General features: G+C 69.4%; 204 protein-coding genes and 1 pseudogene (1 of these 205 cut by a window edge). 93 read left to right on the top strand and 112 right to left on the bottom strand.

The genetic code is table 11. The features are described 5' to 3' along the window. On the bottom strand, nt 1-2,142 hold the 5' portion of the coding sequence (locus ASC98_RS17800) for a 2-oxoglutarate dehydrogenase E1 component (protein WP_235581307.1). 414 nt of this gene lie to the left of the window's left edge; 2,142 of the gene's 2,556 nt are visible here — the first part of the coding sequence; it begins with the start codon at nt 2,140-2,142; its stop codon lies off the left edge, out of view. A gap of 162 nt (nt 2,143-2,304) precedes the next feature. Next, on the bottom strand, nt 2,305-3,846 hold the full coding sequence (locus ASC98_RS32135) for a methyl-accepting chemotaxis protein (RefSeq protein ID WP_056811038.1): 1,542 nt from the start codon (nt 3,844-3,846) through the stop codon (nt 2,305-2,307). 244 nt (nt 3,847-4,090) lie between these two features. Between ASC98_RS32135 and ASC98_RS17790 the strand changes: the two genes are divergently transcribed. Next, a complete protein-coding gene (locus ASC98_RS17790; protein WP_056811040.1) occupies nt 4,091-4,552 on the top strand; it encodes a hypothetical protein in 462 nt (153 codons plus the stop codon). Here ASC98_RS17790 and ASC98_RS17785 read toward each other — a convergent pair. From ASC98_RS17785 to ASC98_RS17735, 11 genes are all read right to left on the bottom strand, one after another. Next, nucleotides 4,530-5,816 carry a pitrilysin family protein gene (locus ASC98_RS17785; protein ID WP_056811043.1) on the bottom strand — a complete coding sequence of 429 codons (1,287 nt, stop codon included), beginning with the start codon at nt 5,814-5,816 and terminating at the stop codon, nt 4,530-4,532. The two genes, ASC98_RS17790 and ASC98_RS17785, sit on opposite strands and share 23 nt — an antisense overlap. Nucleotides 5,817-6,230: 414 nt before the next feature. Then, nucleotides 6,231-6,728 carry an SRPBCC domain-containing protein gene (locus ASC98_RS17780; RefSeq protein WP_056811046.1) on the bottom strand — a complete coding sequence of 166 codons (498 nt, stop codon included), beginning with the start codon at nt 6,726-6,728 and terminating at the stop codon, nt 6,231-6,233. Next, nucleotides 6,712-7,092, bottom strand: a complete 381-nt coding sequence (locus tag ASC98_RS17775; RefSeq protein ID WP_056811049.1) for a helix-turn-helix transcriptional regulator — start codon at nt 7,090-7,092, stop codon at nt 6,712-6,714. The genes ASC98_RS17780 and ASC98_RS17775 overlap by 17 nt, the downstream gene beginning before the upstream one ends. An 82-nt stretch (nt 7,093-7,174) precedes the next feature. Further along, nucleotides 7,175-8,008 carry a M55 family metallopeptidase gene (locus ASC98_RS17770; RefSeq protein ID WP_056811053.1) on the bottom strand — a complete coding sequence of 278 codons (834 nt, stop codon included), beginning with the start codon at nt 8,006-8,008 and terminating at the stop codon, nt 7,175-7,177. Continuing rightward, on the bottom strand, nt 8,005-9,084 hold the full coding sequence (locus ASC98_RS17765) for a P1 family peptidase (protein ID WP_056811056.1): 1,080 nt from the start codon (nt 9,082-9,084) through the stop codon (nt 8,005-8,007). The genes ASC98_RS17770 and ASC98_RS17765 overlap by 4 nt, the downstream gene beginning before the upstream one ends. Continuing rightward, nucleotides 9,084-9,992 carry a glutathione ABC transporter permease GsiD gene (gene gsiD / locus ASC98_RS17760; protein ID WP_056811059.1) on the bottom strand — a complete coding sequence of 303 codons (909 nt, stop codon included), beginning with the start codon at nt 9,990-9,992 and terminating at the stop codon, nt 9,084-9,086. The genes ASC98_RS17765 and gsiD overlap by 1 nt, the downstream gene beginning before the upstream one ends. After that, nucleotides 9,989-10,909, bottom strand: coding sequence for a glutathione ABC transporter permease GsiC (gene gsiC / locus ASC98_RS17755; protein WP_056811062.1), 921 nt, complete (start codon nt 10,907-10,909; stop codon nt 9,989-9,991). Before gsiC ends, gsiD begins: the two co-directional genes overlap by 4 nt. A 10-nt stretch (nt 10,910-10,919) precedes the next feature. Further along, nucleotides 10,920-12,464, bottom strand: a complete 1,545-nt coding sequence (gene gsiB, locus ASC98_RS17750; RefSeq protein WP_056811065.1) for a glutathione ABC transporter substrate-binding protein GsiB — start codon at nt 12,462-12,464, stop codon at nt 10,920-10,922. A gap of 43 nt (nt 12,465-12,507) precedes the next feature. Then, nucleotides 12,508-14,361 (bottom strand): dipeptide ABC transporter ATP-binding protein, encoded by a 1,854-nt coding sequence (locus tag ASC98_RS17745; RefSeq protein ID WP_056811070.1) that lies wholly within the window; start codon nt 14,359-14,361, stop codon nt 12,508-12,510. Continuing rightward, nucleotides 14,358-15,356 (bottom strand): isoaspartyl peptidase/L-asparaginase family protein, encoded by a 999-nt coding sequence (locus ASC98_RS17740; protein WP_056811073.1) that lies wholly within the window; start codon nt 15,354-15,356, stop codon nt 14,358-14,360. The genes ASC98_RS17745 and ASC98_RS17740 overlap by 4 nt, the downstream gene beginning before the upstream one ends. Further along, complete coding sequence (locus ASC98_RS17735; RefSeq protein ID WP_082541652.1) at nt 15,353-16,279, bottom strand: MurR/RpiR family transcriptional regulator; 927 nt, start codon at nt 16,277-16,279, stop codon at nt 15,353-15,355. Before ASC98_RS17735 ends, ASC98_RS17740 begins: the two co-directional genes overlap by 4 nt. A gap of 177 nt (nt 16,280-16,456) precedes the next feature. On the opposite strand from ASC98_RS17735, the gene ASC98_RS17730 reads away from it, so the two are divergent. Beyond that, nucleotides 16,457-16,708, top strand: a complete 252-nt coding sequence (locus ASC98_RS17730; protein WP_056820278.1) for a hypothetical protein — start codon at nt 16,457-16,459, stop codon at nt 16,706-16,708. A gap of 7 nt (nt 16,709-16,715) precedes the next feature. Here the strand turns inward: ASC98_RS17730 and ASC98_RS17725 are convergent, their stop codons facing one another. Beyond that, a complete protein-coding gene (locus ASC98_RS17725) occupies nt 16,716-19,037 on the bottom strand; it encodes an ATP-dependent DNA helicase (RefSeq protein ID WP_056811077.1) in 2,322 nt (773 codons plus the stop codon). A 4-nt stretch (nt 19,038-19,041) separates the two neighbouring features. Next, nucleotides 19,042-19,572, bottom strand: coding sequence for a BON domain-containing protein (locus tag ASC98_RS17720; protein WP_056811080.1), 531 nt, complete (start codon nt 19,570-19,572; stop codon nt 19,042-19,044). A gap of 63 nt (nt 19,573-19,635) precedes the next feature. On the opposite strand from ASC98_RS17720, the gene ASC98_RS17715 reads away from it, so the two are divergent. Both ASC98_RS17715 and ASC98_RS17710 read left to right on the top strand, forming a co-directional pair. Then, on the top strand, nt 19,636-20,505 hold the full coding sequence (locus tag ASC98_RS17715) for a helix-turn-helix domain-containing protein (protein WP_056811083.1): 870 nt from the start codon (nt 19,636-19,638) through the stop codon (nt 20,503-20,505). 41 nt (nt 20,506-20,546) lie between these two features. Continuing rightward, nucleotides 20,547-21,458 (top strand): SDR family oxidoreductase, encoded by a 912-nt coding sequence (locus ASC98_RS17710; protein WP_056812065.1) that lies wholly within the window; start codon nt 20,547-20,549, stop codon nt 21,456-21,458. Here ASC98_RS17710 and ASC98_RS17705 read toward each other — a convergent pair. Together ASC98_RS17705 and ASC98_RS17700 are read right to left on the bottom strand one after the other, a co-directional pair. Continuing rightward, nucleotides 21,452-22,885: a peptide MFS transporter gene (locus ASC98_RS17705; RefSeq protein ID WP_056811086.1), complete on the bottom strand. Its 1,434-nt coding sequence runs from the start codon at nt 22,883-22,885 to the stop codon at nt 21,452-21,454. The two genes, ASC98_RS17710 and ASC98_RS17705, sit on opposite strands and share 7 nt — an antisense overlap. Before the next feature lie 75 nt (nt 22,886-22,960). Beyond that, a complete protein-coding gene (locus ASC98_RS17700; RefSeq protein WP_056811089.1) occupies nt 22,961-23,350 on the bottom strand; it encodes a VOC family protein in 390 nt (129 codons plus the stop codon). 73 nt (nt 23,351-23,423) lie between these two features. Between ASC98_RS17700 and ASC98_RS17695 the strand changes: the two genes are divergently transcribed. The 5 genes from ASC98_RS17695 (at nt 23,424) to ahpF (ending at nt 28,032) form a co-directional block, all read left to right on the top strand. Further along, entirely contained in the window at nt 23,424-24,257 is an 834-nt protein-coding gene (locus ASC98_RS17695) for a hypothetical protein (protein WP_056811092.1), read from the top strand. Nucleotides 24,258-24,317: 60 nt separating this feature from the next. Then, a complete protein-coding gene (locus tag ASC98_RS30555) occupies nt 24,318-24,506 on the top strand; it encodes a hypothetical protein (RefSeq protein ID WP_056811096.1) in 189 nt (62 codons plus the stop codon). A 10-nt stretch (nt 24,507-24,516) separates the two neighbouring features. Beyond that, nucleotides 24,517-25,641, top strand: a complete 1,125-nt coding sequence (dnaN, locus tag ASC98_RS17685; RefSeq protein WP_056811099.1) for a DNA polymerase III subunit beta — start codon at nt 24,517-24,519, stop codon at nt 25,639-25,641. A 140-nt stretch (nt 25,642-25,781) separates the two neighbouring features. After that, complete coding sequence (ahpC, locus tag ASC98_RS17680; RefSeq protein ID WP_047511617.1) at nt 25,782-26,345, top strand: alkyl hydroperoxide reductase subunit C; 564 nt, start codon at nt 25,782-25,784, stop codon at nt 26,343-26,345. A 109-nt stretch (nt 26,346-26,454) separates the two neighbouring features. After that, entirely contained in the window at nt 26,455-28,032 is a 1,578-nt protein-coding gene (gene ahpF, locus ASC98_RS17675; protein ID WP_056811102.1) for an alkyl hydroperoxide reductase subunit F, read from the top strand. A 184-nt stretch (nt 28,033-28,216) separates the two neighbouring features. Here the strand turns inward: ahpF and ASC98_RS17670 are convergent, their stop codons facing one another. Further along, complete coding sequence (locus ASC98_RS17670; RefSeq protein ID WP_157597724.1) at nt 28,217-28,504, bottom strand: hypothetical protein; 288 nt, start codon at nt 28,502-28,504, stop codon at nt 28,217-28,219. A gap of 150 nt (nt 28,505-28,654) precedes the next feature. Here ASC98_RS17670 and ASC98_RS17665 point away from each other — a divergent pair, with 150 nt between their 5' ends. Next, complete coding sequence (locus ASC98_RS17665; RefSeq protein ID WP_056811107.1) at nt 28,655-29,482, top strand: YihY family inner membrane protein; 828 nt, start codon at nt 28,655-28,657, stop codon at nt 29,480-29,482. 25 nt (nt 29,483-29,507) lie between these two features. Here the strand turns inward: ASC98_RS17665 and ASC98_RS17660 are convergent, their stop codons facing one another. Genes ASC98_RS17660 through ASC98_RS17650 form a run of 3 tightly spaced genes read right to left on the bottom strand, consistent with a single transcriptional unit; the run spans nt 29,508 to nt 31,648 of the window. Then, on the bottom strand, nt 29,508-30,305 hold the full coding sequence (locus tag ASC98_RS17660) for a phosphotransferase (protein WP_056811109.1): 798 nt from the start codon (nt 30,303-30,305) through the stop codon (nt 29,508-29,510). Next, nucleotides 30,305-31,261, bottom strand: coding sequence for a prolyl aminopeptidase (pip, locus tag ASC98_RS17655; protein ID WP_056811112.1), 957 nt, complete (start codon nt 31,259-31,261; stop codon nt 30,305-30,307). The genes ASC98_RS17660 and pip overlap by 1 nt, the downstream gene beginning before the upstream one ends. Nucleotides 31,262-31,285: 24 nt before the next feature. Further along, entirely contained in the window at nt 31,286-31,648 is a 363-nt protein-coding gene (locus tag ASC98_RS17650; protein ID WP_056811115.1) for a hypothetical protein, read from the bottom strand. A gap of 126 nt (nt 31,649-31,774) precedes the next feature. On the opposite strand from ASC98_RS17650, the gene ASC98_RS17645 reads away from it, so the two are divergent. Both ASC98_RS17645 and ASC98_RS17640 read left to right on the top strand, forming a co-directional pair. After that, nucleotides 31,775-32,059: a helix-turn-helix transcriptional regulator gene (locus ASC98_RS17645; protein WP_235581306.1), complete on the top strand. Its 285-nt coding sequence runs from the start codon at nt 31,775-31,777 to the stop codon at nt 32,057-32,059. 70 nt (nt 32,060-32,129) lie between these two features. Beyond that, on the top strand, nt 32,130-32,921 hold the full coding sequence (locus tag ASC98_RS17640; RefSeq protein WP_056811121.1) for an alpha/beta fold hydrolase: 792 nt from the start codon (nt 32,130-32,132) through the stop codon (nt 32,919-32,921). A 143-nt stretch (nt 32,922-33,064) separates the two neighbouring features. Here ASC98_RS17640 and ASC98_RS17635 read toward each other — a convergent pair whose 3' ends face one another. From ASC98_RS17635 to ASC98_RS17625, 3 genes are all read right to left on the bottom strand, one after another. Next, entirely contained in the window at nt 33,065-34,186 is a 1,122-nt protein-coding gene (locus ASC98_RS17635; protein WP_056811123.1) for a ComEC/Rec2 family competence protein, read from the bottom strand. Nucleotides 34,187-34,197: 11 nt separating this feature from the next. Continuing rightward, nucleotides 34,198-37,110, bottom strand: a complete 2,913-nt coding sequence (locus tag ASC98_RS17630; RefSeq protein WP_157597723.1) for a hypothetical protein — start codon at nt 37,108-37,110, stop codon at nt 34,198-34,200. 181 nt (nt 37,111-37,291) lie between these two features. Beyond that, nucleotides 37,292-37,627 carry a KTSC domain-containing protein gene (locus ASC98_RS17625; protein WP_235581305.1) on the bottom strand — a complete coding sequence of 112 codons (336 nt, stop codon included), beginning with the start codon at nt 37,625-37,627 and terminating at the stop codon, nt 37,292-37,294. A 199-nt stretch (nt 37,628-37,826) separates the two neighbouring features. Between ASC98_RS17625 and ASC98_RS17620 the strand changes: the two genes are divergently transcribed. From ASC98_RS17620 to ASC98_RS17605, 4 genes are all read left to right on the top strand, one after another. Beyond that, nucleotides 37,827-38,099, top strand: a complete 273-nt coding sequence (locus ASC98_RS17620; protein ID WP_056811130.1) for a DUF1203 domain-containing protein — start codon at nt 37,827-37,829, stop codon at nt 38,097-38,099. Between the two features lies 1 nt (nt 38,100). Next, nucleotides 38,101-38,490, top strand: a complete 390-nt coding sequence (locus ASC98_RS17615) for a DUF4826 family protein (protein ID WP_056811133.1) — start codon at nt 38,101-38,103, stop codon at nt 38,488-38,490. Nucleotides 38,491-38,621: 131 nt separating this feature from the next. After that, nucleotides 38,622-39,170, top strand: a complete 549-nt coding sequence (locus ASC98_RS17610; RefSeq protein ID WP_056811135.1) for a GyrI-like domain-containing protein — start codon at nt 38,622-38,624, stop codon at nt 39,168-39,170. An 89-nt stretch (nt 39,171-39,259) separates the two neighbouring features. Further along, entirely contained in the window at nt 39,260-39,478 is a 219-nt protein-coding gene (locus ASC98_RS17605; protein ID WP_056811138.1) for a Type 1 glutamine amidotransferase-like domain-containing protein, read from the top strand. A 354-nt stretch (nt 39,479-39,832) separates the two neighbouring features. Here ASC98_RS17605 and ASC98_RS17600 read toward each other — a convergent pair whose 3' ends face one another. Further along, nucleotides 39,833-41,104 (bottom strand): PEP-CTERM sorting domain-containing protein, encoded by a 1,272-nt coding sequence (locus ASC98_RS17600; protein ID WP_157597722.1) that lies wholly within the window; start codon nt 41,102-41,104, stop codon nt 39,833-39,835. A 466-nt stretch (nt 41,105-41,570) separates the two neighbouring features. Here ASC98_RS17600 and ASC98_RS17595 point away from each other — a divergent pair, with 466 nt between their 5' ends. From ASC98_RS17595 to ASC98_RS17585, 3 genes are all read left to right on the top strand, one after another. Then, nucleotides 41,571-41,840 (top strand): helix-turn-helix domain-containing protein, encoded by a 270-nt coding sequence (locus ASC98_RS17595; RefSeq protein WP_056811144.1) that lies wholly within the window; start codon nt 41,571-41,573, stop codon nt 41,838-41,840. Continuing rightward, nucleotides 41,830-43,062 carry a type II toxin-antitoxin system HipA family toxin gene (locus tag ASC98_RS17590; protein WP_056811147.1) on the top strand — a complete coding sequence of 411 codons (1,233 nt, stop codon included), beginning with the start codon at nt 41,830-41,832 and terminating at the stop codon, nt 43,060-43,062. Before ASC98_RS17595 ends, ASC98_RS17590 begins: the two co-directional genes overlap by 11 nt. A 69-nt stretch (nt 43,063-43,131) precedes the next feature. Further along, nucleotides 43,132-43,677, top strand: a complete 546-nt coding sequence (locus tag ASC98_RS17585; RefSeq protein ID WP_056811149.1) for a DUF4256 domain-containing protein — start codon at nt 43,132-43,134, stop codon at nt 43,675-43,677. Here the strand turns inward: ASC98_RS17585 and ASC98_RS17580 are convergent. After that, a complete protein-coding gene (locus ASC98_RS17580) occupies nt 43,667-44,584 on the bottom strand; it encodes a LysR family transcriptional regulator (RefSeq protein ID WP_056811152.1) in 918 nt (305 codons plus the stop codon). The two genes, ASC98_RS17585 and ASC98_RS17580, sit on opposite strands and share 11 nt — an antisense overlap. Before the next feature lie 104 nt (nt 44,585-44,688). Here ASC98_RS17580 and ASC98_RS17575 point away from each other — a divergent pair, with 104 nt between their 5' ends. Beyond that, nucleotides 44,689-45,675, top strand: coding sequence for an NmrA/HSCARG family protein (locus tag ASC98_RS17575; protein ID WP_056811155.1), 987 nt, complete (start codon nt 44,689-44,691; stop codon nt 45,673-45,675). Nucleotides 45,676-45,691: 16 nt separating this feature from the next. Here ASC98_RS17575 and ASC98_RS17570 read toward each other — a convergent pair whose 3' ends face one another. From ASC98_RS17570 to ASC98_RS17550, 5 genes are read right to left on the bottom strand one after another with little or no spacing between them, the layout of a single operon-like run. Beyond that, entirely contained in the window at nt 45,692-46,564 is an 873-nt protein-coding gene (locus ASC98_RS17570; RefSeq protein WP_056811159.1) for an alpha/beta fold hydrolase, read from the bottom strand. Then, nucleotides 46,548-47,207, bottom strand: coding sequence for a TetR/AcrR family transcriptional regulator (locus tag ASC98_RS17565; protein WP_082541650.1), 660 nt, complete (start codon nt 47,205-47,207; stop codon nt 46,548-46,550). The genes ASC98_RS17570 and ASC98_RS17565 overlap by 17 nt, the downstream gene beginning before the upstream one ends. Continuing rightward, entirely contained in the window at nt 47,200-50,322 is a 3,123-nt protein-coding gene (locus tag ASC98_RS17560; protein ID WP_056811166.1) for an efflux RND transporter permease subunit, read from the bottom strand. Before ASC98_RS17560 ends, ASC98_RS17565 begins: the two co-directional genes overlap by 8 nt. Beyond that, nucleotides 50,319-51,455, bottom strand: a complete 1,137-nt coding sequence (locus ASC98_RS17555; protein ID WP_056811168.1) for an efflux RND transporter periplasmic adaptor subunit — start codon at nt 51,453-51,455, stop codon at nt 50,319-50,321. The genes ASC98_RS17560 and ASC98_RS17555 overlap by 4 nt, the downstream gene beginning before the upstream one ends. Next, entirely contained in the window at nt 51,452-52,948 is a 1,497-nt protein-coding gene (locus tag ASC98_RS17550; RefSeq protein WP_082541649.1) for an efflux transporter outer membrane subunit, read from the bottom strand. The genes ASC98_RS17555 and ASC98_RS17550 overlap by 4 nt, the downstream gene beginning before the upstream one ends. A gap of 77 nt (nt 52,949-53,025) precedes the next feature. On the opposite strand from ASC98_RS17550, the gene ASC98_RS17545 reads away from it, so the two are divergent. The 3 genes from ASC98_RS17545 (at nt 53,026) to ASC98_RS17540 (ending at nt 58,515) form a co-directional block, all read left to right on the top strand. Further along, nucleotides 53,026-53,676, top strand: coding sequence for a TetR/AcrR family transcriptional regulator (locus tag ASC98_RS17545; protein WP_056811174.1), 651 nt, complete (start codon nt 53,026-53,028; stop codon nt 53,674-53,676). Nucleotides 53,677-53,784: 108 nt separating this feature from the next. Continuing rightward, nucleotides 53,785-54,570 (top strand): DUF4011 domain-containing protein, encoded by a 786-nt coding sequence (locus ASC98_RS31335; protein WP_200952963.1) that lies wholly within the window; start codon nt 53,785-53,787, stop codon nt 54,568-54,570. A 66-nt stretch (nt 54,571-54,636) separates the two neighbouring features. Continuing rightward, nucleotides 54,637-58,515 (top strand): DUF3320 domain-containing protein, encoded by a 3,879-nt coding sequence (locus tag ASC98_RS17540; protein ID WP_200952962.1) that lies wholly within the window; start codon nt 54,637-54,639, stop codon nt 58,513-58,515. Nucleotides 58,516-58,533: 18 nt separating this feature from the next. On the opposite strand, the gene ASC98_RS17535 is transcribed toward ASC98_RS17540, so the two are convergent. After that, complete coding sequence (locus tag ASC98_RS17535; RefSeq protein ID WP_056811176.1) at nt 58,534-59,436, bottom strand: cation diffusion facilitator family transporter; 903 nt, start codon at nt 59,434-59,436, stop codon at nt 58,534-58,536. A 149-nt stretch (nt 59,437-59,585) separates the two neighbouring features. Between ASC98_RS17535 and ASC98_RS17530 the strand changes: the two genes are divergently transcribed. Continuing rightward, a complete protein-coding gene (locus tag ASC98_RS17530; protein WP_056811180.1) occupies nt 59,586-60,071 on the top strand; it encodes a DUF1203 domain-containing protein in 486 nt (161 codons plus the stop codon). Here the strand turns inward: ASC98_RS17530 and ASC98_RS17525 are convergent. From ASC98_RS17525 to ASC98_RS30550, 4 genes are all read right to left on the bottom strand, one after another. Next, nucleotides 60,066-60,959, bottom strand: a complete 894-nt coding sequence (locus ASC98_RS17525; protein ID WP_056811183.1) for an SGNH/GDSL hydrolase family protein — start codon at nt 60,957-60,959, stop codon at nt 60,066-60,068. The two genes, ASC98_RS17530 and ASC98_RS17525, sit on opposite strands and share 6 nt — an antisense overlap. A 74-nt stretch (nt 60,960-61,033) precedes the next feature. Next, nucleotides 61,034-61,921: a LysR family transcriptional regulator gene (locus ASC98_RS17520; RefSeq protein ID WP_082541648.1), complete on the bottom strand. Its 888-nt coding sequence runs from the start codon at nt 61,919-61,921 to the stop codon at nt 61,034-61,036. A 40-nt stretch (nt 61,922-61,961) separates the two neighbouring features. After that, nucleotides 61,962-62,552 (bottom strand): nuclear transport factor 2 family protein, encoded by a 591-nt coding sequence (locus ASC98_RS17515; protein ID WP_157597720.1) that lies wholly within the window; start codon nt 62,550-62,552, stop codon nt 61,962-61,964. Further along, nucleotides 62,549-62,713: a hypothetical protein gene (locus tag ASC98_RS30550; RefSeq protein ID WP_157597719.1), complete on the bottom strand. Its 165-nt coding sequence runs from the start codon at nt 62,711-62,713 to the stop codon at nt 62,549-62,551. The genes ASC98_RS17515 and ASC98_RS30550 overlap by 4 nt, the downstream gene beginning before the upstream one ends. A 132-nt stretch (nt 62,714-62,845) precedes the next feature. Between ASC98_RS30550 and ASC98_RS17510 the strand changes: the two genes are divergently transcribed. Both ASC98_RS17510 and ASC98_RS17505 read left to right on the top strand, forming a co-directional pair. Continuing rightward, complete coding sequence (locus ASC98_RS17510) at nt 62,846-63,466, top strand: hypothetical protein (RefSeq protein WP_056811193.1); 621 nt, start codon at nt 62,846-62,848, stop codon at nt 63,464-63,466. Beyond that, nucleotides 63,463-64,416 carry a hypothetical protein gene (locus ASC98_RS17505; RefSeq protein ID WP_056811195.1) on the top strand — a complete coding sequence of 318 codons (954 nt, stop codon included), beginning with the start codon at nt 63,463-63,465 and terminating at the stop codon, nt 64,414-64,416. The genes ASC98_RS17510 and ASC98_RS17505 overlap by 4 nt, the downstream gene beginning before the upstream one ends. Before the next feature lie 45 nt (nt 64,417-64,461). On the opposite strand, the gene ASC98_RS17500 is transcribed toward ASC98_RS17505, so the two are convergent. After that, on the bottom strand, nt 64,462-65,304 hold the full coding sequence (locus ASC98_RS17500) for an alpha/beta fold hydrolase (protein ID WP_056811201.1): 843 nt from the start codon (nt 65,302-65,304) through the stop codon (nt 64,462-64,464). A gap of 220 nt (nt 65,305-65,524) precedes the next feature. On the opposite strand from ASC98_RS17500, the gene ASC98_RS17495 reads away from it, so the two are divergent. Continuing rightward, nucleotides 65,525-65,947, top strand: a complete 423-nt coding sequence (locus tag ASC98_RS17495) for a hypothetical protein (RefSeq protein WP_056811205.1) — start codon at nt 65,525-65,527, stop codon at nt 65,945-65,947. Here ASC98_RS17495 and ASC98_RS17490 read toward each other — a convergent pair. Further along, nucleotides 65,916-67,310 (bottom strand): sigma-54 dependent transcriptional regulator, encoded by a 1,395-nt coding sequence (locus tag ASC98_RS17490; protein ID WP_056811208.1) that lies wholly within the window; start codon nt 67,308-67,310, stop codon nt 65,916-65,918. The two genes, ASC98_RS17495 and ASC98_RS17490, sit on opposite strands and share 32 nt — an antisense overlap. Continuing rightward, nucleotides 67,307-69,121: a sensor histidine kinase KdpD gene (locus ASC98_RS17485; protein WP_056811210.1), complete on the bottom strand. Its 1,815-nt coding sequence runs from the start codon at nt 69,119-69,121 to the stop codon at nt 67,307-67,309. The genes ASC98_RS17490 and ASC98_RS17485 overlap by 4 nt, the downstream gene beginning before the upstream one ends. A gap of 163 nt (nt 69,122-69,284) precedes the next feature. On the opposite strand from ASC98_RS17485, the gene ASC98_RS17480 reads away from it, so the two are divergent. Further along, complete coding sequence (locus ASC98_RS17480) at nt 69,285-69,965, top strand: DUF4166 domain-containing protein (RefSeq protein ID WP_157597718.1); 681 nt, start codon at nt 69,285-69,287, stop codon at nt 69,963-69,965. 11 nt (nt 69,966-69,976) lie between these two features. Continuing rightward, nucleotides 69,977-71,587 carry a TIGR01777 family oxidoreductase gene (locus ASC98_RS17475; RefSeq protein ID WP_157597717.1) on the top strand — a complete coding sequence of 537 codons (1,611 nt, stop codon included), beginning with the start codon at nt 69,977-69,979 and terminating at the stop codon, nt 71,585-71,587. A gap of 462 nt (nt 71,588-72,049) precedes the next feature. Here ASC98_RS17475 and ASC98_RS17465 read toward each other — a convergent pair whose 3' ends face one another. After that, the gene (locus tag ASC98_RS17465; RefSeq protein WP_056811213.1) at nt 72,050-72,607 is read right to left on the bottom strand and encodes a helix-turn-helix domain-containing protein; all 558 of its coding nucleotides are present in this window, start codon (nt 72,605-72,607) and stop codon (nt 72,050-72,052) included. Further along, the gene (locus ASC98_RS17460) at nt 72,604-75,087 is read right to left on the bottom strand and encodes a DEAD/DEAH box helicase (RefSeq protein ID WP_056811216.1); all 2,484 of its coding nucleotides are present in this window, start codon (nt 75,085-75,087) and stop codon (nt 72,604-72,606) included. The genes ASC98_RS17465 and ASC98_RS17460 overlap by 4 nt, the downstream gene beginning before the upstream one ends. A gap of 221 nt (nt 75,088-75,308) precedes the next feature. On the opposite strand from ASC98_RS17460, the gene ASC98_RS17455 reads away from it, so the two are divergent. Then, nucleotides 75,309-76,661, top strand: coding sequence for a hypothetical protein (locus tag ASC98_RS17455; RefSeq protein ID WP_157597716.1), 1,353 nt, complete (start codon nt 75,309-75,311; stop codon nt 76,659-76,661). A 31-nt stretch (nt 76,662-76,692) separates the two neighbouring features. On the opposite strand, the gene ASC98_RS17450 is transcribed toward ASC98_RS17455, so the two are convergent. Next, on the bottom strand, nt 76,693-77,280 hold the full coding sequence (locus ASC98_RS17450) for a GNAT family N-acetyltransferase (RefSeq protein ID WP_056811221.1): 588 nt from the start codon (nt 77,278-77,280) through the stop codon (nt 76,693-76,695). A gap of 113 nt (nt 77,281-77,393) precedes the next feature. On the opposite strand from ASC98_RS17450, the gene ASC98_RS17445 reads away from it, so the two are divergent. After that, nucleotides 77,394-78,878, top strand: a complete 1,485-nt coding sequence (locus ASC98_RS17445) for a PLP-dependent aminotransferase family protein (protein WP_056811223.1) — start codon at nt 77,394-77,396, stop codon at nt 78,876-78,878. A 50-nt stretch (nt 78,879-78,928) separates the two neighbouring features. On the opposite strand, the gene ASC98_RS17440 is transcribed toward ASC98_RS17445, so the two are convergent. The 4 genes from ASC98_RS17440 to ASC98_RS17425 form a co-directional block, all read right to left on the bottom strand. Continuing rightward, complete coding sequence (locus ASC98_RS17440; protein WP_056811226.1) at nt 78,929-80,935, bottom strand: patatin-like phospholipase family protein; 2,007 nt, start codon at nt 80,933-80,935, stop codon at nt 78,929-78,931. Further along, the gene (locus ASC98_RS17435) at nt 80,932-82,305 is read right to left on the bottom strand and encodes a hypothetical protein (protein ID WP_162249232.1); all 1,374 of its coding nucleotides are present in this window, start codon (nt 82,303-82,305) and stop codon (nt 80,932-80,934) included. Before ASC98_RS17435 ends, ASC98_RS17440 begins: the two co-directional genes overlap by 4 nt. A 107-nt stretch (nt 82,306-82,412) precedes the next feature. Further along, nucleotides 82,413-84,338: a hypothetical protein gene (locus ASC98_RS17430; RefSeq protein WP_056811232.1), complete on the bottom strand. Its 1,926-nt coding sequence runs from the start codon at nt 84,336-84,338 to the stop codon at nt 82,413-82,415. Nucleotides 84,339-84,368: 30 nt separating this feature from the next. Next, the gene (locus tag ASC98_RS17425; RefSeq protein ID WP_056811236.1) at nt 84,369-88,409 is read right to left on the bottom strand and encodes an AAA family ATPase; all 4,041 of its coding nucleotides are present in this window, start codon (nt 88,407-88,409) and stop codon (nt 84,369-84,371) included. Between the two features lie 212 nt (nt 88,410-88,621). Between ASC98_RS17425 and ASC98_RS17420 the strand changes: the two genes are divergently transcribed. Next, nucleotides 88,622-90,052, top strand: a complete 1,431-nt coding sequence (locus ASC98_RS17420; RefSeq protein ID WP_056811239.1) for a CHASE3 domain-containing protein — start codon at nt 88,622-88,624, stop codon at nt 90,050-90,052. Nucleotides 90,053-90,082: 30 nt separating this feature from the next. Here ASC98_RS17420 and ASC98_RS17415 read toward each other — a convergent pair whose 3' ends face one another. Next, nucleotides 90,083-91,777 (bottom strand): hypothetical protein, encoded by a 1,695-nt coding sequence (locus ASC98_RS17415; protein WP_056811242.1) that lies wholly within the window; start codon nt 91,775-91,777, stop codon nt 90,083-90,085. A gap of 313 nt (nt 91,778-92,090) precedes the next feature. Between ASC98_RS17415 and ASC98_RS17410 the strand changes: the two genes are divergently transcribed. Further along, a complete protein-coding gene (locus ASC98_RS17410; protein WP_056811246.1) occupies nt 92,091-92,438 on the top strand; it encodes a hypothetical protein in 348 nt (115 codons plus the stop codon). Between the two features lie 64 nt (nt 92,439-92,502). Here the strand turns inward: ASC98_RS17410 and ASC98_RS17405 are convergent, their stop codons facing one another. Next, entirely contained in the window at nt 92,503-93,255 is a 753-nt protein-coding gene (locus ASC98_RS17405; protein WP_235581304.1) for a hypothetical protein, read from the bottom strand. A 175-nt stretch (nt 93,256-93,430) separates the two neighbouring features. Here ASC98_RS17405 and ASC98_RS17400 point away from each other — a divergent pair, with 175 nt between their 5' ends. Next, nucleotides 93,431-94,066 carry a hypothetical protein gene (locus tag ASC98_RS17400; RefSeq protein ID WP_082541644.1) on the top strand — a complete coding sequence of 212 codons (636 nt, stop codon included), beginning with the start codon at nt 93,431-93,433 and terminating at the stop codon, nt 94,064-94,066. Here the strand turns inward: ASC98_RS17400 and ASC98_RS17395 are convergent. The 5 genes and pseudogenes from ASC98_RS17395 to ASC98_RS17375 form a co-directional block, all read right to left on the bottom strand. Continuing rightward, nucleotides 94,063-94,860 (bottom strand): anti-sigma factor, encoded by a 798-nt coding sequence (locus ASC98_RS17395; RefSeq protein WP_056811249.1) that lies wholly within the window; start codon nt 94,858-94,860, stop codon nt 94,063-94,065. The genes ASC98_RS17400 and ASC98_RS17395 overlap by 4 nt on opposite strands. Then, nucleotides 94,857-95,408: an RNA polymerase sigma factor gene (locus ASC98_RS17390; protein WP_056811252.1), complete on the bottom strand. Its 552-nt coding sequence runs from the start codon at nt 95,406-95,408 to the stop codon at nt 94,857-94,859. The genes ASC98_RS17395 and ASC98_RS17390 overlap by 4 nt, the downstream gene beginning before the upstream one ends. A gap of 21 nt (nt 95,409-95,429) precedes the next feature. Then, the gene (locus ASC98_RS17385; RefSeq protein ID WP_056811254.1) at nt 95,430-96,911 is read right to left on the bottom strand and encodes a YncE family protein; all 1,482 of its coding nucleotides are present in this window, start codon (nt 96,909-96,911) and stop codon (nt 95,430-95,432) included. Further along, nucleotides 96,911-97,339, bottom strand: a pseudogene (locus tag ASC98_RS32370) (DUF305 domain-containing protein); the annotation flags it as partial. The gene ASC98_RS17385 and the pseudogene ASC98_RS32370, both read right to left, overlap by 1 nt. A 58-nt stretch (nt 97,340-97,397) precedes the next feature. Then, nucleotides 97,398-98,312, bottom strand: a complete 915-nt coding sequence (locus ASC98_RS17375) for a DMT family transporter (protein WP_056811257.1) — start codon at nt 98,310-98,312, stop codon at nt 97,398-97,400. Nucleotides 98,313-98,405: 93 nt separating this feature from the next. On the opposite strand from ASC98_RS17375, the gene ASC98_RS17370 reads away from it, so the two are divergent. Together ASC98_RS17370 and ASC98_RS17365 are read left to right on the top strand one after the other, a co-directional pair. After that, on the top strand, nt 98,406-99,272 hold the full coding sequence (locus ASC98_RS17370; protein ID WP_056811259.1) for a LysR family transcriptional regulator: 867 nt from the start codon (nt 98,406-98,408) through the stop codon (nt 99,270-99,272). Nucleotides 99,273-99,339: 67 nt separating this feature from the next. Further along, nucleotides 99,340-99,975 (top strand): hypothetical protein, encoded by a 636-nt coding sequence (locus tag ASC98_RS17365; RefSeq protein ID WP_157597714.1) that lies wholly within the window; start codon nt 99,340-99,342, stop codon nt 99,973-99,975. A gap of 25 nt (nt 99,976-100,000) precedes the next feature. Here ASC98_RS17365 and ASC98_RS17360 read toward each other — a convergent pair whose 3' ends face one another. The 10 genes from ASC98_RS17360 to ASC98_RS17315 form a co-directional block, all read right to left on the bottom strand. Further along, nucleotides 100,001-100,951, bottom strand: a complete 951-nt coding sequence (locus ASC98_RS17360) for a recombination-associated protein RdgC (protein ID WP_056811263.1) — start codon at nt 100,949-100,951, stop codon at nt 100,001-100,003. Between the two features lie 43 nt (nt 100,952-100,994). Continuing rightward, complete coding sequence (locus ASC98_RS17355) at nt 100,995-104,135, bottom strand: hypothetical protein (protein WP_157597713.1); 3,141 nt, start codon at nt 104,133-104,135, stop codon at nt 100,995-100,997. Between the two features lie 138 nt (nt 104,136-104,273). Then, nucleotides 104,274-105,152 carry a transglutaminase family protein gene (locus ASC98_RS17350; protein WP_056811269.1) on the bottom strand — a complete coding sequence of 293 codons (879 nt, stop codon included), beginning with the start codon at nt 105,150-105,152 and terminating at the stop codon, nt 104,274-104,276. Further along, nucleotides 105,152-107,638, bottom strand: a complete 2,487-nt coding sequence (locus ASC98_RS17345; RefSeq protein WP_056811271.1) for a circularly permuted type 2 ATP-grasp protein — start codon at nt 107,636-107,638, stop codon at nt 105,152-105,154. Before ASC98_RS17345 ends, ASC98_RS17350 begins: the two co-directional genes overlap by 1 nt. A gap of 794 nt (nt 107,639-108,432) precedes the next feature. After that, the gene (locus ASC98_RS17340; protein ID WP_056811275.1) at nt 108,433-111,867 is read right to left on the bottom strand and encodes a DUF2126 domain-containing protein; all 3,435 of its coding nucleotides are present in this window, start codon (nt 111,865-111,867) and stop codon (nt 108,433-108,435) included. Then, a complete protein-coding gene (locus ASC98_RS17335) occupies nt 111,868-112,716 on the bottom strand; it encodes a transglutaminase family protein (protein WP_082541642.1) in 849 nt (282 codons plus the stop codon). Nucleotides 112,717-112,738: 22 nt separating this feature from the next. After that, nucleotides 112,739-113,716, bottom strand: coding sequence for an alpha-E domain-containing protein (locus tag ASC98_RS17330; protein WP_056811278.1), 978 nt, complete (start codon nt 113,714-113,716; stop codon nt 112,739-112,741). Between the two features lie 30 nt (nt 113,717-113,746). Next, on the bottom strand, nt 113,747-115,183 hold the full coding sequence (locus tag ASC98_RS17325) for a circularly permuted type 2 ATP-grasp protein (protein ID WP_056811282.1): 1,437 nt from the start codon (nt 115,181-115,183) through the stop codon (nt 113,747-113,749). A gap of 55 nt (nt 115,184-115,238) precedes the next feature. After that, nucleotides 115,239-117,641, bottom strand: coding sequence for a DNA internalization-related competence protein ComEC/Rec2 (locus ASC98_RS17320; RefSeq protein WP_056811285.1), 2,403 nt, complete (start codon nt 117,639-117,641; stop codon nt 115,239-115,241). A gap of 30 nt (nt 117,642-117,671) precedes the next feature. Further along, on the bottom strand, nt 117,672-119,759 hold the full coding sequence (locus ASC98_RS17315; protein ID WP_082541641.1) for a PQQ-dependent sugar dehydrogenase: 2,088 nt from the start codon (nt 119,757-119,759) through the stop codon (nt 117,672-117,674). A 227-nt stretch (nt 119,760-119,986) separates the two neighbouring features. Here ASC98_RS17315 and ASC98_RS17310 point away from each other — a divergent pair, with 227 nt between their 5' ends. The 3 genes from ASC98_RS17310 (at nt 119,987) to ASC98_RS17300 (ending at nt 121,365) form a co-directional block, all read left to right on the top strand. Further along, the gene (locus tag ASC98_RS17310) at nt 119,987-120,448 is read left to right on the top strand and encodes a RidA family protein (protein ID WP_056811288.1); all 462 of its coding nucleotides are present in this window, start codon (nt 119,987-119,989) and stop codon (nt 120,446-120,448) included. 3 nt (nt 120,449-120,451) lie between these two features. Beyond that, nucleotides 120,452-120,931, top strand: coding sequence for a disulfide bond formation protein B (locus ASC98_RS17305; protein ID WP_056811292.1), 480 nt, complete (start codon nt 120,452-120,454; stop codon nt 120,929-120,931). A gap of 86 nt (nt 120,932-121,017) precedes the next feature. After that, entirely contained in the window at nt 121,018-121,365 is a 348-nt protein-coding gene (locus tag ASC98_RS17300; RefSeq protein WP_056811293.1) for a hypothetical protein, read from the top strand. Between the two features lie 36 nt (nt 121,366-121,401). On the opposite strand, the gene parC is transcribed toward ASC98_RS17300, so the two are convergent. Genes parC through ASC98_RS17280 form a run of 4 tightly spaced genes read right to left on the bottom strand, consistent with a single transcriptional unit; the run spans nt 121,402 to nt 126,973 of the window. Continuing rightward, the gene (gene parC / locus ASC98_RS17295; RefSeq protein ID WP_056811296.1) at nt 121,402-123,708 is read right to left on the bottom strand and encodes a DNA topoisomerase IV subunit A; all 2,307 of its coding nucleotides are present in this window, start codon (nt 123,706-123,708) and stop codon (nt 121,402-121,404) included. A 42-nt stretch (nt 123,709-123,750) separates the two neighbouring features. Next, a complete protein-coding gene (locus ASC98_RS17290; protein WP_235581303.1) occupies nt 123,751-124,479 on the bottom strand; it encodes a lytic transglycosylase domain-containing protein in 729 nt (242 codons plus the stop codon). Beyond that, a complete protein-coding gene (locus ASC98_RS17285) occupies nt 124,476-124,970 on the bottom strand; it encodes a GNAT family N-acetyltransferase (protein WP_255358625.1) in 495 nt (164 codons plus the stop codon). Before ASC98_RS17285 ends, ASC98_RS17290 begins: the two co-directional genes overlap by 4 nt. Nucleotides 124,971-124,987: 17 nt before the next feature. Beyond that, on the bottom strand, nt 124,988-126,973 hold the full coding sequence (locus tag ASC98_RS17280) for a DNA topoisomerase IV subunit B (protein ID WP_056811298.1): 1,986 nt from the start codon (nt 126,971-126,973) through the stop codon (nt 124,988-124,990). A gap of 136 nt (nt 126,974-127,109) precedes the next feature. Here ASC98_RS17280 and ASC98_RS17275 point away from each other — a divergent pair, with 136 nt between their 5' ends. From ASC98_RS17275 to ASC98_RS17245, 8 genes are all read left to right on the top strand, one after another. Then, on the top strand, nt 127,110-127,835 hold the full coding sequence (locus ASC98_RS17275) for a hypothetical protein (protein WP_056811301.1): 726 nt from the start codon (nt 127,110-127,112) through the stop codon (nt 127,833-127,835). Nucleotides 127,836-127,906: 71 nt separating this feature from the next. Next, complete coding sequence (locus ASC98_RS17270; protein WP_369820415.1) at nt 127,907-129,088, top strand: MFS transporter; 1,182 nt, start codon at nt 127,907-127,909, stop codon at nt 129,086-129,088. Beyond that, nucleotides 129,085-129,213 (top strand): hypothetical protein, encoded by a 129-nt coding sequence (locus ASC98_RS32060; RefSeq protein WP_255358620.1) that lies wholly within the window; start codon nt 129,085-129,087, stop codon nt 129,211-129,213. Before ASC98_RS17270 ends, ASC98_RS32060 begins: the two co-directional genes overlap by 4 nt. After that, nucleotides 129,213-130,019 (top strand): SDR family oxidoreductase, encoded by an 807-nt coding sequence (locus ASC98_RS17265; protein ID WP_056811307.1) that lies wholly within the window; start codon nt 129,213-129,215, stop codon nt 130,017-130,019. Before ASC98_RS32060 ends, ASC98_RS17265 begins: the two co-directional genes overlap by 1 nt. Further along, the gene (locus ASC98_RS17260) at nt 130,016-130,609 is read left to right on the top strand and encodes a bifunctional 2-polyprenyl-6-hydroxyphenol methylase/3-demethylubiquinol 3-O-methyltransferase UbiG (protein ID WP_056811310.1); all 594 of its coding nucleotides are present in this window, start codon (nt 130,016-130,018) and stop codon (nt 130,607-130,609) included. Before ASC98_RS17265 ends, ASC98_RS17260 begins: the two co-directional genes overlap by 4 nt. A 25-nt stretch (nt 130,610-130,634) precedes the next feature. Then, complete coding sequence (dapA, locus tag ASC98_RS17255) at nt 130,635-131,516, top strand: 4-hydroxy-tetrahydrodipicolinate synthase (protein ID WP_056811312.1); 882 nt, start codon at nt 130,635-130,637, stop codon at nt 131,514-131,516. A 118-nt stretch (nt 131,517-131,634) separates the two neighbouring features. After that, nucleotides 131,635-132,798, top strand: a complete 1,164-nt coding sequence (gene bamC, locus ASC98_RS17250; protein WP_235581302.1) for an outer membrane protein assembly factor BamC — start codon at nt 131,635-131,637, stop codon at nt 132,796-132,798. Nucleotides 132,799-132,832: 34 nt separating this feature from the next. Continuing rightward, nucleotides 132,833-133,609: an MBL fold metallo-hydrolase gene (locus ASC98_RS17245; RefSeq protein ID WP_200952974.1), complete on the top strand. Its 777-nt coding sequence runs from the start codon at nt 132,833-132,835 to the stop codon at nt 133,607-133,609. A 458-nt stretch (nt 133,610-134,067) separates the two neighbouring features. Here ASC98_RS17245 and ASC98_RS17240 read toward each other — a convergent pair whose 3' ends face one another. After that, entirely contained in the window at nt 134,068-134,568 is a 501-nt protein-coding gene (locus tag ASC98_RS17240; protein WP_157597712.1) for a hypothetical protein, read from the bottom strand. 20 nt (nt 134,569-134,588) lie between these two features. Further along, entirely contained in the window at nt 134,589-135,761 is a 1,173-nt protein-coding gene (locus ASC98_RS17235) for a JmjC domain-containing protein (protein ID WP_082541639.1), read from the bottom strand. Nucleotides 135,762-135,797: 36 nt separating this feature from the next. Between ASC98_RS17235 and ASC98_RS17230 the strand changes: the two genes are divergently transcribed. Continuing rightward, nucleotides 135,798-136,319, top strand: a complete 522-nt coding sequence (locus ASC98_RS17230) for a peptidylprolyl isomerase (RefSeq protein WP_056811323.1) — start codon at nt 135,798-135,800, stop codon at nt 136,317-136,319. 3 nt (nt 136,320-136,322) lie between these two features. On the opposite strand, the gene ASC98_RS17225 is transcribed toward ASC98_RS17230, so the two are convergent. From ASC98_RS17225 to lepB, 7 genes are all read right to left on the bottom strand, one after another. Then, nucleotides 136,323-139,409, bottom strand: a complete 3,087-nt coding sequence (locus ASC98_RS17225; RefSeq protein WP_056811326.1) for an efflux RND transporter permease subunit — start codon at nt 139,407-139,409, stop codon at nt 136,323-136,325. Then, complete coding sequence (locus tag ASC98_RS17220) at nt 139,406-140,617, bottom strand: efflux RND transporter periplasmic adaptor subunit (protein ID WP_056820265.1); 1,212 nt, start codon at nt 140,615-140,617, stop codon at nt 139,406-139,408. The genes ASC98_RS17225 and ASC98_RS17220 overlap by 4 nt, the downstream gene beginning before the upstream one ends. 39 nt (nt 140,618-140,656) lie before the next feature. Then, nucleotides 140,657-142,144 (bottom strand): MFS transporter, encoded by a 1,488-nt coding sequence (locus ASC98_RS17215; RefSeq protein WP_056811329.1) that lies wholly within the window; start codon nt 142,142-142,144, stop codon nt 140,657-140,659. After that, a complete protein-coding gene (locus ASC98_RS17210) occupies nt 142,137-142,619 on the bottom strand; it encodes a MarR family winged helix-turn-helix transcriptional regulator (protein ID WP_056811332.1) in 483 nt (160 codons plus the stop codon). Before ASC98_RS17210 ends, ASC98_RS17215 begins: the two co-directional genes overlap by 8 nt. Before the next feature lie 132 nt (nt 142,620-142,751). Then, nucleotides 142,752-143,201 (bottom strand): dUTP diphosphatase, encoded by a 450-nt coding sequence (gene dut / locus ASC98_RS17205; protein ID WP_056811335.1) that lies wholly within the window; start codon nt 143,199-143,201, stop codon nt 142,752-142,754. Next, a complete protein-coding gene (gene coaBC, locus ASC98_RS17200) occupies nt 143,198-144,451 on the bottom strand; it encodes a bifunctional phosphopantothenoylcysteine decarboxylase/phosphopantothenate--cysteine ligase CoaBC (protein ID WP_235581301.1) in 1,254 nt (417 codons plus the stop codon). The genes dut and coaBC overlap by 4 nt, the downstream gene beginning before the upstream one ends. Then, nucleotides 144,448-145,257 carry a signal peptidase I gene (gene lepB / locus ASC98_RS17195; protein WP_056811337.1) on the bottom strand — a complete coding sequence of 270 codons (810 nt, stop codon included), beginning with the start codon at nt 145,255-145,257 and terminating at the stop codon, nt 144,448-144,450. The genes coaBC and lepB overlap by 4 nt, the downstream gene beginning before the upstream one ends. A 176-nt stretch (nt 145,258-145,433) precedes the next feature. Between lepB and egtD the strand changes: the two genes are divergently transcribed. Next, entirely contained in the window at nt 145,434-146,483 is a 1,050-nt protein-coding gene (egtD, locus tag ASC98_RS17190) for an L-histidine N(alpha)-methyltransferase (RefSeq protein WP_082541638.1), read from the top strand. A gap of 90 nt (nt 146,484-146,573) precedes the next feature. Here the strand turns inward: egtD and ASC98_RS30545 are convergent, their stop codons facing one another. The 3 genes from ASC98_RS30545 to ASC98_RS17175 are packed head-to-tail and all read right to left on the bottom strand — an operon-like array spanning nt 146,574 to nt 148,377. After that, nucleotides 146,574-146,975, bottom strand: a complete 402-nt coding sequence (locus ASC98_RS30545; RefSeq protein ID WP_056811340.1) for a cytochrome c — start codon at nt 146,973-146,975, stop codon at nt 146,574-146,576. Next, entirely contained in the window at nt 146,972-147,322 is a 351-nt protein-coding gene (locus ASC98_RS17180; protein WP_082541637.1) for a plastocyanin/azurin family copper-binding protein, read from the bottom strand. Before ASC98_RS17180 ends, ASC98_RS30545 begins: the two co-directional genes overlap by 4 nt. A gap of 14 nt (nt 147,323-147,336) precedes the next feature. After that, nucleotides 147,337-148,377, bottom strand: a complete 1,041-nt coding sequence (locus ASC98_RS17175; RefSeq protein WP_056811343.1) for a cytochrome-c peroxidase — start codon at nt 148,375-148,377, stop codon at nt 147,337-147,339. A 250-nt stretch (nt 148,378-148,627) separates the two neighbouring features. Between ASC98_RS17175 and ASC98_RS17170 the strand changes: the two genes are divergently transcribed. From ASC98_RS17170 to ASC98_RS17145, 6 genes are all read left to right on the top strand, one after another. After that, nucleotides 148,628-150,703, top strand: a complete 2,076-nt coding sequence (locus ASC98_RS17170; RefSeq protein WP_056811346.1) for a methyl-accepting chemotaxis protein — start codon at nt 148,628-148,630, stop codon at nt 150,701-150,703. Nucleotides 150,704-150,708: 5 nt separating this feature from the next. Then, on the top strand, nt 150,709-151,920 hold the full coding sequence (locus ASC98_RS17165; protein ID WP_082541635.1) for an ATP-binding protein: 1,212 nt from the start codon (nt 150,709-150,711) through the stop codon (nt 151,918-151,920). Nucleotides 151,921-151,971: 51 nt separating this feature from the next. Beyond that, nucleotides 151,972-152,574 carry a YfiR family protein gene (locus tag ASC98_RS17160; RefSeq protein ID WP_056811349.1) on the top strand — a complete coding sequence of 201 codons (603 nt, stop codon included), beginning with the start codon at nt 151,972-151,974 and terminating at the stop codon, nt 152,572-152,574. Beyond that, nucleotides 152,571-154,763, top strand: coding sequence for an ATP-binding protein (locus ASC98_RS17155; protein WP_056811352.1), 2,193 nt, complete (start codon nt 152,571-152,573; stop codon nt 154,761-154,763). Before ASC98_RS17160 ends, ASC98_RS17155 begins: the two co-directional genes overlap by 4 nt. 289 nt (nt 154,764-155,052) lie before the next feature. Further along, entirely contained in the window at nt 155,053-155,520 is a 468-nt protein-coding gene (locus ASC98_RS17150) for a hypothetical protein (protein ID WP_056811355.1), read from the top strand. 82 nt (nt 155,521-155,602) lie between these two features. Further along, entirely contained in the window at nt 155,603-156,274 is a 672-nt protein-coding gene (locus ASC98_RS17145; protein ID WP_082541633.1) for a response regulator transcription factor, read from the top strand. Nucleotides 156,275-156,289: 15 nt separating this feature from the next. Here the strand turns inward: ASC98_RS17145 and ASC98_RS17140 are convergent, their stop codons facing one another. From ASC98_RS17140 to ASC98_RS17125, 4 genes are all read right to left on the bottom strand, one after another. Next, complete coding sequence (locus ASC98_RS17140; RefSeq protein ID WP_056811394.1) at nt 156,290-157,882, bottom strand: response regulator; 1,593 nt, start codon at nt 157,880-157,882, stop codon at nt 156,290-156,292. Continuing rightward, a complete protein-coding gene (locus tag ASC98_RS17135) occupies nt 157,879-158,298 on the bottom strand; it encodes a response regulator (protein WP_235581300.1) in 420 nt (139 codons plus the stop codon). The genes ASC98_RS17140 and ASC98_RS17135 overlap by 4 nt, the downstream gene beginning before the upstream one ends. A gap of 142 nt (nt 158,299-158,440) precedes the next feature. Beyond that, a complete protein-coding gene (locus tag ASC98_RS17130) occupies nt 158,441-159,742 on the bottom strand; it encodes a DUF4397 domain-containing protein (RefSeq protein ID WP_082541632.1) in 1,302 nt (433 codons plus the stop codon). Nucleotides 159,743-159,772: 30 nt separating this feature from the next. Then, a complete protein-coding gene (locus ASC98_RS17125) occupies nt 159,773-160,762 on the bottom strand; it encodes a tRNA-dihydrouridine synthase (protein WP_056811402.1) in 990 nt (329 codons plus the stop codon). Between ASC98_RS17125 and ASC98_RS17120 the strand changes: the two genes are divergently transcribed. Continuing rightward, the gene (locus ASC98_RS17120) at nt 160,755-162,791 is read left to right on the top strand and encodes a response regulator (protein ID WP_162249231.1); all 2,037 of its coding nucleotides are present in this window, start codon (nt 160,755-160,757) and stop codon (nt 162,789-162,791) included. The two genes, ASC98_RS17125 and ASC98_RS17120, sit on opposite strands and share 8 nt — an antisense overlap. On the opposite strand, the gene ASC98_RS17115 is transcribed toward ASC98_RS17120, so the two are convergent. Beyond that, nucleotides 162,703-163,374: a hypothetical protein gene (locus ASC98_RS17115; RefSeq protein ID WP_056820261.1), complete on the bottom strand. Its 672-nt coding sequence runs from the start codon at nt 163,372-163,374 to the stop codon at nt 162,703-162,705. The genes ASC98_RS17120 and ASC98_RS17115 overlap by 89 nt on opposite strands. Nucleotides 163,375-163,554: 180 nt before the next feature. On the opposite strand from ASC98_RS17115, the gene ASC98_RS17110 reads away from it, so the two are divergent. After that, nucleotides 163,555-164,025, top strand: a complete 471-nt coding sequence (locus tag ASC98_RS17110) for an FKBP-type peptidyl-prolyl cis-trans isomerase (protein WP_235581299.1) — start codon at nt 163,555-163,557, stop codon at nt 164,023-164,025. Nucleotides 164,026-164,069: 44 nt separating this feature from the next. Here ASC98_RS17110 and ASC98_RS17105 read toward each other — a convergent pair whose 3' ends face one another. From ASC98_RS17105 to ASC98_RS17085, 5 genes are all read right to left on the bottom strand, one after another. Next, nucleotides 164,070-164,279 (bottom strand): hypothetical protein, encoded by a 210-nt coding sequence (locus ASC98_RS17105; protein WP_056811413.1) that lies wholly within the window; start codon nt 164,277-164,279, stop codon nt 164,070-164,072. Nucleotides 164,280-164,589: 310 nt separating this feature from the next. Then, on the bottom strand, nt 164,590-164,916 hold the full coding sequence (locus ASC98_RS31330) for a hypothetical protein (protein WP_200952960.1): 327 nt from the start codon (nt 164,914-164,916) through the stop codon (nt 164,590-164,592). Between the two features lies 1 nt (nt 164,917). Beyond that, complete coding sequence (locus ASC98_RS17095) at nt 164,918-165,217, bottom strand: flagellar basal body protein (protein WP_056811419.1); 300 nt, start codon at nt 165,215-165,217, stop codon at nt 164,918-164,920. Nucleotides 165,218-165,271: 54 nt separating this feature from the next. Next, entirely contained in the window at nt 165,272-165,631 is a 360-nt protein-coding gene (locus ASC98_RS17090) for a GFA family protein (protein ID WP_200952959.1), read from the bottom strand. After that, nucleotides 165,628-166,602 carry a threo-3-hydroxy-L-aspartate ammonia-lyase gene (locus ASC98_RS17085; RefSeq protein WP_056811423.1) on the bottom strand — a complete coding sequence of 325 codons (975 nt, stop codon included), beginning with the start codon at nt 166,600-166,602 and terminating at the stop codon, nt 165,628-165,630. The genes ASC98_RS17090 and ASC98_RS17085 overlap by 4 nt, the downstream gene beginning before the upstream one ends. Nucleotides 166,603-166,763: 161 nt before the next feature. Between ASC98_RS17085 and ASC98_RS17080 the strand changes: the two genes are divergently transcribed. The 7 genes from ASC98_RS17080 to ASC98_RS30540 all read left to right on the top strand — a co-directional run bounded on the left by ASC98_RS17080 (nt 166,764) and on the right by ASC98_RS30540 (nt 171,671). Continuing rightward, complete coding sequence (locus ASC98_RS17080) at nt 166,764-167,351, top strand: LysE family translocator (protein WP_056811426.1); 588 nt, start codon at nt 166,764-166,766, stop codon at nt 167,349-167,351. Nucleotides 167,352-167,379: 28 nt separating this feature from the next. Continuing rightward, nucleotides 167,380-168,816: a PLP-dependent aminotransferase family protein gene (locus tag ASC98_RS17075; protein WP_056811428.1), complete on the top strand. Its 1,437-nt coding sequence runs from the start codon at nt 167,380-167,382 to the stop codon at nt 168,814-168,816. Between the two features lie 34 nt (nt 168,817-168,850). After that, entirely contained in the window at nt 168,851-170,269 is a 1,419-nt protein-coding gene (dbpA, locus tag ASC98_RS17070; protein ID WP_056811430.1) for an ATP-dependent RNA helicase DbpA, read from the top strand. Beyond that, complete coding sequence (locus ASC98_RS17065; RefSeq protein WP_056811433.1) at nt 170,266-170,595, top strand: 2Fe-2S iron-sulfur cluster-binding protein; 330 nt, start codon at nt 170,266-170,268, stop codon at nt 170,593-170,595. Before dbpA ends, ASC98_RS17065 begins: the two co-directional genes overlap by 4 nt. Next, nucleotides 170,592-171,077 (top strand): DUF2127 domain-containing protein, encoded by a 486-nt coding sequence (locus tag ASC98_RS17060; protein WP_056811436.1) that lies wholly within the window; start codon nt 170,592-170,594, stop codon nt 171,075-171,077. Before ASC98_RS17065 ends, ASC98_RS17060 begins: the two co-directional genes overlap by 4 nt. 132 nt (nt 171,078-171,209) lie before the next feature. Continuing rightward, nucleotides 171,210-171,416 (top strand): hypothetical protein, encoded by a 207-nt coding sequence (locus tag ASC98_RS17055; RefSeq protein WP_056811439.1) that lies wholly within the window; start codon nt 171,210-171,212, stop codon nt 171,414-171,416. 84 nt (nt 171,417-171,500) lie between these two features. Then, a complete protein-coding gene (locus tag ASC98_RS30540) occupies nt 171,501-171,671 on the top strand; it encodes a hypothetical protein (RefSeq protein ID WP_157597710.1) in 171 nt (56 codons plus the stop codon). Nucleotides 171,672-171,678: 7 nt separating this feature from the next. Here the strand turns inward: ASC98_RS30540 and ASC98_RS17050 are convergent, their stop codons facing one another. Beyond that, nucleotides 171,679-173,562 carry an ABC transporter ATP-binding protein gene (locus ASC98_RS17050; protein WP_056811443.1) on the bottom strand — a complete coding sequence of 628 codons (1,884 nt, stop codon included), beginning with the start codon at nt 173,560-173,562 and terminating at the stop codon, nt 171,679-171,681. A gap of 889 nt (nt 173,563-174,451) precedes the next feature. Between ASC98_RS17050 and ASC98_RS30535 the strand changes: the two genes are divergently transcribed. Continuing rightward, a complete protein-coding gene (locus tag ASC98_RS30535; protein ID WP_157597709.1) occupies nt 174,452-174,835 on the top strand; it encodes a hypothetical protein in 384 nt (127 codons plus the stop codon). A gap of 70 nt (nt 174,836-174,905) precedes the next feature. On the opposite strand, the gene ASC98_RS17040 is transcribed toward ASC98_RS30535, so the two are convergent. Next, a complete protein-coding gene (locus tag ASC98_RS17040) occupies nt 174,906-175,376 on the bottom strand; it encodes a BON domain-containing protein (protein ID WP_056811448.1) in 471 nt (156 codons plus the stop codon). A gap of 241 nt (nt 175,377-175,617) precedes the next feature. On the opposite strand from ASC98_RS17040, the gene ASC98_RS17035 reads away from it, so the two are divergent. From ASC98_RS17035 to ASC98_RS17025, 3 genes are all read left to right on the top strand, one after another. After that, nucleotides 175,618-176,958, top strand: a complete 1,341-nt coding sequence (locus ASC98_RS17035) for a sorbosone dehydrogenase family protein (protein ID WP_056811451.1) — start codon at nt 175,618-175,620, stop codon at nt 176,956-176,958. A gap of 78 nt (nt 176,959-177,036) precedes the next feature. Beyond that, the gene (locus tag ASC98_RS17030; RefSeq protein ID WP_056811454.1) at nt 177,037-177,654 is read left to right on the top strand and encodes a DUF3828 domain-containing protein; all 618 of its coding nucleotides are present in this window, start codon (nt 177,037-177,039) and stop codon (nt 177,652-177,654) included. A gap of 92 nt (nt 177,655-177,746) precedes the next feature. Beyond that, nucleotides 177,747-177,986 (top strand): DUF1161 domain-containing protein, encoded by a 240-nt coding sequence (locus ASC98_RS17025; protein ID WP_056812107.1) that lies wholly within the window; start codon nt 177,747-177,749, stop codon nt 177,984-177,986. A 2-nt stretch (nt 177,987-177,988) separates the two neighbouring features. Here ASC98_RS17025 and ASC98_RS17020 read toward each other — a convergent pair whose 3' ends face one another. Beyond that, nucleotides 177,989-178,603 (bottom strand): nucleoside/nucleotide kinase family protein, encoded by a 615-nt coding sequence (locus ASC98_RS17020; RefSeq protein WP_056811457.1) that lies wholly within the window; start codon nt 178,601-178,603, stop codon nt 177,989-177,991. 19 nt (nt 178,604-178,622) lie between these two features. Here ASC98_RS17020 and ASC98_RS17015 point away from each other — a divergent pair, with 19 nt between their 5' ends. The 7 genes from ASC98_RS17015 (at nt 178,623) to ASC98_RS16985 (ending at nt 186,877) form a co-directional block, all read left to right on the top strand. Further along, nucleotides 178,623-179,252: a pseudouridine synthase gene (locus tag ASC98_RS17015; RefSeq protein WP_056811460.1), complete on the top strand. Its 630-nt coding sequence runs from the start codon at nt 178,623-178,625 to the stop codon at nt 179,250-179,252. 4 nt (nt 179,253-179,256) lie between these two features. After that, nucleotides 179,257-179,838, top strand: a complete 582-nt coding sequence (locus ASC98_RS17010) for a flavin reductase family protein (RefSeq protein ID WP_056811463.1) — start codon at nt 179,257-179,259, stop codon at nt 179,836-179,838. Between the two features lie 27 nt (nt 179,839-179,865). Next, nucleotides 179,866-180,333 (top strand): DUF4440 domain-containing protein, encoded by a 468-nt coding sequence (locus ASC98_RS17005; protein ID WP_056811465.1) that lies wholly within the window; start codon nt 179,866-179,868, stop codon nt 180,331-180,333. 108 nt (nt 180,334-180,441) lie between these two features. After that, a complete protein-coding gene (locus ASC98_RS17000; protein WP_056811467.1) occupies nt 180,442-181,617 on the top strand; it encodes an MFS transporter in 1,176 nt (391 codons plus the stop codon). A gap of 45 nt (nt 181,618-181,662) precedes the next feature. Continuing rightward, the gene (locus ASC98_RS16995; protein WP_162249229.1) at nt 181,663-181,881 is read left to right on the top strand and encodes a hypothetical protein; all 219 of its coding nucleotides are present in this window, start codon (nt 181,663-181,665) and stop codon (nt 181,879-181,881) included. Between the two features lie 82 nt (nt 181,882-181,963). Then, on the top strand, nt 181,964-185,140 hold the full coding sequence (locus tag ASC98_RS16990; protein ID WP_056811472.1) for an NAD(P)-binding protein: 3,177 nt from the start codon (nt 181,964-181,966) through the stop codon (nt 185,138-185,140). 48 nt (nt 185,141-185,188) lie between these two features. Next, the gene (locus tag ASC98_RS16985) at nt 185,189-186,877 is read left to right on the top strand and encodes a diguanylate cyclase (RefSeq protein ID WP_056811476.1); all 1,689 of its coding nucleotides are present in this window, start codon (nt 185,189-185,191) and stop codon (nt 186,875-186,877) included. Here the strand turns inward: ASC98_RS16985 and rsgA are convergent. Next, nucleotides 186,858-187,940 (bottom strand): ribosome small subunit-dependent GTPase A, encoded by a 1,083-nt coding sequence (gene rsgA, locus ASC98_RS16980; protein ID WP_056811478.1) that lies wholly within the window; start codon nt 187,938-187,940, stop codon nt 186,858-186,860. The genes ASC98_RS16985 and rsgA overlap by 20 nt on opposite strands. A 363-nt stretch (nt 187,941-188,303) precedes the next feature. Here rsgA and ASC98_RS16975 point away from each other — a divergent pair, with 363 nt between their 5' ends. After that, on the top strand, nt 188,304-189,062 hold the full coding sequence (locus ASC98_RS16975; RefSeq protein WP_056811482.1) for an SDR family NAD(P)-dependent oxidoreductase: 759 nt from the start codon (nt 188,304-188,306) through the stop codon (nt 189,060-189,062). A gap of 7 nt (nt 189,063-189,069) precedes the next feature. On the opposite strand, the gene ASC98_RS16970 is transcribed toward ASC98_RS16975, so the two are convergent. The 3 genes from ASC98_RS16970 to ASC98_RS16960 all read right to left on the bottom strand — a co-directional run bounded on the left by ASC98_RS16970 (nt 189,070) and on the right by ASC98_RS16960 (nt 190,586). Continuing rightward, a complete protein-coding gene (locus tag ASC98_RS16970) occupies nt 189,070-189,360 on the bottom strand; it encodes a hypothetical protein (RefSeq protein WP_157597708.1) in 291 nt (96 codons plus the stop codon). Between the two features lie 72 nt (nt 189,361-189,432). Beyond that, on the bottom strand, nt 189,433-189,687 hold the full coding sequence (locus ASC98_RS16965; RefSeq protein WP_056811487.1) for a hypothetical protein: 255 nt from the start codon (nt 189,685-189,687) through the stop codon (nt 189,433-189,435). Between the two features lie 152 nt (nt 189,688-189,839). Beyond that, the gene (locus ASC98_RS16960) at nt 189,840-190,586 is read right to left on the bottom strand and encodes a 2OG-Fe dioxygenase family protein (RefSeq protein WP_082541630.1); all 747 of its coding nucleotides are present in this window, start codon (nt 190,584-190,586) and stop codon (nt 189,840-189,842) included. Between the two features lie 89 nt (nt 190,587-190,675). Here ASC98_RS16960 and ASC98_RS16955 point away from each other — a divergent pair, with 89 nt between their 5' ends. The 4 genes from ASC98_RS16955 to ASC98_RS16940 all read left to right on the top strand — a co-directional run bounded on the left by ASC98_RS16955 (nt 190,676) and on the right by ASC98_RS16940 (nt 192,781). After that, nucleotides 190,676-191,290 carry a hemolysin III family protein gene (locus ASC98_RS16955; protein WP_056811489.1) on the top strand — a complete coding sequence of 205 codons (615 nt, stop codon included), beginning with the start codon at nt 190,676-190,678 and terminating at the stop codon, nt 191,288-191,290. Next, nucleotides 191,287-191,787: a cupin domain-containing protein gene (locus ASC98_RS16950; RefSeq protein WP_056811492.1), complete on the top strand. Its 501-nt coding sequence runs from the start codon at nt 191,287-191,289 to the stop codon at nt 191,785-191,787. The genes ASC98_RS16955 and ASC98_RS16950 overlap by 4 nt, the downstream gene beginning before the upstream one ends. Continuing rightward, nucleotides 191,784-192,041 (top strand): VF530 family DNA-binding protein, encoded by a 258-nt coding sequence (locus tag ASC98_RS16945; protein WP_056811496.1) that lies wholly within the window; start codon nt 191,784-191,786, stop codon nt 192,039-192,041. The genes ASC98_RS16950 and ASC98_RS16945 overlap by 4 nt, the downstream gene beginning before the upstream one ends. A gap of 188 nt (nt 192,042-192,229) precedes the next feature. Next, the gene (locus tag ASC98_RS16940) at nt 192,230-192,781 is read left to right on the top strand and encodes a porin family protein (protein ID WP_056811499.1); all 552 of its coding nucleotides are present in this window, start codon (nt 192,230-192,232) and stop codon (nt 192,779-192,781) included. Nucleotides 192,782-192,876: 95 nt separating this feature from the next. Here the strand turns inward: ASC98_RS16940 and ASC98_RS16935 are convergent, their stop codons facing one another. The 4 genes from ASC98_RS16935 to ASC98_RS16920 are packed head-to-tail and all read right to left on the bottom strand — an operon-like array spanning nt 192,877 to nt 196,046. Then, a complete protein-coding gene (locus tag ASC98_RS16935; protein WP_056811501.1) occupies nt 192,877-193,107 on the bottom strand; it encodes an RNA-binding S4 domain-containing protein in 231 nt (76 codons plus the stop codon). Further along, nucleotides 193,104-194,087, bottom strand: coding sequence for an LLM class flavin-dependent oxidoreductase (locus ASC98_RS16930; RefSeq protein ID WP_056812113.1), 984 nt, complete (start codon nt 194,085-194,087; stop codon nt 193,104-193,106). Before ASC98_RS16930 ends, ASC98_RS16935 begins: the two co-directional genes overlap by 4 nt. Before the next feature lie 5 nt (nt 194,088-194,092). Further along, on the bottom strand, nt 194,093-194,944 hold the full coding sequence (gene fghA, locus ASC98_RS16925; RefSeq protein ID WP_056820253.1) for an S-formylglutathione hydrolase: 852 nt from the start codon (nt 194,942-194,944) through the stop codon (nt 194,093-194,095). Beyond that, on the bottom strand, nt 194,937-196,046 hold the full coding sequence (locus tag ASC98_RS16920; protein ID WP_056811507.1) for an S-(hydroxymethyl)glutathione dehydrogenase/class III alcohol dehydrogenase: 1,110 nt from the start codon (nt 196,044-196,046) through the stop codon (nt 194,937-194,939). Before ASC98_RS16920 ends, fghA begins: the two co-directional genes overlap by 8 nt. Before the next feature lie 291 nt (nt 196,047-196,337). On the opposite strand from ASC98_RS16920, the gene ASC98_RS16915 reads away from it, so the two are divergent. Continuing rightward, a complete protein-coding gene (locus ASC98_RS16915; protein WP_047511365.1) occupies nt 196,338-196,547 on the top strand; it encodes a cold-shock protein in 210 nt (69 codons plus the stop codon). Nucleotides 196,548-196,620: 73 nt separating this feature from the next. On the opposite strand, the gene ASC98_RS16910 is transcribed toward ASC98_RS16915, so the two are convergent. Next, on the bottom strand, nt 196,621-197,085 hold the full coding sequence (locus ASC98_RS16910; RefSeq protein WP_056811510.1) for a BON domain-containing protein: 465 nt from the start codon (nt 197,083-197,085) through the stop codon (nt 196,621-196,623). Nucleotides 197,086-197,111: 26 nt separating this feature from the next. Beyond that, nucleotides 197,112-197,711: a lipocalin family protein gene (locus ASC98_RS16905; RefSeq protein ID WP_056811513.1), complete on the bottom strand. Its 600-nt coding sequence runs from the start codon at nt 197,709-197,711 to the stop codon at nt 197,112-197,114. A gap of 182 nt (nt 197,712-197,893) precedes the next feature. On the opposite strand from ASC98_RS16905, the gene ASC98_RS16900 reads away from it, so the two are divergent. Together ASC98_RS16900 and ASC98_RS16895 are read left to right on the top strand one after the other, a co-directional pair. Continuing rightward, on the top strand, nt 197,894-198,922 hold the full coding sequence (locus ASC98_RS16900; protein ID WP_056811516.1) for an NADP-dependent oxidoreductase: 1,029 nt from the start codon (nt 197,894-197,896) through the stop codon (nt 198,920-198,922). 89 nt (nt 198,923-199,011) lie between these two features. Continuing rightward, nucleotides 199,012-202,038, top strand: a complete 3,027-nt coding sequence (locus tag ASC98_RS16895; RefSeq protein WP_056811519.1) for a PAS domain-containing protein — start codon at nt 199,012-199,014, stop codon at nt 202,036-202,038. 405 nt (nt 202,039-202,443) lie between these two features. On the opposite strand, the gene ASC98_RS16890 is transcribed toward ASC98_RS16895, so the two are convergent. Further along, nucleotides 202,444-204,546, bottom strand: a complete 2,103-nt coding sequence (locus ASC98_RS16890) for a M3 family metallopeptidase (protein ID WP_056811521.1) — start codon at nt 204,544-204,546, stop codon at nt 202,444-202,446. An 81-nt stretch (nt 204,547-204,627) separates the two neighbouring features. Further along, on the bottom strand, nt 204,628-205,125 hold the full coding sequence (locus ASC98_RS16885) for a hypothetical protein (RefSeq protein ID WP_157597707.1): 498 nt from the start codon (nt 205,123-205,125) through the stop codon (nt 204,628-204,630). A 110-nt stretch (nt 205,126-205,235) separates the two neighbouring features. On the opposite strand from ASC98_RS16885, the gene ASC98_RS16880 reads away from it, so the two are divergent. Continuing rightward, nucleotides 205,236-206,339, top strand: coding sequence for an oxidoreductase (locus ASC98_RS16880; RefSeq protein WP_056811526.1), 1,104 nt, complete (start codon nt 205,236-205,238; stop codon nt 206,337-206,339). 28 nt (nt 206,340-206,367) lie between these two features. Next, nucleotides 206,368-207,192, top strand: a complete 825-nt coding sequence (locus tag ASC98_RS16875) for an acyl-CoA thioesterase II (protein ID WP_056811529.1) — start codon at nt 206,368-206,370, stop codon at nt 207,190-207,192. Nucleotides 207,193-207,286: 94 nt separating this feature from the next. On the opposite strand, the gene ASC98_RS16870 is transcribed toward ASC98_RS16875, so the two are convergent. Continuing rightward, nucleotides 207,287-207,679 (bottom strand): hypothetical protein, encoded by a 393-nt coding sequence (locus ASC98_RS16870; protein WP_082541689.1) that lies wholly within the window; start codon nt 207,677-207,679, stop codon nt 207,287-207,289. 71 nt (nt 207,680-207,750) lie between these two features. Continuing rightward, nucleotides 207,751-208,029: a hypothetical protein gene (locus ASC98_RS16865; RefSeq protein WP_056811535.1), complete on the bottom strand. Its 279-nt coding sequence runs from the start codon at nt 208,027-208,029 to the stop codon at nt 207,751-207,753. Between the two features lie 178 nt (nt 208,030-208,207). Here ASC98_RS16865 and ASC98_RS16860 point away from each other — a divergent pair, with 178 nt between their 5' ends. The 5 genes from ASC98_RS16860 (at nt 208,208) to ASC98_RS16840 (ending at nt 213,156) form a co-directional block, all read left to right on the top strand. Continuing rightward, on the top strand, nt 208,208-209,359 hold the full coding sequence (locus ASC98_RS16860) for a branched-chain amino acid ABC transporter substrate-binding protein (RefSeq protein WP_056811538.1): 1,152 nt from the start codon (nt 208,208-208,210) through the stop codon (nt 209,357-209,359). Nucleotides 209,360-209,447: 88 nt separating this feature from the next. Then, nucleotides 209,448-210,005 (top strand): YaeQ family protein, encoded by a 558-nt coding sequence (locus ASC98_RS16855; RefSeq protein WP_056811541.1) that lies wholly within the window; start codon nt 209,448-209,450, stop codon nt 210,003-210,005. 100 nt (nt 210,006-210,105) lie between these two features. Beyond that, nucleotides 210,106-210,387 (top strand): GNAT family N-acetyltransferase, encoded by a 282-nt coding sequence (locus tag ASC98_RS16850; RefSeq protein WP_056811545.1) that lies wholly within the window; start codon nt 210,106-210,108, stop codon nt 210,385-210,387. A 98-nt stretch (nt 210,388-210,485) separates the two neighbouring features. Then, nucleotides 210,486-212,573, top strand: a complete 2,088-nt coding sequence (locus ASC98_RS16845) for a prolyl oligopeptidase family protein (RefSeq protein WP_056812116.1) — start codon at nt 210,486-210,488, stop codon at nt 212,571-212,573. 10 nt (nt 212,574-212,583) lie between these two features. Next, nucleotides 212,584-213,156 carry a DUF924 family protein gene (locus ASC98_RS16840; protein ID WP_056811547.1) on the top strand — a complete coding sequence of 191 codons (573 nt, stop codon included), beginning with the start codon at nt 212,584-212,586 and terminating at the stop codon, nt 213,154-213,156. A 13-nt stretch (nt 213,157-213,169) separates the two neighbouring features. Here the strand turns inward: ASC98_RS16840 and ASC98_RS29545 are convergent, their stop codons facing one another. Next, nucleotides 213,170-213,328 (bottom strand): DUF3309 family protein, encoded by a 159-nt coding sequence (locus ASC98_RS29545; RefSeq protein WP_082541628.1) that lies wholly within the window; start codon nt 213,326-213,328, stop codon nt 213,170-213,172. Between the two features lie 255 nt (nt 213,329-213,583). On the opposite strand from ASC98_RS29545, the gene ASC98_RS16835 reads away from it, so the two are divergent. Beyond that, a complete protein-coding gene (locus ASC98_RS16835) occupies nt 213,584-215,125 on the top strand; it encodes a methyl-accepting chemotaxis protein (RefSeq protein ID WP_056811551.1) in 1,542 nt (513 codons plus the stop codon). A 23-nt stretch (nt 215,126-215,148) separates the two neighbouring features. Here the strand turns inward: ASC98_RS16835 and ASC98_RS16830 are convergent, their stop codons facing one another. The 5 genes from ASC98_RS16830 to ASC98_RS16810 all read right to left on the bottom strand — a co-directional run bounded on the left by ASC98_RS16830 (nt 215,149) and on the right by ASC98_RS16810 (nt 221,724). Continuing rightward, nucleotides 215,149-216,369, bottom strand: a complete 1,221-nt coding sequence (locus ASC98_RS16830) for a hypothetical protein (protein ID WP_157597706.1) — start codon at nt 216,367-216,369, stop codon at nt 215,149-215,151. Between the two features lie 75 nt (nt 216,370-216,444). Next, on the bottom strand, nt 216,445-217,632 hold the full coding sequence (locus ASC98_RS16825; RefSeq protein ID WP_157597705.1) for a hypothetical protein: 1,188 nt from the start codon (nt 217,630-217,632) through the stop codon (nt 216,445-216,447). Between the two features lie 100 nt (nt 217,633-217,732). Beyond that, nucleotides 217,733-218,413, bottom strand: a complete 681-nt coding sequence (locus tag ASC98_RS16820; RefSeq protein WP_056811565.1) for an OmpW family protein — start codon at nt 218,411-218,413, stop codon at nt 217,733-217,735. A gap of 26 nt (nt 218,414-218,439) precedes the next feature. Further along, a complete protein-coding gene (locus ASC98_RS16815; RefSeq protein WP_056811568.1) occupies nt 218,440-219,588 on the bottom strand; it encodes an SGNH/GDSL hydrolase family protein in 1,149 nt (382 codons plus the stop codon). Nucleotides 219,589-220,011: 423 nt separating this feature from the next. Further along, nucleotides 220,012-221,724, bottom strand: a complete 1,713-nt coding sequence (locus ASC98_RS16810; protein WP_369820414.1) for a long-chain fatty acid--CoA ligase — start codon at nt 221,722-221,724, stop codon at nt 220,012-220,014. Nucleotides 221,725-221,891: 167 nt separating this feature from the next. Between ASC98_RS16810 and ASC98_RS16805 the strand changes: the two genes are divergently transcribed. After that, on the top strand, nt 221,892-223,385 hold the full coding sequence (locus ASC98_RS16805) for a PQQ-dependent sugar dehydrogenase (protein WP_056811570.1): 1,494 nt from the start codon (nt 221,892-221,894) through the stop codon (nt 223,383-223,385). Nucleotides 223,386-223,494: 109 nt separating this feature from the next. Further along, on the top strand, nt 223,495-225,810 hold the full coding sequence (locus ASC98_RS16800; protein WP_157597704.1) for a PQQ-dependent sugar dehydrogenase: 2,316 nt from the start codon (nt 223,495-223,497) through the stop codon (nt 225,808-225,810). Nucleotides 225,811-226,462: the final 652 nt, after the last annotated feature.

Here is a 226,462-nt window from a genome sequence, read left to right as displayed (position 1 = left end):
CAGCAGCTCGCCGACCGTCGAATGCGACGCCGATTCGCCGTACAGCACCGCCTTCGGCGTCATCACGACCAGCGGCTTGGCCTGTTCGTCGAGTGCCTGGCGGCGCAGCAGGTGGAACCATTGCGCCGAGGTCGACGGGAAGGCCACCCGCAGGTTGTCGTCGCCGCACAGCTGCAGGAAGCGGCCGAGGAAGGCATTCGAATGCTCCGGTCCGACGCCTTCGTAGCCGTGCGGCAGCAGCAGCGCGAGTGCCGAACGGCAGCCCCACTTCGCTTCGCCGGCGCTGATGTACTGGTCGACATACACCTGCGCGCCGTTGACGAAATCGCCGAACTGCGCCTCCCAGATCGTCAGGCCGCGGCCCGCATCCTGGACGCTGTAGCCGTATTCGAAGCCGAGCACGGCCTCTTCCGACAGCACCGAGTTGACGACATCGAAGCGCGCTCCACCGGCATCGATCTGCTGCAGCGGCGTGAAGGTGCCGGGGCCGGTCGCCGCCTGGTTGTGCCAGACGGCCTGGCGGTGCATGAAGGTGCCGCGGCGCACGTCCAGGCCCGACACGCGCACGTCGGTGCCCGCGTCCAGCAGCGAGGCATAGGCCATGTTCTCGGCGAAGCACCAGTCGACGCGGGCCGCGTCGTCGAGCGCCGCATGCGACCACTTCTGCACCAGCGTGTGGATCACCGGGTGCGGCTGGAAGCCGGCCGGCAGCGTCGTCATCGCGGTCACGGCGGCCTGCAGGCGCTCGCGCGACCAGGCTGCACGCGACGGTGCTGCGGCAGCCCGCACGGCCGGGTCCGCGGGCGTCCTGCCTGAAGGCGCCTTGCCGGAGAACGCCTCGATCGCCGCGGCACGCCCGCCGGCGATGTGCGACGCCAGTTCGGCCTCGCTCGCGATCCCGGCCGCCACCAGCGCGGCAGCGTGCACCTCGACGACCGAGGGCTTCAGCTCGGCAAGCGGGTACACGCCCGGGCTGGTCAGCGCCGGCACGTCGTGCTCGGAATGGCCGAGCCGGCGGTAGCCGATCAGGTCGATCACGATGTCGGCGCCGAACTGCGCGCGGTACGCGAGTGCGATCTGCGCCGCCCGCAGCAGCTGCTCCGGCGCCTCGGCATTCACGCGCAGCACCGGCGCGTCGACCATGCGCGTCACATCGGTGCAGTAGCGCGCGGCCTGCGCGTCCATCGCGTTCGGTTCGGTGAAGCCGAGCTGGTTGTTGATGATCACGTGCACCAGGCCGCCGGTCGAATAGCCGTGCTTCTGCGTCAGCGCCAGTGTCTCCATCACGACGCCCTGCCCCGCGAACGCGGCATCGCCGTGCAGCACGACCGCCATCGCGTGGCGGTCGCCATGGCGCGCCTGGCTTGCGCGCGCCATGCCGGCCACCACCGGGTACACGCTCTGCAGGTGCGACGGGTTGTGCGCGAGCGTCAGCCCGATCTCGCCGTGCCGCGTCGCGATGCGGCGGTGGCCGCCCAGGTGGTAGACGAGGTCGAGGTGCTGCTCCGGATCGCGCGCCTGCGGATCGAGGTAGCCCATCGCCTCGGCCGCCGGCAAGCCCAGCAGGTTGACCAGCACGTTGACGCGGCCGCGGTGCGGCATGCCCATGAACACCTCGCCTACGCCGTGCGACGCGGCGCGTTCGAGCAGCGCGTCGAGCAGCGGCAGCAGCGCCTCGCAGCCTTCGAGCGAGAAGCGCTTGGCATGCGGAAAGCGCCGCGCCAGGTGGTGTTCCCAGGCCTGCACCCGGATCAGCCGGTCGAGCAGCCCGGTGCCCGGCGGAGCAGCTACCGGCACGGCCTCCATCTGCGCCTGCAGCCACGCGCGGCGCGCGTCGTCGCGCACCGCCGAAGCGTCGAGCGCGAGCGGCCCGCAGTACGCGGCCTTCAGGCGCCGGTCGAGCTCGCGCGCATCGCGCGCGCCCAGCCACGGCGTGCCGTCGGGCGTCAACGCGTCGGCGGGTGACAGCCCGAAGCGGTGCAGCGACAAGCCCTGCGCATCGAGCGGCCGCGACACGCCGAGCGGGTCGAGCGCCGCATGGCGGTGCCCGTGCGCGCGGTGCGCCTCGACGAAGCGGTGGATGTCCGGCGTGAGCCGGACGGGACGCAGGCGTGCGTCCTCGTGAAGCGAAGTGGTCAACATTCCGTCCTCCCTGACAGAAACTGCGGTGAAGTGATCCATGGAGCGAACTGCGCGAACGCGGACCGGTCGGCGCTCTGGTGGCGCCTGCCGTCCGATCGACTGTCTCCTCTCACCCCCGTGCCGCGTGCGGCACGGTCTCGCACATCCCGGAACGTCGGAACGTCACAGGGCGAACGAGCGGACCACGTCCGTCAATTGCTTCGCCTGGTCCTGCAGCGCGCGGGCCGATGCGGTGCCCTGCTCGACCATCGCGGCATTGCGCTGCGTGGAATCGTCCATCTGCAGGATCGCGCTGTTGACCTGCTCGATGCCCATGCTCTGCTCGCGGGCCGACGCACTGATCTCGGCCACGATCTCGCTGACGCGCTTGATGCTGCTGACGACCTGCTTCATCGTGACGCCGGCCTGCTCGACCATCTTGCTGCCTTCGTCGACCTGGTTCACCGACGCGTCGATCAGCGACTTGATCTCCTTGGCGGCCGTCGCGCTGCGCTGCGCGAGGCTGCGCACCTCGCTGGCCACCACCGCGAAGCCGCGGCCCTGCTCGCCGGCCCGCGCCGCCTCGACGGCGGCGTTCAGCGCGAGGATGTTGGTCTGGAACGCGATGCCGTCGATCACGCCGATGATGTCGGCGATCTTCTTCGACGAGGTCGAGATCGTGCTCATCGTGTCGATGACCTGGCCGACCACCTGGCCGCCCTGCGTCGCGACGCTCGACGCCGACACCGCCGACTGGTTGGCCTGGCTCGCGTTGTCGGCGCTCAGCTTCACGGCGGACGTCAGCTGCTCCATCGCCGACGCCGTCTGCTCCAGCGCGCTCGCCTGCTGCTCGGTGCGGGCCGACAGGTCGGTGTTGCCCTGCGACACCTCGTGCGCCGCGGTCGAGATGGTGTCGGCCCCGGTCCGCACCTCGGAGACGATGCGGTGCAGGCTGTCGACCATGTGTTGCAGCGCGGTGATCAGCCGGCCCACCTCATCCTTGCTCTGGACCCCGACCTGGTAGGTCAGGTTGCCCGCGGCGACCGATTCGGCGAGGTCGATCGCCCTCTGGATAGGGTGGGTGATGGAGCGGGTGATGGTCCAGGCGGTGCCGAGGCCGAGTAGCACGGCCAGGATCGAGGCGCCGATCATCTGCAGCTTCGCGGTGCGCGAGCTGCCCTTGGCGGTCGCCACGTCGTCGAGCATGCTCTGCGACTGGCGGGCCACCATCTTGTCGATCAGCGCGTAATAGCGCGCCTGCGGGGCGGCCATCTCGTCCTGGTAGACGGCCATCGCGTCGTCGCGCTTGCCGGCGGCCATCAGGTCGAAGACCTTGCGCACGACCACGCCGTACTCCTTGCGCGCCTTCGATTGCTCCTCGAATTGCGACTTGTCCTCGTCGGTGTGCAGCATCTTCTCGAAGTCGGCGAGGTTCTGCGTGTTCGCGGCACGGATCGAGGCGTACTCGTCCATGTACTTCTTCAGCTGGTCGGGGTTGCTGGACAGCAGGATGCGGCCGATCGTCACGGCGCCGTGGTCGCCCACCGTCTTGATCTTGTTGGCGAGGGCGATCTGCGCGTAGCGGTCGTCGACCACGCTGTCCATCACCGAACTCAGCCCGTTGAGGACCGAGGTGGCGACCGCGAGGATGACCAGCAGCAGCGCGATGACGACCGAGAAAGCCAGCGCGAGACGCGAACCGATGCGGAGGTTCGACAGATTCATTTTTTCTCCCTGAACATTGAGTTCAATGTCTCAATGGTGTTGAAACGTTTGCTTTTCGGCAGGTGCGACGGGTGCGTCGTCCTGCATGAATGGGCTTCAGAATTGGCTTTGCGACGCAATTCGTGTGAATTGCGTCCCGGTTATCGGCACTGCATTGGCAGGCCTGAGGCCGTTTCAGCGTGTTTCAGGACAATTCAGCCGCAAATTCAGCGCGGCCCTCGGCGAATCGACCACAGTGCTCGACATGTCCCGCGACACGCACCCGCCCGCGCCCGTGCCGTCCACCGCGACGGTGTTCCGGCTGTCGCTGTGGCGCGACGGCGCGCACGTCGGATGGCTGGGCGAAAGTGCCTCCGAATGGGCCATGCTGGTGCCCGACATCCGGCGCGCCTTGCTGCTGCAGACCTGCCCCTACAACGGCGCCGTCTATTACCTGGCGACGAGCTGGTGCGGGGCGCCCCAGCCCGCGAGCGACTTCCCGCGCTTCATGGCGGTCAGTGCCGATGCCTGCATCGGCTTCTACAGCTGGGCGAACGCGAGCGGCTTCACGCGCGAGGGCCGGCACCTGGTGGCCGACGACACCGGGCAGAAGCTCGCGTTGCAGTCCGCCCGCAGCGGGGACCTGTGCGCGTGGAACGGCTGCAGCGTGCTGGAGGTGGGCTTCGAGCCGGTCGCGACCGTCGTCAGTGCGCGGTTTCGCCGTTGAACAGCGCGCTGGCGCGCTCGCGCGCGCGCACCGGCACGCTGCCGGCGAGTGCGATGGCGGCGGTGCCGCGCAGCAGGCGGGCGAACACCTCGCGCACGTCGTGCGCCGACGCGGCCTGCAGCCGGGCGAGCCACTCGCCGCTGTCGCGCAGCCGACCGAACGTGAAGACGTCCTGCACCGCCGATTCGATGCGGCGGGTCGGCTGGTCGAGGGCGCGCAGCGTGCGCACCGCGATCTGGTTGCGGGCGCGCTCCAGGCCGACCGCATCGGTGCCGTCGGCCTGGCGGCGCAGCAGGTCGGCGACGGCCTCGAGGAACTCGTCGGCCTGCGCCGGCGCGGTCGCGGCCTCGATGACGAACTGGCCGGACGACGGCAGGATGTCGGCCGAGCAGGACGCGAAGTACGCCAGGCTGCGCCGCTCGCGGATCTCGTCGAGCAGCGGCGAGCTCATGCCCTCGCCGAGCAGCGCGGCGGCCAGCACGCTGTCGACGTGGCGGTCGTCGGCGAGCGCCGGGGCCTCGAAGCCGAGCACCGTGTGGCATTGGGCGCTGCCCGACATGCGGCGCAGCTTCAGGCCGCCGTGCCAGTCGGGATGCGGCACCGCGTTCGGCTCGCCGGCGGGCATCGCGGCGAACGCGGAATCGACCGCGCGCACGAAGGCGTCGACATCGACCGGCCCGGCCGCCGCGACGATCACGTTGGCCGCGGTGTACTGGCGCTGGACATAGGACAGCAGGTCGTCGCGGCTGAAGCGCTTCAGGTTGGCGCGGTTGCCGATCACCGGCTGGCCGGCCGGGTGCATGCCGTAGCAGGCGCGGTCGAACAGCTGGAAGGCCATCGCGGCCGGGTCTTCCTCGAACTCGGTGAACTCGTGCTCGATGACCTGGCGTTCGCGCTCCAGCTCCTCGGCCGGGAAGGTGCTGTGCAGCACGATGTCGGCGAGCAGGCCGACGAAGGCCGGCACGTCGCGCGCGAGGCCCTCGATGTGGAAGGCGGTGTGGTCCTTGTCGGTGTGGGCATTGACCTCGGCCCCGAGGCGTTCGGCATCGAGGTTGATGCGCTGGCAGTCGCGCGACTGCGTGCCCTTGAAGGCCATGTGCTCGACGACGTGGCTGATGCCGTTGAGCTGCCGCGATTCATGCAGGCTGCCGGTGCGGATGAAGACGCTGAGGCTGACCGTCTGCCGCCACGGCATCGGGATCGCGATGGCGCGCAGGCCGTTGGGCAGGGTGGCGAGCTGGGGGGTGGGGGCGGTGGGGTTCATGCTGGGTTGGCATGATGCCGCATCGGGGCGTCCGGGCCTCGGGCCTCGGGCCTCGGGCCTCGGGCCTCGGGCCTCGGGCCTCGGGCCTCGGGCATCGGGCATCGGGCATCGGCGCGAGCAAAGGCGCGGGTGGGCGGGCTGTGGCACGCCGGACGGGGCGGTCATCGGCCCACGGGGGCCGACGACTTCCCTCCGCTGGCTGGTTGGATGGCCCGTCGCCGAAACTCCCGCCACTCACTTCGTTCGTTGTGGTCAAACAGTCGGCGACAGTCAGTTCACGAACGCGCTGCGCGCGGGGCCATCCAACCAGCCAGCTCCGGCGCCCCGTCCCTATTGGCGCGCCACAGCCCGCCCACCCGCGCCTTTGCCGAACCGGCGGCTTGGTGCGTTTCCAGTCCTCCCCACGCTCTTCGTTCAGCTCAGGTGCGCCGCCAGCTGGTCGAACGTGCCGCCATAGCCCTGCGCCATCGAGGGCTGCAAGTTGTCGAAGAACTGGCGCTCCGCCGCCTCTTCGCCGAACGGCCTCGCCTGCAGCCGCACCGTCGTGATGCCGCCCTGTTCCGAGAACGTCACCGCGTTCTCGATCTCCATCGGGCAGTCCGCGCTGAACGGTGCGCGCGCAATGCCGCCGTGCGCATTCGCGAACGAGTTGAGCCACACCAGCCGCTCGCCGGCGACGATCTCGCGGTAGTTGAAGCGGCCCCACATCGTCGGCGCGCCGTCGAAATGCATCGCGTAGTGGAAGAAGCCGCCCGGCTGGAACTCGAAGCGGCGCACCTCGATCGTGCAGCCCTTCGGGCCCCACCAGCGCTGCAACTGCGCCCGCTCGCTCCAGGCTTTCCAGACGACGGCGCGCGGCTGCCGGAATTCGCGGGTGATGACGAAGCTCGTCGTGTCAGGGCTTGCGGACATGGCGTTTTCCTTTCGGTGTCGGCGTGGTTGTGGGGGTGGTGGAGGCCTGCGTGGACTGCAGGAAGGCATCGAGCCGGTCGAAGCTGTCTTCCCACAGCGCGCGGTACGGGGCGACCCACTGCGCGACGTCCTGCAGCCGCGCCGCCTCGAGCCGGCACGGCCGCGTCTGCGCGGCCCGGCTGCGCGAGATCAACCCGGCGCGCTCCAGCACCTTCAGGTGCTTCGAGATCGCCGGCTGCGACAGCGCGAACGGCTCGGCCAGTTCATTGACCGTCGCCTCGCCCGACGCGAGCCGCGCCAGCATCGCCCGGCGCGTCGGATCGGCCAGCGCAGCGAAGGTCAGGTCGAGCACATCGGAACCCATCGCATGGCCTCGTCTTTATATAACCAAGTGGAAATATAAAGAGCGATCCCGCGGCTGTCAACCCGGCCCGCGCCGCGGAGGATCAGCGCAAGGCGTTCGCCATCACCGACAGCGCGTTCAGGCTGCGCACGGCCTCGTGCACCGTGCCGCAGGCGACCGAGATCGTCTCGGCGTCCTCGCGCTGCACCGTGGGCCACAGCGCAAACGCATCGGCCAGCGCGGGCGTCTGGCATTGCACCCGCAGCATCGGCGACGTGGGCAGCCGCCACGGCGCGCGCGGCGCGGCGGCCACGCCCTGCACGGCGTCGCGCGAAGCCGCCTCGATCGCCGCGCGCGACTGCGCCGGCGACAACGAGCGCCCGCTGCGCGCGCCCTCCGACCACTTGACGACGGTGCAGGCCACGCCCGGCAGCAGTGCAGCGACCTCGGCCGCCATCACGTCGCAGCCGCTGGCCATCAGCACCGGCACGCCGAACTCGCCGGCCAGTGCCGCATACAGCCCGATCTCGCCGAGCTCCAGCCCGCCGAGCCAGACCCGCGCGAACGCGAAGCTGCTCGTGGTGTGCGCCAGCACGCCACGGCTCTTCGCGCGCGAATGCCAACCGATCATCAGCACGCCGTCGACGTTCTGATCAACGCCGGCCATCATCCCGAGCTGCCGCGGCTTGCCCTGGATCAGCTGTGCGCGCGGATCGATCTCGTCGGCCAGCAGGTTGCCGAAATGGCCGTGCGAATCGTTGACCAGCACCGTGCCGGCCCCGCCCGCGAAGGCGCCGCGCACCGCCGCATCGGCCTCCTGCGTCATCCAGCGCCGGGCCCGTTCGTAGTCGCCGTTGCCGGCCTGCGTCTGCTCGGGGCGCCACACGCCGGCCACGCCTTCGATGTCCACGGCCACCAGGATCGTCGGGGTCTTCATCTCTGCTCCATCAGCGCCCGCCAGTCGGGCGCGAGTTCGGTCAATGCATGGCGCGTGCGGCCGTCGCGGCCGCTCACCGTGGTGGCCGCGAACAGCGCATGCACGATGGCCTGCTCGGTGGCTTCGGCGGCGGCCTGGAACACGCCGTCGAGCGCCGCTTCGTGCAGCATCGCGAGGGCCGGCATCGGCTCGTCGGCCCGCTGCGGCACGCGCCACGCGGTGCTGAACGCGAGCGCGATGTCGCCGCTGCCATGCCCGTAGTCGGAACCGGTGCGCGCAAGGCCGGCCGCGGCTCGGCGCGCGACGCGGCCGAGTTGCCGCGCATCCAGCGGTGCATCGGTAGCCAGCAGCACGATGATCGAGCCGCGCTCCGGTCCGCCTTCAGCATCCACCCGCGCCTGCAACGCCGCGCCGATGCGGCGGCCAGCGATCGTCAGCGCCTCGGGCCGCCCGTGGTTCGCGAGCACCAGAGCGCCCACCGTCAGCGGGCGCCCCTGCCACGCCACCTGGCGCGACGCGCTGCCGATGCCGCCCTTCAGACCGTGGCACGACATGCCGCGGCCCGCACCGACGCTGCCTTGCGCAAACCCGCCCTGCCCGGCCCGCTGCGCATCGCGCGCCGCCGCCAGCGCCTGCGCCACATGCGACTCCTGCAGCGCCAGCGTGCGTGCATCGTTCAGCCAGCCGTCGTTGCATTCGAACACCAGCGGGTTCAGCGTCGGCAGGCTGCGCGTCAGTTCGGGGTTGTGCGCCATCGCATCGCGCACCAGCGCCGTCGCCGCGGTGCCGACCGCCAGCGTGCTGACCAGCGCGATCGGCGATTCGAGCGTGCCGAGCTCCTGCACCTGCATCAGCCCGACGCTCTTGCCGAAACCGTTGATCACCGCCAGCCCCGCCGGCAGCTTGTGCAGGAACAGGTTGCCCGGCTGCGGCAGCAGCACGGTGGCGCCGGTCTGCGTCGCGCCGTCATCGAGCGTGCAGTGGCCGAGCGCGACGCCGGGCACGTCGGTGATCGCATCGAGCGCCCCGGCGGGCAAGGTGCCCACGCGCGGCGCTCCGAGCGCCGTCAGCTCCATCAGAACTTGTCCAGCTTCGGGTCGAGCGCGTCGCGCAGGCCGTCGCCCAGCAGGTTGAAGGCCAGCACGGTGACGAAGATCGCGAGGCTCGGGAACAGCGCGACGTGCGGCGCATTCAGCATGTCGGCGCGCGCTTCGTTCAGCATCGCGCCCCACTCCGGCGTCGGCGGCTGCGCACCGAGGCCGAGGAACGACAGGCTGGCCGCGGTGATGATCGAGGTGCCGATGCGCATCGTCAGGTAGACCACCACCGACGCCACCGTGCCAGGCAGCAGGTGGCGCAGCATGATCACGGTGTCCGAGGCCCCGATCGAGCGCACCGCCTCGATGTAGGTCTGGTGCTTCAGCGACAGCACGTTGCCGCGCACCAGCCGCGCGAAGGCCGGCACGCTGAACACCGCCACCGCGAGGATCACGTTGACCATGCCGTTGCCGAGGATCGCGACGATGCCGATCGCCAGCAGGATGCCGGGGAACGCGAACAGCACGTCGGCCATGCGCATCACGATGCGGTCCCACCAGCCCTGGTAGTAGCCAGCCAGCAGCCCGAGCAGCGTGCCGATCACCGCGCCGGCGGCCACCGAGATGAAGCCGGCCGCCAGCGAGATGCGCGCGCCCATCAGGATGCGGCTGAAGATGTCGCGCCCGAGCGAGTCGACGCCGAACCAGTGCTTCGCCGACGGCGGCGTGTTCAGCGCGTCGTAGTCGAAGAAGTTCTCGGCATCGAAAGGCACGATCCACGGCGCGAGCGCCGCGACCAGCACCAGCAGCAGCACGAACACGCCGGCCACCAGCGCGACCTTCTGGCGCTTGAACTTGCGCCAGAACTCGGAGGCCGGCGTGCGCACCGCACCGGGTGAAACGGGTGGCGCCGCCGGAGGCGTCGTGGTGGGAGGGGTGGTGTTCACTGGAAGCGGATGGTCGGGTTGATCACGGCATACAGCACGTCGACCAGCAGGTTGATCAGGATGAACTCGAGCGAGAACAGCAGCACCAGCGCCTGGATCAGCGGGTAGTCGCGCATCTCGACCGCGTCGACCAGCAGCCGGCCCATGCCGGGCCAGTTGAAGACGACCTCGACGACGATCGAGCCGCCCAGCAGGAAGCCGAACTGCAGGCCCATCATCGTGACGACCGGGATCAGCGCGTTGCGCAGCCCGTGCTTGAACACCACCGGCAGCTCGCCCAGGCCCTTGGCGCGCGCCGTGCGCACGTAGTCTTCCTTCAGGATGTCGATGAACGAGCTCCGCGTGAAGCGCGCCATCACCGCGGCCACGCCGGCGCCGAGCGTCAGCGACGGCAGGATGTAGTGCTTCCAGCTGTCGGCGCCGACGGTGGGCAGCCAGCCGAGCTGCACCGAGAACAGCTGCATCAGCACCATGCCGAGCGCGAACGACGGGAACGAGATGCCCGAGATCGCGAGCGTCATGCCCAGCCGGTCGGGCCAGCGGTTGCGCCAGACGGCCGACGCCACGCCCAGCACCAGGCCGAGCAGCACCGACCAGCCCATCGCCGCGATCGTCAGGAAGAAGGTCGGGCCGAAGCGCTCGGCGATCTCGGTCGACACCGGCCGCTTGCTGCGGATCGACAGCCCGAAGTCGCCCTGCAGCGCATGGCTGAAGAAGCGCACGAACTGCTGCGGCAGCGGCAGGTCGAGCCCGAGGTCGCGCCGCACCAGCTCGACCGTCTCGGGCCCGGCATCGACGCCCGCCGCCAGCCGCGCCGGATCGCCGGGCAGCAGGTGGACGAACGCGAACACCAGCACCGCGACGATCAGCAGCGTCGGCAGCAGCCCCAGCAGGCGCTTGATCAGGTAGACGACCATGCTCGGTCGATCACTTCAACTCGACATCGTCGAAGTTGAAGCTGCCATCGGGAATGACGTAGAAGCCCGACAGGTTCTTCGCCCGCACCGACACCAGCCGCTCGGTCACCAGGAAGGCCCAGGGCGCGTCCTTCCAGATCTCCTTCTGCGCTTCGGTGTAGAGCTTCGCCTTCTCGGCCTTGTCGGTCGTCACCAGCGACTTCGCGATCGCGTTGTCGACCACCGCGTTCTTGTAGTACGCGGTGTTGAACAGCTTCGGCGGGAACGACTCCGATGCCAGCAGCGGGCGCAGCGCCCAGTCGGCCTCGCCGGTCGACGACGACCAGCCGACGTAATACATGCGCACCGGCGCGGTCGCCGGGTCCTGCGCACTCTCGACACGCTCGACGCGCTGGCCGGCTTCGAGCGCCTGCACCTGCAGCTTGATGCCCACCTGCGCCAGCTGCTGCTGCACGAACTGGATCACCTTCTGCGCCGTCGTGTGGTTGTAGGCCGACCACAGCGTCGTCTCGAAGCCGTTCGGGTAGCCGGCTTCCTTCAGCAGCGCGCGCGCCTTGGCCGGGTCGTAGGGCCACGGGCCGAGCTTGGCGGCGTATTCCACGCCGTGCGGCAGCACGCCCTCCGCGGGAATCGCGTAGCCGGAGAACGCCACCTTGATCAGCGCGTCCTTGTTGATCGCGTAGTTGATCGCCTCGCGCACCTTCGGGTTGTCGAACGGCTTCTGCTGCGTGTTCATCGACACGTAGCGCTGGATGATCGACGGCGATGCGGTGATCTCCAGGCTCGGCTTCTTCGACAGCGTCTCGACCGCTTCCGGCGGCACCGGGAACGCGAAGTGCGCCTCGTTGGTCTGCATCACCGCGGCGCGCGTGTTGTTGTCGACCACCGGCCGCCAGGTGATGCTGTCGACCTTCGGCCAGCCCTTCTTCCAGTAGCCGTCGAACTTCTCCACCTTCAGGTAGTCGGTGGCCTTCCACTCGACGAACTTGAACGGGCCGGTGCCCACCGGGTGCTGCGCGATGCCCTTGCTGCCGTACTGCGTCAGCGCCGCCGGCGAGATGATCACGCCCGACGGATGCGCCAGCGTGTTGATGAACGGCGAGAACGGCTCCTTCAGCGTGAAGCGCACCGTGGTGGCATCGAGCGCCTCGGTCTTCGCGATGTTCTTGTAGAGGTTGTAGCGCTTGAGCTTGTTGTCGGGGTTGGTCACGCGGTCGAAGGTGACCTTCACCGCTTCGGCGTTGAACGGCGTGCCGTCGTGGAACTTGATGCCGGTCTTCAGCTTGACGGTGTAGACCAGGCCGTCCTTGCTGGCGGTGTGGCTCTCGGCCAGCACCGGCACCATCTTCATGTCCTTGTCGAAGCCGTACAGGCCCTGGTAGAACGACTTCGCGACCGCCTGCGACAGCGTGTCGTTGGCGTCGTACGGGTCGGTCGTCGTGAAGGTCGACGCGACGGCGACGGTGATGTCCTTCGCGGCGTGTGCGGCCAGCGCGGTGCCGCCGACGGCAAGCGCCACGGCGAATCGAGAGAGAGCGGAATGTCGGGATGTCATCGATGTTCTCCTGGCTGGTACGACTTGGGAATTCAAGGGCAGATCAAAAGGCACCGCCGACTGCATGGCGGGCGACGAAGTGGCCGGGGCCGACCTGGTGCAGCGGCGCGACCTGCGGCGCGTCGCCGAGCGCGCGCACCGGGCTCGCGATCTCGTCGGACAGCAGCTCGCGCCGGTGCCGCCGTGTCGGGTCGGCCACCGGCACCGCGGCCATCAGCCGGCGGGTGTACGCATGCTGCGGATTCTCGAACACCTCGCGGCGCGGGCCGATCTCGACGATCTGCCCGAGGTACATCACTGCGACGCGGTGGCTGATGCGCTCCACCACCGCCATGTCGTGCGAGATGAACAGGTAGGCCATGCCGAACTCCTGCTGCAGGTCGAGCAGCAGGTTGACGATCTGCGCGCGGATCGAGACGTCGAGCGCCGACACCGCCTCGTCGGCGATCACCACCTTCGGGTTCAGCGCCAGCGCGCGGGCGATCGCGATGCGCTGCCGCTGGCCGCCGGAGAATTCGTGCGGGTAGCGGTTCGCCGCCTCGGCCGGCAGGCCCACCTTCTCGAGCAGCCAGCGCACGCGCGCCTCGGCGTCGGCCCGCGGCATCAGCTTGTGCAGCAGCAGCGGCTCCATCACGCTGTAGCCGACCGTCAGCCGCGGGTCGAGCGACGCGTACGGGTCCTGGAACACGAACTGGATGTCGCGGCGCAGCGCCTGCAGCGCCGCGCCTTCGAGCGGCGCGATGTCGCGCCCGGCCACCTCGACGCGGCCGGCCAGCGGCGCGACGAGCCGCGCCAGCGAGCGGCCGGTGGTCGACTTGCCGCAGCCCGATTCGCCGACCAGCGCCAGCGTCTCGCCGGCCTTCAGCTCGAAGCTGATCTGCTCGACCGCATGCACCTGGCGCTTCACGCTGCCGAGGATGCCGCTGCGCAGCGGGAAGCGGGTCACGAGGCCCTGCACCGACAGTACCGGCGGCAGGTCCGCGCGCACGCTGTCGGGCATCGTGACCTGGTGTGTTGCGGCGACCACCTCGTCGCCGGGCAATGCGAAGCGCGCCGGCAGGTCCTGCCCCTGCATCGCGCCGAGCTGCGGCACGGCGGCCAGCAGCGCCTTCGTGTACGGCTGCTGCGGCTGCGCGAACAGCGCGCGGCAGTCGCCGGATTCGATCCTGTCGCCGCGCCGCATCACCAGCACGCGGTCGGCGATCTCGGCGACCACGCCCATGTCGTGGGTGATGAAGATCACGCCCATCGACAGCTCGCGCTGCAGCTGCTGGATCAGCGCGAGGATCTGCGCCTGGATCGTCACGTCGAGCGCGGTGGTCGGCTCGTCGGCGATCAGCAGCGTCGGCCGGCAGGCCAGCGCCATCGCGATCATCACGCGCTGGCGCATGCCACCCGACAGCTGGTGCGGGTGCCGGCCCAGCACCTCGCGCGCCTCGGGGATGCGCACCAGGTCGAACAGGCGCAGCGCCTCGGCCATCGCCTCGCGTTGCGAGCGGCCCTGGTGCAGGCGGATCGATTCGGCCACCTGCTGGCCGACGGTGAACACCGGGTTCAGCGAGGTCATCGGCTCCTGGAAGACCATCGCGAGGTCGGCGCCGCGCAGGCTGCGCATGCGGCGCGCATCGGCCTGGGCCAGGTCGACGCGCTCGCCGTCGCGGCGCGTCAGCCACATCTCGCCGCTGTCGATGCGGCCGCCGCCGTGCTCGACCAGCCGCATCAGCGCGAGCGACGACACCGACTTGCCCGAACCCGATTCGCCGACGATCGCCAGCGTCTCGCCGGCATCGACATGGAAATCGAGCGCGCGCACCGCCTGCAGCCGCCCGCCTTCGATCGCGAAGCTGACGCCGAGATTGCGCACGTCGAGCACGCGGCGCATTGGGGTGCTGGTCATTGTTCGGGGCCCGCTTCGTCGGCGTAGATGGCAGACACCGGCGCTTCGCCGACCCGGGCCCAGCCGCGGTACATGCCTTCGGTGTTGAACGGCAGCGCGACGTTGCCGCGCGCATCGACGGCGATCAGCCCGCCGCGGCCGCCGAGCGGCGGCAGCTTGTCCATCACGACGCGGCGCGCGGCGAAGCGCAGCGGCAGCCCGACGTACTCGACCAGCGCCGACACGTCGTAGGCCGCCAGGCCGCGCATGAAGGCCTCGCCGACGCCGGTGCACGACACCGCGACGGTGCGGTCGTTGGCATAGCAGCCGGCGCCGACCAGCGGCGAATCGCCGACGCGGCCGGGGCGCTTGTTGGTCATGCCGCCGGTCGAGGTGGCGGCGGCCAGGTGGCCGTGCGCATCGAGCGCGACCGCGCCGACGGTGCCGAACTTGTCGCGCTCGTCGAGCGGCGCGGGCACGGTGGGTGCGTCATGACTTGCCGCGTCGTGGTCCAGCGCGATGCGGTCGCTGGCCTGCATCGCGTGCAGCTGCGCCAGCCGGTGCGGCGTGTCGAACCACTCGGGCGCGACGGTCTCGCAGCCGCACTCGGCGGCGAACTGCTCGGCGCCGGGGCCGATCAGCAGCACCGGGCCGCCGGCCTCCATCACCGCGCGCGCCGCGAGGATCGGGTTGCGCAGCGTGCGCACGCCGGCCACCGCGCCGGCGGCCAGGTCGCTGCCGCGCATCACGCAGGCGTCGAGCTCGTGGCGGCCGTCGGCGGTGTAGACCGCGCCGCGGCCGGCATTGAACAGCGGGCATTCCTCGAGCTGGCGCACCGCTTCGGTGACGACGTCGATCGCCGGCGCACCACCGGCGAGCATCGCCTGTGCGCTGCGCAGGATCTCGTCGAGCGCGGCGCGGTAGGCCGCCTGCTGCTCGGCCGAGATCGACGCGCGCGACAGGGTGCCGGCGCCGCCATGGATCGCGATCACGGGCGTTGTCGTTGAAAAACTCATCGCACGCGCCCCGGGTCGACCTGCAGCCACGGCAGCACGCCGCGGGCCATTTCTTCGGCGCGCTGCACCGCGCCTTCGGTGCGGTGCGCGAGTGCCGCCACCAGCGCTTCGAGCAGTGCCAGCACCGTCGCATTGGACGTCGGCGCGACCTGCCGGTCGACATGCGCATACAGCGTCACGTCGGCCAGCGGCACCAGCGGCGAACTCGGCTCGTCGGTCAGCGCCAGCACCTTGACGCCGCGCTCGCGCGCCAGCCGCGTCAACGCGATGGTGTCTTCGACGTAGCGCGGGAAGGCCAGCGCGATCAGCAGGTCGCGCGGCCCGCGCTTGACCAGCTGGCGCGCCGCATGCGAAGGCCCGCCGGCCTGCGCGAGGCTGCCGACACGCGAGCACAGCGGCTCGAGCTCGTGCTGCAGCACGCCCGCCAGGTACGCGCTGCTGCCCCAGCCGAGCGTCAGCACCTGGTCGGCCCCGGCGATCAGCGACACCGCCTGCTCGCAGGGCTGGTGCTGCAAGGCCTGCAGCGTGTGTTCGAGGTTCGCCAGCGTCTCGCGCAGCGACGCCACCATCGCCTGCTGCGTGCCGGTGGCCTGCCGCAGGTTGCTGCGCAGGCTCTCGACCGGGGCGAGGATGGCCTCGAAACCGCGTGCCAGCTCGGCGCGGAACTGCGGGTAGCCGGCGAAATTCAGCGCCCGGGCGAAGCGGTTGGCGGTCGCGATCGACACCGCGACCTCGCTGGCGAATTCATCGATGTTGAGCGTGGCCGCCCTGAACGGGTGCGCGAGCACGGCCTGGCCCATGCGCTGCATCGCGGCCGGCATCGCCGGCATGCCGGCGGCGACCTGCTGCAGCACCGGCAGGCTGGCGAATCGGCCCGCCCAGGCAGGGGCATCGGAACGGGCGGCGGGAGGCGTCACGGTCATGAAAACTGGGTTTCAGAAAACTTCGCGGACTGTAAAGCAACTTACAGGCCCGAGTTTCAGGGAGTACCAGAACACGGGGTCGGAACGCCTCCTGGTCCTACACGGAGCGGCGAACGCGTCCGACACGGCCAGTGACTGCGGGCGCCGATGATAAGCACCCCATCCAGGAGGACCTTCATGAAAAAGCTCATATCCATCTTCGCGTTGCTGTTCGCTGCCGGCACCGCGTTCGCGCAGGCCGGCACCGCCGTCAAGGAAGGCGCCAAGGCGACCGCCGAGACCGCGAAGCAAGGCACCGAGAACGTCAAGGGTGCCGTGACCGATGAGCCGTCGAGCACGGTGCACAAGACCAAGGCGAAGGTGCACAAGGCCAAGGCGAAGAGCCACGGCAAGAAGGCCAAGGCCGCGGCGAAGGAAACGGTTCAGTAAGAGCGGTTCAGCAGAGCTCGGCCTCGTCGCGCCGCGGCGGGGCGACCGCATCGATGCCGACGTGCCACCACGCCGGCAACAGGCCCCGCACCTGCGGCTTCGCGAAGCGGTCGTCGATCAGGATCACCACGCCTTCGTCGCTGGTGGTCCGGATCACCCGCCCGGCCGCCTGCACGACCTTCTGCAACCCCGGGTACAGGTACGCGTAGTCGTAGCCGGCCCCGAAACGCTGCTCCATCCGCTCGCGCAGGCATTCGTTCACCGGGTTCACCTGCGGCAATCCGAGCGTCGCGACGAACGCCCCGATCAGGCGCCGCCCCGGCAGGTCGATGCCTTCGGCGAACGCACCGCCCAGCACCGCGAAGCCGATGCCCTGCCCGTGTTCGGTGAAGCGCGCGAGAAACTGCTGACGCGACGCCTCGTCCATCGCGCGCGACTGCGACCACTGCGGCACGCCGGGGTGCGTCGCCTGCAGCAGCTCGGCCACCTGCTGCAGGTAGTCGAAGCTGCTGAAGAACGCCATGTAGTTGCCCGGCGCCTGCGCGTACTGCCGCGCGATCAGCGCGACGATGGGGGCGAGCGACTGCGCCCGCTGCTGCCACCGGGTCGAGATATGGCGCGCGATGCGCACCGACAACTGCCGTGCCTCGAACGGCGATTCGACATCGATCCATGCGGTGCGCTCCGGCAGCCCCAGCGTGTCTTCATGGAAGCCGGGCGGCGTCAGCGTGGCCGAGAACAGCGTCGTGGTGTGCGCCGCCGCGAAGCGCCCGCGCAGGTGCGGCGCCGGGATCAGGTTGCGCACGCACAGCGTCGAGCGGGTGCGGGTGGCGCGGCGTTCGGTGACCGTCAGGTCGACCTGCGAGTTCTCGTCCAGCAGCTCCAGCACGCGCATCACGTGCAGCGCGTCGAAGTAGAAGCGCAGCAGCGGCGTGTCATTCGGCGACTGGCCGTCGGCGAAGTGCTCGCCCAGCGCCGCGATCGCGTTCTGCAGCGCGTCGCGCCAGGCCGCGGGCGGTTTCTCGTGCACCGCGAAATCGTCCGCCTGCGCCTTGTTGAGCGCACTCCACGCGCGGTGCAGGCGGTCGAGCGCCGGCTTCACCGCGGGCGGCGCCTTGCTGCGCAGCGCGGCCACGTCGGCCTGCTGCAGCTCGGCCGAATACATCTTGCGGCCGCGTTCCAGCAGGTTGTGCGCCTCGTCGACCAGCACGCCGACGCGCCATTCGTTCGCGAGCGTCAGGCCGTGCAGCATGGCGCCGAGGTCGAACCAGTAGTTGTAGTCGCCGACCACCACGTCGGCCCAGCGCACCAGCTCCTGGCTCAGGTAGTAGGGGCAGACCTGGTGGGCCAGCGCGACCTCGCGCACGCGGGCCTGGTCGAGCGGGCCCGCTGCCGTGTCGAGCGCCGCGCTGCGCGCCGCCGGCAACCGGTCGTAGAAGCCGCGCGCGAGCGGGCACGAGTCGCCATGGCAGGCCTTGTCGGGGTGCTCGCAGGCCTTGTCGCGTGCGACCAGTTCGACCACCCGCAGCGGCGGTGCGTCGGCGGGGCCGGTGATGCGCCGCAGCGCCTCCAGCGCCAGGCCGCGGCCGGGCGTCTTGGCGGCGAGGAAGAACAGCTTGTCGAGCCGCTGCGCCGGGCTGGCCTTCAGCAACGGGAACACCGTGCCGATGGTCTTGCCGATGCCGGTGGGCGCCTGCGCGAGCAGGCAGCGGCCGCCGCTCGCCGCGCGGTACACCGCTTCGGCCAGCGGGCGCTGGCCGGCGCGGAAATCGGCATGCGGAAAGCGCAGGGTCTGCAACGCCGCATCGCGCGCGCCGCGGTGCGCCAGCTCCTGCGCGGCCCAGGCCAGGAAGCGCTCGCACTGCTGCTCGAAGAACTGCCGCAGCTCGGCCGCGCTGCAGGCTTCGCTGAACACCGTTTCCTGCTGCGTGCCGACGTCGTAGTAGACGAGCGCGACGCGCAGCTTCGACAGTTCGAAGCGCTGGCACAGCAAGGCGCCGTAGATCTTCGCCTGCGCCCAGTGCAGGTGGCGGTGGTTGGCCGGCTGGCGCGCGAGGTCGCCGCGGTGCGTCTTGATCTCTTCGACCAGGCCTTTGTCGGGGTCGTAGCCGTCGGCGCGGCCGCGCACCCGCAGCGCACCGTGCGTGCCGCTCAGGCTGACCTCCGCCTGGTAGCGTCCGCCGCGGCGCGACGCCACCATCGCATGCCCGGCGATGCCTTCCTGCGCCGACGGGCCGGGCGTGAAACGCAGGTCGAGGTCGCCCTGCTTGGCGGTGAACTCGCACAGCTCGCGCACGGCGATGGTGTAGGTGGGGGCGTCGGCGCTCATGGTGTCAACGCGGGAGTGTCGCAGGCCGGGTCTTGTACGGCGGCCGGGCCGCCGGATCGGTGCGCAGGATCGCGGTCGCCTGCTGCACGTGCGGCAGCGCCCGCACGAAGGTCTCGAGTCGGGCGGCCTCGGCATCGTCGCGCGCACAGCCTTCGAGGTAGACGACGCGCCCCTGCACGGTGACCCACAGCGTCGTGTCGGGGAACGGCGTGCGCTCGCCGGCCGGCGGCTGGAACGCCGCGCGGATCGCCGCGGCGATGTCGGCGTCGTACGCGTAGGCGTTCGGCCGGTCGCATTCCTTCGCGAGCCAGCAGGTCGTTCCCTTCTCGAGCCGGCGGTGCGCCTGCACGCGGCGGTCGGCCTCGTCGGTGAACGGACCGGCCGGCAACGGGCAGTCGGGCAGCGCGGCGCTGACCTGGAAGAACGGGTCGTCGAACCAGTTCTGCAGCGCGTCGGCCGCCCGGGCCGGGCTGCCGAGCGCGAGCAGCAGCGCGACGGCGAGTGCCTGCAGGCGGGACGGGGGGATGCGGTCCATGCGGCGAATCGTAGGCCCTGTTGCCCCTATGCTGCAGGTCGTGCACCCCGATGGAGGCGACCGTTGGCCCAGCGCCTGTTCCTTCGACTCGACGAAGACCCCGTCCAAGGCCCGGAATCCGGCACGCCCGCCGCCAGCCTGCAGGTGCTGCCGCTGCCCGCCGCGCTGCGGCCCTTCGTCGCCCAGATGCTGCTGTACCGCGAGCGCTTCGCGCCGGGCACCGAGGTCGTCGAACGCGTGATTCCCGACGGCGCGGTGCGCCTCGTCGTGCAGTGGGGCGATGCACCGGCGGCCGGCCCCGATGCGCGCCGGACCCTGCTCGCGATCGGCCCGTCGACGACACCGGCGGTGCTGCGCCTGTCGGGCCGCATGGCCGGGCTCGCGATCACGCTGCGCCACGGGGCGGCGGCCACGTTGCTCGGGCTACCGGTCGGCGAGATCGCCGGGCTGGCGCTGCCGCTTCAATCGCTGTGGCCGCGTGCCGGTGGCGAGGCCTTGTCCGCCCTCGGCGACCTGGAAGACGACGCGAGCCGCGTGCGGGTCGTGCAGCAGGCGCTGCTGCAGCGGCTGCGCCACGTGTCCATCACCGAGCACCGGCCGGCCGTGCAGGCGCTGCGCCTGCTGATGCAGGCCGGCGGCCGGCTGCCGGTGCCGGCGCTCGCCGCCGCGGTCGGGCTCGGCGAGCGCCGGCTGCAGCAGCTCTTCGACGCGCAGTTCGGGCTCTCGCCGCGCCGCTGGAGCCGGCTCGCGCGCCTGCACCGCTGCCTGCGCGAGCTGCGTGCGCAGCCGCAGCGCAGCTGGGCCGAGGTGGCGCTCGACGGTGGATTCTTCGACCAGTCGCACCTGGCCAACGAGTTCCGTGCGCTGTGCGGCTGCACGCCGGCCGAGTACCGGCGTCTCGCGATTGCGGAATCTTCCAAGACCGCCGCGTGATCGCCGCCGAAGATCGGCGCCATCGCAACCAGGAGACCCCGATGACGAACGACAGCAACCCACGCCCGCTGCAGGGCCGCGTGGCGGTGGTGACCGGCGCGAGCCGCGGTGCCGGGCGCGGCTGCGCGATCGAACTGGGCGCCGCCGGTGCCACCGTCTACGTGACCGGGCGCAGCACGCGTGCGCAACCCGCGCAGTCCTACGGCCAGTTGCTCGGGCTGTCGGAAATGACCGCCGTGCCCGGCAGCATCGACGACACCGCCGACGAGGTGACGCGGCTCGGCGGCCACGGCATCGCGGTGCGCTGCGACCACACGCAGGACGGCGAGGTGGCCGCGCTGTTCGCCCGCGTGCAGCGCGAGCACGGCCGCATCGACCTGCTGGTCAACAACGCCTGGGGCGGCCACGAAACCTTCGACGGGGTGTTCGACGCGCCGTTCTGGGCGCACCCGCTCGCGCACTGGGATTCGATGATCGACCGCGGCGTGCGCAACCACCTGCTGTCGAGCCGGCATGCCGCGCCGCTGATGGTGAAGCAGGGCCACGGCCTGATCGTCACGACCACCTTCTGGGACCGCGGCCGCTACCTGCGCGGCAACCTGTTCTACGACCTCGCGAAGACCGGCATGACGCGGCTGGCCTTCGGCATCGCCGAAGAGCTGAGGCCGCATGGCGTGGCCTCGGTCGCGGTGTCGCCCGGCTGGATGCGCACCGAGTTCGTGCTGGCGGGCCACCACACCGACGAGGCGCACTGGCACGAGCGGCCGGCCCTCGCGCGCACCGAGTCGCCGCGCTACCTGGGCCGTGCCGTTGCGGCGCTGGCGGGCGACCCGCAGGTGATGGGGCGCAGCGGCCAGGTGCTGCGGGTCGGCGACCTGGCGCAGGAGTTCGGCTTCACCGACATCGACGGCCGGCAGGTGCCGGCCTTCGAGATGGACCCGCCGGCTCAGTGAGCCGGCACCGCGCCGCTCGCGGCCGGCGACGCGCCCTGCCCGTTGTCGACCGCCGTCGGCGCCAGCAGCTTGCCGAACACCAGCTTCACGACCAGCAGCAGCACGCCGGCCCCGGCGACCAGCGCCGCATGCAGGCCCCAGAACTGCTGCCCCGGCATCGTCTCGAGGAAGCCCGCCAGCCAGCCGACGAAGGTGTTGGCCAGGAACAGGTGCAGGTAGTAGGTGCCCATCATCAGCCCCTCGAGCTTGTGCGGCGCGGTGCGCGAGTACAGCGCCAGCCCGACCGGCATCACGTTCGCGAAGCCGATGTCGTTGAGGACCGCGTAGCCGATGGCCCAGCCGAAGCCGACCTTCTCGTGCGAATGGTCGACGATGCCGGAGGCGATCACCAGCAGCAAGGGCGCGGCGGCGGCGATCAGCGAGCCGAGCGCCATCTTCGTGATCTCGTCCGGCTCGCGACGGCGCGTCGCCCACCAGCGCCAGAACGCGATCGAGCCGATCATCGCCGCGGTGCTCGCGACGGCGTCGATCGCCTGCAGCCAGCTCACCGGCACCTGCCAGCCGAACAGCACCAGGTCCATGTGCTGCTGCGACCACAGCGGGAAGGCGTTGTTGTACTGCTGGTTGCCGACGACCGTGCCCATCAGCACCGGGATCAGCGCAACCAGCAGCACCAGGCGGCCCTTCTCGGCCGCGCTCATGGCGGCGCGCGGCACGGCCACGCCGGCCGCCTTCTCGGCGCGGCGCTCGCGCAGCGGCTCGGGCGGCAGGTGGCGCCGGCCGCCGAGGTAGACGAACAGGCCGATCACCATGCCGACGCCGGCAGCGCCGAAGCCCCAGTGCCAGGCCACCTTCTCGCCCAGCGTGCCGCAGACGATCGGCGCGACGATCACCGCGATCTGCACCGCCAGCATGAAGATCTGGAACGCGCTCGCGCGGCGCTTGTCGCCGGGCGCGTACAGGTCGCCGACCTGCGCCGCGATGTTGCCCTTGAAGCAGCCGACGCCGATCAGCAGGCACAGCAGCGCGAAGAAGAAGCTGGCCTCGAAGGCCATCAGGAAGTGGCCGGTGGCCATCAGCACCGCGCCGATCACGACGGTCTTCGTGCGGCCGAGCACGCGGTCGGCGAGCAGGCCGCCGAACAGCGGCGTCAGGTAGACGAAGCCCGCGTAGAGCCCGAACACCACGGAGGCGAGCTGCTGCGGCGTGCGCGGGCCGGTGACGTTCTCGATGGCGCCGCGGATCGCATCGATGCCGGCGACGTTGCCGATGTTCTCGGGCAGGAACAGGTAGTTGGTGAGGTACAGCACCAGCAGGGCCTGCATGCCGTAGTACGAGAAACGTTCCCAGAGCTCGCAGAAGGCGAGCCAGCCGAGGCCGGCGGGGTGGCCGAAGAAGGCACGGTCGTTGGAGGCGGAGGTGGACACGGGTAGTGGCTTCCGAAGGAAATGGGGTAATCCGGGAATGTCGCTGAAATGGCCGGGCGGCACAACTCGCGAAGATCAGGAGGAGGCTTCGTACAGCTCCAGCGGCAACCCGTCCGGATCGGCGAAGAACACGAAGCGCCGGCCGGTGTACTCGTCGACGCGGATGTCTTCCACCGCCACGCCCCTGGCTTCGAGCGCCGCCTTGCACTGCGCGACGTCGCCGACCTCGAACGCCAGGTGGCGCAGGCCGCGCGCCTCGGGGTACGACGGGCGCGGTGGTGCGTTGTCGAACGAGAACAGCTCGACCTGCGAGCCGTCGGGCAAGGCCAGGTCGAGCTTGTACGAGTTGCGCTGTGCGCGGAAGTGTTCGGCGATCACCGCGAGCCCGAGCGTCTCGGTGTAGAAGCGCTTCGAGACCGCGTAGTCGGCGCAGATGATGGCGGCGTGGTGGATGCGGAGCAGCATCGGGCGATTGTCGGGGCATCCATCGCGGCTCTCTACAATGCGCCCCCTTTTGCCTCAGATCGAACCCGCGCCCATGGACCTCGTCGTCAACGAAGAACTCAAAGCCTACATCGACCCGTTGACGCCCGACGAACACGATGCGCTGGAACGCAGCATCCTCGCCGAAGGCTGCCGCGACGCGCTGGTGCTGTGGGGCGACATGCTGGTCGACGGGCACAACCGCTACGGCATCTGCCGCAAGCACGGGCTGCCGTTCCAGACGGTGCAGAGCACGCGCTTCCAGTCGCTGGAAGACGTGCACCTGTGGATGATCGACCAGCACCTCGGCCGGCGCAGCCTGTCGGACTACCAGCGCGGCGTGCTCGCGCTGCGCAAGCGCGAGATCGTCGCCGGGCAGCGCGCGCGCCGCCTGGCCGAACCGGCCGAGACCGCGTCGCCCGCGCCGGCCGCAAACGCCGCAGCGCTCGACACCCGCGAGGCGCTCGCGAAGGCCGCGCGCATCAGCAGCAACCAGGTCGTGCTGATCGAGAAGATCCGCAAGCAGGCCGCGCCCGAGCTGGTCGAGGCGATCAAGGCCGGCACGATCTCGATCAACGCCGCGGCGGCGGTGGCGAGCCTGCCGGCCGAAGAGCAGGTGGCGGCCGCAGCCGCCGGCAAGGACGAACTGAAGCAGGCGGCGAAGCGGGCGCGCGATTCGCGCCGCCGGGCGCCGGCCGACGACGCGGCGACCACCACCGCCCCGCCGCCGGAGCCGGCTGCGTCCGAAGGCGCCACCGACACGCTCGAGGCACTGCAGCAGCGCGTCGCCGTGCTGACGGCCGAGAATGCCGCGCTGAAGCTGAAGATCGCCGACCTGCACGCCCAGCTTCGCGCCAACGCCGGCGAGGCCGACATCGCACCGTTCTGATCCACGGTATAGTTTCCGGATGATGGATACACATGTGTGTATCCAAACCCGGAAACACCGATGAACACCAAAGACGCCGGGATGCGGATCCGCATCGAGCGCGAGCTGCGCGATGCCTTCGTGCAGGCTTGCCAGTCGCAGGGGCTGGCCGCCTCTGAAGTGCTGCGCGACTTCATGCGCAGCTTCGCCGCCAAGCACTCCGCCGAACAGGCGCAGCTGTTCGGCCAGGCCAAGCCCACGCAGCCGTGAGGAGCCGCCGATGATCGTGCTGAAGGCAACCCAGGCGAAGCTGCTGGCCGCGCTGCAGGCCGTCTGCGGCATCGTCGAGCGGCGCCACACGCTGCCCATCCTCGCCAACGTGCTGATCCGCAAGACCGGCACGTCGATCGCCCTCACCACGTCGGACCTCGACATCGAGGTCGGCCACCAGGTCGAGCTGGGTGGCGATGCCGGCGACTTCGCGACGACGGTGTCGGCGCGCAAGCTGGTCGACATCCTGCGTGCGATGCCGGCGGACCAGGTCGTCACGCTGAGCGCCGAACCCGGCCGGTTGCGGCTGCACGGCGGCCGCAGCCGCTTCATGCTGCACACGCTGCCGGCCGAGCAGTTCCCGCTGGTCGCGCGCGCCACGGACACCACGGCGACGCTGCGCCTGCCGCAGGCGGTGCTGAAGTCGCTGGTCGACCAGGTGGCCTTCGCGATGGCCACGCACGACATCCGCTACTTCTTCAACGGCATGCTGCTCGCGACCGACGGGCGGCGCATCCGCCTCGTCGCGACCGACGGCAACCGGCTCGCGCTGGCCGAAGCCTCGGTCGACGCCGACCTGCCGACGCAGCAGGCGATCGTGCCGCGCAAGGCGGTGCACGAGCTGCAGCGCCATCTGCGGGGCGGCGCGGGCCAGGATGACGGCGAGTCCAGCGTCGAGATCCGCCTCGCGCCGGCACAGGCGAGCTTCGACCTGAACGGCATCCGCTTCATCACCAAGCTGATCGAGGCCCGCTTCCCCGATTTCGAGCGCACGATCCCGAAGGCGAACCCGCATGCCGTCACGCTCGGCCGCGTGGCACTGCTCGACTGCCTGCAGCGCGCCTCGCTGATGACCAGCGACAAGTTCCGCGGCATCCGCCTCAGCGTGGCGCCGGGCGTGCTGCGCATCGTGTCGACCAATGCCGAGCGCGAGGAGGCCGACGAAGACCTCGAAGTCGACTATGCCGGCGCGCCGATCGAGATCGGCTTCAACGTGACCTACCTGACCGAGATGCTGGCCGAGACCGACGCCGAGATGGTGACGATCGCGCTGCAGGACGCCGCGTCCGCCGTGCTGTTCACCTTTGCGCAGCGCGACGGCTTCAGGTACGTCGTCAGCCCGATGCGACTCTGAGCTTCATCGACCCTTGTCGATCGATAGTTTTTGACCATCGACTTGATCTAGTCAATTAATCCCACAAATGCTGCACTGCGGCCAAAATGCGTTTCGCCAGTTCGTTTTTTCTTCCAACCAAGCACCAAGGAAATCACACGATGTCGCTGATCAACACCCAAGTCCAGCCGTTCAAGGTTGAAGCTTTCCACAACGGCAAGTTCATCGAGGTCACCGAAGCCAGCCTGAAGGGCAAGTGGTCGACGCTGATCTTCATGCCGGCCGCCTTCACCTTCAACTGCCCGACCGAAGTCGAAGACGCGGCCGACAACTACGCCGAATTCCAGAAGCTGGGCACCGAGGTCTACATCGTCACGACCGACACCCACTTCGCGCACAAGGTGTGGCACGAAACCTCGCCGGCCGTCGGCAAGGCCAAGTTCCCGCTGATCGGCGACCCGACGCACAAGCTGACGCGCGCGTTCGGCGTGCACATCGAGGAAGAAGGCCTGGCGCTGCGCGGCACCTTCGTCATCAACCCCGATGGCGTCATCAAGACCGTCGAAGTGCACGACAACGCGATCGCGCGTGACGTGAAGGAAACGCTGCGCAAGCTGAAGGCCGCACAGTACGTCGCGAAGAACCCCGGCCAGGTCTGCCCGGCCAAGTGGAACGAAGGCGCCGCCACGCTGACGCCGTCGCTCGACCTCGTCGGCAAGATCTAAGACCTCTCTCTCGTTTTTTCCCCTGCCAGGCCGCCCTGCGGCCCTGCCTTCGGGCGGGGCCGCCCGGGCGGAGCTTTTCCCGAACACGAACGACTCAAAGGACCATCACATGTTGGACGCCACCCTCCAGGCCCAGCTCAAGGGCTACCTGCAACGCCTGACGCAGCCGGTCGAACTGGTGGCGTCGCTCGATGACCGTCCCGCCTCGGCCGAGATGCGCGAGCTGCTGCAGGAGATCGCCGGCCTGAGCGAGCTGGTCAGCGTGCGTTTCGACGGCAGCGATGCGCGCCGCCCGTCGTTCAACGTCAGCCGTGCCGGTGCCGGCATGGGCGTGCGCTTCGCCGCGATCCCGATGGGCCACGAGTTCACCTCGCTGGTGCTGGCGCTGCTGCAGGCCGGCGGCCACCCGCCGAAGGTCGAGGCGGAGGTGATCGAGCAGATCAAGTCGCTGACCCGCGAAGACGGCGGCGATTTCGTGTTCGAGACCTACATGTCGCTGACCTGCCACAACTGCCCCGACGTCGTGCAGGCGCTGAACCTGATGGCGGTGCTGAACCCGCGCATCAAGCACGTCGCGATCGACGGCGGCCTGTTCCAGGACGAGGTCGAAGGCCGCCAGATCATGGCCGTGCCGACCGTCTACCTGAACGGCGAGGTGTTCGGCTCGGGCCGCATGGAGGTCTCCGAGATCCTGACCAAGGTCGACACCGGCGCTTCGGCGCGCGTGGCGGCCAAGCTGGGCCAGAAGGACGCGTTCGACGTGCTGATCGTCGGCGGCGGCCCGGCCGGCGCGGCGGCGGCCGTGTATGCGGCGCGCAAGGGCATCCGCACCGGCATCGTCGCCGAGCGCTTCGGCGGGCAGACGCTGGACACGCTGGGCATCGAGAACTACGTGTCGATCCTCGAGACGCAGGGCCCGAAGTTCGCGGCCGCGCTGGAAGCGCACGCCCGTGTCTACGAGGTCGACATCATGAACGGCCAGCGCGTCGCGGCGCTGGAGCCGGCCGCGCAACCGGGCGGCGAGATCACCGTGACGCTGGAGAACGGCGCCGCGCTGAAGAGCCGCAGCGTGATCCTGTCGACCGGCGCGCGCTGGCGCAACGTCAACGTGCCCGGCGAGGCCGAGTACAAGAACAAGGGCGTGGCCTACTGCCCGCACTGCGACGGCCCGCTGTTCAAGGGCAAGGCGGTGGCGGTGATCGGCGGCGGCAACTCGGGCGTCGAAGCCGCGATCGACCTGGCCGGCCTGGTGGCCCACGTCACCGTGGTCGAGTTCGCCGACACGCTGAAGGCCGACGCGGTGCTGGTGAAGAAGCTGCACAGCCTGCCGAACGTGACGGTGCACACCAACGCGCAGACCACCGAGATCACCGGCGACGGGCAGAAGGTGAACGGCCTGGTCTACAAGGATCGCGCGACGGGTGTCGAGCACCGCGTGGAGCTGGCGGGCGTGTTCGTGCAGATCGGCCTGGTGCCCAACACCGAGTTCCTGAAGGGCACGCTGGAGCTGAGCAAGCACGGCGAGATCATCGTCGACGCGCGCGGCGCGACGAACCAGCCCGGCGTGTTCGCGGCGGGCGATGCGACGACGGTGCCGTTCAAGCAGATCATCATCGCCGCGGGCGATGGCGCGAAGGCGGCGCTGTCGGCGTTCGATCACCTGATCCGCACGCCGGTGGCGGCCTGAGGTACCTCGCACGACGCCAGCGGCTTCGACAAGCTCAGCCCGAACGGGTCATTTCCGTTCGACAGACCCACCACACCGTTCGCCCTGAGCCTGTCGAAGGGCCTGTTCGCGCAGCACCAGGGTCTCGACAAGCTCAACCCGTACGGAGTGCCCTCGACTCGAAGGGCGTCGATCGTGCATCGCTTCACCCTGCATGGGTGCCATGCTTCACGACCTGCCAGCCTTCCCCGGCCGACAACCGCAGCGTGACGCGCAACGGGCACGCGCCGTCGAACTCCATCTGCAGCTCCGGCTCGTCGACGCTGCGGCCCGCGGCCCAGCGCCGCAGCCGGTTCCCGTTCGTCTGGCGCGGCGAGACGCCGAGCAGGCGATCGACGCGGCAGCCCTCGCCGCGCGCGTTCAGCTGATTCACGAAGGCCTGTGCCACCGCGATGGCCTCGGCGGGCCGGTGCTCGGCTTTCAGCCACGCCAAGCAGGCAGCGGCCGCAGTTGCGACAACCACCAGGGCCACGGCAGCAATGCGGTTGCGTCGAGACAAGCGTGGAATCATCGGCGTGTGATGGTAGCGAGTGCGCGGGCCGAGCGTCGGCGAGGGGGCCCATTCATGCAGAATGGCCGCCCGATGATCACCCTCACCCGACTCACGATCCAGCGCGCCCGCGCCGAGCGCCTGCCGCAGATCGCCGGCAGCCTGACCTTCACGACCGTGCTGTCGGTGGTGCCCTTCCTGGCGGTGTGCTTCGCGCTGTTCACCCGCTTCCCGATGTTCAAGCGCCTCGAGGACGCGATCGAGGAGCACCTGCTGCGCAGCCTGCTGCCCGAGGAGATCTCGCGCACCGTGTTGCGCTACCTCGCGCAGTTCGCGACCAATGCCGGCGGGCTGACGCTGGTCGGCTCGCTGTTCCTCGTCGTCACCGCGGTCGCGCTGCTGCTGACGGTGGAGAACGCGCTGAACCAGATCTGGAAGGTCAAGAAGAACCGTCCGTTCCTGAAGCGCGTCGGCCTGTACCTGTTGGTGATCGCGGCCGGCCCGCCGCTGCTCGGCGTGAGCCTCTGGGCCACGTCGTATGCCGTGAGCGCATCGGCCGGCCTGATCGAGACGCTGCCGCCGTGGGCCAAGTTCGCCCTGACGCTCGGGCCGGCACTGATCGGCTCGATCGCGATGGCCGCCCTCTTCCACACCATGCCGAACACCCGCGTGCGAAAGCGCGATGCGGCCATCGGCGGGCTGATCGCCGGCATCGCGTTCGAGCTCGGCAAGCGCGGCTTCGCGGCCTACGTGCTGAAGCTGCCGACCTACAAAACGGTGTACGGCAGCTTCGCGGCGTTTCCGGTGTTCCTGCTGTGGGTGTACTTCTCGTGGCTGGTCACGCTGGCGGCGGCGCTGGTCACGTCGAACCTGGCGCTGGCGCGCAAGCAGCGCGCGGCCGGGAAGCCGGCGCGGGCCTGATCGGCTCAAGCACGGCGCGGGCCGCTCAAGGGCCGACGATGCCCTCGAAGGCCAGCACCGGCTCGAACTCGCGCCATGTCGCGTGGAACGCCGCGGCGTTCGCGACATCGACGAAGAGCGGAACGCACAGGCGGAACACCACGGCGCGCAGCACCAGCTGCCGCCGAAGGGACGGCACCAGACCGAGCGCTTCCAGCGACGCCGCCGGCTCGTGGTGCCACGCGACGCTGTCGGCCACGAGCACCGTGTGCGCATACGCGACCGGCCGGAAAGCCGGTGAAATGTCGATGACGACCGGCGCATCGCCATCGAACAGGATGTTGCCTGCCAGGTCGGTGTGGACGAACTGGCTCGGCAGGTCGACAGGCTCGCACCGGGCCCGCAGCGACGACAGCACGGCCTTGACGTCCTGCGGCGCGGCATCGGGCAGCCCGCGCTCGTGCCACGCCACGCGGGCGGCTTCGATCCACGGACTGCGCCACGCGTCGAAAGCCGGCGGCCTGGCGACGAGCCGGGTCGCGCGATGGAAGGCATCGGCTGCCGCCAGCTTGTCGGCGATCCGGCCTTCGACAAAACCGCCGCCGAAGTACCGCGTGGCGCCCAGGCCCTGCTCGCACCACCGGCCGGCTCGCGACCGCACCGGCACGGCCACCTTCAGGCCCTCGAAGTCCACGCGCTCCAGCGCATCGCCCAGCCACTCGTGTTTGCGGAGTTCGTCGACCGGCTTCAGCACCAGCGCGCCGGCACGAACCGAACGGCCCTGCCCGCCGGGCAAGCGCTCGACGGTGGATGCCTCGGTGAATCGACGAACCGCTTCGTCCATCAGCGGCCATGGCTGTCGGCGAACGCATCGGTCGCGGCGACCAGTTCCGACGTGATGCCCGGTTCCATCGACGAATGCCCGGCATCGGGCACGACGACCAGCTTGGCCGACGGCCACGCATCGGCCAGCGCGAAGGCATAGCGCACCGGGCAGATCACGTCGTAGCGACCGTGCACGATGGTGCACGGCAGGTGCGCGATGCGCGGCACGCCGGCGATCAGCTGGTTCGGCGTCAGGAAGGCGCCGTTGATGAAGTAGTGCGCTTCGAGCCGCGCAAGGTTCAATTCGAAGACCGCATCGTCGGGCCGCAGCGGCTCGACCGGCAGCGGGATCAGCCGCAGGCACGCGCCTTCGTAGTGGCTCCACGCGCGCGCCGCGGGGGCGTGCACAGCGGGATCGGGATCGCTGAGGCGGCGCTGGTAGGCGGCCAGCAGGTCGTCGCGCTCGGCCGGCGGAATGGCCTGCGCGAACGCCTCCCACTCCTTCGGATAGAACTGCCGCATACCATGCAGCCACCACTGCTGTTCTTCGGTGCTGGCGAGCCAGATGCCGCGCAGGACCAGGCCGAGGCAGCGTTCGGGATGGGCTTGCGCGTAGGCGAGCGACAGCGTTGAGCCCCACGAGCCGCCGAACACCAGCCACTGTTCGATGCCGAGCCGCTCGCGCAGGCGCTCCAGGTCGGCGATCAGCAGCGGCGTGGTGTTCTCGCGGCATTCGCCGGAAGGCGTCGACTGGCCGGCGCCGCGCTGGTCGAGCAGCACGATGTGGTAACGGGCGGGGTCGAAGAAGCGCCGGTCGTTCGGCGAGGTGCCGGCACCGGGGCCGCCGTGCACGAAGATGACCGGGATGCCTGCCGGGTTGCCGCATCGCTCCCAGTGCAGCGAGTGCAGGTTGCCGGCCGGCATGAAGCCGGATTCCAATGGCTCGATCGGGGGATAGTGGGTGCGCAGCGTCATGCGACCGACTGTAGGCGAAAAGCGTCAGCGGCCGAGGCGGCAGCGGCATGGCGGACGGACCGGCTCGTCCCGGCGCGATCGCCCCGGCGGCGCGCCGCAGTCGAGACCGCAGCGCGGCAGTGCCAGCAGCTGGTTGCCCCAAGCACCGTGCGCGGTGCGGGCTCGCAGATGGGGCGGCTGGCCGGGCTCGCGAACGACGTCGAGGTACAACCCCGGTTGGCCCCACGCATCGGCCACGTAGTAGCGCTCGATGCCGCGCTCGATGCAGCGGACCGCCTGCGCAATGTCGAAGCGCCATTTCCGCTCGCTGTCGCCGATGTGGGTGATCAGCTCGTGGCTGGGCGGAGGGGCCGACAGGGTGACGCAGTTGACTTCGTAGGCTCTCATGCCGGATTCCCCTTCGTCTGCTTCCGTTGCGGTCCTGAATGAAGCCCATGGCGTTCAAAAAACAATCCAAAGACTTCGTTTTGTACCCCTAAGTTAACACTTGGAAACCCAAAGAAGGTGGAGGACTTGTGCAGACGCCGCAATCCTTCGCGGATGAAAAAGAGTTCGAGCAAGAAGCTGACGGCCCGCGACGTATTCGCGCGCAACTTGCGACGGGTGCGGCGCGCCAGGGAGCTGTCGCAGGAAGCGCTCGGGCTGGACGCAGGAATCACCCGCCCTTACGTCAGCAGCGTCGAACTCGGGCGGCGCAACATTTCGATCGACAACATGGGCCGCCTCGCCGACGCCCTTCGCGTGCCGCTGCGCGACTTGGTCGACCCGGACAAGTTCACCGACCTCGACGAAGGCTGAACGCGCGCGAGCGGTGTAAGAACCAGCGCTGCGGCTGCGACGCACCAGGATCCAACTTCCGGTACGCCGCATGTTCACTCGCCGCCAGTTCTCCACCCGTGTTGCCGCTGCCGTCGGACTGGCCGCCTCCGCCCGCCTTGCCGTGGCCGACACCGCACCCGCCGCCGCACCGGCCGTGCGCAATGTCGTCCTCGTGCACGGCGCGTATGCCGACGGGTCGTGCTGGTCCGACGTGATCGCACTGCTGCAGCACGCCGGCCTGCGCGCCACCGCGGTCCAGAACCCATTGACTTCGCTCGCCGACGATGTCGCGGCGACCCAGCGCATCCTTGCGCTGCAAGACGGCCCGACGCTGCTGGTCGGCCACTCGTGGGCCGGCACGGTGATCAGCGAGGCGGGCGTGGACCCGAAGGTGGTGGGACTGGTCTACGTGGCCGCGCGAGCGCCCGATGCGGGGGAAGACTACGGCGCGCTGGCCGCCAAGTTCCCGACGCCGCCGGCAAGCGCCGGGCTCGTCAAGTCGGGCGGCTTCGCGCAATTGAGCGAAGAGGCCTTCTTGCGCGACTTCGCCGGCGACCTGCCGGCCGCCAAGGCGCGCGTGCTGTACGCGTTGCAAGGCCGCATCGCGGAGACGCTCTTCGCATCACGCACCACGGCGGCCGCGTGGCGCAGCAAGCCGAGCTGGTACGCGGTGTCGACGCAGGACCGCACGACGTCGCCCGAATTGCAGCGCTTCGTCGCGGCGCGGATGAAGGCGAAGACGATCGAGCTCGCGTCGAGCCATGTGTCGCTGATCAGCCATCCGCGGGAGATTGCGGGGTTGATTCTTGAGGCGGCGGGGCAAGCGGCTATTGCCAAGTAGCTCGAATTCGAAACGCATCCGAGAGGATCAGCAACGACGGCCATCGGTTGTCATGCAAATGACGGATGCTCGCGCCAACATCATCCGGCAAGCTCCCCAAGTGCGACGAGGCCTCCAAATTTTCAGCTATTTCGTGCGGCCGCTCATGGCGGCAGACCCGCCACATCAATCACGCAGCCTTCCTCGCCATCGGCGGGATAGGACGCGTGATACTCAATACCCTGACCCAGGTCTTCATCGTCCCAGACCCCGCTGGAGTCAGAGCGGTAGTTGAAGTGGATGAAGGGATCTGCCCCACCGTGGCGCACGATTCTGGCGATCGCTGCGCCATCGGGGTGGTTGTAGCGTTTGCCATTTGTAGAGACGAGGTAGTGCCCGCAGTCGAGCTTGTCGAGCAAGTCGATGCTGATATTGCCTGCACTGCCGTGATGGGGAAGTTTGAAGAGATGAAGACGCAAGCGCTCGATGTCGCGCTCCTTGAGCAGCCTGTCGATCGATGCAGAAAGCACTGGCGCGTAGGCATCCGCGCCCAGCAGCACGGCGCGGTCGGCGAACTCGGCGAGCACGGCAATGCTGGTCCCGTTTGCTTCCGCCGTGTCGGGGTCGAACGGCTGCTTCACCAGTTCGTCCACGTTGCGCGAGCCTCCGAGTGCATCCCTGGGTTTGAGCGTGGGCTGCCCTTCAAGAAACGCAAGCACCGCATCGCCATCGGTCCAGTCGATTTTGGGCTTGGCGTCAGTGAGTTCCTTGTCCCACTTCTTGATCATTGCCTCGAGTTGCGGACGCCCCGGAGACAGCACCGTCAAACGCATTCCGCCCGCAAGCATTCGAGAGGGCAGCGCACCACGTGCGGAAACCTCGACGGGCCACCCTTCGAAGGCCTTGTTCCAGTGGATCGTCTGCTTCGAAAGCATGGCGGCCAGGAATTCGCCCTGCTTTGACCCAAGTCGGTCCAGAGCGACCTGCTTGCCGTCCAGATGGTCACGGCCGTTGAACCAAACTTCATTGACGTCCAGTTCCAGATCCTGTACTGCGCCAAGCAGCTTGACCATGCCGGCGATGTGATCCTCGTCGACGTGGGTGACCATCAGCAGTTCGAGTCTCCGGGGACGACTCAGTTGCAGGACCTTCGCTTCGACATGAGCGAATGTCCCGGCCACACCGCCGTCTATCAGCACGTGATGAATGCGGTCCTCCTCGCCGTATTCGATCCAGAGGGCGTCGCCGAACGACGCTGGCAGTGACTCGATGGTGAACACGGACATACGACCTCCCCTCACTCGATCAACCAATCCGCATCGCCTGATGCACTCAGCGCCAGGACAATAGGGAATCCATTAGCCAGCATTTCACGCCGCAGACGAAGCATCACCTGGCCCAGCGGGGCGGGACCACTCGCCACTGCAGCTTGGAGCCCCTTGATCAAGCGCACGCAGATAGGCGAGATCTGCCTACCCAGCACGACGGCACCGGTGCTGACGATGATGGATGCTCCGTAGCGCCTGAACTTGGGTACGTAGCCGAGATAGGAGGTCTTCGGTGCGCCTGTCTCACAACCCAGCAGCAACACGATGGCGCCGGGCATGGTCTTGGGGCCCTTGATGACCCTGTCGTCGATCGAACTCAGCAGCAAGCGATGCGTCGCCAGCGTTCCAGGACCGATCGACAGTTCCGGCAGCTCGTTGGGCGACTCCTCGTTGTGCGGCAGCATCACCATCAACAGCGGTGAGTGGCTGCTGATTCCCGTGCGCCAGAGGTCCCAGTCGCTTGCGGTGTATGTGTGACTCGATGCTCCCTTCAGCGCGGCAAGCACGTCGGCAGAGGCTTGCGCGCTGTGCGCGTCCATTCGATCACTGTGCGCGAACAGGATGCTCTGGAATGCCTTGATGGATTTGCGGTGGGTGTCGGGTTCCGATTGAAGCCGAAAGTCGCCGACCTGCACCTTGTCGCCGCTGTGCCGATGCCACTCGATCACCTTGCGCAGGCCCCAGAAACCTCTCGGGCAGACCACCTTTTCGTCGGGCCCTGCCGCTGGACAGGCGTCATTGCAGGGTGCGGGTGCGGCGGCCATGGAGCCGCCCAGGCACTTGGCTGCGCCCGGGCAGAGCGGCGCGCTCGCCCCTGGGGCGGGCTGGTCGTAGAAGAACTCGATCGGAAGTCGAGCCCAAGACTCGGCAGCCACCACCTGCACGCGCTCGGCGTCGATCAGGGCCCGGTCGACCTCGTGGTCTTGAACGATGGCCTCGAACATCTCGCGCCCATACTGGGCCAGGCTCCTGAGCAACCGAACGACTGCCTTGGACTCGAGACCGCCTTCGTAATGCTCCGGCTTCTCGCTGACCTCGCTCAGTTCCCCGTCAATGAAGTTGATTGTCTTGGCAAGATCAGGAGGAGTTCGCAGCACAGCCGATGGCCCGCTGGCAATGGCCACACCAGGGCCGTTCGTCAGCGAGTCATTCACGACCAGGAAGGCGTCGAACTTCCACCGCTCGTCGAGCCCTGTCAGGTCCTGCTTGATCACCATCTCGAGGCCCCGGGAGAAGGCCCCGCGAACGTCACCGTTGCGGGCCTGGACAGGAGCCTCGAGCCAAGCCGACTGCAGCACTCGGTTGGCATGGGCGACAACGACACGTGCCTTGAAGGGTGCTGAACCGTCGCCCACCACGCATTTGAACTCGATGGGTTCGCTGTTGCCTGCTACGGGTAGGAAAAGCGACGCGTTCTGAGCCTGCTCACCTGAGTTGGCGAACACGTAAACCTGCAGTGTCCAGCCGTCCAGATCTGGAGGCGGCAACAGCTCGGTGCGGAAAGGCTCTTCGCCAAAGCCTGGCCATGCGCCGTCCTCGTCACCGATCCGGACGCGGACAAAACAGGCGCCACGATGCGCCAGAGCATCGAACCTTTCCACCAGTCGGTTGCCCTCGACACGCAGCAGTTGGGCTTGCAGGAAGCGCAAAGCACTGGGAGACGTCAGCTCGCCAAGCTCAGGTGCCGCAGCGTCGAACAAGACATCGAGATGTGCTGAGCCCAGGTCCCTCGTCGGCGGACGAGTTGCCACCGGCCTGATCGGGATCCGGGCGACAACAAGGGCAAGTGCAGCGATCACGGACGCGCCGTTGCTCTCGCGGTCGAAATCAAAGGGAGTCAAGCGCGTGCGCAACGCCCGTGCCAGCCCGCGGGCATTGACCGAGGCGTCGACTCCGAGGGCTTGCAGTGCCGAGCCCGGAATCCCTCTCACCACCTCGGAGGGAATGACTTGCTTCAGTTGCGAGAGGAGCATCGCCCGACGTCGGCTGACGTGGGCGTGTTCCAGCAACGCCTTGCCGAGCCACATCGTCGGCGCACTTAACTTCGCCCTTTCCGCGGCACGCATGGCCGCCACATCGACGGTCACCGTGTGGGACAGCGCGCGTACGAACTCGATCACCCAGGACACCGCAGCCCCGTCACCGACGTGCATGCCCGACTGGGACACGAGGCCAGTGGCCTTGAGCCGGCGCATCATCTTGGTCACCGACGCGGGGCGCGCTGGTGCAACGTCCTTCTGCGACATGGGTGTCGCGACAATCAGGCAGTCTGCATCGACCTGGCCCTCCGAGTTGCCAAGGAAGGTGTCGCCTGCGGCTCCCGTCTCGGCGAAGACCAGGGTGAAGTCGGCTCGGTCGTCATCGCCGTCGGACAGCACCCTCACGTGGTCGGCCATCCAACCCCGATTCGCCAGAATCGCTTTGCGGAACGCATTCAGCGCGGCCCGATCAACACCCGGTGTGGCCAGCACGCGCAGCTTCATCGGCCAGTTCCATTCGGGTCTCGGCCTGTTTACGGAGATCCGAGCCGACAGAGACTCGATTCGTGTGTCCCGATTGACCAGCGACTTGGTGGCATCCTTGAGCAGATCGAAGCTGGCAGAAAGTTGCAGACGTGCGCCGGTCCTGGGTGGCTCGATCCGGTGCCTGCCATGGCCATCGATGGCAAGCCGCTGGCGAAACCACCTTTCGCGGTCATTGAACGACTGGTCCCAGATCTCATCGAGTATTTCGGGAGTTGGCATCCAGTTCGGCAGTTGCCCGTTGTCGTCAACTGGCATCTGCCACCGCAGGAGAGGTGACTCTTTTTCAATCAGTCCAGCCAACAACTCGCGCAGCAGTTGAGCAGCCGAGGCAGGCATCAGTTTCGGGTTCGGATTCATTGCCGACAGACGGCTAGCATCTATCGCCGCCAGGACTCCGGCCGCAGCGAGTGCCCGCGCAAAACGCTCCGGGCTGAGTCGACCCCCCCACTCGCTACCTGACCCTTGCTGAAGCCTTGCCATGCTCAACTCTTTCGAAGATCACGACGCCGCCTTGCAGTGCCGTCGCGCCGCAAAATCTTCACCCCCGATACTTCTTCGGAACCGGATGCGTCCTGCAGTCGAACAGCCCATCGCGCCCACTGCCCTTGATCCGCGCCTCGAAGTACTGCCGCTTCGACCCCGCCGAGCGCAGCCCCTGCACTGTGCCAGCGTCGATTTCGCAGTAGTGGTAGTAAGTCGAGCGCAGGCGAATGACCATGTAGCGCTCGGCCGAGTCGTAGCAGATCCGGGTGACGTCGCTGCCCTCACTCACCTCGACGCAAACAAAGGCATCCAACGACACCGGCCCGTGGTACTTCACCGGCACGGTCTCCGCCAGCGCAGGCCCGCACGCCAGAAGAAGCAGCGTGATCATCAAGAAGCCAGTCATCCTGCCCATGCGCCCCCCTAACTCAAGGTGCAAGTCTGTCAGCGGCCGTTGCGCTCCGAAGCAGGAAATCCCTTCCCCATTTCAGATGAGATGAGGGATTCGCCTCTTCAGAACTCCACGTCCGAAAGCGGCGAGCCCTCACACCGTGCGACGACGATGCCAGCTCCCCACTACCGGACGCCCCATGCATCACTCCCAACTGATTGCCCTGCCCCCCACTGAGTTCGCCCCCCTCCTCACCCTCTCCGACCAGGCCCTCGCCAAGCAAGGCGCACAACGCCACATCGCCACCGCCAACACCGGCTACCCCTGCCGCATCAGCCTCGAAGACGCCAAGCAAGGCGACGAGCTGCTCCTGCTCCCCTACGAGCACCAACCCGCCGCCAGCCCCTACCGAGCCTCCGGCCCGATCCACGTGCGCCGCGGCGCCGTGCAGCGCGTGCTGCCCTGCCGATGAGGTGCCGCCCTACCTGAGCTCGCGCCTGCTCTCCGTGCGCGCCTACGACAGCGCCCACGCGATCATCGACGCCAGCGTGTGCGAGGGCACGCACGTCGCCGACGAGAGCATCGCCACTCCCGGCTTCACAGGTTGGTGGGCAGTCTCGGGAGACATGCCGAACGACCATGTATCCGCCAGCAAAGCCAGCAATCCACGCGAGGCAGTCCGCGCGATTGCACCCCTTTGGCAAGAGGCTGCTCAGTACATGGCGCGCGGGGAAAAGCACCCGACCTTCCGCATCGGCTCAGGCAAACAAGACGAGGAGCTTGCGCCGATGTTGGCGTCAAGAGCTGAACTGCTGCTGGAGTGGGTCAGCGATCCGCAGGCGTGGGAAGAAGACGAGGCCTGACTCTCCAGCGATCGAACAGCCCTTTGCCGGAACATGTCGATTCGAGGGAACCTCGTTCGTCGTATTCGAGGCGTGCCCGGCAGAACTGGCTCAATCCTGAGGCAGGCCGAGGCAAGGCAGAAAGGCCAGACATGAAGGCAGAGAACGTCATCGGCCCCGCCTCGATCGTCGACAAGCCGGAGAGACCCTACCTCGGATTGCGTTTCGAGACCCCCTTCGGCGGGATGTTCGCCTTGGTCACGAAGGCCCTGAAGGAACTGCGGACGTGGGCCCATGAAAACGGCTTGTCGGAGCAGGCACCGTACTTCCTGAGGTACTACCACTGCGACATGAAAAGCATCATGGAGGTGGAAGTCGGCCTGGTGACGAGCTCCGTTCTGCCAGGTGATGAGCGCATCAAGCCGGGCGTCCTTCCCGCAGGGAGGTATGCCACGTTGGTCTACCGGGGCAACGGGCTTCGCGGCAACCAGGCCCTGATGAAGTGGGCGAAGGATTCGGGAATTGCCTTCGATCCACTGGTCGCCGACCGTGCGGAGTCGTATGCATGCAGGTACGAGGCCTACCTGACCGATCATCGCGTCGAGCCGAGAAAGCTTCTTTGGGACGTCGAGCTGTCGATCAAGATTGCCGATCAGGTCCGACTCAGGCCGTCGTACAGGCCTCTCTCAAAGTCGCCGTAGAGCTTCACGACGGCGGGATCGTAGAAGGGCAGTACCTGTGTGAACACCGTTCCCGTGACTCGCTTCACCGGGTCGACCCAGTAGTTCCCTTGACGGGCGAAGACCGCGCCCTGGGCCTTGTCGATTTCTCCATCTTCCCGCACCTGGACTACCCGGGCTTCGACGAGAACACGATGGCGTGCGCCGAAAGGTGGGCAGCAGAGATCGGCGGCCCCGCCTATGCCATCGACGACCAGACCGCCGTTCAGGTCGTCGACGGCAAGGCCACGGTCATCACCGAAGGAAACTGGCGCTACTTTGGTGGTTGACGTCACCCTGTCATCTACGCCATGACGACTTCTCTTGACAACCTCCAGATCCGCGAACGCATTGATGCGTGGCACGCGGCGGTAAACCTGCGCGACGTCTCTCTGCTGCACGACGCTTTCGAACCGTCCGCGCTGTGGGAGGTGCTGGCACCGGTGAACCTCCGCCACGAAGGTCGCGACGCGATCCTGAAGGGGCTGCGGGAATCGATGGCGCGGCAGGAACTGCTGGTACAGCTGAATTCCGGCCTCGTCGTGACCCTGCGCAGCGACAGCGAAGCTCCGCGTTCAATGGCCAACTCGACGCAGGAGGCCTCGAGGGCGGCCGCTAGCAGCCGATGCGAAAGCCCGGTCAAGTCACCGCGTCTGCGTTCTGCGCCAGGCCAAGACCCCCAGCCCGAACAGCATCAGCAGCACCGTGGCCGGCTCCGGCACCGGCGAGATCAGGTAAGCCCGCCCGTTGTCACCGTTGGCCACGAACTGCCCGAGATCGTTGATGCCGGTCACGTTGACAAAGAGCCAATCGCGCACGCTGCTCGCCAGGTTGTTGAACGACAGCGTGTTCACGTCGACCAGGCCGTAACCGTCGGCGCCGCTGATGAAGGCGTGGTCCATCATGTTGAGGGTCCAGTAGTAGCTGCCACCCACCTGGCCCGAGCTGTTGACTGCCAGCCCGTGGCTGCTCAGCTGCCAAGCCCCTTGCATCTCGAACTCGCCCATGTCGTACACGTTCAGCCTGCGTCCGATGCCGTCGGGCCCGGCAATGAAGGCCGCTGCATCGGTGTAGTAGTAGTTCTCGGTGGTGCCCACGATCCGCCCGTACTCGGTGATGCCGGCCGCCGTTGACGTGTGGTCGGGGTTTGTCGGATCGGCGCCGATGATCGCAATCGGCGCCATCACGCCATACGGGGCGCCGTTCGTGGTGTTCGTGATGAAGCCGCGGGCGTTCCCGAAGTACAACGAATCCTCGTGGCCCAGGATCACCGTGGACGCACCCACCACCTTGCCTGCATCGTTGATGCCGTTGCCGACGGCGTTGGTGCCGCCCAGCGTGCCGAGCTCCACCGGCGCTGCGCCGGCTGCCGCCGTCGCAAACGCACGCTGCGTGCCCTCCGCGGTGAAGTACGTGCCGGTCACTTGCCCGCTGTTGTTGATGCCGTTGCCGAAGCTGTGCGTTCCAGGCGTGGCGAGCGCCTGCGGCGCGATGCTGCCGTCGGCCCGGTAGACAAAGGCGCGCGGGTTGCCCACGGCGGGGTTCTCGCCATCGTTGCCGGGTGCGGTGGCCGCGGTGCCCACCACCCAGCCGTTGTTGCTGATGCCGGTCGCCTTGTTCCAGTTGCCGCTGGCCAGCGTCGGGATCGCTGCCAGGCCCGTGCCGTTGGCGCCCGTCACGAAGGCCTGGTAGCTGCCGGTGTAGGACTCCCCGCGGTACAACTGCCCAAAGTCGTAGCCATAGCCGACCACTTGGCCGCTGTTGTTGAGGCCGGTGGCGTATGAGTGCTGCCACATCCCGCCCAGCGTGCCGAGGTCGGTGATGCTGTACTCCAGAGCGTGAGATGAAACGGCCGCACTGAACAGGCACGCGCCCGTGGCGAATGCACCCAGCAGCCGCATGAATCGATGCTTCATAAGACTCTCCCGCAGTTGGCGCGGCGACGGCCGCCGCCATGCTTTTTATGACGGATCGGTCGCGCGGTGTAGCCGGCGAGGCGTTCAGGGGTTTCGGACTGAGAATGTCCATGCCCCCCCTCCGGACGCATCAGCTCAGGATCCACGCCATGTCGCAGACATCCCAGTTCTCCGCCGGCCCGAGCAATCTCTCGATGCCCGAAGCGACGGTGATTCCGGTGCTGAGTTATCCCGATGTTTCTGTGGCCGCCGCCTGGCTCTGTCACGTGTTTGGCTTCAGTGAACGGCTGCGGATCGGGAACCATCGGATCCAGTTAGTACAGCGTTGCCGATCTGGCGGGTCGTGCGTGGACGTTTTCGCAGTCGGAAGCCAACATCAACCCCGCGACTGGGGCGCCAAAGCGTAGAGGGATCACCTGTAAGCCATACCTGTCATTTCTGTTCTGAACCTCTATAATTGCACGTTATGACTGACAGTATTCGCCTTCCAGATGAGTTGGGCCGGGCACTGATCGAGCAGCGCAAGGCGCTCGGCCTCAGCAAATCCGCCCTCGCCGAGAAGTCAGGAAAAGTCCGGGAGGTCATCTACCGACTCGAAGCGGGCGAAGACACCACCGTGTCGTCGTTGATGGCCGTGCTGGGTGCGCTGGGCCTTGCACTGCGACTCGAGCGGGTGGGGCTGCCCACCGCGGATGAAGTCTCGCGCCGGTTCCAGGACGACGACGATGCTCCCTGAAAAGATCCGCGCACTCGACGTCGACATTGGCGACGCGCCCCATGCAGGGCAGCTGCTCAAGGCGTCCGCCTATGAGTTCCGCTATCTCGAACCAGACCTCGAGCAAGCGACGGTGGCCTTGCTCATGCCGCCGAAGCAGACATTGACCTGGCAGGCCGGAGACCTGTTCGCGCCCATGGACCAGAACCTGCCCGAGGGCGACCTGTTCATGCGCATCCGCGAGCTGTTTCCCAAGCAGCCGATGACGCCGATGCACCTGCTGGCGCTGGCCGGCCGCAACGGCATCGGCCGCCTGGGCTATCGCCTGCCGGGCGCCCCCGACGTGGCCGCTCCTCGGGTCATCAGCAAGGCCGAACTGCTCAGCACGCGGTACACGCCCGAGGTGTTCGGCAAGCTCGTGGCGGCCTACCTGAGCACCGGCGCCGGCATCGCAGGCATGCAGCCCAAGATCATGGTGCCTGACCGGCCTACCGTGCCAGTGCCCTCGCTCATCGTCAAGGCGGCCAGTCCGTCCTATCCGGGGCTCGCGGCGAACGAGTTCCTCTGCCTCTCGGCCGCTCGGCGCGCGGGCATCCTGGTGCCCGAGTTCTCGCTCTCCGATGATGGACAGATGCTGATCCTCGATCGATTCGACATCGTCACGCACGACGACGGCCGCATCGATCGCCTGGGCTTCGAGGACATCGCCGCGTTGGCGGGGCTGCGCGTGCGCGACGTGTTGTCGGACCGCAAGTACCAGGGCAGCTACCAGCGCGTGGCCGAACTGCTTCGCCAGATGCAATTGCACAGCGACAACCTGCATCGCTTCTTCGAGCAGGTGGCCTTGTGCATCATGGTGCGCAACGGCGACGCACACCTGAAGAACTTCGGCGTGCTCTACCGCAGCGAGATCGACGCATGGCTGGCACCGTTGTTCGACGTGGTGACGACGTCCATCTATCGCTACACGCGCTATCAGGGTGGGCCCGAGCTGGAGGACAGAACGCTCGCGCTCAAGCTCTTCGCCGGCAAGCACGGCAGCAAGGTCTATCCCACCGTCGAAGAACTCCACGACTTCGGACGGCGCGTCTGCGGCGTCAGCCAGCCCGCCCAGGTGCTCGATCGCATCGCGCAGGCCATGCGGCGGACCCTTCAGGATGCGCGGCAGGATGCCCGCGTGCCCGCGTCACTTCTGCAGACGATGGCGGCGGCGTGGGAGACGGGGCTGCACTATGCACCCTGACGTGGTGCGCTTGAATCAAGCGCGCCTCCACCCCGCCGCAAGGCGGTCATCAACGCAGAGGAGCAAGCCATGAACGCACAGCAACGCGAAGAGCTTTTGCAGACCTTGAAGACCCGCTTCGACAAACACCCGAAACGGCACAAGGGCATCGCATGGCCCGACGTGCTGCGCCGGCTGGAAGCCAACCCCGACAAGCTGCGCTCGCTGCACCAGATGGAAGCCAGCGGCGGCGAGCCGGACGTGATCGGTCACGACAAGCCGACGGGCAGCTTCGCGTTCTGCGACTGCTCGGCAGAAAGCCCGACAGGTCGACGCAGCGTCTGCTACGACCGCCAGGGCCTGGAGTCGCGCAAGGAGCACAAGCCGGACCACACCGCGGTGGACATGGCCGCCGAGATGGGCATCGCGCTCATGACGGAAGCGCAGTACCAGGCACTGCAGCAATTCGGCGATTTCGACACCAGGACGTCGAGCTGGATCGAGACGCCCGCCGACGTCAGGGCCCTGGGCGGCGCGCTGTTCGGCGAGCGCCGCTACGGCAGGGTCTTCGTTCACCACAACGGCGCGCAGTCGTATTACGCCGCACGCGGATTCCGCGGCTGCATCACGGTCTGACCCCGTCGTCCTCGTCCACCATCGCCTTCAGCACGTCGCGCACCCAGCGTTGGCCGGCATGCGCGTGGTTGCGCTCGTGCCACAGCATGCCCACCTCGAAGCCCGGCACCGGAATCGGGCACTCGACGATCCGCAATGCATCGGTGCGATCGCGCACCAGCCGTTGCGGCACCAGCGCGACCAGGTCGGAGCGGGCCACCATCTCCGGCACGAACAGGAACGACGCCGCGGACAGCACGACGTTGCGCCGCAGGCCGAGCGCCGCCAGCAGCTCATCCACCGGCGTGACGAAGTCGCCGCCGCGCAACGACACGATGACGTGCTCGAGCTGCGCGAACTGTTCCGCCGTGAGCTTGCGGCGCAACCGGGGGTGGCCGCGGCGGCCCGTCAGCACGTAGCGCTCGTCGAACAGGTGGCGGCTGCGCAGGCCGGCCGGCGCATCGCCGGGCGTCATCAACGCGAGGTCCACGTCGCCGCGGGCCATCTGTGCCGCCAGCTGCGCCAGGTCCAGGGTTCGCAGCGCGATCCGCACGCCCGGCGCCTGCCGGCGCAGCTGCAGCACCAGCGGCTGCACCAGCGCGGCCTGCAGGTAGTCGGTGCAGGCGATGGCCACCGTCAGGCGGGCTCGCGCGGGATCGAAGTGGCCATGCCGGCCCACCGTGGCGCGCACCTGGTCCAGCGCATCGCGCAGCGGCGCCCGAAGCTCGTCGGCCTTCGCGGTGGGCGTCATGCCGCGCTGCGCCGGAATCAGCAACGGGTCGCCGAACAGCTCGCGCAGGCGCCCGAGCTGCGCGCTGACCGCCGGCTGGCTCAGGTGCAGGCGGCTGGCAGCGCGCGTCACGTTCTGCTCCGCGAGCAGGGCTTCGAGGGTGACCAGCAGGTTCAGGTCCAGGCGCTTGGTATCCATGTGGCGGATGGTAGGCCAGTAGAAAGACGATTTCACGCGATGGCACGTTCCGCCCAGACTGCACCCATCGGCGCGCATTGGGCGGGCCTGTCTGGAGAAATCGCGTGTCCCCTCGTTCGTCGCTCCCCCTGATCACCGTCGCTGGCGCCGCCAGCAAGCAAGGCCGCAGCGTGGCGGCTGCCCTGCTGGCCAGCGGTCGCTACCGCGTGCGCGCGCTGGCGCGCAGCGCCGACAGCGCGCCGATACGCGAGCTGGCGCGGCGCGGCGCCGAGATCGTCGTCGTGCCGCTGGAGGCCGGCCGTCGTGACGAACTCGCCGCGGCCATGCGCGGCTCGCACGGTGCGTTCCTGATGACGCCTCCGGTGGCGCCCGTGCCGCCGCCGGGCCGCCCCGAGCTGGCGCTGGGCATCGAGCTGGCCGATGCAGCGCTCGCGGCGGGCGTGGAGCACGTCGTCTGGAGCAGCCTCGAAAACGTCGAAGCCCGCACCGGCGACACGCAGTGGGCGCCGCACTTCACCGAGAAGGCCCTGGTGGAGGCCCACCTGCGCACACTGCCGCTGCGCAGCTCCTTCATCCAGCTCGCCTTCTTCTACAGCAACTTCCTCGAGTACTACGTGCCGCGGCCGCAAGCCGACGGCAGCCTGAGCTTTGCCGTCTACCTGCCGCCGGATGCGCCCATGCCGTTCGTCGATCCGCTGACCGCCACCGGTCCCGCGGTGCTGGCGCATTTCGACGACCCCGAGGCATACCACGGGCAGACCCTGCCGGTGATCGGCGAGGTGCTGACGGCGCGCGAGATCGTCGACATCTTCGTCCGCGTGACGGGCAGGCGTGCGCACTATGCGTCGGCCTATGCGCGCGACGACTTGCTGGTTCATTTCCCGGCGTTCGGTGCCGACGCGTGGCTCGTGCGCGAGATCGTGGGAATGGTCACCTACGCGGTCGACCACGGGTACTACGCGCCGGAACGCGACACGGCCTGGAGCCGGCGAAACGACCCGGACGCGCTGACGTGGGAAGGGTTCCTGCGTCGCACCGGTTGGCAGGGAGAGCCCACCAGCTTCGGCGCGGCAACCCGGACGGCCGGGTAGCGGCCGCCCAGGCACATCACGCGGCCCGGTTCAACAGCCTGGCCGGCACGTCGGGTCGCTCCAGCGCGAGGAAGTGGCCGGCGCCGGGCACCTCGGTGAACTCGGCGGCGGGAAGCAACTGCTGGTTGGCTTGCCTGTCCGAGGCCCGTGACCAGTCCTTCTCCCCATAGAGAAGGTGAACCGGCACGCCGGCCGCGTGGTAGCGCGAACGCGCCGCGATGAGGCTGGGCAGGCTCGCGTACACGGCGCGGGCGACGATCGGGTAGCCGGGTCGGCGGCCCACCTTGAGCAGTTCGTCCAGGTAGTCGTCGCGCAGCGCCGTGGTGTCGACCAGGCCGCCCTTGAGCACGGCGCGCATGATCGGTCTGGGTTCCAGTCCCGCGAGCACCGGGCCGATGCCGGGCGCGAGGACCCCGGTCACGATGAAGCGGGCCAGGTAGCTGGACCTCGCGATGCCGCCGGCGTAGTCATAGGGGTTGATGGCCACGACGCGCCGAATCCGTTCGGGCAGATCGGCCGCGGTCGTGAGGGCGAGCACCGCGCCCATCGACTCGCCGAGCAAGCTCACGTCGCGCAGGTCGAGTCGCGTGATCAGGCTCTTCACTGCGGCGCGCATCGCGGGCTCCTGATACGACGCGCCGGGCACGATCTCCGAATAGCCCATTCCCGGCAGGTCGAGCGCGTACACGGTGTACCGCTGCTGGACCAGCGGAATGAGGTGGCGGAAGTGCTCGGCCTGCGTGCGCACGGTGTGCAGCAGCACCAGCGGTGCACCCGTTCCGCCCTGGAGGTAGCGCAGCCGGCTCTGGCCTGGTTCGCTCGGTTCGAGAACATGGCTGCTGAAGCCGGCGATCGAGATGCCGGAAGGGGTGTCAATCGTTGCGGACATGGGGGTCTCCTCGGGGCTGTGTCAGACCTTCGAGCACGAACTCGAGGTGGCGGGTGAAGAGATCGGGGGCGTCCATGAGCGCGTCTTCCGGCGCGCACGGACCGATGGCATGCCGGTGCAGGCACATGATGAGAAGTGGCAGCACCAGCGCGAGCACCACCAGGTCGGGATCCACCGGGCGGAACTCGCCGCGTTCGATCCCCCGGACGACGATGTGGGTCACGCGGCGGCGCGCCGGCTCGATCACCTCTTGCGACCAGAACTCCGCCAGCGCGGGGAAGCTGCGCGTTTCGGTGAGCACCAGCTTGAAGATGCCGCCGGCATGGCTTTTCATCAGCGCCGAGCGCCAGCGGGTCAGGACCTCGCGCAGCAGGTCGGGGCTGGCCCGGGCATCGGAGTGCTCCTGCGTGCCGATGGTGATGCCGGACGCGAAGCGCTCCGCCATCAGCGCCATCAGCAGGTCTTCCTTGCTGCGGAAGTAGAGGTACAGCGTGGCCTTCGAGACGCCGGCCCGCGCGGCGATGTCTTCGGCCCGCGCCGCCGCGAAGCCCCGCTCGACGAACAAGGCCAGGGCCGCGTCGAGCAGTTCGCGGGGCCGCGTCTGCTTGCGTCGGTGGCATGCGGGGCCCACGCGCTCAGGCATGGGACGCCTCTCCCGCCGGCTGCGCGCCGACCGCAAGCGGCGCAGCGGCGGGTGCCTGCGCCGGGCTGTCGCGCCGGATGCGGAACCAGGCGGCGTACAGCGCCGGCACGAAGACGAGCGTGAGCGCCGTCGCCACCACCAGGCCGCCCATGATCGAGATGGCCATCGGGCCCCAGAAGACGCTGTGCGTCAGCGGGATCATCGCCAGCACCGCGGCGGCCGCCGTCAGCACCACCGGACGCGAGCGCCGCACCGTGGCGTCGACGATGGCGCTCCAGGGCGCCACGCCGCGTGCGATGTCCTGGTCGATCTGGTCGACCAGGATGATCGAGTTGCGCATGATCATGCCGCTCAGCGCGATCACGCCGAGCAGCGCGACGAAGCCGAACGGCGCGTGGAACAGCAGCAGCGCCGGCACCACGCCGATCAAGGCCAGCGGCGCCGTCATGAACACCATGAACAGCCGCGAGAAGCTCTGCAGCTGGATCATCAGCAGCGTCAGCATCACCGCGAACATCGCCGGGAACACCGCGAACAGCGCCTTGTTGGCCTTGTCGCTCTCCTCGGTGGCGCCGCCGTCTTCAATGCGGTAGCCGGTGGGCAGGCTGTCGACGATGGGCTGCAGCGACGGGCGGATCTGCGCCGTGGCATACGGGCCCTGCACGCCGTCGACGACGTCGCTGCGCACGGTGAGCGCCATGTCGCGGTTGCGCCGCCACAGCACCGGTTCTTCGAAGCCGGGCTCGATGCGCGCGATCTGCGACAGCGGCACCGTCACGCCATTGCGCGCGAACACCTGCAGGTCGCCGAGCTGGCCGATGCCCTTGCGTTCGTCGGAGGTGGCGCGCACGACGACGTCCACCAGTTCCTCGCCGCGGCGGATCTGCGTCACGCTGGCGCCGGCCAGCGTGGTCTGCACCAGGCCCTGCACGTCGGCGCTCGTCAGGCCGAGCAGCCGGGCCTTGTCCTGGTCGACGTGGACCTGCACCGAGCGGACCTGTTCGTTCCAGTCGAGTTGCGTATCGCGCACCAGCGCGCTCTGGCGCACGGCGTCGCGCACCCGGTAGGCGATCTCGCGCACCTGCGCCTTGTCGGGGCCGATGACGCGGAACTGCACCGGGAAGCCCACCGGCGGACCGAACTCCAGGCGCGTGACGCGGGCCGTGACGTCGGGCAGGGCCTCGTCCTGGGCGAACAGCGCCATCAGGCGGGCGCGCACGCGTTCGCGCTGCTCGATGCCGGCCGTCTTGACGACGAACTGCGCGAAACCCGGGTTCGGCAGTTCGGGCTGGATCGACAGGTAGAAGCGTGGCGTGCCGCCCCCGGTGTAGGCGGTGAAGAACTCGATGTCCGGGTCCTTCGCAAGCCGCGCCTCGAGCAGTTTCACCTGGCGCTCGGTGGCGGCGAACGACGCCCCCTCGCGCAGGCGCAGGTCCACCAGCAGTTCCGGCCGCGACGCGGTCGGGAAGAACTGCTGCTGCACCAGCAACATGCCGGCGCCGGCCACGCCGAAGACCAGCACCGTGATGCCCAGCACCCACGCGCGGTGGTGCACTGCCCGGTCGACGACGCCACGCAGCCAGCGGTAGACCGGCCGGTCGTAGGGGTCGTGGTGCGTGCCTGTCGACAGGTTCTTCGGCAGCAGCAGCACGCCGAGGTACGGCGTGAACACCACGGCCACCAGCCACGACAGGATCAGCGCCGCGCCGACCACCCAGAAGATGCCGCCGGCGTACTGGCCGGCGATCGACTTGGCGAAGCCCACCGGCATGAAGCCCGCGGCGGTGACCAGCGTGCCGGTCAGCATCGGGAACGCGGTGGAGGTGTAGGCGTAGGTGGCCGCGCGCAGGCGATCCCAGCCTTCCTCCAGCTTCACCACCATCATCTCGACGGCGATGATGGCGTCGTCCACCAGCAGGCCGAGCGCGATGATCAGCGCCCCCAGCGAGATGCGGTCGAGGTTCCAGCCGGCCGCATACATCACGCCGGCCACCAGGCCCAGCACCAGCGGCACCGAAGCGGCCACCACGATGCCGGTGCGCCAGCCGAGGAACAGGAAGGACACGGCCAGCACGATGGCCAGCGCCTCCAGGAACGAGCGCTCGAACTCCCAGACCGATTCCGCCACCACGCGCGGCTGGTCGGCGTACTGCTGGATCTCGACGCCCGCCGGCAGCTGCTGCCGCACCTGCGCCAGGCGCTGCTCCAGCGCATGTCCGAAGTCCAGCACGTTGCCGTTCGGCTGCATGGTCACGCCGATGCTCAGCACCGGCACGCCGTTGTGGCGGATGGTCAGGCTCGGCGGGTCCTCGCAGCCGGTGCGCACGGTGGCGATGTCGGCCAGCCGCAGCAGGCGACCTCCGACTTCCAGCGTCACGTCGGACACGTCCGCGGCGCTGCGCAGTCCGCCGTCCACGCGCACCTGCACGCGGTCGTTCGTCGCGTCGGCCGAACCGGCCGGCGCCACCAGGTTCTGGCGCGCCAGCGCGTCGAACACGGCGGTCGGCGCGAGGCCGAGCGCGGCCAGCCGCCGCGTCGACACCTCCACGTACACGCGCTCGGCCTGCTTGCCCAGCACGTCGACCTTGCCGACGCCGTCCACCGCCTGGATGCGCCGTTTCACGTCTTCGGTGACCGCCAGCAGCTCGGCCATCGACAGCTCGGGCGCGCTCACCGCATAGAGCACGCTGTAGCGGTCGTTGTACTCGTCGTTGAAGAACGGCCCGCGCACGCCTTCGGGAAACTCCTGGCGCACGTCGCCGATCTTCTTGCGCACCTGGTACCAGGCGTTGTCGAGCTCCGCCTTGCTGCTGCCGCCCTTCATCCACAGCGTGATGCCGCCGTAGCCCTGGCGCGAAAAGCTGCGCACGTACTCGAAGTGCTCCAGCTCCTGCAGCCGGCGCTCGATGCGGTTGAGCACCTGGTCCTGCACGTCCTGCGCGGTCGCGCCGGGCCACACGACGATGGCCGTCATCTGCGGCACGTCGAAGTTGGGGTCCTCCAGGCGACCCAGCCGGCTGAACGACAGCACGCCGACGATGAGCGTCGCGATGATCAGGAACAGCACCATCGGCTGGTGCGTGACGGCCCATTCGGACAGATTGAAGCGTTTCATGAGCTGCTCTTGGCAAGAGGGGCCGGCCCGGCTTCGGGCATGCGTTCGACGGCGCGCACCTTGAGGCCGGCATCGAGCTTCTGCGCGCCGACGCTGACCACCCGGCTGCCGGCGGCCAGGCCGGTGACCTGCACCGACGCGTCGTCCATGCCGACCACCTGCACCGGCTGGAAGGTCAGGCCCGAGCCCTTGGCATCCAGCAGCCAGACGCCCGCGGAGCCGCTCGCCTTCACCAGCGCGGTGACCGGCAGCGTGGCCGCCGCCATGCCGGCGCCCGGGCCGGACAGCGTCAGCTGCATCGTGCTGCCCAGCGGCAGCCCCGCGACCTGCGCGCGCGATTCGGGGGACGCGGCATAGCGCACGCGGAAGGTCCGGCCCTGCACGCTGGCCAGCGGCGAGAGCTCGCGCAGCACCAGCCGCAGCGGCGCCTTGGCGTCCTGCCAGGGTGTGGCCACCGCGGCCAGCGTGCGCGCCCGGCCCACCCAGTCCTCCGGCAGGTCGGCGACGATCTCGCGCTCGCCGTCGCGGGCCAGCGACAGCACCGGCTGGCCTTCGGCGACGACCTGGCCGCGCTCGAAGCGCAGCGCCGTCACGACGCCGGCATAGGGCGCCACCAGCGTGGCGTAGCCCTCGCGGTTGCGCGCCAGGTCGAGCTGGCGACGCGCCTGGTCGAGGCGGGCCGCGGCCGCATCGGCCCGCGCCTTCTGGCGCTCGTGGTCGGCGCTGCCCACCGAGCCATCGGCCAGCAGGCGGCGCATGCGCGCCTCGTCGGACGCAGCCTGCTGCGCATCGATGGACGCGGCCTGCACCTGGGCGGCTGCGGCATCGACGGCCAGCCGGTAGTCGCCCGGGTCCAGGCTGGCGAGCGCCTGGCCGGCCTTCACGACATCGCCGACCTCGACCCACCGCTCGAGCACCTTGCCGCCGGTGCGAAAACCCAGCTCGGTCTCGACGCGCGCATGGACCACGGCGGTGAAGGCGCGCGTCGGTCCCGACGCGGTCGGGGTGACCGTGGTCACGAAGACCGGCTTGGCGACGGCGGCAGGCGCCGGCGGGGCGCTGCAGCCGGCAAGCGCGATCGCGGCGAGGGCCGCTGCGGCGACGGCCGACACGGCAGGAAGGGTCTTGTTCACAGGGGGGTCCTCTCGGCAACGGAAGTGGGGGCAGCACCGGTGCGGGCCGGCGCGAAGCCCCCGCCCAGTGCCTTGTAGAGCTGGACGTCGGCCAGCGCCTGCTGGAGGCGGCTGTCCGACAGCGCGAGTTCGCTGGCCAGCACCGAACGCTGTACGTCCAGCAGCACCAGCAGGTCGATCTGGCCTTCGCGCTGCAGCGACTGCGCGCGTTGCAGCGAGCGGCGGCGGTGGTCGGCGGTGCGGGTCAACGCAGCGGCGCGCTCCGTCTCTTCGACGCGCACGAGCAGGCTGTCCTCGACCTCCTGCACGGCCACCAGCACCGTCTTCTGCCAGGCCAGCAAGGCCTCTTCGGCGCGCGCCGACTGCATGCGGATGCCGGCATCGATGCGACCGGCATTGAAGACCGGCGTCGCAAAGGCCAGCGCGACGTTCGAGAAGTGCACCGGCGCGAGATCCATCGCGTTCAGCCGCAGGTCTTCACGGCCGAACAGCGCGCTCAGGAAGAGCTTGGGCCACCACTGGGCGCGCGCCTCGGCGCCGCGCAGCGTCTCGGCCGCGACGCGCGCTTCGGCGGCGACCAGGTCGGGGCGGCGCCTCAGCAGGTCGCTCGGCTGGCCGGTGCCGATGGCGCGCGCGGCAGGCCACGCAAACGCCGCGCCCTCGCCGACGACGCGCGTCGACGGGTTGCGCCCGAGCAGCACGGCGAGCCGGGTCTGCGTGACACCGGCCAGCATCCGCAACGGCGGCACTTGCGCGTCGAGCGCATCGGCTTCGGCACGCGCGCGGTCCAGGTCGAAGGCGCTGGCCTCGCCTTCGCGCTGGCGGCTGGCCACGCGGCTGGCGGTCTCGCGCTGGGCTTCGGCCAGCGCTTGCACGATGCGCAGCCGCTCCTCGGCGCCGCGCAGCACGAAGTACTGCCGCGCCACCTCGCTGGCCACCAGCAGGCGCGCGCCGCCCACGCCGGCCTCGGCGGCCGCGGCATCGGCCTGCGCCGCGTCGCGCGCCGCGCGCACGCCGCCGGCCAGGTCGATCTCCCACGCCACGTCGACACCAACGCGCAGCGCGCGCGTGTCGGGTTGGCCGCCCTGCTTGACCGCGTCGGGCAGGCCGCTCTCGCTGCGCGAGGCCGAGGCCTGCAGGCCCACCGTGGGCCACAGGCGCGAGCCCTGCGCCTCGTGGCCGGCACGCGCCTGGGCGACGCGTTGCAGCGCGATGGCGACATCCTGGTTGGTGGCCAGCGCCGCTTCGACCAGCGCCGTCAGCGCCGGGTCGCCGTAGCCGGCCCACCAGGCGCCGTCCAGGGCCTGACCGTCGACGGACTCCGGTACGCCGCGCGCAAAGGCAGCGGTCAGCGGCACCGACGGGACCGGCGGCCGCACCGGCGCCACCGAGCAGGCCGACAGCAGGACCGACGAGAAGACCAACGCCGCCAGCGCCACCGGGCGGATCGCCCAGGCGCCGGGGTCGAGGCTGCGATGTGAGGGAGGTGTCATGAGGGCCTTCACTTACTGGACGATTGAGTACAGTAAGTGTACGAGACTATACTGGACTGTCAAGTACATTAACTAAGATGTCCAAGAACGAAACCGACCCCAATGCCGCACCGAAGCCGCGCGGCAGGCCGCGCGACCCGGAGCGCTACCGGCGCATCCTGGACGCGGCGCGCCGCCACTTCCATGCACACGGCCTGGAGCGCGCCAGCGTGGACGCGATCGCCGCCGAGGCCGGTGTCTCGAAGATGACCGTCTACAGCCACTTCGGGTCGAAGGAGGGGCTCTTCGAAGCGGAGGTGCGCGACCGCACCGAGCGCGTGGTCGGCGGCTTGGCGGGCGCCGAAGCGCTGGACCCGCAGCAGCCGAAGAAGGCGCTGCTGGCCATCGGCGAGCAGTTCCTGGCGCTGGCGCGCGAGGACGAGGCGCTGGGCCAGTTCCGCTCGCTGTACGGCGCCGCGGGAGTACAGCCCGAGGCCTGCCGGGCCTTCTACCGGCAGGGGGCCGACCGGCTGATCGGCGACCTGGCGACCTACCTGCGCCGCGCCGACGCGGCCGGCACGCTGAAGGTGCGGCACCCGCGGCAGGCCGCGGACCTGTTCCTCGCGATGTTCCTCGGCGACGGCCACATCCGCGGGCTGCTGATGCTGGAGATGCCCGATGCCGCGGAGAACAAGGCGCTGCTGCGGGAGGCGGTGCGGGTGTTCATGGCGGGCTACGCGGAAGCCTGAAGCCGGCACGATGCTTCGCTGAGCCGCGGTCCGGCGCAGCGGAAAGCCAATAATGCGTGCTTTCGGGACGCCTCGCACAGTGGCGCCCGTGGCGAGGGAGACGAGCACATGGCGACATCGACGACAGCGCAGGGGCCCGAAGACGAAGGGGCCCGGAGCGCGATATCCCGGCTCTTCGACGAGACGCGGCGAAGGCTGGTCGAGACCGGAACGAGGAATCGCCTCGTGCACGTCAACCGGGCGAACACCCGCGGCAACGTGCTGAACATCGTCGACGAACGCTCCGACGATGTGCATTCGGTCCTGTCGTCGGGCAAGGCGATGAAGTTTCGCGCGATCGGGCGCGATGGCGACAAGGACACCGCAGAGATCGCCTTTCCCGAGACAGGCCACGAGGGTGCCGACGAGGAGCGCTTCGTCGACGCGCAGCTCGATACCCGCCTCGGCCCCGAGGCGCTGCAGAAGAAGCTGCTGAAGATGGCACGCGAGGCGCAGACGGCGGAGGAGGAGTCCGGCGTCAACATTCTCTACATCGCCATGGGTTTCCTGACCTGGTTCGAGGACGAGGCCTCGGACGTGCCGAGGGAGGCGCCCCTCGTGCTGCTGCCGATCGAGCTCGTCCGCAACGCCCGCACGTCGACCTATGACGTCCGCATGCGCGAAGAGGACGTCATGACGAACCTCCCGCTGAAGCAGCGCCTGATGGACGATTTCGGAATCGGCTTGCCGGAGCTCGAGATCGGTGAAGAGTGGCGGCCGAGCGATTACTTCGCGCTGGTCGACGCCGTGATCGCCCAGCGTGAGCGATGGAAGATCGACCGGAACGGAATGCAGGTCGGGTTCTTCAGCTTCAACAAGCTGCTCATGTACCTCGATCTCGCCGTGGACGCGTAGCCGGACGGCGCACTGGCCGATCACGCGCTCACCCGCGGGCTGCTCTACGAAGGCTTCGAGAGCGAAGTGCCGCTGTTCCAGCCGGGCGATCGGCTCGACGACCTGCTGCCGCCGGACCGGCTGTTCCACGTTGTCGACGCCGACGCGTCGCAAACCAAGGTGATCGAGGAGGCTCGCTCGGGACGCAACCTCGTGGTGCAGGGCCCACCCGGAACCGGCAAGAGCCAGACGATCACCAACATCATCGCCGCGGCGGCCAAGGAGGGAAAGCGCGTGCTCTTTCTCGCCGAGAAGATGGCGGCGCTCTCGGTCGTGCACGACCGCCTGTTGAAGGTCGGCCTGCGCGACATCTGCCTCGAACTGCATTCCCGCAGCGCCAACAAGAAGTCCGTCCTGGCGGAGCTCGCATGGACGATGACGCAATCGAGTGCGATTCCCGACCTTCCCGGCGATCCGCTCGCGTTGCGGGAAACGCGTGACCGCCTGAACGACATTGCCGAGGCGCTGCATCGGCCCATCGGTGCGACGGGAGAAACGCCTTACAGCGTCATTGGCCGCCAGTCCCGGTTCGTCGCGGCAGGCTCCCCACCGCCGCGCCTTGATGGGCAGGCGCTCGCGTCCATGACGCGGGAGGAGGAAGCCGCGCTGCTCGTCACGATCAGGCAGCACCACGAGCGTCTCGTCATCGAAAGGCCGACGGGCGAGCATCCGTTCGAGGGCACGCGCCATCTCGACCTGCAGCCCGTCGACCTGGCGCGGTTGCCCGCGACGCTCCTCGAGGCGCAGCGTGCGGCATCGGCGATGGCGGCGGCGCTGCACACGCCCATCGAAGCCCTGGGCGCGACGGAAGCGATCGCGCTGGCCACGTCGGCCCCTGTGGCAGACCTGCTTGCGCGGCTGCAGGGCCTGCCTGCCGACGCGCCGGGCATCGCGCACGCCATGCTCACGTCGCCGGACCTGTCCCGGCTGCGCGAAGCGCTCCAGGCCGGGGTGGCGTGGCGAACTTTGCGCGATGAAGCGCAGCCGCTGTTCGTCGAGGCGGCATTCGAGCACCCGCTCGACGTCCTGCGGGCTCCTCTGGTCGCAGGCACTCGATCCTTCTTCGCCCGCTGGGGCGGCGCCTACCGGCGGGCCTCACGCGAACTCGGTGGCCTGCTGCGAGGACCGATGCCGAAACTGGCCGCCGACAGGGTCGCGCTCGTCGACAGCCTGGGCGCTGTCAAGTCCGCGAAGGCGTTGTGGGAGGGGGATCGCGAGCATTGCAGCCGCGTCCTTGGCGACGCCTGGCGCGCGGAGCAGACGCAGTTCGCGCGGCTCCTGGCGGTTGCCCGGTGGTGCGAGAGGCTTCGCGAATCGCCCGTTGCCGCAGCGCCGGAACGGATGCTGGCGCTCGCGGAGCGCGCAGATGCCGCCACAGCGATGCGCGAAGCCCTGCGCCAGGCGGAACCGGTCTGCCGATCGACGCTCGGAACGGTCAATGGCCTGCTGGACCTGGACCCGGCGGCGCTGGGCGCGAACGACATCGAGACCGCCGACCTCGGCGTCGTCTCGCGACGCTTCGGACAGATGGCCGAAGCGGTGGGCCGGTATGCATCCTGGGTGCAGATGGCGCGCCTGCGCCAGTCGCTCGAAACGGCCGGGATGGCGGCGCTCGCCGACAGGATGCGCTCAGGCGAACTGGACGGCGAGGCGGCAGCCGTGGAACTGCAGTTCGCGCGTGCCGAGCACCTGTGGAAGCTCGCGCTCGACGGCTCGCCGGCGCTGAAGAACATCGCCAGGACAAGGCGCCATGATCTCGTGGCGACGTTCGCCTCGCTCGAACGCAAGCGCCTCGGCGAGAACGTGGCCGCCATCCTCGCCGGACACCTCGCGCAGGTACCGCAGGGTGCACAGGGCGAGATGAAGATCATCCGGGGCGAGATCGGCAAGAAGCGCGGCCACCTGGCGATCCGGCGCCTGTTCGAACGGGCAGGCACCGCCGTGCAGCGGATCAAGCCGGTGCTGCTGATGAGCCCCATCTCGGTGGCGCAGTTCCTTCCGCCCGGCGTGCTCTCGTTCGACCTGCTCGTCATTGACGAAGCGTCGCAAGTGCGCCCGGAGGATGCCCTCGGCGCGATCGCGCGCGCGGGGCAGATCATCGTGGTCGGCGACAAGAAGCAACTTCCTCCGTCTTCCTTCTTCGATCGCGTGCTCGCCGACGAGGAAGACGAGCACGAGGGCGACGACGAGGATCTCGGGCCCGACCTGCTCGGTGGGGCCGCCAGGCTCGCCACGATGGAAAGCATCCTGAGCTTGTGCGAAGCGCGCGGCCTCGGCTCGCGCATGCTGCGCTGGCACTACCGCTCCCGGGACCCCTCGTTGATCGAGGTCTCGAATCGCGAGTTCTACGACAACGGGCTCGTGCTGCCGCCCTCGCCATTGCAGGAGGATGCCGCCTACGGCCTCTGCTTCACCCGCGTGGCGGGCGTCTACGACAAGGGAGGAAAGCGCCACAACCGCAAGGAAGGCGAAGCGATCGTGGCCAGGGTGGCCGAGCACGCCCGCGCTCATCCAGGCCTGTCGCTGGGCATCGTCACCTTTTCCTTCGCCCAACGGAACCTGATCACCGAGCTGCTCGAGCTGGCCAGGCGCAGCGATTCGACGCTCGACGCCTTCCTGCGGGAAGGCCAGCACGAGGACGTTTTCATCAAGAACATCGAGAACGTCCAAGGCGACGAGCGCGATGTGATCCTGATCAGCGTGGGATACGGTCCGGCCATCGCCGGGGGCAGGCTGTCCAGCATGTCCTTCGGCCCGGTGAACGGCGAGGGGGGCGAGCGCCGCCTGAATGTGCTGTTCACCCGGGCTCGCATCCGATGCGAGATCTTCGCGTCATTCGATCCGGGCGACATCGACGTGAGCCGGGCGGCTGGCGAGGGCCCTCGCATCCTCAAGCGCTTTCTCGAGTTCGCGAAGAATGGCCATGCCGAAGTGGGCGTTCCGACCGGCCTGGCTGCGGACTCGCCGTTCGAGGCGGACGTGGCAGATGTCATCCGCAGTTGCGGCTTTCTCGCCGATCCCCACGTGGGCTCGCCGGGCTTTCGCATCGACATCGGCGTGCGCCATGCCGACAAGCCATCGACCTACCTGCTCGCCGTGGAATGCGACGGCGCCACCTACCACGGCGCCTTGTGGGCGCGCGAGCGGGATCGGCTGCGCCAGGACGTGCTGGAGCAACTCGGCTGGCGCTTCCATCGGATCTGGAGCACGGACTGGTTCCATGACCGGCAGGCGGAGATCGAGCGGCTGCGCGCCGCGCTGGCCGCGGCACGCGATGCAGCCGAAGGGGGAGTTCGCATTCAAGGCGCCAACCGGAACGGGCCGAAGCCGACGGAGGATCGTGCGGCGGCGGCGGAGCCGATCCGGATTCCCGACGTCGTCGAGCGCCAGATGCCGGCCTACCAGCGCGCCGTGTTCCCGGTGGAGGGCCGCCAGGAGCCCCACGAGGTCCGTCCCTCGGTGCTGGCCGACCTCGCGCAGCGGATCGTGACAGCCGAAGGGCCGATCCATGTCGAGGAAATCGCACGGCGCATTGCGACGAGCTTTGGCAAAGAGCGATCGGGCGCTCGCATCCTCGAGGCCACGCGCGCGGCGTTGGAGAGCGCCCTGACGCGGTATGCCGAACTGCGCTCCGACGGCATCTTCTGGTTCACGCAAGCCCAGGCCGAAGCGCCACCCGTTCGCGACCGCGGCGCGGAAAGCGGTGCGACCGTGAAGCCGGACGTCATCTCGCCCATCGAGATCGATGCGGCCTTGCAGATGGCGCGCAACGACAACGGCGGAGGCGATCACACCGACCTGGTTCGAACCGCTGCAAGGCTCATGGGATTTCGCCGCGTCGGTCCGGAGCTGCAGGCCCGGATCGTCGGTCGACTCGGGATGACCCCCGAGAACCTGTCGCGATGATGCCCGGTCGATCGCCGCCTAAGTCACCGCCGCCGCCTCGATGAACAAGCGCTTGATCGTCGGGTAGGCCGCCCGCACCTGCCCTTGCAGCGCCGCGGCGGCCGCCGCTGCATCGGCCGCGCTGACCCCCGGCGCGAAATCCAGGTCCATCGTCACCAGCACGTCGTCGGGCCCGATGTACATCGACAGGATCCGCCCGACGCCGCTGACACCGGGGTGCGCCAGCGCCAGCTTGCAGATCGCCCGCGCCGTCTCCGGGCGGATGCCCTCGCCGATCAGCAGGCCTCGCGATTCCGCGATCAACAGCACCGCCACGCCGGCCAGCAGCACGCCGATCAGCATCGACGCCACGCCGTCGAGCACCGGCATGTCCAGCCGGTGGCTCAGCGCGATGCCGGCCGCCGCGATCAGCAGGCCGATCAGCGCGGCCGAATCTTCGGCGAGCACGGTGTAGGTGGTCGGGTCCTTGCTGCGGTGCAAGGCTTCCCAGAACGGCGTCTTGCCCGCCGCCTTCAGGAACTGCTGCAGCGCCACCAGGAAGCTCGTGCCTTCGAAGACGAAGGCCAGCGCCAGCACCACGTAGTTCCAGCCGGCGTCCTTCAGCGGGACCGGATCGCGCACGTGCTGCACGCCCTCGTAGAACGAGATGCCGCCGCCCAACCCGAAGATCAGCACCGCGACGATCAGGCTCCAGAAGTACAGCTCCTTGCCATGGCCGAACGGATGCTCCTCGGTGGCCGGCCGGCGGCTCAGGCGCAAGCCGACGAGCAGCAGCACGCCGTTGAAGGTATCGACACCCGAGTGGATGCCCTCGGACAGCATCGCCGAGCTGCCGGTGATGCCGGCCACGGTGAACTTGGTGATCGCGATCGCCACGTTGGCGGCGATCGCACCGTAGATCGCGATGCGGGACTCGGCCACTGCGCCCTCCTCGTTCTGCAGGTCGGTTTCGGGGGCTGGGCAATCTGCATTCCTGCTGCAGGGCACACCGAATTCCACGGCCGAAACCGGCGAGCCCCCACGCCGGCAGGCGGCGACGATGGCGGGTCTTTCCACCACCGGACACCCTCATGCACCACTTCCAATTGGCAGCCCTGCCCGCCGCCCCCTTCGCCGCGCTGTTCGAGCTGTCCGACGACGCACTCGCGCACCACGGCGCGCAGCGCTGCATCGCCGCTGAAAGCACCGGCTACCCGTGCCGCATCAGCCTCGAAGACGCCACGCAAGGCGACGAGTTGCTCCTGCTGCCGTTCGAGCACCAGCCTGCCGCCTCGCCCTATCGCGCGTCGGGGCCGATCTTCGTGCGGCGGGGCGCGTTGCAGCGCGTGCTACCGGCCGACCAGGTGCCGCCCTACCTGAGCACGCGGCTGCTGTCGGTGCGCGCCTACGACCGCGCCGACATGATCATCGAGGCCAGCGTGCGCGACGGCACCGAGATCGCCGACGAAATCCGACGCCTCTTCGGCCATCCCGCGGTCGCCTACATCCACCTGCATTTCGCGAAGCGCGGCTGCTTCGCATGCCGCGTAGATCGCGCCGAGCCGCAGCAGTCATAGCAACGGGTCCAACGCCGCCCGCCACGCCACCGCCAACTTCTTGTAACCCTCGCGCGTCGGGTGGATCTCGTTCTGCCAGTCGCCCGAGACGCCGTCGGCCGTCGGGTCCGCGGGCACCAGCCCGGCCGCTTGCGTGTCGACGACGACCAGCGTGTCGGCCGGATCCGCCGCCCGGTGCGCGTCCACCAGCTGGCGCAGCAGCCGGTCGAGCCGCCGCATCAGTTCGGCCGACACGCTGCCCCAGTCGTCGAGCGGGATGCCGAAGGCCGCGAACGCCGGCTGCAGCCACGGCCCGCTGATCAACCCCGCGCCCGCCGCCCGCGGCACCAGCGGCGCATAGTTGTGCAGCAGCGTCGGCGTGTGCCAGTTCTGCCCCGACGCGCGTTCGTCGATGAAGTGCGCGAAGACCTCGCCCAGGTGCTGCTCGAAGGTGTGCCAGCCGTCGCCGCTGAGGTAGCCCGCCGCGTCGGCCGGCAGGGCCGCGCGCTCGTCGGCGCGCAACAGCAGGCGCCGATCGCGCGGCGCATCGGGGCCGACCGACGCGGCATCGATCAGGTCGTTGCCGCCGCCGGACAGCAGGATCGCGTCCCAGCGGAACGACGACGGGCCGCGCAGCAGCCGCAGGAACATCGTCTCCGACAAGGTGTCGGCCATGTGCGCGAGCGTCTTGCCCGGCCGCGCGCAGTTGACGATCACCGCCGAGTGCGACAGCCACAGCTCGGCCAGCACGTTGCTCGTCAGGCCCGGCGGAATCGAGCCGATCGAGAACCACGAATCGCCCTGCGCGAGGCACTGGCGATCGAACAGGTCGAACGGGAACAACCCGGTGTCGCCCTGCCCATAGGCCGCAGCGGGGGCGATGATCTGGGCGCGGAAATCGGTGCTCATGGAGACTCCTGGTGGGCGCAGCAGCCTCTGGTGTACTCCAGGCCGGCCCGGTTGACCCCCCGTGACCCGGGGCGCTACAGGGCGGCACCGATGAAATCCAGCAAGGCCCGGATCTTCGGCGCCAGGTGCGGCCCGGCGGCATAGATCAGGTAGGCCGAACGCTGATAGGTGTCGACAAGTTGCCATTCAGGCAACACGGGCACCAGCGTTCCGTCGGCCAGGCCCTGCGCCGCACTGAACCCGGGAACCAGCCCGATGCCTGCGCCGCTGGCCACGGCCGTGGCCAACGCCAGGCTGTTGCCGATCGAATACCGACCCGAGACCGTCACGGCAAGGGTTTCATCGCCGCGCTTGAACGGCCACGCCGGGCCGAAGGCGCCGAAACCGAGGTGAAGGCAGCGATGCACCGTGAGTTCTTCCGGCCGCTGCGGAGCGCCGTGCGCCTCGATGTAGCCGGGGGACGCAATCAACAGGTAGGGCACGGCACACAGCCGCAGCGCGGCAAAGCCGGGCGGCGGTGCCGTCGTGATGCGCACCGCGACGTCGACCCGTTCATCGATCAGGTCGATCGGGCGGTCGTCGAACACCAGTTGCAGGTCGACGTCCGGAAACGCGTCGATGAAGCCCGCCAACCTGGGTGCGAGCCACACCTGCCCGAAAGCGACCGGCACCGACAGCTTCAGCAGGCCCGCGGCGCTGCTGCCGTAGTGGCCGGCCAGGTCCTGCACGTTGCGCGCGGCGGCAAGCAGCTTCTCGCATTCCGCGTGGATGTGGCTGCCCATCTCGGTCAAGGCCAGCGCGCGGCTGTTGCGCACCAGCAGCCGCGCACCGAGCGATTTCTCGAGGCGCGCCACGCTGCGGCTCATCGACGACGGCTCCACGCCCAGTGCGCGCGCGGCCTGAGAGAAGCCGCCGCAGCGCACCACCTGCGCGAAGGCGGCCATTTCATTGAACAACTGCATCGTCAGGGCATTCTCCGCCCGATGCCCGTGCCCCGGCAGATCAGCGCGGATAGCGGGTGAAGAATTCGCTGGCGATCTTCCAACGGCCATCGACCTTCAGCAGGTGAAGGACCTTCCAGCCCTTGCCGTCGAAGGCTGCATCCTTCAATGCCGTCTCGTAGTCGAGCGAGACCTGCGCCACGCTGCCGACCTGCTCGATCCGGATGTTGCTGAAGCGCTGCTTGAACTGCTTGCCGCTTTCGAAGATGGATTTCCTGAAGCCGGCGTAATCCTGGATGGTGACCAGGTTCGCCGAAGCAGGCAGTTCGCTCCACACCCCGCTGAACGGAATCTTCAAGTCGAGCAATTGCGACTCGAAGCGTTGCGAGTCGCCGGCCGAGACGCTGCTGGTGTAGGTCTCGAGCACGGCGTCGATGCGCTGCCGCTCGTCGGCAGAAGGGAAATTCCAGGCGTCCGGTGTCATGAAGGCGCTCGTTCGGGATGAATGGAGGGCCACGAGCACCACGGCGCACAGCAACGCCTTGCGCGAAAGCCTGCTGCGGCCTGAAGAGGTGGTTGCCAGACGGTTCATGCGAGTGGTGGAGTCGATGCCCGATTTTTGGCGCCGGGTCGACAGCGGGCAACAACTCAAACGCAAAGGTCCTGTGCGCCGGGCGCAATCGTGCCGAAGCCGGCCGCCTGGAGGCGCGCATCCTCAATACGTAGCATGCTGCACCGGCGCCGCTCCGCAAAAATCGCGCGTTGTCGTGCGGGAGATTTCCATTGAAACGCAGTGCGGTTCTGGTTGTTCATGCGTGCAGAAGTACGTTGCTGCGGGCAACTCGCGCCGCGCCCCAGCGCACCAACCCAACCGCTGAGGCAGCGCCGCGGCCAAGCCGGCTCCTGTCGCTCTGGCGGCGCCATGGCCGAGGGGCCATCGGCGCCTTGCTGCTGGCACTTGTCGCACCGCTGACGCTGTTGAGTGAAACACGGCTCAAGGAAGCCGTGGAGACTGTCTTCGGCGGCTGCCTCTTCGTGTTGGAGGTCGCAGACACGGCAACCGTCAATCAAGTCGAAGTACGCGGCTACATGACCGGCAAGACGCCGGACTCCATCGACCTCACGTTCCGCACAAGGGGTGAGTTGATCAACAAGCTCAGGTTTCGGGACGGCATCCTCGTCGAACCCGCAACGGCTTTCTCGAGCCTGCTCCTCCATCCGTTGGCCGGGCAAACCTGCCCCGGCAAGCTGTGCGAGGCGCCGCAGACAATCCTGAAGCCCACCGAGACGATGACCATTCGCTTGCCCTACCCGTCTGCGAATTTCGACTACCGCTTCACCGCGGAGCTTTCCGAGCCGGCGAAAGGTCGGTCAGCGGCCGGGCGCCTCGTCGTGTTCTCGATCGCAGACGCCACCAAGGCATCGACTTGCCGCGTCGAGGGGCCGAATCCGTTCAACGTGATGGCCCGCCTCGACAAGCTTCAACGATTCGGCGCGTACTGCGCCATCCTGCTGGCCGGAACCCTCCTGGTCATGACCTTCAAGCGATGGGGAGACAAACCATGACGTACCTCCAACTGCTGGCTGGCACGGCGCTGCTCATCGGTGCATCGGCTCAAGCGCAGCCTGCGGCCAAGCCGAAGTCGACATCGATCCAGCTGACGGTCATGAAGCAGGTTTCTTCCAACGGGAGCCCATTGCCATTCGGCAGCGTCGGCAAGTTCTCGATCGCGATGTCCGATACGCCGATCGAGAAAGCCTGTCCTTCCAATTCAAGTACCACCGGCTTCGCGTTCTGCAAGCTCGATTGCGATCCGGACGACGCCACTCCGATCACATTGATCGTGCGCGCCCCTGGTGCCGACCGCGTCCCCGGCTACGAGGCGCCGGTCAGCGAAGAGCTGTCACTGACGGGTTGTCAGCCGAACCGAGGAACGATCGCGTTCGTCTACAAGACGTTGGACATCGCATTGGCCGAACTGTTGAAATCGAGCCCGCAGGTGGCCCGCGCCGTCATCGGCCCGGCGCCCTCCTGGGCGGGAAATCCCTTTGCTGCTCTGCGACCGTTCGACCAGGCCGCCCCGGCCTTGAAGCAACTCGCCGCAGCAAGGGAGCCGGGATTGGAGCGCTTCTCGCGGATCATGCGAGACGCAGAGCTGTCGCCCCGCTCGCCGAGCGCGGGCGAAGCGACCCCATGGAACAAGCCTGCGGCCGACTATTCCACCGGCACGCGCAGCATCCTGCTCAACAGCGCCGCAACGCGCAGCCTCGGCGCCGATGCGAGCATCAAGCTGACCCCGATCACCAAGGACCCGCTGACGCTGTACAAATCCAGGGTCGGGCTGGCGAGCGAGTTGCAGAAAAAGCCAACCAAGTCGCCGTTCGATCTGGCGCTCGAAGCTGAATTGCGTCGCACGACCCCCTCGACCACCACCGCCAAGGAGGCCGAGCCGATGGATTGGCGAGCCATCGAGCGGGCCCATCCGTACAAGATCGCGCCCGCTGCAAAGCCGTGACGCGGGTTACCGCCTCGCAGAGGCGGCAATCGCGCCGCCTGGATCTCAGTCCTTGAAGAACGCCAACAAGTCGGGGTTGATCACGTCGGCATGCGTCGTGCACATGCCGTGCGGCAGCCCCGGGTAGACCTTCAGCGTGCCCTTCTTCAGCAGCTTGATCGCGAGCAGCGCCGAATCGGCGATCGGCACGATCTGGTCGTCGTCGCCGTGCATCACGAGTGTCGGCACGTCGATCTTCTTCAGGTCGTCGGTGAAGTCGGTTTCGGAGAAGGCCTTCACGCAGTCGTGGTGGGCCTTGATGCCGCCCGCCATGCCCTGCAGCCACCAGTGCTGGCGGATGCCTTCGGAGACCTTCGCATCCGGCCGGTTGTAGCCGTAGAACGGCAGCGTGATGTCGCGGTAGAACTCGGCCCGGTTGCCGGCCACGCCGGCGCGGATGCCGTCGAACACCTCCATCGGCAGGCCTTGCGGGTTGCTCGCGCTCTTCAGCATCACCGGCGGCACCGCGCCGATCAGCACGGCCTTGGCCACGCGCTTGCTGCCGTGGCGGCCCAGGTAGCGCGCCACCTCGCCACCGCCGGTGGAGTGGCCGACGTGGATCGCGTCGCGCAGGTCCAGCGCGTCGGTCAGCGCGGCCAGGTCGTCGGCATAGTGGTCCATGTCGTTGCCCTCCCAGGTCTGGGTCGAGCGGCCGTGGCCCCGGCGGTCGTGCGCGATCACGCGGTAGCCCTTCGAGAGGAAGTACAGCATCTGCGTGTCCCAGTCGTCGGAACTCAGCGGCCAGCCGTGCGAGAAGACGATCGGCTGGCCGGTGCCCCAGTCCTTGTAGAAGATCCGGACGCCGTCCTTCGTGGTGATGGTGTTGTCGCCTCGGGTGTGGGAGCTCATCGTGTTGTCCTTCCTGTGGGTTGAGTGCCAAGCGGCCGTTGATTGCATCACCTGCAGATGACAGTGGCAACGATTTCCCCCAAGAAGGAGACGCACCAAGGCCGTGCACCCAGGGTGGTGTCGTTCTCATGCGCGGACTTCGCCGCGCGAACGATTTCAGGATCTAGAGTCGCCCGCCTCATTTCCGAAGGGCATCGCGAACCTTGTTCTGGGCGATTTCATGAAGCGGGTGATGGTCCTTTTCGCCTCCGGACTGGCAGGTCTCGCACTCTGCCTGCTGGCCGTCATGCTGTCCGATGCCACACGGCTCGCACCACACTTCCCTGCCCCCGCAGGCGAGGACGACTTCGCCATTCGCGCCAGCGGGTTCTTCTTCGGCGTCTGCCCTGCCTTCTTCCTGATCGGCGCGTGGATCGGCCATCGGTCGCTCGGCAGTCCGAAGCGATGGCTGGCCGCCTGGACGAGGGGCGTCATCGGCACGCTGGTGGTCCTCGCCTGTGTCCGCCTGATGCAACCCGTGCTCGACACCTTGACCGAGGGCCGCACTGCCACGCATGCCGCGCTGGCCTTCTTCGTCGCGTGGGCCGCCGCGACGGCACTCGGCGCCGGGCTCAGCGCAAGCCGAGTCGCGTCAGCTTCTTGATCAAGCCCACGCGCGAGATGCCGAGCCGCCGCGCCGCTTCCGACTGGTTGCCGCCGACCGCCGTCATCGCGTCGCGCACCAGGCGCAGCTCCAGTTCGGTCAGCGCCGCATCGAGCGGGCCGGCGGCGTCGCTGCCCGGTGGCGTGTGCTGTGCCCCGGCCACCTCGGCCGGGTCGCCGCTCGCCAGCCGCAGCAGGTCGGCATCGACCTCGCGCTGGTCGGGCAGCAGCAGCGCGCCGGCCGACTCCACCACCGCCTTCAGCTCGCGCACGTTGCCCGGCCATTCGCGCGCGGTGAGCCACGCCAACGCACCTGCCGACAACCCGGCCTTCGGCGCCACGCGGTGCAGGAAGCGCGTCGCGAGCACCGGCACGTCGGCCGGCCGCTCGGCCAGCGACGGCGTGCGCAGCACCACGCCCTTCAGGCGGTAGAACAGGTCTTCGCGGAACGAGCCGTCGCGCACCATCGCTTCGAGGTCGCGGTGGGTCGCGGCCACCACGCGCGCCTCGGCCTTCTTCTGCACCCGCCCGCCGACCGGCACGAAGCTGCCCTCCTGCAGGAAGCGCAGCAGCTTCACCTGCATCGGCGGCGGCATCTCGCCGACCTCGTCGAGGAACAGCGTGCCGCCGTGCGCCGCCTCGACCAGGCCGGGCTGGTCGCGGTACGCCCCGGTGAAGCTGCCCTTCATGTGGCCGAACAGCTCGCTCTCCAGCAGTTCGGCCGACAACGCGCCGCAGTGGATGGCGACGAACGGCCCGTCGCGCCGCGTGCTGCAGGCATGCAGCGCGCGCGCCACCAGCTCCTTGCCGGTGCCGGTGGGGCCGAGCACCAGCACGCTGACGCCGGTCTGCGCGACGCGACGCACCATCGCCCGCAGCTGCGCGGTGGCCGGCGCCTGGCCGACGATGCCGAGGTCGTCGGCGGCCTGCGCGGTGCGCAGCGTGGCGATCTCGGCGTCGAGACGCGCCTTGCGCAACGCCCGTGCGACGACGAAGCGCAGCATGTCGGGGTCGATCGGCTTGGTGAGGAAGTCCCACGCGCCCAGCTCGGTCGCCCGCAGCGCCAGCTCATGCTCGCCGTGGCCGGTCAGCACGACGACCGGCACGCGCGCGAAGCGCGGGATCAGCTCCAGGCCGATCTCGGGGTCCATGTGCGGCGGCATCGCCAGGTCGAGCAGCACCAGCTCGGGCCGCTGCCGCGCAAAGGCCTCAAGCGCCTGCTCGCCGTCGCCGGCGAGCGTCACCTCGTGGCCGAGCCCGCGCAGGAAGCCGCCACCCAGGCGCTGGAACGCGGCTTCGTCGTCGACCAGCAGCACGCGGCCGGTGTCGGTCAGGGCCTCGGGGGTCTCGGGGATCTGGCTCATGTCGTCGTCCTGGGAAAGCTCAGCGTGAAGCAGGTGCGCCACGGCGCGCGCTCGGTCAGCGCGACGCTGCCGCCGTGCGCACTCATCACGCGCGCGACGATCGCGAGACCGAGCCCGGTGCCGCCGGGGCTGCGCGACGCGAACGGTTCGAACAGCCGCTCGCGCACCTCGGCCGGCACGCCGGGGCCGTTGTCGCAGATGTGCAGCAGCAGCGCGCCGTCGATCGCCTCGGCATCGATGTGGACACCGGCGCCATCCTGCTGCGCATCGGCCGCCGCGGTGCGGGCGTTCTCGACCAGGTTGGTCAGCGCCTGGTCGACGCGCCGCGCATCGGCCTCGACGATCAGCTCGCCGTCGAGTCCCGGGCCGAGACTCAATGCCGGCAGGCGGCGCGCCGCGGTGCGCACATGCGCTGCCAGGTCGATCGGCGCGGTGCTCAGCTTCCAGGGCTTCGCATAGTCGAGCAGGTCGCGCGTCAGGTGCGAGATGCGCGCGACCTGGTCGGCCACCTCGCGCCGGGTTTCGGCGGGCGCCAGGGCCACCGCCATCGAGATGATGTTCAGCGGGTTGCGGATGTCGTGCGCGACGGTGGCCGCCAGCGAACCCAGCTCGGCGAGCCGCGCCTGCAATTGCCGCTCGCGCTCGCGCTCGGCGATCTGGCGCGCCTGCTCGACGCGGGCCGCCGCATCGGCGACGACGCTGCCGAACAGCTCGGCCACCTGGCGCGGGCCCGGCGGCGCGGCCTCCCAGCCGTGCAGCGTGGTGGTCCAGCCTTCGCTGCCCGCGATGCACACCAGCGACGGCGCCTGTGCCGGCGCGGCCGGCAACTCGCCCACGTGCACCTCCACCCGCGTGCCGATCCGCTGGCTCAGCAGCGACGCCGCGCGCTCGGCCAGCGCCTGCGGCGTCTCGGGGGCCTGCAGTGCACGCCGCCAGGCGCCCAGGTCGTCCACCGACACCTCGCCGCCGGGGTACACCAGCCGCTCGGCAAAGCGGCGCACCGGCCCGTTCAGCGCGAGGCAGCTGGCCGCGACCGCGAGCCCGCCGATCCAGCGCGACTCGATCGGCAGCAGCGGCGTCAGCGCGACGATCGCCGCGCCCAGCGCCAGCAGCAGCGCCCACACCAGCGCGCGGCGCGCCCAGGCGTTCGCGACGAACACGCCGTAGCGCAGGATGCCGTACACGAGGATCAGCGGATAGAACGGCAGCCCGAGCAGCGGGAACGGGTAGACCGGCCAGTCGAGCACCGCGATGCCGTAGCCGGTGAGGCACAGCATGCCCCACAGGCACGAGGCGGTGACGGCCGCGATCTGGTTGAAATACTGGTTGAACCCGGGGCGACGCGCCCGCATCAGCGTGTGCAGCAGCACCGAGACGCCGCCGATGCCGAGGATCACCCAGGCCATGCTGGCGATCCAGCCGCTGAGGTCGGCGATCGCGATCCAGCCGATGTCGCGGTGCGCGACCAGGTGGCCGGGCACCAGGATCTCGGCCGCGATCGTCGAGATCGCTCCCAGCGCGTAGGCCGCCGCGACGCCGGCGCGGCCGATCTCGACGCGGCAGAACACCACGCAGAAGTGGAAGAAGAACGACGAGGTGAGCGGCGCGGTCGCGAGCAGCGCCATCGTCAGGCGCTCGACGCCGGGACCGAACCAGTTCGGCAGCTCGTTGCCGGTGATCCAGATCGCGATGCCGGTCAGGAAGGCGGCCAGCAGCCGCGCCCCCGCGACCCGGTCGGCCCACCACAGCAGCACGCCGGCCAGCGCCAGGGTTTCGAACAGGGCAAAGGCCAGGGTGGCGTGGATCAGCATGCGGGGAGACCTGTCAACCAGGTTGACGACCAGGGGTTCGCGCACTGTATACGAAGTATGCAGGTTGAAACACAAAGTCCAATCAAATCAATGGCTTGCGTGAGTCACGCAGGGTGGTCCGGTTCTCGCGATAGAGGTGTGTCAGCCACCTTCGAACAACACCATGACTGCCCTCACCGCCCTGCTTGCCACCCGCCTTCGCCGCGCCGCTGCACCGAGCAGCCCGTCGCGCGCCGCGCCGCTCGACCTGGCCGCGCTGGTCGGCCCCGCCGGCTGGAGCCGGCTGCCGGCCGCGGTGCAACGCCGCTTCGGCTGTGCCCACGCCGACACCACTTACATCGGCCACATGGAACTCGGCTGCTCGCGCATCGGTGGCTTGTATGCGCTGGCGACACGGTTGTTCGGCGGGCCGCTGACGCGCATCCGGGCGAGCGGCGTGACGACCACGGTGCGCGTCAGCGACGACGGCCGCGGCGGTGTCGTGTGGGAGCGCGGCTTCCACCGCAGCGCGATGCTCGGTGCGGACCCTGTGCGCACCGTGCGCTCGACGAAGCAGCTCGACCGCGATGGCCGCCTGATCGAGCGCACCGACGGCGGCCTGAGCATGGCGCTCGACGTCTTCGAGGAACGCGGCTCGCTGGTCTTCCAGAGCCGCGGCTTCTCGCTGGTGTGGGGCCGGCTGCGCGTGCCGGTGCCGACGCTGCTGACACCGGGCACCTGCCGCGTCGTGCACACCGACCTGGGCCATGGCTTCTTCCGCTTCACGCTGTCGATGGTGCATCCGCTGTGGGGCGAGACCTTCCACCAGTCCGGCGTGTTCGCCGATCCCTGCACCGACGTTTGAGAGGACCTGCCATGACCACGATCTTTCTGCTGCTGTCCGTCCAGGCCGTGATGGGCGCGTTCGACAACCTGTGGCACCACGAGCTGCAGGCGCGGCTGCCGCAGCGCGCGTCGGCGCGCCACGAGCTCGCGTTGCATTCGGCTCGCGAGGCGATCTACGGCATCGTCTTCATCGGGCTGGGCTGGTTCGAATGGCGCGGTGCGTTCGCCGCGGCGATGGCCGGGCTGCTGGCCGTCGAGGTGGTGATCACGCTGGCGGATTTCCTCGAAGAAGACCGCACGCGGGCGCTGCCGCCGTTCGAGCGGCTGCTGCACACGCTGCTGACGATCAGCTACGGCGCCTTCATCGCGCTGATCGCGCCGGTGCTGTGGGGCTGGTCACGGCAGCCGAGCGCGCTGGTGGTGACGCCGCAGGGCGAGCATGCGTGGGTGTCGTGGCTTTTCACGCTGTACGGCATCGGCGTGCTGGCGTGGAGCGTGCGCAATGCGCTGGCGGCGCGGCGGCTCGGCCGCGTGCAGCCGGTGCCCGCGGTGACGCCGCAGCCCTCGCACCGGATCGAGCCGGCGGTGCTCGTCACCGGCGCGACCGGCTTCGTCGGCAGCGCGCTGGTGGCCTCGCTGCGGCGCGACGGCGGCCGCGTGATCGCGTTGTCGCGCGACCTGCGGCAGGCACGCGCGAGCTTCGGCCCGGGCGTGTGGGTGGTCGACAGCCTGGAGGCGATTCCGTCGGAGACGCGCATCGATGCGGTCGTGCACCTGGCCGGCGCGCGCGTGCTCGGCATGCCGTGGACGGCGGCGCGGCGCCGCGAGCTGCTGGCGAGCCGGGTCGATGTGACGGCCGGGCTGCTCGGGTTGATGCGAAGGCTGCAGCAGGCGCCGCGCGTGATGGTCAGCGCATCGGCGGTGGGGTTCTATGGGGCATCGCCCGAGGGCACGTTCGAGCCGCTCGACGAGGCCGCAGCGCCCCGCCCCGGCGAATTCCAGTCCGACCTGTGTACCGCGATCGAGCACGAGGCGCGGCGTGCCGAAGCGCTCGGCGTGCGTGTCGTGCGGATGCGTTTCGGCGTGGTGCTCGGTCGCGGCGATGGTGCGTACCCGATGCTGGCACTGGCCGCGCGCTTCGGGCTGGGCGCCGTGCTTGGCAGCGGGCGGCAGGCTGCGCCGTGGATCCACCTGGACGACGCGGTCGGGCTGGTCCGCTTCGCGATGGACCGCGATGACGTCGACGGTGCGTTGAATGGCGTCGCGCCCGAAACACTGCCGCAAGCCGCGTTCGCCGATGCAATGGCGGCCTCGTTCGGCCGCCGCGTGCGGCTGCACATGCCGGCGGCGCCGATGCGCGCGCTGGCGGGCGAGATGGCGACACTGCTGCTCGACGGGCAGAACGCGGTGCCGCGTGCGGCACTGGCGGCGGGCTACAGGTTCAGGTTTGCCGCGCTTGCTGCGGCGCTGGCCGATCTGGCAGGTGCCGGAGCGCCGCTCACAGCCTCGCTCCCGACGACATCGCCACCGACAGCAAGTTCACTGTCTGCTCGAGGCCATCACGATGCAAGGCGTGGAGCATGGCCTGTGGATCAGGCTGTGACGTCAGGTCCTGCCGGAAGTGCCGAAACGCCGAGATGAAGTCGGGCTCGGACCTCGAGAGCAGGTGCGAGAGAAAGTCATCCGGCCGTCGCACCTCGATACCCATCGCTTGCAGAGTCCGAACCTTGAAGTCGCGGACATTGCGCGTGACGAGCGCAACGTGCCGTACACCGGGGTACGCCTTTGCATGCAGCAGGTAGCGGGCACACGCGGCGACGTGCACGTCTTTGGTCGAGCGAACGCCGGTCTGCACGAAGGCGAACAGGCGTTGGACATCGTGTGTGTCGATCATTGCAGCCGGGAGCGCCTCGTTGAGACGGTCCTCCAGAACGCGTGCGTCGGCCAGGTTCTTCTTCCTGCCGGTGTCGACCAAGGCCCTGCTCATCTCCCCGAGGATCAGCGAAGACCAATGCAAGCTGAGCAGACCCTGGTAGTCCAGGTAGACGAACAACCCCCGCGTCGTTGCGGCGAACAACGTGTCTGCGTCGGCCACCACGGGATTCACGGCGCGCCGAATATCTCGTCGTCGAGATCACCGGCGAGTCGCTTCAATGCCTTGGCCTGGCGCAAGCGTTCAGCGGATTGCCACGCCAGGACCTCGCTCCTGAGCACCCGGCGCTGATTGCCGACGCGTTGATGCAAGGCAATGGCGCCGCCGTCGATCAATCGAACCACGAACGGACGCGACACCCCCAGCAACTTGGCGGCCTGTTCGGTGGTCAGCACGTCGTCCGGCCGCGTGGCGCTTTCGTCGGTGGTGCTTGAGCTCGCAGAGAGTTCGGCTCCTGCGCCTTGCAGCGCGTCCGACAGATCGCGCTGAAGCGCCCTCCGAGTGGCGGGGGTCAAACGGACGTGCCGTCCGATGATCGAGATCAGGCGGTCGGTCGGCACGGACACGCGCAGCACCAGTTGCGTCTCTCCCAGAGGTGGCAACGCCGAACGCTGCGATGCGGACCTGCGGGCGTTGGCGGAGGACTTGGAATTCACGCCCCGATCGTACTCGAATCCCTCGAAACTCGCGAAACGACCGCCCTGCTGGCGCAACTGTCGCTCGGTCACGCCAGCGGTGCCAGCAACGCCTTCAAATCCGCCTCGCTGAACTTCACACTCGCCTCGCCGTCGACGCCCAGCACGCCTTCGGCCAGCGCCTCCTTGCGCTGCTGCAGCGCCAGCATGCGCTCCTCGATGCTGCCCTCCACCACCAGCTTGTAGACGAACACCGGCTGGTCCTGGCCGATGCGGTGCGCGCGCGCGGTCGCCTGCTGCTCGACCGCCGGGTTCCACCACGGGTCGAGGTGGATCACGGTGTCGGCCGCCGTCAGGTTCAGCCCGACGCCGCCGGCCTTCAGGCTCAGCAGCATCAGCGGCAGCTCGCGCTGCTGGAAACGCCGCACCACATCACCGCGCTCGGCCGGCGGCGTCTCGCCGGTCAGCACCAGGTGCGGCAGGTTCAGCGCGGTCAGCTCGTCGGCCACCAGCCCGAGCATCTCGGTGAACTGCGAGAACACCAGGATGCGCCGCCCCTCCTCCAGCAGCTCGGGCAGCGTCGCGCGCAGCCACTCCAGCTTCGCGCGCTCCATCGTCGGCGCCATCGCGGTGCCCTTCAGCAGGTACGGGTCGCAGCACACCTGCCGCAGCTTCAACAGCGCATCGAGGATGCTGATCTGCGCGCCGCCGAAGCCGGTGCGCTTCAGCAGCCGCCGCACCAGCTCGTCGGCGGCCACGCGCACGCTCTCGTACAGCGCACGCTGCTGGCCTTCGAGCTGCACGCGGTGGACGATCTCGGTCAACGGCTGCAGCTCGGTCGCGACCTCGTCCTTGCGGCGGCGCAGGATGAACGGCCGCACGCGCTGCGCGAGCAGTTGCGCGCGCAAGGTCTCGCCCTGCGTCTCGATCGGCTTGCGCCAGATTCTCTGGAACGAGCGCGTGTCACCGAGGAAGCCAGGCATCAGGAAATCGAAATGCGCCCACAGCTCGCCGAGGTGGTTTTCCAGCGGCGTTCCGGTCACGCACAGCCGGTGGCGCGACTGCAGCCGGCGCAGCGCGGTGGCCGCGCGGCTGGCGGCGTTCTTCACCATCTGCGCTTCGTCGAGCACCACCAGGTGCCACGGCTGTTGCGCGAGCGTGCCGATGTCGCGCCACAGCAGCGGGTAGGTCGTCAGCACCAGGTCGTGGCCGGCCGCATCGCCGAAGCGCTTCGCGCGGTCGGTGCCGTGCAGCGTCAGCACGCGCAGCGCCGGCGCGATGCGCGCGGCCTCGGCCTGCCAGTTCGCGATCAGCGTGGTCGGCAGCACCACCAGCGCCGGCAGGTCGAGCCGCCCGGCCTGCTGCTCGACCAGCAGGTGGGCCAGCACCTGGGCCGTCTTGCCGAGGCCCATGTCGTCGGCCAGGATGCCGGCGAGGTGCTGCTCGCGCAGGTACTGCAGCCAGGCCACGCCGTGCCGCTGGTAGGCGCGCAGTTCGAGCCCGAGGCCGGCGGGCGACTCCACCGGTGGTGGCGTGCCGGCCGCGCGCAGGCGCTGCGTCAGCTCGGTCAGGCCGGCATCGCCCTGCAGCTGCCAGCGGCCGTGCTCGCCGGCGCGCGCGGCCTGCGTGTCCATCAGGCTCAGCCGCAGCGCCTCGATGCGCTGGGCCTCCCAGCTGGACAGCTTCATCGGGCCTTCCTGCCGCTTCGGATCGGTCAGCAGGTCCAGCATCGCGCTGACGATGGCCTTCAACGGGCCGGCCGGCGTCTCGATGCCGCGCCCGCCCTTGCCCCGGCGCAGCATCACGATCTTGTCGTCGGGGATGTCGGCCACGTGCTGCGCATCCAGCCATTGCGGCTGGCGCTTGAACAGGTCGACCAGCAGCGGTGCCAGGTCGACCGGCTCGCCGTCGACCTCGATCCCCAGGCTCACCATGAACGAGCCCTCGCGCTTCGGCTGGCCGAGCGACGCGAGCGGCTGCTGGTGGCGCGACGGCGCGTCGACCAGCTCGCGCCCCTGCTCGGCCCCGGTGACCGGGTCGATCAGCAGGCGCCAGCGCTCCACCGGCGCGCTCATGTGCGCGAAGCCCGGCGCCACCACCACCGACCAGCCGAGGCCCTGCAGGCGCGGCACCTGGTCGAGCCAGAAGTCGCCGAACTGCACTTCTTCGGGCAGCGTCCACAGCTGCGGATGGCCCTCGCCGGCCTCGGCGCTGCGCCATTGCAGCGCCTGCATCGGCAAGGGCCGCAGGCCGGTGGACCACAGCAGGTCCATCGCATCGGCCTCGGCGGCCAGGTCACGTTCGAGCACCACGCGCTCGTTCCACGCGCCGCGCAGCAGCTCGGTCGGCGCAGGGCGCTTGCCGAGCACGCTGGTCGGCGCGGGCGTTTCCCAGTGCAGGCCGGGCGCGGCTTCGTAGGTCCACTCGATGCGCGCGACGCTCAGCTTCGGGCCGCGCGGGCCGAAGCCGTTCATCGCGCGCATGCCGAGCAGGCCGTCGCCGCGGGTCAGGGTCTGCAAGGTCAGTCGGGGGCGCAGCGGGACGGCGGCGGGCGGGTCGGAGGGCAAGGGCATGCGGGGATTGTCGGTGCGGCCGGGACTACCAGCTCGCATGGACCGGATGCAACTCACTTGCGGACGGTTGGAACTGCGCGCATCGCCTCGGGCACTCAAGGCCACCTTCCTCATCGAGCCATGGCATGTCAGTCGGAAAATCCTCGCCCCAGTCCTGTCGCGCATCCGCTCCGCTCAGCATCTCCCTCCCCGGTGCGCCGCCGAAGAGCTGCGCTCACTTGATGCCTTCGACGCCCTGCACTCAAGAGGCATGGCACGAGACCACGCTGAACTGCCTGCGCACGGACGATCATGCGGGGCTGGACTGGCTCAGCCGTCATCAGCTGAGCAACGCATCGCCATCAGGCCCAAGGGTCGTCGAGGCACGCATGGCGTCGGCGCCGGCCATCGACCTGCATGTGCCCGAGTCGCCTGTTCTGGATCGCACGGCGTTGATCGGGCTGTTCCGATGGTTGGCCGTCGCCGGGTCGCACCCGGTTGCCGTCGATCTGTCGGGTCAGCAACTGGAACCTGCAATGGCGGATGCGCTGGCCGACATGCTGAAAAAGACAGTCCGCTTGACATCACTGAAGTTGATCGACTGCATGCTCCCGGACGCAGACGTTCAGAAGGTTTGCACCGCAATGGCAGACAACAAAAGCGTGCTCGCGTTGCACTTGTGCGACAACACCTGCCCGCAATCCGCATCGGCCATCGCACTGATGCTTCAGCAGAACTCGACACTCAAAACCCTCGCACTGGAGTCGTGCGGGCTGGAGGAAACCGGCATCGAGGCGATCGGCACGGCGGCCTCGAACAACCGAATCCTGGAAGAACTGCATCTGGGCGACAACGAGTGGGGGGACAAGGGCTGGTCGGCGATGACAACCGTCCTGGAAAACGCTGCCTTGCTCGACCTGCGAATGGGTTTGGTGGAACGACCGCTGGAGACAGTGTTTGCCGCCTTCTGCGAGGCCCTGGAGAACAACACAACCCTCAAACGCCTCACGTTCGGAGACGAAAACGAGTTGAGCCGTGCTCAAGCCGACTGCCTGAACCAGGCGTTGGAAAAGAACGCTTCTCTTGACCACCTGGAAATGTTGTGTCGCCCGTTCACTTCGCTGTCCGGCTCCAGCCAGGAGCCCGCTCACAGAGGCTGGATCAACAACTGCCGGCTGCGATCGGTGTCGCTGGAGGCACTCCGCTTCACGCAACCCGAGTGCGATGCGTTGACTTCCCTGTTGGAGCACAGCGAGAGCCGCTTGACTTCCCTGGCTCTCAAAGCCTTCAACGTCACGGGAGATGTTCGTCGCTCCCTCGTCAACGCGATCACCAAGAACCGGAATCTGAAACATCTTGAAGTCGATCGCGGGGCCGTGGGCATCTCCGGAGATCAAAGTGACGCGATTGATCGCGCGTTGGAGCGGAACCGAAAACTGCACGTGGCCGCAGGCAAGGCCGTGCACCAGTTGTGGAACAGGTCTGGCCCGAGCTGGCCCACCGACATGGCCATTGAATTGGGCGAAGCGTTCGCAGACTGTACGACCGGCAGCACGATGACCGCGGTCGTGGAGGCGCTGTTCATCAAGGTTTGAACACGCACCGCCTTGTCACCCGCGCCACTCGTCAACGCGGCTTGTCCATCTGCCACTGCAGGTGCGCCTGCACCGCCGGCCACTCCGCCCGCGTGATGCTGTAGACGCAGGTGTCGCGCAGCAGCCCGTTGGGCATGCGCTGGTGGCTGCGCAGGATGCCGTCGAGCTTGGCGCCCAGCCGCTCGATCGCGCGGCGGCTCTGCTGGTTGAAGAAGTTGGTGCGGAACTCGACCGCGATCGCGTCGTGCTCGAAGGCGTGCGACAGCAGCAGCAGCTTGCACTCGGTGTTGAAGCCGCTGCGCTGCACGCTCGCGGCGGTCCAGGTGGAGCCGATCTCGGCGCGCTGGTTCGCCGCGTCGATGTTCATGAAGGTCGTCATGCCGACGACGCGGCCGGCGGCATCGCGCGTCGTGAACGGCACCATGCTGCCCTTGCGCTGCAGGTCGAGGCGGCGTTCGATCTCGGCCCGCATCGCCTGCGGCGCCGGGACCGCGGTGTACCAGAGGTTCCACAGTTCGCCGTCGCGCACCGCGGCGATCAGGTCCTGCTCGTGGTCGGGCGACAGCGGCTCCAGCGAAGCGTGCGAGCCTTGCAGGCTAAGGGGGGTGAGCCAGGTCATCGTTGTTGTCCTTGCCGGGGTTTTCAGGTGTCCCTGCAATCCAGGGTGCCCTACATTACCTGCGGTGTGGCACCTTGAAAAGCGCCACGGATTCTCAATTCGATGGTGCCACGATGACCAGCTCCGTGCCGCAGTCCCTGCTCGATGCGCCGCTGTCGCGCGAACGCGGCCCTGCCTCGCTGCAACGCCAGCTCCACGACCGCCTGAAGCAGGCGATCCTCGGCGCCCACCTGGCGCCGGGCAGCCGGCTGCCGGGCTCGCGCGCACTCGCCGAGGCGCTGGCCATCTCGCGCAACACGGTGACCACCGTGTACGACCTGCTCGCGGCCGAGGGCTACCTGCTGCCCGACCGGCAGGGCACCCGCGTCGCGGCGCTGACCCGCCTGGCGCCGATCCGCACGCCCCACGGCGCCACGCAGCGTGTCGCCACGCAGCGCAGTGCGGCGCCCCCGGTGGCGCGGCGGCTGTCGGCGATCCGCGTCGAACCGGTCCGCCCCGATGGCGACGTCGCGCTGCGCCCCGGCGTGCCCGCGCTGGCCCAGTTCCCGCTGGCCGAGTGGCGGCGTGCGCTGGACCGCGTGATGCGCGGCACCGGGCCGTCGGTGCTGGGCTATGGCGACCCGTTCGGCGAGCCGGCGCTGCGCCACGCGATCGCCCGCCACCTGAGCGTCGCGCGCGGCGTGCGCTGCACGGCGGCGCAAGTGGTCGTCACCGAAGGCGCCATGGAGGCGCTGGCGCTGTGCGCGCGGCTGCTGGCGAACCCCGGCGACACCGCGTGGGTCGAGGACCCGGGCTACCGCGGCGCGCGCACCGCGATGCATGCGGCCGACCTGCAGATCGTGCCGATGCGCGTCGATGCCGAAGGGCTGTGCGTGCGCGACGCCGACTGGGCCGCGCGGCCGCCGCGGTTGATCTACGCGACGCCGTCGCACCAGTATCCGTCGGGCGCGGTGATGAGCGCGGCGCGCCGGCTCGAGCTGATCGCCAACGCGCAACGCCACGGCGCGTGGATCATCGAGGACGACTACGACAGCGAGTTCCGCCATGCCGGCGAGCCGATCGGCGCCATGCAGGGCCTGGTGGCGCAGGCGCCGGTGCTGTACGTCGGCACCTTCAGCAAGACGATGTTCCCGTCGTTGCGGCTCGGCTTCCTGGTGCTGCCCGAGGCGCTCGCGGCGCGCCTGCGGGCGCCGCTCGAACAGCTGCTGCGCGGTGGTCATCGCCATGAGCAGCTGGCGCTCGCCGGGTTCATCGAGAGCGGCGCGTTCGGCCGCCACCTGGGCCGCATGCGCCGGCTGTACCGGCAGCGCCAGGCCGCGCTGCGCGAGGCCTTGTCGCGCCACCTGCGCGTGCCGCATGCGATCGACGGTGGGCACTGCGGATTGCACCTGACGGTGCGGCTGCCGGGCCGGTACCCCGACGCCGGCATCGCCGCCGAAGCGCTGCACCACGGCATGGCGCCGGCCGCGTTGTCGAGCTTCGCGATGCAGGCGTCGGCGGACGACAACGGCCTGGTACTCGGCTACGGCAACACGCCGGCCGAGCGCTTCGAGCCGCTGGTGAAGCGGCTGTCGCAGCTCGCGCGGGCGGCGGGGTAGCAGCGCGGGGATGGGCTGCGGCCTGAGCCGGTACCTGGCCACACGAGCGATCACACCGGCGTGCGCAGCCGCAACTCCGGTGCCGGCACCGGCTGGTACGGCTGCCTCGCATCGTTGATGCGGAACCGTTCCTCCAGCTGCTCGATGCCGGCCAACAGGGCCTGCAGCTGCTCGGCCTCGCCGTCGTCCAAGGTGCGCGCACCGTCGTCCTGGCCGCGCAGCGGCTGCACGTCCACGGCCGCATCGATCGCCTGCCGCATCGGCAGCGTGTGCGCCTGGCTCGCCGCCGCCGACGTCGCACCCGCCAGCCACCCGCGCAGCCCCACCAGCAACGCCTGCAGCCGCACCCAGCGCTGCTCGCGCCAGGCCCGCGTCGCGCGCTGGCCGGGGGCATCGGCATAGCGCTCGACGAACAAGCGACCGCTGGCGGTGCCATAGCGGCGCGCCATCCGCAGGATGCGCTTGCGCGGCATGCCGATGTGCAGCTCGCCCTCGCCCGGCCGCAGCGCAAGCCGCGCAACCCGGTTGCGCGCGGTCGCCAGGCGCATCGCGCTGCGGTCCTGCCAGTCCTTCGCGGTCAGGCCGGCGGCCAGCAGGAAGCCCGCCAGGAAACCCAGCGGCTTGTCGGCCCGCTCGCGCGCCTGCACCGGCGTGCCGGGGTCGGTCGGGTCGAAGCGCTGCCAGCTGTCGCGGCTGCCTTGCAGGTGCGTCTCGGGCAGCCACACGAACACGTTGCGCCGGAACGGATTGCGCTGGCCCAGCCACAGCCCGAAGGTCGGCCAGCGCGGCACGGCCGCATCGAACAGGTGGATCGGGAAGTTCGAGCACAGCCCGCCGTCGGAGAACCAGCAGCGCTTCAGCACCCGATCCTTGCGCGGCATCTCGTGGTCGACCGCCCACAGCGGCACCGCCGAGAACAGCAGCGGAAAGCTCAGGCTCAGGCGCGCCGCGACGACGATCGGCAGGTCGCCGCGCGGCAACTCCAGCAGGCCCACGCTCTGCGCTGCCTCACCAGCCGGTGGGTCGAAGGCGCTCGACGGCGCATAGGGCCGCGCCACCTTCACCATCGCGTCGACCACGCGGTCGGGGAAGAACAGCCTGAGCGCCCGGGGCTCGAAGTACACGCGGTCGGTCTCGTCCTGCAGCGGCAAGCGGTAGGGCCGGCCGTGCGTCACGTTGGTCGTGATCAGTTCCAGGTTGATCGAGCGCAGCCGGCGGTCGTCGCCATCGCGCACCGCCACGCGCGGCGCGCCCGGCGAAAGCGGGGCCGACCACAGGTCGCGGAAGGTCAGCGGCGCATCCTCGCGGCCGAGGCCGGCGGCGAGCTGGATGCCCTTGTCCAGCCATTCGACGAGACCGGGGTCGGTCTTCGGGTCGCGGCCCGCTTGCATCTTGCCGCGGCACAGGCCGAGGTCGTTCTTCACCAGGCCGTCGATCAGGTCGGGCTTGAGGCCGAACCAGATCACCGCACCGACGACGCAGATCGGGATCGCCAGCGCGAAGCCGAGCAGGCTGCCCCAGCTGAAAGGCGGGATCAGCGCGCAATCGGCCGCGATCAGCAACCCCAACGCGCCGCCCCACAGCGCCGGCTTGCGGTAGCTGCGCAAGACCGGCCACCCCAGCCGCAGCCAGCGTGGCACGCGGCTGCGGCGCGCCTCGCCATAGATGTCCACCGCCCCGACGAACAGGTCGAACAAGCGCTGCCCCCGCGGTGCCGGCTGGAACAGCGACAGCATCGTCGTGCGCAGCCCGCGCGGCCCCGGCTTCGCCAGATCGCCCGGCGCTCGCCGCAGCACCTCGAAGCCGTCGTCGTGGCCGTTGCGCCGCCCGTACTCCGCGGCCGCCGCGAGCGCCGCCGCCATCGCGCCCACCGACGTCCCGCCGATGCTCTTGAACCGGAACGCCCGCGCGATCTCGAGGATCGCCCAGGGGTAGACGACACCGCTCGCAACGCCGCCGGTCAGCACCAGGTCGCAGAAGCGGTCGTCGGGCGGGCGCTCGGTCAGCGGCTCGGGCAGCTCGACGACATCCTCGCCGGTGTCCAGCGGCGCCGTCATCGAAAGGCTTCCCGGTCCACCTCGTCGATCCACAGGTGGCCGTCGTCCTCGGTCGCGAGCTGCTCCAGGCCGTCGCTCGTCGGGTACAGCAGGTAGGCCGTGCCGCGCGTGCGCACGAACGGCTTCAGGCCCTTGAACTCCGTCACGCCGCCGCGCTGCGCCGCGTCACCGGGCAGCACGAAGCGCGCATCGGGATCCTCATGGTGCGAAGCCAGTGGATCCTTCGCGTTGCCCTCGTCGAGGTTGCCCATCGGCACCCGGTCGGCCCATTCGCCCAGCAGGTGCTCGAACTGGTTCTCGATGCTGCTGCAGAAGAACAGGCCGAGCAGGCCGCGCTCGGCATCGGCCGACTTGTCTTCCTCCCAGGTTCTCCCGTACGGCGCGCCACGACGCATCAACGGGCGATGCCGCAGCTGGTGCGCAATCTCCCCGCCGCGGGGATTCATCCGCCGGATGTGCGAGCCGAACGGGCAGCCCTTGCCTTCCAGATCGCTCGCGTAGCCGAAATCATCTTCGGGCTCGCCGACAGGTTCCTGCGTCTCCGGATGGATGCGCCGACCGTCCCGAAAGCGGCCACACAGCTTGGCCCGCACGAGTTCGATCGCCGAGGTTTCCTTGATCGCACCGCCGCTGCCTTTGACGATCTGCCTGGCTTGCTCCTCCAGGTAGCCGCGGAACGCCGGCTCGTCCTGCTCCATCTGCCGCAGTACGCCAAAGCTCGCCTCGCAGAAGAACGACCTGACCGCCTGCGGCTGCGCGGCCAATGCCCAGGGGTTCGCACCGCCGTCGTCCGGGTGGCCGAGCAGGAACTCGCCGGGGTTGTGCATCGAGACCGGCAACAGCTTCCTCGTCCGGTTCGGATCATCCGACCAGCCACGGATACCGACCTTCGACAGGCCGTCGCGATAGCCGAAGTGCACCCAGCGCTCGTCCGTCTTGCCATGCGTGAAGTTCTCACCCCGCAAAGGCTTCTCGGCCACTCGCACTTGTAACTCGCCGGCCAGTCTGCGCACGCGCTCCACCAGCTTGGCAGCCGCCGCATCGTCCGTGTAGTGAAGGCTGACCACGGCGTGCAGCGCTTCAAGCTGAAAGTCGCCGTCCCAGCGATCCGGTGCACTCGATCCCGTGTCGCCCAACCGCGTGGCAGCCTGCACCGGTGCGCCGAGGTGGAACGACGGTGCGAGCTTCTGCAGCACCAGTTGCACATGGCAAGGCAGGCCCAGCGCTTCCAACCCGCGGTAGGTGAAGCCGACGCTGAGTTGGGGATCCGACTCGGGATCGCGCGCACGCGACGTGTAAGTCACGTCCTTGCTCAGCGCGCCGAGGAACTTGCGCGCCAGCGAGCCCTTGCCGTTGAACTTGAGCAGCAAGTGCTGCACTCCCAGTTGTTTCGGCGCGCACAGCACGATGCGCTGCACATGGTCGAAGTGATCGCCCCACGGCGTGCTCGACGTGGCGGGCTTGCGCGAAGGGCTTTTCATGGCTCGATCTCCATTGCTCGCCGGATCTGCGCCGTCTCGGCCGACGGGTAAGCGCTGAAGAAGTAGCCCGCCGCCACCGGCCGGTCGTTGCGCCGGATCAGGTCGATGAAGGCGCCGGGGTACTTGCTCACCGGCATCGGCGGTGCGTCCTCGATGTGTTCGAAGATCTTGTCGAACAACTCGCCCACCGCCAGCGCGAAGTGCTCGATGTACGACTCGAACAGCCCGTCGTACACCGTGTGCAGCACCAGCCGGTTGTCGTTCTCGATGAACTCGAACCACGCGAAATGGATGTGCCGCGATTCGCGCAGCGCCCACTCGATGCGCGGCGCGCCGGCGCGGATCACGGCCTTCAACGCCTCGGCGTGCACGGCGATCGGCGTCTTCACGCGCATCGACACGTTCAGCGCATGTTGGCGGTCGAGGCGGCAGCTCAGCGGATAGCGCTTGCAGGTGAAGCCCCAGCGCCGCTCCAGCCCCGCCACCGTGCCGTTTTCGGGGTCGAGCGTCTCGGCCAATCCGCGCAGCAACAGCACGCGGCGCACGATCGCGCTGATCAGCGGCCGCGCAAGCAGGTTGCCGATGCACGAATGCATGCCGTGCCGCGACGGACCGCTGTCCAGGCCGAAGACAAGCGGATGGGCATGCTTCGGCGGCGGCGTCAGGATCTTGCTCTTGTCGTGCTTGTCGAAAGCACCCACGAAGCCCCCGGGGGCTGCACGCAGCGCCGCGACGATCGCGAGCACGCATTCGTCGCCCGCCTTGAGTTCCAGGTTGCCGCGCAGCTTGATGTCCCGCTTCACCCGCCTGGGCAGGTAGGCAGCCGGCGGGTTCAGGCGCAACGCCTCTGCGATCCACGGCCACAGGTCCAGCGGATCCTTCTTGTCGCGCAGCTTGTTGCTCAGCGGCTCGACCAGCCCGTTGCGAAAGAACTCATGCAACGCCGAGCACACCGCTGCCTGCACGTTGCCCACCACGCCCGCCATCACGCCGACGACGATGACGCCGAGTTCTTCGCCGCTCAGGTCGCCCGCATCGCGGGCCAGGCGCCGCATCGCCGGTTTGAACCCGGGCACCAGGTCGTTGCGCAGGTCCACGCCGGTCGGCAACTTTTCCGGATCGTCATCCGGGTCACGCTGGTATTCGTCGATCAGCTCGCAGGCACGCATGAACAGTCCGGCCATCGGATCGCGCGCAGCAGCCACCACCGCGGGATCGCTGACGAAATGCCGACCGAGGATCTGATGCGTGAGTGCCATGTACGCCCCTCGCAATGCCTTCTCCAGCAACGGGTAGTCGCCGGTCGCGAAGCCGAACAGGCGGCTGCAGAAGCGCAGCGCCGCCTGCTCGGAGAATTCCGCGAGGTCGAAGGACGGTGCGCGCAGCGAGATCGGCTCGGCCTCCATGACCGCCAGCGCAGCCAGCTTTGGAACCGTGTCCGGATCGGTGTAGTGCAGCGCCTCCGCGGCGGCGGTGCGCTGTCGCTTGCGCAGCGTCTCGTCGTCCAACCCCAGCAGGAAAGTGCCCGAGCCGAGCTTGTTGTAGGCCTCGTTGCCAAAGCATTCTTCCTCGTTGCGCAGCACGGCCTGGATGTCCTCCGCGTCCATCAGCAGGTGCACATCCTTGTGCCCGGACGTCGGGTCGCGCGGCAGGCCGTTCTCCGGCTCGTACTCGTTCACATGGCGGATGGCACGGCTCGGGAAGGTCAGCATGCCGCGCCAGCCTGGCCGCTTTCGCAGCGCCTCGAACAGCGCATCGCGCTGCGCCGGCAGGCTCTGCGGATCGTGCGGCCGCAGGTCTCGCCAATCGCACAGCCAGTCGAACAGCATGCGATTGCGCACGTAGTCGGTCTTCGTGCCGTCGAACCAGGTCGGCAGATCTTTCTCGACCGCTCCAGGCCGGAACTTCTTGTCGGTCGTCATACCGCCTCCCCGCGTCGCCGCGTCAAAAGCTCAACTCATGGATCGCAGCAGCTCGCGCGCCTGCCGCAGGTCGAGCGTGTCCAGCCCTTCGGTGAACGACGCAAAGGCCGGCTTCAGCAGCTGCAGCGCCTCGCGCGTGCGGCCGTCTTCGTGCCACAGCCGCGCCAGGCTGGTGGCGCTGCGCAGCGCGAAGCCGCGCTTGTGCTGCTGCATCGCGAGCGCATGCGCCGCCTGCAGGCCCTGCTCGGCTGCGCGGCGCGCCGCCGGCAGCAAGAGGCCGTCGCGCCGCAGCGTCAGCTCGGCGATCAGCCGGCGCACCTCGGCCTCGTAGTAGCGCTCGCCATGCGCCTGCACGATGCCCATCGCCTCGTCGAGCCGCGCCAGGGCCTGCGCCAGGTCGCCGCCGCGCGCGAGGCCCTCGGCCAGCAGCGTCAGGTACAGCGGCCGCGTGACGACGGCGCCGCTGCGCGCCCACAGCGCCAGGCCCTCGCGCATCTCGGCCACGCCTTCGTCGTGCAGCCCGCGCTCGCACTGCAGCCAGCCGCGCATCACGTGCGCATGCGCCAGCCACACCGCGAAGCCGCCTTCGTCGCAGATCGCAATGGCCTGCTCGGCACAGGCCAGCGCCTGCCCCTGCTCGCCGCGGTAGCGGTGCACGTTGGCCGCGAAGCCGAAGGCCTCGCCGAGGCTGAACTTGTGGTCGAGCGTGCGCGCGAGCTGCTGCACGCGCTCGATGCGCGCCAGTGCGTCGTCCGGATGGCCGAGCTCCCACTGGCCCCAGGCCGAGTAGCACAGGCACATCACGCCCGGGTCCTGCACCGCGGCGCGGCGGTGGTGCTCGGGCCGGTACACCGCCAGGCATTCGTCCATGCGCTGCACCGCGGCCAGCCCGTGGCCCTCGTGGAACAGGATGTTGGCGGTCGCCCAGCGCACCTGCAGCCGCGCCATCGTGTCGCCGCTCTGCTCGGCCAGCGCCTCGGCGCGCCGCGCGATCTCGTGGGCCCGCGGGAAATCGGCGCGCATGAAGTGGTAGCCCTCGAGCCCGAGCTGCGCCTTCAGCCGGGCGCCTGCGTCGCCGAGCTCGTCGCCCAGCTGCTCGGCCCGCGCATACGCGCGCTCGACCGGCGGCGCGCCGTAGCCTTCGGTGGCGATGTAGCGCGACGCGAGCAGCAGCTGCAGGCGCAGCTCGATGGCGCGGCGCTCGTGCGCCGGCGGCTGGTTGTCGAGCAGCGCGAGCGCGCGCTGCAGGTGCTGGATCGCTTCGTCGTGCGCCGAACGCGAAGCCGCCAGCCGCGCGGCGACCTCCCACTGCCCGAGCGCCTCGGCAGCGAGGCCGGCCTCGGTCTGGTGGTGGGCCAGCAGCTCGGGCTGGCGCTGCGCCAGCTCGGGCCACGAGTCGCGCAGCACCGCGGCGACCGCACGGTGCACCAGCTGGCGGTCGCGCGTCCACAGCGACTGGTAGGCGATGTCGCGCACGAGTGCGTGCTTGAAGGCGCAGCGCCGTTCGCCGCTGCCGTCGGTGCCCCCGACACTCGCCAGCAGGCCGGACTGCTCGATCGCATCGAGCTGGGCCGTCAGCTCCTGCGGCGTCATCGGGCGCCCGCCGTGCGCCAGCACCTGCTGCAGCAGCGCGACCGGGAACTCGCGCCCGAGCACCGCGCCGAACTGCGCGATCGCACGCGCCGGGCCGAGCCGGTCGAGGCGCGCCATCAGCAGGTCCTGCAGGCTGCCCGGCACGTCGAGCGACTGCGGCAGCATCTCGTCGAGCGTCGCGCTCTGCTCGACCATCATGCGTGCCGATTCCTCGAGGAACAGCGGCACGCCGTCGGAGCGGCCGGCGAGCAGCCGCACCACGCCCGCCGGCAGCAGCGACTCGCCGCAGGCCTGCTTCAGCAGCCGGCGCGATTCGTCGGGACGCAGGCCGTGCAGCTCGAGCGTCTCGTGCACGACCGGCGGCTGCCACGGCGCGGCGGTCTCGTCGGGACCGGTGCGCTCGGTCAGCAGCACCAGCATCGGCACCTCGCCGCTGCCGGCCAGCAGCCGGCCGAGGAACTCGCGCGTCGACGGGTCGACCCAGTGCAGGTCTTCGACCACCAGGCACAGCGGCCGCGCCTGCGCACTGCGCTGGAACCACTCGACCAGCGTCGCCAGCGTGCGTTCGCGCAGCCGCTCCGGCGTGCCGGCCAGCGGCTCGCCCGGCAGCGACAGCAGCGCGGCCACCACCGGCAGCGCCTGCGCCGGGTCCATGCCCGGCGGCATCGCGTCGGCGAGCTTGCGCCGGCGCGTGGCCTCGTCGTCGTCGTCGCGCACGCCCATCCAGTGGTGCATCGCATCGATCACCGCATGGAAGGCGCTGCTCGCATGGTCGGGCAGGCAGCGGCATTCGAACGACAGCGCACCGCGGGCCTTCAGCCCGTGGCGGAACTCGCGCACCAGCCGCGACTTGCCGATGCCGGCATCGCCGCGCAGCTGCACCACGCGCAGCGCGCCGGCCTGCAGCGCGCCCCAGTGGTGCAGCAGCGCCGCCAGCTCGGCGTCGCGGCCGACGAAGGGGGTGAGCCGCGGCAGCGCGTCAAGCCGGTGCTCCTTGCGGTCGTGCAGCACCACGCCGGCACGCTGCGCGCCCTCGATGCCCTTCAGCGCCAGCGTGCTCTCGAGCGGCTGCACCGTGAAGCGGTGCTGCACCAGCGCGAGCGTCATGTCCGACACCATCACCGTGCCGGGTGCCGCCCGGCTCTGCAGCCGTGCGGCCAGGTGGATCGACACGCCGACCGGCTGGCCGGCCATCACCGAGACGCGCCCGGTCGCGATGCCGACACGCACCTGCACCGGCGTCGACATGCCGGCCACCGACTGCACGATCGCCAGGCCCGCCGCCACCGCCTGCTCGGCGCTGCGCTCGCTGGCAGACGGGTAGCCGAAGTACGACATCACGCCGTCGTCGCCCTGCGGGTCGTCGGCGACGCCGCCGTGGCGCTCGATCTGCGCGATGGAACGCTGGTGGAACTCGGCCAGCAGGCTGGCGTAGCGCTCGCTGCCCAGGCGGTGCAGCCAGCCGGTGGAATCGACGAAGTCGAACGACAGCGAGGTGACCTGGCGCGCATCGTTGCCGGCCGACGCCCGCGCATCGGGCAGCACCAGCACCGCATCGCCATCGCCGTACAGCTGCAGCCATGCGGCGCCGCGTTCGTCATGCAAGCCGCGCGCCGCGCGCACCGCCTCGGCGATCGGCTGGGCCTGCGCCAGCCGTTCGCACAGCGTGGCGAACCAGCCCGGCCCGTCGTCGCCGCGCTCCGCGTCCACCGACGGCGCGACCAGCAGGCTCGCCCCGAGCGCCGCCAGCCGCTGCGCGAGCCGCGCCACCTGCGACTCGGGCGCCGGGCCGACCACGAACAGCTTCGGTGGGCGCAGCCAGCTCACGCCGGCCAGCAGCTCGTGCGGCACGCCGGCGGCCAGGCAGATCACGTCGTGCTCGGCCAGCAGCCCGGGGACCGCGTCGGCGGCCACGGCGTCGCGCGCCAGCGTGGTCGAGACGACGGTCGGGCTGTCGAGTGCCGGCAGCGCGGGGGACGCCGCACCGGCCGGCCCTGCCGCATCGCCCAGCCGCAGCACCCGCAGCGGGCCGCGCCGCGGCACGCGCCGCACGGTCGCGGCGAGGTCGGTGTCGGGGTCGATGTCGACCCCGGCGCCCGCGAGCCGATCGTCGTCGACCAGCAGGTGGCGCGCGACGCGCCAGCGCTCGCCGAGCAGGCCGTGGCCGTCGCTGGCCAGCTCCCAGTGCAGGCCGTGCAGGGCGGCATCGAGCTGCAGGTTGATGCGGCGCGGCTCGCTGCCGCGCAGCGTGGCACCGACGACGCCCGGGAACAGCTGCGCGAACAACGTGCGGCTCGCGTGCAGGTCGCCGTCAGCGGCGGCTTGCGACAGCCGGCGCAAGGCCGGCAGCTCCGGCCGCGATCGGGCATGGCGGCCCACCGACCGCCCATCGGTCACGAAGACGTCGCATGATCCGGATTCGTCCAGGCGCGCCGTCACGTGGAACGGCGGCAGATCCTGTGCTCGCGCACTGCGCATTCAAACTTCCCCCTGCGGGAAATCTAACCGCAAACGCGCCTGTCTGACACACTTTGCTACACGCCATGGGCGCGACTGTGGGGGAGTTGTCGCCGCGCTGTCATCCTCAAGGTGTCGGATGGGTTGGAACCGGTACCGGAATCGGCCGGCGGCGCATAACATGAGCCGCCACACGCCCTGCCGGGGAGGTCTGGCACTTGCTGAATCCTGAGTTGGCATCATCCGCCCGCACGGCCCCGCCGTGGTGGCGCACCGCGCGCCCGGCGCTGGGGCTGATCCTGGCCGGCACGCTCGCGTTCGGCCTGGCCGCCGGCGTCGGTTGCCGCGGACTGCAGCAACTGGCGGCCCGTGCCCAGGAACGCCGGACCGACGAACAGGCGCTCGCGCTGATCGACAAGGCAATGACGCTGTTGCTGGACATCGAGAGCGGCCAGCGCGGCTACCTGCTGAGCGGCAATGTCGACAGCCTGGCGCCCTACGAACGCGGCAAGGCGAAGTTCCCTGACACCTATGCCGACCTGGTGCAGCACCTGTCCGGGCCGTCGGCCGCGAGCGGGGATTTCCGTGCCGCCCGCCAACGAATCGACGACCTGGTGCGGCGCCGCATCGCGATCGCCGACGCCCATGTGCTGAGGCGCCGCAGCGGCGACGCGGATGCAGCCGCCGGCGACACCGATCTCGACACCGACCGCGACGGCCAGCTCGCGATGGATGCGATCCGCGCCGAGTTCGACACGCTGGGCGCCGCGCAGCGCGAACGCGTCGCCGCGCGCGACGCCGACGCCGCGCGGCTGCAGGCGCGCAGCGCGGCGCTGATCGTCGCGCTGGCGGCCGGCGGCGGCGTGATGATGGTCGGCGCGGTGTGGCTGCTGGCCGGCGAGCGCCGCCGCCGCGACTGCGCCGAGGACTCGCTGCGGCGCTTCAGCCGGATGCTCGAGAGCATCGTCGACGACCGCACCGAAGAGGTGCGCTCCGAGCGTGACCGGCTGCAGTCGTTCGCGAAGCAGCTGGACGACGGCATCGAGGCCGAGCGCCGGCGGCTGGCGCGCGAGGTGCACGACCAGTTCGGCCAGGTCGTCACCGGCACCCGGCAGGTGGTGCAGCAGATGGCGCGCGACCACCCCGGGCTGCCGCCGGACCAGCTGGCCCGGCTGACCGGCCTGCTCGACGAATCGATCGGCACCGCGCAGCGCATCGCGGGCGCGCTGCGGCCGCCGCTGCTCGACGACCTGGGCTTCGGCGCGGCCGTGTCGCACTTCGCCGAACGGCTGAGCCTGCCGGGGCAGCTGGAGATCAGCGCCGAGATCGACGACGACGAGCAGCTGGAGAGCGACCGCGCGAACCAGCTGTTCCGCATCGTCCAGGAGGCGACGACCAATGCGCTGCGGCATGCGCAGGCCACGCGCGTCTCGATCACCGGCTGCGAGTTCCGCGGACTCTATGTGCTGCGCATCGCCGACAACGGCATCGGCCCGCAGCCGGTGCGTGCCGAGGCGAGCGGCCTGCGCAACATGCGCGAACGCGCGGCGATGGTCGGCGGTGCGTTCGAGTTCGGGCCGGGGCCGGACGGCGGCTGCGAGGTCGTCGCCCGCATCCCGCTGCACCAGCCCGCCCGCACCGAGGAGCACGCCTGGCCGACATGAAGGGGATCGTCGACGACCCTCCGCACGGCCTCAGAAGCTTTCCTTGACCTCGACGACGAACTGCGCCTTCTTGATCGAGCTGTCGCCGTCCAGCGGGAACGCGACGTCGATGTGGATCACGTTGCCGAGCGAGGTGCGGCTGTTGCCCAGCCGCAGCCCGAAGCCGACGTCCTTCAGCAGCTTGTGCGACGAATCCGGCACCGCGCCCTGCCCCCAGGTGCGGCCCATGTCGTAGAACACCGCGCCGCCGACGTTGAAGAGCCGGAACGGATACCAGTTCGTGAACACGCGCTGCTCGGTGGTGAACAGCCAGCGGCCGTCGCCGCTCTGGTAGCGCAGCGGGTAGCCGCGCAGGCCGTTGTCGCCGCCCAGCAGCACCTGCTGGCCGTCGTCGAGCCGCACGCCGCGCTGCGCCGACAGGCCCATGAAGAAGGTGCGGCGGGCCGATTGCTTCAGGTAGTAGCGGCTCTCGGCCTTGACCAGCGTGTTCTGCAATGCGCCGTCCTCGACGTAGCCGACCGCCGAGCCGGCGAGCAGCAGCGTCTGCCGCGGCGTCAGCGCATGCCCCACGCTGGCGTTGCCCGCGAAGACCGTCGCGCGGCGGTCCGCGCCCAGGCCGGGCAGCGAATAGCCGAGCTTGCCCTTGATGTGCCAGCCGAGCGAGACGTCCTCGGTCTTGCCGATCTGGTCCTGGTTGCGCACCTCGCTGAAGGCGTCCTGGACCAGCTCGAAGCCGATCCACGGGTACACCAGCTTGCGTTCGGTGCCGGGCGGCACCGGATCGTTCGGCGGCACCGCGAGCGTCGCGCGGTGTTCCTCGAGCGACAGCCCGGCGGTCCAGCGCGTCACCCAGCCGTCCTGCAGCCCGGCCGACCAGCCGCCGAACGCCGACAGCGCCCGGTCGCGGACGTCCAGCTGCCGGATCACGTCGCCGCGGTCGTAGACGGAGTCGACGCGTTCCTCGTCGCGCACCTGCGCGCCGGCGGTCCACGGGGTGTCGAGTGCATAGAAGGGCCGCTTGACGATCAGCTCGTGCACGTGGCCGTCGCTGTTGTCGGAGTACTGCCCCTGCAGGTCCCACCAGCTGTCGAGCACGTGGTTGTCGTGGTAGCTGAGCGTCTTGCTGGTGCGGTCGACCTCGGACTTGAACGAGAAGCCGAGTTCCTTGCCGAGCCCGAGCAGGTTGGCATCCTCGAGGCTGAAGCCGCTGCTGTTCTTGCCGCCCGAGCGGCCGAGCGACACGCCGGGGTTCAGCGTCCAGACGTCCTGCGTCACCACCTCGAGGTCGACGATGCCGTCGTGCAGCGCGACCGGCCGGATGTGCGCATCGCGGAAGTACGACTCGCTGCGCAGGATGCGCTCCGACTCGCGCAGCAGCCGCGGATCGTAGGGCTCGCCCGGCCTGAACAGCAGGTGCGAGGCGACCACCGATTCGCGCGTCAGCAGGTGCAGCTTGTTGGCCCACCGGAACAGCAGCCTGTCTTCCTCCGGCAGGCGCGTGTCGAACAGGTTGAGCCGCTGGAAGCGGACCTCGCCGACGCGCGCACCGGCCGCGACCAGCGCCGCGTCGTCCGGCACCTCGGCAGGACGCGGCTTCTCGAGTTCGGGCGCCTTCGGGCGCGGCGGGCCATCGTCCGCCGCGGGCTCGGAGGCGGCTGCCGCCGGCGGATCGGCGGCACGCGGCTCACCCGGGGTCGCGTCCTGTGCGGCAACGCAGGTCGGCACGAGGGCCGTCCCCAGCGCGAAAGTCCAGCCTGCTGCGCACGAGCTCACACGCCATCCCATCGATTTCCTTTCGGTTGAACTGCTCGCCCGCGTCGTCCCGACCGTGCAGGCATGGTAGCCATCCTCAGGCAGGCGGCGTGCCTGCCCGATCCGACAGGCGCGCCAGCATGTCGCCGGACAGCGCCGCCCCTCTGCAAGGCACACCAATTGCCACCTTCCGTTACCGCGCCTTTGGGTCTTCGGGCCAAAGAGCGGGATGCGCCCGGCGGGGCCGGCGCGTCACCTCTTCCAACACCTGCAAAGGAGTCACACCATGACAAAGCTGTCCACCACCCTGACCCTCGTGTCCGCTGCCGCACTGGCGGCCGTGGTTTCGCTGTCGTCGGCCCAATCGACCTCGTCGTCGAGCACGTCGTCCGGCAACACCTCGGCACCGAGCTCGGCGAGTGCCGATCAGAACCAGCCGAACGGCCCGGCCACCTCGACCACCGAGACCACGACGCCGACGAACCAGAACATGACCGCGCAGCCGACCAACCAGGACACCCAGGTCAGCCCGAACAACTCGAACAACGCGAACCCGACGACGCGACTCGACAACAGCGATTCGTCGACCACGATCTCCAGCGATCCGCTGGCACCGCGCGCCGACCGCAATTGAGCGTCGCGACAAGGGACCTGAGGGCCCGGCAGGTCAGTGCCTGCCGGGCCCTTTTCGTTGCCGGTCAGTTGAAGGTCGACGACTGCGCGATGCGCGTCGCGGAAGGCTGCAGGTCGGGCATGCCGAACACGTCGGCCAGCGTGCGGCGGTCGGGCACGAGGTACACCATCGCGCGGCCGCGGCTGAACAGCGGGCTGATCACGCCGTCGTAGAACGCCGGCGGCAGGTTGATGCAGCCGTAGCTGATGCGGTTGTCGTCGACACCCGGCGACGCGAGGCGCTGCGCGCGCCGCTCGCGCGGGTTGGTGGTGCGCACGCGGTGCATCGACACCGCGGCGTCGTAGTCGACCCAGACGATGTCCTCGCCGTTGGCGTTGCGGCCGGGCCGCCCGACGAAACGCCCGGCCGGCGTGATGCGCTCGGATGGCCTGATGTCGGCGATCGCGCGCTCGCCGATGCCGGGCACCGAATCGTCGCCGCGTGCCGCGCCGAGCAGCGCGGGCGCCGAGCCGAGCAGGCGCCCGGCTGCATCGAACGCGAACACCTGCGCGCGCGGCTTGTCGATCAGCACGAACGGCAGCCCGCGGTTGTCGGCGCGGCTGACGACCCAGTCGCCGAGGCGCCGCACGTCGGCCGAGGCCGCGAGCTTGCCGAAATCCAGCGACCTCGCCACGTACGCCGGCGCCGCGTGCCGCGCGTTGTGCGCCAACCGCTCCGGATGGCCCGGCGACAGCGGTTGCGCAATCAGGCTCAGCGCGATCGTGGCGACCCCCATCAGGCCCGCGTTGACCCACTCCAGCACCGGCGTTGGCTTCATGCCCTTCAAAAGGCAATCGGCATGCCTGTCACCGGCTGTGGGATAGCACGCGCCGGTGCGCGACGGGCTTGAAGCCGCATCGATTTGCGTTGAATCCGCCGCGCTTTTCGGCGCTCGGCCGGGCGACGGCTTCCCTACGATGGCGCACCCCCACGACCCGCGACCGAGACCCGCCATGCGATTTGCAGGTAAAGCAGTGCGATCGGCAATCTTTGCCGGTTTGTCGATCTGGGGCATCGGCGCGTGTGCGGCAGCTTCGACATCCGACGCTGCCACGGCATCGCCCGAAGCGCGGCTGGTCACGCACTGGATCCTCGACAGCCACGACAACCAGGGCAAGCCGTTCGCGGTGGTCGACAAAAAGGGCGGCCAGGTGCACATCCACGCGGCGGACGGGCATTTGATCGGCAGCAGCCCGGCACTGCTGGGCCTCGCGCCCGGCGACACCGCGATCGCCGACATCGCGCACCGCACGCCCGCGAGCCTGCGCCCGTTCGAGCGCACGACGCCGGCCGGCCGCTTCGAATCGCAACCGGGCCGCAACCTGCATGGCGAGGACATCGTCTGGCTCGACTACGCGGCCTCGCTCGCGATCCACCGGCTGCGCCCCGCCCCGGCGGCCGAGCGCCGTGCGCAACGGCTCGCATCGGCCTCGCCGGCCGACAACCGGATCTCGCTCGGTTGCGTGGTCGTGCCGGTGGCCTTCTACGAGCAGGTCGTGGCCCCGATGCTCGGGCATGCGCGCGCCGTGGTCTACGTGCTGCCGGAGGACCAGCCGGTGCGCGGCTTCTTCGAGGCCCAGGGGCTCTAGCTTTTCAGATCGACACCGATCTGTCGGCGCATCTCGTCCGCCAGGCCATGGAGCGCCTCGGCGTGCCGGGTTCCGACGACGCCATAGCCCAAGCCCTGGTCGGCCCAGGCATAGCCCGCGAAGCGCCCGTCGATGTGCTCCATCATCGGCGTGTCCTTCTCGACCGCCATCGGCCGCACGAGCAGCGCGAGACGCGTGCCGCGCGGGTCGTCGTACATGAAGAGCCCGGCCGGGCCATGCCCGGTCGCGACGAGGCGCCCGCCGATGAAGCGGTAGCCCGAGGCCGCGAGGTCCGGCACCGCGACCTGGCGGCCGAGCCGTGCGGAGACCCAGCTCACCAGTTCCGCCCGCTGGCTCGGCCCCATCTCGACCGGGCGCTGCAGGTCCGATGCATACACCTCGTAGCTGGCGGTCGCCTCCCGCGCCACCGCGACGATCCCCGCATCGGCTGACGGCCTCCCGCCGCGCAGCGACCAGCCGGCCCCGCCGCCGACACCCAGCGCGAGCAGCACCGCAGCCGCCATGCCCCACGGCCAGCGCGCTCGTGCGTGCCGTTCGTCGACGAGCCGTTCGAGGTTCAACGAGGGGGGAACCGGTTCGTCCGAGATCGGCGCGAGCAGCGCGCGCAGTTCCTGCCGCTGCGCGGCATGGGCTTCCACCTCGCGCGCGGCGTCGGGATGGAGGTCGAGATAGGCCTGCACCTCGCGACGGCGGGACGCATCGAGGGCATCGTCCACGTAGGCGTGCAGGTCTTCTTCGAGGATCGGCCGGGTGGCCGAGGGGTCGTTGCTCATTTGAGCCTCCGCAGGGTGGGGGCGGCGGACGGGGCACTGCCGGTCGAGGCGGGTGCCGGCGCGGGCTCTCCGTCGAGCAGGCGATGCAGCTTCTGGCGCGCGCGTGCCAGGCGCGACATCACGGTGCCGACCGGGATCGACAGCGTGCTGGCGACCTCGGCATAGGACAGGTCCTCCACCGACACCAGCAGCAGCACGCTGCGTTGTTCTTCCGGCAACTGGCCCAGTGCGCGCATCAGCTCGTGATGCCGGATGCGGTGCTCCTGGGGCGCGGGCGTGCTCATCTCGACTTCGGCCACGTCCTCGATCGCCACCTGCACGCCGCGCCGCGACTGCTGCCGGAACCGCTGCATGGCCAGGTTGTGAAGGATGGCGAACACCCACTGGCGCGTGTTGCCCGCATCCTGCCGCTGGCTCCAGTGGCTGATGACCCGCTCGAGGCAGTCCTGGACGAGGTCGTCGGACAGGTCTCGATCGCGCAGCAAGGCCCGCGCGTAGCGACGCAGCGCGGGGATCATCGGCTCGACGAGCAGGAGCAGGTCGTTCATGGGGGGAGCCGGCAGTGCGTGCTACGGCGCCTGCACCTGCACCGGATCGCCCGGCTTGCCGGCCACCTGCGGCGCGATCACCAGGTAGCGCCGCGGGTCGTTCGCACTGCCGGCACCTTGCACCTGCTGGCGGATCGGCCCGATCGCATTGACGACGGCGGCACCGGCCGGGTTGGTCATGAAGTTCGCCAGCGGCTGCAGCGTGCCGCTGCCGTCGGGCCGGTCGGCCAGCGCGAGCACATACGGACGGCGCGGCTCGAGCCCGCTCGCCGAGGCCTGCAGCACCTGCAGCAGGCCCTGGTCGAACAGCGCCACGCTGGTCGGCGCACTCGGGCCGGCCAGCGCCTTGCCGTCCTGCGGCGCGACCAGCGACAGGTGCGCGACCTGGCCGGCGAGGCCGATCGGCTGCAGGCCCTGGGTCCCATCGCCCGATCCGGCCGGCACCGCGTTCGGCACATAGGCGATCGCCTGCGGCGCCTGCCCGATCGGCACCTGGGCGACGACCGTGTTCGTCGCGGTGTCGATCGCCGCGAGCGCGTCGGCATTCTCCAGCCCGACATAGAGGCGCCTGCCGTCGCCGGACGGCCAGAGGCCGTGCGGCAGCGCGCCCACCGGGATCGTCGCCACCGGCGAGAAGTCGTCGGTGCGGAACACCTTCACGACGTTCAACCCACCGATCGTCAGGTACGCGAACGTGCCCTTCGCGGTGCGCGCGAAGTTCACATGGTTGGTCAGCGGCCCGGTGTCGAACGACTTCAGCACCGCGAACGGCGGCTTCGCGTCGAACACCATCGTGCGGCCGATGTCCTTGAGCGTGAGCCACACCTGCCGGCCATCCGGTGTCGCGGCGATGTTGGGGCAGAACGGGCTGTCCTGCCTGACGCGGCCGACGATCTGGTGCGTCGCGACCGCGACGACGACGGTCTCGGGATTGAACGACGAGCAGATGTAGCCGTAGCGGCCGTCCGGCGAGAAGATCTGCATCCCCGGGCCGGCGGGCGTGATGATGCGGGTCTTCTCTTCGAAGCTGCCGGCATCGATCACCGACACGTAGTTCTCGCCGCGAACGGTGACCCACAGTTCCTTGCCGTCGGGCGTGTAGAAGGCCTCGTGCGGCGAGCGGCCCAGGTAGGTGGTGTGCCTGACCGCGTTGCTGGCGGTGTCGATGAAGCTCACCGAGTTCGACCCGATCGACACGACGGCGAGCGTGCGGTGGTCGGGCGAGAAGCCCATGCCGTGCACCAGCACCTGGCCGCGGTACAGCGGGCTGAAGTTCCCCGGCGACGGATCGCCCAGGCGAATGACGCCGAGCAGCTTGTTGTCGACCGGGTCGGTGACGGACACGGTGTTGGAGAACTGCTCGGCCGCGTAGACGCGGTCGCGGTGGCTGATCGCGATGTCGGCGTCGGAGGCCGCCCCCGGTGCCTGGCCCGCGCAGGCGACGGCAGCCGCGGCGCAAAGGGCGCTGCCCCACAAGAAGCGGCGAAGATGGCCTGGTGTCATGGTTGCAGCGCCTTGCCCAGCGCGAGGCGCATCGCGGCGATCTCCTGCTGCTGTTCCACGACGATTCCCTGCGCGATGCGGCGCAGCTGCTCGTTGCTGCCGTAGCGCAACTCGGCCTGCGCCATGTCGATCGCACCCTGGTGGTGCGGGATCATCATCGCGGCGAAATCGCGGTCGACGTCGCCGGACGGGGCGACGGCCATCCCCGCCATCATCTTCGCCATCGCGGCATCGTTGGCCGCCGCGAAGCCGGCCCGCGTCGATCCGCCCGTCGAGCAGATCGTCATGAAGGCGGAGGCCGCCGCCGTGCGCAGCGGAGCGGTCGAAGAGTCCAGCGCCAGGAACGCGGCGGCGGCGCCCGCCAGCGCGGCGACGGGCAGGCTCGACCAGCCGTGTCGGCGCTGGTCCTGCGGAAGTGTCAATGGCATCGGGTGTCCTGAGCATGAAGGCATGTGCCGTCATGGGGTGGACGCCGCCCGCCCCGATTTATTCCATCCGTCTTCGCGCGCCCCACAGCGCCGCGCCCATCAGCAGCATGCCCACCGACTGCCAGGCCGTCAGGCTGCGGCCGTACACCAGCCAGTCGACGCCGACCGCGGCGAACGGGTAGACGAACTGCAGCAGCGCGATGCGACCGGTCGGCAGGCGCGCCATGCCGGCGTACAGCAGCACATACGCCAGGCCGGTGTGGATCACGCCCAGCCCGGCCAGCCAGCCCCAGGCCGCGGGCTGCGCGGGCCAGCCCTGCGATAGCGGCCACCAGGCCGTCAGCACGACGCCGACCGCGCACTGCCAGGTCGCCAGCGCGAACGACGACGCCCCGCGCGCCAGCTTCGCGATCAGCGTGACCGCCGCGTAGCTGAGCGAGCCGCCGAGGCACATCGCCAGGCCGGCAAGGTAGCGCGCCGAACCGGCATCGCCTTGCCGATGGCCGTCTGGCCCGGCCAGCCCGCTGGCCAGCGCCAACCCCAGCAAGGCCAGCGCGACGGCCACCCAGCGCCGCGCGCCGATGCGCTCGTGCAGCCACCATGCGCCGAAGCCCATCACCCACAGCGGCTGCACGTGGAACACCACCGTCGCGACGCCGATCGACGTGCGCTCGATGGCCGCGAAGAACAGCGCCCAGTTCGACACCATCAATACACCGCAGGCGAGTGCCGCCGCCAGCGCACGCGGCGCGAGCCGCAGTTCGTGCAGGCGACCGGTGGCCGCGCCCCAGGCGAGCAGCGCCAGGCCGCCGAACGCGCAGCGGAAGCACACCGCCATCAGCGGATGCTGGCCGGCCTCTTCGACGAACACGCCGAGCGTGCCGAGCAGCAGGCCGCCGGCGGTCATCAGCAGCACGCCGCGCTCGGTCGACGAGGCGGTGGACGCGGCCCGCATGGCGGTGGAGGAGTTCATCGCGCGAATCGTCGGCGTGGCCGGCCATCCCGTAAAGCGCATAGTTCAGCTGGCTACCATTCGATTTCCGGCACGATCTGAAAGGACCCGCGCATGACCTCCCCCGATCTCCAGCTCGACTGGCTGCGCGCCTTCGTCGCCGTGGTCGATGCCGGTTCGCTGACGGCGGCCGCGCCGCAGGTGCACCGCTCGCAATCGGCGCTGAGCATGCAGATCCGCAAGCTCGAAGACGCCGTCGGCCGGCCGGTGCTGACCCGCGGCCCGCGCCACCTGGCGCTGACGCCCACCGGCCACGAACTGCTCGGCTATGCGCGCCGGCTGCTGGAGTTGCATGCCGAGGCGCTGGGCGCGCTGAGCGACACCCGCGTCAGCGGCCATGTCCGGCTGGGCGTGCCCGACGACTACGCGGTGGCCTACCTGGCACCGGTGCTGCGCACCTTCGCGAGCCGCCACGGCCTGGTCGAGATCACGCTGTCGTGCGCGCAGTCGACGCAGCTGATCCCGCAGGTGCAGCGCGGCGAGATCGACGTCGCGATCGTCACGCGCGACCGGCCGCAGCGAGGCACGCTGCTGTTCCGCGAGCCGATGGTGTGGGTCGGCGCGGCGCAGCACGAGGCGTGGCGGCGCGAGCCGCTGCCGCTCGCGATGTACGAGGCCGGCAGCCTGGCGCGCCAGGCGGTGCTCGCCGCGCTGGCGACTCAGCGGCGCCGGCACCGCACCGTGACCCACAGCCAGAGCCTGGTCGGGCAGCTGGCCGCGGTCGAGGGCGGGCTGGCGGTCGCGGCACTCACGCGCTGCAGCGTGCCGGCGGGCCTGCAGGTCCTCGACGCGCGGCACCAGCTGCCGCCGCTGCCGGACATGGAGGTCGCGGTGCTGCGCAGCAAGGCCAGCCACGGCGACGCGGCCGCGGACGCGATGCAGGCCCAGATCGTGAATACCTTGCGCCGTTCACCCGCCTGAGGGATGGACGGACGGCACGGCTGCAGCAGAATCCCTCCCCACCCAAGAACAACCGGAGGGGCGGAACGTGAAGAGATCGACCACAGCCCGTGTCGCGCAGGGCCTGTTGAGCGCCATGGCGTCGATGAGCTGCATCGCAGCCGCAGCGCTGGTGGCGGCGCCGGCCGCGTCGGCGCAATCGATGTACCGATGCAAGTCGGGCAACTCGACCTACTTGTCCGACCGGCCGTGCACCAGCGGTGCCGGCTCGACGCTCGGCACCATCGGCACGGCACCGAGCCCCACCTACCCCCAGCCGTCGGGCACCTACGTGCAGCGCGCACCGAAGGCCGCCGAACACGTCGGCTACCTGAGCTCGGCCTGCGCTGACATCGCCGAGGCGATCCGCACCGGCCCGTCGCGCGGCGTGCGCGGCGACGTGATCGGCGGCCTGCACGAGGAATACCGGCAGAAGTGCTCGGAGGACGACGCGGCGGCACGCCAGCGGGTCGCGGAAGACCGGCGCAACGAGCGCGACACCAAGCGGGCGGCGCAGTCGGCCAGCCAGCAACAGCAGCAGCAGGCGCGCATCGCGAGCGACCAGTGCAACGAGCTGCTGCGCATCCTGGCCGCGAAGCGGCGGCAGACCGCGACGATGAGCGACGGCGAGCGTGCCGACCTGCAGCGCTCGGAAGCGAGTTACGCGGAGCGCTGCAAGCAGTGACGCGGCCGGGCCGCGCCGGTGCCCCTCAAGCCGCCAGCGGCTGGGGCGCCGGTGCCGCGGCACCGGTGACGGCGTCGCGGTTCAGCTCGCCGCCCAGCGCCTCGATCAGCGCGGGAATCAGCTGCTGCAGCTCGCCGGTGACCAGCGCGACGTCGGCGTCGAAGTGGTCTTCATCCTTGGTGGCGGTCGACGCGCCTTCGAGCACCACGTCGAGCAGCTTCAGCTTCTTGATGGTCATCGCATCGCTGAGCACGAACGACACCCGCGACGACCAGGTCATCGCGAGCTGGGTCGGCAGCTTGCCTTGCACGATGTGCTGGCCGACCTCGTCGATGTCGAGCGTGTGGCGGGCGTACTTGACGGTGGCCTTCTCGCTGTCGGGCTGCTTCAGCTCGCATTCGCGGTCGATCGTGAATCCGGCCGGCGCTTCCTTGCTGGTCAGCCATTCGGCCATCGCGGTGGCCGGCGAGATCGCGCTCTGCGCGAGGCTGAGCCGGATGCCGCCGCCGAGCAGCTCGACCAGCATCGTGACGACGCGATCGGCCTTGGCCATGCTGGCCGCGTCGATCACGACGAAGCCGGCGCGCACGTCGATCCAGACCAGCGTCGCGGAGCGCTTCGGGAAGGCACGCGGCAGCAGGTCCTGCACGATCTCCTCTTTCAGCTCCTTGGCGAGCTTGCCTTTCGGGCGACGGCCGGTCTCGGCCTCGATGCGGTCGAGCCGGGCTTCGAGCTCGGCCTTCACGACCGACGACGGCACCGCCTTGCGCTCGACCCCGAGGCGCAGCACCAGCTGGCCGCCGACGTTCTCGATCAGTGCGCCCTCCTTGTCACCGCGCGGCTGCAGCCAGCCGGCGGATTCGGGCTGCGTCGCGCCGCAGGCGGTGAAGCGGCTGGTGGCCAGCCGGTCTTCGACCTCATCCAGCGGGGGTGGGGTCCATTGGTCGATGCGGTAGAGGAGCGCGTTCTTGAACATGGGCACAACGGGAGTGGGGCCCGGATTGTAGGAGCCTGCGGACTCAGGTCGGATTGGTCAGGAAAACGACGCGAACGGCCTCGACGCCTTGTTGATCGCAGCAGGCCTGCACGGCGGCCTCGAAGCTGGGATACACGACCTGCTTGCCCGCCACCTCGGATTGCCACTGCTGTGCACCATCGAGCGTCCTTTCGAGCAAGGTCCACGGTCGGGTCGACCGCGAGAACAGGTCGCCAAGCGCCGCACGACGGGCCGGCCCCATGGCCTCTTCCAGCGACCGGAATTGGCTGGGCCCGGCGGCGCCCTCGTGGTGAGGGGCGATGCCATCGCGCGAGACCACGCGGTCGTGCAGTCTCATTCCCGGGTGGTATGCCGACATCTCGAACGACATCCGCAGGGCCTTCAGCGTCGGGGCGACACCTGCCTCGCCGAGGAAGCGTTCATCCACGCCGCTGCCGGTCTCGTTGGTCAGCCAACGCAGGGCCAAGGCCGGCGCAAGGCTTCGTATCTCGACGGGCAACGGATCGTTCCAGTCGCCGCGCCTCACCCACTTCGCCAGTGCGCTGGCGCGGATGACCCCGCTCTTGCACCCACCCAGGTCACAGGAGAATCCGCCCCGCCCGTCGCTCGTCCACGCGTTGCCCCGGAACTTGCCATGCGTCGCGCAATGCCGGGCCAGTGCGGCCGCGGTGCGGCGTCGCCGGCGCGGGGTATCGACGGCGAAACGGCGCGCCCATTCGCCGCGCAGCTCCTCGGACAATGCGTCGCGGTCGATGGGCGGATCCGCGCATGGCGGCATCGAGCACCCTGACGCAAGATGCTGCAACGCGGCCGACAGTTCCTCGGTCGTGCATGCCCGGACCCCTTTCGCAACACCGCCCGCGCCAACGGCGGGATGAGCGACGATGCGCGACAGCGCTTGATGCCCGGGGATCCATTGGTCCCGCGCGAACTCGCGAAACGCTGTCAGGTCGCGAAGCACCGGGCTGTCGTCCTGCCACCTGAAGGCCTCGCCGTTGGCGGTCTCCTTGGTGATCGCGCTCGTCAGCGCGTTCATGTGATCCATGAAGAGTGCCGGCGGCACACTGCGGAACAGGCGCTCGGCCGCGGACTGCATCTGCTGTTTCGTCAAGGCGGACGATGTCGCGAGATGGCCGTTGCGTTCCAGCCATTCGTTCATCGCGTGCAGGTCGACCTGCTCTCCCATCAGGTGACGGTCGAGGAGACTCGCGAACTTCCCGGCCTCGGGGTCCACGCTCTCGCCCAGGCGCGCGATCCAGCAGGCGGCATGGAAGCTCGGCAACAGCGCACCGATCGGCAGCTTCGGTGCTGTCGCCGGCAAGCCGAAAGCGGCGGCGTACTGCTCGCGCCGGGCCGTCAACTCATGCCATTCGATGTCGCGCGGATGTTCGCCTTGCGCGCGCAGTTCGTCGGAACGCGACCGGATCATCCGCTCGATGTCGTTGAGCAGCGTCGCATCGATGTCCGCGATGGCGAGGAAGTCCTGGATCTGCGTCTCGACCTCGGCATCGGGATGGCCGTTGGTGGGCCGGCGCGCCAGCAGGCCGGCGAATTCGTCCAGGGCCGCCACCACCTGGGTCTCGGGAGTGACGGTGTGGATGTACCGGCCGGCAAAGGCGTCCCGCCCGCCTGTCCAGTACCCCTCGGTTCCCGCGACCGACAAGGTCGCCTGTTCCGCAAAGAGACGGGTGCGGTCCTCGGCCGAGGTGGTGGCAGCCAGGATGGTGGCGTCGTACTGTTCGCTGCGTGATCTTCCGCGCATCTCCTGCCGCGTCGCCGCTTTCGTGACATAGCTTGCCAGGTACCCCCCGGTCACGACCCCACCCACCAGCCCGGCGACCAGCCCGATCGGCCACGCCACGGCCGCCGCCGCCACGGCCCCGGCGACCACCGCGGCGGTGGCCAGCGGTGCGGTCACGGCCGCATTCGCCACGCCCTTGGCAACCCGCGCGATCCCGAAGCGCTTCTCGTACCGCGCCTGCTTCATCAGGCGCCGCTGCCGCTTCAGCGCGCCTTTCAGCACATCGACCAGCTGCCCCTGGTCGGCCGTGCGCTCATGACCCGCAGCCGGCGTTGTCAAGCGGTCGATCTGCCGCTGGATCTGCAAGCACTTGGCCCTGCAGCTGCGGTACTCCTTCTTGCGAAAGCCGATTTCCCCGAGCCCGACCCCGATGTCGATCCCGGCGCACGCGATCGAGAACGGCAAGGCCGCTGCACCGAGCGCCATGCCGGCCGTACCCAGGCCCAGCGACGCAAGATCGGCGCCCGCGTGTATTTTCATGCCCATGCCGGCGACGCCCAGCAGCGCGGTGACGCTCGACAGGCCCGTGTCTCGCAGCGCAGCGGCGCAGCAGCGCCTCCAGGCCTGGCGCGTTGGCTTGTCGAACAGCGCGCAACGAGAGAGTGCTGCCTGGCAACGCCGGAAACCGTGAACGACTTCGGGGCTCGACTGACTTCCCGTCTTGCGGTCATCGAGGTACTGCTTGAAGTGCCGATGAAAAACGACGACCTCGACCTTCCAGCGATCCTGCTCGTCGACCATGTCGAGGAAGGTGTTGAACATGTCCAGGCCGTCCAACAGCGAACAGCCGGCCGCCACGCCGCCTGCGATCCCGAGCGCTTCCAGGCCCCCGGCAGGCGCTTCGAAGCCGGGGCCGGCCGATGACGTCGCCACGTTCAATCCGGTACGGAACAGCAGGCTGTTGGCCCACACCGCCGCGGAAGAGCCCGTCACGGTCGAGACCAGCGTTCTGGCGTCGCCGCCGCTCTTGAATGCCTTGCTGCCCCGGACACGAGGACGGTTCAGCGCGCGGCGGATTCCGAATTCGGCCCGCCTCCAGCCCCGGGCTGGCGCATTCCGTGCCTCGGCATAGCGAATCGACCGCGGTACCGACCACCCCGGCAGGTAGCTTTCGTCGTCGGGTGCCCGAGTCACCAGGCCCTTGCCCAGCAGCTTCTCGGCGAGGCGGTCCACCTTGGCCGAGATCGCCGCGCCGGCCAGCGTTTCCAGCGCGACGATGGCTTCCTCGGCACGCGCCTTCAGCGCTCCAGGGTCAAGAACGCTCGAGGATTTCGACCCCTGCGTCTGACGCGAACACTGCGGGGCCACTCCAGGCAGACCACCGTGCGAATGGAATTTCCCGACGAAACCTGGACCGGACATGAGCAAGTCCCCTCAAGCTCAAACGGCCCCCGATCGACCTCGATTCGATCGTCAATCACACCGCGGGGGCGATGGATGCTGAGTGGCCACCGCCGGGGAATTCGTTCGCTGTCCAGATGAACCGGACGGAAACCCGCGTCAGGCCGGCGTCACGCTCACCGACACCTCGAGCTGCTGCTCGCCACCGCCCAGGATCACGCCGCGCAGCGGCACCACGTCGGCGAAATCGGCGCCCCAGGCGAGCGTGATGTAGCGCTCGTCGGCCAGCTGGTTGTTGGTGGGGTCGAACTCGACCCAGCCGTGCGCCGGCGAGTACGCCGCCACCCAGGCGTGCGACGCGTCGACGCCGAGCAGCCGCGGCTGCCCCGGCGGCGGGTCGGTCAGCAGGTAGCCCGACACGTAGCGCGCCGGCAGCCCGTGCCCGCGCAGGCAGGCGATCATCAGGTGCGCGAAGTCCTGGCAGACGCCGCGCCGCTGGTACAGCACCTCGTCGACCGAGGTGCTCACCGTGGTTGCACCGGCCTCGAATTCGAAGTCGTCATGGATCGCCTGCGTCAGCGCCGACAGCGCCTCGAACCAGTCGCGGCCCGGCGCCAGCGCGCCGCGCGCATACAGCCGCGCCCCCTCGGACAGCGGCACCAGCACCGTCGGCTCGCACATGCAGGCCGGCTCCAGTGCGCCGAGCGTCGGCGTGTTGCGGACCGCATCGCGCACCTGTTCCCACGGCTGCGCGGCCGACGCCCACACCGGCCGCGTGCCGACCTCGACGCTGCAGGCCATGCGCACCCGCAGCAGCCGGTGCGCGCCGTGCAGCCCGAAATGCGTGACGCTGTTGCCGAAGCTGTCCGGCGCGTCGTGGCGCTCGTCGGGCGGCGGGTCGATCTGCAGCGAATGCGACAGCAGCTTCTGCCATGGCAGGTCGCGCGGCGCGAGCCGGGCCAGTTGCCACGACTGCGACACCGGCGCCGCGTACGCGTAGCGGGTTTCGTGCTCGACGGTATAGCGAACGCCGCTCATCAAGCTACCAAGGACAGCACGCTGCGCGACGCGGCGTGCGAGAAGAACTTCAGCGTCAGCTCGTCCGACACCGTGTACGCGGCACGCTGCAGCTGGTCGATGACGGCGGCCAGCGCCTCGCTCTCGGGGTGCAGGTCGTGCGCGCCGAGTGCCAGCAGCGCCGCCTGCGCCGGCCCGAGCACGTCGCTCGCGAAACGGCCGTGCGTGCGCTCGAGCTTCTCGACGTACTCCACCAGCCCCTTCACCTGGAACGCGACCGAGCGCGGGTTGGTGTCGTCGCGCAGCAGCAGGTCGAGCACCGGCAGCCATTCCGGCGCCACCAGGTAGCGCGAGCGGAAGGTCACGGTGGAATCGGTCAGCTCCAGCAGCCAGTCGAGCCCGCTGCTGCGGCCCTCGCGGGTGGCGACCTTCAGCGTCTGGCACAGCGTCGACAGGCGCTCGATGCGCCGCCCGATCGACAGGAAGCGCCACGAGGTGCTGCGCGTCATGCCGTCGAGCACGAAGCCCGACAGCGTCATCATCGACGTGACCGCGCGGTCGAGCCAGGCCAGCGCCAGCGCCAGCGAGCCGCCGCGCTGGAACACCGGGTCGGCGATCAGCTGGTTCAGCGTGCGCCAGTTGTCGGCCGACATGCGGTCGCGCAGGCTGAACGCGACGCGCAGCAGCTGGCGAAGCCGCATGCTCAAGCCCTCGTCCGGATGGGTCGCGGCGCGCAGCAACTCGGTGCCGACGTCGTCCGACGCGTCGATCAGGCCCATGCGGCGCGCGAGCGCGAGCGTCGGTGTCAGGCCGTCTTCCGGGTCGTCGGCACGCGCGTCGACATTGCCGAGCACGCCGGCCACCGCAACGCGCAGCAGGCGAGCCGAGGCATCGCAGCGCTCGCCGTAGCGGCCGAACCAGAACAGGTTCTCGGCGGTGCGCGACGGCACGTTGCCCTTGGTCGTGGCCAGGTCGGTCGGCGTCACGGTGCGCGTCAGCAGCGAGAACGACGCGTTGACCGGCCGGTCGGACAGCACCCAGGTGTCCTTCGAGCGCCCGCCGCGCTGCATGCCGATCACGCGGTCGTCTTCGTCGCCGGCCACGCGGGTCAGGCCGCCGGGCATCACGCGGTAGCCGTTCGGCGTGGCGACCGCGAACACCCGCAGCCCGACGGTGCGCGCGCTCAGGTGCTCGCTGTGGCGCGCTGCGGCACCTTGCGCGCGCTGCTCGCGCTCCAGCACCGGCGCCTGCGACACGTGCACCCATTCCTGCGCCACATAGCGCTGCGGGCGCGCCGCCACGCGGGCGCGCAGCAGCAGGCGCTCGTCGGCCGACAGGTCGGCGCCGAACACCGCCGGCTCGCCGGCCGAGCGGTCGAGCGGCTTGATGATCAGGTGGTCGATGCGCTTCCAGGCGTCGTCGAAGGCCGCCGGCTCGCCCAGCCACCAGGTGGCGACCGACGGCAGCAGCAGCGGTTCGCCGAGCAGCTGTTCGCTGAGCTGCGGCAGGTAGCCGAGCAGCGCGCCGGATTCGAGCACGCCGGAGCCGAGCGCATTGGCCAGCAGCACGGTGCCGCGGCGCGCGCAGTCGGTGAGGCCGGCCACGCCGAGCGCCGAATCGGAGCGCAACTCGAGCGGGTCGCAGTAGTCGTCGTCCTGGCGGCGCAGCAGCGCGTGCACCCGCTTCAGGCCGTCGACGGTCTTCATCCAGACGCGGCCGTCGCGCACCGTCAGGTCGCTGCCCTCGACGAGTGCGAAACCGAGGTAGCGCGCCAGCAGCGCATGCTCGAAGTAGGTTTCGTTGTACGGCCCTGGCGTCAGCAGGCCGATCAGCGGCGGACCGTCGCCCTTCGGGGCCAGCCGCAGCAGCGATTCGCGCAGGTTCGAGAAGAACGAGGCCAGGTGCTGCACGTGCAGGTCGCGGAACATCTGCGGGAACACCCGCGAGACGACCAGCCGGTTCTCCAGCGCATAGCCGGCGCCCGAAGGCGCCTGCGTGCGGTCGTTGACGACCCACCAGCGGCCGTCGGGCGAGCGCGCCAGGTCGGCCGCGTACTGGAACAGGTGCACGCCGCCGGCCGGGCGGATGCCCTGCACCTGGTGCAGGAAGCCGCTGTGGCCGAACACCACCGACGGCGGCACGCTGCCGTTGCGCAGCAGCTCCTGCGGGCCGTAGAGGTCGGTCAGCACGCGGTTCAGCAGCTCGGCGCGCTGCGCGATGCCGGCCTCGATCTCGTCCCATTCGGCCGGCGAGATCAGCAGCGGCAACGGGTCGACCTCCCACGGGCGGTCGGCGCCCTGCGGGTCGGCGTAGACGTTGTAGGTGATGCCGTTCTCGCGGATCTCGCGTTCCATCAGCGACAAGGTGTCGCCGATGTCGGGGCCCTGGCGCTGGGCCAGGGTCTTCAGGAAGGCTTCCCAATGAGGGCGCGGTTCACCGGCCGCGGCGAGCAACTCGTCGTAGCGGCCTTCGTGGACGGCGTATCCCTCGAGCAGTGTTCTCAGCATCGTCTCTGACTTCAAAACTGTCGCCAGTTTGTCATAGGGCTGGCATGGGAGCGAGCAAAGGCGCGGGCGGGGGGTGTGGGGCGCGCCGGACGGGGCGGTCATCATCCCTGGCGGGATGCTGACTGCCCTGCGCCATCTGCTTTCATGGCCCGTCGTCGAAACTCCCGCCGCTCACTGCGTTCGCTGTGGTCAAACAGTCGACGACAGTCAGTTGACGAAGCGCGCTGCGCGCGCGGTCCATGAAAGCAGACGGCTCCGGCGCCCCGTCCTGATTGGCGCTCCCCACACCCCCCGCCCGCGCCTTTGCCGAAGCGGTGGCTCGATGCGTACAAAACACGCATGGCGCCCCGGGTCCGAACCCGGGGATCAATCTTCACTTGTTCGCTTGTCACCTTCCCAAGGCAGGGCGGTGGCAGAAGGCGCGTGCGGGGAGGCTGTGGCGCGCCAATAAGGAGGGGGCGCCGGAGCTGGCTGGCTTCGTGGCCCGCGTGCGTCAGCACGCTTCGTGAACTGACTGTCGCCGACTGTTTGACCACAGCGAACGAAGTGAGCGGAGGGAGTTTCGGCGACGGGCCACGAAGCCAGCCAGCGGAGGGAAGTCCTCGGCCCCCCNACTGACTGTCGCCGACTGTTTGACCACAGCGAACGAAGTGAGCGGAGGGAGTTTCGGCGACGGGCCACGAAGCCAGCCAGCGGAGGGAAGTCCTCGGCCCCCCGGGGGGGGCCGAGGACCGCCCCCGACGGCGCGCCACAGCCTCCCCCCACGCGCCTTCCGCGCCAAGGCAACAACCCCCCTACGCCGCCCCCCTCCGCAAATCCAGCGTGAACGGAAAGTCCGGATTCCGTTCCTCCTTCGGCACCACCATCACCCCCGGCGTGTGCCCGACACGGAAGAAGCGCGCCAGCCTCCGCGCTTCGGCTTCGTAGGCATTGACCGGCGCGGTGTCGTAGTTGCGCCCGCCCGGGTGGGCCACGTGGTACTGGCAGCCGCCCAGCGAGCGGCTCATCCAGCTGTCGACCAGGTCGATCGTCAGCGGCGCATGCACCGGAATCGTCGGGTGCAACGCCGATGGCGGGTTCCAGGCCCGGTAGCGGACCGCGCCGACGAACTCGCCGACCTTGCCGGTCGACTGCATCGGGATCGCGCGGCCGTTGCAGGTCAGCACATGGCGGTCGCCGACCAGCCCGGTGGCCCGCACCTGCAGCCGCTCGACCGACGAGTCGACAAAACGCACCGTGCCGCCCGGCGCGCCCTCCTCCCCCATCACATGCCAGGGCTCGAGCGCGAGCCGCAGTTCGACCTCGGTGCCCATCGCGCTGAAATCGCCCAGCCGCGGAAAGCGGAAGTTCAGGTGCGGCGCGAACCACTCCGGCTTCAACCCGTAGCCGAACTGGTTCAACTCGTCGATCACGTCGCACAGGTCCTGCCAGATGAAGTGCGGCAGCATGAAGCGGTCGTGCAGCTCGGTGCCCCAGCGCTTCAGGCGCGGCGGCTGGTAGGGCCGCTGCCAGAAGCGCGACACCAGCGCGCGCATCAGCAGCTGCTGCGTCAGGCTCATGCGGGCATGCGGCGGCATCTCGAACGCGCGCATCTCCAGCAGCCCGAGCCGGCCGGTCGGACCGTCGGGCGAGTACAGCTTGTCGATGCAGAACTCGGCGCGGTGGGTGTTGCCGGTCACGTCGATCAGCAGGTTGCGCATCAGCCGGTCGATCAGCCACGGCGGGCAGGGGCCCTGGCCTTGCGCGGTGACACGCTGCAGCTCGGCGAACGCGATCTCGATCTCGTAGACCGAATCGTTGCGCGCCTCGTCGACGCGCGGCGCCTGGCTGGTCGGCCCGATGAACAGACCCGAGAACAGGTAGCTCAGCGCCGGGTGGTTGTGCCAGTAGCCGACCATGCTGGCCAGCAGGTCGGGCCGGCGCAGGAACGGCGAATCGGCGACGGTCGCGCCACCCAGCACGAAGTGGTTGCCGCCGCCGGTGCCGGTGTGGCGGCCGTCGACCATGAACTTCTCGGTCGACAGCCGCGTCTCGTGCGCCGCCTGGTACAGGTGCGTGGTCTGCTCGACCAGCTCGCCCCAGCTGTGCGCCGGGTGGATGTTGACCTCGATCACGCCGGGGTCGGGCGTGACGCGCAGCGTCGCCAGCCGCGGGTCCTTCGGCGGCTCGTAGCCTTCGAGGATCACCGGCAGCTTCATCTCGACCGCGGTGTCCTCGACCGCGGCGACCAGCTCCAGGTAGTCCTCCAGCGCGGTGGCCGGCGGCATGAAGACGTAGAGCCGGCCGCCGCGCGGCTCGGCGCTGATCGCGGTGCGGGTGACCCAGCCGGCCGATTCCTTCGGCGCGGGCTGGCGTGCGGGGATCTCGGACGGCAGGCTGCGCGCGACCGCCGGGCCCGGGCCGAGCGCGGCCCGCGAGCGGTCGGCAAAGCCGCCGGCACCGGTCTCGCTGCGCTCCCAGGCAGGGGTGGCACCGCTGGCGCCACCGCCGGCAGGTTCGTGGGCGCCCTGCGCATGGCGCAGCCGGCGGTAGGCCGGCAGCGGCGCGAACGACTGCGACTGGTCCGGCGGATGCACCCACGGCAGGTCGCTGTCCTTGGCCCACGGCTGAGAATCGAGCGGCAGCCGGTAGCCCATCGCCGAATCGCCGGGGATCAGGTAGCAGCGCTCGGCGCGCAGGAACCACGGGCCGGTCTGCCACCGGCCCGCTGCGTTGCGGCCCGGGTTGCGGGCGATCGGCAACACATGCCCGACCACCTGGTCCAGCCCCTGCCCGAACACCTTGCGCAGGCGCTCGCGCTCCAGCGCGTCGGACAGCTTCGCGTCGAACGGATCGACGTTGACCGGCAGCTTGCGTTCGCGCCACAGGTAGTACCAGACGTCTTCATACGCCGGGAACACGTACTTGCCATCGAGCCCCAGGCGCCGGGCGACGCCCTGCAGGAACTTCTGCGCCTGCACGTCGGTGACGCCGTCGTCCTGGTGCTCGTCGGCGAACAGCTCGGGGTGCGTCCACACCGGCTCGCGGTCCTTGCGCCAGAACAGGTTCAGCGACCAGCGCGGCAACTGCTCGCCCGGGTACCACTTGCCCTGCCCGTAGTGCAGCAGCCCGCCGTCGCCGTACTTGCGGCGCAGCTTGTCCATCAGGTCGGCGCTGAGCAGCCGCTTGGTCGGCCCCATCGCGTCGGTGTTCCATTCGGCGCCGTCGCGGTCGTCGACCGACACGAAGGTCGGCTCGCCGCCCTGCGTCAGCCGCACGTCGTGGCGGCGCAGGTCCTCGTCGACGCGGTGGCCCATCGCCTCGATCTCGGCCCATTGCGCGTCGTTGTACGGCAGCGTCACGCGCGGCGCTTCCCAGATGCGCGTGACCTTCATCAGGTGCTCGAACTCGGTCTCGCATTCGTCGAGCGCGCCGCTGACCGGTGCGGCCGACGACGGCTCGGGCGAGCAGGCGAGCGGGATGTGGCCTTCGCCGGCCAGCAGGCCCGACGTCGGGTCGAAGCCGATCCAGCCCGCGCCCGGCAGGTAGACCTCGCACCAGGCGTGCAGGTCGGTGAAATCGACCTCGGTCCCGCTCGGGCCGTCGAGCGATTTGACGTCGCTCTTCAGCTGGATCAGGTAGCCCGACACGAAGCGCGACGCGAAGCCCAGGTGGCGCAGCAGCTGCACCAGCAGCCAGCCGGAGTCGCGGCACGAGCCGCTCGCGTTGACCAGCGTCTGCTCCGGCGTCTGCACGCCCGGCTCCATGCGGATCAGGTAGCCGATGTCCTTCTGCAGCCGCTGGTTCAGCGCGACCAGGAAATTGGTCGTCTGCATCTTCTCGCGCGGGATGCTGGCCAGGTACTTCTCGAAGGCCGGCGTCAGCGGCATCTTGTGGCGGTACGGCTCGAGCTCGGTCGCGAGCGACTTGTCGTACTCGAACGGAAAATGCTCGGCCGCCGGCTCGAGGAAGAAATCGAACGGGTTCAGCACCGACATCTCGACCACCAGGTCGACCTCGATGCGGAACGACGTGGTCTTGTCCGGCACCACCAGCCGCGCGAGGTAGTTGGCCTGCGGATCCTGCTGCCAGTTGATGAAATGCGTGGCCGGCTCGATGCGCATCGAGTAGCTCAGCACCCGGGTGCGCGAATGCGGGGCCGGTCGCAGCCGGATCACCTGCGGGCCCAGGTGGATCGGCCGGTCGTACCGGTAGTGGGTCACGTGGTTGAGCGCGACGTGGATGGACATTCAGGGCTCCTGGGCGGTGAGCACAGCGGTTGCGGGATCGGCTTCGGACGGCGCGTGGTCGGGCAGGACGCTGATGCCCACCTCGACGCGCATCGTCTCGTCGCCGCCGCCTTCGCGCACGCCGCGGATCGGCGAGCAGGCGGCGTAGTCGGGGCCGACGGCCAGGCGCACGTGGCGCTCGTCCATCAGGCAGCGGTGGGTGATGTCGACGCTGAGCCAGCGCCGCGCGTCCGGGTCGACGCAGACGTCGACCCACGCGTGGCTCGCCAGATCGGGCGCGTCGGGCGCGTGGAAATAGCCGCTGACGTAGCGGGCCGGCACGCCGGCCGCACGGCAGGCGGCGATGAAGACATGGGCCTGGTCCTGGCAGACGCCGGCGCCGAGCGCGAGCGCTTCGGCCGCGGTGGTGCGCGTGCTGGTGCGGCCGCCTTCGTAGGCGATGCGGTCGCCCACGGCGAGCGCCAGTGCGAGCGCGCGCGCCTCGTCGACCGGGCCGTCCAGGTGCTCGCGGCCGAGCGAGGCGAGCGGCCCGGCCGCGTGGGTGAGCGGCGTGGCGCGCAGGTAGAACGCCGGCGGGATGCGGTCGTCGACCAGCAGCGGCGACGCATGCGTGCGCACGACCCCCGCGGCCCGCACCGCGCCACGGTAGGCACGCTGGCGCAGGCTCCAGGTGTGGGCCAGGTTGCCGAAGGCATCGCGCTGCGCGAACAGCTGGCCCGGCGCCGACAGGCTCCAGTCGAGCACCGTCTGGTGCGCGTTCGCCTGTGGCGTGAGGCACAGCGACTGCAGCGCGTACTGCAGCGGCGCGCTGTAGTCGTAGTGCGTGACGTGCCGGATGTCGAGCTTCATCCGCTGGCCCGCGCCCGCGGCGTCATGCCGCCACCGGCACCAGGAAGTCGCGGCTGATGCCCACCCCCAGCGTGCCGACGCGTTCGAGGAACTGCGTGAGGAACGCATGCAGGCCGGTCGCGAGGATCTCGTCGATGCGGCCGAAGCGCAGGTCGGCCTGCAGGCGGCCGGCGCGGCGCAGCGTGTCGGACGACTGCTCGTTGGCCACCTGGCGCAGGTTGTTGACGACCTCGTCCATGCAGGCCGCCAGCGAGCGGGGCATGTCGGCACGCAGGATCAGCAGCTCGGCCACCTTCTCGGGCTTGATCACGTTGCGGTACGCCTTGCGGTAGACCTCGAAGCCGGACACCGAGCGCAGGATCGCCGACCAGTGGTAGAAGTCGTACTCCTGGTCCTTCGCGTTGCCGTTGCCATTCGCCGCGCCGGTGCCGAAGAACTCGCTCTCGACCGCATGGAACTTCACGTCGAGCATGCGGGCGGTGTTGTCGGCGCGCTCCAGGAAGCTGCCGATGCGCAGGAAGTGGAACGCCTCGTCCTGCAGCATCGTGCCCACCGTGACGCCGCGCGACAGGTGCGAGCGGAACTTGACCCATTCGAAGCCCTCGCCCGGATCCTTCTGGAAGGTCTTGTGGCGCAGCATGCGCTGGAACTCGAGCCAGGTCTGGTTCTGCGTCTCCCAGACCTCGGTGGTCAGCGTGCCACGCACCGCGCGGGCGTTCTCGCGCGCGGCCATCAGGCAGCTGTAGATGCTCGACGGGTTGCGCTCGTCGCTGACCATGTAGTCCATCACCTTGCGGGCATCGATCTCGCCGTAGCGCGACGCGTAGTCGGGGCTCAGCTCGGAGATGCTCAGCAGGCCCTTCCAGCCGTTGACCACCGCATCGGCCGACTGCGGCAGCAGCGAGGTCTGGTAGTTGACGTCCAGCATGCGGGCGGTGTTCTCGGCCCGCTCCATGTAGCGGGCCATCCAGAAGAGGTGATCAGCGGTTCTCGACAGCATGTGCGTGTTCTCCGTTGTCGACGATGTCCATCAGGCCTCGAGCACCCAGGTGTCCTTGGTCCCGCCGCCCTGCGACGAGTTGACGACCAGCGAGCCTTCCTTCAGCGCGACGCGCGTCAGCCCGCCCGGCACCATCTGCACCGTCTTGCCGCTCAGCACGAACGGCCGCAGGTCGATGTGGCGCGGCGCAATGCCGCTGTCGACGAAGGTCGGGCAGGTCGACAGGCTGAGCGTCGGCTGCGCGATGTAGCCGGCCGGATTGGCTTCGAGCGCCTTGCGGAAGTCGGCGATCTCGTCCTTGGTGGCGGCCGGGCCGACCAGCATGCCGTAGCCGCCGGCGCCGTGCACCTCTTTCACCACCAGCTCGCCCAGGTGCGCGAGAACGTACTTCAGGTCCTCGGCATCGCGGCACTGCCAGGTCGGCACGTTGTTCAGGATCGGCTTCTCGCCGAGGTAGAACTCGATCATCTTCGGCACGTACGGGTAGATCGACTTGTCGTCGGCCACGCCGGTGCCGATGGCGTTCGACAGCGTCACGTTGCCGGCGCGGTAGACGCTGAGCAGCCCGGCGCAGCCGAGCGTCGAATCGGGGCGGAAGGCCAGCGGGTCGAGGAAGTCGTCGTCGACCCGGCGGTAGATCACGTCGACCCGCTTCGGCCCCTGCGTCGTGCGCATGTAGACGAAGTTGTCCTTGACGAACAGGTCCTGCCCCTCGACCAGCTCGACGCCCATCTGCTGCGCGAGGAAGGCGTGCTCGAAGTACGCGCTGTTGTACATGCCGGGCGTCAGCACGACGACGGTCGGGTCGTTGACCGCGGCCGGCGCCACCGCGCGCAGGGTTTCGAGCAGCAGGTCGGGGTAGTGGGCGACCGGCGCGACGCGGTGCTGGCTGAACAGGTCGGGGAACAGCCGCATCATCATCTTGCGGTTCTCGAGCATGTAGCTCACGCCGCTGGGCACGCGCAGGTTGTCTTCGAGCACGTAGTACGAGCCGCTGCCGTCGGGGTTGGCGGCGCGCACGATGTCGATGCCGGAGATGTGCGAGTAGACGCTGCCCGGCACGTCGACGCCCATCATCTCGGGGCGGAACTGCGCGTTCTTGAAGATCTGGTCGCCGGGCACGATGCCGGCCTTGATGATCTCCTGCCCGTGGTAGACGTCGTGGATGAAGCGGTTCAGCGCGGTCACGCGCTGGCGCAGCCCGGCTTCCATGCTGGCCCATTCGGCGGCCGGGATCACGCGCGGGATCAGGTCGAACGGGATCAGGCGCTCGGTGCCGGAGCCGTCTTCGTCCTTCGCGCCGTACACCGCGAACGTGATGCCGACGCGGCGGAAGATCATCTCGGCTTCTTCGCGCCGGGAGCGCATCACGTCGCCCGGCTGCTGGGCCAGCCAGCGGTCGTACACCCGGTAGTGGTCGCGCACCGTGGTGCTGCTGGCCTGCATCTCGTCGAAGCTTGCTCTCATCGGTTCGGTCTCCTCGAGGGATCAGGTTAGCAAAATTCAGGCCATTCGCCGGCCATCACGGCGCTTCGACGCGATGGTGCCAGTAGCGGCGGGCGCGGTCACGCTCGCAAACGCCAGCAGCGGGCGGCTGGTCGCTGCGCCAACGCCACGCGCCGCACGAGGTGGTGGCGGCGACCAGCACATCGCGCTCGTGCAGGCGCGCCAGCACCTCGGGCACCGGGTGGCCGAAGCGGTTGCGGTAGCCGGCCTGGATCAGCGCGACCTGCGGCTGCACCGCGTCGAGGAAATCGGCGCTCGACGAGGTGCGGCTGCCGTGGTGCGCGACCAGCAGCAGGTCGCTGCGCAACGCGTCGCGGCTGCGTTCGACCAGCGCGCCTTCCTGCTCGCGCTCGATGTCGCCGGTGAGCAAGGCGCTGCGCCCGCGGGCGCTGACGCGCAGCACGCACGAGACGGCGTTGGGCTTGCGGGCGCGCCCGTAATCGTCGGCGAACGGGTGCAGCATCTGGAAGTGCACGCCGTCCCAGTCCCACGACTGGCCGGCGGCGCAGCGGACGGCGGGCACGCCGACCTCGCGCAACGGGTGCCCGTCCTCGAGCGAGCTGTCGAGTTCGCCGACCGGCAGGCCGGCGATCACCGCCGCGGCGCCGCCGGTGTGGTCGGCATCGCGGTGGCTCAGCACCAGCCGGTCGATGCGGCCTTCGCCGCGCGAGCGCAGCAGCGGCAGCAGCACGCGCTGGCCGGCGTCGGAGTCGCGCGAGTACTGCGGGCCGGCGTCGTAGACCAGCAGGTGCCGCTGCGTGCGCACCAGCACCGCGGTGCCCTGCCCCACGTCGAGCGCCAGCAGCTCGAAGCGGCCGGCCGGCGGCAGCTCGCGCGGCGGCAGCAGCAAGGGCAGCGCCAGCGGCACGGCCAGCAGGCGCAGCCGCCATGGCAGCGGCAGCACCAGCAGCACCGCCGACGACAACCCGGCAGCGGCCGCCCACCACGGTGCGGCCGGCACGCTCCACACCGCCCACGGCGCCTGCGCCAGCAGCATCAGCAGCGCCACCAGCTGCTGCTCGACCCACGCGGCGAGCGTCCACAGCCACGGCCAGGCGGTACCCAGCAGCGCGAGCGGCGTGATCACCAGCGTGACGAGCGGGATCGCGACCAGGTTGGCCGCGAAACCGACCAACGAGATCTGCTGGAAGAACACCAATGTCAGCGGTGCGAGCCCGATGGTGGCGATCGCCTGCGTGCGCAGGCCGGCGCGCAGGCTGCGCAGCAGCGCGGCGAGCCGGCCCGGTGCGTCGGCCGGCGCAGGCCGACCGTGCGACGGCTCGGAGGCCATCAGCAGCCCGACCGCCATGAACGACAACCAGAAGCCCGGCTGCAGCAAGGCCCACGGGTCGAACGCAGTGACGACCACCGCCGCGGCCAGCAGCACCAGCGGCCACGGCCAGCGGCGCGCACCGGCCTGCAGCAGCGTGACGACCGCGAGCATCCACACCGTGCGCTGCGCCGGCACGCCCCAGCCGGCGAACAGTGCATAGCCTGCCGCCGCCGCGAGGCCGATCCAGCGCGCAGCCAGCGGCGCCGGCAGCCACAGCATCGCGCGCACCGAGCGCCGCCACAGCGCGCCCGCGAGCCGGGCGGCCAGCCACGCGAACATCGTGATGTGCAACCCGCTGATGCTGACGAGGTGGGCGATGCCGGTGCTGCGGAACAGTTGCCAGTCGGCACGCTCGATCGCCGACTGGTCGCCGACCGCGAGCGCGGCCAGCACGCCCGCGGCCTGCGGATCGTCGACCTGCGCATACAGCCGGTCGCGCACGCGCTGGCGCAGGCGCTCGATCGGGTGCGCGGCGGCCGCCTCGAGCAACTCGGCATGGCCGTCGAGCACGTAGCCGGTGGCGCGCACGCCTTGCTCGAACAGCATCAGCTCGACGTCGAAGCCGCCCGGGTTCAGGCTGCCGTGCGGCTGGCGCAGCCGGGCCGTGAAGCGCCATGCCTGGCCGGCGCGCAACTCGGCCTGCGGGCCGCTCAACGGGCCGTCGTCGTGCCAGCCCTTGTACCAGCCGAGCGAGACGAGCGGCGGCACGGCGACCGGCTCGCCGCGCCAGCGGGCTTCATCGACCTCGAAACGGAATTGCAGGCCGGAGGGGGTGTGGTCGGGCAGGCTCGCGACGACACCGGTGAGTTGCAGGTCCTGGCCTTCGAACGCGGCGGGCAACTGCTCGGCCAGCCGCAGGCCGGCCTGCCCATCGGAGACCGCAAAGCCAGCCGCAAAGGCGGCCAGCACGGCCAGCGCCGCGAGACGCCGCTGGTGCCAGGCCAGCAGCACGGTGCAGACAGCAGCGGCCAGCAGCCCCACCGCGACCCAGGCCGGGCGAACGGTCGACTGCTGGACCTGCCATGCGCAACCCAGCAGCCATGCTGCCGTGGTCCCCGCGAGGTACAGCCCGCCCTGTCCGCCCATCGGGCGAGTGTAGGGGCGAGCCGCCCGCGGTTAGTTGCCCAGGATCACCTTGAAGATCTTCTCGTCGCTGTTGTTGGCGGTGCTGTCCTTGTCGCCGTTGTTGGTGGTGCTCATCCAGAGGTTGCCGTCGATCGACGGTTCGACGGTGCGGATGCGGCCGTAGGTGCCTCGGAACAGCTCCTGCACGTTGGTCAGGCTGTCGCCGCTGATCACCTCGCGGTAGACGCGGGTGCCGCGCTGGCAGGCCACGTACAGCACGTTGCGCACGATCGCGATGCCGCTGCACGAACCGTCTGCCGTCGGGTAGGTGTGCTTGGGCGCGATGTAGCCCGAGGTGGCGCAACCACTGCCGCTGCGCGACGAGGTGCCTTCGCAGTCGGGCCAGCCGTAGTTGCCGCCCTTCTGGATCAGGTTGGTCTCGTCCATCGTGCCGTCGCCGAATTCCTGCTGCCACAGCCGGCCCTGCGCATCGAAGGCCAGGCCCTGCGGGTTGCGGTGACCGTAGCTCCACACGTAGTTGCCGAACGGGTTGTCGGTGGGCCGCGTGCCATCCGCATTCATGCGCAGGATCTTGCCGTTCAGCCCGCTGGTGTTCTGCGCGTTGGCACCGTTCTGCGCGTCGCCGGTCGCGACATAGAGCTTGCCGTCCGGGCCGAAGCGCAGCCGCCCGCCGTTGTGGTACTTGTTGCGCAGGATGCCGCTCAGCAGCACCTGGATCGTCGACGTGTCGAGCGTGCCGTTGACGTACTTCAGGCGGATCACGCGGTTGTCGCTGGCCGTCGTGTGCATCACGTAGAGCCACGGGTCGGTGGCCGGGAAGGCGGGCGTCACCGCGAGCCCCATCAGGCCGCCCTCGCCATCGGTGCCCGACACGTTCGGGATCTTGCCGACGGTGGTCTTCGCGCCGGTGGCCGGGTCCAGGCGCACGATGTCCTGCGCATCACGCCGGCTGTAGAGCACCTTGCCGTCCGGAAGCGCGACCAGGCCCCACGGGATGTCGGTGTCGGTGGTCACCTGGCTCACCGAACACACCGGGTTGCTGCACGAGCTGCCGGTCGTCAGGCTGACGGCGGTGGTGCGCGTCGACACGTTGCCCTGCGCGTCGCGCGCCGCCACCGCATAGCGGTAGGTGGTGTTGGCCGCGAGCCCGCTGTCGGTGTAGCTCAGGTTCGACGTGGACCCGACCTTGGCATCGTTGCGGTAAACGTCGTAGGCGCTGACCCCGACGTTGTCGGTCGACGCGCTCCAGCGCAGCGTGGCGGCGGTGCCGGCCACCGAGCCGGTCAGGCCGGCCGGCATGGTCGGCGGCTCGGTGTCGGTGCTGCATTGCGGCACGGTGATCGGCAGCGTGGTGCTGGCCTGCGAGACATTGCCCGCCGCATCGCGGGCGTTCACGTACAGCCCCCAGCTGGCACCCGGGCTCAAGGTGAGCGAGGTGCTGAGCGTGCTGCCGCTGACCGAGGCCATCGCCTGGCCATCGTGGTAGATGTCGTAGAACGCGACACCGACGTTGTCGGTGGCGGACGACCACGACAGCGTGGCCGAGCGGCATTGCAGGTTGGCGACCTTCAGGTTGCCGGGGATCGACGGGGCCTGCGTGTCGTTGGTGCCGCCGTCGCTGCGGTTCCACACCTGGTTGCCCCGGCCATGACAGGCCCACAGCTGCACCGGCGCCTTCTGTGCGTTGCTGGCGCTCGTGACATCCAGGCACAGGCCGGATTGCGAGCCCGAGATGGTGCCGTTGGCGTTGTAGCGCCACTGCTGGTTGGCCTGGCCGTTGCAGGTGGACGAGGTGACCAGCGTGCCGTTCGTCGTGCCCTGGTTCTTGGCATCGAGGCAGCGGGTGCCGCCGAAGGTGCGCAGCTCGCCCGAGGCGGTGAATTCCCACCGCTGGTTGGCGCCGCCATGGCAGTCGTAGATCTGGATCGCGGCGCCGGCCGTGGTGCTGTTGCCGACCACATCCATGCAGCGGCCGCTCGCCTTGCCGACCAGCGTGGTGGTGGCGAACGCCGAGCCGGGCGCTGCAGCAAGCGCTGACAGCAGCGCCAGCGGCGCGCACAGCGCAAGGCGCCGCAGCGCGCCCGCGTTCAAGGTCTTGAATGCCGTGTCGATTGCCATGGATGAGCCCCCTTGCGTTGTTTGAGGAACGTTCGTTCCGCCGGCATCATCCGTGGAATTTCAATTCCACGATGTAAACAAGCGTTCTTGCTGGGTGTCTGACGGATACCGGTGTTACCTCGAGGGTGCTTCGGTTCGAGCACCACACGGCTGTCGCAACCCCGCACCGCATTCAGCCAAAGCCCCAGGTGTAGGATCCCTCGCTTCCTCCACCCGCCCTCCCCGCCATGTCCGTCTACGACCGCCTGAAATCCCTCGGCATCGAACTGCCGCCGGTGTCCGCGCCCGCCGCCGCCTACGTGCCTTTCGTGCGCACCGGCAACCTGGTGTTCCTGTCCGGCCACATCGCCAAGCGCGACGGCAAGCCGTGGGTCGGCCAGCTCGGCCGCGACACCGACACCGCCACCGGCAAGCAGGCCGCCCGCGCGATCGCGATCGACCTGCTCGGCACGCTGCAGGCGGCGGTCGGCGGCGACCTCAACAAGGTCGAGCGCATCGTCAAGGTGATGAGCCTCGTCAACAGCACCGGCGATTTCAACGAGCAGCACCTGGTGACCAACGGCTGCTCCGAGCTGCTGGCCGAGGTGTTCGGTGCCGACAAGGGCGCACATGCCCGCAGCGCGTTCGGCGTGGCCCAGGTGCCGATGGGCGCCTGCGTCGAGATCGAGCTGATCGCGCAGGTGGCCTGACCGATGGCCGCCTTCAAGTTCGGCGCCACGCAGCGCCTGTATGCCGTCGCGGTGCTGTGCCTGGCCGCCGTCGGCGTCGCGCTGTTCTCGCAGTACATGTTCGACATGCGCCCCTGCCCGTGGTGCATCCTGCAGCGGCTGCTGTTCACGCTGATCGCGGTGCTGTGCATCGTCGCGGCCTGGCTGCGCGGCGGCGCGCGCGTGGCGCTCGGCGGCATCTCGGTGCTGCTGGCCGCGGGCGGCATCGCGGCGGCGTTGTGGCAGAACCTGGTCGCCGCGAAGTCGAGCTCGTGCAACCTGACCTTCGCCGACAAGATCATCACCGGCATCGGCGTCGACAAGCTGCTGCCGTCGGTGTTCCAGGTGACCGGCAGCTGCGCCGAGGCAGCGGTCTCGATCCTCGGCGTGCCGTACGAGTTCTGGAGCTTGGCGGTGTTCGGCGTGGCCGGGCTGCTGGTGCTGTCGGCGCTGCGCGGGCGCTGATCACCCTGGCCGCGGGTCAATCGCCGATGGCGCCCGCGGCCATCGAGGGCTAAGCTCACCGGATCGTCCGCTACCGGAGCACGATCATGATGTGGCACTGGAACTCGTGGTGGGAACCGCGCCAGGACAATCCCACCGTCACCGAGCCGCCCGCCTGGCACGGGCCCTGGGGCGTCGAACAGATGGCCGCCTGGCAGGCGCGGAGCTGGGAGCACATGGTGAGCGCGAGCCGCTCCGTCTGGAGCTTCTGGCTCGGCGCGTTGCCGATGCCGGCCTGGCCGACGGTCGGGCAGCTGACGCCACCGACACCGCCGCACGAGGTGCAGCCCGAGGCGCCGGCCGCGCCGAGGGCACACACCGCCCGCAAATCGCCGCCGCGCAAGCGGTCCGCGCTGCCCGACGGGCGGCACGCGCAACAGGCGCGCAAACGCTGACAGCGACGCCCGGCACATCGGCCGGGCCGCGCGCCGTCACCCCGCCAGCACCCGCTGCGCCTTCATCCCCGCGTCCAGCACCTTCCCCTTGCGCGCCCGCTTGCCGCCATAGACGGCGAGCGACGCGCCCTTCAGGTCTTCTTCCTTCGGCTTGCCGCCGCGGCCGAGGCCGAGCACCTTCAGCGCGGTCGCGCAGGTGGCAGTCGACACCAGCGGGTCCTTCGCATCGACCTCCATCAGCGTCAGCCCGCGGCCGCCGTTGGCCTGCAGCTTCAGCTCGTCGAGCGGGAACACCAGCAGCCGGCCGCCCAGGCTCAGGCAGGCCACCTGCGTGTGCGTGGACGCCAGCGGCACCGGCGGCAGCAGCTTGTCGCCGTCGTCCAGCGTCACGAAGCTCTTGCCGCCGCGCTGCCGGCTGACCATGTCGCTCACCTGCGCCAGCAGCCCGAAGCCGCCGGTGTTCGACAGCAGCAGCTTCGTGTCGGCATGGGCCGCGAAGTAATGCAGCGGCTGCGTGCCGCTCTCCAGGTCGACCAGCGTCGTGATCGGCTGGCCGTCGCCGCGCCCGCCGGGCAGCAGGCTGATCGCGATCGAGTACACCCGCCCGTTGCTGCCGAACACCAGCAAGGTGTCGACGCTGCGGCACGGGAAGGTGCCGTACAGCCCGTCGCCGGCCTTGAAGGCCAGCGCTGCCGGATCGACCTCGTGCCCCTTCAGCGCACGCGCCCAGCCCTTCAGGCTGACGACCACCGTCACCGGTTCGTCGAGCACCTTCACTTCCACCACGGTGCGCTTCTGCGCCTGGATCAGCGTGCGGCGGTCGTCGCCGTACTGCTTCGCGTCGGCCTCGATCTCCTTGACCATCGTGCGGCGCAGCGATGCCGGGCTGCCGAGGATCTCCTGCAGCTTGTCGCGCTCGGCGCGCTGCTCCTTCAACTCCTGCTCGATCTTGATCGCTTCCAGCCGCGCCAGCTGGCGCAGCCGGATCTCGAGGATGTCGTCGGCCTGCCGGTCGCTCAGCTTGAAGCGCTCGATCAGCGCGGCCTTCGGCTCGTCCGACTGACGGATGATGCGGATCACCTCGTCGATGTTCAGCAGCACCGTCTGCCGGCCTTCCAGCACGTGGATGCGCTCGAGCACCTTGTCCAGCCGGTGCTGCGTGCGCCGCTGCACCGTCTGCTGGCGGAAGGCGATCCACTCCTGCAGCATCAGCCGCAGCGTCTTCTGCGTCGGCCGGCCGTCGGCGCCGATCATCGTCAGGTTGATCGGCGCCGACGTCTCCAGGCTGGTGTGGGCCAGCAAGGTGTTGATCAGGTCCTGCTGCTCGATGCGGCTGGTCTTCGGCTCGATGACGATGCGCACCGGCGCATCCTTGTTCGATTCGTCGCGCACCGTGTCGAGCACCGCCAGCACGGTGGCCTTGACCTGCACCTGGTCGGCGGTCAGCGCCTTCTTGCCGGTCTTGACCTTCGGATTGATCAGCTCCTCGATCTCTTCGAGCACCTTCTGCACGCTGGTGCCGTGCGGCAGCTCGTTGATGACCAGCTGCCACTGGCCGCGCGCCAGGTCTTCGATCTTCCAGCGCGCACGCACCTTCAGGCTGCCGCGGCCGGTGGTGTAGGCCGAGCGGATGTCCTCGGGCGCGCTGATGATCTGGCCGCCGCCCGGGTAGTCGGGGCCGGGCACCAGCGCGAACAACTCGTCGTCGCCCAGGTTCTCGTTCCTGATCAGCGCGACGGTGGCCGCGGCGATCTCGCGCAGGTTGTGCGACGGCAGCTCGGTCGCCAGGCCGACCGCGATGCCGCTCGCGCCGTTCAGCAGCACGAACGGCAGGCGCGCCGGCAGCAGCCGCGGTTCGCGCTCGACGCCGTCGTAGTTGGGTGCGAAGTCGACCGTGCCTTCGTCCAGCTCGTCGAGCAGCAGCCGCGAGATCGGCGCGAGGCGCGCTTCGGTGTAGCGCATCGCCGCCGCGTTGTCGCCGTCGCGCGAGCCGAAGTTGCCCTGGCCGTCGACCAGCGGATAGCGCTGCGAGAAATCCTGCGCCATGCGCACCATCGCGTCGTAGGCCGCCTGGTCGCCGTGCGGATGGAACTTGCCGATCACGTCGCCGACGACGCGCGCGCTCTTGACCGGGCGGGCGCCGGCCGTGCCGCTGAAGGCCAGGCCCAGGCGCTGCATCGCGAACAGGATGCGGCGCTGCACCGGCTTCTGGCCGTCGCAGACATCGGGCAGCGCGCGGCCCTTGACGACGCTGAGCGCGTATTCGAGGTACGCGCGTTCGGCGTAATGGGCGAGCGTGATGGCGTCGTCGGGGTTGCCGGTGTCGAAGAGATCAGTGGTCATTGCGGAGGTGAGTTCGTGGCCCGGATGCCGATCCGGGGGGTGTCATTCGTGATTCGCCGGCGTTCCCGGATGGCGCTGCGCGTCATCCGGGCCATGGTGGAGCTGCAGTTCGCGCGGCATGCGCGCCTGCAGCAGCGCCCAGTAGAGCTCCAGCACCAGGTGCACGTGCGCCTGGGTTTCGGGGATCGGCGGCATCTCGCCGCCGGCCTTGCGCACCGCCGACTCGCCGGCATTCCACGCCGCGAGCGCGACGTCGATGCGGCCGAAGCGGCGCGTCAGGTTCGACAGCATGCGCGCGCCGGTCAGGATGTTGGTGCCCGGGTCGAGCAGCTTGTCGCGCAGCGCCGCGGGGCGCTCGTTCGCCGCAAAGCCGCCGTAGTGCTGCGCGGCGATCGGCGTCAGCTGCATCAGGCCGACGGCACCGCGCGGCGACACCGCCTTCGCGTTGAAGCCGGACTCGACCGCGATGATGGCCTTCAGCAGCTCGATGTCGACGCCATGCGCGGCCGCCGCCTCGCGCAGCAGCGGCTGCAGCGACTTGACCTCGGGCGCGAACTCCAGCCAGGTCAGCAGGCCGCCGGCGCCATCGGTCTTGCCGGGCACGCGCAGCGGCGCCGCGTCGCCCATCACCAGGTGGTAGCGCGCATCAACCTGCGACGGTGCGAGGTGCGCGGTGCCGCTGCCGTCGACGAACCCCCACAGCTCGGCATGCGCGAGCGGGGGCACGGCGAGCATCAGCGCGCTCGCGGCGCAGGCGAGGGCCGCCTTCACGGGCCGGCCTTCCGCGCGCGCTGCTCATCTTCGAGCAGCGACATCACGACCAGCGCGTCCCAGCCGCGCTCGTCACGCACGCTGTCGCGCAGCCGGCCTTCCTCGACGAAGCCTTCGCTGCGGTACAGCGCCTGCGCGCGCAGGTTGCGGCCCTTCACGTCGAGCCAGAAGCGGTGCGCGCCGAGCGACTCGAAGGCCATGTCGGCCAGCAGCCGCACGCAGGCCCGGCCGAGGCCGCGGCCCTTGTCCTGCAGCACGATGCGCTTCAGCTCGATCGAGCGGTGCGGGTTGCGGCAGCCCTGCAGGATGACGAAGCCGACGGCCTGCGTGCCCTCGCCGGCCTCGACGATGAAATGCCGGAAGTCGGGAAAGCGGATCGCGCCCTCGTGCTGCGTGCGGTCCCACGGCGTGATGAACGGCAGGTTCGCGGGGTCGCGCTCGACCGTTAGCACGAAGTCGAGGTCGCTCAGCATGGTGGGGCGCAGGCGCACCGAGGACACGATCGGACTCACACGTCGATCTCGACGTCGTCGCCGCGCAGTTCCATCAGCTCGCGGCGGGCCTGCGCCTCGCCCTTGCCCATCAGCTTGGTCAGCGATTCGGTGGTGGCGCCGAAGTCGAGCACGCCGAAGGCCACCTGCAGCAGCCGGCGGGTGTCGGGGTTCAGCGTGGTGTCCCACAGCTGCTCGGCGTTCATCTCGCCCAGGCCCTTGAAGCGGCCGATGCTCCAGCTGTTGTCGCGCGCGCCTTCCTTGCGCAGCTTGTCCAGCGTGGCGGCCAGCTCGCCTTCGTCCAGCACGTAGAGCTTGGCGGCCGGCTTCTTGCCGCGCGCCGGTGCGTCGACGCGGAACAGCGGCGGCTTCGCGATGTAGATGTGGCCGCGCTCGATCAGCTTCGGGAAATGCCGGAAGAACAAGGTCAGCAGCAGTACCTGGATGTGCGAGCCGTCGACGTCCGCATCGCTCAGGATGCAGATCTTGCCGTAGCGCAGCCCCGACAGGTCGGGCTCGTCGGTCGCGCTGTGCGGGTCGACGCCGATGGCCACCGCGATGTCGTGGATCTCGTTGTTCGCGAACAGCCGGTCGCGTTCGACCTCCCACGCGTTCAGCACCTTGCCGCGCAGCGGCAGCACCGCCTGCGTCTCCTTGTTGCGGCCCATCTTCGCGCTACCGCCGGCCGAGTCGCCCTCGACCAGGAACAGCTCGTTGAGCGCCAGGTCGCGGCTCTCGCAATCGGTCAGCTTGCCCGGCAGCACCGCGACGCCCGAGCCCTTGCGCTTCTCGACCTTCTGGCTCGCGCGCTGGCGCGTCTGCGCCTGCTTGATCACCAGCTCGGCCAGCTTGCGACCCAGCTCGACATGCTGGTTCAGCCACAGCTCCAGCGCCGGCTTCACGTAGGTGGAGACCAGCCGCAGCGCATCGCGGCTGTTCAGCCGCTCCTTGATCTGGCCCTGGAATTGCGGGTCGAGCACCTTGGCCGACAGCACGAAGCTGGCGCGCGAGAACACGTCTTCCGGCATCAGCTTGACGCCCTTGGGCAGCAGGCTGTGCAGGTCGATGAAGCCTTTCACCGCGCCGAACAGCCCGTCCTTCAGGCCGGATTCGTGCGTGCCGCCGTTCACCGTGGGGATCAGGTTGACGTAGCTCTCGCGCATCGGCGAGCCGTCTTCGGTGAACGCGACGCACCAGGCAGCGCCCTCGCCTTCCGCGAAGTTTTCGGTCTCGCGCGAATCGGCATAGCGTTCGCCTTCGAACAGCGGGATCACCGGGTCGGCCGTCAGCGTCTGCATCAGGTAGTCGCGCAGGCCGCCCTGGTAGGTCCAGGTCAGCACCTCGCCGCTCTTCTCGAGCGTCAGCGAGACGATGACGCCCGGCATCAGCACCGCCTTGCTGCGCAGCAGGTGGGTCAGCTCGGCCTTCGGGAAATCGACGCTCTCGAAGTACTTCGGGTCCGGCCAGGCGCGCACCGTGGTGCCGGTCCTGCGATCGCCCGACGCGGCCGAGTACACCCCCTTGCGGATCACCAGCGGCTCGATCACGTCGCCACCGGAGAACGCCAGCTTCGCCACCTGGCCCTCGCGGTACACCGTCACTTCGAGCCGCTTCGCGAGCGCGTTCGTCACGCTGACGCCCACGCCGTGCAGGCCGCCCGAGAAGCTGTAGGCGCCGCCGGAGCCCTTGTCGAACTTGCCGCCGGCATGCAGCCGGGTGTAGACGATCTCGACCACCGGCACCTGTTCTTCGGGGTGCAGGCCGAACGGAATGCCGCGGCCGTCGTCGTGCACCGTGACCGAGCCGTCGGTGTGCAGCACCACGTCGATGCGCTTGCCGTGGCCGGCCAGCGCTTCGTCGGCCGCGTTGTCGATGACCTCTTGAATGATGTGCAGCGGGTTGTCGGTGCGGGTGTACATGCCCGGCCGCTGCTTCACGGGCTCGAGGCCCTTCAGGACACGGATCGAAGACTCGCCGTAGGAATTGCTGGGTTTGGTCGCCATGGGGCGGGATTCTAGAAGCCCACCACGTTACAACTCGCAATCGACCGTGGCGCAACCGACACGGACGCGTCGCGGCGGCGCGTTACCCTTGCGCGCTTTTTTCGCTTTCTCCGATTCCATCCAACCCGACCCGACCATGCGCCTTGCCTCCGCCACCCTGATCGCCTTGCTGTTCGGTGCCGTCGCGCCGATCGCCCGGGCCGCCGACCTGAACTCGCTGCCATCGCTGTCGCAGTCGGAATTCCGCCTGCTGTCGGAAGACCTGGGCGCCCTGCTGTCGTTCAAGCCGTTGATCCCGTCCGAGCCGCTCGGGCTGACCGGCTTCGACATCGGCGTCGGCGTGTCGGGCACCGTGCTGGAGAACCGCAGCGTCTGGGAGAAGGCGGCCGGCGGCAGCAGCGTGCCGTCGACGATCGCGGTGCCGTCGCTGCGCGCGCACAAGGGGCTGCCGTTCGACATCGATGTGGGCGTGTCGCTCGCACGCGTGCCGTCGGCCGGCATCACCATCACCGGCGGCGAGCTGCGCTGGGCGCCGCTGGCCGGCAACGCGGTGCTGCCGGCGATCGCGCTGCGGGTCAGCGCCTCGTCGATGTCGGGCGTCGACCAGCTGAAGCTGCGCACGCTCGGCTTCGACGTCTCGGTGTCGAAGGGCTTCCTGTTCGCGACGCCCTACGCCGGCCTCGGCACCGTCAACGTCAAGAGCAAGCCGCAGGGTTCGCCGTTGGCGGGCGACGAAGACTTCAACCTCGCGAAGGTGTTCGCCGGCGTGAACCTGAACTTCGGGCTCGCGAACCTGGCGTTCGAGGCAGACAAGACCGGCAAGGCCACGTCCTACAGCGCGAAGTACGGCTTCAGGTTCTGACCCGCCGGCTTCGGATCCGTTACATTGATCCGATGTCGTCGACGCTCCCCGCCACACCCGCCCCGCTCTCGATGAAACAGGTGCTGCTGTGCGGCGCCATGATCGTCACGCTGTCGATGGGCATCCGCCACGGTTTCGGCCTGTGGCTGCAGCCGATCACGATGGACCGCGGCTGGACGCGCGAGACCTTCGCGTTCGCGCTCGCGGTGCAGAACCTCGCGTGGGGCATCGCCGGCCCGTTCGCCGGCGCGCTGGCCGACCGCTTCGGCGCCTTCAAGGTGCTGATCGCCGGCAGCCTGCTGTACGCCGGCGGGCTGGTGCTGATGGGGCTGTCCACCTCGGGCCTGGCCTTCACCGGCAGCGCCGGGCTGCTGCTCGGCATGGCGCAATCGGGCACCACCTACGCGGTGGTCTACGGCGTGATCGGCCGCAATGTCGCGCCCGAGAAACGCAGCTGGGCGATGGGCGTGGCCGCGGCCGCCGGCTCGTTCGGCCAGTTCCTGATGGTGCCGACCGAGAACTGGCTGATCGGCCACCTCGGCTGGCAGCAGGCGCTGTTCGTGCTGGGCTGCGTGGCGCTGGCCATCATCCCGCTGGCGGCCGGCCTGAAAGAGCCGAAGTTCATCGTCAACCCGCTGCAGCAGAGCCTGGGTGCCGCGCTGCGCGAGGCCTTCGCGTACCCGAGCTTCCTGCTGCTGATGGCCGGCTACTTCGTCTGCGGCTTCCAGGTGGTGTTCATCGGCGTGCACATGCCGAGCTACCTGAAGGATCACGGGCTGTCGCAGGACGTGGCCACCGGCGCGCTCGCGCTGATCGGCCTGTTCAACGTGATCGGCACCTACACCGCCGGCACGCTCGGCCAGCGCCTGCCCAAGCGCTACATCCTGTCGACCATCTATGCGCTGCGCTCGGTCGCGATCGTCGTCTTCCTGAACGTGCCGCTGTCGCCGACCAGCGTCTACGTGTTCGCGTCGGTGATGGGCGTGCTGTGGCTGTCGACGGTGCCGCCGACCAATGCGGTCGTCGCGCAGATCTTCGGCGTGCGCTACTTGTCCATGCTGGGCGGCTTCGTGTTCCTGAGCCACCAGGTCGGCTCGTTCCTCGGCGTCTGGCTCGGCGGCAAGCTGTACGACAGCACCGGCAGCTACGACGTGGTCTGGTGGATCGCGGTCGGGCTGGGCGTGTTCGCCGCGCTGGTCAACCTGCCGGTGCGCGAATCGGCGATCGTGCGGGCCGCCCCGCAGCCGGCATGAAGCGGACCGCGGCCCGGCTGGCGATCGGTGTCGCGGTGACGGCCGTGCTGCTGCTGGTGTTCGCGGCCTACCTGCGGCCCGAGATGGCCGTCACGCTCGCCAACCAGCTCTGGAGCTGCTTCTGATGTATGTCGTCGTGATCACCGGCGCGTCGGACGGCATCGGCGCCGAGCTGGCCCGGCAGTGGGCCGCGCGCGGCAAGGCCAACATCGCGCTGGTGCTGGCGGCGCGCAACGTCGACAAGCTGCAGGCGGTCGCCGCCGACTGCCGGGTGCACGGCGCGCAGGCGCTGGTGCAGCGCTGCGACGTCAGCGTGCAGGCCGACTGCCGCGCATTGGTCGATGCGGCGATGGACCGCTTCGGCCGGCTCGACACGCTGGTCAACAACGCCGGCATGTCGGCCCAGGCGCTGCTGCGCGACGTGGCCGACCTCGGCTGGTACGAGGACCTGATGCGGGTGAACCTGTGGGGCAGCGTCTGGTGCACGCATGCCGCGCTGCCGCACCTGAAGACGAGCTACGGCCGCATCGTCGCGGTGTCCAGCCTGGCCGGCCTGGTCGGCGTGCCGGGCCGCACCGCCTACGCCGCCACCAAGTTCGCGATGACCGGCTTCTTCGAATCGCTGCGCCCGGAGATCGGCCGCCAGGGCATCAGCGTGACCATCGCCTACCCGGGGGTGGTCGCGACCGAGATCCGCCGCCGCGGCTACGACGCCGGCGGACAGCCGGCCGGCCGCAGCGGGCTGGACGAATCGGCGGCGATGCCGGTCGAGACCTGCGCCCGGCTGATCATCGAAGGCGCCGAGGCGCGCCGGCGCGACGTCGTGATGACGGCGCAGGGCAAGCTCGGCCGCTGGCTGAAGCTGCTCGCGCCGCGGCTGATCGACCGGCTGGCATTGAAGGCGCTGAACCAGCACGCCCGGCCGCAATGAGCGCGACGCTGCCCTTGCAGGCCGCACCGGCGCCCTCGGCGTGGGTGCAGCGCTGGTCGCACCTGATCGCGCCGGGTGCCAGCGTGCTCGACGTGGCCTGCGGCAGCGGCCGCCACGTGCGCTGGTTCGCCGGCCGCGGCTGCCACGTGACGGCGCTCGACCGCGACGCGGCCGCCACCGAGGCGCTGCATCCGATCGCCGACGTGGTGCTGGCCGACATCGAGGCCGGCCCGTGGCCGCTGCCCGATCGCCGTTTCGATGCCGTCGTCGTCACGAACTACCTGTGGCGCCCGCTGCTGCCGACGCTGTGCCGGGCGCTGGCCGAAGGCGGCGTGCTGATCTACGAAACCTTCGCGCACGGCCAGCAAGGCGTGGGGCGGCCGTCGAATCCGGAGTTCCTGCTGCGCCCGGGCGAGCTGCTCGACGCGGCGCGCGGGTTGCGGATCGTCGCGTTCGAGGACGGCTTCCTCGGATCGCCCGCCCGCTTCGTGCAGCGCATCGCCGCGGTGAGGCCCGCCGCCGATCCCGGCGGACCGGGTGAAATCCCGCGTTATCTGCTGGACGCCGGACACCCCCCGCAGGGTGAGTAAAATCCGCGGATTCCGAGGATCCCGCATGAAACCCATTGTTGGCAGCATCGTCGCGCTGATCACGCCGATGCACGAGGACGGCAGCGTCGACTATGACGCGCTGCGCCGCCTGATCGACTGGCACATCGACGAAGGCACCGACTGCATCGGCGTCGTCGGCACCACCGGCGAAAGCCCCACGGTCTCGGTCGAGGAGCACTGGGAGATCATCCGCGTCGCGGTCGAACATGCGCGCGGCCGCGTGCCGATCATGGCCGGCACCGGCGCCAACTCCACCCGCGAGGCCATCGAGCACTCGCGCTATGCGCGCAAGGCCGGCGCCGACTGCACGCTGTCGGTCGTGCCGTACTACAACAAGCCGTCGCAGGAAGGCATCTACCAGCACTTCAAGGCCATCGCCGAAGCGGTGGACATCCCGATGGTGCTGTACAACGTCCCCGGCCGCACGGTGGCAGACATGCTGCCCGAGACCACGCTGCGGCTGGCGCAGATCCCCGGCATCGTCGGCATCAAGGAAGCCACCGGCAACATCGAGCGCGCCGGCTGGCTGGTGCGCAACGCGCCCGAAGGCTTCTCCATCTATTCGGGCGACGACCCGACCGCGGTCGCGCTGATGCTGCTGGGCGGCCACGGCAACGTCAGCGTCACCGCCAACGTCGCACCGCGCGCGATGCACGAGCTGTGCAAGGCAGCGCTGGCCGGCCAGGCGCGCGAGGCCGCCGCTCTCCACCTGAAGCTGCTGCCGCTGCACAAGAACCTGTTCGTCGAGCCGAGCCCGGCTCCCACCAAATGGGCCCTGTCGCGCCTGGGACGCTGCGGCGCGACGCTGCGGCTGCCGATCGTCGGGCTGACGCCCGCCGGCCAGGCCGCGGTGGAACAAGCGATGCGCGAATCGGGTCTGCTGTGAGCGGCCCGCGCCGCCTGCGCTGACGATCCGCCCGCCCGCTGTTCCAGGCTTCCCACCCTTCATCCTTCCACCGGCCCGGCCGGCGCCCCTTGCGGCACTGTCCTCGGAGATGCACAACGTGACCCGTTTTCCCCTGAATCCTCTCGCCCAGGCCACCGCCGCCGCCCTCGTCCTGGGCCTCGCCGCCGCCGGTTGCTCGTCGATCGAGACGGCCGTGACCGGCGAGAAGGTCGATTACAAGAGCGCGACCGCGAAGGCGACGCCGCTCGACGTGCCGCCCGACCTGACCCAGCTGCAGAACGACTCGCGCTACAACGTGCAGAGCGGCGGCACCATCAGCGCCACCACCTTCCAGAATCCGCAGCTGGCCGCAGGCTCGGGCCAGGCCGCCGGCCCGGCGACCCAGACCGTGGCGCCGAACGCGCTCGGCCAGGCCCGGCTGGAACGCCAGGGCGACCAGCGCTGGGTCGTGACCGCGCAGACGCCCGAACAGGTGTGGCCGCAGCTGCAGGCCTTCTGGAAAGAGCGCGGCCTGACGATCTCGCTCGACCAGCCCGAGGCCGGCGTGATGGAAACCGAATGGGCCGAGAACCGCGCCAAGCTGCCGGACGACCTGATCCGCCGCACGCTGGGCCGCGTCGTCGACGGCCTGTACTCGACCGGCGAGCGCGACAAGTACCGCACCCGCGTCGAGCGCGGCGCCAACGGCACCGAGATCCACATCGCGCACCGCGGGCTGCGCGAGGTCTACGTCGGCCAGCAGAAGGAAACGACGTCCTGGGAACCGCGCCCCAATGATCCGGACCTCGAGAGCGAGATGCTGTCGCGCCTGCTCGTGAAGCTCGGCGCGAAGGACGAGCAGGTCAAGCTGGCCTCGCAGCAGGCCGCGTCGGCACCCGCCGCGGCCACGCCGCATGCACGCGCGCTGACCGGCCAGGCCGCCGCGACGCTGCAGGTCGACGATGCCTTCGACCGCGCGTGGCGCCGTGTCGGCCTCGCGCTCGACCGCAGCGGCTTCACCGTCGAAGACCGCGACCGCACGCAAGGCGTCTACTTCGTGCGCTATGTCGACCCGGCGATGGCCGGCAAGGAAGAGCCCGGTTTCTTCGGTCGCCTGTTCGGCACCGGGGAGAAAGGCAACTTCGCGCCGGTGAAGTACCGCGTGCGCGTGGTCGGCCAGGGCGATGCCAGCCTGATCTCGGTGCTCGACAGCAAGGGCGAGCCGGAGAACGGCGACGCCGGCAAGCGCATCGTCGGCCTGCTGGTCGACGAACTGAAGTAAGCCCCCGGCCGACGGCAGCGAGGCACCCCGCATGCTGCGCTTCTGCAGCCTCGGCAGCGGCAGCACCGGCAACGCGACGCTCGTCGAGGCCACGAGCGGCTCCAGCACCACGCGGCTGCTGATCGACAGCGGCTTCTCGCTGCGCGAGCTGGCGCTGCGGCTGTCGCGCACCGGGCTCGCCGTCGACGACATCGACGCGGTGTTCGTGACCCACGAGCACGGCGACCACGTCGGCTGCGCGCTGACGCTCGCGCGCCGGCACCGTGTTCCGCTGTGGACCAGCCAGGGCACCTGGCGCGCGATCGGCGACCCGGCGGCGCAAGAGTGGCTGAACGTGGCCCGCGACGGCGAGCCGATCGCGATCGGCGACCTGCAGCTTCGGCCCTACACGGTGCCGCACGACGCCAACGAACCGCTGCAGCTGCGCGTGACCGACGGCGACGCCTGCCTGGGCGTGCTGACCGACATCGGCTCGTCGACGGCGCATGTCGTCGCGCACCTGCAGCACTGCGATGCGCTGCTGCTGGAATGCAACCACGACGTCGAGATGCTCGCGAATTCGAGCTACCCGGCCTCGCTGAAGCGGCGCGTCGGCGGGCGGCTCGGACACCTGTCGAACGAGACGGCGGCCGAGATTCTCGCGGCCTGCCTGCATGGCGGCCTGCGCCACCTGGTGGCCGCGCACCTGAGCCGGCAGAACAACCGGCCCGAGCTGGCCATTCAAGCGTTGCTCGGTGTGACCGGCGGCAACGCCGATGACATCACCGTGGCCGACCCGGCGCTCGGCTTCGGCTGGCTGTCATTGCGATGAGCGGGCTGGGGTCGATCCAGACATGAAAAAGCCGCCCGAAGGCGGCTCTTTCATGATCGCTGGAAAGCGATTACTTGGCGGCCGAAGCAGCGCCCGAAGCGGCCATCGCGGCGCCCGAAGCAGCGTCCGTGGCAGCCGAAGCGGCCATTGCGGCGCCCGAAGCAGCGGCGTCAGCCACCGGGGCGGGAGCGGGAGCCGGAGCGGCAACCGGAGCGGGCGCCGGAGCGGCCTCTTCCGGCTTCTTGCCGCAAGCGGCCAGAGCAACAGCAGCAACCAGGGAAGCCAACAGAAGCGACTTTTTCATACTTATCCTCAATGAAAGGTTCAGACAATTACCGGTAATTGTGGGAACCCTCCGATCATTCGATCCACGGCAGATCCCCAACGCATTCAGACCCAGGAAAGCTCGAGCGTTTCCAAGGCCCAGCCCACGATTATACGCAGACGCAGTGCATACCCTATAGGCCCAGCGTTGTCGCAGGAAAGGCCTCGACGGAGCGTTGCAAAAGTGCATCAAGGTGTTCGTGGGCGCGCACCGCATCGCCCTCGTCGGTGGACCAGCTCGCGCGGTACTGCGCGCGGTTCAGCAGCTTCAGCGTGACCAGCCCCGGCGCCAGCAGCAGCGTCGGGATGTCGCGCTCGTCGTCGCTGTCGGGCGAGCGGCATTCGACGATGTGCGACCACTGGCGCCGCCACTGCGCGAAGCGCGCATGGCGCCGCGACACCTCGTCGAAGTGCCCACCCAGCATCGTCAGCTTGCGGTGCGCGAAGGCCCAGCGCGTCAGATGATCGAGCACCGCGGGCTCGCCGAGCGGCCAGTCGGCGAAGTCCGGATCGCTCAGCAGCAGCTCGCGGCAGCCCTGCGCGGCCGCGAGCGCGAAGCCGTCGCGCAGGGCCTGCAGGAATTCGCTGCGCGACGTGATGATGCGGTGCGCGCCGCTGTCTTCCACCTCTTCCATCGTGTGCTCCTTGGCGTGGCTCAGGTCTCGTGCACGGCGCGCACCCAGCCTGCGTGCGCCCACTGCCCGAGCAGTTCGAAGGCATCGTCGCTCAGCCGTGCGACATCGGCAAGCGCCAGGCTGCGAGCATCGGCCAGCAGGCGCATCAGCCGCGCATCGCGGCCGGCCGCGCGGAACGAGTCGCCATTGATGAAGATGTGCCGATCGTCGTACATCATCCGCGTGCGGCGGTCCAGGCGCACCGCCTGCGGTGCGTCGAGCGGCTCGCCGGCATCGAACCACACCGACGGCTTCGGCTCGCTCAGCAGTTCGCCGAGCGCGCACGCGAGCACCGCCGGGTCGCGCAGCAGCCGTTGCACCGCCTCGCCGGCGAACGCCTGCAGCCGCGGCGGCACCTGGCCCGGCGCGTCGGTGGCAGGCTGCGACGGGTCGCGGTACAGCGGGTCCACGGCATCCGGATCGACCGCTTCGATCACCCGCTGCAGCACCTCGGTCGCCAGCTCGTCGCGGCCGGCGGCGCGAAAGCCGATCGAGCAGGTCATGCACTCGCCCTCGGCGACGCCGTCGTGCCCCCAGCCGGGCGGCAGGTACAGCATGTCGCCGGGCTCGAGCAGCCACTCCTGGTCGGGCACGAAGCGGCTGAGGATCTTCAGCGGCACATCCGGTTCGAGCGACGCATCGTCGACCGGCCCGATGCGCCAGCGCCGCCGGCCCTGCACCTGCAGCAGGAACACGTCGTAGGAATCGACGTGCGGCCCCACCCCGCCGCCGTCGCTCGCCCACGAGACCATCAGGTCGTCGAGCCGCGCGTCCGGCACGAAGCGGAACCAGGACAGCAGCTCGCGTGCGGCATCGAGGTGCAGGTCCAGCCCCTGCACCAGCAGCGTCCAGCCGCGGCGCGACACCGCCGGCAGCGCACGCCGCGCCTGCGGACCGCGCTTCATCGTCCAGCCGCGCTGGCCTTGCAGGATCACGCGCGATTCGACGTCCTCGCGCGCTGCCAGGTCGAACAGCTGCGCCCGCGGCAGGATCGGTTCGATCCCGGGCACGGCCTGGCGGATCAGCAGCGGGCGCTTCTGCCAGTGGCGGCGCATGAAGGCGGCGGGCGACAGGCCGCCCAGCAGGTTGGCGGGACGGGTGCTGCCGGGCGCGAAAACGCCGGGCGTGGTGGGGGTTGCGGTCGGTGCGGGCATCCGACGATTGTGCGATGCCTGTGCGATCATTCCCGGATGCTCATCACGAACCCCTGCGTCGTCGCCCTCACCTGGCGGCTGGAAGACGCCCAAGGCCAGCTGATCGACGAACTGGACGCCCCGGTCGAGTTCTTCGTCGGTGGCGACGACCTTCTCGCGAAGGTCGAAGAAGCGCTGATCGGCCAGGAAGCCGGCTACGAAACCAAGCTGCACCTCGAGCCCGACCAGGCGTTCGGCGACTACCAACCCGAGCTGGTGTTCTTCGAAGAACGCTCGATCTTCCCGGAGCAGGTCGACGTCGGCATGCAGTTCGACGGCCCGCCCGAAGGGGCCGTCACCGAAGGCCTGCAGCCCGACGCGGTCTACACCGTGACCGAGGTCTACCCGACCCACGTGGTGCTGGACGGCAACCACCCGCTGGCCGGCATCGCGCTGCGGCTCGACCTGAAGGTGCGCGACGTGCGCGAGGCCACCGAGGAAGAGATCGAGGCCGGCACCGTCGGCTCACCGGCCGTCAGCATCATGACGACCGCGCCGTCGAACTCGCACCTGCACTAGACCCTAGACCCGGGCCGCGCCCTCCGGCGCCGTCACCGGCCCCTTGCCGCTGAAGCGATCGAGGTACAGGTAGATCACCGGCGTGATGTAGAGCGTGATCGCCTGCGAGAACACCAGCCCGCCGACCACCGCGAGGCCCAGCGGCTGGCGCAGTTCGGCGCCCGCGCCCAGCCCCATCGCGATCGGAAGCGCCCCCATCAGCGCCGCCAGCGTCGTCATCATGATCGGCCGGAAGCGCAGCACGCAGGCCTCGCGGATCGCCTGCTCGGGCGCCATGCCCTGCGTGCGCTGCTGGTCGAGCGCGAAGTCGATCATCATGATCGCGTTCTTCTTGACGATGCCGATCAGCAGCAGGATGCCGATGGTCGCGATCAGCGTCAGGTCCATGTTGAAGAGCTTCAGCGTCAGCAGCGCGCCGACCGCCGCCGACGGCAGCCCGGCCAGGATCGTCAGCGGGTGGATGTAGCTCTCGTACAGCACGCCCAGCAGCACGTAGATGACCAGCAGCGCGCCGATGATGAGAATGGCCTGGCTGCCCTGAGAGCTCTTGAACACCGCTGCATCGCCGCCGTAGCTGGTGATGATGGACGACGGCAGCTCGATCTCCTCGCGGTAGTGCTCGATCTTGCCGGTCGCGTCGCCGAGCGCCGCGCCGGGCGCGAGGTTGAACGACACCGTCACCGCCTGCAGCTGGCCGACGTGGTTGATCGAGGTCGGCCCGACGGTGCGCGCGACGGTCGCGAAGCTCGACATCGGCACCAGCGTGCCGCTGGTCGAGCGAACGTAGATGTTGTTGAACGCGCTCTCGTCCTGCTTGGCGCCGGGCGCCACCTCCATGATCACCTGGTAGCTGTCGACGCTGGTGTAGATGGTCGACACCTGCCGCTCGCCGAAGGCGCTGAACAGCGCCGAGCGCAGCGCGTCGATCGACACGCCGAGCGTGTTCGCGCGGTCGCGGTCGATGCTCAGCGAGGCCTGCAGCCCGCGCAGCTGCGAATCGCTGGTGACGTCGCGGAACAGCGGGTCGGTGCGCAGCTTCGCCTGCAGCTTCTGCGCCCAGTCGCTGAGCTCGTCGGCCTTCACGCTCTGCAGGATGTATTGGTACTGCGCCTTGCTCTGGCGGCCGCCGAGCTGCAGGTTCTGGATCGGGCGCATGAAGACGGTGATGCCGGCCACGTCGCGCAGCTTGCGGCGCAGCCCTTCGACCACCTTGGTCATGTCGTCGCGCTGCGCATGCGGCTTCAGCGCAACGAACATGCGGCCGGTGTTCTGCGCACCGCCGCCGCCGTTGAACGAGCTGACGGCCTGCACGTTCGGGTCGTCGCGGATGATGGTCGCGACGCGGTCCTGCAGCCGCACCATCTCGGGGAACGAGGTGTCTTCCGAGGCCTCGGTCTGCACGCTGAGCTGGCCGATGTCCTCCTGCGGGAAGAAGCCTTTCGGGATGCTCGCGAACAGCCAGCCGGTCGCGATGAAGGTGACCAGCGCGACCATCACGACGGCCACCCGGTGGCGCAGCGCGACGTCGAGCGAACGTGAATAGGCGCCCAGCAGCAGGTCGAAGCCGCGTTCGAACGAGCGCACCAGCGCGCCCGGCTGCTTCTTGTGCGCATCGTCGGTCAGGAAGCGGCTGGCCAGCATCGGCACCAGCGTCAGCGAGACGAAGGCCGACGCGATGATCGCCAGCGACACGATCACCGCGAACTCGTGGAACAGCAGCCCGATCACGCCGGGCATGAAGAAGATCGGGATGAACACCGCGATCAGCGAGGTGGAGATCGAGATGATCGTGAAACCGACCTCGCGCGAGCCGCGCAGCGCCGCGCCGAACGGCGCCTCGCCGTGCTCGACGTGCCGCATGATGTTCTCGAGCATCACGATCGCGTCGTCGACCACCAGGCCGACCGCCAGCGTCAGCCCGAGCAGCGAGATGTTGTCGAGCGTGTAGCCGAAGCCCCACAGCAGCGCGATCGCGCCGACCAGCGACACCGGCAGCGACAGCGTCGGGATCGCGGTCGCGACGAAGCGGCGCAGGAACAGGAAGATCACCAGCACCACCAGCACGATGGTGCCGAGCATCGTCAGCGTCACGTCGTGCAGCGATTCGCGCACCGACACCGATCGGTCGTTGACCAGGTTCATGCGCACCGATTGCGGCAGCTGCGCCTGGAAGCCCGGCAGCGCGGCGCGCACCGCGTCGACCACCTTGACGGTGTTGGCGTCGGGCTGGCGCAGGATGGCCAGCGTGATCGACGGCTCGCCGTTGTAGCTGGCAAAGGTCTTGACCGTCTCGTAGCTGTCCTCGACCGACGCGACCTCCTTCAGCCGCACCGGGTTGCCGTTGCGGTTGCTGACGATCAGCTCGGCGAATTCGGCGGCGTTGCGCAGCTGGCGGTTCGCCTGCAGCGTCAACGTCTGCTTCGGGCCTTCGAGCGTGCCGACCGGCGTGTTGGCATTGGCCGCGCCGAGCGCGGCGTTCAGCTCGTCGAGGCTGATGTTGCGCGCGGCCAGTGCATCGGGCTGCACCCGCACCCGCACCGCGTAGCGCTTCTGCCCGTAGATGTTGACCTGCGCGACGCCGGCCAGCGTCGACAGCGACGGCGAGATCAGGTGCTCGGCGAAATCGTTCAGGTCCGACAGGTTCAGCGACGGCGAGGTCAGCGCGATCAGCAGCACCGGCGCATCGGCCGGGTTGACCTTGCGGTACGACGGCGGGCTGGTCATGTCCTGCGGCAGCTGGCGCTGCGCGCGCAGCAGCGCGGCCTGCACGTCGACCGCGGCGGCGTCGATGTCGCGGCCTTCGTCGAACTCCAGCGTCACGGTGGTGCTGCCCAGCGTGTTGGCCGAGCTGATCACGCTGAGGCCCGGGATGGTCTGGAACTGCTTCTCGAGCTGCAGCGCGACCGAGGTGGCCATCGTCTCGGGACTGGCACCCGGCAGCGCCGCCGACACGTTGATCACCGGCGTGTTGTAGCTCGGCAGCGCGGCCACCGGGATGCGCGTGTACGCGATCACGCCGGCGACGACGATGGCGGCGTTCAGCAGCACCGTCATCACCGGACGGCGGATGAACAGCTCGGACAGGTTCATGGTGTCACCCCCGACGTGGCCGAGGCACCGGAAGCGGCAGCGCCGGCCCCGGCCGCAGGCCTCTTCCCCGCGGCGCCGCTGGCGGCCCGCTCGGCCACCGGTGCGCCCGGGCGCAGGTTCTGCCGGCCGTCGACCACGACCCGCTCGCCGGGCTTCACGCCGGTGACGACCGCCTCGGTGCCGGCCGCCTGCACGACGACGATCGGCCGCGCGACGGCCTTGTTGCCGTCGTCGACCACGTAGACGATGTTGCCGCGCGGGCCCTGGATCAGCGAGGCCTGCGGCACCACGGTCGCATCCTTCAGCGTCTCGACCACCAGCCGCACGCTGACGAAGGCGCCGGGCCACAGCGTCTGCTGCCTGTTGTCGAACACCGCCTTCACCTTGACGGTGCCGGACGATGCGTCGATGTTGTTGTCGACGAACTGCAGCTTGCCGGTCAGCGTGCCGCGGCCCTCGGGCAGCACGGCGGTGACGACGCCGCGCCCCGACTGCAGGTTGCGCAGCGCCTCGCCGAGGTTGCGCTGCGGCAGGTTGAAGCCGACCGCGATCGGGTCGATCTGCGTCAGCGTGACCAGCGTGCTGGTGGCCGGCTGTACCGAGCTGCCCGGGAACACGTTGATCGCGCCGGCGCGGCCGGCGCCGGGGGCGACGATGCGGTTGTAGCCGAGCGCCACCTTGGCGGCGGCCAGCGCCGCGCGGTCGGACGACACCACCGCCTGCTGGCCCTCGACCAGCGTCTGGCTGCTGTCGACCGCGCTCTGCGAGACGAAGTTCTGCGCCAGCAGGTCCTTGCTGCGGGTGAGCTGGCGCTGCGCGTCGGCCAGCGAGGCCAGGTCCTTCTCGAGCTGGGCCTGCGCCTTCGCGACGTTGACTTCGTCGGTGCGTGCGTCGAGCGTGAACAGCAGCTCGCCGGCCTTCACGAACTGGCCTTCCTTGATGTGCACCTGCGTGATGGTGCTGGCGACCTGCGGGCGGATGTCGACGCTGTTCAGCGCGGTGACGCTGCCGGTGGCTTCGAGCGTGACCTCGTAGTCGCGCCGCTGCGCCCGCACGGTGCTGACGCTGACCGGCGCGCCCGAGGCGGCGGACGACGGCGCGGCCGCACCGCCAGTGCCTTCACCCTTGCCGCGCGAGGCCAGGCCGTAGCCGACGCCCGCCACCACGACCACCGCGGCCACCACCCATCCCACCAAGCTCTTGTTCATGAACAGCCCATCGTCAAAGTCGTCAAAGTCGTCGTCGAATCATTCGGCCAGGTCGGCGCGGCCCGGGGCCGAGGCATCGAAGCGCAGCGCCGGCACCCGGCTGGCGGCCCACGCGGCCAGCACGCAGACGGCGGCGGCACAGGCGAAGGCGATCTCGAACGCGACGCGCAGGTCCTGCTGCGCATGCGGATCCTGCGCCGCATGCAGCGCGTCGCTGCTCCCCATCAACCCGAAGATCAGTGCGCCGAACGCGCTCGCGCCGATCGAGGACCCGAGCGTGCGCGCCAGCGACATCGTGGCCGCCGCGGCACCCAGCCGCGCCGGGCCGGACGCCGTCTGCGTCACGATCTGCATCACCGACATCACGCTGCCCAGGCCGAGCCCGATGGCGAAACCGAGTGCGATCAGCGTGCGCTTGTCGGGCGGCAGCAGCGCCATGCCGAGCAGGCCGGCGGCGGCCAGCAGCAGGCCGCCGACCGGGATCGCCGTCGGCCGGCCGGTCCAGACGATCAGCCGCGACGTCAGCGTCGCGCCGCCGACGATGCCGGCCGTCAGCGGCAGCAGCAGCAGGCCGGCCTCGGCGGCATCGGCATGCAACGACAGCTGCAGGTAGATCGGCAGGTAGAACACCATCGCGAACATCGCCGACGCGAAGCCGACGACCGTGAGCACCGCATAGCGCACCGGCGGCAGCCGCACCAGCTCGATCGGCAGGAAGGGTCGTGCGGCGACGCGCTCGACCCGCAGCAGCAGCGCCCACAGGCCAGCGATGGCGGCCAGCAGCGTGGCGCTGCTGGCAGAGAGCCAGTCGAAGCGGTGCCCGGCCGACGACAGCCAGAACAGGCTCAACCCCATCGCCAGCGCGAACAGCAGCAGGCCCTGCAGGTCGGGCGGGCCGGTGCGCTCGTGCGGCACGTCGTCGGCGCGCAGTGCATGCAGCCGCCACAGCGCCAATGCGCACAGCGGCAGGTTGACCAGGAACAGCCAGCGCCAGCTCGCGTGGTGCACCACGAGTCCGCCGATCACCGGCCCGCCGACGCTGGCGAGCGTGAAGACGATCGCGAAATAGCCCTGGCTGCGCGCCCGCCGCTGCGGCGAGACGACCTCGCCGATCAGCGCCTGCGACAGCGTCATCAACCCGCCGCCGCCCAGCCCCTGCAGCGTGCGCGCGGCGACCAGCCACCACAGGCCGGTCGCCAGGCCGCAGCCGAGCGAGCCGAGCGCGAACACGGCCGTGGCCAGCGACAGCAGCTTGCGCCGGCCGAACTGGTCGCCGAGCTGGCCGTACAGCGGCACGACGATCACCGACGCCAGCAGGTACGAGACGGCCAGCCACGAGGTGTCGCGCAGCCCGCCGAATTCGCGGCTGATCACCGGCGTCGCGGTGGCCAGCAGGGTCTGGTCGACGGCGGCCAGGAACATCGGCAGCATCACCGCGCCGAACAGGCGGCGGAAACGCCGGCGCGCTGCGGCCACGGCCTCGAGGCGCGCGGCGGACACTGGCGCGGCAGCTGCGGTCTCAGTCATGGACGAACCTGGCCTTCAGGATGGCCAGACCCTGCATCACGACCGCCAGTTCCGCCGGGCTGGCGTCGGACAGCGTCTTCGCGAGATCGGCACGGGCGCCGCGGCGGATGCCGTCGAGCAGCGACTTGCCTTCGGCGCTGAGCCGCAGCTCGGTGCGGCGGCGGTCGGCCTGCGCGGTGGTGGGCGACACGTAGTGGGCACGGACCAGCCGGTCGACCATCGACGACGCGGTGGCCAGCGTGACGCCGAGGAAGCCGGCGACGTCGCTGATCGAGCAGGCGGCATGCCGGCCGATGAAGCCCAGGCAGCGGAACTGCGGCACCGACAGCCCGGCATCCAGGTTGCCGCGCATGCCCATGCGGATGGCGTTCATCACGTCGGGAACGACGCTGAGCACCTCGGCAGCGACACGGCTTGCGTCAGGCGCGACGGCGGCCGATTCGGGCTTGGCGGTGGGCTTGGCAGGGAGGGCCACGGCGGGGCGATGCCTTCGCAGGACTGGTCGAGATGCTTAGCCTATCAAAGCATTTCGACAAGTTTGTTGCGGGCGGGTAAACACCCGGCCGGCCCGGCGAGGATTTTCCCCGTCCCCTTTGTCCGTCCGACCTCAGTGCTTGCCGGTCGACCCGAAGCCGCCGGCCCCGCGATCGGAGCTGCCGAACTCCTCCACCACCCGGAAGCTCGCCTGCACCACCGGCACGATCACCAGCTGCGCGATGCGCTCCATCGGCGCGATCGTGAAGGCCGCCTGGCCGCGGTTCCAGCAGCTCACCATCAACTGGCCCTGGTAGTCGGAATCGATCAGCCCGACCAGGTTGCCGAGCACGATGCCGTGCTTGTGGCCCAGCCCGGAGCGCGGCAGGATGATGGCCGCCAGCCCGGGGTCGGCGACGTGGATCGCGAGGCCGGTCGGAATCAGCTGCGTCTGGCCGGGCTCGAGCACCAGCGGCGCGTCGAGGCAGGCGCGCAGGTCGAGGCCGGCGCTGCCGGGGGTCGCGTACGTGGGCAGTTGCTCGGCCATGCGCGGGTCGAGCACCTTCAGGTCGATCGGGGTCATGCGGTTCGAGGGGTTGAAGCGGAAGAAGAGAGCCGCGCCGCGATCTCCTGCACCAGCGTGCGCGCGAGCGTCAGCTTGTCGGCATGCGGCAGCTGGCGTTCGCCCTGGGCGTCGACCAGCAGCAGCGCGTTGTCGTCGCGCCCGAAGGTGGCCGGCCCGAGGTTGCCGACGACCAAGGGCACGTTCTTGCGCTCGAGCTTCTCGCGGGCGTGCTTCGAAAGGTCGTGGCTCTCGGCCGCGAAGCCGACGCAGAACGGCCGGTCGGGCAGCTTCGCGACGGCGGCGAGGATGTCGGCGTTCTCGGTCAGCTCGAAGGTCGGCGCGACCTTGCTGCCGTTCTTCTTGATCTTGTGGTCCGACAGCGAGGCCGGCCGCCAGTCGGCCACCGCCGCGGTCGCGACGAACACGCCGTGCTGCGCCGCCAGCGGCAGCACCGCGTCGAACATCTGCTGCGCGGTCTGCACGTCGATGCGGCGCACGCCGCGCGGCGTCGGCAGGTGCACCGGGCCGGCCACGAGCGTGACCTCGGCCCCGGCCTCGTGCGCCGCGCGGGCGATCGCGAAACCCATCTTGCCGCTGGACCGGTTGGTGATGCCGCGCACCGGATCGATCGGCTCGAAGGTCGGTCCGGCGGTGATCAGCAGGCGCTGCCCGCGCAGGTGCTTCGGCGCGAAGAACGACACCACGTCTTCCAGCAGCTCCAGCGGCTCGAGCATGCGGCCGTCGCCGATCTCGCCGCAGGCCTGGTCGCCGTTGCCGGGGCCCAGCACCGCGGCGCCGTCGGCGCGCAGCTGCGCGATGTTGCGCTGCGTCGCCGGGTGGGCCCACATCTCGCGGTTCATCGCCGGCGCCACCAGCAGCGGGCAGCGCTCGATCGGCCGCGCCAGGCACAGCAGGCTCAGCAGGTCGTCGGCGCGGCCCTGCACCAGCCGCGCGATGAAATCGGCGCTGGCCGGCGCGATCAGCACCGCATCGGCCTCGCGCGTCAGGTTGATGTGGGCCATGTTGTTGGCCTCGCGCGCATCCCACTGGCTGGTGAACACCGGCCGCGTCGACAGCGCCTGCATCGTGACCGGCGTGATGAACTGTTCGGCCGCCTCGGTCATCACGACTTGCACCGACGCGCCGGCCTTCACCAGCGCGCGCGTCAGCTCGGCGGCCTTGTAGCAGGCGATGCCGCCGGTCAGGCCGAGCACGATGCGCTTGCCTTGCAGGTCGTTGGATGAAGCAGTTTGCAAAGACGTGCTCACAGCGGTGTCCAGAAGCGGGACATGTCGGACAGGTTGAACAGCACGCGCACCGCCTTGCCGTACACCTCGGAATGCGGCAGGAAGCCCCAGCGGCGGGAATCTTCGGAGTTGTCGCGGTTGTCGCCCAGCATCATGTACTGGCCTTCGGGCACCGTGCAGTGCCAGGCGCCGCGGCGCTCGTTGACGCAGTGCTGGCCGAGCTCGGGTTGCTGCAGGTCGACCGCCATGCTGCCCATCACGAACGGGTTGACCTTGATCAGGTGGTCGCGCCCGGGCAGCGATTCGTTCTGCAGCCACTGGCCGCGGTCTTCCTCGCGCACGCCGGCCTCGCTGCCGTCGCTGACCGGCTCGACCTGGAACGGCGCGCCGTTGATGCTGACCGCGCCGTCCTGGAAGCGCACCACGTCGCCCGGCATGCCGATCAGCCGCTTCACGTAGAACTCGGAGACGTTGCGCGGGAAACGGAACACGACGACGTCGCCGCGCTGCGGCTTGCCGAACTCGATCGCGGTGTTGGTGAACGGCAGGCGCGGGCCGTAGGCCAGGTGGTTGACGAGCAGGTAGTCGCCGACCCGCAGCGTCGGCTCCATCGAGCCGGACGGCACCTTCGGCCAGTCGGCCACCGCGACGCGGCAGGTGAACATCAGCGCCACCACGAAGAACAGCTCGGCGCCGAAGCTGACCCACAACGGCTTGCGCGTCGGTGCGGGCATGCGCGCGAGGCGGCGGCGCCACGCGAACCAGCAGGCGCCGGTGGCGAGGCTCAGCAGGCAAAGCACTTCGTTGATGGAAAAACCGATCTGCATCGAATGCGCTTCCAGGTGATGTTCACGAGCAACGGCCCGGCCGGGATTATGGCTGCGCCACGGAGTGTGCCCGGGCGTCGCATTCCTACACCTCGACGGCTGTAAGTCCTACGGCCTCCGGTCGACAAACTTCCGGGGCATCCGGCAAGATGCCTCCCACCCCCGAGGAGACCTGCATGGACCCGTTGTTGGCATTGAAAGATTCCCGCCGTGATGCGCCCGCCGGCGGCGCTGGCCGCCGCCCTGCACTGGTCGGCCTGCCGAGTCGCGGCGCGCCGTTGCAGCCGCAGTTCATGCAGAACAAGCTGCCGCCCGAAACCGCGACGCTGGCCGAGGTGACGGCCGGGCTGCTGAAGGCGCGGGCCGAAGTGGCACCCAAGTATTTCTACGACAGCCTGGGCTCGCACCTGTTCGAGGCGATCACCGAGTTGCCGGAGTACTACCCGACGCGCACCGAGGCCGCCATCTTCGAGCTGCACGCCAGCGAGATGGCAGACGCGATCGGCCGCGGCATGACGCTGATCGACCTGGGCGCCGGCAATTGCGCGAAGGCGGTGCGGCTGTTCCCCGAGTTCAAGCCGTCGCGCTATGTCGCGATCGACATCTCGGTCGACTTCCTGCGCGAGGCGCTGGCCGGCGTGCAGCGCGCGCACCCGGCGCTGAACGTCACCGGCCTCGGCATGGACTTCGCGAATGCGCTGGTGCTGCCGACCGAGCTGCTGCGCGACCGGCCGGTTTTCTTCTACCCCGGATCGAGCATCGGCAACTTCACGCCCGAGCAGGCCTCGCGGCTGCTGGCCGGCGCGCGCGAACAGGCGCGCGGCGGCGGCATGCTGATCGGCGTCGACCTGGTGAAGCCGGCGCACCTGCTGGAAGCCGCGTACGACGACGCACTCGGCGTCACTGCGGCGTTCAACCGCAACCTGCTGCCGCACCTGAACCGGCGCATCGGCACCGACTTCCAACTGCCCGACTGGCAGCATGTGGCCCGCTTCGACACCGAGCTGTCGCGCATCGAGATGCACCTGCAGGCCGTGCGCGAGCTCGATGTGCGCTGGGCCGGACACACCCGGCACTTCGCGGCCGGCGAGCGCATCCACACTGAAAGCTCGTACAAGTACACGGTGGCCAGCTTCGAGGCGCTGCTGCGCGAATCGGGCTTCCGCCAGATGCGGCACTGGACCGACCCGCAGGGCTGGTTCGCGGTGTTCTGGGCGCAGGGCTGAGGACGACGACCCCTCGTTCGATGGGTGCATCGAACGATCCCCCAGCGGGATGCGCGCCGGCCTAGGGTGGCCCGGCAGGGCCTGTTGACGCTACGGCGTCGCGTCCGGGCGCAGGTTCAGCGAGCGCACGTAGGCGACGATGTCGCGCATCTGCTCCTCGGTCAGCTCGGCGCCCCACGGCGGCATGAACGGCGAGCGGCCCAGCGCCTGCCCGCCCAGCTTGACGATCAGGCCGAGGTAGGTGTCGTTCTTGTCGGTGACCCGCAGGTTGGCCGGCCGCGGGTCGTACAGGCGGGCCGCCCGGCCATTGCCATCGGCGTTGATGCCATGGCAGGTGACGCAGTAGTTCGCGAACACCAGCCCGCCGCGGAACACCGCCGCCTCGCGGCTGTCGCGCGGCAGCGGCTCGGCATGCACGCCGCCGACCCAGCTCAGCAGGCAGGCCAGGACCAGCACCCCGATCCACAGCGCCCGGCTGTCGTGGGGCCTCACTTGCCGACCTCGATCACCATGCGCATGTCCGGGTGGACCGCGCACTCGACCTCGATGGTGCCGGGCTTGTCGAACGTGATCGTCTTCGAGCCGCCCTGCCCGAACGAGCCGAGGTCGAAGCTCTTCGCATCGGACAGCGAGAACACGTTGTGCGCGAACGGATCCTCGTTGACGAACTTGACGGTGTCGCCCACCTTCACCTGGAGCTTCTTGACGGAGAACGCCTTGCCCTTCTGCGCCAGCACATGCTCGGCGGCCTGCGCCGACAGGGCAGCGAACAGGCAGGCGGCCGTCACGACGACGGCGCCGGCGGCTGCCCTGCTGGATTGGAACTGCGGGAACTGCATGGAAGACTCCTTATTCAGTTGGCAGGCAACCGGGGCAGCGTGAACGGCCTGGCCGGCGTGGTCAGCGCTTCCATGAAGGAGACGATGTCGCGCATCTCGTCGTTCGACAGCGACAGCGGCTTCACGCTCGCCGACAGGTTGGTGCGGACCGCACCGCCGCGGTTGTAGTGCGCAACGACCTCCTGCAGCGTCGTCGCCGACCCGTCGTGGAAGTACGGCGCGGTCAGCGCCACGTCGCGCAGCGTCGGCGTCTTGAACGCCCCCTTCAGCGACGGCACCGGCTTGATCGCGAAGCGGCCGACGTCCGGGTTCTCCTGGCCATACGAGGCGAGGCCGATGTTGTGGAAGCCGTTGTCGGTGAAGTTGGGCGCCTGGTGGCAGCCGGCGCAATTGCCCTTGTCCGGGTCGGTGAACAGCCGGAAGCCTTTCACCTGCGAGGCCGTCATCGCCAGGCGATCGCCGCGCAGCCAGCGGTCGAACGGCGAATCGTTGCTGACCACCGTGCGCTCGAAGGCTGCGATCGCCTTCGAGGTCGTCGTCTTGTCGATCGGCTCGCCCGGGTAGGCCGCGGCGAAGGCGGCCCGGTAGTCCGGGTTGACGGCCAGCCACGCAAACAGCGCGTCGAGGTTCATCGCCATCTCGTCCATCGACTCCATCGGTCCCATCGCCTGGTGCTCCAGCGTCGCGCGGCGGCCGTCCCACATCTGGATGGTGTTGTAGCCGGTGTTGACGATGGTCGGCGACGCCCGGCCCAGCACCTTGCTGCGGAAGCCCTTCGCCGTGCCCAGGCCGTCGGACCAGCCATACAGCGGGCTGTGGCAGCCGGCGCACGACAGGTTGCGCTCCGACGACAGGCGGGCGTCGAAGAACAGCATCTTCCCGAGCTCGACGCGGGCGGCACTCGGCGCGTTGTCGTCGGGATGCGGCGGCAGGTCGGGCAGCAGCCACTGCCGGTCTTGCGGCGTCGCCACCTGCGGGTCGTCGACCGCCCCGGCAGCGCCCCAGCCCAGGGTCGAAAGACACAGGGCCAGGGCCCACGGACGCATCCAGCTCATGATGAATTCCTTTCTTCGGGGGAACAACGTGCGACGGGAATGTGATCCGGTTTTCGTCGCCGTGCCCGCCAAACGGACCCCTGCTTTGTCAACAACTGCCAACTGGCCGTCCAGCGCGGCGACGGTTCCGTCAGTTGTCATTCGTTGACAAATGAAGCGTTCACCAAAGCGTCGCGTGCGGCGATATTTGTCAACAGTCGGCAACACAAATGTTCCGATGCGTGACCCCCTGGAACAGGAAGCAGTACCCATGTCATCCGCGACACCCGCCACCGCCGCCGGCCTGCCAGCGTCGGCCCGCCCTGCCGAGCAGCGCGCCGTGTCGCGGCATGCCGTGCCGCCGGGCGGCATGCTGGAGTTCTTCCGCTACCACGGTGTCTGGGCGCCCGGTGTCCGCCTGTTCCGCCACCTGTCCTTCAACGCCAAGGCCTTGATGATCTCGGCCGTGTTCATGGTGCCGATCACGATGCTCGGGGCCGTCTACCTGCGCGACATGGCCGCCGCGTCGGTCGCCACCGAGCGCGAGCTGCACGGCCTGCGCTACCTGCGGGACGCGCTGCCGCTGGTGCAATTCACGCAGGCCCAGCGCCTGCGCGCGATGCAGGCAACCGGGCTCGACGCGGCCGGCGGCTGGTCGAAGGACCAGGAGGACTACCGGCAACGGCATGCACGGCTGCAGGCCACGCACCGGGCCATGGCCGACGTCTTCGACGCGGCCGCACCGTTCCAGGCCCTGGCGCCCGAACTGCCGGCTGCGCCGGTGCACGGCGCCGACGCGACCGAACTGTACGAACGCTACACGCAGCTGGTCGCCGACCAGCAGGCGCTGGTGCGGATCGTGATGGAGCAGTCCGGCCTGTCGCAGGACCCCGACCTGACCACCGGCCGCATCGTCGCCGGCGCCGTGGCCGCCGTGCCCGAACTGGCCGACCGGATCGGACAGGCGCTGTCGCTGGGCAGCCAGGCCCTTGCGGCGGGCGAGATTTCCGCGCCGCAGCAGCGGCTGCTGTCGGACACGCTGCCGGTGATGGAGTACCTCGAGGCCCAGGTGTCCGACCACCTCGACAAGGCCTTCAGGTTGAGCGAGCCGCTGCGCGCCGAACTCGGCGTCGACAAGGCCATGCCCGCGGCCTCCGAGCTGCGCGGGCTGGCACGGCGCTACCTGCTGGGCCCTGCGGTCAAGGGCGACGCGGCGCGCTTCAAGGCGGCCGGCACGCGCGCGTTCGACGGCTACTGGGCCTTGAACGGGCAAGCGCTGTCGGCCACCGAACGGATGCTCCGGCAACGGTTGCACGACACCGGCGTGCGCCGCAACACCGTGATCTCGATGCTGCTGGGCAGCCTGCTGCTCGCCGCCTACCTGTTCTGGTCGTTCCGCCTGGCCACGCAGGGCGGGCTCGAGGCGATCGCCCGACACATGGCGCGCATGCAGCATGGCGACCTGACCGGCGCGCCGACGGCCTGGGGCACCGACGAAGCGGCGCGCCTCATCACCGCCGCGAAGGCGCTGCAGCAGTCGTTCTCGGGCATCGTCGGCGACGTGCGCCAGGTGAGCGGCCATGTGCTCGACGCCAGCGCCCGCCTCGACGGCCATGCCCGCCAGCTGGTGGCCGGCAACGTCGAATCGCTCGGCCACATGCAGCAGTGCGCCGGCGCGATGCAGCGGATCTCGCACGCCGCGGGGCACACCCGCACGGTGGTCGACACCGCGGCCCGCCTGTGCGATGCGAACGTGCAGGCCGCGCACGCCGGCCAGCATGCGGTGCAAAGCCAGGTGCAGACGATGGCCGAGCTGCGGGAGCTGTCGACCACGATCGCCGACGTGACGCGCGTCGTCGACACGATCGCGTTCCAGACCAACCTGCTGGCACTGAATGCGGCCGTCGAAGCGGCCCGCGCCGGACAGGCCGGCAAGGGCTTCGCGGTGGTGGCGGCCGAGGTGCGCACGCTGGCCGATCGCTCGGCGTCGGCCGCACGCGAGATCCGCGGCCTGATCGACACCAACGTGCAGCGGGTCGAGAGCAGCACGCGCATCAGCAGCGACGCCAGCCTGAAGATGAACGAGCTGGTCGCCAACGCGCAACAGCTGACGGGCCTGCTCGGATCGATCTCGAACGCCGCCGACGAGCAGAATCGCTGCATCGGCCACGTCGACGCAGCACTCGTGTCGTTGGAACGAGGCGCGCAGCAGAGCACCGGCCGGATCGACCGGACGGCCGAGGCGGTGCGCTCGCTGCGCACCTCGTCCGACGCGCTGCGCTCGCATGTCGAAACCTTCCGCATCGATGCGCGCACCGCCGATGCCCCTGCCGGAGCCACCCTGTGAGCGCCATGACACTGCACGAGCCGCCGCGAACCCAGACACCACCGCACGACGCCGATGACGCGCCGCCGGGCGCGCAGACGATCCTGGTGGTCGACGACCTGCCGGCGAACCTCGAAGCCGCCGCCCGCTTCCTGACGCACCACGGCTACCGCGTCGCCGTCGCGCAGGACGGCGAGGACGCGATCGAACGCGCCGCGCTGGTCCACCCGGACCTGATCCTGCTCGACGTGATGATGCCCGGGCTCGACGGCTTCGAGACCTGCCGCCGGCTGAAAGCCTCCCCGGCGTCGAGCCACATCCCGGTGATCTTCATGACGGCGCTGGCGGAGACGCCCGACAAGCTCACCGGCTTCTCGGTCGGCGCGGTCGACTACGTGACCAAGCCGCTCGACGTCGCGGAGGTCATCGCCCGCATGCGGCTGCACCTGACGCTGCACCAGCTGCAGCGCCGCGTCGAGGCCCGCAACGCCAGCCTGCGCGAGGAGATCGCGGCCCACGAGCTGACGCAGGCGGCCTTGCGGCGCTCGAACATCGAGCTGGAGCAGCTCGCCTATGTGGCCTCTCACGACCTGCAGGAGCCGTTGCGGATGATCGCGAGCTACCTGCAGCTGGTCGAGGAGCGCTACCAGGACCGGCTCGACGACGACGGCCGCGAGTTCATCGGCTATGCGGTGGACGGCGCGAAACGGCTGCAGAAGCTGATCAACGACCTGCTCCACTACTCGCGCCTGGTCAGCAAGGAACGGCCGCTGCAGCAGACGCCGTGCACCGAGGTGCTCGAACTCGCGCTGCGCAACCTGCACGTCGCCGTCGAGGAGAGCCAGGCCGTCGTGACGCATGACGACCTGCCGGTGGTGGCGGCCGACCAGACCCAGCTGGTGCAGCTGTTCCAGAACCTGATCGGCAATGCGATCAAGTTCCGCAGCGGTCCGGGCCCGAAGGTGCATGTCGGCGTCCGGCACGACGGCGATGCCTGGCATTTCACCGTCAGCGACGACGGCATCGGCATTGCCCCGGCCCACTTCGAGCGGGTGTTCGTGCTGTTCCAGCGGCTGCACAGCCGCTCGCGGTACGACGGCACCGGCATCGGGCTGACGCTGTGCAAGAAGATCGTCGAACGCCACGGCGGGCGCATCTGGGTGAGCTCGCTGCCCGGCGAGGGAACGACCTTCCATTTCACGCTCTCGCCGCACGTCGGCAGCCTGGCGCAGCCGTGATGCGATGGCCACGGCGATACGGGCTTCCCCATGGCAAGATGGCCCCCCACGATGGCCTTCGATGCTGCCTTGCCGGGACGCCTGCTGAACCACGCCACCTTCCTCGACACCACGGCGCAGATCCTGCGACGCGGCCTGGCCGCCGTCCTGTGCAGCCTTCCTCTCGGCAGCTTGACGGCACAGGTCGATACCGCTCGCATCGACGCGATCCGCGTCGCCTTCACCCTCAACTTCGCGCGCTACACGGCCTGGCCTGAAGGCGCCCCGGCCGATTCGTTCCGGCTCTGCGTGTCTGCCGGCGATTCGCTGTACGAGGCGTTCTCGTCGGCGGACAACACGATGGTGCGCGGGCGGCCCGTGCGGCTGCGCCGCATCGCCGCCGGCGCAACCGACGCCGTCCGCTGCGACCTGCTGTACGTGTCGGGCACGGCCGAAAACCGCAGCGCGCTGCTGCACTCCGTCGCATCGCTGCCGGTGCTGACCGTCGGCGACGATCCGATGTTCCTGGGCAGCGGCGGGACGATCCGGCTGTTCACCGGCGACCAGCGCATGCAGTTCGACATCAACCTCGCGCAGGCCGAGCGTGCCCGGCTGGTGCTGTCGCCGCAACTGCTGCGGCTCGCCCGCTCCGTCAACCAGGACAAGGCGCCGTGACGCAACGACTGCCTATCGCCTCGAGAAACTGGCTCGTCCGGGCGGCGCGCTGGTTCGGTCGCCAGCACCTGCCGCTGCGCCGCAAGACGGTCCTGCTGCTCGCGGTGAGCCTGGCCTGCGGGCTGCTCGCCCTCGGCAGCTGGCAGGTCGGGCGGCAGATCGCCGAGCAGCAGCTCGCGGCGCGCCAGCAGATGCAAGCGTTGGCAGCCGTGATGGCCGAGGGCACGGCCGCCGCGCTGGCCTTCGGCAACGCGGCGGCGGCCGGCGAGACGCTGTCGGCATTGCGCGGCCAGACCGCTGCCACCCGTGCCGATCTCTACGATGCACGCGGGCGCCTGTTCGCCTCGTATGCCGCGCCGCAGCCGCAGCCCGGCCCGGAAGGCATGACGCTGACCGTCTCGCTGGACGTCATGCTCGACGGCGTGCGCACCGGCGAGCTGCGCCTGTTCGGCGTCGCACCGACGGCGGTGTCGCAGTGGCAGCGGCAGTCGCTGCCGCTGCTCAGCGCGCTGGGCGCCTCGCTCGCGATCGGGCTGATCTTCGCGACCGTGCTGCTCCATGCGAGCCTGTCGCAGATCGAAGACCTCGCCCGCGTCGCGCGCGACATCCATCAGGGGCTGCCGCCGCGCCGCGTGACGCGGCGCAGCCGGGACGAACTGGGCGACCTCGTCGATCAGTTCAACGCGATGCTGGGGCAGTTGCAGCTCAACCAGACCAACCTCGAGATCACCGTGCGCGAACGCACCGCCGAACTGCGCTCCGCCAAGGAATCGGCCGAGGTCGCCAACCGGGCCAAGAGCAGCTTCCTGGCCAACATGAGCCACGAACTGCGTACGCCGCTGAACGCGATCATGAGCTACGCGCAGCTGTTCCAGATCGATCCGCGGCTCGACAGGGAACAGCTGCAGGGCGTGCGGACCATCCACCAGAGCGCGGAGCACCTGCTGCTGCTGATCAACGACCTGCTCGATCTGTCGCGCATCGAGGCCGGTCGCCTCGAACTCTTCCCCGAGCCGGTGATGCTGAAGACCTTCCTCAGCGCGATCACCGATATCATCCGCATCCGGGTCCAGGAAAAGGCGTTGAGGTTCCGCTTCGAGGACCACAGCAGCGAGAGCACCGCCGTCTCGGTGGACAGCACGCGGCTGCGCCAGATCCTGCTGAACCTGCTGAGCAACGCGGTCAAGTTCACCGACGCCGGCGAGGTCGCCCTGGTGATCCACGAGACGCACCGCAGCATGAAGGAAGTTCGCCTGCGCTTCGAGATCCACGACACCGGCATCGGCATCGACCCGGACAAGCTGGGCGCCATCTTCCGGCCCTTCGAGCAGGCCGCCGACGTGCAGCGCCGCTTCGGCGGCACCGGGCTGGGCCTGGCGATCAGCCGCCAGCTGGTGGCGCTGATGGGCAGCGACATCATCGTCAGCAGCCGGATCGGGCATGGCAGCCATTTCTGTTTCGAGCTCGACCTGCCGCTCGAACAGACCGCCCTCACCACGACGGCCGCGCTCGACCGCATGGCCCAGACCATCGCCGGGTACCGCGGACCGCCGCGCAAGCTGCTGGTCATCGACGACACCGAAGCCAATCGCAGGCCGCTGATCACGTTCCTGAGCGCCAAGGGATTCGAGATGCTCGAAGCGCCCGACGGCGCCGCAGGGCTGCAGGTCGCGCTCGAACACCGGCCCGACCTGATCCTGATGGACAGCGTGATGCCGGTGATGGACGGCTTCGATACCACCCGGCGCATTCGCGAAATGCCGATGCTGCGCGACGTGCGCATCATCGCGATCTCGGCCAGCGCATCGGCATCGGACCACCAGCACACGCTGGACGTCGGCGCCGATGCCTTCCTGCCCAAGCCGTTCACGCTGACGGCCTTGATCAACGCCATCGGCCGCCTGCTGCAGCTGGAATGGCTTGAAATCGACACCGCGCAGCGTGCCTCGCCGGAGGACGAGAGCGGCGATGCCGCATCCGGCGAGGTGCCCGATCGCGCTCGACTCGAGGTGCTGCTGCGGCTGGCCGAGTTCGGCAACATGCAGGATCTTGCCGCGCATGCCGCCGAGCTGGCGGCCAGCTCCGACGCGTGCCGCCCCTTCGCGCTGCGCCTGCAGCGCCTGGCAGAGCAGTTCCAGTCCAAGGCTGCACTGCAGCTGGTGCGCAGCGCGATGCGCGACGACACCTGATCGACCGCTCGCCGGCGGCCGCGCCGCCCCAGCCAAAACGACACCGGTCACTTGTCAATTGTTGACAAAGGGCTCATCGAGCTCGCGGTCAAATCGATCGATAGTTCAACCAGACCCTTGTGCCTTTTCAGCGACCGATTGCAGTTGGCATTTGTTGACTTTGACCTGAACCAGACGCGGCATTCGTCCATAGCCAACCGCAGCCGGGATCGAGATCATTCACCGCACCGAAGACCGCAACCCTGAAGGCCGCTGAACCCAGTGGCCTTCGCACCGAACGGGAAAGACCATGGATTTTTCTCCGAACCCCTTGGCCAGCATGCCGACGCTGCTGCCCGCCAGCCTGCTTCTCCTTCCGACACTGCTCGCCATCTGGTGGCAGACCCGCCGGTGCTTCGATCGGCGGCTGTCTCTGCTGCGCCGTCAGTTCGACGCCCAACGCGCCGCCACCAGCGAGTTTCTCCAGCACGCCAACAGCCAGATCGACCTGCTGCAGAGCGAACTCGCACTGGCCCGGCGTCGTGAAGACATTCTTCGCGCGCGGCAAGCCAGCAAGGCGCACGACTCCGCGAGCATGCGCGGCAAGACCTCCGGACCTTCCATCACCTTGCTGTCCGTGCTGCGCGAGCAAGCCACAGGCACGTTGCACAAGCGTTCAGAGACAAGCGGCGCAGGATGTGCAGACAACATGCACGAAGCACCCATGCTGCCTGCACATGGCAGTTCCAACATCGGCATCAGGGCTCACGCAGCCTGAACCTACAAGTTGACGCCCCCGCACGGTGGCATCACACCTAGATCCAGGGACCGGACTCTCATCTTTCAACATCGAGGCAGGTATGACCAGCAGTAGTGGAATAGCAAGGATTCTGATCGTCGATGACCACGAGATCGTCAGAGACGCCGTGAGCCTGTTGCTGAACAAGCTCGAGCGGCCGGTGATCACGTTGGCCGCGGGCGATTTCCAGACGGCACGCAACATCCTTTCGAACGAAACCGTGGACCTGGTGCTGCTCGGCATCTCGTCACCCATCGGTCCGAGCCTGAACGGCGTGGTGTTCCTGCGCAGGCTGCCGGCATGCCCGCCGATCGCGGTGTTCTCGACGCACACCACCCGGCGCTTCGTGTCGAGCGCTGTGGCGGTGGGCGTCTCGGGCTTCATTCCCAAATCGCGCTCGGCGGTCGACATCCTGCAAGCGGTGACATCGCTGCTCGGCGGCAACAAGTACATGCCGACCGAGGACGAGATGACGCATGTCGCCGGCACCTCGGACATCGAGGCCAGCGAGCACACCTACGCCGAGGAGAACCTCGCCGCTGCTTACGACCTCGCGCCACGCGAAGCGGCCGTGCTGAAATGCGTCTGCCAGGGCATGCCCAACAAGCGCATCTCGACCGAGCTGAACATTTCGCCGAACACGGTGCGCAACTACCTGTCGCGCATCTTCAAGGTGATGAACGTTCGCAACCGGACCGAGGCGGTCGCCCGCACGCAGAACATCCTGCGCTGAGAACCCCTTCGGGCTCTACGCCGATGGTGTCGCGCGGGCCTCCTGGATCCACACCAGGTTCAGCAGCGCGCCCATCTGGTCCATCAGGGCCTGCAGGTTGATCGGCTTCGTCAGGAACGCATTGGCGCCGGCCGACAGGCTGCGTTCCTTGTCCTCGATCGACGCGCTCGCCGAGATCGCGATCACGAACACCCGACTCCGGGTCCGGCGCAGCCGGTCCAGGGTTTCAAGCCCGCCGACATGGGGCATCAGGATGTCGAGCAGGATCAGGTCCGGGGCGCTGCTTTCCAGCTGCGCCAGGGCCTCGGCGCCATCGCCGGCCTCGCAGAGTTCGAAGCCGAGGCTGTCCAGCATGTCGAGCAGCAACGCGCGGTTGGTCGCAACGTCGTCGACCACCATGATCTTTCGGCGCGGCCCGGCATAGCCGATCACGCAGCCGCGGGCCGATTCGGCGGCAGGCGTTTCTCCAGCGACGGCATCCATCGCCAGGTCGAACCAGAATCGCGTGCCTTCTCCCTTCGCACTCTGAACGTGGATCTCGCTGCCCATCAGGCGCACGAACTGCCGGCTGATCGCCAAGCCCAGCCCGGTGCCACGATTTCGATCCTCCAGCCCACCCACCTGCTCGAACGGCTGGAACAGCCGTGACAACTGCGCGGCGTCCATGCCTGCGCCGGTGTCCTGCACTTCGAAGCGCAGCGCATGCGCCCCGCTCGGCCCCACGCGCAGCGTCACCGCGCCGCGCTCGGTGAACTTGACGGCGTTGTCGAGCAGGTTCAGCAGCACCTGCCGCAGGCGCTTCTCGTCCGCGCGCAGCGTCGCGGGCAGGCCGCTCGACAAGTCGGCACCGAGCTGCAAGGCCGGCTTCTGCCTAGCCCTGACCCCCATCAGCTCGACCAGGCCATCGAGGTAGCGTGCGAGATCGAACACCGTCGGGCACAGCTCGAACTTGCCGGCCTCGATCTTCGCGAGGTCGAGGATGTCGTTGATCAGCGTCAGCAGGTGTTCGCCGCTCTGGCGGATCGCATTCACGCCCGCCTGCTGCCGCTGTGTCAGGTTCTTGTCGCGCTGCAGCAGTTGCGCAAAGCCCAGCACGCCGTTGAGCGGCGTTCGCAGGTCGTGGCTCATCGCCGCCAGGAACGCGCTCTTGGCCCGGTTGGCCACCTCCGCACGGTCACGCGCGATCACCAGTTCGGCGGTGTGGGCCCGGACCAGGTCCTCGGCCTGCCGGCGTCCGATCGCATAGCGGATCGCCCTCGACAGCAACTCCGCGGTGACCTCGCCCTTGACCAGGTAATCCTGCGCGCCGGACTGGATCGCCTCCAATGCGACCGCCTCGTCGCTGAGCCCGCTCATCACCACCAGCGCCGGCACCTTCACCGGCCGCGCCAGCAACTGCCGCATCGTCTCGATGCCCCAGGTGCCGGGCAGGCCGAGGTCGAGCAGCATCACGTCGAAAGAGCGCTCCGCCAGCGCCTGGGCACCGGCATCCAGGGTTTCGCACCAGCTCAGCGCGAAGTCATCGGTGCGCGACAGCGAAAGCATGTCCTTGATCAGGCGAGCGTCGCCGGGGCTGTCCTCGATCAGCAGCACCCGCAGGCTGCTCATGTCGCGCCTCCACGACCGGTCAGACACACGGTCTGCAGCCAGAAGCGCTCGATGTTGCGGATGACCTGGTTGAACTCGTGCAGGTCAGCGGGCTTGCTGATGAAGCAGTTCGCCTGCAGGTCGTAGGCGTGGGCCACGTCGTCGTCCGATTGCGAGGTGCTCAGCACGATCACCGGGATGGACCGCAGCGTCGCATCGGACTTGATGGCCGCGAGGACATCGCGGCCGCCCATCAGCGGCAGGTTCAGGTCGAGCAGGATCAGGTCAGGCCTCGGTGCCGCGTCGTAGGGGGCGTCGCGGCGCAGGAACTGCATCGCGGAGATGCCGTCTTCGGCATGGTGCAGGCGCAGGTCGTTCCCGTTGCGGCGCAGTGCTTCGCGCGTCAGGCGGACATCGCCCGGGTTGTCTTCGACCATCAGAACATCAACGGCCCTGAACGCGCGCTGCAACAACATCGCCGCACCCTCCGGATGCGACCGACTATACGCGTGCCGACTTTCGAAACATCCCCCCTGGAGCCGGTGGGCGCCGAGGGGAGAAACCCTTGAGCGCTGCGCCTCAGCGATCGGCGCGCAGCTTGGTGTCGGTTCCCACCGTCGTGGCGTTGCCGAGCACGAACACGGTGTACACCTTCCCGGCCGTCAAGGTCTGATCGGTCGTTTGCCACAGCAAGTTCGACCCGTTGTTGGCGGCGATCGTTGCCGACTTGTCGCTGGCGGCCACCGTCATCGGTGCCGACGCGGTGCCGAACGCGACGTCGTCGCCGATGATGTCGTTATCCAGCGTGAGCGTCACGCCGCCTGATAGACCGTTGACGCCGTTGATCAACCGCAGCTTGACCGGCTCGGCGACACCGGTCGACGGCGTGTTGTCGTCGGTGATCACCGACAGTTTCGGCGAGGCCAAGTCGCCGGTCACCAGCAGCGTCAGGTCGCCGCCCGACGGTGCGTTCGCGGTGCCGACATCGACGCTCGCCCCGTTGACCGTGACGGCCAGCGTGCCGGCCGTCACCAGCCGGTAGCCGCCGATGTTGGCCGCCGGATAGTTGGTGGCGATGGCCGTGCCGTTGACCGCGACGCTGACCTTGTCGGTTGTCGCCAAGGTGCTGGTGACCACGCGCACGCGCGTCGACAGGTTGGCGCTCGGCGTCACGGCACCCCGTTGGCTGACGACCAGTCCGTTCACCAGCACGCCACCGCTGCTGCGCGTCAGCACGAGCGTGGCGACCTGCTGGTTGCCGAGGGTCAGCGCCGGGATGTCCAGGCGCACGTCGCTCTTGACGTTGGCAGCCGTCACGCACACGTGGTACGTGCCGGCGCCGAATGTGGTGTACGCGGTCGGGCTGGTCGCCGAGGTCGACGTCGACAGGCCGCTCGCCGCGGCAATGGAGGTGGACCCGAGCGCGTTGCACGCGACCTGGCCGACGTACACGTCGACAGCGCCCGCCTCGACGCCGGCGGTGTTCATGAAGCGCAGCTTGGCCTGGCCCGAACTCGGCGCATCTTCGTCTTCCGTCAGGTAACTGACCTGCAGTGCCGAGCCGCTCGCATAGGCGAGCAGTGCGTAGTGGGAGCCCGCCGACACCGATCCCCCGGTGCTGGCAGCCGTGGTGCCGGAGCCGGTCTGGGAAATCTTGAAGGTGTAGTCGTCCTCATCGAGGTTGGCATAGCCGCTGGCGGACCCGGCAGCCACGCTGTTGACCATCCCCGAGTCGTCACGGTAGGCGTCCAGCAGCGCGAAGTCCGTGGTGGCGTTGACCAGGCGCACCGAGCCCTGGTCTTCTTCGCTGTTGCCGCCGCAGGCCTGCAGCAACGGGAGCACGAGGGCGGCGATCAACAGGGCACGGGTCGGTCTTTTCACGGGGCAGGATCCTTGAATGGAGTCGGCCGATTATGCGGGCACCTCTGTAACGGCCTGATGTCGCGCGTGTACGGCTGTGTGACTGGAGCGGACCCACTGTTGCAGTTGCAGCTCGAGCAGGTCGGGGTCGCTGACGGTGCGCACCCGCTGGTAGGCGTCTTCCGCCTCGGGGTACCTGCGGCGCAGGTAGTTCAGCCACTGCTTCAGCCGGCCGGCCCGATGGCGCGGTTCGACATGCCCGCACACGAGTTGCCAGAAGTGCATCATCAGCGGCAGCAACTGCGCCCAGCCGAGCGATGTGCCCGGGCGCGCGATGGCGTGTGCCAGGCCCGGATCCGCGACCATCCCGCGACCGAGCATCAGCGCATCGCAGCCCGACACCTCGCGGCAGCGCTGCGCATCGTCGACGGTCCAGATCTCGCCGTTCGCGATCACCGGGATCGGCACCGCCGCACGCACCGCAGGCACCCGGTCCCAGTAGGCCGGAGGCCGGTAGCCATGCGCCTTGGTGCGGGCATGCACGACCAGTTCGGACGCACCCGCGCCTGCGATGGCCTGCGCACACTCCACGGCCCGCAGGTCGTCGTCGAAGCCGAGGCGCATCTTGGCCGTCACCGGCACCGCCCTCGGCACCGCGCGACGCACCGCCGAGACGATGCGCCCCAGCAGCTCCGGATCCTGCAGCAGCGCGGCCCCGCCGCCATGGCGGTTCACGACCTTCGCGGGGCACCCGAAGTTGAGATCGATGCCGGCCGGCCCGAGCGAGGCCAGTCGCGCCGCGTTCTCGGCCAGGCACACCGGGTCGGAGCCGAGCAGTTGCGCGCTGACCGGCACGCCGCTCGGCGTGCGCCCGCCATGGCGCAGCTCCGGAACGATGCGCAGGAAGACGCGTTCCGGCAGCAGGGTGCCGGTGACGCGGATGAATTCGGAAACGCAACGGTCGATGCCGCCGACGCGCGTGAGCACGTCGCGCAGCGTGAAGTCGAGCAAGCCTTCCATCGGGGCCAGCAGGATGGTCATCGGATCGGGAGGGGGCAGGCCATCCACGAGTGTACGTATGTCCAGAAATAAGGCGACCTGCCTGCCCCGGTCGCATACTGCGTGCCGAGGGAGACCACCCATGGCACCACATCGCATGTCGGCAGACGTCCCGGGGCTGGGCACCGCTGGCGAGCCCAGGCCGATACCGCCGCTGGACGCCGCCCACGCCGAGCATGTCGCGGCCGAACTGTTGCGCATGGTGTTGCTTCACACGCGGGCCGGCACCCTGCTCGCGACCGCGTTCGCGGTGTTGCTGGCCATCTACTGGTCGGGCTCGACCCCGATCGACTGGGTGCGTGGCTGGATGGTCGTCAAGCTGGGCATGTCGGCATTGCGGATCTTGTCGGCCCACAAGCATGCGCGCGCCGGCCTGCCGGCCACCCGCGGCTGGCGACAACTGACCTACGGGCTGCTCGCCCTCGATGGCGCCATCTGGGGCTTGGCCGGCCTGTGGCTGATGCACCAGCCGGTGCAGGTCTCGTCCTTCGTCGCCGCGGCGTTGGCCTGCGTGACCTGCGTGGCCACGTTCGGGCTGCAGGCGAGGCTGCTGGCCACGGCCGCCTATGTCGGGCCGATCATGGTGCCGACGGCACTCGGGCTCGCGCTGCGGGCCGATCAGGTCGGCGTGGTCGGCAGCCTGGGGTTGCTGATGCTGTTCGGACTGCAACTGCTCACGGCCCGCGGGGCCGAACGGCGGCTCACCGCCAGCATCCTGCTGCGGCTCGAGGCCCAGGCGCTGGCCCACGAGAAGGCGGCTGCACTCGAACTCGCGCAACGACAGATCGAGGTCAAGACCCAGTTCCTCGCCAACATCAGCCATGAGCTGCGCACGCCGCTGCACGGCATCCTCGGCGTCGCGCGGCTGCTCCATCTCGAAGCCGGCGAGCCGGCGGTGCAGCACCGCCTCGAACTGATCGAATCGTCGGGCACGCACCTGCTGCGGCTGATCAACGACCTGATCGACGTCTCGCGCATCGAGACCGGGCACTTCCCGATCCGGCACGAGGTGTTCGACATCGTCACGCAGGCGGGCCTGGTGGCGGACGTGTTCGCATTGCGCGCCACCGACAAGGGCCTCGACTTCTCGATGTCGCATGCATTCCCCCGCCCGAGCTGGGTGGTCGGCGACGCCGCCCGCTTCAGGCAGGTGCTGCACAACCTGCTGGGCAATGCCGTCAAGTTCACCGAGAAGGGCCGGGTGGAAATGAACCTGACGCGCGGCAGCGCGCCGGACATGATCGAGGTCGAAGTGATCGACACGGGCCCGGGCATCGCACGGGCCGACCAGGACCACCTCTTCGACGCGCCCTCTGCGCTGGATTCCGGGACCGACCCGCCGGCGCGCAACCATGGCGGCCTCGGTCTCATCATCGCCCGTGAACTGGCCGAAGCGATGGGCGGCTCGCTCCGCGTGCACAGCAAGGCGTGTCTCGGCTCCCAGTTCGTGTTCTGCGCCCGGCTTCCATCGACCGCGGCACCCGGCGAGACCGAGGATGGCGCATCGATGGCGGCGCCGGCAATCGACCTGCGGCGCGTGCTGGTCGCCGAGGACGACGACGTGTCCGCATTGATCGTCTGCGCCTACCTCAAGCAGCAAGGCCTGTCCCACGAGCGCGTGAACAACGGGCACGATGCCGTCGGGCGAGCGCTGCGCGAATCGCAGCGGCCCGACCTCGTGCTGATGGACTGCCAGATGCCGACGATGGACGGGCAGACCGCCACTCGCGAAATCCGGGCCCAGGAGCACACCTTGTGCCTTCCCCGCGTACCGATCATCGCGATCACCGCGACCTCGACCGACGAGGATCGGCGAGCCTGCGCCGAGGCCGGCATGGACGATCTGCTCGCCAAGCCCTTCAACCGCCAGGAATTGATGCAGGTCCTGGCGCAGTGGGGTGGCGCCTTGCCGGCACCCGGTGTCACGCTGCCTGACGAACCTCCCCGTGAAGAGGCGGCATGGATTCTCTCGGGAACAGGTGCACGTCCGGGTGGAACGTCTCGATCATGAACGGATACAGCCCATGGCCTGACGCCAGCCAGGTCCGTTCGGCGGCGGTGACGTCGAAGGCCAGGATGCGATGCGGCAGGTTGCCGGCATGGGCCAGCGGGACGCGATCATCGGCCCCCAGCACGTCCGTGAAACCCAGGCCCTGGTAGATCCTGATCAGCGCATTGCTGCGCGCACCGATCACCATCCAGCGGACCTGGCTCGCCAGGCAATACAGGTAGGCCGCCTTCATCAGCATCAGCCGGGTCTGCGGATCGACACCCGGCAACACGGCCAGCCGGGTCAGTTCGGCGCGCGGCTCGTCGGCCAGCCACCGCGGCAGGATCACGCTGCCTTCCAGCTGCAGCGGTACCACCACGTTGCGCTGGATCCGCGCGGTGCCGATGGCCGAGCCGGTGGCCTTGTCGCGGCACAGCAGGATCGCCGTGCCGCGCTGGCCGTCGGTGGCGTCGGGCACCGCCAAGGTCTCCTGCATCTGCGGAACGTGGTGACCATAGGCGTGAGCCCGGACGCTGCAGACGTCACGCAGGTCAGCAGCCGTCGCGGCGAGTGAAACGCTGAAGGTAAGGGTGCTTGTCGTCATGGTAAGAACAGGCAGTTGAGATACCGCCTGTGTGGCGTGGCACATCGCCACGTACCCACCCTATAGAGAGGGACTCTCTGAGCTTCCCTCGAACAAGACACCACCCAACACGAGTCGTAAGCCTGTGTTCCAAGTGCTTCTCAGTGCAGCGATGTTCCGGGCCGCTGCCGCCTTTCGGCGATGATGGTCGTCCACATTGACCTCGGGAGTCACGGTTTGAAGACACCATTGATCGGCCTCGCGGCCTGCCTGATCAGCTTGTCCGCCGGCGCACAGGCCGACCTGGCCGCCAGCGCGGCCAAGCAGCAGGGCGCGCTGGTCACGCCCAGCGGCCTCGTGTATCGCTCATTGAAGGAGGGGACGGGGCCGAGCCCGGCGGCGACGGATCGTGTCCGCGTCCATTACCGCGGGACGTTCGCCGACGGCAAGGAGTTCGACAGTTCCTACGCCCGCAAGGAGCCGGCGGAATTCCCGCTGAACCGGGTGATCAAGTGCTGGACGGAAGGGGTGCAGCGCATGAAGGTGGGCGGCAAGGCGCTGCTGGTGTGCCCGCCGGCCATCGCCTACGGAGAGGCTGGCGCCGGGGGTGTCATTCCACCGAATGCCACACTGCAGTTCGAGGTGGAGTTGCTCGGCATCGCCGGCAAATAGTCATCTGGGCTGTGGGTGATGGCGACAGGCGCCACGCGGCGGCCTCAGTGCAGGTCGCTGCGCATCACCGCCGGCGTCGCGTACTCGCGACCGACGACGGCTCGGGCATACAGGTAGTTGGTGCGGGCACGGTCGCTGAGGGTGTCCATCTGCACATGCCCGTCGGCATCGCAAGGAAAGGCCAGCGCACGGCCTTCGTTGAACAGCGACTGGAACCGGATTTCGTAGCGGGCGATTTGTGAAGTAGAGCTCATGTCAGCCTCCGAAGAGCACCTTGCCTGGGATCGGTCGTCGACCTCAATAAGCCCAAACTCGATGGATCAAATTTAGGCGCTGCCTGTCGACTCCGCTGTCGGGGCCCCTCGTTGCAGGGGGTCAGAAAAACTCCAATCCCTGTGTCAGCGTGGCGGGTTCATCCGACAGGGGCACCCGGCATTGCCTGACAACCCTTCGCCTTCAGCTTGAGCCGCCACGGCGGGTCGACGTGCGCTGCGACGGAAGTCATGGATGGCCAGGCGAAAAAAAGCCGGGCGAGCCCGGCTTTCCTGTTTCAGCCGAGGCTGATCACTTGGCGGCGGAAGCAGCCGGTGCAGCGGCTTCGGCCTTCTTGTCAGCCTTGTGGTGCTTCTTGTGGGCGGCCTTCTTGGCGGGTGCCGAAGCGGCATCGGCCGACGAGGCGGCTTGAGCGAACGAGCCCACGGCGAAGGCGGACAGAACGGCGGCAACGATCAGAGACTTGGTCATGGTGGTATCCCGGATTGGATGGAAGTCGTTCTGCCCGACTTCCTGAAGCTGGCCCGGCTGTCGCCCGGCTTGTGTCCACAACGGGAGATCGTCACGTTTGGTTGACGTTAAGAAAGGAAAACGGAAGCTGTTGAAATATGTCGTCACGTTACGCCGTGGCGTCCAACAATGACCCCAGCACCTCGTCCTGCACCTGCAAGGTGCGCAGGTTGGCCTTGTAGCTGTAGGCGGCGGACATCTGGTCGACGATGTCGGCTTCCAGCGAGCCACCGGATTCGGCGGGCGGTGCGATGTCGGCTTGCACGCCACCTTCAGGCCGCGCCTGCTGGACGACCTGCTGGCGTCGAAACCCCGCGGTCTGCGTGTTGGCGATGTTGTGGGCGGCGCTGTCGAGCCGGAGCTGGGCAGCATTCAGGCCCGACAGGCCGATGGAAAAGGTGTTGGACATGGCAGGACCTCGCTGCCCGCGATATCGGCAGGGCGGCCGCCGACTTGAGCCATTTCAAACCATCGCCGCGCCAACCGTCGCCCGCACCGGGATGCCGGCCGGATCGAATCCCTCCAGGCAGAAGACGTTGACGCCGACGAAATCCGGCGTCACGCGCTTGCGGTGGAACGGGTAGATGCCGCAGGTGCTGCAGAAGAAATGCCGCGCGGTGCGGGTGTGGAACCGGTACTCGGTCAGCGCAGCCTCGCCCGCGAGCAGCCTGAAGCGGCTCTCGTGCACCTTCACCATCAGCGCGTTCTTGCGCCGGCAGATCGAACAGTCGCAAGTCGTCAGCTCGGGAAAATCGGTGTCGATCGCGAAGCGCACCGCCCCGCAATGGCAACTGCCCTGCCAGGTCTGCAAAGGCCGGCTCATGCGGCGGCCACCAGTTCGCCATACCGGCCGAGGTCGATGTTGCCGCCGCTCAGGATCACGCCCACGCGCTTGCCTGCCAGCGGCAGCACGCCCTCGAGCACCGCCGCCGCGCCCAGGCAGCCGGTCGGCTCGACGACCAGCTTCATCCGCTCTCCGAAGAAGCGCATCGTGCGCGCCAGCTGCGCGTCGCTGACGGTCAGGATGTCGCGCACGCGGTGCTGGATCACCGGGAAGGTCAGCGCGCCCACCATCTGCGTCTGCGCGGCATCGGCAATGGTTTTCGGCATCGGGATGCCGACCCGCTCGCCACGGCGGAAGGATTGCTGCACGTCGTTGCCCGCCTCCGGCTCGACGCCGTACACCGCACAGTCGGGCGACAGGTGGTTGGCCGCCGTGGCGCTGCCGCTCAACAGCCCGCCGCCGCCGGTGCAGACGAACAGCGCGTCGAGCGGCCCGACCTCTTCGATCAGCTCCTTGGTCGCCGTGCCCTGCCCCGCCATCACCAGCCGGTGGTCGTACGGCGGGATCAACGTCAGCCCGCGCTCGGTGGCGAGCTGCTGGCCGATCGCTTCGCGGTCGTCGCGGTAGCGGTCGTACAGCACGACCTCGGCGCCATAGCCGCGCGTCGCGGCGATCTTGAGCGCCGGCGCATCCTGCGGCATCACGACCACCGCCGGCAGGCCCAGCAGCCCGGCGCACAGCGCGATCGCCTGGCCATGGTTGCCCGACGACCAGGCGATCACGCCGCGGCGGCGCTGGTCCGCATCCAGCTGCACCAGCGCGTTGTACGCCCCGCGGAACTTGAACGCGCCCATGCGCTGAAGGTTCTCGCACTTGAAGAACACCTGCGCGCCGGTGCGCTGGTCGGCGGTGCGCGACGTGGCGACCGGCGTGCGGTGCGCCACGCCCGCGAGGTGGGCGGCAGCGATGTCGACATCGCGGTAGGAGATCGGCAGGTCCATCGTCGGCATCCGTGAAGGCGTGAAAGGGATGCACCAGCGTAGCCCAGCCGCCGCGCGCTGAAACTGTGCGCCCGCGCCGATTGATACAGTGCCCCGGCACACCTCCATGCCTGTAGCTTCACGCGCCGCGGCGCCGTTCCTAAGCTCGTCTCCACCCTGAAGGAGACCCGATGAACGACCTGCTGCCATTGCTGAGCTACTCGCTGCTGATGTCGGCGACGCCCGGCCCGAACAACATCCTGCTGACCACCTCGGGTGCGAACTTCGGCTACCGGCGCAGCCTGCCGCACCTGCTGGGCGTCAGCCTCGGCGGCGGCGTGCAGACATGGTTGACCTGCATGGGCCTGGGCACGCTGCTCGCAGACCATCCGGCGATCCACGACGCCTTGCGCATCGCCGGCGCGCTGTTCCTGCTGTGGATGGCCTGGAAGCTGACCACGCCGGTGGTGTTCGGCACCGAACTCGCGAAGCCGGTCGGCTTCTTCGAGGCGGCCGCATTCCAGTTCGTCAACCCGAAGACCTGGCTCAAGTCGCTCACCGTCGCGACGGTGTTCATGCCCACCGGCATGCCGACCGGCGTGGCCGCGCTGCTGGTGCTGGCGGTCACGCTGGCGACCAACTTCCCCTGCATCTCGCTGTGGACGCTGTTCGGCGCCGGGCTGCGCCGCGTGCTGGTGCGCCCCGGCTGGCGCGAGGCGTTCAATGCCATCATGGCGGGATCGCTGGCGGTGCTGGCCGTGCTGCTGCTGGCGCGCTGAACAACCCGCTGGACCCCCAAGGACGCCCGTGTTCTCCCTCGACCGCGACTCTCCCGTTCCGCTCGCCGACCAGATCGAGACCCGCCTGCGCGCACTGGTCGACGGCGCTCGCCTGTCGGCCGGCGCCAAGCTGCCGTCGATCCGCACGCTGGCGCGGCAGCTGGGCGTGAGCCCGAACACCGTCGTCACCGCCTACGACCGGCTGGTGGCGTCGGCCGTCGTCGAATCGCGCGGCACCGCCGGCTTCTTCGTCTGCGAGACCGCGGCCCCGCCCGCCCTCGAGGCGCTGCTCGAAGCCGGCGAAGAACAGGACGCCGTCTGGCTCGTGCAGCAGGCCCACGACCAGCGCGCCGGGCTGCTGCCGGTCAGCGCCGGTTCGTTGCCGGTCTCGTGGCTCGAGGACGCGATCCCCGCCACCGTCGTGCAGCGTGGGCTGGCACGCGCCAACGGCGGCATGGCGGCGCGCTGCCCGCCGCAGGGGCTGCCCGAGTTGCGCGAGCGCATCGCGACGCTGATGCGCGGCCAGGGCATCGCCGCCGATGCCAACCGCATCCTCACCACCTACGGCGGCACGCATGCGATCGACCTGATCTGCCGCAGCTTCCTGCAGCCGGGCGACGCGGTGATGGTCGACAACCCCGGCTACCACCTGCTGTTCGACCGGCTGCGGCAGATGGGCGTGCGCATCGTGCCGATCACGCGGCGCCACGACGGGCCCGACCTGGCGCAGATCGAAGCCGCCTGCACCGCGCACCGGCCGCGCCTGTTCTTCGTGCAGAGCGTGCTGCACAACCCGACCGGCTGGAGCAGCAGCGCCGCCAACCTGCACCGCATCCTCGGGCTGGCCGACCGCCACGGCTTCCTGGTCGCCGAGGACGACGTGCAAAGCCACTTCCACCCCGGCCACCCGACGCGCCTCGCGCAGCTGTCGGAGCTGCGCAACGTCATCTACTACTCCAGCTTCTGCAAGGCGCTGAGCCCGGCGCTGCGCCTGGGCTACATCGCGGCCGAGCCACAGTGGCTGAAGCCGCTGCTGCGCGAGAAGATCCTGTCGGTGCTGACCACCGCGTCGCTGAACGAATACGTGCTGCTCGAGCTGCTGTCGACCGGCCGCTTCCGCAAGCACATCGACCGGCTGCAGCAGAAGCTCGGCACCGCGCGCGGTCTGGCCACGCGCCAGCTGCGCCAGGCCGGCGTGCTGCTCGACCACCCCGGCGAAGGCGGCCTGTTCCTGTGGGGGGCGGTGCCGCACGGCATCGACATCGACGAGCTGGTGAAGGACGCCTACCGCAACGGCATCCTGCTGGCGCGCGGCGCCACCTTCATGGCCGACAACGCCGGCGACCCGCACCTGCGCTTCAACGTCGTGTTCAGCCAGCACGTGCGGCTGGCCGACTACCTCACGCAGCGGCTGTCCGTGGGGGCGGTCGCGAGCCAGGCGCTGGCACGCGCCGCCGCGCGCTGAGCGGCCACCGGAGGGCGCGCAGATAATCCGCGCCATGACCCAAGCGCCCCCGCCTTCGCCCTCAGCCGCCTTCAGCCAGCTGCCGCTTTCCGCCGCGACCCTCGAGAACCTGTCCCGCCTCGGCTACGAGACGATGACGCCGATCCAGGCGGCCAGCCTGCCGATCGCATTGGCCGGCCACGACCTGATCGCGCAAGCCAAGACCGGCAGCGGCAAGACCGCCGCCTTCGCGCTCGCGCTGCTGGCCCGGCTCGATGCGAAGCGCTTCGACGTGCAGGCGCTGGTGCTGTGCCCCACGCGCGAGCTGGCCGACCAGGTCACGCAGGAGATCCGCCGCCTGGCGCGAGCCGAAGACAACGTGAAGACGCTGACGCTGTGCGGCGGCGCGACGATGCGCCCGCAGATCGCGAGCCTGGAGCACGGCGCGCACATCGTCGTCGGCACACCGGGCCGCATCCTCGACCACCTGGAGCGCGAGACGCTGTCGCTGGCCGCGCTGAACACGCTGGTGCTCGACGAGGCCGATCGCATGCTCGACATGGGCTTCTTCGACGACATCGTCGCGGTCGCCAGGCGCTGCCCGAAGCAGCGCCAGACGCTGCTGTTCTCGGCCACCTACCCGGAAGGCATCGCGAAGCTGAGCCAGCAGTTCCTGCGCGAGCCGCGCGAGGTCAAGCTCGGCGAGCAGCACGCCGCCGCGAAGATCCGCCAGCGCTTCTACGAGGTGCGCGACGACGAGCGGCTGCATGCCGTCGGGCTGCTGCTGAACCACTTCCGCCCGGCCAGCACGATCGCGTTCTGCAACACCAAGCAGCAGTGCCGCGACCTGGTCGACGTGCTGCAGGCGCAGGGCGTGCAGGCACTCGCACTGCACGGCGACCTGGAGCAGCGCGACCGCGACCAGGTGCTGGTGCAGTTCGCCAACCGCAGCTGCCCGGTGCTGGTCGCCACCGACGTGGCGGCCCGCGGGCTCGACATCGCGCAGCTCGAAGCGGTGATCAACGTCGACATCACACCCGACCCCGAGGTGCACACGCACCGCATCGGCCGCACCGGCCGCGGCGACGACGAAGGCTGGGCGTTCAGCCTCGCCAGCCTGGACGAGATGGGCCGCGTCGGCACCATCGAGAAGGTGCAGGGGCGCGAATCCGAATGGCACCCGCTGAGCGAGCTGACGCCGAGCGGCGGTGGCCCGCTGACCGCGGCGATGCGCACGCTGCAGATCCTCGGCGGGCGCAAGGACAAGATCCGCCCCGGCGACGTGCTGGGCGCGTTGACCGGCGAGGCCGGCTTCACCGCGGCGCAGGTCGGCAAGATCCAGGTCGGCGAGTTCTCGACCTACGTGGCCGTCGATCGGGCGATCGCCAAGCAGGCGCTGCAGCGGCTGAACAGCGGCAAGCTGAAGGGCCGCAAGGTGAAGGTGCGCTTCCTGGACGAGGCCGCCGCCGAATGAGCGGAGGCGACGACAGCGCCGCACCGCTGGCTGCCGGGCCGTTCGAGGCGCTCGTCGAACCGGGCGGCTTCCGCTTTGCGGCGCCGGCGACGCAGGGCCTCGTGAAGTCGGCGCAACTGGCCGGCGTGCGGCTGCCGAGTTCATGCCGCAACGGCACCTGCCGCGCCTGCCTGTGCAAGCTCGTCAGCGGCCGCATCGCCTACCCGATCGAGTGGCCGGGTCTGAGCGCCGACGAGAAAGCCGAAGGCTTCATCCTGCCGTGCGTCGCGCAGCCGCGCAGCGATGTCGTGATCGACGCGCCCGCCGCGCGGCCGCTGACCGCATGACGACCCGCCCTCACCCGCCGCGCACGATGCAGCTGGTCGCGCTGTTCGAGGCGATCAAGGGCCTGGCGGTGCTGGCCGGCGGCTTCGGGCTGCTGTCGCTGCTGCACCGCGACGTGCGGCACCTGGCCGAAGCGCTGGTCGCCGGGCTGCACCTCGACCCGGACCGGCATTTCCCGCACATCTTCCTCGAAGCCAGTTCGCAGCTGACCGATGCGCGGCTGTGGCTGCTGGCCGGCCTGGCGGCGCTGTATGCCGGCGTGCGGCTGGCCGAAGCGTATGGCCTGTGGCACGGCTACCGCTGGGGCGCGTGGCTCGGTGCAGCAGGTGGCGCGATCTATGTGCCGGTGGAGCTCTACGAACTGCTGCAGCGCGTGAGCCCGCTGCGCGTCGCGACGCTGCTGCTGAACGTCGCGATCGTGGCGTACCTGCTGTGGATGCTGGAGCGGCAGCGGCGTGCGAAGCCGGTCCTAGAGGTCGGATAGCGCGACCTGGAGCACGCGCCGAACACACGGATACCTCGCCTTTACCTCGCAGCAACGCGAGGGCGTCAACATCGGCGCAACGGCACCCGTTGTCGTTTGCAGGGCCGCTGTCCGGCCTGCAGGAGATCCACGATGAAACGCTTTCTGAACCGCCGCGTGCTGGGCCTGGTCGGCATCCTTGCCGTGACGCAATTGCTCAGTGCCTGCATCGTCGTGCCGCCGCGCGGCTACCGCCAGCGCACCGTGGTGGTCGAGCCGGCGCCGTATTACAGCCCGGGCCCGGGGCGCGATTGGCGTGACCGCGATCACGACCGGCGCGATTGGGACGGGCACCGCTGAGCGATGCCTGCGTGGTCTGAAGGGTGATGGAACCGGTTGAGGTGGCGGCGCCACTCAGACGTCATCACTCTTTGGATCAACACGATGCACGCGTTCAGAAATCTTCTAAAGCCGAAGCCCCTCACGCCGGACGAAGAGGCAGCCAAGGCGAAGAAAGCAGAAGCCAAGGCACTCGAGAAGGCCGAGAAGGCAAAAAACCGAGAGGAAACGAAAATGAACATCCAGAAGTCCCTCGCCGACAAGGGACTCTTCTAGATCCGAATCAGCTGACCGACTCCACCTGCCGCCTCGCCCCCGGCGGCAGCTCTTCCCCATCGGCCGACTCCTCCCCGAGGAACCCACCGCTCTGGTGCGCCCACAGCCGCGCATACAGCCCGCCCTGCGCGAGCAGGCTGCGGTGGTCGCCCTCCTCGACGATGCGCCCCTTGTCGAGCACGATCAGCCGGTCCATCGCGGCGATGGTCGATAGCCGGTGCGCGATCGCGACCACCGTCTTGCCTTCCATCAGCCGGTACAGGCTCGCCTGGATCGCCGCCTCGACCTCGGAGTCGAGCGCGCTGGTGGCTTCGTCGAGCAGCAGGATCGGCGCGTCCTTCAGCATCACGCGCGCAATCGCGATGCGCTGGCGCTGGCCGCCGCTCAGCTTGACGCCGCGCTCGCCGACGTGCGCGTCGTAGGCCTGGCGCCCCTTCGGGTCGGTCAGCCCCTGGATGAACTCATGCGCCTCGGCGCGCTTCGCGGCGGCCACCATCTGCGGGTCGTCGGCATCGGGGCGGCCGTACAGGATGTTGTCGCGCACCGAGCGGTGCAGCAGCGAGGTGTCCTGCGTCACCATGCCGATCTGCGCGCGCAGGCTGTCCTGCGTCACGCCGGCGATGTCCTGCCCGTCGATCAGCACGCGGCCCGATTCGATGTCGTAGAAGCGCAGCAGCAGGTTCACGATCGTCGACTTGCCGGCGCCCGAGCGTCCGACCAGCCCGATCTTCTCGCCCGGTCGGATGTGCAGCGACAACCCGTCGATCACCGGCTTGCTGCCGCCGTACGCGAAGCCCACCTGCTCGAAGCGGATCTCGCCGCGCGTCACCGACAGCGTGCGCGCATCGGGCCGGTCGACCACCGCCTGCGGGCGCGACAAGGTGTTGATGCCGTCGTGCACCGTGCCGATGTGCTCGAACAGCGAGGCCATCTCCCACATGATCCAGTGCGAGATGCCGTTCAGGCGCAGCGCCATCGCGGTGGCCGCGGCGACCGCGCCGATGCCGAGCTCGCCCTGCACCCACAGCCACAGCGTGGCGCCGGTGGTCGACATGATCAGACCGATGCTCAGGCTGTGGTTCACGATCTCGAAGCCGCTCACCAGCCGCATCTGCGCATAGGCGGTCTGCATGAACTCCTGCATCGCCGAGCGGGCGAAGCCGGCCTCGCGCTGCGCATGCGAGAACAGCTTGACCGTCGCGATGTTGGTGTATGCGTCGGTGATGCGGCCGGTCATCAGCGAGCGCGCATCGGCCTGCGCCTGGCCGATCTTTCCCAGGCGCGGCACGAAGTAGCGCAGTGCCGCGACGTACAGCGCGAGCCACGCGAGGAAGGGCAGCAGCAGGCGCGCGTCGAAGGTGCCGACCACCGCGGCCATCGTCGTGAAGTAGATGATCACGAAGACCAGCACGTCGGTCAGGATCATCACCGTGTCGCGCACCGCGAGCGAGGTCTGCATCACCTTGGCCGCGACGCGGCCGGCGAACTCGTCCTGGTAGAAGTTCATGCTCTGCGCCAGCATCAGCCGGTGGAAGTTCCAGCGCAGCCGCATCGGGAAGTTGCCGGCCAGCGCCTGGTGCTTGAAGAGCGTCTGGAGTGCCGCGGCGATCGGGCTGGCCAGCAGGATCGCCGCCAGCAGCAGCAGCGTGAAGCCATGCGTGGGCCACAGCTCGGCGGGCCTGGTGGCGCCGAGCCAGTCGACGACGCGGCTCATCATGCTGAACAGCATGGCCTCGAAAACGCCGAACGCGGCCGTCAGCAGCATCATGCCGAGCACGAAGCGGCGCGAGCCGAGCGTGCAGGCCCAGACGAAGGCGAAGAAGCCGCGCGGCGGCGGCGCGGGCACCGCATCGGGGTAAGGGTGCAGCAGGTTCTCGAAGTAGCGGAACACGCGAGGGAATCTCCACGGGTTGGGAGCAGTGGGGTGCCGCGTGGATCGGTGGTCCGGCGACACGCGAGAGATCGAAGGGCGGGAGCTTATCCGCTTGCTCCTGACATCGCATGACAAGCGTTGCTTTCATCCTGCTTTTCGTTGGATGGTCATCGCGCGGCCTCGGCACAATTCGTTTTCATCAAGGCGACAAACCGACCGCACCACTGGGCGGAGTCCGGAACCCGTACCCGGCGCCAAGACCCCCGTCTCGTTCGTCCCCGAACGATGTTCGGTAGCTACAAGGGCCACCCGAAGGTGGCCCTTTTGCTTTCCGGGGTCCGATGGAACCGTTCGGGCGTCGCGGTGACTCAGTGCTCGTTGTCAATCTCGGAGCACGTTGCTCCATGGAGTCGCAGTGAACCCCAACCCCAACCGCAGCGGTCCGCTCCATCGGTCCCAAAGACGGAAGTCCGACGCTTCAGCCAACCCGCCGAACCTGAAGCCGCTCACAAAGAACGTCGACGGGGCAAGAAAGACATGGGACGAGTTCACTGCGGCGAACTCGCAGCTCCCCAGCTCTGAAAAACCGAAGGGTTCGCTGCGCACCAGCCTGGCGTCCAGTCGCGACAAGGAACGCGCAGAACCGAAGGTCACATTCAATGATCGACGGTCCCGGCCTCATTCCAAGGAGCCATTGCAGCGCGTACGCCTGCAGAGAAGTCCGGGGTCGACGTCGCCGCGCAGCTCTGACACGAATGAACCATCCTCTGCGCGCTCCCTGCCCGGGACACCGCGACCCGGACGTGGCGGAAGCCAGAGCCCGACAGATGTTCGCGGACCCAGTACGCCTGACGGATCCCCGAGCCGCGTCAAGCGGTTCAAGCGGCTTCTTTCTCGCTCACCCAACATGAGCCCGCGGGAAAGAACTCAATCCGGGGCCACCTCCGAAATGCGCAAAGAGAAAAATCTGCCAATGGGCGACAAGGCGACGCCACAACCGCACCCGCTGTCACCCGAGTCGTCGCCGCCGCGGTCTCCGCAGATGTACAACCTCAAGTTCCTCGATGGTCTCAATCGGCAGATCCGACCCCATGCCGAGCCGCTGCCGGAACTGCCTGTCGAACTTCCAGAATTGAAAATTTATCGCCTGGAGGCGGAGAACCGGAGACTGGAGCGCGTGGTGAAGGAACTTCAACGCATGCATGTTGACCAGTCCCAGTGGATCGAGATACTGCTCGATGAGAACCAACGTCTGAAAGATCAGACATTGCCCCCTGCGGACCAACAATGACGAGCGGCACGGCGCGGGGAGGCGCATGCCAATGCGCCTCCCCGCGGGAAAGCAGGACTGACGCCTGCGATCAACCCTTCGCCGGCTCGACGCTCAGCTGGTTGTCGACGCTGACAACCCCCTTCACGTTCGACGCCAGCTGAGTCGCGCGCTCACGCGCCGCCTCGCTCGGTGCCGTGCCGCGCAACGCCACCCGACCGTTGTCGGTGTCGACGTTGATCTTCAGCGCGCTGAGACTCGAGTCCTTCGCCAGTTCGGCGTTCACGGTCGTCGTGATCACCGCATCGGCGACCTTGTCGCCGGCCTTGTCGGTCGCGGCCTTGGCGTCCTGCGCCACGTCGCGGCCGGCCTGCTTCGCCTGGTCCATGCCACGCGAGGCATCGGCCTGCATGTCGCGGCCCTTCTGCTCGGCCTGCGCGACCACGCCGTCGTTCGTGTTCGCTGCCGCCGATTCGGCCGACTCGCGCTTGCCGCAACCGGTGAGGGCCACGCCCGCGAGCAGGACCGCAGCGGCCGTCGTCGTCAGAGTGTGCTTGTTCATGGTTCTCTCCTGTCATGCGCCTGCAGGCGCTCTGGTTGAGCCTGTTGCAGCGGCACGGTCGCCACTGCAGCCTTGTCCTGGGACGGCTCAACCTTAGGCGCCTGTCGAAGCCGGCGCCGTCAGGCGGGTTCGCCGATGCCTGTCGGACGATGCCCACAGGCCCTGGCTCGCGACATCGTCCGACAGTGCGTCGGCCTGCCGGCCTACAGGCGGGCAACTAGCGCAGCCGGACAGTCGGCCAATGACACCGCGCCCATTCCGTTTCCGCACTGCCGTTTCCCTCGCGTCGCTGGCCGCCCTGCTCGCGCTCGCCTCGTGCGGCGGCACGGCCAACCTGCAGGTCGCCGACGGCACCGGCCCGAACCCGAAGCTGCCGCCGCCCGACAAGAGCCTGATCCCGCTCGTCAACATCGCGCCCGCCACCGGCTGGCCGAGCGGCGTGAAGCCCGCCGCAGCGCCCGGCACCGAGGTGCAGGCCTTCGCGAGCGGCCTCGAGCACCCGCGCTGGATCACCGTGCTGCCCAACGGCGACGTGCTGGTCGCCGAAACCAACGCACCGCCGAAACCGGACGACGGCAAGGGCATTCGCGGCTGGTTCATGAAGATGACGATGAAGAAGGCCGGCGCCGGCGTGCCCAGCGCGAACCGCATCACGCTGCTGCGCGATGCCGACGGCGACGGCATCGCCGAAACGCGCAGCGTGTTCCTCGCCGACCTGCAGTCGCCGTTCGGCATGGCGCTGGTCGGCAACAGCTTCTACGTCGCCAACACCGACGCCGTCGTCCGCTTCGACTACACGCCCGGCGCCACCTCGTTGCAAGGCAGCGGCAGCAAGCTGGTCGACCTGCCGGCCGGCACCATCAACCACCACTGGACGAAGAACCTGATCGCGAGCCCCGACGGCAGCAAGCTCTACGCGACCGTCGGCTCCAACAGCAACGTCGGCGAGAACGGCCTCGCGGCCGAGGAAGGCCGCGCGGCGATCTGGGAGATCGATGCAAAGACCGGCGCGCACCGCGTGTTCGCGTCCGGCCTGCGCAACCCGAACGGCATGGCCTTCGAGCCGCAGACCGGCGCGCTGTGGACGGTCGTCAACGAGCGCGACGAGATCGGCAGCGACCTGGTCCCGGACTACCTCACGTCGGTGAAAGACGGCGCGTTCTACGGCTGGCCGTTCAGCTACTACGGCGCGCACGTCGACGAGCGCGTGAAGCCGCCGCAGCCCGAGATGGTGGCCCGCGCGATCGCGCCGGACTTCGCGCTCGGCCCGCACACCGCGTCGCTGGGACTCACTTCGGCGCGCGGCAACGCACTGCCGCCCGCCTTTGCTGACGGCATGTTCATCGGCCAGCACGGCTCGTGGAACCGCAAGCCGCACAGCGGCTACAAGGTGATCTTCGTGCCGTTCGCGCAGGGCCGACCGAACGGCGTGCCGGTCGACGTGCTGACCGGCTTCCTGTCGGCCGAGGGCAACGCGCAGGGCCGGCCGGTCGGCGTGGCGCTCGACAAACAAGGCGCGCTGCTGGTGGCCGACGATGTCGGCAACGTGATCTGGCGGGTGCGGGCGGCGGGGGCACGCTGACAAGCTGTCACGACGAACCTGCGGCGTGCGTGAATTGCTGACGCGTCCCGGCCCAGGGCGGGCGCGGACAATCCGCCGATGCGCGCTCCTTCCCTGCCGGCCCGTCGCCTCCTGGCCATCGCCCTGACCTTCGCGGCCGCAGTCGCCGCGTCCACCGCACCGGGCCCCGCGCAGGCGGCCGACGCCAGCCCGCAATCGGCCGTCCAGGCCTTCTACGAGCTGCGCATCGCGCAGTTGCCAAACGGCGGCGCGCCGGACGAACCGGCATTGAAGCTGATCGCCGCGATGCTGACGCCGCGCCTGCACTGCCTGCTGAAGACGGCGCACCGCTACGACGAGGCCTTCCTCGCGACGCAACCGGGCGACAAGCCGCCGTTCGTCGAAGGCGACCTCTACTCCAGCCTGTTCGAAGGCCCGAGCCGCGTGAAAGCCCAGCCGGCGCGGCTCGCGCGCGACATCGCCTGGGTGCCGGTGCGCATGTTCTTCGACGCCGGCGGCAAGCTCGACGCGACCGGCTGGACCGACACCGTGGTGCTGAACCGCATCGACGGCCGCTGGCTGATCGCCGACGTGAACTACGGCGGCAACTTCGCGTTCGGCAACAGCGGCCGGCTCAGCGGCGTGCTGGCCGACCAGCTGGAGCGGCCCGATCCGGCGCTGAAGTGGACCGGCCGCGAAGTGCGCAGCTGCCCCTGATACAGCTGCCGGCGCGCGGCGTGGCACCATGCGCGCCGGACCACCGTCCTGCGACGATCCGACAATCCAAAGACAACCCCATGGAGAACCCGATGAAAGCCACCATCACCCTGGCCCTGGCCGCCCTGAGCACCCTGACGCTGGCCGCCGCCCCCGCCTTCGCCGCCGGCAAGTCCTGCGACGAACTGAAGACCGAGATCGCCGCCAAGCTCGACGCCAAGCAGGTCACCGGCTACGTGCTGGAGATCGTCGACGCCGACAAGGTGGGCGATGCCAAGGTCGTCGGCAGCTGCGACGGCGGCGCGAAGAAGATCACCTACGGCCGCAAGTAAGCTCAGATCGCGCAGCGCCAGTCGGCCCGTGCCGCGGTCGCACCGATCAGCTCGGCATTCGGCTGGTCGGTGCCCGCCTCCCAGGCACGTGCCTCGGCCTCATTGCGACCGAATCGCATGTGCCGCTCGATGAGCCGTCGCCGGCGCAGCGCCTCGTCCACGTCGACGTACCAGGCCTCGTCCAGCAGCGCCCGCACGCCCGACCAGCCGTGCTGGTCGAGCAGCAGGTAATTGCCTTCGGTGATGACCAGCGGCACCTCGGGTGCGATGGCGATCGCCGACGCGATCGGCTCCTCGATCTCGCGGCGGAACTCCGGCGCGTAGACCATGCCGCCACCGGCCTGCTGGCTGCGCACCCGCTGCAGCACGGCGGTGTAGCCGCCGGCATCGAAGGTGTCCGGCGCGCCCTTGCGGCCGGCGCGGCCGAGCCGGGCCAGCTCGACGTTCGCCAGGTGGAAGCCGTCCATCGGCAGCAGCACCGCCGCGCCCCCGAGTGCATCCACCAGCTGCCCGGCCAGCGTCGACTTGCCGGCACCCGGCGGGCCGATCAGGCCGAGAATGCGGCGGCCGCCGCGTGAGATCAATGCCCGTGCGCGGGCCAATGCCTGTTCGTTCATGCCCGCCAGTGTTGCACCGATGAGCCCTGCCTTGCTGTACCTCGACGAGTCGATGCTGGTGGTCGACAAACCCAGCGGCCTGCTGGCGGTGCTCGGCCGCGGCGAGGCCGGCCTGGACAACCAGGCCACCCGCGTGCAGGCCGAGGTCGCCGATGCGCTGGTGGTGCACCGGCTGGACATGTCGACCTCCGGCCTGATGCTGTTCGCCCGCGGCAAGGAGATGCAGCGCCGGCTCAGCCACGCCTTCGCGCAGCGCGAGGTGCGCAAGGAATACGTCGCGGTGGTCGACGGTCTGGTCGGCCCGGACCACGGCGAGATCGACCTGCCGCTGCTGACCGACTGGCCGAACCGGCCGCGGCAGAAGGTCGATCACGTCGACGGCAAACCGGCGCTGACGCGCTTCAGCGTGCTGCAGCGCGACTCGGTGGCCGGCACCACCCGGCTGCGGCTGGAGCCGGTCACCGGCCGCTCGCACCAGCTGCGGGTGCACCTGCTGGCACTCGGCCACCCGATCGCCGGCGATGCGCTCTACGCCCCGCCCGATGCCCTTGCCAAGGCGCCGCGATTGCTGCTGCACGCACAATCGCTGCAGCTGGCGCACCCGCTCGACGGGCGGCCGATGCGCTTCCACAGCCCCGCTCCGTTCTGACCTCATGCACGCACCCGTCGAGCTCGCCAAGTCCTACCGCCTGCTGAACCACGGGCCGACCGTGCTGGTCAGCGCCGCGCACGGCGGGCAGCGCAACATCATGGCGGCCGCCTGGTCGATGCCGCTCGACTTCAACCCGCCCAAGGTCGCCGTGGTGCTCGACAAGAGCACCGTCACGCGGCAACTGGTCGAGGGCTCCGGCACGTTCGCGCTGAACGTGCCGACGCGCGCCCAGGCCGAGGCGACGCTGGCGGTCGGCGGCATCTCGGCGAGCGAGTTGCCGCCGGGCCAGGACAAGTTCGCCGCGTTCGGCCTGTCGGCTTTCGCGGCCGAGCGCATCGACGCGCCGCTGCTCGAAGGCTGCGCCGCCTGGCTCGAATGCCGGCTGCTGCCGGAGCCGCACCTGCAGAACCAGTACGACCTGTTCCTCGGCGAGGTGATCGCCGCCTGGGCCGACCCGCGCCTGTTCGCCGACGGCCACTGGCTCGACGCCGCGGCGGGCAGCACGGTGCACTACATCGCCGGCGGCCGCTTCTTCGCGACCGGCGAGGCCTTCGACGCCAAGGCGACGCCGCGGCGGTCGTAACATCGCCCCTTCACGCACCGCCCACCCATGCCGTCCACCGCCCGCTCCCGCCGCCGCCTGTCGCTGGCGGTCGCGTCGGCGCTGTGGCTGTCGGCCTGCGCGGTGCCCGCGGTCCCACCGGTCGTTCCGCGTGCCACGCTCGAACAGCAGGTCGCCGACACCGAGCGCGCGTTCGCGAAAACCATGGCCGACCGCGACCACGCGGCCTTTTCCGCCTTCCTCGCCGACGACACCGTGTTCTTCTCCGGCCCGACGCCGCTGCGCGGCAAGGCCGCCGTCGCTGCGGGTTGGAAGCGCTTCTACGAGGGCGACAAACCGCCGTTCTCGTGGCGCCCCGACAAGGTCGAGGTGCTCGATTCCGGAGAGCTGGCGCTGAGCACCGGCCCGGTGTTCGACCCCGACGGCAAGCCGGTCGCGAGCTTCACGTCGGTGTGGCGGCAGGTGTCGCCGGGTGTCTGGCGCATCGTCTTCGACAAGGGCTGCAACTGCCCCTGACCTCCTCTCGTGTCCGATCCCCTCCTCGCCCCCCCACGCCTCGCTCCCCCACGCTTCGTGTCCACACTCCCCGCCGCTCCGCTCTCGCTGCTCTCGCTGCCGTCCTTCATGCGCTTCTGGTATGCGCGCGTCGCGGCCACGATGGCCAACCAGATGCTGATGGTGGCGGTCGGCTGGGAGATGTACGAACTCACCGGCAGTGCCTGGGACCTGGGCCTGGTCGGGCTGCTGCAGTTCCTGCCGGCGCTGCTGCTGACGCTGGTCGCCGGCCACGTCGCCGACCGGCACGACCGCAGCCGCATCCTCGCGATCAGCATGGGCGTGCAGCTGGCGATCGCCGCGCTGCTGGCCGCGGCCACGCACGGCCACTGGGCGAATCGCGAGCTGCTGCTGGTCCTGTCGATCGCGATCGGCTGCGCGAAGGCCTTCCAGATGCCGGCCCAGCAGGCGATGGTGCCGGTGCTGGTGCCGGCGGAGACACTGCCGCGTGCGATGGCGTTCAGCTCCGGCGGCATGCAGGCCGCCATCATCGGCGGGCCGGCGCTCGGCGGCTTCATCTACGTGGCCGGGGCCGATGTCGTCTACGCCGTCTGCGCCGTGCTGTTCGCGCTCGCCACAGTGCTGTTCCTGCGCGTCGGGCACCCGCACGTGCCGCCGCCGAAGGAGCCGGTGACCTTGCGCACCGTGCTGGCCGGCGTCGGCTTCATCTGGAACCGGCCGGTGGTGCTGGGCGCCATCTCGCTCGACCTGTTCGCGGTGCTGCTGGGCGGCGCGACCGCGCTGCTGCCGATCTTCGCGCGCGACGTGCTGCACACCGGGCCGTGGGGCCTCGGGCTGTTGCGCGGCGCGCCGGCGGTCGGCGCGCTCGCGATGTCGGTCGCGCTGACGCGCTGGCCGCTGCAGCGCCGCGTCGGCCACCTGATGTTCGCCGCGGTCGCGCTGTTCGGGCTGTCGACGCTGGTGTTCGCGGTGTCGAAGCTGTTCGTCGTGTCGCTGATCGCGCTGTGGGTCAGCGGCGCGGCCGACATGGTCAGCGTCGTGATCCGGCAGTCGCTGGTGCAGCTCGAGACGCCGAACGAGATGCGCGGCCGCGTCAGCGCGGTCAACTCGATCTTCATCGGCGCGTCGAACCAGCTCGGCGAGTTCGAGTCGGGCGCCACCGCGGCGCTGCTCGGGCCGGTCGGCTCGGTGCTGCTGGGCGGCGTCGGCACGCTGCTCGTCGCCGGGCTGTGGATGAAGCTGTTCCCTGCCCTCGCGCAGCGACAACGCCTTACCGGCGACTGAAGCCTGCCTGCGACAATCCGCGATTGTTGTACTGGAATGTCGATGATGTCCTGGATGTTGATCGCGGCCGCCCTGCTCGCCGCGCTGGCCCTCGCAGGCCTGTGGCTGGCCCGGCGCCGCGCGGCGCAACGCCGCGAACTCGCGCCCCTCTCGCTCCCTGGCCTGCCGCGACCGGTCGCCGTCGAACGGCGCTTTCGCGGCGGTGGCGCACCGGCCACCGGCTGGCCGTCGACGCTGGCCAGCATGCAGTTCGACGAGCACTGAACCGCGGACCGTGAAATCCTGCCACCCCTGGAACGGGTGACAAAGCGTGACTTATCCGACATCGCGGTAATACTTCGGCCCCATGACCGAAGCAGCAACGAACCGCCCCGATTTCATCTACCCCGGCGGTTCGCCGCTGATGCACCCGCCGCTGCGGCTTGATCGGTCGCGCATGTACGGCTTCTTCGTGCATGGCGAACTCGCCCGGCTGCAGGCCACCGTCGACGAGACGCTGACCGCGGTGGCCGGCGGCACGATGAGCTTCAAGGTGCTGTCGCCGTTCGTGATGCTGACCTTCACGCAGGTGCAGCATGCGCAATCGGCCTGGCCGTCGGACGCCGCGAAGGGCTGGGGCGAAGAGACCGACATCGTCACCTGGGTGATGGTCGGCCAGGTGCTCGCCGGGCAGACCGGCGTCAGCCGGGTGTTCTTCTACCCGTGCCACATCTGGGTCGACGACTGCATGGCGCTGATCAACGGGCGCGAGCTGTTCGGCTACCCGAAGTACCAGTGCGAGTACGCGATGCCGGCCGACGGCGCGCCGGCCACCCGCTTCACGCTCGCGGCCAAGGGCTTCCAGCCGTTCAGCCCGGAGTCGGTGCTGCAGATGCACCCGCTGATCGAGGTCACGGCGAGCACCGGCAACGGCCTGCGACAGGACCTGAGTGGGCTGCCCGAGCTGATCGAGCAGGCGATCGAATTGCTGGCCGCGAACCTGCCGGGCTTCCTGGCACTCGACCGCGCCGGCTGGGAGCAGGTCGCGCAGATGCTGCGCAGCCCGAACGTCGCGCAGATCTTCCTGAAGCAGTTGCCCGATGCGGCCGGCGTCAAGGCGGTCTACCAGGCCCTGATCGCCGCGCCGGCCACCGTGAAGGCGGTGCGGAAGGTGCAGCTGCTCGGCGACGACTACACCTGCACGCTGCACCCGTTCGCGAGCTTTCCGCTCGATCGCACGCTGGGCCTGAAGCTCGGCGCGCAGCCGGCGATCCTGCCCTTCCACATCGACATGGACTTCGAGGTGCCGGCCGGCGAGGAGCTGGTCGACAACTCCCGCATCGCGCCGAAGAAGATCGCGATCCTCGGTGGCGGCGTCGCGGCGATGACCGCGGCCTTCTACCTGACCGACCGGCCGGGCTGGCGCAACGCGCACGACATCACCGTCTACCAGATGGGCTGGCGGCTCGGCGGCAAGGGCGCGAGCGGGCGCAATGCCGCGCTCGGCCAGCGCATCGAGGAGCACGGGCTGCACATCTGGTTCGGCTTTTACGACAACGCGTTCAAGACCATCCAGCGCGCCTACGAACTGCTCGACCGCCCCGAAGGCGCGCCGCTGCGCGGCTGGCGCGACGCCTTCAAGCCGCAGCAGTTCATCACGCTGACCGAGCATGTGCGCCGCGGCGGCCACGACGAATGGCGGCTGTGGCCGATCGAGACGCCGGCGATGCCCGGCGAGCCCGGCCAGGGCGGCGAGACGCTGAACCTGTGGCAGATCGTGCAGGTCGGCTACGAATGGATCCGGCAGTGGCTCGGCGCGCTGAAGGATGCCGAGGCGCACGGTGCCGTCGGCCCGGCGCACCGCGCGATCGAGGCCGAGACCCATGCCGGCAGCTGGTTGCACCGCCTGGCCGCGCATGTTGAGGACGACGTGATGGCGCTGTGCAGCGATGTCGGTGTCGCCTTCGCCGCGCTGCAGCGCTTCAGCGCCGAACTGCCGGCTGCCCTGCACGACCACTCGCCGGAGCACCACGTGTTGCAGTCGAGCGCGCTGACCTGCGTGCGCACCTGGCTGCATGCGCGCTTCGACGGCCTGCTGGCCGACAGCAGCATCGCCGACGACCTGCGCCGCCTGTACATCTGCGCCGACCTCGGCCTGACCAGCATCATCGGCATGATCGAGGACCAGGTGCTGACGAAGGGCTTCGACGCGATCAACGGCGAGGACTTCCAGGCCTGGCTGACGCGCCACGGCGCGAACCCGCAGGTCACCGTGCAGTCGGCGCCGGTGGTCGGCTTCTACGACCTGGTGTTCGCCTACGAAGACGGCAACTTCGACAAGCCGAACATCGAGGCCGGCACGATGCTGCGCGGCATGCTCCGCGTGGCCTTCGACTACCACGGCGCGATCATGTGGAAGATGCAGGCCGGCATGGGCGACGTGGTGTTCACGCCGTTCTACCAGCTGCTGAAGCAGCGCGGCGTGAAGTTCGAGTTCTTCCACCGGGTCGACGAGCTGGTGCCGGACGCGGCCGGTCGCCAGGTGGCCGAGATCCGCATGACGCGGCAGGCCGCACTGGCCGATGCGGCCCAGGCCTACGACCCGCTGGTCGACGTGAACGGCCTGGCCTGCTGGCCGAGCGCGCCGCGCTTCGAGCAGCTCGACGCGGCGCAGGCCGCGCTGATGCGCCGCCACGGCATCAACCTCGAATCGAACTGGAGCGACTGGCCGCAGGTGTATGCCGACGCATTCCAGCAGCCGCTGCCGACGCGCACGCTGAAGCTCGGCACCGACTTCGACCAGGTGATCTTCGGCATCTCGGCCGCGTCGGTCGCGTCGCTGTGCCCGCAGCTCGTCGCGCGCAGCCCGGCGCTGGCCGCGTCGTGCGAGCACGTGAAGGCGGTCGCGACCCAGGCCTACCAGGTGTGGCTGAACCAGGACCTGGCGTCGCTCGGCTGGACGCTGACCGGCCCGGACGGCCAGCAGCCGGTGCTCAGCGCGTTCAGCGAGCCCTTCGACACCTGGGCGCCGATGGACCAGCTGCTGTGCCGCGAGCACTGGCCGCCGGCGATCGCGCCGAAGAACGTCTCGTACTTCTGCAGCGCACTGCCGATCTCCAGCTACCCGCCGTACAGCGACCACGCCTTCCCGAAGCGCATGGCCGACCAGGTGAAGCAAGGCGCCGTCGAGCAACTGCAGCGGCGCATCGGCACGCTGTGGCCGAATGCGGTCGCCCCCGCCGAGGGCTTCCGCTGGCCGCTGCTGGTCGACCCGTCGGACGCGCGCGGCCCGGCGCGCTTCGACAGCCAGTACTGGCGCGCCAACGTCGACCCGTCGGAGCGCTACGTGCTGTCGGTGGTCGGCAGCAGCCGGTACCGGCTCGCGACCGACGGCACCGGCTTTGCCAACCTGTACGTCACCGGCGACTGGATCCGCACCGGGCTGAACGCCGGCTGCGTCGAGGCCGCGACGATGGCCGGCATGCAGACCGCGCGCGCGATCTGCGGCCACCCGGCGCTGATCGTCGGCGAGCGCGACGTTTAAGAAGCCTTCAGGCCGCGGCGGACGCTTGTTGTTACAGTCGACGCCCTCATGACACGCCCCGCGCTCGTTGCCTGGATCGCCGCACGGCTGTGGCTGCTGGTGTCGCTGGCGGCCGCACCGGCGTTCGCGCAGACGCCGCTGTCGCCGACCGAGCCGGTGGAGCTGACCCGCAGCGGGCAGTTCTACCTGGCCGATGCCACCGAGGAGCCGCCCGACGCCGACCGGCTGGCCGAATGGCTCGCGCGCAAGACGCCGGTCGACCATGTGTCGCTGCTCGGCGGGCGCTACTGGTTCCATGCGACGGTGCGCAACGATGCGCCGGCCACGCAGTGGGTGATCGATCCGCATGCGAGCCTGATGGAGCATGTGGGCGGCTGGGTCTACGTCGGCGCCCAGCCGCCGCAGACCTTCGTGACCGGCTACCACGCCGACACGCCCTACATGCTGCACTACGGCAGCGACATCACGCTGCCGCGGGGCAGCTCGGCGCACGTGCTGCTGCGCATCGACAGCCGCTATTTCGCGCGGCTGCCCGGCATCGACATCCAGACCAGGGCCGACTACCGCCGCATCGTGATCTCGGAGAACGTGCTGGCGCTGTTCGCGCTCGGCGCACTGCTGACGCTTGCGCTCTACAACCTCTTCATGTTCCTCGGCACGCGCGACAAGGCGCTGCTGTACTACGCGCTGTACCTGCTGGCCGCCACCGCGGGCTGGGGGCTGACCTTCCACCTCCCGGCGCAATGGCTGGGCTGGCACGGGCTGCAGTGGCACTACCTGCCGTTCTTCCTGATGGTGGTGTTCAACACCCTCTTCTACATCGAGTTCCTGCAGCTGCGCGAGGCCGCGCCGCGGCTCGCGTGGGCGGGCTATGCGAACCTCGTGCTCGCGCTGGTGCTGCTGCCGAGCTGCTTCATCGCGACGTCGTGGGCGCACACGCTCGCGACCATCACGATCACGATCTCGCTGACGCTGGCGCTCGTCGCCGGGCTGCTGCGGCTGTGGTCGGGCTACCTGCCGGCGCGCTATTTCCTCGCCGCCTTCCTCGCGCTGCTGCTGCCGGCCCTGGTGATCCTGCCGGCCAACCTCGGCCTGAGCCAGGACATGGTGCGCAACCCGGAACTCATCACGCTGCTGGGCAGCACGGCCGACGCGATCCTGCTCGCCTTCGCGCTGGCCGACAAGATCCGGCTGCTCGGGATCGAGAAGGACGGCTACCTCGTCCAGCTGCACCGCGCGCTCGACCAGGCCAGCACCGATGCGCTGACCGGCATCGGCAACCGCCATGCGTTCGACCGCGCGCTGTCGGCGCTGACCGCCGCCGATTCGTCGGTCGGGCTGATGCTGGTGATGATCGACCTGGACGGCCTGAAGCGCATCAACGACGAGCGCGGCCACGCGCACGGCGACGCGCTGCTGTGCGAGTTCTCGCGCCAGCTGCAGACGCTGCGCGACCACGACATGACGGTGTTCCGGCTCGGCGGCGACGAGTTCGCGGTGCTCGGCGACATGCGACATGAAGACGAGACGCGCCGCGACATGCGCCGCTTCGAGGAGCGGCTGCATGCTGCCGGCTTCGAGGGCTGCGGCATCAGCTTCGGCATCGCGTTCGGCTCGGAGATCACCTCCAGCAGCCAGCTGCTGATCCATGCCGACGCGCGCATGTACCGCCACAAGTCGACCAAGCGCGACGCCCCGGAGAGCGCCGCGCAGGCCTTCAATCCTCGCCGCGCTTGAGCTTCATCCGCTCGCGCGCCGAGCGGCCGCGCGCCTTCCATTCGGACAGCTGCTGGTGGCGCTCCAGCACCGTCAACGTGTCGCGCCGCACCTCGCGCAGCAGCTTGTGGTAGTTGCGCACGCGGTCGGCGCCGACGCCTGCGCGCACCGCGCAGCCCGGCTCGTCTTCATGGCGGCAATCGCGGAAGCGGCACTGCAGCGAGAGCGTCGCGATGTCCTCGAAGCCGAGCGCGAGCCGCGCCTCGTCGGTGTCGGGCCGCAGCGTGCGCAGCCCCGGCGTGTCGATCACGCAGGCGCCGCCGGGCAGGCGGTGCAGCGAGCGCGAGGTGGTGGTGTGCTTGCCGCGGCTGTCGTGCTCGCGCACCGCGCCGGTGTCCTGCAGGTCGGCGCCGGCCAGCGTGTTGGTCAGCGTCGACTTGCCGGCGCCCGACGAGCCCATCAGCACCACCGTCTGGCCGGCCGACAGCCACGGCTGCAGGGCCTGCGCGGCCGCGGCGCTGCGGCCGTTGACGGCCAGCAGCTCGACCTGCGCCGGCAGCCGGCCGCGCAACCGGTCGCGGGCGTCGTCCAGGGCCTGCGGCGCCACCGCATCGGCCTTCGTCAGCACCACCACCGGCTGCACGCCGCTGCCCTGCACCAGGATCAGGTAGCGCTCGAGGCGGCGCGGGTTGAAGTCGTCGTCCAGCCCCATCACCAGCAGGGCGGTGTCGACATTGCTGACGACCGGGTGGCGGCGGCCGTCGGCATCGCGCCGCGCGATGTGGGTGAGCGGCGGCACCCGTGCGTGCACCCAGCGCTGGCCATGGGCGTCGAGCGCGGCGATCACCCAGTCGCCGACGGCCAGGCCGGTCTCGTCGTCGTCGAGCGTGCGCATCAGGCGCGGCAGCACGCGTGCGGCGTGCGAGCGGTCGCCGTCGTGCAGCTCGACGGTCTCGCGGTGCACTTCGGTCAGGCGCATCAAGCGGGCGCCGGGGGTGGAGGTTTCAGGAAGGGACGCGGCCTCGCGGGCCAGTTCGGGCGTCAGCCCCATCGAGCGCAGGCGCTCGACATCGATCTCGATCATGGTGGGTCATGTCTTTCATCATCGCGGCCGGCGCAGGCGCCGAGCCAGAGACCCTGCGCAGCGAACGCTGCAGGGCAACGAAGGAATGAAAGCTGTGCCGCGGCGGCAGGGTGCCGGCGGGGACGATCAGGACCCGGGAGAAAGGGGTAAAGCGGGGCCGATCAGCGCAGGCAGCGTGTGCGATCCGCGGACAGCAGAAGGGCAATGTCAGTCGTTCTCATCGCGTGGTCTCCTTGTTCTGTCGGGATGGCCCGGTCGCGGCGACCGGGGAAGGGCGCGAAGTGTGGCATGGCGCGCCTCAGCGCGTCAATGTCATTGCAAAGGCGCGACAATGCAGCTTCTCTGCAGGACTGGAGCGTTGGGATGATTCGATCGCTTTACATCGTCACCGGCGCGTCGCGCGGACTGGGCGCGGCGATGGCGGAACAACTGCTCGCCCCCGGCACGCAGCTGCTGTGCATCTCGCGCCGCACCAGCGAAGCGCTGGCCCTGAAAGCCGGCACCGCCCAGGCCCGCTGCGAGCAATGGGCGATGGACCTTGCGACGCCGCTGCCGGTGGCGCACCGGCTGTCGGCCTGGCTCGCGCAGATCGACCACACCTCGTTCGACACCGCGACGCTGATCAACAACGCCGGCGTGCTGACCCGCGTCGGCCCGCTCGGCCATGTCGACGGCACCGATGTCTCGAATGCGCTGCGCGTCGGGATCGAGGCGCCGCTGCTGCTGACGGCAGCCTTCCTGCGCGCGACGCTCGCCTGGCCGACCCGGCGGCGGGTGCTGCAGATTTCTTCCGGGCTTGGCCGACGCGCGATGGCCGGGCAGGCGATTTACGCCGCGGCCAAGGCCGGTCTCGATCATGCCGCCCGCACGATCGCGCTCGATGAAGCGCTGCAGCCGAACGGCGCGAAGATCGTCTCGCTGGCGCCCGGCGTGATCGACACCGAGATGCAGGCCCGGCTGCGCGACAACCCGGCCGACGGCTTCCCGGACCAGGCGCATTTCGTGAACCTGCAGCGCAACGGGGGCCTGTCCTCACCGGCCGAGGCGGCCGCCAAGGTGCTGGCCTACCTGGATCGCACCGATTTCGGCCAGAACCCCGTGGCCGACGTCCGGGACGCCTGAAGCTTCTTCAGGGCCGGTCGAGCCGCGGCGGTGCGGCGGGCACCTCGCGCGCTTCGACGTCGACGACATTCGCCGGGTCGACCGCCGCACCTCGCGGCCGGAAGCCGCCGAAGGGCTGGCGCGGATCGACCTTGAAGCGCATCACCTGCGGGCGCCGGCCGCGCAGCAGGGCCCAGGCGACCAGCGTCAGCGTGAGGACGAACCCCAGCAGCAGCAGCCCGACCGCGAAGACGGCGCCGATCAGGAGGACGACCAGGCGGACCAGGAAGGCGAGCACGCGGCGGAAGATCATGGACAAGGGGCACCTCGTTGGCGAGCCGGCATTATCGGGCCCGCCCCGACGCAGGGTCTTTCAGGTCATTCGAGTCGTTCAGCCGCGCGTGCCGCGGACCGCACGCGCCTGCTGCGCGAGCTGCAGGTCGGACACGTCGCGCTTGCCGGTCACGACCACCTGCGGCATCACGACCACCTGCATCCGCTTGCCGGTCACGGTGACGGCCGGCATCGTGATCACGGCCGTGGCGACCTGCTCGTCGGCCTGGGCGCGCGGCTGGCACAGCAGCACGGTGGCAGCGGACAGCGTGGCGATGATCAGGGTCAGGCGGGTCAGGTGGGTGGCGGTCATGTCGGGCTCCAGTCGGTGGGTGTGTCGTCGATGGAGCCAGTATCGGCAGCGTCGTCGGCGCTTCACAGCGGATTGCGACGAAGCGGCGGCCGGCGCGGCTGAACTGCGGGAGCTGGCGACAGTCCGTAGCCCGGAAGCCATGCCGGGTTGTTCTACGGGCCCTGGAACCCGCCCTGGCGGAAGGTCAGCACCAGCGTGTCTCGGTGCGCGCTGTGCTGCGCGTCGGCCGACAGCGGCTGGATCGGCGTGCTCTCGTGGATCACCCGTTCGTCGTCGAGCATCAGCGTGGTCCACGGCTCGCTCATCGTGAAGCGGATGCCGTTCGGTCCTTCGGCATCGAACACCCGCGTCTCGCCGCCCTTCAGCCCCCGACGGTTGATCAGCAGCACCGCGACGAAGTCGACGCCATCGCGGTGCGCGCCTTCCGGCGTCGGGCGGCCGATGCCGTCGGTGGTGTCGATGCGGAACTGGTGTGCCTCGATGAACCAGGGCCGCGCGCCCTTCAGCGCGCTGCAGGCCTCGGCCATGCGCAGCAGCAGGCGGCTCCAGACCGGCCGGGCGACGAGTTCGGCCTCCATCGGCTCGAACCAGCGCTCGATGCCGCCGTGCAGCGCGTTGTAGGCCACCGGCTGCCAGTGCGCGCGGTGCGGCGAGGTCGACAGCGTCGCGCCGTCGGCGACGAAGCACGAATGGCGGCGGCGCCGGTAGCGTCCGCCGTCGCGCAGGTAGCCGTCGGGCGGCAGCGCGTCCCAGCTGGCTTCCAGCGCCTGCAGCTCGGCGGCGTCGGCCGCGATCCATTCGCGCAGGCCGGCCGGGCTGATCACGCCATGGCCGTGCGCGCGCAGGTCGGACACGAGTTGCGAGGGTGCGACGTAAGGGGGCAGCATGCGTTCGGTCATGCCGCGATGATGCCAGCCCGCAAGGGGTCACGAGCTGCCGCTATGCTTGCGGCCTGCGCCTCCTCAAGCCTTTTCAGAAAGCGGATTTCATGTACCACGGCGAGCGATTCAACAGCCTCACGCACCTGGCCGGCCTGCTGCTGGCGATCGGTGGCGGCGTGGTGCTGATCGTGCAGGCGTCGCTGCACGGCGATGCATGGCAGATCGTCGGCTCGAGCATCTTCGCGGCGACGATGATCCTGCTGTATGGCGCGTCGACGCTGTACCACAGCGTGCGCGGCGCGGCCAAGCGCGTGCTGGTGAAGTTCGACCACTGCGCCATCTACCTGCTGATCGCCGGCACCTACACGCCGTTCGCGCTGGTCACGCTGCGCGGGCCCTGGGGCTGGTCGCTGTTCGGCGTGGTGTGGGGACTCGCGGTGGTGGGGATCGTGAAGGAACTGAGCCTGGGTCGCGAGCGCGTGCCTTCGGTGCCGCTGTATGTGGCGATGGGCTGGCTGGCGCTGATCGCCGCGGTGCCGCTGGTGCGCGAACTGCCGTGGGCGGCGCTCGCGTGGCTGGTGGCCGGCGGGTTGTTCTACACCGGCGGCATCGTGTTCTATGCGAACGACGAACGCTGGCGCCATGCACATGGCGTGTGGCACCTGTTCGTGCTGGCGGGCACGGCCTGCCACTTCGTCACCGTGATGCTGTACGTCGCATGAGCGCAGACCTTCACCCCCGCGCGGCCGAGCTGGTCGCGCTGCTGCAGCTGCAGCCGCATCCCGAAGGCGGGCACTACCGCGAGTTCTTCCGCGCGCCGTCGTCGGTCACGCCGACCGGCGGCCGCCCGTCGCGCAGCGCGCTGACGAGCATCGACTTCCTGCTCGGCCGCGGCCAGTTCAGTGCGTGGCACCGCGTCGCGTCCGACGAGGTCTGGCACCTGCTCGAAGGCGGCCCGCTGCGGCTGTGGTTGATGCCGCCGTCGCTCGACCGCATCGAGTCGGTGACGCTCGCACCGGTCAGCGTGACGACGCAGCCGCGCTTCACGGTACCGGCGCAGTGGTGGCAGGCCGCAGAGCCGCTCGGCGACTTCGCGTACGTGGGCGCGACAGTCGCTCCGGGCTTCGACTTTGCGGATTTCTCGTTCCTGCGCGAGCACGCCGAGGCGGTGTCCGCGCTGCGCTCGCTGCAGCCCGATCTCGGAAGGCTGGTCGGATGAATGCGCCCGCGCAACCCCGCAATCCGCTGCACGGCCTCACGCTCGAGGCCGTGCTGACCGAGCTGGTTTCGCACTATGGCTGGGCCGGCTTGGCCGAGCGCATCCAGCTGCGCTGTTTCAGCATCGAGCCGAGCATCGCGTCGAGCCTGAAGGTGCTGCGCAAGACGCCCTGGGCGCGCGAAAAGGTCGAGAGCCTCTACCTCTTCATGTTGCGTGAAAGAGACCGCGCGGCGCGCGCGAACAGGCCGCGCTGAGCTGGGCCTTCGAGCCCGCTGCGGCATCGAAGTTCCCTCTTTCTGCTGCACTGCAACACCATGTTGCAGCCCCTCGAAAAACTTCACGTTGAGAGGGTGTCGCGTTCACATGCGCGGCCGATCCTGCTTGCATGTCGGACAGACGATCCGGCAGTCCTTACTGAAGAGAAAGCAGGAGTGAAATCACCATGAACCAACTGAGCAGCAAACTCATCATCGCCTCGGCCGCCTCGCTGATGGCACTCGCAGCGCAAGCCCAATCGGTGCAGCCCGGCCCGTACATCGGCGGCAGCGTCGGCACGACGAAGTTCCACGGCGACAACGTCAGCGGCTTCGACACCGACACCACCGACACCGGCGGCAAGATCTACGGCGGCTACCAGTTCACGCCGAACTTCAGCCTGGAAGGCGGCTGGATCGGCCTGGGCAAGTACAGCAGCAGCGCCAGCGAACTGAAGCTGAACAACGGCATCTTCCTCGACGCCGTCGGCACCTTCCCGGTGGCGCGGGACTTCTCGCTGCTGGGCCGCGTGGGCGTCTACAACGGCAAGGCCGACCGCACCATCAACGGCGTGAACGACAGCGAGCGCGGCACCGACATCAAGTACGGTGCGGGCGTGCAGTACGACCTGTCGAAGAACACCGCGATCCGCGGCGAGTGGGAGCGGTACCGCGTGAAGGCGCTGGACATCAAGGACAACACCGACATGTTCTCGGTCGGCGTCAATTACCGCTTCTAAAGGAATGACAGCCCCTCGGTCGGCGGGTACGCCGACCGATCCCCCGTGGGGATGCGGGCCGGCTTGGGGCGGCCCGGCGCTCGGCCCGCTCCCGTTCAAACACCCGGGCTGGGTGCGACAACGCGGATGCGCGTGCCGGTCAGCCCGACCACCTGCCCCGCCCTGATCTTGCAGGTCTTGCGAAGCTCGGCCTGGCCATCGACCTGCACGTTGCCTTCGGCGACCAGCATCTTGGCGGCGCCACCGCTGTGGCACACGCCGGTGGCTTTCAGCAGCGCGTCGAGCGGAATGAAGTCACCGCGCAGTTCGAAATCGATCAGGTTCATGCGGCGAATTGTCGCGCGAGCAGCGCATACGAATGCCGCCGCACCGCGGGATCGTGCGCCCAGGTGTTGATCACCAGTTCTTCCAGGCCGAAATCGCTCGCCAGCGCGCGCAGCTTGTCGGTCACCTGAGAAGCCGTGCCGACGAAGGCCTTGCGCCGCATCGGCTCGATGGTCGCCATCTCGTCCGGCGTGAAGCCGCGCTCGGCGATCTGGTCCGGCGACTGCAACGGCCCGAGCAGCCCGCGGTTGCGGTCGACCCGCCACCGCTCTCGACTCAAGGCCAGGTGAAGCGCGGCTTCTTCGGTGTCCGCCGCCAGGGCCCAGACGCACACCGTGGCCTGCGGCTTCGGATGCCGCTCGCTCGGCTGATAGAGCCGGTGGTACAGGTCGAGCGCCTGCTCCGCGCCTTGACCGTCGGTGAAGAAGTACGCGAACGCATAAGGCAAGCCGAACTGCGCCGCCATCTGCGCGCCATAGTCGGAGCTGCCCAGGATCCACACCTCGGGCGCGTGCGCGCCGCGCGGATGCGCGACGATGCCGCGGTGCCGCAGCCCGCTGGTCCAGGCCTGCAGGTCGCGCACCTGCTCCGGAAAGTTCTCCGCACTGCCGTACGCATGCGGGTTCAGCGCCTGCGCCGTGCGCATGTCGCCGCCAGGCGCGCGGCCCACGCCCAGATCGATGCGACCCGGCGCCAGCGCTTCGAGCACGCGAAACTGCTCCGACACCTTCAGCGCCGCGTAGTGCGGCAGCATCACGCCGGCGCTGCCGATGCGGATGCGCGTGGTGCGCGCGGCGATCGCGGCCATCAGGATCTCGGGGGCACTGCCGACGATCGTCGGCAGGCTGTGGTGCTCGCTGACCCAGAAGCGTTCGTAGCCGAGGGCTTCGCAATGCTGCGCAAGCTCGAGGGTGTCGCGGATCGCGGCGTCTTCGCCGTGGCCGTTCAGGGCGACGGACTGGTCGAGTACCGAGAGTTTCATGGTCTTCATGACAGCGCGGCAGCGTGATGCGCGACGTGGTCTCCCACGAAGGTCGCGATGAAGTAGTAGCCGTGGTCGAAGCCCGCATGGCGTCGCAAGCTCAACGGCTGACCAGCCGCTGCACAAGCCGCTTCGAACAGATCGGGATGCAGTTGCGTCGCAAGGAATCTGTCCGCGAGCCCCTGGTCGATCAGCAGCGGCGACGTCCTCGCCCCCGCCTTCACGAGTTCGGTCGCATCGTGCGCACGCCACGCATCGCGTCCCTCGCCGAGGTAGCCTCGGAAGGCCTTCTCGCCCCACGGGCTCTGCATCGGCGCGGCGATCGGTGCGAAGGCCGACACGCTGCGGAAGAGATCCGGATGCTTCAGCCCCAGCGTCAACGCCCCATGCCCACCCATCGAATGCCCGAACAGCCCGAGGCGGCTCGTGTCCGCCGCGAAGTTCGCCTCGATCAGCGCCGGCAGCTCCTGCGTCAGCCAGGTCGCCATGCGCCAGTGCGCATGCCAAGGCGCTTCGGTGGCGTCGAGGTAGAAGCTCGCGGCCGTGCCGAAATCCCACGACGCATCCGCTTCGGCGATGCCGGTGCCGCGCGGGCTGGTGTCCGGCGTCACCAGCATCAGCCCGTGCTTCACGGCGTGCTGCTGCGCGCCGGCCTTCATCGCGAAGGTCTGCTCGTTGCATTCGAGGCCGGCGAGGTAGACCAGCACCGGCACGCGCCGGGACGCCGCCTGCGGCGGCCTGAACACGCCGAAGCGCATCGGCAGGCCGATCGCGTCGGACGCATGCTCGTGAAAACCTTGCACGCCGCCGAAGCAGGCGTGCTCCGACAAGGTCTTGATCTTCGAACCGTCAGTCATACACCACCACCGAACGGATCGATTCGCCGCGCTTCATCAGCTCGAAGCCGTGGTTGATGTCGTCCAGCGCCAGCTTGTGCGTGATCAGCTCGTCGATCCGGAGCTTGCCGTCCATGTACCAGTCGACGATCTTCGGCACGTCGGTGCGGCCGCGCGCGCCACCGAAGGCCGATCCCTTCCACTCGCGGCCGGTCACCAGCTGGAACGGGCGCGTCGAGATCTCCTGGCCGGCCGCCGCCACGCCGATGATGATGCTCTGGCCCCAGCCCTTGTGGCAGCACTCCAGCGCCTGCCGCATCGTCGTCGTGTTGCCGATGCATTCGAAGCTGTAGTCGGCACCGCCGTCCGTCAGCTGAACGATCGCATCGACCACGTTGTCGACCTCGCGCGGGTTGATGAAGTGCGTCATGCCGAAGCTGCGCGCCATCGCCTCGCGGGCCGGATTCAGGTCGATGCCGATGATCTTGTCGGCGCCCACCATCTTCGCGCCCTGGATCACGTTCAGCCCGATGCCGCCCAGGCCGAACACCACCACGTTCGCGCCCGCTTCCACCTTCGCGGTGAAGATCACCGCGCCGACGCCGGTCGTCACGCCGCAGCCGATGTAGCAGACCTTGTCGAACGGCGCATCGGGGCGGATCTTCGCCAGCGCGATCTCGGGCACCACGATGTGGTTGCTGAAGGTCGACGTGCCCATGTAGTGCAGGATCGGCCGGCCGTCGATCGAGAAGCGGCTCGTCGCGTCCGGCATCAGGCCCTTGCCCTGCGTGCCGCGGATCAGCTGGCACAGGTTGGTCTTGCGTGACAGGCAGAACTTGCACTGCCGGCACTCCGGCGTGTACAGCGGGATCACGTGGTCGTCGCGCTTCAGGCTCGTGACGCCCGGTCCCACCTCCAGCACCACCCCCGCGCCTTCATGGCCGAGGATCGCCGGGAACAGGCCTTCGGGGTCGGCACCCGACAGCGTGAATTCGTCGGTGTGGCAGATGCCGGTCGCCTTCACCTGCACCAGCACCTCGCCGGCGCGCGGCGGCGCCAGGTCGACCGTCTCGATGCTCAGGGGTTGACCGGCCTTCCAGGCCACGGCGGCTTTCGTCTTCATGATCGGTTCCTTGCAAGTGGCGCGCATTGTCCGGCGCGGTCGCGCGCGCGTCGGCGTGTCGTGTGGAAACACCGTCGCCAGGGACGATTCTCGGACCTGTGTGCTGAATGTCCCGACCCGTGGTGTATATTCGCCGCACAGGTATACGCAAGGCTGTGGTTGTGAGTGATCTTTTGCGACGCCGTGCTGGTTCCAGCCCGGTTCTGTTGAAATCCCCGAATAACTCTTGAGTGTCTCTGCATGCGTCGGCATGTGCTGCCGCATTACTACTGATAGAAATAGGAAACGTCCATGACGACGCAAACCGGTACCGTGAAGTGGTTCAACGAGAGCAAGGGCTACGGCTTCATCGCTCAAGACGCGGGCGGCGCTGACCTGTTCGCCCACTTCCGTGACATTCAAGGCAACGGCTTCAAGACGCTGCTGGAAAACCAGCGCGTTGAATTCGAAGTGAAGCAAGGCCAGAAGGGCCTGCAAGCCGCGAACATTCGCGTGCTGTGATGCAGCGCAGGGCGCAAGCCCTGCTGCCAAGACGAACGCGGCCTCCCGGCCGCGTTTTCTTTTGGGCCTGCCGTTACTGCCTGGCCTGCGCCGTCTCGATCGCCAGCTTGTTGTCGACGCCGCTGACGCCCTTCACCGCCATCGCGATGCGCTCGGCCCGCTGGCGCGCCTCCTCGCTCGGTGCCGAGCCGTACAGCGCCACCTTGCCATCGTGCGTGTCGACGTTCACCCTCAGCGCGCTGAGGTCCGGGTCCTTCGCGATGTCGGCCTTGATCGACGCGGTGATCGCCCCGTCGGCGATCGACTGGCCGATCTGCGACGTGCCGTCCTGGCTTGCATTCGACGCATCGCGCGCGGCGGACTTCACGTCGGCGATCGACTGCTTCGCGTTCTGCCTCACCTGGTCGGCCGTCTGCTCGGCCGTCGACACCGCCGAATCCAGCTTCTGACCGACGGTGCGGTGGTCGCCCGAATCGCAACCCGCGGTCAGCGCCACCATCGGAGCGGTCACGCACAGGGTCCACAAGAGCTTGCTCATCTCGGTTTCTCCTTCAGGTCAGGGCGTCAGATCAACGGAACGTTGCGCGCCACCTGCGGCGCCGCGGCGGGCTGCGGCGTCTGGACCAGGCGGTTCACCGGATAGCCGTCGGCGCGCAGCCGCGCGACGATGCCGTCGTAGATGCCGCTGTCGAGCTGCGGTGTGCGCGACAGGATCCACAGGTATTCGCGCGACGGCTCGCTGACCACCGCATAGCGGTAGTCGTCGTCGAGCATCACGACCCAGTAGTCCCCGCGCCCCACCGGCATCCAGCGCAGCCAGGTCGGCAGGAAGCTGACCTTCAGCTTCGCGCCGCTGTCGTCGCCCCTCACCGGCGTCGCGCGGCCCACCGCCACGGCCCACTTCGAATCGGCCTCGCGGCAGCGGTTGATCACCTTGATCGCGCCGCTGCCGGTCGGCTGGTAGGTCGCGGTGACGTTGCCTTCGCACTTCGCCTGGAAGCTGTTCGGCAGGCGCGCCAGTTCGTACCAGGTGCCCGCATAGCGCTGCGCGTCGACCGAGGCGACGCTGCGCACCGGCGGCGCATCGTCCGCCGCCAGGGCCAGCGCGACCGTCGCCACCGCCAGGCTGGCAACGGTCAGGATCGTGGTGAGGCTCAGGCGCATTGCAGTCTCCAGGCGGTCATGTCGGTTCCAGGTCTGTCGGATCGGCCGATCCGATCCATGGAAGACGACTGTAGGTTGGCGCCCTCCCCGGCCCTGTCGGTGCGCCGCCTGATCGGCTGTCGGACAAGGTCGACATCGGCGCTACCATCGAACGACAACACCACCCATCCGGAGACAACGCGATGCCGACCGACCTCGTGAACCAGCAGATCCGCCTCGCCGCCCGCCCCGTCGGCCTGCCCACCGCCGACAACTGGCAGTTCACGACCGAGCCGGTCGCCGAGCCCGAGGCCGGCGGCGTGCTCGTGAAGACGCAGGCGCTGTCGCTCGACCCGGCGATGCGCGGCTGGATGAACGAAGGCAAGAGCTACATCCCGCCGGTGGGCATCGGCGAGGTGATGCGCGCCGGCGGCATCGGCACCGTCGTCGCATCGAAGAACCCGGCCTTCGCGGTCGGCGACACCGTCAGCGCGACGCTAGGCGTGCAGCAGTATTGCCAGATCCCCGAGGCCGGCATCCGCCGCCACGGGCTGTTCAAGATCGACCCGCGCCTGGGCACGCCGATGCAGTGGCTCAACGTGCTCGGCATGCCCGGCATGACGGCGTACTTCGGGCTGATGGACGTCGGCCAGCCCAAGGCCGGCGAGACCATCGTCGTCTCGGGGGCGGCCGGCGCCGTCGGCCAGACGGTCGGCCAACTCGCCAAGGTGAAGGGCCTGCGCGCGGTCGGCATCGCCGGCGGGCCCGCCAAGTGCGAGTGGGTCGTCAAGGAGCTGGGCTTCGACGCCTGCATCGACTACAAGGCCGGCCCGGTGAAGGACGGCCTGAAGCAGCACTGCCCGCAGGGCGTCGACATCTACTTCGACAACGTCGGCGGCGAGATCCTCGACACCGTGCTGACCCGCATCAACCGCCACGCCCGCATCGTGATCTGCGGTGCGATCAGCCAGTACAACAACACGACACCGGTCAAGGGCCCCGCCAACTACCTGTCGCTGCTGGTCAACCGCGCCCGCATGGAGGGCATGGTGGTGTTCGACTATGCCGACCGCTACCCGGTCGCGATCGCCGAGCTGGGCGGGCTGCTGCAGGCCGGGCGCATCCAGAGCCGCGAGGACGTGGTGACCGGGCTCGACAACTTCCCGCAGGCGCTGCTGAAGCTGTTCAGCGGCGAGAACTTCGGCAAGCTGGTGCTGCAAGTCGCGGCCTGACAGGCGTCCCTGCGGGCAACTGCGCTGGACGCCTGCCGCATTCGGCACAACACTTGCCGTCCATGGCTGTCCCTGATGTGTCCCCTGCAATGCCTGTCTCCGGCGACCTTCCGAGCGCGGCCGCGCAGGCCCTGCTCGCGGCCAGCCCGGACGCGCTGCTGCATCTCGACACCGCCGGCCGCATCGGGTGGAGCAACGGCCGCCTCGAGGCGCTCTGCGGCCTGCCGGCCGGTGCACTGGCCGGGCGCGACGTCCGCGAGCTGCTCGGCCTGCCGCCGCAGGCCGCGCTGACGGCCGAGGCGCACTGCTGGACCTCGCCGTCGGGCGCGTCGCGCTGGCTGCGCCTGCAGGCACCGGACCCGGCGCTGCTGGTGGTGCAGGACATCACCGACGTGCGCGCGCTCGGCGACGAAGCGCGCCGGTTGGCCGAGCTGCTCGACATGGCGCAGGAGTTCGGCCGCCTCGGGGTCTGGGAGCGCGACATCCCGTCCGGCGAGGGCCGCTGGGACCGCCACATGTTCCGCTTCTTCGGCCTGGACCCTGCCGACGGCACGCCGAATTTCGCGCTCACCTCGCAGCGCATCCATCCCGACGACCGCGTCGACCCGCGGATGTTCGAATCGATGAACCAGCCCGGCCAGTACAGCCGGCGCTACCGCATCGTGGCGCCCGACGGCCGGATCCGGCGCGTGCATTCGCAGTGGGAAGTCAAGCCCGAGGCCGGCGGCACGCCGACCCGCGCGATCGGCATCCTGGTCGACGACACCGAGGCCTACGAGCTCGCGGAGTCGTTCAACGACACCAGCGCGCAGCTGAAGATCGCGGTCGACCTGGGCAACATCGCGATCTGGCGCCACGACCTGAAGCGCGACCGCATGTACTACAACGAGCGCTCGTACCAGGTGCTCGACATCACGCCGCGGCCCGAAGGCATGTCGCTCGACGAGGTGCGCGCGCTGATCCACCCGGACGACCTGCCGCAGGTGCTGGCCACCGCGCAGGCCGCGCTGCGCTCCGACCGGCCGGTCGACATGGAGGCCCGCTACCGCCGGCCGGACGGCAGCTTCCGCTACGTGCTGACGCGCCGCGTCGTGCGCCGCGATGCCGACGGCACGCCGATCGAGTTCGTCGGCGTCGCGCTCGACGTGACGGAGCAGGTCGAGCACACCCGGCGCATCACCGAGATGGCCCAGCGGCTGGAGATCGCCGCCACGGCGGCCGGCCTGGGCATCTGGAGCCGCGACCCGGTGACGCGCCGCGCCGAATGGAACGACGAGATGTACCGCATCATCGGCCGCCCGAAGGAACGCGGCGTGCCGTCGGGCGCCGAGTGGCTGGGCGAGGTGGTGCATCCGGACGACCGCGCCGCCATGGCGCGGGTGCGCGACGGGATCCGCGCGACGCCCGAGGTGTCGATGGAGCACGAGTACCGCATCTGCCGCCCCGATGGCGAGGTGCGTTGGCTGGTGGACCGGGTGCGGCGCGAGTCGCGCGACGGCCGGCCGATGCTGTTCGGCATCACGATCGACGTGACCGAGCGGGTGAAGACCGAGGCGGCGCTGCGCAGCGCGAACGAGCGCATCGGCCTGGCGGTGCGCAGCGTCGGCATCGGCACCTGGGAATGGCTGCCACGCACCGACACCTCGGTGTGGGACGACGCGATGTTCCGCCTGCGCGGCCTCGAGCCGTCGGATCGCGTGCCGAACGAAGCCGAGCGCGCGGCGCTGGTGCTGCCCGAAGACCGCGAGCGGGTCGCCGCCGCGCTCGCCGAATCGGTTCGCACCGCCAGCAGCGCGGCCTACGAATTCCGTGTCGTGTGGCCCGATGGCTCGGTGCACTGGCTCGCGTCGCGTTCGACCGCGGTGCACGATGCGAGCGGCGAGGTGCACCGTCACATGGGGGTCAACTGGGACATCACCGATGCGCGCAGCGCCGAGAGTGCGCGCCAGGAGCGCGCGGTCGCGCAGCGCGAGAGCTCGGCCAAGTCGGAGTTCCTCGCGCGCATGAGCCACGAGCTGCGCACGCCGTTGAACGCGGTGCTCGGTTTCGCGCAGCTGCTGCAGTTCGATGCGCGCGCGCTGACGGACGACCACAACCACAAGGTCGAGCACATCGCCGCCGCCGGCCGGCACCTGCTGTCGCTGATCAACGACGTGCTGGACCTGTCGAGCCTGGAGAGCGGCAACCTGCGGCTGGACGTGCGGCCGCTGGCGCTGCACGAGGTGGTCTACGAGACCTTGCCGCTGGTCGAGGCGCTGGCGCGCGAGCATGGCGTGACGCTGCATGCCGACCGGCTGCAGGCGACGGTGTTCGCCGACCGCATCCGGCTGCGCCAGGTGCTGATCAACCTGCTGACCAACGGCATCAAGTACAACCGGCGCCATGGCCGCGTGACGCTGTCGTGCACGGTCGACGCGACGCACGTGACGCTGCGCGTCGAAGACACCGGGCGCGGGCTGCGGGCCGACCAATTGCCCCATCTGTTCGAGCCGTTCAACCGGCTCGGTCTCGAGAACGAAGGCATCGACGGCACCGGCATCGGGCTGGCCGTCGTCAAGGCGCTCGTCGAGCGCATGGAAGGAAGCGTCATGGCCAGCAGCCAACCGGGCACCGGTTCGCAGTTCGAGGTCCGGTTGCCGCGGGCCGATGCGGCGGCGGCGCAGGCGCCTGCCGGCGCACCGCAGCCGGCGACGATGCCGGCGCGGGCACCAGCCCCTGAGCCGTCGCCGGACGGGCGGCGCGGGCAACTGCTCTACATCGAGGACAACCCGGTCAACGTGCTGCTGGTCGAGGAGCTGGTGCGCGGCCAGGCCGGCCTGGCGATCGAATCGGTGCCGAGCGGCGAGGCCGGTGTCGCACGGGCCGCCGAGCTGCAGCCCGACCTGGTGCTGATCGACATGCAGTTGCCCGATTTCGACGGCTTCGAGGTGCTGCGGCGGCTGCGCGCGCAACCGCAGACAGCGGGCATCCGTTGCGTCGCGCTGTCGGCCAATGCGATGCCCGAAGACATCGCGCGGGCTCGCGCCGCCGGGTTCGACGACTACTGGACGAAGCCGATCGATTTCGCAGAGTTCCTGGGGGGGCTGGACCGGCTGTTTCCCTCTTCGTCTGCGTGAGTTGCCTTTTTCTGTGCGCGTAGGCGGTTCGGCCGGGCGAAGGCGTTGGGGGGCTCATGCTGGGGCGGTCGGCCTGGCGGCCGACTCCACGAAGAAGCTCGGCTTCGGGGATGCGCCGGCAAACTCCCTCCACTCACTTCGTTCGTTGTGGTCAAACAGTGCCGGCGAGTCAGTCCACGAAGCGCGCTGACGCGCACCATCCCCAAAGCCGAGCTTCTTCGTCGCCCCAGAAATCGCCCCCCAACGCCTTCGCCCGGCCGCCCCACCCACGAACCGCGTGTGTTCGTAGCCCGGGTGCCAACCCGGGGATCCACACTCACTCGTTCGCTTGTCATCCCCAAAAGGAGCACGGCGGTGCCCAAAGGCGCGCCAAGGCCTCCCCCCGCGCGCCTTTGCCGCTCAAGCTCAAGACGACGCCAGCAACCCCCGCTCCCGCAACATCGGCTCCACCGACGCATCGCGCCCCCGGAACGCCCGGTAGGTCTCCCCCGGCTCCCGGCTGTTGCCGACCGCGTAGACGTGCTCGTGCAGCCGCTTCGCCACCGCCGCGTCGAAGGGGCTGCCGGCTTCGGTGAAGGCGTCGTAGCCGTCGGCGTCGAGCACCTCGGCCCACAGGTAGACGTAGTACCCGGCCGCATAGCTCGCGCTGGAGAACAGGTGCTGGAAATGCGGCAGCCGGTGGTTCAGCCCGACGCCGTGCGGCAACCCGATGCGCTCCAGCTCGGCGGCCTCGAACGCGACGATGTCGATGTCCTGCGGGTCGGGCACCGCATGCACCGCCATGTCGACCAGCGCCGACGCGGTGTAGCGCACCGTCTCGTAGCCCTGGTTGAACTTGCGCGCCGCCTGCAAGCGCTCGATCAGCGCATCGGGAATCGGCTCGCCGGTCTCGACGTGGCGCGCATGGCGCTTCAGCACCTCCGGCTCGGCCAGCCAGTGCTCGAAGATCTGCGACGGCAGCTCGACGAAATCGCGCAGCACGTTGGTGCCCGACAGCCGCTCGTAGGTCACGCTCGACAGCAGCCCGTGCAGGCCGTGGCCGAACTCGTGGAACAGCGTGGCCGCATCGTCGAAGCTCAGCAGCGTCGGCGCGCCCGGCGAACCCTTCGCGAAGTTGTTGTTGTTGACGACGATCGGCAGCACGCCGCCTCCACCGCTCACATTGCGCGTCTGCTGCCGGTACGAGCCCATCCACGCGCCGCTGCGCTTGCTCGGCCGCGCGAAGTTGTCGTGCAGGAAGATGCCGACCAGCGCGCCATCGCTGCCGCTGACCTCGTAGACCTTCACATCGGGGTGGTACGCGCGGATGTCGTCGCGCACCGCGAAGCGCAGGCCGAACAGGCGCTGCGCGCAGTCGAACGCCGCCTCGACCATGCGGTCGAGCGGGAAGTAGGGCTTGACCGTCGCCTCGTCGAGGTCGTAGCGCGCCTGGCGCACTTTCTCGGCGTAGTAGCGCCAGTCCCAGGCCTCGATCTCCTGCGACTCTCCCGACGCAGGCCGCTGCGATTGCGGCAGCGTCAGCAGCAGCGCCTTCAGCGCCTCGCGCTCCTCGGCCACGCGCGCCTTCGCCGGCACCCACACCTGCTGCAGCAGCCGGTTCACCGCGGCTTGCGAGCCGGCCATCGTGTCGCCGAGCGCGTAGTCGGCATAGCTCGAATGGCCGTGCAGCCGGGCCTGCTCGGCCCGCAGCTGCAGGATCTCGCGCGCCACCGGCCGGTTGTCGTGCACGCCGTCGTGCTCGCCGCGCGATACCCACGCGCGCCAGGCCTGCTCGCGAAGGTCGCGGCGTTCGGAGAAGGTCAGGAAGGGCACGATGTGCGAGCGCGACAGCGTGATCACCGCGGCATCGATGCCGCGGTCGGCACCGGCCTGGCGGGCGGCGGCGCGCACGAACTCCGGCAGGCCGGCCAGGTCGCGCTCGCCGCGCAGTTCGAGGCGGAATGCCGATTCGTCGGCCAGCACGTTCTGGCTGAACTGCGTCGTCAGTTCGGCCAGTCGCTCCATCACGTCGCCATACCGCTGGCGGGCCGCGCCCTGCAGCTTCGCGCCGGCACGCACGAACTCGAGGTGCACCCGCTCCAGCAGCCGCCGCTGCTCGGCGCTGAGACCGAGCGACTCGCGCTGCGCATGCAGCGCGTCGATGCGCTGGAACAGCGCCGCATGCATGTAGATCGCATTGCCGTGCGCGGCCATGCGCGGCGCCAGTTGCCGCTCCACCGCCTGCAGCGCCGGCGAGGTCTCGCTGGCGGTCAGGTTGTGGAACAGTCCGTCCAGCCGCGCGAGCAGCCGGCCGCTGCGGTCGAAGGCGGCCAGCGTGTTGTCGAAGCTCGGGGCGGCGGCCTGCGCGCCGATCTCGTCGATCTCGGCCCGCTGGTCGGCCAGCGCCACCTCGAAGGCATCGGCGAAGTGCTCGGGGCGGACGGTGTCGAACGGCGGGAGCCCGTGCGGGGCCTCCCAGGACTGCAGCAGCGGATTGCTGGCGGGACGACTGCTCGTGGCAACGGTCATGACGGCTTCTCTCGGTCAGGGAAGAAGCCGTCGATTCTAGGAGGCCGTGCCGGCGCTGCTGGCCGGCGCTGTCTGCCGACCTTACTTGCCCGCCTTGATCTGCAATTCCTCATCCTCGAAATAGCGGTGGCCGTCGCAGTTCGTCGCGTACGAGGCCCGGTCGGCCTGCAGCGCCTCGACCTTGGTGTTGTACGCAGCGCTGCGGGCTCGGTAGGCCTCGACGGCCTTGTCGCGCTCGGCCAGGCGCTCGTTGAAGGCCTGCACCGCCGCGGCGTCGGCGGTGTCGATCTTCTCGCGATCGGCCTTCAGCGTGTCGCCGGCGGCCGCCAGGTCGTCGCCGTCCTTCTTCAGCGCGCCCTGCAGGGGCAGCGTCTCGGCCAGCTGCGCCTTCATGCGGTCGTTCTGCGCCATGCAGGCGCGCAGCTGTTCCTTGGTCAGGAAGGGGGCACCGGCCTTGGCCTTGCCGAGCGTCGATTCCTTCTTCGGCTTGTCGGCCGCGAGGGCGGGCATCGTGGCCAGGCCGGCGATGCAGGCAGCGAGCACCCAGGGGGCGGCAGCGAGGCGGGGAGCGAAACTCATGTCCGGGGCATCCTTCAGAAAGTGCGGCGCGCATCATGCCATTGCCGCGCGCCCGCCTCCGTTACAGTGCCCCGCCACCCTCCTCGGACATTCTCCTGGACACCGCCCCCATGCCCCTCTCTCCCACCGCGGCCGTGCGTGTCGGCCTGGTCGGCTACGGCTACGCCGGCCAGACCTTCCATGCGCCGCTGATCGCAAGCGTCCCCGGGCTGCGGCTGGCCGGCTTCGCGAGCAGCGACGCGGCCAAGGTCGCACGCGACTGGCCGGGGCTGCCGGTCGAGGCCGATCCCCTGCGGCTGTGCGGGCGCGACGACATCGACCTGGTCGTCATCGCGAGCCCGAACGACAGCCACCACCCGCTCGCACTCGCGGCGCTGCAGGCCGGCAAGCACGTCGTCGTCGACAAGCCGTTCACCGTGACGCTGGCCCAGGCGCAGCAGCTGGAGGCCGTGGCGCGCGAGCGCCGGCGCGTGCTGTCGGTGTTCCACAACCGGCGCTGGGACGGCGATTTCCTGACGCTGCGCGCCCTGCTGGCGGGCGGCGAACTGGGGCGCGTCGTCGAGCTCGAATCGCGCTTCGACCGCTTCCGCCCGCTGGTGCGGCAGCGCTGGCGCGAGCAGTCGCCGGTCGGCGGCGGCCTGTGGTTCGACCTCGGCCCGCACCTGCTCGACCAGGCGCTGCAACTGTTCGGCTGGCCGCAATCGTTGCGCGTCGACCTGTCGCGGCAGCGCGACGGGGCCATCAACGACGATGCCTTCGACGCCCGCCTCGCCTACCCGGGCGGGCTCGGCGTGACGCTGCGCGCCAGTGCGCTGACCGCGCTGCCCGGCCCGCGCTTCGCGGTGCACGGCACGCGCGGCAGCTTCGTCAAATGGGGCCTCGATGCGCAGGAAGACGCGCTGAAGGCCGGACATCGCCCGATGCCGGGTGCCGACTGGGGCATCGACACGCAGGCCGCGACGCTGAGCGCGCTCGGGCCCGACGGCGAGACGCTGCAGTCGCGCCCGGTCGCGCTGCGGCACGGCGACTACCCGGCCTACTACGCCGGCGTGCGAGATGCAATCGTCGCCGGCGCACCGAACCCGGTGCCGGCCGCGCAGGCCATCGACGTGATGGCGCTGATCGAGCTCGGCCGCCGCAGCGATGCCGAGCGGCGCGAACTGCCGGCTGTCGCCTGCGCGGCAGACGGCACCGCGACCGCCTCCAATCATTGACCCCCGACCCCGACCTTCGAGAACCACCATGGCCGACTTCATTCCCCTGTCCCAGCTGCTTGCGGCGCGCACGCGCGACGGCGATGCGGTGCACTTCGAGGTCAGCGAAGACTGGCTGCAGGGCCGCACCTCGTTCGGCGGCCTGATCTCGACGCTGGCCGTGCAGGCGATGCGCGATGTGGCCGGCGCCGGCTGGCCGGCCGGCGTGCAACTGCGCGCACTGCAGACCAGCTTCATCGGCCCGGTCGCGCAGGGCCCGATGCAGGTGGCCGTGCGGGTGCTGCGCGAAGGCAAGAACGTGCGGCAGGTCCAAGCCCACGTGCTGCAAGGCGGCGAGACCGCAGCCTTGCTGCTCGGCGTGTTCGGCAGCGAACGCGAGACCACGCTGCCGGGCCTCGCGCCGGCGATGCCGTCGATCCAGCGCGGGCCCGACGAGACGCCGGCGCTGCCGTTCATCCCCGGCGTCGCACCGAATTTCATGCAGCACCTGGACATGCGCTGGTCCGACGGCGGGCTGCCGTTCAGCGGCACCGAGAGCTGGCACAGCCGCATCCACCTGCGCCCGAAGGGCGAGCCGCAGCCGCTGCCGCTGGAGCTGCTGACGGTGCTGCTGGCCGATGCCCCGCCGACGCCGGCGCTCACCCGCGTCAAGCGCCCGACGCCGGCCAGTTCGGTGTCGTGGGAACTGGAGCTGCGGCCGGTCGCGCACGAGCTGCCGGCGGAGGGCTGGTGGCGAATCGACACCGACGCGATCGCCGCGGCCGGCGGCTACGTGAACCAGGTGTCCAAGCTGTGGTCGCCGGGCGGCGACCTGGCAGCGCTCGGCTACCAAGTGGTCACGGTCTACGCCTGAAGCACGCCCATCAAGCCACTCCCGGAGGAACCGGCTTTGCCGGGCCTCTCGGGAGGCGCCCCCTCGGGGGGCAGGAGCGAAGCGACGTGGGGGCTCAAGGACTGACGGTGTGCCAGACGCCGTTGAAGCCGTCGCCGGTCTTGTCGCCCGGCTTCGCGTCCTTGGCCCAGAAGTACAGCGGCTTGCCCTTGAAGGCCCACTGCTTCTTGCCGTCGTCGCGGGTCACGACCGTCCAGTCGCCGCTGGTCTTCGCAGCATCGTCGGCCATCAGCGGCGGCCAGTTGGTCGCGCAGGGGCCTTTGCAGACGCTCTTGCCGGCACCCGCCGTGTCGCGGTCGAAGGTGTAGAGCGTCATGCCGTTGGCGGCGCCGACCAGCATGCCGTCGGTGCTCTTCGCCGGCGCCGGGGCGCCCATCATCGATGACATCGACGAGCAGGCAGCGAGCACGAGCGCGCCGAGCAGCGGAACGAGGGTCTGGGTCTTCATCAGGGTCTCCATGGGTGTGAGGGATCCCCTGTGTACGCCCGCCGGGCCGTCCCTATTGCAAGGCGGGCGATCTATTTTTTCTTCAGCGCCTTGCCGAGCAGCTCGACCAGCAGCCCGGTCATCCCGCCCTCGTGCGCAGCGGCTCGATCGTTCAGCTGCTGCGCCAGTTCCGACGGCAGCTTGCAGGCGAACGGCACCAGCCCGGCGGCGGCGTCGCGGCGGCGCTGCTCGCGCTTGTCGAGCGGCGCCGCCGCCTCCTGGCCGAAGCGTCCGGGCACCCCGCCCGCCTTCATCTGGTTGTTGATCTTCAAGGCCAGGTTCTTGGCCAGGTCGAACTTCTTCTGTGTCATTTCGGGAATTTGAATGGGCGGCGATGTGCGAATTGTCACCCCTGCCGCGTTTGGCAGTGAGTGCCTGCCTTGCGTTGGGCATTGATGCAGATACATTTCTACTGAGACAACTTGTCACTGCTTCGTCTACGTCATCGCACCGTTCGATGACGTTCGCTCAAACTCTGGAGAACCCCGCATGCGCATTTTCCGTCCCGCCCGGCTGTCATCGGTCGTGGCTGCCGCCTCCCTCGCCCTGCTGGCGGCTTGCGGACCCAGCATCCCGCCCACCATCAAGATCGGTGTGGCGCAGCCCTTGTCCGGCCCGTCGGCCGCGCGGGGCCAGGACCTGCTGAACGGCGTCAAGATGGCTGCCGACGAATTGAATGCGTCGGGCTTCAAGGTGGCCGGCAAGGTCGTGAAGATCGAGGTCGTCGCCGTCGACGACAAGGCCGACAAGGAAACGGCGAAGAAGGTTGCGCAGGAGCTGGTCGACCAGAAGGTCACCGCGGTGATCGGCCACCTGAGCTCGGACATCTCCGAAGTGACGATCCCGATCTACAAGGGCGCCAACATCCCGCAGCTGTACACCTCGTCGGCCGTCGAGCTGGCCAAGCTGGGCGACGGCAACACCTTCCGCCTGGTCGCCAACGACGGCCTGCAGGCGCGCGCCATCGGCGGCTACATCGCCGAAAGCCTGAACGCGAACAACGTCGCGGTCATCTTCGAAGACACCGCGTTCGGCCGTCCGATGAGCAAGGACGTCGGCGAGGCGCTCGGCAAGCTGAAGAAGAAGGTCACGCTGAACGAATCGGTCAACAACAAGACCACCGACTTCGCCGCCTTCGTCGCCAAGCTGAAGGCCACGCCGCCCGACGTGCTGGTGGCCGTGCTGCGCGACAACCAGCTGCTGCCGCTGTTCGAACAGATGAAGGCCGCCGGCCTGTCGGGCGTGCCGGTGCTGTCGACCAACTCGTCGAAGACCGAGAAGCTGGCGAAGGCGCCGAACGACGTGACCACGCTGTACGTCACCTCCAGCGCGCTGGAGCCGCGCGAGTTCGCCGCCGGCCCGACCTTCCTGAAGAAGTTCCAGACCGTCTTCAAGGCCGATCCGGTGTGGGGCGCCCACTACGCCTATGACGCGATGTACGTGATCGCCGATGCGATGCGCCGTTCGGACAGCGTCGATCCGATCAAGCTGCGCGAGAAGCTGCACTCGATCGACCCGGTGTCGCCGGTGACGAGCTCGATGCGCTTCACCGCCGATGGCGAGCAGGCCTATGGCGCGATCACGGTGTACCGCCGCCGCGACGGCCAGTGGGAACCGCTGATGCGCTCGGACCGCTGGTAAGCCGTTCGACGCTTCCCTGCGAATCTTCCTGCTGAAAGGGGTCTGGTCTAATCCAGGCCCCTTTCGCTTTTCCGGACTCCCTCCCGCCATGGCATTGAAAGCCACCATCTACAAGGCCACGCTGCAGCTGGCCGACATGGACCGCAATGTCTATGGCGACCACGGCGTGACGATCGCGCGCCATCCGTCGGAGACCGACGAACGGATGATGATGCGGCTGCTCGCGTTCGCGCTGAACGTGCCGGCCGACAACGACAACGGCGCGCTCGAGTTCGCCAAGAGCCTGTGGGACACCGACGAGCCCGACCTGTGGCAGAAGGACCTGACCGGCCAGATCATGCAGTGGATCGAGGTCGGCCAGCCCGACGACAAGCGCCTGATGAAGGCCAGCCCGCGCGCCGAGCGCGTGGTGGTCTACAGCTTCAGCCACAGCACGCCGATCTGGTGGGGCGGCATCGCGACCAAGATCACCCGGGCGCGCAACCTCGCGGTCTGGCAGGTGCCCGCCGACCAGAGCCAGGCGCTGGCCGCGCTCGCGCAACGCACGATGCAGCTGCAGGTGACGGTGCAGGACGGCACGGTCTGGGTCGGCGACGGCACGCGCAGCATCGAGGTCACGCCGCAGCGGCTCACGCCGGAACCCTGACAAACCCGGGCCCCCGCAATCCGTTGAAAAAAACCGGGCTGGTGCTGGCAGACTCCGGCTGATCTTTCAGCCGCAGACAACCGTCGTTGGAGAACAGGCCATGAGCAATCCCGTGCTCGTCACCCACAACCCGGCGCAGCAGCGCTTCGAAGCCACCGTCGAGGGCCAGCTGTGCGTGGCCGACTACCGGCTGGCCGGCAGCGTCATGCAGATGACGCACACCGAGGTGCCGCCCGCGCTGCAGGGCCGCGGCATCGCGGCCGAGCTGGTCGAGGCCGCCTTCGACCACGCGATGACCGAGAACCTGAAGATCGAGCCGCTGTGCTCCTACGTGCGCGTCTACATGGAGCGCCATCCCGAGACCGCCTTCCTGAGGGCCTGAGCTTGAAGCCTGACGTTTCCGCCACGCGCCGCCGCCTGCTCGCAGGCACGATCGGCGCCGCCGCCACCCCGTTGCTGACCCTGACCGCGCCGTCTGCCATGTCGCAAACCCCTGCTTCTTCCGCTGCCGCTTCCGCCGCTTCTGCAGCCGCCCCTGCCGACCCGTTCGCCTGGCTCGAAGACGTGCAGGGCGAACGCGCCCTCGCGTGGGTGCGCGAGCGCAATGCCGCGTCGCAGAAAGAGCTGACCGCGCGGCCCGAGTTCGCGCCGACGCGCAGCCAGCTGCTCGAGGTGCTGAACGCGAAGGACCGCATCCCGGCCGTCTCGCGCCGCGGCGACTGGCTCTACAACCTGTGGCAGGACGAGCACCACAAGCGCGGCCTGTGGCGGCGCACCACGCTGGCCGAGTACCGCAAGGCCGAGCCGGCCTGGGAAACGGTGATCGACCTCGATGCGCTGGGCGCCACCGAGAAGGAAAACTGGGTCTGGGGCGGCGCCGCGGTGCTCGGGCCCGACTATCGCCGCTGCCTGGTCTCGCTGTCGCGCGGCGGCGCCGATGCGAAGGTGGTGCGCGAGTTCGACGCCGTCACGAAGCAGTTCGTGAAGGACGGCTTCACGCTGCCCGAAGCCAAGTCCGACGTCGACTGGCTCGATGACGACACGATCTACGTCGGCACCGATTTCGGCCCCGGCTCGCTGACCGATTCGGGCTACCCGCGCGTCATCAAGCGCTGGAAGCGCGGCACGCCGCTGGCCGACGCGGTCACGGTGTTCGAAGGCGAAACCAGGGACGTCGCGGTGTCGGTCAGCGTCGACCGCACGCCGGGCTTCGAGCGCATCGTGTTCGCCCGCGCGATCGACTTCTACAACAGCCACCAGTTCCTGCTGAACGGCGACAAGCTGGTCAGGATCGACGTGCCGGACGACGCGTCGGTGAGCTTCCTGCGCGACACCATCCTGCTGCACCTGCGCAGCGACTTCCAGGCCGGTACCGACAAGTTCCCCAGCGGCTCGCTGCTGTACGGCGATGCCGCGGCGTACCTGCGCGGCGAGCGCAAGCTGCGCGCGCTGTTCACGCCGACGCCGACACGCTCGCTGGCGGGCTACACCACCACGCGAGACCACGTGCTGCTGAACGTGCTCGACAACGTCGCCGGCAAGCTGGAGCAGTGGAAAAAGGGCGCCGACGGCTTCACGCGGCGCGAGATCGCCGCACCCTTCCCCGGCGCGCTGGGCATCAGCAGCATGCACGACCCGCTGCTGAAGAACGACCCGCTGGCCGAGCGCTACCTGCTGACCTACACCGATTTCCTGACGCCCGATTCGCTGTACCTCGCGAGCACCGCGAACGACCAGCGCGAACTGCTGAAGGCGCGCAACGGCCTGTTCGATGCGAAGGGCATGCGCGCCGAGCAGCGCTTCGCGACCTCGAAAGACGGCACGCGCGTGCCCTACTTCGTCGTGTGGCCGCAGGGTGCCAAGGCCGACGGCAGCAACCCGACGCTGCTGTATGGCTACGGCGGCTTCGAGATCTCGCTGAAGCCGTGGTACTCGGGCACCTTCGGCCGCGCGTGGTACCAGCGCGGCGGCGTGCTGGTGGTGGCCAACATCCGCGGCGGCGGCGAATTCGGCCCGGCCTGGCACCAGAGCGCCGTCAAGGCGAACAAGCAGCACAGCTACGACGACTTCATCGCGGTCGCCGAAGACCTCGTCGCGCAGAAGATCACCGCGCCGCGCCACCTCGGCATCATGGGCGGCAGCAACGGCGGCCTGCTGGTGGGGGCCACCTTCACGCAGCGCCCGGAGCTGTTCAACGCGGTGGTCTGCCAGGTGCCGCTGCTCGACATGCGGCGCTTCCACACGCTGCTGGCGGGTGCCTCGTGGATGGCCGAATACGGCAACCCGGACGACCCGGCCGAATGGGCCTTCATCTCGAAGTACAGCCCCTACCAGAACGTGCGCAAGGGCGTGAAGTACCCGAAGGTGCTGTTCACCACGTCGACGCGCGACGACCGGGTGCACCCGGCCCATGCGCGCAAGATGGCGGCGCTGATGCTGTCGCAGGGGCACGAGCTGCTGTACTACGAGAACATCGAGGGCGGCCACGGCGGCGCGGCCGACAACGAGCAGCGCGCGCACCTGCAGGCGCTGGAGTACAGCTACCTGTGGCAGCAGCTGGGTCGTTGAGGGCGGCTCGATGATCGACCCGCGCGCGACCGAGGTGCTGGACTGGTGGTTCGGCCCCGAGCCGGGCGAGGTCCGCACGCTCTGGTTCACGAAGAGCGCGCAGACCGACCAGGAGATCGCCGAGCGTTTCGGGCTGCTGATCGACGAGGCGCTGGCCGGCGGACTGCCCGGCTGGCAGGCGTCGGCGCAGGCCGCGCTCGCGCGCATCCTGCTGCTCGACCAGTTCACCCGCAACGTGTTCCGCGACCGCGAACGCTCGTTCGCCGGTGATGCGCTGGCGCTCGCTGCGGCCCGCGCGCTGTGCGCCGCCGGGCTCGATGCGAGCCTGCCGCCGCTGCGCCGCGCCTTCGTCTACATGCCGTTCGAGCATGCCGAAGACCTGGCCTGCCAGGACGAGGCGGTGACACGCTTCACGCGCCTCGCGCAGGAAGCGCCGGCGCTGCAGGGCATGCTGGACTATGCGCACAAGCACCGCGAGGTCATCGCGCGCTTCGGGCGCTTTCCGCACCGCAACCAGATCCTCGGGCGCGCTTCCTCTCCCGAGGAAGCGCTCTTCCTGCAGCAGCCTGGGTCGCGCTTCTAGCTTCCAGCCAGCGCTAGATCCTTCCCATCAGCAGCAGCACGATCAGGATGATCACCACCAGCCCGAGCCCGCCGCTCGGGCCATAGCCCCAGCTGCGGCTGTGCGGCCAGGTCGGCAACGCGCCGATCAGGATCAGGATCAGGACGATCAAGAGAATGGTGCCGAGCGTCATGTGGTGCTCCTTCTTCTGGTGAGTGATTCAAGGCCTCCACGGTAAGGAGCCGGCCGGGTTTCCCAAGCGGGCCGACAGCGCGAGCCGCTGTAGTCGGCCAGCCCCACCGGTTGTCGCCGCTGTCCTACATCGCCGGTGTGCGGCAGGAACTGAAGGCGGAAAACGCACCTATTCGCGGCATTGGTACATCCGACAGTTTTTTACGATCGATCCGGGCCCCAGGCCTTGTTGTTCAACTGATGGAAAGCCGCTTCGATGAAGCTCAACCACCTCAAACTCGGCCAGCGGCTGGGCATGGCCTTCGGGCTGATCCTCGCGATCACCGCGCTCGTGTCAACGATCGGCGTGTGGCGCCTCGAAACCTTGAAGGCGGCCAGCAACGCGCTGGCCACCACCGAGATGCAACGCCAGTCGCTGGCGGCGCGCTGGGCCGCCAACATCAACCTGAACTGGGTGCGCACCGCTGCGTCGCTGAAAGCCAGCGACGCCGCGTACATCGACACCTTGAAGCGCGACATGGAGGCGACCTCCACGTCGATCAGCGAGATGCAGAAGAAGCTCGACGAGCTGATCCAGGACGACACCGGCAAGCAGTTGATGGGCAACGTCGCGACCCGCCGCGAGGCCTATCGGGTCTCGCGCGTCGCGCTGTTCAAGCGCAAGCAGGCGGGCGAAGACATCGGGGCGCAGGTCGACAAGGAACTGCTGCCGCTCGCGCAGGACTACCTGAAGGGGCTGGCCGCGATCGACACCTACATGGACGAGCAGCTGGCGGCGAGCCAGGCGCAGACGATGGCCGTGGCCGTCAGCGGCCAGCGCATCCTGGCCGGCGGCGCGGTGTTCGCGGTGCTGGCCGGCCTGCTGCTGGCGGTGCTGGCGACGCGCTCGATGACGCGCCCGCTGCACCAGGCGGTCGATTCGGCGCAGGCCATCGCCGGGGGCGATCTCTCCAAGCCCATCCATGCCGAAGGCCGTGACGAATGCGCGCAGCTGCTGGGCGCGCTCGGCGGCATGCGCAACCGGCTGTTCGAGCTGGTCAGCGACGTGCGGCGCAACGCCGAAGGCGTGGCCACGGCATCGGCCGAGATCTCGCATGCCAACAACGACCTGAGCGGCCGCACCGAAGAACAGGCCAGCGCGCTGCAGGAGACCGCCGCAGCGATGGACCAGCTGTCGAGCACCGTGCGCATGAACGCCGACAACGCCCGCCAGGCCAACGTGCTGGCGCAGAACGCCTGCGATGTCGCGGCGCAGGGCGGCGACGTGGTCGGCCAGGTGGTCGACACGATGAAGGGCATCAACGACAGCTCGAAGAAGATCGTCGACATCATCGCCGTGATCGACGGCATCGCGTTCCAGACCAACATCCTGGCGCTGAACGCCGCGGTGGAAGCGGCGCGGGCCGGCGAGCAGGGCCGCGGTTTCGCGGTGGTGGCCGGCGAGGTGCGCACGCTGGCACAGCGCAGCGCCGACGCGGCCAAGGAAATCAAGGCGCTGATCTCGACCAGCGTCGAGCGCGTCGAGCAGGGCACGCTGCTGGTCGACCGCGCCGGCACGACGATGCAGGACGTGGTGAACTCGATCCGCCGCGTCACCGACATCGTCGGCGAGATCAGCACCGCGAGCAGCGAGCAGAGCACCGGCGTGTCGCAGATCGGCGAGGCCGTGACGCAGATGGACACGACGACGCAGCAGAACGCCGCGATGGTCGAGCAAGGCGCGGCCGCGGCCGAGAGCCTGAAGGCCCAGGCGCAGGACCTGGTGAACACGGTGGCGGTGTTCAAGCTGGCGGCCTGAGCCGCTGCGCACAGGCCGGTCTGTCAGCGGCAAACCTCGCCGTGGCCGTCCCAGCGCCTGGGACAAAGGACGAGGTAGTGCTTCACCTTCCGGCGTTTCAACTCGGCGACCATCTCGTCGATGTGACTGGCGCCGACCGCCGCGATGTAGGTCCAGGCAGGATCGGCCGACGCTGCGGCATCGTCGTGAACCTGTGACGCGATCGCACCGGCCATGAAACGCGAACGTGCGTCGCGGCTGCTGGCGAGGGCCTCGACGTAGCGGGTCGAGAGTTCGCGCTCCCGTTTCAGCAGGCTCATGTACCTGCCATCGGCCCGCAACTTCATCGCGTTCTCCGGCCTCTCGGCCTCGACATCCCACTCCCGGCGCAATGCAATCAGTTCGACCGGTGTCGGAGCCTGCAGCTTCAGCTTGCGATCCGGCAACTTCAGCAGCTTGCCGAGTCGACCCAGCCGTGCGCGCATCGCCACATGCTGCTCCGCCTGGACAGCCAGCGGTCCTGCCCGCAACTCGGCACTGTCGATGCCGACGCTGCCGCCATGGCGTCCGCCTTGCCGCCGTGGAATGCCGCGGCACAGCCCGGGCTCCCGGTCCAATTGCTCATCGGGAAACTCGATGAAGTGCAGGTCATCGGCGCGGTACACCTGATCGACGACCGCTTCGATCTGTCGCTGAACCTCGAAACTGTAGTGGTCGGAATCCGCGACCAGGATCACCACGCCGTCGAGAGAGCGATCGGGTCGACGCTTCAGCGCCAGGCTTTCGCGCAGCTTGAAGGCATCGCTGGTGAAGGCCTTCAGATGGTCGATGCTCGGGTGCGCCGCCCCTGCCCCGCCATCACAGGTGCCACGGACTGCACAGACCTCGTCGGGAGTTTGTGCCTGCGCGACAGGCAACAGATTCCAGGAGGGATGCAGCGCGTCGTTCAGATCATCGAGGGTCTTGCACAACTGCTGCCATAGATTCCACAGAGGCTGAGGCGGGCGTGAATCATGCTCCACCAACGCAACGGTGGCGCCAGCCGCCTTCTGCGCTTGCTTGATCCGAGTGATCGTTTTCTCAAGACGTTCCGCCTTGTTGCAGGCGCCGCGGAGAGGGCCCAAGGTCGAGTTGACCGGGCACGCGCCTTTGGGTGGCGCATGCCCGAAAACCGCTGGCGAGCAGGGCCGCTGGCCTGAGGCCCCCTGCGGCTGGAAGGAGCACGGCGCTGTCGAATTGAACTGCATGCCGGTGAGTACCAGCACGGCGTCGCTCGTTCCGTCGAGGAACAAACGGCAGCGGCGATGCACTCGGTCTTCAAGCGGGTCGCGTGATCGTTCTCAGCGGCAGACCCGGGCGTGGCCGTGGTCGCGGCTGAGCGCGTGGCACAGCACCAGGTAGTCGGTGATGCCCTGCTTCGTCAGCTCGGCAACCATCACGTCGAGGTGACCGGCGCCGGCTGACGCGATGTAGCAGGTTGAGGGGTGCTCCCCGTCTGCTGTGTGCACGTGCGACGCGATCGTGCTCGCCATCTTCACCGAGCGCGGGCCGGCGAGCTGGCGCACCAGCGCCTCGTGGGCCTGGCCGAGCCTGTGACGTTCGCGGACGAGGTGCTGGTACTCGTCGTCGACAGCCAGCTTCATCAGCCACCCGCGCGCCTCGACTTCATCGTCCACGGCCGCGGCCACCGCAGCCAGTTGCCGGTCGTTCATCGCAGACAGCGGGCGGCCGCCGGGCATGTCGTCGTGGCCCAGGAACTCGAGCTGGTAGCGCAGCAGCTCGCGCCCGGCCTCGGTGAACGCGTCCGCGGACGGAATGGCTGCCGCGCTCAACGCCGCATCGTCCATGCCAACCGTGCCACCGTGCCGCCCCGTCTCCACGGGCGCGATGCCACGCCACATCGATCGCTTCCTGGGCAATCGATCGGGCGGACATTCGATGAAGTGCAAGTCACCACGCCGGTAGAGGAAGCGGACCACCTCGTCGATGCGCTGCTGGATGCCAGTGTCGTCATGATCGGGATCGCCGATCAGGACCACCACGCCGTCCAGCGACGCGTCGGCACCGCGCTGCTTCAGTCCGTCGCTCGGCCTCGCAGTGAATTGCAAGCGGCTGGCCAGATCGCTCAGTGCGGCAACGCTGGCATGCACCGGGTCGGGCGTCGTGACCCGCTCGGGGACACAGGCCGGGTCGGCGGCACAGGTCTGCTCGGGCGAAGACCGCGCCGCCGCGGTGGGCAACAGGTTCCACGCCGGGTTCAGTGCGTCGTTCAGATGGTCGACAGCCTCGCACAAGCGCTGGAAGAGGGCGCCCGCCTGTGCGGCCAGGGCCGGTCGCTCGGGCTTCGCCGGCAGGTGCTTCCTGGCGAGCCGCCGCTGCGTGTACAGGCGCTCCCGCGTCTGGCGGTGTCGTTTCCTGTCAGGTCGCTTGACTGGAAGGCACGGTATGCCCGTTGGTGCGGACATCGGCGTACCACCCCGGCAAGGCATCGTCGCCGAAATCGGCTGGGTCCCGTTGAGCATGGCCATGAGTGGCGGGCACGCCGGCCGAGGTTCCCGGTCAGGCTCCGCCCCATGAAAAAAGCCCTGCCGCGGTTGGCGGCAGGGCCTTCACCCGACAACGCTCCGGTCAGAAGCGGTAGCCGACGAACACCGCCGTGGTCAGCGGGTCCAGCTTGATGTCGAGCGTCTGCCCTGTCGACAAGGTCGTGGTCGTCTTCAGGAAAGTCTTCAGCACCGTCGCGTCGACGAACCAGCGTTCGTTGAAGCTGTAGCTTGCGCCGACCTGGATCGTCGGGGCGAACTTCGAATCGATCTTCAAGGTGGTGGGGTTGCTCGTCGAGCCGCCGGTCAGGCCGGTCAGCGTCGCGGTGCCCTTTTCCTTGTAGAACTTCGCGTAGGTGATGCCACCGGCGACGTACGGGCGGAACGGCGAGCTCGCCTCCAGGAAGCGGTACTGCGCCATCAGCGTGATCGGCAGCGCCTTGGTCTCGCCGATCTTGCCGACGCCGGCGATCGCGCCGTCACCGTTGATGTCGTGCTTGAATGGCGTGGACAGCGGCAGGTCGATCGCGAAGTTGTCGGTCCACATGTAGGTGATGCCGCCGCCGAACTGGGTGTTCGAGTCGACGTCCGCCTTCGTGCCCGGGAAGGCCGGCGCGCTCAGGTCGCCGCTGTCGACCTTGGGCGCGATGCGCACCGCACCGGCACGCACCAGCCACGAGCCGGCGGATTGCGCGCTGGCGGTACCGCCGACGAACAGGCTGGCCACGCAACCGGCCAGCGCGATGCACTTGAATGTCTTGTTCATGGTTCTTGTTCCTTCGTGCATCCGGGTCACAGCCAGCCCTTGGCGGCCAGGGTTCTTGCGATCAGCTGACCGAGCAGCTGGTGGGCGTACGGCGTCGGGTGGAAGCCGTCGGAGAACGCGTAGGTCTTCCACCAGTTCAGGTCGGTCACGCCGGTGGGCGGTGCATTCGACAGCGCGGCATCCGTGCAGGACTGGAAGGTGTAGGTCGGCAGGTGGTCCGTGCCGGTGCCGGTGGCCGGGCAGGCCGGCGTCTTCACGTTGGTCAGGCTGTACTGCGCCGGGATCGCCACCTCTTCGTTGAACGACGTGTAGAAGTCGACCACGGCAACCTTGGCGTTGCCGGCGTAGTACGCAGCAAGCGCTCCGTTGAAAGCCTCGATCCAGCCCTTGAACACGGCTTCGGCCTGTGCGCGCGCCGTCGCACCGGCAGTGCCGCCGCCATTGGCCGCTGCAATGCTGTCGAGCACCATCTGGAAGCGCGGCGTGTTCGTGATGCCGGGCATGTTCAGGACCGCGACGTAGTTCGCCCCCTTCGCGAGGATGTTGGCGTCGATGGCTGCGCCGAACTTGGCAGCCAGCGCCACCATGTACTTGCCGCCCAGCTGCGCCAGGCCAGGCTTGCCGGCGGCAACGCCGGCAGCGATCGTGGGCCCGTCGAGCAGCGACGCGAGTCGCCCCGTGTAGGCGACGCCACCATCGCCCGCAGCGGCCAGATAGTCGGCCACCAGGTCCGCCGCGTCGTTGCCGCCGCCGTCGATCAGCACCAGCTCGCTCGCGCCGATGTTGGCGCTCGCGGTCGCGTCCGCCATCTGCTGGATCACCGACTGTTTCGAGGTCTGGTCGGCGGTGAAATTGATGCGCGAGCCACCGATCGCATAGTTGGTGCAGCCTGCCGCCGGGTTCACGCCGAAAGTCGGCGTCGCGCTGGTCACGCGGTAGTAGTTGCACATCGAGGTGATGCCGTAACTTGACGCGACACGCTGGGGGAAGACCAGCGAGTCGGCGCCCTGCACGGTGAACTTGTAGCCGAAGGTGCCGACGTCGGCCAGGCTGTCGCCCATCACCTTCACCGAGGTGATGTTGACCTTGGTCGTCGTGTCGCTTCCGCCGCCGCCACAAGCCGCCACCAGTGCCGCCGCGCCCAGTGCAACGACATTGCGTTTCCATTGATGCATCCGTGTCTCCTGCTTCCCAGTAATGAATCCAGCCCGAGGCCGAAGGGGGGAACGTCGCGCAAATCAGCACGATCGTTCGTTTTTTCGATCAGCGCGGATGTTAGGGGCGGAGCAATACCCGAGGACTGCTGGAAAGCCCGGATTCCAAAGGAAAAAAGCCCCAGTCGCTTCGCGACTGCCTTGCCGGCCGCGCTGGGGCGGCCCCGATGCCAATCCGGGATCAACTCCCATTTGTTCGCTTGTCACCTTCCCAAGGCAGGGCGGTGGCAGAAGGCGCGTGCGGGGAGGCTGTGGCGCGCCAATCAGGAGGGAAGTCCTCGGCCCCGGGGGGGCCGAGGACCGCCCCCGACGGCGCACCACAGCCTCCCCGCGCGCGCCTTCCGCACTGATGCCACGAATGAACGCCCCGGATGGGCATCCCGGCTACGACTTCGACTCCTGCTCCTGCAGCGCCCGCCACAGCACCTTTCCGGCCCCCGACTTCGGCAGGCTCTCGGCAAAACTGACCAGCCGCGGCGCCTTGTAGGCCGCCATGTGGTCGCGCGCCCAGTCGACGATGTCCTGCTCGCGCGTCACGCCGCGCGCCTCGCTGCGCAGCACCACCACCGCCTTGACCGTCTCGCCGCGGTAGGCATCGCGGGCCGAGATCACGCAGGCCTCCTGCACGGCCGGGTGCTTGTAGAGCAGCGCCTCCACCTCCGCCGGCCACACCTTGAAGCCGCTCGCGTTGATCATCCGTTTCAGCCGGTCGGTGATGAAGAAATAGCCCTCGTCGTCCATGCGCCCCAGGTCGCCGGTGCGGAAGAAGCGCCGGCCGTCGATCTCGACGAAGGCCGCCTGCGTCGCTTCCGGATGCCGCCAGTACCCCTTGAAGACCATCGGCCCGTGCGTGACGATCTCGCCCACCTCGCCGACCGGCATCTCCTGCAGCGTGACCGGGTCCACCACGCGCGAGTCGACGCCGAAGATCGGGATGCCCAGGCACTGCAGCTTCGCGCGCTCCGGCGGGTTGGCATGGCTCGGCGCCGCGGTCTCGGTCAGCCCGTAGCCCTCGGCGAAGGTCAGCCCGAACTCCGCCTGCAGCCGCTCGGCCACCGCCTGCGGCATCGCCGCGCCGCCACCGCTCAGGTAGCGCAGGCTCGACAGGTCGAAGCTCTTGTAGTTGGGGCTTCCGAACAGGTCGATGATCATCGTCGGGATGCAGGTCCAGTGCGTCGGCCGATGGCGCGAGACCAGCCGGCCGGCCAGCTCGCGGTCCCAGCGCGGCATCAGCACCGTCGTGCTGCCGTTGTAGACCGGCCCGAGCACGCCGTAGACCATGCCGGTGATGTGGAACATCGGCACCACGCCCAGGCTCACCGTCTCGGCGCCGGCATTGCCCCAGCAGCCGCCCACCGCGTTGGCCATCAGCGTGCGGTGCGTGTGCATGCAGCCCTTCGGCAGCCCGGTGGTGCCCGAGGTGTACGGCAGCACCGCCAGGTCGTCCGGCTGCGCGGTGTGCGGGCCCGGCCCATGGCGCTGCGCGAGCGCATCGGTCCAGCGGGTGTAGCGTTCGGAAGTCTCCGTCGGCAGCGGCGGGTCCGCGCGCAGCCAGGCCTCCATCGCCGGCGGCGGTGCGATGTCGGCATCGATCGCATCGGGCAGTGCGTCGGCGTAGCGCACCACCAGCACCTGCCGCAGCCGCTGCGCGTCGGGCAGCCTGACGTTCGCCTGGGCGACGAAGCCGGTCAGGTCGGCGCTGCAGATCGCGATGCGCGCCTCGGGGTCGGTGATGTAGTGGCCGAACTCGTCGGCCTTGTTCATCGGGTTCACCGGCACGACGACCGCGTTGGCGCGCAGGATCCCGTAGTACGCCGCCACGTACTGCGGGCAGTTCTGCAGGTACAGCGCGACCCGGTCGCCGGCCTGCACGCCGGCCTGCTGCAGCCAGCCGGCCACCTGCTCGGCCTGCTCGCGCAGCGTGCGGAAATCGAGTGGCCGGCCGAAGAACAGGTAGGCCGGCTTGTCCGGAAAGCGCTGCGCGGCGACCTCGAGGTTGAACCACAGCGTGGTCGACGGGATCGCCAGCGCGCGCGGCAGGCGGCGCGGCCAGATCGGGTGGTGCGGACGCGGTGGAACTTCGGGCAACGGGTTCAAGGTCGACTCCCCGGATGATCGGCAAGGTATACCGCGCCGCGTCGGCAAGGCCTACGGAACCAACCCGCGGGCGCCCTGTCGCGAAGGCGACAACCCATGAGACGGCCGGCACGACGGCACGGGCACACCGATTGCCCTCGCCTTCCACCAAACCTGGGGAGACTGTCATGGCGAACTGGCGATCGACGATCGGATGCATGGTCCTGGGCAGCGGCCTGCTGCTCGCGGGCTGCGGCGGAGGTGGCGACACGGCGACCGCCGGCGACGCCACCGCCGGCGAACGCGCGGCCGCCGTCGGCGCCCAGGGGGCCGATGCAACCGCCGCCGACACGGAACTGCCGACGCTGGTGCTGAACACGCCGGCCAACCTGGCTGCCAACCTGACCGGCCGCATCGACATCACGGCCGACGCGAGCGACAACGTTGGCATCGCCGGCGTCGAGTTCCAGATCGACGGCGCGCTGTGGGGCGACGACGACACCAATCCGCCCTACATGACCAGCATCACGACGACGCGCCTGACCACGGGGCAGCACGTGATCCGCGCCCGCGCGCGCGACACCTCGAACAACCTCTCCGCCTGGGTCACGCGCGTCGTGCAATTCGGCAACGACGTGCAGGTGCCCGAAGGCTTCGCGAAAACCGCGCTGGTCGGCGGGTTCGACGGCGCCACCTCGTTCGCACAGGCGCCCGACGGCCGCATCTTCATCGCCCAGCAGAACGGCCAGATCCGCGTGATCAAGAACGGCGCGTTGCTGCCGACGCCGTTCGCGACGCTGGCCAACGTCAACAACGAGGGCAGCGAGCGCGGGCTCGGCGGCATCGTGCTGCACCCGAACTTCGCGTCCAACGGCTGGGTCTACGTCTACTACACCACCACCGAAGGCGGCACGCACAACCGCATCAGCCGCTTCACGGCGAACGGCGACGTCGCCGCCGGCCCGCCGACCGCGCTGTTCGGCCTGCCGACGCTCACCACGACGATGCACAACGGCGGTGCCATGCACTTCGGCATCGACGGCAAGCTCTACGTGGGTGTCGGCGACGGCGGGCTCGGCGCGCCGGCCCAGGACCGCACCAGCCTGTTCGGCAAGATGCTGCGGCTGAACGACGACGCGACGATCCCGACCGACAACCCGTACTACGGGACCAACACCGGCAACGCGCGCGCCGTGTGGGCCATCGGCTTGCGCAACCCGTTCACCTTCGCAATCCGCCCGAGCGACGGCCGCATCCACATCAACGACGTCGGCCAGAACACCTGGGAAGAGATCGACGTCGGCATCGCCGGTGCCAACTACGGCTGGCCGAACTCCGAGGGTCCCGACAACCTGACCGCCGCGTTCACCGCCCCGCTGTTCACCTACCGCCACACCGCCGCCACGCCGCCGGGCAGCGCGGTCGGCGGCTTCGTCATCGGCCGGTGCATTGCCGGCGGCGCGTTCTACCCGGTGGGCGGCAGCTTCCCGGCGCGCTTCCAGGGCAACTACTTCTTCGCCGATTTCACGACGCACGAGATCAGCCGCGTCGACCTCGTGAACGGCAATGCCGTCTATGCGTTCGCGAAGACGGTCGGCGAACCGGTCGACATGAGGGTGGCCACCGACGGCGCGCTGCTGGTGCTGACACGCAACAACATCGTGCGCATCGCGCCGACCTGAGCGTTCGCGAGGGGGTGACCGATACCGGGTTGCGATCGGTCACACCCCTGTCGTGCAAGAGTCAGAAAGGGAAGACACAATGCTGCGCAAAGAGACACAAGGGATCCACATGGCAGCCATTTTTTCTCCTCTGAACAAGATGCGGCTCGCCGCGCTCGGCTGCAGCCTGCTGCTGGCCGCCTGCGGTGGCGGCAGCGGCGGCGACACGCCGGCCGGCCCGCCGGCGCCGGTGGGCAACGCCCCCACCGCCCGCATCGACAGCCCCACCGAAGGCACGACCTTCGCGGCCGGCGACACCCTCACCTTCACCGGCAGTGCGACCGACGTCGAAGACGGCGCACTGGCTGCGGGCGCGCTCAGCTGGTGGGCCGACCTGCACCACGACACCCACAACCACCCGTTCCAGCTGGCCACGCCCGGTGCGAGCGGCACCGTGACGATCCCGGTGCGCGGCGAGACCTCGTCGAACATCTGGTACCGATTCCACCTGAAGGCCACCGATTCGGCCGGCAACGTCACCGAGGTCACCCGCGACGTGCAGCCGCGCAAGGCGCAGGTCACGCTCACGACCGTGCCGGCCGGCCTGCAGCTGACCATCGACGGCCAGCCGGTGACCGGCCCGAACACCTTCACCGGCGTGGTCGGCATCGAGCGCGATGTCGGCGCCGCCACGCAGACCTTCAACGGCCGCAGCTACGGCTTCGCGACCTGGAGCGATGGCGGCACGGCCACGCACACGATCGCGACCCCGGCCGCCGACACCACCTACACCGCCACGTTCACCGACCTCGGCCCGGTGACGAACCAGCCGCCGACGGTCACGCTGGCGGCCGCGGCCACCGGCACCGTCGGCACCGCGATGACGCTGACGGCCACTGCGGCCGACCCGGACGGCACGGTCGCGAAGGTCGAGTTCTTCGACGGCGGCACGCTGCTGAACGCCGACACCATCGCGCCCTACACGTTCTCGTGGACGCCCGCCGCGGCCGGTGCCCATTCGCTGACCGCGCGCGCCACCGACAACACCGGGGAGACCACCACCAGCACCGCGGTCGCGGTCACCGTGACGACGCCGCAAGGTCCCGACACGCAGGCGCCGACGATCGCGATCACCGCGCCGGCCAACCTGGCGACCAACCTGACCGGCACGTTGAACGTCACCGCCACCTCGACCGACAACGTCGGCGTGGCCGGGGTCGAGTTCCAGTTCGACGGCGCAGCGCTCGGCACCGAGGACACCGCGGCACCGTTCACCGCGAGCGTCGTCACCGCCAACCATGCGAGCGGCCAGCACGTGATCCGCGCACGGGCCCGCGATGCCGCCGGCAACCGCTCCGACTGGACCAGCGTCACCGTCAAGTTCGGCGGCACGGTAGCGGTACCGCAGGGCTTCACGAAGAACGAATCGTGGGTGGCCGGGCTGAACAGCGCGACCGCGTTCGCGCAGGCGCCGGACGGCCGCCTGTTCGTCGCCGAACAGGGCGGCACGCTGCGCGTCGTCAAGAACGGCGTGCTGCAAACCCAGCCCTTCGTCACGCTGACGGTCGACTCGCAGGGCGAGCGCGGGCTGATCGGCGTCGCGCTGCACCCCGATTTCGCGACCAACGGCTGGGTCTACGTCTACCACACGACCACGCAGAACGGCACGCACAACCGCATCACCCGCTACACCGCGGCCGGCGACTTCGCGGGCCCCGGTGCGCCGAAGGTCATCTTCGACCTGCCGGCGCTGTCGAGCGCGACCAACCACAACGGCGGCGCGATGCACTTCGGCAACGACCGCAAGCTGTACGTGGGTGTCGGCGACAACGCGCGCGGCTCGCCGGCGCAGGACAAGACCAGCCTGTTCGGCAAGCTGCTGCGCCTGAACGACGACGGCACGATCCCGACCGACAACCCGTTCTTCGCGGCGAGCGGCGGCGCCTCGTACGGCGCGGTGTGGGCCTACGGCCTGCGCAATCCGTTCACGTTCGCGGTGCGCCCGACCGACGGCCGCATCCACATCAACGACGTCGGCGAGGTGACCTGGGAGGAAGTGAACGTCGGCACGGCCGGTGCGAACTACGGCTGGCCGGGCTCCGAGGGCAACGAGCGCGTGACCGCCGGCATCACCGGGCCGCTGTTCACCTACAAGCACAGCGCGACCAACCCGGAGGGCAATGGCCCGGGCGGCTTCTTCGTCGGCCAGTGCATTGCCGGCGGAGCGTTCTACCCGGCGGGCGGCAACTTCCCGGCGATGTACCGCGGCAGCTACTTCTTCGCCGACTACGTCGCGCACACCGTCGGCCGCATCGACCTGGCGAACGGGAATGCCGCGTATGCATTCGCGAAGCTGGACGCGGATCCGGTGGACATGCTGGTTGGGGTGGACAACGCGCTGTACATCCTCGGGCGTAGCGGGATCGTGAAGATCGCAGTTCCGTGATCGTGCGTCGCGGCGGGTGAGGGGATGGGCTGGGGGCTCATGCTGGGGCGGTCGACGGGCCCCCCGGGGGCCCGTCGACTCCACTGCGAAGATCGGCTTTGGGGATGCATCGGCAAACTCCCTCCGCTCACTTCGTTCGCTGTGGTCAAACAGTGCCGCGAAGATCGGCTTTGGGGATGCATCGGCAAACTCCCTCCGCTCACTTCGTTCGCTGTGGTCAAACAGTGCCGATGAGTCAGTCCACGAAGCGGGCTGCGCCCGCCATCCCCAAAGCCGATCTTCTCCGTCRCCCCAGAAATCGCCCCCAGCCCATCCCCTCACCCGCCGCTCAACACCCGCMRCGCTTGTTGGGGGGAAAAGATTGAAGTGMCCGACGAGCACGCGTGCRCCGGCAYGCYCGTCGGTCTGTTCARTCTTTTCCCCCCAACASAGCGAGCGGTGCCGGCAAAGGCGCGGGTGGGGAGGCTGTGGCGCGCCAATAAGGAGRGGGCGCCGGAGCTGGCTGGCTTCATGGCCCGCGTGCGCAGCACGCTTCGTGGACTGACTGTCGCCGACTGTTTGACCACARCGAACGAAGTGAGTGGMGGGAGTTTCGGCGACGGGCCATGAAGCCAGYCAGCGGAGGGAAGTCCTCGGCCCCCCGGGGGGGCCG

The organism is Rhizobacter sp. Root1238 (assembly GCF_001425825.1).
Lineage (GTDB): Bacteria > Pseudomonadota > Gammaproteobacteria > Burkholderiales > Burkholderiaceae_C > Rhizobacter.
The sequence above is the reverse complement of the archived record's forward strand: the minus strand, read 5'-3'. Positions and strand labels throughout refer to the sequence as shown.

Excerpts from the sequence above, each read along its gene's own strand:
- ASC98_RS32135 (WP_056811038.1), bottom strand. The coding sequence starts at position 3,846 with ATGAATCTGTCGAACCTCCGCATCGGTTCGCGTCTCGCGCTGGCTTTC.
- ASC98_RS17790 (WP_056811040.1), top strand. The coding sequence starts at position 4,091 with ATGTCCCGCGACACGCACCCGCCCGCGCCCGTGCCGTCCACCGCGACG.
- ASC98_RS17785 (WP_056811043.1), bottom strand. The coding sequence starts at position 5,816 with ATGAACCCCACCGCCCCCACCCCCCAGCTCGCCACCCTGCCCAACGGC.
- ASC98_RS17780 (WP_056811046.1), bottom strand. The coding sequence starts at position 6,728 with ATGTCCGCAAGCCCTGACACGACGAGCTTCGTCATCACCCGCGAATTC.
- ASC98_RS17775 (WP_056811049.1), bottom strand. The coding sequence starts at position 7,092 with ATGGGTTCCGATGTGCTCGACCTGACCTTCGCTGCGCTGGCCGATCCG.
- ASC98_RS17770 (WP_056811053.1), bottom strand. The coding sequence starts at position 8,008 with ATGAAGACCCCGACGATCCTGGTGGCCGTGGACATCGAAGGCGTGGCC.
- ASC98_RS17765 (WP_056811056.1), bottom strand. The coding sequence starts at position 9,084 with ATGGAGCTGACGGCGCTCGGAGCGCCGCGCGTGGGCACCTTGCCCGCC.
- gsiC (WP_056811062.1), bottom strand. The coding sequence starts at position 10,909 with ATGGTCGTCTACCTGATCAAGCGCCTGCTGGGGCTGCTGCCGACGCTG.
- gsiB (WP_056811065.1), bottom strand. The coding sequence starts at position 12,464 with ATGACATCCCGACATTCCGCTCTCTCTCGATTCGCCGTGGCGCTTGCC.
- ASC98_RS17745 (WP_056811070.1), bottom strand. The coding sequence starts at position 14,361 with ATGACCAGCACCCCAATGCGCCGCGTGCTCGACGTGCGCAATCTCGGC.
- ASC98_RS17740 (WP_056811073.1), bottom strand. The coding sequence starts at position 15,356 with ATGAGTTTTTCAACGACAACGCCCGTGATCGCGATCCATGGCGGCGCC.
- ASC98_RS17735 (WP_082541652.1), bottom strand. The coding sequence starts at position 16,279 with ATGACCGTGACGCCTCCCGCCGCCCGTTCCGATGCCCCTGCCTGGGCG.
- ASC98_RS17730 (WP_056820278.1), top strand. The coding sequence starts at position 16,457 with ATGAAAAAGCTCATATCCATCTTCGCGTTGCTGTTCGCTGCCGGCACC.
- ASC98_RS17725 (WP_056811077.1), bottom strand. The coding sequence starts at position 19,037 with ATGAGCGCCGACGCCCCCACCTACACCATCGCCGTGCGCGAGCTGTGC.
- ASC98_RS17720 (WP_056811080.1), bottom strand. The coding sequence starts at position 19,572 with ATGGACCGCATCCCCCCGTCCCGCCTGCAGGCACTCGCCGTCGCGCTG.
- ASC98_RS17710 (WP_056812065.1), top strand. The coding sequence starts at position 20,547 with ATGACGAACGACAGCAACCCACGCCCGCTGCAGGGCCGCGTGGCGGTG.
- ASC98_RS17700 (WP_056811089.1), bottom strand. The coding sequence starts at position 23,350 with ATGCTGCTCCGCATCCACCACGCCGCCATCATCTGCGCCGACTACGCG.
- ASC98_RS17695 (WP_056811092.1), top strand. The coding sequence starts at position 23,424 with ATGGACCTCGTCGTCAACGAAGAACTCAAAGCCTACATCGACCCGTTG.
- ASC98_RS30555 (WP_056811096.1), top strand. The coding sequence starts at position 24,318 with ATGAACACCAAAGACGCCGGGATGCGGATCCGCATCGAGCGCGAGCTG.
- dnaN (WP_056811099.1), top strand. The coding sequence starts at position 24,517 with ATGATCGTGCTGAAGGCAACCCAGGCGAAGCTGCTGGCCGCGCTGCAG.
- ahpC (WP_047511617.1), top strand. The coding sequence starts at position 25,782 with ATGTCGCTGATCAACACCCAAGTCCAGCCGTTCAAGGTTGAAGCTTTC.
- ahpF (WP_056811102.1), top strand. The coding sequence starts at position 26,455 with ATGTTGGACGCCACCCTCCAGGCCCAGCTCAAGGGCTACCTGCAACGC.
- ASC98_RS17665 (WP_056811107.1), top strand. The coding sequence starts at position 28,655 with ATGATCACCCTCACCCGACTCACGATCCAGCGCGCCCGCGCCGAGCGC.
- ASC98_RS17660 (WP_056811109.1), bottom strand. The coding sequence starts at position 30,305 with ATGGACGAAGCGGTTCGTCGATTCACCGAGGCATCCACCGTCGAGCGC.
- pip (WP_056811112.1), bottom strand. The coding sequence starts at position 31,261 with ATGACGCTGCGCACCCACTATCCCCCGATCGAGCCATTGGAATCCGGC.
- ASC98_RS17650 (WP_056811115.1), bottom strand. The coding sequence starts at position 31,648 with ATGAGAGCCTACGAAGTCAACTGCGTCACCCTGTCGGCCCCTCCGCCC.
- ASC98_RS17640 (WP_056811121.1), top strand. The coding sequence starts at position 32,130 with ATGTTCACTCGCCGCCAGTTCTCCACCCGTGTTGCCGCTGCCGTCGGA.
- ASC98_RS17635 (WP_056811123.1), bottom strand. The coding sequence starts at position 34,186 with ATGTCCGTGTTCACCATCGAGTCACTGCCAGCGTCGTTCGGCGACGCC.
- ASC98_RS17630 (WP_157597723.1), bottom strand. The coding sequence starts at position 37,110 with ATGAATCCGAACCCGAAACTGATGCCTGCCTCGGCTGCTCAACTGCTG.
- ASC98_RS17625 (WP_235581305.1), bottom strand. The coding sequence starts at position 37,627 with ATGATCACGCTGCTTCTTCTGGCGTGCGGGCCTGCGCTGGCGGAGACC.
- ASC98_RS17620 (WP_056811130.1), top strand. The coding sequence starts at position 37,827 with ATGCATCACTCCCAACTGATTGCCCTGCCCCCCACTGAGTTCGCCCCC.
- ASC98_RS17610 (WP_056811135.1), top strand. The coding sequence starts at position 38,622 with ATGAAGGCAGAGAACGTCATCGGCCCCGCCTCGATCGTCGACAAGCCG.
- ASC98_RS17600 (WP_157597722.1), bottom strand. The coding sequence starts at position 41,104 with ATGAAGCATCGATTCATGCGGCTGCTGGGTGCATTCGCCACGGGCGCG.
- ASC98_RS17595 (WP_056811144.1), top strand. The coding sequence starts at position 41,571 with ATGACTGACAGTATTCGCCTTCCAGATGAGTTGGGCCGGGCACTGATC.
- ASC98_RS17590 (WP_056811147.1), top strand. The coding sequence starts at position 41,830 with ATGCTCCCTGAAAAGATCCGCGCACTCGACGTCGACATTGGCGACGCG.
- ASC98_RS17585 (WP_056811149.1), top strand. The coding sequence starts at position 43,132 with ATGAACGCACAGCAACGCGAAGAGCTTTTGCAGACCTTGAAGACCCGC.
- ASC98_RS17580 (WP_056811152.1), bottom strand. The coding sequence starts at position 44,584 with ATGGATACCAAGCGCCTGGACCTGAACCTGCTGGTCACCCTCGAAGCC.
- ASC98_RS17570 (WP_056811159.1), bottom strand. The coding sequence starts at position 46,564 with ATGTCCGCAACGATTGACACCCCTTCCGGCATCTCGATCGCCGGCTTC.
- ASC98_RS17565 (WP_082541650.1), bottom strand. The coding sequence starts at position 47,207 with ATGCCTGAGCGCGTGGGCCCCGCATGCCACCGACGCAAGCAGACGCGG.
- ASC98_RS17560 (WP_056811166.1), bottom strand. The coding sequence starts at position 50,322 with ATGAAACGCTTCAATCTGTCCGAATGGGCCGTCACGCACCAGCCGATG.
- ASC98_RS17550 (WP_082541649.1), bottom strand. The coding sequence starts at position 52,948 with ATGACACCTCCCTCACATCGCAGCCTCGACCCCGGCGCCTGGGCGATC.
- ASC98_RS17545 (WP_056811174.1), top strand. The coding sequence starts at position 53,026 with ATGTCCAAGAACGAAACCGACCCCAATGCCGCACCGAAGCCGCGCGGC.
- ASC98_RS31335 (WP_200952963.1), top strand. The coding sequence starts at position 53,785 with ATGGCGACATCGACGACAGCGCAGGGGCCCGAAGACGAAGGGGCCCGG.
- ASC98_RS17530 (WP_056811180.1), top strand. The coding sequence starts at position 59,586 with ATGCACCACTTCCAATTGGCAGCCCTGCCCGCCGCCCCCTTCGCCGCG.
- ASC98_RS17525 (WP_056811183.1), bottom strand. The coding sequence starts at position 60,959 with ATGAGCACCGATTTCCGCGCCCAGATCATCGCCCCCGCTGCGGCCTAT.
- ASC98_RS17520 (WP_082541648.1), bottom strand. The coding sequence starts at position 61,921 with ATGCAGTTGTTCAATGAAATGGCCGCCTTCGCGCAGGTGGTGCGCTGC.
- ASC98_RS30550 (WP_157597719.1), bottom strand. The coding sequence starts at position 62,713 with ATGAACAACCAGAACCGCACTGCGTTTCAATGGAAATCTCCCGCACGA.
- ASC98_RS17505 (WP_056811195.1), top strand. The coding sequence starts at position 63,463 with ATGACGTACCTCCAACTGCTGGCTGGCACGGCGCTGCTCATCGGTGCA.
- ASC98_RS17500 (WP_056811201.1), bottom strand. The coding sequence starts at position 65,304 with ATGAGCTCCCACACCCGAGGCGACAACACCATCACCACGAAGGACGGC.
- ASC98_RS17495 (WP_056811205.1), top strand. The coding sequence starts at position 65,525 with ATGAAGCGGGTGATGGTCCTTTTCGCCTCCGGACTGGCAGGTCTCGCA.
- ASC98_RS17490 (WP_056811208.1), bottom strand. The coding sequence starts at position 67,310 with ATGAGCCAGATCCCCGAGACCCCCGAGGCCCTGACCGACACCGGCCGC.
- ASC98_RS17485 (WP_056811210.1), bottom strand. The coding sequence starts at position 69,121 with ATGCTGATCCACGCCACCCTGGCCTTTGCCCTGTTCGAAACCCTGGCG.
- ASC98_RS17480 (WP_157597718.1), top strand. The coding sequence starts at position 69,285 with ATGACTGCCCTCACCGCCCTGCTTGCCACCCGCCTTCGCCGCGCCGCT.
- ASC98_RS17475 (WP_157597717.1), top strand. The coding sequence starts at position 69,977 with ATGACCACGATCTTTCTGCTGCTGTCCGTCCAGGCCGTGATGGGCGCG.
- ASC98_RS17460 (WP_056811216.1), bottom strand. The coding sequence starts at position 75,087 with ATGCCCTTGCCCTCCGACCCGCCCGCCGCCGTCCCGCTGCGCCCCCGA.
- ASC98_RS17455 (WP_157597716.1), top strand. The coding sequence starts at position 75,309 with ATGCCTTCGACGCCCTGCACTCAAGAGGCATGGCACGAGACCACGCTG.
- ASC98_RS17450 (WP_056811221.1), bottom strand. The coding sequence starts at position 77,280 with ATGACCTGGCTCACCCCCCTTAGCCTGCAAGGCTCGCACGCTTCGCTG.
- ASC98_RS17445 (WP_056811223.1), top strand. The coding sequence starts at position 77,394 with ATGACCAGCTCCGTGCCGCAGTCCCTGCTCGATGCGCCGCTGTCGCGC.
- ASC98_RS17440 (WP_056811226.1), bottom strand. The coding sequence starts at position 80,935 with ATGACGGCGCCGCTGGACACCGGCGAGGATGTCGTCGAGCTGCCCGAG.
- ASC98_RS17430 (WP_056811232.1), bottom strand. The coding sequence starts at position 84,338 with ATGACGACCGACAAGAAGTTCCGGCCTGGAGCGGTCGAGAAAGATCTG.
- ASC98_RS17425 (WP_056811236.1), bottom strand. The coding sequence starts at position 88,409 with ATGCGCAGTGCGCGAGCACAGGATCTGCCGCCGTTCCACGTGACGGCG.
- ASC98_RS17410 (WP_056811246.1), top strand. The coding sequence starts at position 92,091 with ATGACAAAGCTGTCCACCACCCTGACCCTCGTGTCCGCTGCCGCACTG.
- ASC98_RS17405 (WP_235581304.1), bottom strand. The coding sequence starts at position 93,255 with ATGAAGCCAACGCCGGTGCTGGAGTGGGTCAACGCGGGCCTGATGGGG.
- ASC98_RS17400 (WP_082541644.1), top strand. The coding sequence starts at position 93,431 with ATGCGATTTGCAGGTAAAGCAGTGCGATCGGCAATCTTTGCCGGTTTG.
- ASC98_RS17395 (WP_056811249.1), bottom strand. The coding sequence starts at position 94,860 with ATGAGCAACGACCCCTCGGCCACCCGGCCGATCCTCGAAGAAGACCTG.
- ASC98_RS17390 (WP_056811252.1), bottom strand. The coding sequence starts at position 95,408 with ATGAACGACCTGCTCCTGCTCGTCGAGCCGATGATCCCCGCGCTGCGT.
- ASC98_RS17385 (WP_056811254.1), bottom strand. The coding sequence starts at position 96,911 with ATGACACCAGGCCATCTTCGCCGCTTCTTGTGGGGCAGCGCCCTTTGC.
- ASC98_RS17375 (WP_056811257.1), bottom strand. The coding sequence starts at position 98,312 with ATGAACTCCTCCACCGCCATGCGGGCCGCGTCCACCGCCTCGTCGACC.
- ASC98_RS17370 (WP_056811259.1), top strand. The coding sequence starts at position 98,406 with ATGACCTCCCCCGATCTCCAGCTCGACTGGCTGCGCGCCTTCGTCGCC.
- ASC98_RS17360 (WP_056811263.1), bottom strand. The coding sequence starts at position 100,951 with ATGTTCAAGAACGCGCTCCTCTACCGCATCGACCAATGGACCCCACCC.
- ASC98_RS17355 (WP_157597713.1), bottom strand. The coding sequence starts at position 104,135 with ATGTCCGGTCCAGGTTTCGTCGGGAAATTCCATTCGCACGGTGGTCTG.
- ASC98_RS17350 (WP_056811269.1), bottom strand. The coding sequence starts at position 105,152 with ATGAGCGGCGTTCGCTATACCGTCGAGCACGAAACCCGCTACGCGTAC.
- ASC98_RS17345 (WP_056811271.1), bottom strand. The coding sequence starts at position 107,638 with ATGCTGAGAACACTGCTCGAGGGATACGCCGTCCACGAAGGCCGCTAC.
- ASC98_RS17340 (WP_056811275.1), bottom strand. The coding sequence starts at position 111,867 with ATGTCCATCCACGTCGCGCTCAACCACGTGACCCACTACCGGTACGAC.
- ASC98_RS17335 (WP_082541642.1), bottom strand. The coding sequence starts at position 112,716 with ATGAAGCTCGACATCCGGCACGTCACGCACTACGACTACAGCGCGCCG.
- ASC98_RS17330 (WP_056811278.1), bottom strand. The coding sequence starts at position 113,716 with ATGCTGTCGAGAACCGCTGATCACCTCTTCTGGATGGCCCGCTACATG.
- ASC98_RS17325 (WP_056811282.1), bottom strand. The coding sequence starts at position 115,183 with ATGAGAGCAAGCTTCGACGAGATGCAGGCCAGCAGCACCACGGTGCGC.
- ASC98_RS17320 (WP_056811285.1), bottom strand. The coding sequence starts at position 117,641 with ATGGGCGGACAGGGCGGGCTGTACCTCGCGGGGACCACGGCAGCATGG.
- ASC98_RS17315 (WP_082541641.1), bottom strand. The coding sequence starts at position 119,759 with ATGGCAATCGACACGGCATTCAAGACCTTGAACGCGGGCGCGCTGCGG.
- ASC98_RS17310 (WP_056811288.1), top strand. The coding sequence starts at position 119,987 with ATGTCCGTCTACGACCGCCTGAAATCCCTCGGCATCGAACTGCCGCCG.
- ASC98_RS17305 (WP_056811292.1), top strand. The coding sequence starts at position 120,452 with ATGGCCGCCTTCAAGTTCGGCGCCACGCAGCGCCTGTATGCCGTCGCG.
- ASC98_RS17300 (WP_056811293.1), top strand. The coding sequence starts at position 121,018 with ATGATGTGGCACTGGAACTCGTGGTGGGAACCGCGCCAGGACAATCCC.
- parC (WP_056811296.1), bottom strand. The coding sequence starts at position 123,708 with ATGACCACTGATCTCTTCGACACCGGCAACCCCGACGACGCCATCACG.
- ASC98_RS17280 (WP_056811298.1), bottom strand. The coding sequence starts at position 126,973 with ATGGCGACCAAACCCAGCAATTCCTACGGCGAGTCTTCGATCCGTGTC.
- ASC98_RS17275 (WP_056811301.1), top strand. The coding sequence starts at position 127,110 with ATGCGCCTTGCCTCCGCCACCCTGATCGCCTTGCTGTTCGGTGCCGTC.
- ASC98_RS17270 (WP_369820415.1), top strand. The coding sequence starts at position 127,907 with ATGAAACAGGTGCTGCTGTGCGGCGCCATGATCGTCACGCTGTCGATG.
- ASC98_RS32060 (WP_255358620.1), top strand. The coding sequence starts at position 129,085 with ATGAAGCGGACCGCGGCCCGGCTGGCGATCGGTGTCGCGGTGACGGCC.
- ASC98_RS17265 (WP_056811307.1), top strand. The coding sequence starts at position 129,213 with ATGTATGTCGTCGTGATCACCGGCGCGTCGGACGGCATCGGCGCCGAG.
- ASC98_RS17260 (WP_056811310.1), top strand. The coding sequence starts at position 130,016 with ATGAGCGCGACGCTGCCCTTGCAGGCCGCACCGGCGCCCTCGGCGTGG.
- dapA (WP_056811312.1), top strand. The coding sequence starts at position 130,635 with ATGAAACCCATTGTTGGCAGCATCGTCGCGCTGATCACGCCGATGCAC.
- ASC98_RS17240 (WP_157597712.1), bottom strand. The coding sequence starts at position 134,568 with ATGGAAGAGGTGGAAGACAGCGGCGCGCACCGCATCATCACGTCGCGC.
- ASC98_RS17235 (WP_082541639.1), bottom strand. The coding sequence starts at position 135,761 with ATGCCCGCACCGACCGCAACCCCCACCACGCCCGGCGTTTTCGCGCCC.
- ASC98_RS17230 (WP_056811323.1), top strand. The coding sequence starts at position 135,798 with ATGCTCATCACGAACCCCTGCGTCGTCGCCCTCACCTGGCGGCTGGAA.
- ASC98_RS17225 (WP_056811326.1), bottom strand. The coding sequence starts at position 139,409 with ATGAACCTGTCCGAGCTGTTCATCCGCCGTCCGGTGATGACGGTGCTG.
- ASC98_RS17220 (WP_056820265.1), bottom strand. The coding sequence starts at position 140,617 with ATGAACAAGAGCTTGGTGGGATGGGTGGTGGCCGCGGTGGTCGTGGTG.
- ASC98_RS17215 (WP_056811329.1), bottom strand. The coding sequence starts at position 142,144 with ATGACTGAGACCGCAGCTGCCGCGCCAGTGTCCGCCGCGCGCCTCGAG.
- dut (WP_056811335.1), bottom strand. The coding sequence starts at position 143,201 with ATGACCCCGATCGACCTGAAGGTGCTCGACCCGCGCATGGCCGAGCAA.
- lepB (WP_056811337.1), bottom strand. The coding sequence starts at position 145,257 with ATGCAGATCGGTTTTTCCATCAACGAAGTGCTTTGCCTGCTGAGCCTC.
- egtD (WP_082541638.1), top strand. The coding sequence starts at position 145,434 with ATGGACCCGTTGTTGGCATTGAAAGATTCCCGCCGTGATGCGCCCGCC.
- ASC98_RS17180 (WP_082541637.1), bottom strand. The coding sequence starts at position 147,322 with ATGCAGTTCCCGCAGTTCCAATCCAGCAGGGCAGCCGCCGGCGCCGTC.
- ASC98_RS17175 (WP_056811343.1), bottom strand. The coding sequence starts at position 148,377 with ATGAGCTGGATGCGTCCGTGGGCCCTGGCCCTGTGTCTTTCGACCCTG.
- ASC98_RS17170 (WP_056811346.1), top strand. The coding sequence starts at position 148,628 with ATGTCATCCGCGACACCCGCCACCGCCGCCGGCCTGCCAGCGTCGGCC.
- ASC98_RS17165 (WP_082541635.1), top strand. The coding sequence starts at position 150,709 with ATGACACTGCACGAGCCGCCGCGAACCCAGACACCACCGCACGACGCC.
- ASC98_RS17160 (WP_056811349.1), top strand. The coding sequence starts at position 151,972 with ATGGCCTTCGATGCTGCCTTGCCGGGACGCCTGCTGAACCACGCCACC.
- ASC98_RS17150 (WP_056811355.1), top strand. The coding sequence starts at position 155,053 with ATGGATTTTTCTCCGAACCCCTTGGCCAGCATGCCGACGCTGCTGCCC.
- ASC98_RS17145 (WP_082541633.1), top strand. The coding sequence starts at position 155,603 with ATGACCAGCAGTAGTGGAATAGCAAGGATTCTGATCGTCGATGACCAC.
- ASC98_RS17140 (WP_056811394.1), bottom strand. The coding sequence starts at position 157,882 with ATGAGCAGCCTGCGGGTGCTGCTGATCGAGGACAGCCCCGGCGACGCT.
- ASC98_RS17135 (WP_235581300.1), bottom strand. The coding sequence starts at position 158,298 with ATGGTCGAAGACAACCCGGGCGATGTCCGCCTGACGCGCGAAGCACTG.
- ASC98_RS17120 (WP_162249231.1), top strand. The coding sequence starts at position 160,755 with ATGGTCATCGGATCGGGAGGGGGCAGGCCATCCACGAGTGTACGTATG.
- ASC98_RS17125 (WP_056811402.1), bottom strand. The coding sequence starts at position 160,762 with ATGACCATCCTGCTGGCCCCGATGGAAGGCTTGCTCGACTTCACGCTG.
- ASC98_RS17115 (WP_056820261.1), bottom strand. The coding sequence starts at position 163,374 with ATGACGACAAGCACCCTTACCTTCAGCGTTTCACTCGCCGCGACGGCT.
- ASC98_RS17110 (WP_235581299.1), top strand. The coding sequence starts at position 163,555 with ATGATGGTCGTCCACATTGACCTCGGGAGTCACGGTTTGAAGACACCA.
- ASC98_RS17105 (WP_056811413.1), bottom strand. The coding sequence starts at position 164,279 with ATGAGCTCTACTTCACAAATCGCCCGCTACGAAATCCGGTTCCAGTCG.
- ASC98_RS17095 (WP_056811419.1), bottom strand. The coding sequence starts at position 165,217 with ATGTCCAACACCTTTTCCATCGGCCTGTCGGGCCTGAATGCTGCCCAG.
- ASC98_RS17090 (WP_200952959.1), bottom strand. The coding sequence starts at position 165,631 with ATGAGCCGGCCTTTGCAGACCTGGCAGGGCAGTTGCCATTGCGGGGCG.
- ASC98_RS17085 (WP_056811423.1), bottom strand. The coding sequence starts at position 166,602 with ATGCCGACGATGGACCTGCCGATCTCCTACCGCGATGTCGACATCGCT.
- ASC98_RS17080 (WP_056811426.1), top strand. The coding sequence starts at position 166,764 with ATGAACGACCTGCTGCCATTGCTGAGCTACTCGCTGCTGATGTCGGCG.
- dbpA (WP_056811430.1), top strand. The coding sequence starts at position 168,851 with ATGACCCAAGCGCCCCCGCCTTCGCCCTCAGCCGCCTTCAGCCAGCTG.
- ASC98_RS17065 (WP_056811433.1), top strand. The coding sequence starts at position 170,266 with ATGAGCGGAGGCGACGACAGCGCCGCACCGCTGGCTGCCGGGCCGTTC.
- ASC98_RS17060 (WP_056811436.1), top strand. The coding sequence starts at position 170,592 with ATGACGACCCGCCCTCACCCGCCGCGCACGATGCAGCTGGTCGCGCTG.
- ASC98_RS17055 (WP_056811439.1), top strand. The coding sequence starts at position 171,210 with ATGAAACGCTTTCTGAACCGCCGCGTGCTGGGCCTGGTCGGCATCCTT.
- ASC98_RS30540 (WP_157597710.1), top strand. The coding sequence starts at position 171,501 with ATGCACGCGTTCAGAAATCTTCTAAAGCCGAAGCCCCTCACGCCGGAC.
- ASC98_RS30535 (WP_157597709.1), top strand. The coding sequence starts at position 174,452 with ATGAGCCCGCGGGAAAGAACTCAATCCGGGGCCACCTCCGAAATGCGC.
- ASC98_RS17040 (WP_056811448.1), bottom strand. The coding sequence starts at position 175,376 with ATGAACAAGCACACTCTGACGACGACGGCCGCTGCGGTCCTGCTCGCG.
- ASC98_RS17035 (WP_056811451.1), top strand. The coding sequence starts at position 175,618 with ATGACACCGCGCCCATTCCGTTTCCGCACTGCCGTTTCCCTCGCGTCG.
- ASC98_RS17030 (WP_056811454.1), top strand. The coding sequence starts at position 177,037 with ATGCGCGCTCCTTCCCTGCCGGCCCGTCGCCTCCTGGCCATCGCCCTG.
- ASC98_RS17025 (WP_056812107.1), top strand. The coding sequence starts at position 177,747 with ATGAAAGCCACCATCACCCTGGCCCTGGCCGCCCTGAGCACCCTGACG.
- ASC98_RS17020 (WP_056811457.1), bottom strand. The coding sequence starts at position 178,603 with ATGAACGAACAGGCATTGGCCCGCGCACGGGCATTGATCTCACGCGGC.
- ASC98_RS17015 (WP_056811460.1), top strand. The coding sequence starts at position 178,623 with ATGAGCCCTGCCTTGCTGTACCTCGACGAGTCGATGCTGGTGGTCGAC.
- ASC98_RS17010 (WP_056811463.1), top strand. The coding sequence starts at position 179,257 with ATGCACGCACCCGTCGAGCTCGCCAAGTCCTACCGCCTGCTGAACCAC.
- ASC98_RS17005 (WP_056811465.1), top strand. The coding sequence starts at position 179,866 with ATGCCGTCCACCGCCCGCTCCCGCCGCCGCCTGTCGCTGGCGGTCGCG.
- ASC98_RS17000 (WP_056811467.1), top strand. The coding sequence starts at position 180,442 with ATGCGCTTCTGGTATGCGCGCGTCGCGGCCACGATGGCCAACCAGATG.
- ASC98_RS16995 (WP_162249229.1), top strand. The coding sequence starts at position 181,663 with ATGTCCTGGATGTTGATCGCGGCCGCCCTGCTCGCCGCGCTGGCCCTC.
- ASC98_RS16990 (WP_056811472.1), top strand. The coding sequence starts at position 181,964 with ATGACCGAAGCAGCAACGAACCGCCCCGATTTCATCTACCCCGGCGGT.
- ASC98_RS16985 (WP_056811476.1), top strand. The coding sequence starts at position 185,189 with ATGACACGCCCCGCGCTCGTTGCCTGGATCGCCGCACGGCTGTGGCTG.
- rsgA (WP_056811478.1), bottom strand. The coding sequence starts at position 187,940 with ATGATCGAGATCGATGTCGAGCGCCTGCGCTCGATGGGGCTGACGCCC.
- ASC98_RS16975 (WP_056811482.1), top strand. The coding sequence starts at position 188,304 with ATGATTCGATCGCTTTACATCGTCACCGGCGCGTCGCGCGGACTGGGC.
- ASC98_RS16965 (WP_056811487.1), bottom strand. The coding sequence starts at position 189,687 with ATGACCGCCACCCACCTGACCCGCCTGACCCTGATCATCGCCACGCTG.
- ASC98_RS16960 (WP_082541630.1), bottom strand. The coding sequence starts at position 190,586 with ATGACCGAACGCATGCTGCCCCCTTACGTCGCACCCTCGCAACTCGTG.
- ASC98_RS16955 (WP_056811489.1), top strand. The coding sequence starts at position 190,676 with ATGTACCACGGCGAGCGATTCAACAGCCTCACGCACCTGGCCGGCCTG.
- ASC98_RS16950 (WP_056811492.1), top strand. The coding sequence starts at position 191,287 with ATGAGCGCAGACCTTCACCCCCGCGCGGCCGAGCTGGTCGCGCTGCTG.
- ASC98_RS16945 (WP_056811496.1), top strand. The coding sequence starts at position 191,784 with ATGAATGCGCCCGCGCAACCCCGCAATCCGCTGCACGGCCTCACGCTC.
- ASC98_RS16940 (WP_056811499.1), top strand. The coding sequence starts at position 192,230 with ATGAACCAACTGAGCAGCAAACTCATCATCGCCTCGGCCGCCTCGCTG.
- ASC98_RS16935 (WP_056811501.1), bottom strand. The coding sequence starts at position 193,107 with ATGAACCTGATCGATTTCGAACTGCGCGGTGACTTCATTCCGCTCGAC.
- ASC98_RS16930 (WP_056812113.1), bottom strand. The coding sequence starts at position 194,087 with ATGAAACTCTCGGTACTCGACCAGTCCGTCGCCCTGAACGGCCACGGC.
- fghA (WP_056820253.1), bottom strand. The coding sequence starts at position 194,944 with ATGACTGACGGTTCGAAGATCAAGACCTTGTCGGAGCACGCCTGCTTC.
- ASC98_RS16920 (WP_056811507.1), bottom strand. The coding sequence starts at position 196,046 with ATGAAGACGAAAGCCGCCGTGGCCTGGAAGGCCGGTCAACCCCTGAGC.
- ASC98_RS16915 (WP_047511365.1), top strand. The coding sequence starts at position 196,338 with ATGACGACGCAAACCGGTACCGTGAAGTGGTTCAACGAGAGCAAGGGC.
- ASC98_RS16910 (WP_056811510.1), bottom strand. The coding sequence starts at position 197,085 with ATGAGCAAGCTCTTGTGGACCCTGTGCGTGACCGCTCCGATGGTGGCG.
- ASC98_RS16905 (WP_056811513.1), bottom strand. The coding sequence starts at position 197,711 with ATGCGCCTGAGCCTCACCACGATCCTGACCGTTGCCAGCCTGGCGGTG.
- ASC98_RS16900 (WP_056811516.1), top strand. The coding sequence starts at position 197,894 with ATGCCGACCGACCTCGTGAACCAGCAGATCCGCCTCGCCGCCCGCCCC.
- ASC98_RS16895 (WP_056811519.1), top strand. The coding sequence starts at position 199,012 with ATGCCTGTCTCCGGCGACCTTCCGAGCGCGGCCGCGCAGGCCCTGCTC.
- ASC98_RS16890 (WP_056811521.1), bottom strand. The coding sequence starts at position 204,546 with ATGACCGTTGCCACGAGCAGTCGTCCCGCCAGCAATCCGCTGCTGCAG.
- ASC98_RS16885 (WP_157597707.1), bottom strand. The coding sequence starts at position 205,125 with ATGAGTTTCGCTCCCCGCCTCGCTGCCGCCCCCTGGGTGCTCGCTGCC.
- ASC98_RS16880 (WP_056811526.1), top strand. The coding sequence starts at position 205,236 with ATGCCCCTCTCTCCCACCGCGGCCGTGCGTGTCGGCCTGGTCGGCTAC.
- ASC98_RS16875 (WP_056811529.1), top strand. The coding sequence starts at position 206,368 with ATGGCCGACTTCATTCCCCTGTCCCAGCTGCTTGCGGCGCGCACGCGC.
- ASC98_RS16870 (WP_082541689.1), bottom strand. The coding sequence starts at position 207,679 with ATGAAGACCCAGACCCTCGTTCCGCTGCTCGGCGCGCTCGTGCTCGCT.
- ASC98_RS16865 (WP_056811535.1), bottom strand. The coding sequence starts at position 208,029 with ATGACACAGAAGAAGTTCGACCTGGCCAAGAACCTGGCCTTGAAGATC.
- ASC98_RS16860 (WP_056811538.1), top strand. The coding sequence starts at position 208,208 with ATGCGCATTTTCCGTCCCGCCCGGCTGTCATCGGTCGTGGCTGCCGCC.
- ASC98_RS16855 (WP_056811541.1), top strand. The coding sequence starts at position 209,448 with ATGGCATTGAAAGCCACCATCTACAAGGCCACGCTGCAGCTGGCCGAC.
- ASC98_RS16850 (WP_056811545.1), top strand. The coding sequence starts at position 210,106 with ATGAGCAATCCCGTGCTCGTCACCCACAACCCGGCGCAGCAGCGCTTC.
- ASC98_RS16845 (WP_056812116.1), top strand. The coding sequence starts at position 210,486 with ATGTCGCAAACCCCTGCTTCTTCCGCTGCCGCTTCCGCCGCTTCTGCA.
- ASC98_RS16840 (WP_056811547.1), top strand. The coding sequence starts at position 212,584 with ATGATCGACCCGCGCGCGACCGAGGTGCTGGACTGGTGGTTCGGCCCC.
- ASC98_RS29545 (WP_082541628.1), bottom strand. The coding sequence starts at position 213,328 with ATGACGCTCGGCACCATTCTCTTGATCGTCCTGATCCTGATCCTGATC.
- ASC98_RS16835 (WP_056811551.1), top strand. The coding sequence starts at position 213,584 with ATGAAGCTCAACCACCTCAAACTCGGCCAGCGGCTGGGCATGGCCTTC.
- ASC98_RS16825 (WP_157597705.1), bottom strand. The coding sequence starts at position 217,632 with ATGGCCATGCTCAACGGGACCCAGCCGATTTCGGCGACGATGCCTTGC.
- ASC98_RS16820 (WP_056811565.1), bottom strand. The coding sequence starts at position 218,413 with ATGAACAAGACATTCAAGTGCATCGCGCTGGCCGGTTGCGTGGCCAGC.
- ASC98_RS16815 (WP_056811568.1), bottom strand. The coding sequence starts at position 219,588 with ATGCATCAATGGAAACGCAATGTCGTTGCACTGGGCGCGGCGGCACTG.
- ASC98_RS16805 (WP_056811570.1), top strand. The coding sequence starts at position 221,892 with ATGGCGAACTGGCGATCGACGATCGGATGCATGGTCCTGGGCAGCGGC.
- ASC98_RS16800 (WP_157597704.1), top strand. The coding sequence starts at position 223,495 with ATGGCAGCCATTTTTTCTCCTCTGAACAAGATGCGGCTCGCCGCGCTC.